The sequence below is a fragment of the Klenkia soli genome, assembly GCF_900103975.1.
Classification (GTDB): Bacteria; Actinomycetota; Actinomycetes; order Mycobacteriales; family Geodermatophilaceae; genus Klenkia; species Klenkia soli.
On sequence record NZ_FNIR01000008.1, the window covers coordinates 1 to 228360 of the forward strand.

Annotated in this window: 213 protein-coding genes, 6 tRNA genes, 1 other RNA gene, 3 pseudogenes and 2 riboswitches (1 of these 225 only partly in view); of the genes and pseudogenes, 128 read left to right on the forward strand and 95 right to left on the reverse strand. The window is 75.1% G+C overall.

What is annotated here, in order from left to right; translation table 11 throughout:
* A partial coding sequence (locus BLS67_RS13140) for a GDP-mannose 4,6-dehydratase (protein WP_131801732.1) occupies positions 1-568 on the reverse strand: 568 nt, incomplete at its 3' end.
* A 201-nt stretch (positions 569-769) separates the two neighbouring features.
* Here BLS67_RS13140 and BLS67_RS13145 point away from each other — a divergent pair.
* The 5 genes from BLS67_RS13145 to BLS67_RS13165 all read left to right on the forward strand — a co-directional run bounded on the left by BLS67_RS13145 (position 770) and on the right by BLS67_RS13165 (position 5306).
* The gene (locus BLS67_RS13145) at positions 770-1906 is read left to right on the forward strand and encodes a glycosyltransferase family 4 protein (RefSeq protein WP_091245860.1); all 1137 of its coding nucleotides are present in this window, start codon (positions 770-772) and stop codon (positions 1904-1906) included.
* Between the two features lies 1 nt (position 1907).
* Positions 1908-3122, forward strand: a complete 1215-nt coding sequence (locus BLS67_RS13150; RefSeq protein ID WP_091245863.1) for a glycosyltransferase — start codon at positions 1908-1910, stop codon at positions 3120-3122.
* Entirely contained in the window at positions 3119-4084 is a 966-nt protein-coding gene (locus tag BLS67_RS13155) for a GDP-L-fucose synthase family protein (protein WP_091245866.1), read from the forward strand. The genes BLS67_RS13150 and BLS67_RS13155 overlap by 4 nt, the downstream gene beginning before the upstream one ends.
* A complete protein-coding gene (locus tag BLS67_RS13160; protein ID WP_091245869.1) occupies positions 4084-4641 on the forward strand; it encodes an LbetaH domain-containing protein in 558 nt (185 codons plus the stop codon). Before BLS67_RS13155 ends, BLS67_RS13160 begins: the two co-directional genes overlap by 1 nt.
* Positions 4642-4718: 77 nt before the next feature.
* Entirely contained in the window at positions 4719-5306 is a 588-nt protein-coding gene (locus BLS67_RS13165; RefSeq protein WP_091246379.1) for an arsenate reductase/protein-tyrosine-phosphatase family protein, read from the forward strand.
* Positions 5307-5375: 69 nt separating this feature from the next.
* On the opposite strand, the gene BLS67_RS24745 is transcribed toward BLS67_RS13165, so the two are convergent.
* A complete protein-coding gene (locus BLS67_RS24745) occupies positions 5376-7277 on the reverse strand; it encodes a tyrosine-protein kinase domain-containing protein (RefSeq protein WP_091245872.1) in 1902 nt (633 codons plus the stop codon).
* 219 nt (positions 7278-7496) lie between these two features.
* Here BLS67_RS24745 and BLS67_RS23815 point away from each other — a divergent pair, with 219 nt between their 5' ends.
* Together BLS67_RS23815 and BLS67_RS13175 are read left to right on the forward strand one after the other, a co-directional pair.
* Positions 7497-8981: an oligosaccharide repeat unit polymerase gene (locus BLS67_RS23815; protein ID WP_165617580.1), complete on the forward strand. Its 1485-nt coding sequence runs from the start codon at positions 7497-7499 to the stop codon at positions 8979-8981.
* Positions 8978-10090, forward strand: coding sequence for a glycosyltransferase (locus BLS67_RS13175; RefSeq protein ID WP_165617581.1), 1113 nt, complete (start codon positions 8978-8980; stop codon positions 10088-10090). The genes BLS67_RS23815 and BLS67_RS13175 overlap by 4 nt, the downstream gene beginning before the upstream one ends.
* On the opposite strand, the gene BLS67_RS13180 is transcribed toward BLS67_RS13175, so the two are convergent.
* From BLS67_RS13180 to BLS67_RS24100, 3 genes are all read right to left on the reverse strand, one after another.
* Complete coding sequence (locus tag BLS67_RS13180) at positions 10068-11339, reverse strand: hypothetical protein (RefSeq protein WP_091245875.1); 1272 nt, start codon at positions 11337-11339, stop codon at positions 10068-10070. The two genes, BLS67_RS13175 and BLS67_RS13180, sit on opposite strands and share 23 nt — an antisense overlap.
* A 76-nt stretch (positions 11340-11415) precedes the next feature.
* A complete protein-coding gene (locus tag BLS67_RS24095) occupies positions 11416-12453 on the reverse strand; it encodes a PHP domain-containing protein (RefSeq protein ID WP_091245879.1) in 1038 nt (345 codons plus the stop codon).
* Positions 12450-13040, reverse strand: coding sequence for a DoxX family protein (locus BLS67_RS24100; protein WP_207500561.1), 591 nt, complete (start codon positions 13038-13040; stop codon positions 12450-12452). Before BLS67_RS24100 ends, BLS67_RS24095 begins: the two co-directional genes overlap by 4 nt.
* 144 nt (positions 13041-13184) lie before the next feature.
* Between BLS67_RS24100 and BLS67_RS13195 the strand changes: the two genes are divergently transcribed.
* The gene (locus BLS67_RS13195) at positions 13185-13907 is read left to right on the forward strand and encodes a hypothetical protein (RefSeq protein ID WP_091245885.1); all 723 of its coding nucleotides are present in this window, start codon (positions 13185-13187) and stop codon (positions 13905-13907) included.
* Here BLS67_RS13195 and BLS67_RS13200 read toward each other — a convergent pair.
* Positions 13892-15331, reverse strand: coding sequence for a bifunctional phosphatase PAP2/diacylglycerol kinase family protein (locus tag BLS67_RS13200; RefSeq protein WP_207500563.1), 1440 nt, complete (start codon positions 15329-15331; stop codon positions 13892-13894). The genes BLS67_RS13195 and BLS67_RS13200 overlap by 16 nt on opposite strands.
* Before the next feature lie 120 nt (positions 15332-15451).
* Here BLS67_RS13200 and BLS67_RS13205 point away from each other — a divergent pair, with 120 nt between their 5' ends.
* Complete coding sequence (locus BLS67_RS13205) at positions 15452-16462, forward strand: hypothetical protein (RefSeq protein ID WP_091245888.1); 1011 nt, start codon at positions 15452-15454, stop codon at positions 16460-16462.
* Here the strand turns inward: BLS67_RS13205 and BLS67_RS13210 are convergent.
* Positions 16459-16989, reverse strand: coding sequence for a CGNR zinc finger domain-containing protein (locus BLS67_RS13210; protein ID WP_091245891.1), 531 nt, complete (start codon positions 16987-16989; stop codon positions 16459-16461). The two genes, BLS67_RS13205 and BLS67_RS13210, sit on opposite strands and share 4 nt — an antisense overlap.
* A gap of 129 nt (positions 16990-17118) precedes the next feature.
* Here BLS67_RS13210 and BLS67_RS13215 point away from each other — a divergent pair, with 129 nt between their 5' ends.
* From BLS67_RS13215 to BLS67_RS13230, 4 genes are all read left to right on the forward strand, one after another.
* Positions 17119-18312: an MFS transporter gene (locus BLS67_RS13215; protein WP_242654060.1), complete on the forward strand. Its 1194-nt coding sequence runs from the start codon at positions 17119-17121 to the stop codon at positions 18310-18312.
* A gap of 75 nt (positions 18313-18387) precedes the next feature.
* Positions 18388-18476 (forward strand) — tRNA-Ser (locus BLS67_RS13220).
* A gap of 20 nt (positions 18477-18496) precedes the next feature.
* A tRNA-Arg gene (locus BLS67_RS13225) sits at positions 18497-18569 on the forward strand.
* Positions 18570-18753: 184 nt separating this feature from the next.
* Positions 18754-19980: a DUF4032 domain-containing protein gene (locus BLS67_RS13230; protein ID WP_091245893.1), complete on the forward strand. Its 1227-nt coding sequence runs from the start codon at positions 18754-18756 to the stop codon at positions 19978-19980.
* A 27-nt stretch (positions 19981-20007) separates the two neighbouring features.
* On the opposite strand, the gene BLS67_RS13235 is transcribed toward BLS67_RS13230, so the two are convergent.
* The gene (locus BLS67_RS13235) at positions 20008-21018 is read right to left on the reverse strand and encodes a LacI family DNA-binding transcriptional regulator (protein WP_207500564.1); all 1011 of its coding nucleotides are present in this window, start codon (positions 21016-21018) and stop codon (positions 20008-20010) included.
* A gap of 89 nt (positions 21019-21107) precedes the next feature.
* Between BLS67_RS13235 and BLS67_RS13240 the strand changes: the two genes are divergently transcribed.
* Both BLS67_RS13240 and BLS67_RS13245 read left to right on the forward strand, forming a co-directional pair.
* A complete protein-coding gene (locus tag BLS67_RS13240; RefSeq protein WP_207500565.1) occupies positions 21108-23261 on the forward strand; it encodes an alpha-galactosidase in 2154 nt (717 codons plus the stop codon).
* A 135-nt stretch (positions 23262-23396) separates the two neighbouring features.
* A complete protein-coding gene (locus BLS67_RS13245) occupies positions 23397-24500 on the forward strand; it encodes an ABC transporter ATP-binding protein (RefSeq protein WP_091245897.1) in 1104 nt (367 codons plus the stop codon).
* A gap of 22 nt (positions 24501-24522) precedes the next feature.
* On the opposite strand, the gene BLS67_RS13250 is transcribed toward BLS67_RS13245, so the two are convergent.
* Positions 24523-25689: an ROK family protein gene (locus BLS67_RS13250; protein WP_207500566.1), complete on the reverse strand. Its 1167-nt coding sequence runs from the start codon at positions 25687-25689 to the stop codon at positions 24523-24525.
* Between the two features lie 165 nt (positions 25690-25854).
* Here BLS67_RS13250 and BLS67_RS13255 point away from each other — a divergent pair, with 165 nt between their 5' ends.
* From BLS67_RS13255 to BLS67_RS13265, 3 genes are all read left to right on the forward strand, one after another.
* Positions 25855-27171 (forward strand): ABC transporter substrate-binding protein, encoded by a 1317-nt coding sequence (locus BLS67_RS13255; protein ID WP_091245901.1) that lies wholly within the window; start codon positions 25855-25857, stop codon positions 27169-27171.
* 74 nt (positions 27172-27245) lie between these two features.
* Entirely contained in the window at positions 27246-28229 is a 984-nt protein-coding gene (locus BLS67_RS13260) for a carbohydrate ABC transporter permease (protein ID WP_091245903.1), read from the forward strand.
* The gene (locus BLS67_RS13265) at positions 28226-29170 is read left to right on the forward strand and encodes a carbohydrate ABC transporter permease (protein WP_091245905.1); all 945 of its coding nucleotides are present in this window, start codon (positions 28226-28228) and stop codon (positions 29168-29170) included. Before BLS67_RS13260 ends, BLS67_RS13265 begins: the two co-directional genes overlap by 4 nt.
* Before the next feature lie 90 nt (positions 29171-29260).
* Here BLS67_RS13265 and BLS67_RS23820 read toward each other — a convergent pair whose 3' ends face one another.
* Positions 29261-30343 (reverse strand): hypothetical protein, encoded by a 1083-nt coding sequence (locus BLS67_RS23820; RefSeq protein WP_165617578.1) that lies wholly within the window; start codon positions 30341-30343, stop codon positions 29261-29263.
* A 29-nt stretch (positions 30344-30372) separates the two neighbouring features.
* Here BLS67_RS23820 and BLS67_RS13275 point away from each other — a divergent pair, with 29 nt between their 5' ends.
* Positions 30373-31563, forward strand: a complete 1191-nt coding sequence (locus BLS67_RS13275; protein ID WP_207500567.1) for a glycoside hydrolase family 32 protein — start codon at positions 30373-30375, stop codon at positions 31561-31563.
* Positions 31564-31587: 24 nt separating this feature from the next.
* Here BLS67_RS13275 and BLS67_RS13280 read toward each other — a convergent pair whose 3' ends face one another.
* Positions 31588-33054 (reverse strand): NAD-dependent succinate-semialdehyde dehydrogenase, encoded by a 1467-nt coding sequence (locus BLS67_RS13280; RefSeq protein ID WP_242654061.1) that lies wholly within the window; start codon positions 33052-33054, stop codon positions 31588-31590.
* Between the two features lie 153 nt (positions 33055-33207).
* Positions 33208-34488, reverse strand: a complete 1281-nt coding sequence (locus tag BLS67_RS13285; protein ID WP_091245910.1) for an alpha-hydroxy-acid oxidizing protein — start codon at positions 34486-34488, stop codon at positions 33208-33210.
* Between the two features lie 187 nt (positions 34489-34675).
* Between BLS67_RS13285 and BLS67_RS23825 the strand changes: the two genes are divergently transcribed.
* Together BLS67_RS23825 and BLS67_RS13295 are read left to right on the forward strand one after the other, a co-directional pair.
* A complete protein-coding gene (locus tag BLS67_RS23825; protein WP_091245912.1) occupies positions 34676-35788 on the forward strand; it encodes a hypothetical protein in 1113 nt (370 codons plus the stop codon).
* A complete protein-coding gene (locus BLS67_RS13295) occupies positions 35785-36327 on the forward strand; it encodes a MarR family winged helix-turn-helix transcriptional regulator (protein WP_091245914.1) in 543 nt (180 codons plus the stop codon). The genes BLS67_RS23825 and BLS67_RS13295 overlap by 4 nt, the downstream gene beginning before the upstream one ends.
* Before the next feature lies 1 nt (position 36328).
* Here BLS67_RS13295 and BLS67_RS13300 read toward each other — a convergent pair whose 3' ends face one another.
* The 3 genes from BLS67_RS13300 to BLS67_RS13310 are packed head-to-tail and all read right to left on the reverse strand — an operon-like array spanning position 36329 to position 38097.
* A complete protein-coding gene (locus BLS67_RS13300; protein WP_091245917.1) occupies positions 36329-36565 on the reverse strand; it encodes a DUF2630 family protein in 237 nt (78 codons plus the stop codon).
* A gap of 60 nt (positions 36566-36625) precedes the next feature.
* Entirely contained in the window at positions 36626-37534 is a 909-nt protein-coding gene (locus tag BLS67_RS13305) for a prephenate dehydrogenase/arogenate dehydrogenase family protein (RefSeq protein ID WP_242654062.1), read from the reverse strand.
* Positions 37531-38097 (reverse strand): PaaI family thioesterase, encoded by a 567-nt coding sequence (locus BLS67_RS13310; protein WP_091246393.1) that lies wholly within the window; start codon positions 38095-38097, stop codon positions 37531-37533. The genes BLS67_RS13305 and BLS67_RS13310 overlap by 4 nt, the downstream gene beginning before the upstream one ends.
* A gap of 10 nt (positions 38098-38107) precedes the next feature.
* On the opposite strand from BLS67_RS13310, the gene BLS67_RS13315 reads away from it, so the two are divergent.
* From BLS67_RS13315 to BLS67_RS13335, 5 genes are all read left to right on the forward strand, one after another.
* Positions 38108-38770, forward strand: a complete 663-nt coding sequence (locus BLS67_RS13315; protein ID WP_091245919.1) for an O-methyltransferase — start codon at positions 38108-38110, stop codon at positions 38768-38770.
* Positions 38767-39237: a tRNA adenosine deaminase-associated protein gene (locus BLS67_RS13320; RefSeq protein WP_091245921.1), complete on the forward strand. Its 471-nt coding sequence runs from the start codon at positions 38767-38769 to the stop codon at positions 39235-39237. The genes BLS67_RS13315 and BLS67_RS13320 overlap by 4 nt, the downstream gene beginning before the upstream one ends.
* A complete protein-coding gene (locus BLS67_RS13325; protein ID WP_091245923.1) occupies positions 39234-39866 on the forward strand; it encodes an HAD-IA family hydrolase in 633 nt (210 codons plus the stop codon). Before BLS67_RS13320 ends, BLS67_RS13325 begins: the two co-directional genes overlap by 4 nt.
* On the forward strand, positions 39863-40321 hold the full coding sequence (locus BLS67_RS13330) for a nucleoside deaminase (RefSeq protein WP_242654063.1): 459 nt from the start codon (positions 39863-39865) through the stop codon (positions 40319-40321). The genes BLS67_RS13325 and BLS67_RS13330 overlap by 4 nt, the downstream gene beginning before the upstream one ends.
* 10 nt (positions 40322-40331) lie before the next feature.
* Positions 40332-40419: transfer RNA gene (locus tag BLS67_RS13335), tRNA-Ser, on the forward strand.
* Between the two features lie 123 nt (positions 40420-40542).
* On the opposite strand, the gene BLS67_RS24105 is transcribed toward BLS67_RS13335, so the two are convergent.
* The gene (locus BLS67_RS24105; RefSeq protein ID WP_207500568.1) at positions 40543-42078 is read right to left on the reverse strand and encodes a serine/threonine-protein kinase; all 1536 of its coding nucleotides are present in this window, start codon (positions 42076-42078) and stop codon (positions 40543-40545) included.
* 19 nt (positions 42079-42097) lie between these two features.
* Complete coding sequence (locus BLS67_RS13345; RefSeq protein ID WP_091246397.1) at positions 42098-42442, reverse strand: hypothetical protein; 345 nt, start codon at positions 42440-42442, stop codon at positions 42098-42100.
* A 171-nt stretch (positions 42443-42613) separates the two neighbouring features.
* Here BLS67_RS13345 and BLS67_RS13350 point away from each other — a divergent pair, with 171 nt between their 5' ends.
* Complete coding sequence (locus BLS67_RS13350; RefSeq protein ID WP_091245925.1) at positions 42614-44599, forward strand: CASTOR/POLLUX-related putative ion channel; 1986 nt, start codon at positions 42614-42616, stop codon at positions 44597-44599.
* A gap of 39 nt (positions 44600-44638) precedes the next feature.
* Positions 44639-44723: transfer RNA gene (locus BLS67_RS13355), tRNA-Ser, on the forward strand.
* A gap of 63 nt (positions 44724-44786) precedes the next feature.
* On the opposite strand, the pseudogene BLS67_RS13360 reads toward BLS67_RS13355, so the two are convergent.
* Positions 44787-45569, reverse strand: a pseudogene (locus BLS67_RS13360) (DMT family transporter); the annotation flags it as partial.
* Positions 45570-45627: 58 nt separating this feature from the next.
* Between BLS67_RS13360 and ffs the strand changes: the two are divergent.
* The 3 genes from ffs to BLS67_RS13375 all read left to right on the forward strand — a co-directional run bounded on the left by ffs (position 45628) and on the right by BLS67_RS13375 (position 49052).
* An RNA gene (gene ffs, locus BLS67_RS13365) (signal recognition particle sRNA small type) lies at positions 45628-45723 on the forward strand.
* Between the two features lie 88 nt (positions 45724-45811).
* Positions 45812-46480: a YceI family protein gene (locus BLS67_RS13370; RefSeq protein ID WP_091245928.1), complete on the forward strand. Its 669-nt coding sequence runs from the start codon at positions 45812-45814 to the stop codon at positions 46478-46480.
* Between the two features lie 85 nt (positions 46481-46565).
* Complete coding sequence (locus BLS67_RS13375; protein ID WP_091245931.1) at positions 46566-49052, forward strand: DNA polymerase III subunit gamma and tau; 2487 nt, start codon at positions 46566-46568, stop codon at positions 49050-49052.
* A 136-nt stretch (positions 49053-49188) separates the two neighbouring features.
* Here the strand turns inward: BLS67_RS13375 and BLS67_RS13380 are convergent, their stop codons facing one another.
* Complete coding sequence (locus BLS67_RS13380; RefSeq protein WP_091245933.1) at positions 49189-50685, reverse strand: MFS transporter; 1497 nt, start codon at positions 50683-50685, stop codon at positions 49189-49191.
* 96 nt (positions 50686-50781) lie between these two features.
* On the opposite strand from BLS67_RS13380, the gene BLS67_RS13385 reads away from it, so the two are divergent.
* Entirely contained in the window at positions 50782-51447 is a 666-nt protein-coding gene (locus BLS67_RS13385; RefSeq protein ID WP_091246398.1) for a TetR/AcrR family transcriptional regulator, read from the forward strand.
* Positions 51448-51463: 16 nt separating this feature from the next.
* On the opposite strand, the gene BLS67_RS13390 is transcribed toward BLS67_RS13385, so the two are convergent.
* The gene (locus tag BLS67_RS13390) at positions 51464-52327 is read right to left on the reverse strand and encodes an N-acetylmuramoyl-L-alanine amidase (RefSeq protein WP_207500569.1); all 864 of its coding nucleotides are present in this window, start codon (positions 52325-52327) and stop codon (positions 51464-51466) included.
* Between the two features lie 49 nt (positions 52328-52376).
* On the opposite strand from BLS67_RS13390, the gene BLS67_RS13395 reads away from it, so the two are divergent.
* Positions 52377-52709 carry a YbaB/EbfC family nucleoid-associated protein gene (locus tag BLS67_RS13395; RefSeq protein ID WP_091245939.1) on the forward strand — a complete coding sequence of 111 codons (333 nt, stop codon included), beginning with the start codon at positions 52377-52379 and terminating at the stop codon, positions 52707-52709.
* Positions 52709-53302 carry a recombination mediator RecR gene (gene recR, locus BLS67_RS13400; protein ID WP_091245942.1) on the forward strand — a complete coding sequence of 198 codons (594 nt, stop codon included), beginning with the start codon at positions 52709-52711 and terminating at the stop codon, positions 53300-53302. Before BLS67_RS13395 ends, recR begins: the two co-directional genes overlap by 1 nt.
* A 4-nt stretch (positions 53303-53306) precedes the next feature.
* Here recR and BLS67_RS13405 read toward each other — a convergent pair whose 3' ends face one another.
* Positions 53307-54212, reverse strand: coding sequence for an aldo/keto reductase (locus BLS67_RS13405; protein WP_091245945.1), 906 nt, complete (start codon positions 54210-54212; stop codon positions 53307-53309).
* Between the two features lie 205 nt (positions 54213-54417).
* Between BLS67_RS13405 and BLS67_RS13410 the strand changes: the two genes are divergently transcribed.
* From BLS67_RS13410 to BLS67_RS13445, 8 genes are all read left to right on the forward strand, one after another.
* Complete coding sequence (locus BLS67_RS13410; RefSeq protein WP_091245947.1) at positions 54418-56115, forward strand: ABC transporter substrate-binding protein; 1698 nt, start codon at positions 54418-54420, stop codon at positions 56113-56115.
* Between the two features lie 75 nt (positions 56116-56190).
* Entirely contained in the window at positions 56191-57195 is a 1005-nt protein-coding gene (locus BLS67_RS13415) for an ABC transporter permease (protein WP_091245949.1), read from the forward strand.
* Positions 57192-58136: an ABC transporter permease gene (locus tag BLS67_RS13420; RefSeq protein ID WP_091245952.1), complete on the forward strand. Its 945-nt coding sequence runs from the start codon at positions 57192-57194 to the stop codon at positions 58134-58136. The genes BLS67_RS13415 and BLS67_RS13420 overlap by 4 nt, the downstream gene beginning before the upstream one ends.
* A complete protein-coding gene (locus tag BLS67_RS13425; RefSeq protein ID WP_242654064.1) occupies positions 58133-59167 on the forward strand; it encodes an ABC transporter ATP-binding protein in 1035 nt (344 codons plus the stop codon). The genes BLS67_RS13420 and BLS67_RS13425 overlap by 4 nt, the downstream gene beginning before the upstream one ends.
* A complete protein-coding gene (locus tag BLS67_RS13430; protein ID WP_091245955.1) occupies positions 59164-60285 on the forward strand; it encodes an ABC transporter ATP-binding protein in 1122 nt (373 codons plus the stop codon). Before BLS67_RS13425 ends, BLS67_RS13430 begins: the two co-directional genes overlap by 4 nt.
* A gap of 164 nt (positions 60286-60449) precedes the next feature.
* Entirely contained in the window at positions 60450-61214 is a 765-nt protein-coding gene (locus BLS67_RS13435; protein WP_091245958.1) for a VOC family protein, read from the forward strand.
* 47 nt (positions 61215-61261) lie between these two features.
* Positions 61262-63202, forward strand: a complete 1941-nt coding sequence (locus tag BLS67_RS13440) for a TPM domain-containing protein (protein ID WP_165617582.1) — start codon at positions 61262-61264, stop codon at positions 63200-63202.
* Positions 63203-63219: 17 nt separating this feature from the next.
* A complete protein-coding gene (locus tag BLS67_RS13445) occupies positions 63220-65232 on the forward strand; it encodes a TPM domain-containing protein (RefSeq protein ID WP_091245965.1) in 2013 nt (670 codons plus the stop codon).
* A gap of 49 nt (positions 65233-65281) precedes the next feature.
* Here BLS67_RS13445 and BLS67_RS13450 read toward each other — a convergent pair whose 3' ends face one another.
* From BLS67_RS13450 to BLS67_RS13480, 7 genes are all read right to left on the reverse strand, one after another.
* Positions 65282-66250 (reverse strand): pirin family protein, encoded by a 969-nt coding sequence (locus BLS67_RS13450; RefSeq protein WP_091245969.1) that lies wholly within the window; start codon positions 66248-66250, stop codon positions 65282-65284.
* A complete protein-coding gene (locus tag BLS67_RS13455) occupies positions 66247-67224 on the reverse strand; it encodes a pirin family protein (RefSeq protein WP_091245972.1) in 978 nt (325 codons plus the stop codon). The genes BLS67_RS13450 and BLS67_RS13455 overlap by 4 nt, the downstream gene beginning before the upstream one ends.
* Before the next feature lie 43 nt (positions 67225-67267).
* Positions 67268-67888, reverse strand: coding sequence for a TMEM175 family protein (locus BLS67_RS13460; RefSeq protein ID WP_091246402.1), 621 nt, complete (start codon positions 67886-67888; stop codon positions 67268-67270).
* Between the two features lie 31 nt (positions 67889-67919).
* Positions 67920-69308 (reverse strand): GH1 family beta-glucosidase, encoded by a 1389-nt coding sequence (locus BLS67_RS13465; RefSeq protein ID WP_091245975.1) that lies wholly within the window; start codon positions 69306-69308, stop codon positions 67920-67922.
* Positions 69309-69335: 27 nt separating this feature from the next.
* Entirely contained in the window at positions 69336-70202 is an 867-nt protein-coding gene (locus BLS67_RS13470; protein WP_091245978.1) for a carbohydrate ABC transporter permease, read from the reverse strand.
* A complete protein-coding gene (locus BLS67_RS13475) occupies positions 70199-71200 on the reverse strand; it encodes a carbohydrate ABC transporter permease (protein ID WP_242654065.1) in 1002 nt (333 codons plus the stop codon). The genes BLS67_RS13470 and BLS67_RS13475 overlap by 4 nt, the downstream gene beginning before the upstream one ends.
* Positions 71201-71274: 74 nt before the next feature.
* On the reverse strand, positions 71275-72582 hold the full coding sequence (locus BLS67_RS13480) for an ABC transporter substrate-binding protein (RefSeq protein WP_091245981.1): 1308 nt from the start codon (positions 72580-72582) through the stop codon (positions 71275-71277).
* Between the two features lie 188 nt (positions 72583-72770).
* Between BLS67_RS13480 and BLS67_RS13485 the strand changes: the two genes are divergently transcribed.
* The 7 genes from BLS67_RS13485 (at position 72771) to BLS67_RS13515 (ending at position 83064) form a co-directional block, all read left to right on the forward strand.
* Entirely contained in the window at positions 72771-73811 is a 1041-nt protein-coding gene (locus BLS67_RS13485) for a LacI family DNA-binding transcriptional regulator (RefSeq protein WP_242654066.1), read from the forward strand.
* Positions 73812-73961: 150 nt separating this feature from the next.
* A complete protein-coding gene (locus BLS67_RS13490; RefSeq protein ID WP_091245984.1) occupies positions 73962-75596 on the forward strand; it encodes a VWA domain-containing protein in 1635 nt (544 codons plus the stop codon).
* Between the two features lie 59 nt (positions 75597-75655).
* On the forward strand, positions 75656-77287 hold the full coding sequence (locus tag BLS67_RS13495; protein ID WP_091245986.1) for a circularly permuted type 2 ATP-grasp protein: 1632 nt from the start codon (positions 75656-75658) through the stop codon (positions 77285-77287).
* The gene (locus BLS67_RS13500) at positions 77281-78231 is read left to right on the forward strand and encodes an alpha-E domain-containing protein (protein ID WP_091245989.1); all 951 of its coding nucleotides are present in this window, start codon (positions 77281-77283) and stop codon (positions 78229-78231) included. The genes BLS67_RS13495 and BLS67_RS13500 overlap by 7 nt, the downstream gene beginning before the upstream one ends.
* A 5-nt stretch (positions 78232-78236) precedes the next feature.
* Positions 78237-79190, forward strand: a complete 954-nt coding sequence (locus BLS67_RS13505; protein ID WP_242654067.1) for a transglutaminase family protein — start codon at positions 78237-78239, stop codon at positions 79188-79190.
* Positions 79191-79325: 135 nt separating this feature from the next.
* Positions 79326-81233 carry a clostripain-related cysteine peptidase gene (locus tag BLS67_RS13510; RefSeq protein ID WP_091245992.1) on the forward strand — a complete coding sequence of 636 codons (1908 nt, stop codon included), beginning with the start codon at positions 79326-79328 and terminating at the stop codon, positions 81231-81233.
* Positions 81234-81258: 25 nt separating this feature from the next.
* Positions 81259-83064, forward strand: coding sequence for an ABC-F family ATP-binding cassette domain-containing protein (locus BLS67_RS13515; RefSeq protein ID WP_091245994.1), 1806 nt, complete (start codon positions 81259-81261; stop codon positions 83062-83064).
* 94 nt (positions 83065-83158) lie between these two features.
* Here the strand turns inward: BLS67_RS13515 and BLS67_RS24110 are convergent, their stop codons facing one another.
* Complete coding sequence (locus tag BLS67_RS24110; RefSeq protein ID WP_207500571.1) at positions 83159-83527, reverse strand: helix-turn-helix domain-containing protein; 369 nt, start codon at positions 83525-83527, stop codon at positions 83159-83161.
* 67 nt (positions 83528-83594) lie between these two features.
* Here BLS67_RS24110 and BLS67_RS13525 point away from each other — a divergent pair, with 67 nt between their 5' ends.
* The 6 genes from BLS67_RS13525 to mnhG are packed head-to-tail and all read left to right on the forward strand — an operon-like array spanning position 83595 to position 90039.
* Positions 83595-86522 (forward strand): Na+/H+ antiporter subunit A, encoded by a 2928-nt coding sequence (locus BLS67_RS13525; protein ID WP_091245997.1) that lies wholly within the window; start codon positions 83595-83597, stop codon positions 86520-86522.
* Positions 86519-87139: a Na(+)/H(+) antiporter subunit C gene (locus BLS67_RS13530; protein ID WP_091246001.1), complete on the forward strand. Its 621-nt coding sequence runs from the start codon at positions 86519-86521 to the stop codon at positions 87137-87139. Before BLS67_RS13525 ends, BLS67_RS13530 begins: the two co-directional genes overlap by 4 nt.
* Entirely contained in the window at positions 87139-88719 is a 1581-nt protein-coding gene (locus BLS67_RS13535; protein WP_165617584.1) for a Na+/H+ antiporter subunit D, read from the forward strand. The genes BLS67_RS13530 and BLS67_RS13535 overlap by 1 nt, the downstream gene beginning before the upstream one ends.
* Complete coding sequence (locus BLS67_RS13540) at positions 88719-89297, forward strand: Na+/H+ antiporter subunit E (RefSeq protein WP_091246005.1); 579 nt, start codon at positions 88719-88721, stop codon at positions 89295-89297. The genes BLS67_RS13535 and BLS67_RS13540 overlap by 1 nt, the downstream gene beginning before the upstream one ends.
* Positions 89294-89611, forward strand: a complete 318-nt coding sequence (locus BLS67_RS13545) for an MrpF/PhaF family protein (RefSeq protein WP_091246010.1) — start codon at positions 89294-89296, stop codon at positions 89609-89611. Before BLS67_RS13540 ends, BLS67_RS13545 begins: the two co-directional genes overlap by 4 nt.
* The gene (mnhG, locus tag BLS67_RS13550) at positions 89608-90039 is read left to right on the forward strand and encodes a monovalent cation/H(+) antiporter subunit G (RefSeq protein ID WP_091246013.1); all 432 of its coding nucleotides are present in this window, start codon (positions 89608-89610) and stop codon (positions 90037-90039) included. Before BLS67_RS13545 ends, mnhG begins: the two co-directional genes overlap by 4 nt.
* A gap of 16 nt (positions 90040-90055) precedes the next feature.
* On the opposite strand, the gene BLS67_RS13555 is transcribed toward mnhG, so the two are convergent.
* The 3 genes and pseudogenes from BLS67_RS13555 to leuA all read right to left on the reverse strand — a co-directional run bounded on the left by BLS67_RS13555 (position 90056) and on the right by leuA (position 92919).
* On the reverse strand, positions 90056-90688 hold the full coding sequence (locus BLS67_RS13555) for a hypothetical protein (protein WP_131801734.1): 633 nt from the start codon (positions 90686-90688) through the stop codon (positions 90056-90058).
* Between the two features lie 196 nt (positions 90689-90884).
* A pseudogene (locus tag BLS67_RS24970) lies at positions 90885-91028 on the reverse strand (type IV toxin-antitoxin system AbiEi family antitoxin domain-containing protein); the annotation flags it as partial.
* A gap of 160 nt (positions 91029-91188) precedes the next feature.
* A complete protein-coding gene (gene leuA / locus BLS67_RS13560; protein WP_091246019.1) occupies positions 91189-92919 on the reverse strand; it encodes a 2-isopropylmalate synthase in 1731 nt (576 codons plus the stop codon).
* A gap of 178 nt (positions 92920-93097) precedes the next feature.
* Between leuA and BLS67_RS13565 the strand changes: the two genes are divergently transcribed.
* Positions 93098-95848 carry a hypothetical protein gene (locus tag BLS67_RS13565; protein ID WP_091246022.1) on the forward strand — a complete coding sequence of 917 codons (2751 nt, stop codon included), beginning with the start codon at positions 93098-93100 and terminating at the stop codon, positions 95846-95848.
* Between the two features lies 1 nt (position 95849).
* Here the strand turns inward: BLS67_RS13565 and BLS67_RS13570 are convergent, their stop codons facing one another.
* Complete coding sequence (locus tag BLS67_RS13570; RefSeq protein WP_091246412.1) at positions 95850-97454, reverse strand: phospholipase D family protein; 1605 nt, start codon at positions 97452-97454, stop codon at positions 95850-95852.
* 59 nt (positions 97455-97513) lie between these two features.
* On the opposite strand from BLS67_RS13570, the gene BLS67_RS13575 reads away from it, so the two are divergent.
* The 3 genes from BLS67_RS13575 to BLS67_RS13585 are packed head-to-tail and all read left to right on the forward strand — an operon-like array spanning position 97514 to position 101012.
* Positions 97514-98779, forward strand: a complete 1266-nt coding sequence (locus tag BLS67_RS13575; RefSeq protein ID WP_091246024.1) for an aspartate kinase — start codon at positions 97514-97516, stop codon at positions 98777-98779.
* Positions 98776-99804, forward strand: a complete 1029-nt coding sequence (locus tag BLS67_RS13580) for an aspartate-semialdehyde dehydrogenase (RefSeq protein WP_091246027.1) — start codon at positions 98776-98778, stop codon at positions 99802-99804. The genes BLS67_RS13575 and BLS67_RS13580 overlap by 4 nt, the downstream gene beginning before the upstream one ends.
* On the forward strand, positions 99801-101012 hold the full coding sequence (locus BLS67_RS13585; RefSeq protein ID WP_091246029.1) for a glycosyltransferase 87 family protein: 1212 nt from the start codon (positions 99801-99803) through the stop codon (positions 101010-101012). The genes BLS67_RS13580 and BLS67_RS13585 overlap by 4 nt, the downstream gene beginning before the upstream one ends.
* On the opposite strand, the gene BLS67_RS13590 is transcribed toward BLS67_RS13585, so the two are convergent.
* The 6 genes from BLS67_RS13590 to BLS67_RS13615 form a co-directional block, all read right to left on the reverse strand.
* Positions 101002-102822 (reverse strand): S9 family peptidase, encoded by a 1821-nt coding sequence (locus BLS67_RS13590; RefSeq protein ID WP_091246032.1) that lies wholly within the window; start codon positions 102820-102822, stop codon positions 101002-101004. The two genes, BLS67_RS13585 and BLS67_RS13590, sit on opposite strands and share 11 nt — an antisense overlap.
* A 13-nt stretch (positions 102823-102835) precedes the next feature.
* Entirely contained in the window at positions 102836-103882 is a 1047-nt protein-coding gene (locus tag BLS67_RS13595; protein ID WP_091246035.1) for a hemolysin family protein, read from the reverse strand.
* Positions 103879-105213: a hemolysin family protein gene (locus tag BLS67_RS13600; RefSeq protein ID WP_091246038.1), complete on the reverse strand. Its 1335-nt coding sequence runs from the start codon at positions 105211-105213 to the stop codon at positions 103879-103881. Before BLS67_RS13600 ends, BLS67_RS13595 begins: the two co-directional genes overlap by 4 nt.
* A gap of 55 nt (positions 105214-105268) precedes the next feature.
* Positions 105269-106618, reverse strand: coding sequence for an amidase family protein (locus BLS67_RS13605; RefSeq protein ID WP_091246042.1), 1350 nt, complete (start codon positions 106616-106618; stop codon positions 105269-105271).
* 65 nt (positions 106619-106683) lie between these two features.
* A tRNA-Pro gene (locus tag BLS67_RS13610) sits at positions 106684-106760 on the reverse strand.
* Positions 106761-106776: 16 nt separating this feature from the next.
* Positions 106777-107694 carry a metallophosphoesterase gene (locus BLS67_RS13615; protein ID WP_091246045.1) on the reverse strand — a complete coding sequence of 306 codons (918 nt, stop codon included), beginning with the start codon at positions 107692-107694 and terminating at the stop codon, positions 106777-106779.
* A 52-nt stretch (positions 107695-107746) separates the two neighbouring features.
* Here BLS67_RS13615 and BLS67_RS13620 point away from each other — a divergent pair, with 52 nt between their 5' ends.
* The gene (locus BLS67_RS13620) at positions 107747-108199 is read left to right on the forward strand and encodes a GatB/YqeY domain-containing protein (RefSeq protein ID WP_091246048.1); all 453 of its coding nucleotides are present in this window, start codon (positions 107747-107749) and stop codon (positions 108197-108199) included.
* A gap of 91 nt (positions 108200-108290) precedes the next feature.
* Here the strand turns inward: BLS67_RS13620 and BLS67_RS13625 are convergent, their stop codons facing one another.
* On the reverse strand, positions 108291-110621 hold the full coding sequence (locus tag BLS67_RS13625) for a penicillin-binding protein (RefSeq protein ID WP_091246051.1): 2331 nt from the start codon (positions 110619-110621) through the stop codon (positions 108291-108293).
* A gap of 172 nt (positions 110622-110793) precedes the next feature.
* Between BLS67_RS13625 and BLS67_RS13630 the strand changes: the two genes are divergently transcribed.
* Positions 110794-111333, forward strand: a complete 540-nt coding sequence (locus BLS67_RS13630; RefSeq protein WP_091246052.1) for a hypothetical protein — start codon at positions 110794-110796, stop codon at positions 111331-111333.
* Entirely contained in the window at positions 111330-111539 is a 210-nt protein-coding gene (locus BLS67_RS13635) for a hypothetical protein (protein ID WP_091246054.1), read from the forward strand. Before BLS67_RS13630 ends, BLS67_RS13635 begins: the two co-directional genes overlap by 4 nt.
* 193 nt (positions 111540-111732) lie before the next feature.
* On the opposite strand, the gene bagB is transcribed toward BLS67_RS13635, so the two are convergent.
* Both bagB and bagA read right to left on the reverse strand, forming a co-directional pair.
* Positions 111733-112914, reverse strand: a complete 1182-nt coding sequence (bagB, locus tag BLS67_RS13640) for an ArsA family ATPase (protein ID WP_207500573.1) — start codon at positions 112912-112914, stop codon at positions 111733-111735.
* Positions 112911-113885, reverse strand: coding sequence for an ATPase BagA (bagA, locus tag BLS67_RS13645; RefSeq protein ID WP_207500575.1), 975 nt, complete (start codon positions 113883-113885; stop codon positions 112911-112913). Before bagA ends, bagB begins: the two co-directional genes overlap by 4 nt.
* 39 nt (positions 113886-113924) lie before the next feature.
* On the opposite strand from bagA, the gene sp36 reads away from it, so the two are divergent.
* From sp36 to BLS67_RS13660, 3 genes are read left to right on the forward strand one after another with little or no spacing between them, the layout of a single operon-like run.
* The gene (gene sp36, locus BLS67_RS23830; protein WP_091246060.1) at positions 113925-114092 is read left to right on the forward strand and encodes a Sp36 family protein; all 168 of its coding nucleotides are present in this window, start codon (positions 113925-113927) and stop codon (positions 114090-114092) included.
* Positions 114089-114562, forward strand: a complete 474-nt coding sequence (locus BLS67_RS13655; protein WP_091246063.1) for a RidA family protein — start codon at positions 114089-114091, stop codon at positions 114560-114562. Before sp36 ends, BLS67_RS13655 begins: the two co-directional genes overlap by 4 nt.
* Before the next feature lie 7 nt (positions 114563-114569).
* Positions 114570-115376 carry an NUDIX hydrolase gene (locus BLS67_RS13660; RefSeq protein ID WP_091246066.1) on the forward strand — a complete coding sequence of 269 codons (807 nt, stop codon included), beginning with the start codon at positions 114570-114572 and terminating at the stop codon, positions 115374-115376.
* A 124-nt stretch (positions 115377-115500) separates the two neighbouring features.
* Here the strand turns inward: BLS67_RS13660 and BLS67_RS13665 are convergent, their stop codons facing one another.
* Both BLS67_RS13665 and BLS67_RS13670 read right to left on the reverse strand, forming a co-directional pair.
* The gene (locus BLS67_RS13665; RefSeq protein WP_091246068.1) at positions 115501-116175 is read right to left on the reverse strand and encodes a Crp/Fnr family transcriptional regulator; all 675 of its coding nucleotides are present in this window, start codon (positions 116173-116175) and stop codon (positions 115501-115503) included.
* Positions 116176-116301: 126 nt separating this feature from the next.
* On the reverse strand, positions 116302-116559 hold the full coding sequence (locus BLS67_RS13670; RefSeq protein WP_091246070.1) for a hypothetical protein: 258 nt from the start codon (positions 116557-116559) through the stop codon (positions 116302-116304).
* 140 nt (positions 116560-116699) lie between these two features.
* Between BLS67_RS13670 and nth the strand changes: the two genes are divergently transcribed.
* The 5 genes from nth to BLS67_RS13695 are packed head-to-tail and all read left to right on the forward strand — an operon-like array spanning position 116700 to position 120450.
* The gene (gene nth / locus BLS67_RS13675; RefSeq protein WP_091246073.1) at positions 116700-117479 is read left to right on the forward strand and encodes an endonuclease III; all 780 of its coding nucleotides are present in this window, start codon (positions 116700-116702) and stop codon (positions 117477-117479) included.
* Positions 117476-118057 carry a TlpA family protein disulfide reductase gene (locus tag BLS67_RS13680; RefSeq protein WP_091246075.1) on the forward strand — a complete coding sequence of 194 codons (582 nt, stop codon included), beginning with the start codon at positions 117476-117478 and terminating at the stop codon, positions 118055-118057. Before nth ends, BLS67_RS13680 begins: the two co-directional genes overlap by 4 nt.
* A complete protein-coding gene (locus tag BLS67_RS13685) occupies positions 118054-118803 on the forward strand; it encodes an NUDIX hydrolase (protein ID WP_242654069.1) in 750 nt (249 codons plus the stop codon). Before BLS67_RS13680 ends, BLS67_RS13685 begins: the two co-directional genes overlap by 4 nt.
* Complete coding sequence (locus BLS67_RS13690) at positions 118800-119264, forward strand: plastocyanin/azurin family copper-binding protein (RefSeq protein WP_091246078.1); 465 nt, start codon at positions 118800-118802, stop codon at positions 119262-119264. Before BLS67_RS13685 ends, BLS67_RS13690 begins: the two co-directional genes overlap by 4 nt.
* 4 nt (positions 119265-119268) lie before the next feature.
* The gene (locus BLS67_RS13695; RefSeq protein WP_091246081.1) at positions 119269-120450 is read left to right on the forward strand and encodes a MarP family serine protease; all 1182 of its coding nucleotides are present in this window, start codon (positions 119269-119271) and stop codon (positions 120448-120450) included.
* A 104-nt stretch (positions 120451-120554) separates the two neighbouring features.
* Here the strand turns inward: BLS67_RS13695 and BLS67_RS13700 are convergent, their stop codons facing one another.
* The 4 genes from BLS67_RS13700 to acs form a co-directional block, all read right to left on the reverse strand.
* On the reverse strand, positions 120555-121604 hold the full coding sequence (locus tag BLS67_RS13700) for a hypothetical protein (RefSeq protein ID WP_091246083.1): 1050 nt from the start codon (positions 121602-121604) through the stop codon (positions 120555-120557).
* A 214-nt stretch (positions 121605-121818) separates the two neighbouring features.
* A complete protein-coding gene (locus BLS67_RS13705; protein ID WP_091246086.1) occupies positions 121819-122730 on the reverse strand; it encodes an alpha/beta fold hydrolase in 912 nt (303 codons plus the stop codon).
* Positions 122727-123230, reverse strand: a complete 504-nt coding sequence (locus tag BLS67_RS13710) for a phage holin family protein (RefSeq protein WP_242654070.1) — start codon at positions 123228-123230, stop codon at positions 122727-122729. Before BLS67_RS13710 ends, BLS67_RS13705 begins: the two co-directional genes overlap by 4 nt.
* Positions 123231-123341: 111 nt before the next feature.
* Positions 123342-125309 carry an acetate--CoA ligase gene (gene acs, locus BLS67_RS13715; protein WP_091246093.1) on the reverse strand — a complete coding sequence of 656 codons (1968 nt, stop codon included), beginning with the start codon at positions 125307-125309 and terminating at the stop codon, positions 123342-123344.
* A 133-nt stretch (positions 125310-125442) separates the two neighbouring features.
* Here acs and BLS67_RS24750 point away from each other — a divergent pair, with 133 nt between their 5' ends.
* Positions 125443-126147, forward strand: coding sequence for a (2Fe-2S)-binding protein (locus BLS67_RS24750; protein ID WP_278247134.1), 705 nt, complete (start codon positions 125443-125445; stop codon positions 126145-126147).
* 7 nt (positions 126148-126154) lie between these two features.
* Here the strand turns inward: BLS67_RS24750 and BLS67_RS13725 are convergent, their stop codons facing one another.
* Positions 126155-126721 carry a hypothetical protein gene (locus BLS67_RS13725; protein ID WP_091246096.1) on the reverse strand — a complete coding sequence of 189 codons (567 nt, stop codon included), beginning with the start codon at positions 126719-126721 and terminating at the stop codon, positions 126155-126157.
* 185 nt (positions 126722-126906) lie between these two features.
* On the opposite strand from BLS67_RS13725, the gene BLS67_RS23835 reads away from it, so the two are divergent.
* Positions 126907-127728: a hypothetical protein gene (locus tag BLS67_RS23835; RefSeq protein WP_165617585.1), complete on the forward strand. Its 822-nt coding sequence runs from the start codon at positions 126907-126909 to the stop codon at positions 127726-127728.
* Positions 127715-128335 (forward strand): class F sortase, encoded by a 621-nt coding sequence (locus tag BLS67_RS13730; protein ID WP_165617586.1) that lies wholly within the window; start codon positions 127715-127717, stop codon positions 128333-128335. The genes BLS67_RS23835 and BLS67_RS13730 overlap by 14 nt, the downstream gene beginning before the upstream one ends.
* Here BLS67_RS13730 and cobA read toward each other — a convergent pair.
* From cobA to BLS67_RS13750, 4 genes are read right to left on the reverse strand one after another with little or no spacing between them, the layout of a single operon-like run.
* On the reverse strand, positions 128332-129567 hold the full coding sequence (gene cobA / locus BLS67_RS13735; protein WP_091246103.1) for a uroporphyrinogen-III C-methyltransferase: 1236 nt from the start codon (positions 129565-129567) through the stop codon (positions 128332-128334). The two genes, BLS67_RS13730 and cobA, sit on opposite strands and share 4 nt — an antisense overlap.
* A complete protein-coding gene (cobT, locus tag BLS67_RS13740) occupies positions 129567-130616 on the reverse strand; it encodes a nicotinate-nucleotide--dimethylbenzimidazole phosphoribosyltransferase (RefSeq protein WP_091246106.1) in 1050 nt (349 codons plus the stop codon). Before cobT ends, cobA begins: the two co-directional genes overlap by 1 nt.
* A gap of 32 nt (positions 130617-130648) precedes the next feature.
* Complete coding sequence (locus BLS67_RS24115) at positions 130649-131737, reverse strand: sensor histidine kinase (RefSeq protein ID WP_207500577.1); 1089 nt, start codon at positions 131735-131737, stop codon at positions 130649-130651.
* Positions 131734-132396: a response regulator transcription factor gene (locus BLS67_RS13750; protein WP_091246108.1), complete on the reverse strand. Its 663-nt coding sequence runs from the start codon at positions 132394-132396 to the stop codon at positions 131734-131736. Before BLS67_RS13750 ends, BLS67_RS24115 begins: the two co-directional genes overlap by 4 nt.
* Before the next feature lie 214 nt (positions 132397-132610).
* Between BLS67_RS13750 and BLS67_RS13755 the strand changes: the two genes are divergently transcribed.
* A complete protein-coding gene (locus BLS67_RS13755) occupies positions 132611-133612 on the forward strand; it encodes a D-alanyl-D-alanine carboxypeptidase family protein (RefSeq protein ID WP_109504749.1) in 1002 nt (333 codons plus the stop codon).
* Positions 133613-133670: 58 nt separating this feature from the next.
* On the opposite strand, the gene cobC is transcribed toward BLS67_RS13755, so the two are convergent.
* The 5 genes from cobC to BLS67_RS13780 are packed head-to-tail and all read right to left on the reverse strand — an operon-like array spanning position 133671 to position 139153.
* The gene (cobC, locus tag BLS67_RS13760) at positions 133671-134678 is read right to left on the reverse strand and encodes an Rv2231c family histidinol phosphate aminotransferase CobC (RefSeq protein ID WP_091246112.1); all 1008 of its coding nucleotides are present in this window, start codon (positions 134676-134678) and stop codon (positions 133671-133673) included.
* Positions 134675-135124, reverse strand: a complete 450-nt coding sequence (locus BLS67_RS13765; protein ID WP_242654071.1) for a cobalamin biosynthesis protein — start codon at positions 135122-135124, stop codon at positions 134675-134677. The genes cobC and BLS67_RS13765 overlap by 4 nt, the downstream gene beginning before the upstream one ends.
* The gene (locus BLS67_RS13770; RefSeq protein WP_242654072.1) at positions 135121-136488 is read right to left on the reverse strand and encodes a cobyrinic acid a,c-diamide synthase CobB; all 1368 of its coding nucleotides are present in this window, start codon (positions 136486-136488) and stop codon (positions 135121-135123) included. Before BLS67_RS13770 ends, BLS67_RS13765 begins: the two co-directional genes overlap by 4 nt.
* A gap of 2 nt (positions 136489-136490) precedes the next feature.
* On the reverse strand, positions 136491-137105 hold the full coding sequence (gene cobO, locus BLS67_RS13775) for a cob(I)yrinic acid a,c-diamide adenosyltransferase (RefSeq protein WP_091246116.1): 615 nt from the start codon (positions 137103-137105) through the stop codon (positions 136491-136493).
* Entirely contained in the window at positions 137105-139153 is a 2049-nt protein-coding gene (locus tag BLS67_RS13780) for a putative cobaltochelatase (protein WP_091246119.1), read from the reverse strand. The genes cobO and BLS67_RS13780 overlap by 1 nt, the downstream gene beginning before the upstream one ends.
* Before the next feature lie 37 nt (positions 139154-139190).
* Positions 139191-139315: riboswitch (cobalamin riboswitch) on the reverse strand.
* Between the two features lie 43 nt (positions 139316-139358).
* Between BLS67_RS13780 and BLS67_RS23840 the strand changes: the two genes are divergently transcribed.
* From BLS67_RS23840 to BLS67_RS13800, 4 genes are all read left to right on the forward strand, one after another.
* Positions 139359-139823, forward strand: coding sequence for a hypothetical protein (locus tag BLS67_RS23840; RefSeq protein WP_165617587.1), 465 nt, complete (start codon positions 139359-139361; stop codon positions 139821-139823).
* On the forward strand, positions 139820-140251 hold the full coding sequence (locus tag BLS67_RS13790) for a DEAD/DEAH box helicase family protein (protein WP_091246125.1): 432 nt from the start codon (positions 139820-139822) through the stop codon (positions 140249-140251). Before BLS67_RS23840 ends, BLS67_RS13790 begins: the two co-directional genes overlap by 4 nt.
* The gene (locus BLS67_RS13795) at positions 140248-140541 is read left to right on the forward strand and encodes a transcriptional regulator (RefSeq protein ID WP_091246127.1); all 294 of its coding nucleotides are present in this window, start codon (positions 140248-140250) and stop codon (positions 140539-140541) included. Before BLS67_RS13790 ends, BLS67_RS13795 begins: the two co-directional genes overlap by 4 nt.
* A 139-nt stretch (positions 140542-140680) precedes the next feature.
* The gene (locus tag BLS67_RS13800; RefSeq protein ID WP_091246130.1) at positions 140681-141727 is read left to right on the forward strand and encodes an AbrB family transcriptional regulator; all 1047 of its coding nucleotides are present in this window, start codon (positions 140681-140683) and stop codon (positions 141725-141727) included.
* 1 nt (position 141728) lies between these two features.
* On the opposite strand, the gene BLS67_RS13805 is transcribed toward BLS67_RS13800, so the two are convergent.
* A complete protein-coding gene (locus tag BLS67_RS13805; RefSeq protein WP_091246133.1) occupies positions 141729-142292 on the reverse strand; it encodes a type II toxin-antitoxin system PemK/MazF family toxin in 564 nt (187 codons plus the stop codon).
* Positions 142293-142478: 186 nt separating this feature from the next.
* On the opposite strand from BLS67_RS13805, the gene BLS67_RS13810 reads away from it, so the two are divergent.
* Positions 142479-142688, forward strand: coding sequence for a hypothetical protein (locus tag BLS67_RS13810; protein WP_131801736.1), 210 nt, complete (start codon positions 142479-142481; stop codon positions 142686-142688).
* A gap of 7 nt (positions 142689-142695) precedes the next feature.
* On the opposite strand, the gene BLS67_RS13815 is transcribed toward BLS67_RS13810, so the two are convergent.
* Positions 142696-143130 (reverse strand): VOC family protein, encoded by a 435-nt coding sequence (locus tag BLS67_RS13815; protein ID WP_091246137.1) that lies wholly within the window; start codon positions 143128-143130, stop codon positions 142696-142698.
* Between the two features lie 66 nt (positions 143131-143196).
* On the opposite strand from BLS67_RS13815, the gene BLS67_RS13820 reads away from it, so the two are divergent.
* Positions 143197-143706, forward strand: a complete 510-nt coding sequence (locus BLS67_RS13820; RefSeq protein WP_091246139.1) for a class I SAM-dependent methyltransferase — start codon at positions 143197-143199, stop codon at positions 143704-143706.
* Here the strand turns inward: BLS67_RS13820 and BLS67_RS13825 are convergent.
* Complete coding sequence (locus tag BLS67_RS13825) at positions 143703-144293, reverse strand: MSMEG_1061 family FMN-dependent PPOX-type flavoprotein (RefSeq protein ID WP_091246140.1); 591 nt, start codon at positions 144291-144293, stop codon at positions 143703-143705. The genes BLS67_RS13820 and BLS67_RS13825 overlap by 4 nt on opposite strands.
* A 78-nt stretch (positions 144294-144371) precedes the next feature.
* Between BLS67_RS13825 and BLS67_RS13830 the strand changes: the two genes are divergently transcribed.
* The 3 genes from BLS67_RS13830 (at position 144372) to BLS67_RS13840 (ending at position 147830) form a co-directional block, all read left to right on the forward strand.
* Complete coding sequence (locus BLS67_RS13830) at positions 144372-144755, forward strand: acyl-CoA thioesterase (RefSeq protein WP_091246142.1); 384 nt, start codon at positions 144372-144374, stop codon at positions 144753-144755.
* A 150-nt stretch (positions 144756-144905) separates the two neighbouring features.
* On the forward strand, positions 144906-147374 hold the full coding sequence (locus BLS67_RS13835) for a lamin tail domain-containing protein (RefSeq protein ID WP_091246144.1): 2469 nt from the start codon (positions 144906-144908) through the stop codon (positions 147372-147374).
* A gap of 63 nt (positions 147375-147437) precedes the next feature.
* On the forward strand, positions 147438-147830 hold the full coding sequence (locus BLS67_RS13840) for a DUF1801 domain-containing protein (RefSeq protein WP_091246147.1): 393 nt from the start codon (positions 147438-147440) through the stop codon (positions 147828-147830).
* Here BLS67_RS13840 and BLS67_RS13845 read toward each other — a convergent pair.
* From BLS67_RS13845 to BLS67_RS13875, 7 genes are all read right to left on the reverse strand, one after another.
* A complete protein-coding gene (locus BLS67_RS13845; protein WP_091246149.1) occupies positions 147827-148237 on the reverse strand; it encodes a DUF1810 domain-containing protein in 411 nt (136 codons plus the stop codon). The two genes, BLS67_RS13840 and BLS67_RS13845, sit on opposite strands and share 4 nt — an antisense overlap.
* Positions 148230-148562, reverse strand: coding sequence for a hypothetical protein (locus BLS67_RS13850; RefSeq protein ID WP_091246152.1), 333 nt, complete (start codon positions 148560-148562; stop codon positions 148230-148232). The genes BLS67_RS13845 and BLS67_RS13850 overlap by 8 nt, the downstream gene beginning before the upstream one ends.
* Positions 148559-150058 (reverse strand): cobyric acid synthase, encoded by a 1500-nt coding sequence (locus tag BLS67_RS13855; RefSeq protein ID WP_091246155.1) that lies wholly within the window; start codon positions 150056-150058, stop codon positions 148559-148561. The genes BLS67_RS13850 and BLS67_RS13855 overlap by 4 nt, the downstream gene beginning before the upstream one ends.
* Positions 150055-150699, reverse strand: coding sequence for a lysophospholipid acyltransferase family protein (locus BLS67_RS13860; protein ID WP_091246158.1), 645 nt, complete (start codon positions 150697-150699; stop codon positions 150055-150057). Before BLS67_RS13860 ends, BLS67_RS13855 begins: the two co-directional genes overlap by 4 nt.
* 79 nt (positions 150700-150778) lie before the next feature.
* Positions 150779-152227 (reverse strand): aminotransferase-like domain-containing protein, encoded by a 1449-nt coding sequence (locus tag BLS67_RS13865; RefSeq protein WP_091246162.1) that lies wholly within the window; start codon positions 152225-152227, stop codon positions 150779-150781.
* Between the two features lie 50 nt (positions 152228-152277).
* Positions 152278-154977 (reverse strand): putative bifunctional diguanylate cyclase/phosphodiesterase, encoded by a 2700-nt coding sequence (locus tag BLS67_RS13870; RefSeq protein ID WP_207500579.1) that lies wholly within the window; start codon positions 154975-154977, stop codon positions 152278-152280.
* A gap of 66 nt (positions 154978-155043) precedes the next feature.
* A complete protein-coding gene (locus BLS67_RS13875) occupies positions 155044-155985 on the reverse strand; it encodes a cobalamin biosynthesis protein (RefSeq protein ID WP_242654073.1) in 942 nt (313 codons plus the stop codon).
* Between the two features lie 32 nt (positions 155986-156017).
* On the opposite strand from BLS67_RS13875, the gene def reads away from it, so the two are divergent.
* The 6 genes from def to BLS67_RS13905 all read left to right on the forward strand — a co-directional run bounded on the left by def (position 156018) and on the right by BLS67_RS13905 (position 160661).
* Positions 156018-156575: a peptide deformylase gene (gene def, locus BLS67_RS13880; RefSeq protein ID WP_091246171.1), complete on the forward strand. Its 558-nt coding sequence runs from the start codon at positions 156018-156020 to the stop codon at positions 156573-156575.
* Positions 156572-157774 (forward strand): precorrin-6y C5,15-methyltransferase (decarboxylating) subunit CbiE, encoded by a 1203-nt coding sequence (gene cbiE / locus BLS67_RS13885; RefSeq protein ID WP_091246175.1) that lies wholly within the window; start codon positions 156572-156574, stop codon positions 157772-157774. The genes def and cbiE overlap by 4 nt, the downstream gene beginning before the upstream one ends.
* On the forward strand, positions 157771-158511 hold the full coding sequence (gene cobM / locus BLS67_RS13890) for a precorrin-4 C(11)-methyltransferase (RefSeq protein ID WP_091246179.1): 741 nt from the start codon (positions 157771-157773) through the stop codon (positions 158509-158511). Before cbiE ends, cobM begins: the two co-directional genes overlap by 4 nt.
* Entirely contained in the window at positions 158511-159230 is a 720-nt protein-coding gene (locus BLS67_RS13895) for a cobalt-precorrin-6A reductase (protein ID WP_091246182.1), read from the forward strand. Before cobM ends, BLS67_RS13895 begins: the two co-directional genes overlap by 1 nt.
* A 73-nt stretch (positions 159231-159303) precedes the next feature.
* Entirely contained in the window at positions 159304-159954 is a 651-nt protein-coding gene (locus BLS67_RS13900; protein WP_091246185.1) for an HAD hydrolase-like protein, read from the forward strand.
* A gap of 98 nt (positions 159955-160052) precedes the next feature.
* Entirely contained in the window at positions 160053-160661 is a 609-nt protein-coding gene (locus tag BLS67_RS13905; protein WP_165617588.1) for a PilZ domain-containing protein, read from the forward strand.
* Here the strand turns inward: BLS67_RS13905 and BLS67_RS13910 are convergent.
* The 5 genes from BLS67_RS13910 to BLS67_RS13930 are packed head-to-tail and all read right to left on the reverse strand — an operon-like array spanning position 160648 to position 166578.
* Positions 160648-161841: an MFS transporter gene (locus BLS67_RS13910; protein ID WP_091246191.1), complete on the reverse strand. Its 1194-nt coding sequence runs from the start codon at positions 161839-161841 to the stop codon at positions 160648-160650. The two genes, BLS67_RS13905 and BLS67_RS13910, sit on opposite strands and share 14 nt — an antisense overlap.
* 46 nt (positions 161842-161887) lie before the next feature.
* The gene (locus tag BLS67_RS13915) at positions 161888-163456 is read right to left on the reverse strand and encodes a precorrin-2 C(20)-methyltransferase (RefSeq protein WP_091246193.1); all 1569 of its coding nucleotides are present in this window, start codon (positions 163454-163456) and stop codon (positions 161888-161890) included.
* Positions 163453-164088 carry a precorrin-8X methylmutase gene (locus BLS67_RS13920; protein ID WP_091246198.1) on the reverse strand — a complete coding sequence of 212 codons (636 nt, stop codon included), beginning with the start codon at positions 164086-164088 and terminating at the stop codon, positions 163453-163455. The genes BLS67_RS13915 and BLS67_RS13920 overlap by 4 nt, the downstream gene beginning before the upstream one ends.
* On the reverse strand, positions 164085-165326 hold the full coding sequence (cobG, locus tag BLS67_RS13925; protein ID WP_091246202.1) for a precorrin-3B synthase: 1242 nt from the start codon (positions 165324-165326) through the stop codon (positions 164085-164087). Before cobG ends, BLS67_RS13920 begins: the two co-directional genes overlap by 4 nt.
* A 13-nt stretch (positions 165327-165339) precedes the next feature.
* Positions 165340-166578: an MFS transporter gene (locus BLS67_RS13930; protein WP_091246205.1), complete on the reverse strand. Its 1239-nt coding sequence runs from the start codon at positions 166576-166578 to the stop codon at positions 165340-165342.
* Positions 166579-166658: 80 nt separating this feature from the next.
* On the opposite strand from BLS67_RS13930, the gene BLS67_RS13935 reads away from it, so the two are divergent.
* Positions 166659-166982 (forward strand): tetratricopeptide repeat protein, encoded by a 324-nt coding sequence (locus BLS67_RS13935; RefSeq protein ID WP_091246209.1) that lies wholly within the window; start codon positions 166659-166661, stop codon positions 166980-166982.
* Positions 166983-166985: 3 nt separating this feature from the next.
* On the opposite strand, the gene BLS67_RS13940 is transcribed toward BLS67_RS13935, so the two are convergent.
* Positions 166986-167525 (reverse strand): TIGR03086 family metal-binding protein, encoded by a 540-nt coding sequence (locus tag BLS67_RS13940; RefSeq protein WP_091246421.1) that lies wholly within the window; start codon positions 167523-167525, stop codon positions 166986-166988.
* Positions 167526-167562: 37 nt separating this feature from the next.
* On the opposite strand from BLS67_RS13940, the gene BLS67_RS13945 reads away from it, so the two are divergent.
* The gene (locus BLS67_RS13945; protein ID WP_091246212.1) at positions 167563-168390 is read left to right on the forward strand and encodes a helix-turn-helix domain-containing protein; all 828 of its coding nucleotides are present in this window, start codon (positions 167563-167565) and stop codon (positions 168388-168390) included.
* On the opposite strand, the gene BLS67_RS13950 is transcribed toward BLS67_RS13945, so the two are convergent.
* The 4 genes and pseudogenes from BLS67_RS13950 to BLS67_RS13965 form a co-directional block, all read right to left on the reverse strand.
* On the reverse strand, positions 168367-169557 hold the full coding sequence (locus tag BLS67_RS13950) for a cytochrome P450 (RefSeq protein ID WP_242654074.1): 1191 nt from the start codon (positions 169555-169557) through the stop codon (positions 168367-168369). The two genes, BLS67_RS13945 and BLS67_RS13950, sit on opposite strands and share 24 nt — an antisense overlap.
* Positions 169554-170462: pseudogene (locus tag BLS67_RS13955) on the reverse strand (PDR/VanB family oxidoreductase); the annotation flags it as partial. The pseudogene BLS67_RS13955 and the gene BLS67_RS13950, both read right to left, overlap by 4 nt.
* Positions 170463-170527: 65 nt before the next feature.
* On the reverse strand, positions 170528-171262 hold the full coding sequence (locus tag BLS67_RS13960) for an IclR family transcriptional regulator (RefSeq protein WP_242654076.1): 735 nt from the start codon (positions 171260-171262) through the stop codon (positions 170528-170530).
* Positions 171263-171265: 3 nt separating this feature from the next.
* Positions 171266-172918, reverse strand: a complete 1653-nt coding sequence (locus BLS67_RS13965; protein WP_131801737.1) for a hypothetical protein — start codon at positions 172916-172918, stop codon at positions 171266-171268.
* A 56-nt stretch (positions 172919-172974) separates the two neighbouring features.
* Here BLS67_RS13965 and BLS67_RS13970 point away from each other — a divergent pair, with 56 nt between their 5' ends.
* The gene (locus tag BLS67_RS13970) at positions 172975-174291 is read left to right on the forward strand and encodes a DUF2254 domain-containing protein (RefSeq protein ID WP_165617589.1); all 1317 of its coding nucleotides are present in this window, start codon (positions 172975-172977) and stop codon (positions 174289-174291) included.
* Complete coding sequence (locus BLS67_RS13975) at positions 174288-175052, forward strand: putative protein N(5)-glutamine methyltransferase (RefSeq protein ID WP_091246425.1); 765 nt, start codon at positions 174288-174290, stop codon at positions 175050-175052. Before BLS67_RS13970 ends, BLS67_RS13975 begins: the two co-directional genes overlap by 4 nt.
* Here BLS67_RS13975 and BLS67_RS13980 read toward each other — a convergent pair.
* A complete protein-coding gene (locus tag BLS67_RS13980) occupies positions 175036-175974 on the reverse strand; it encodes an NAD(P)/FAD-dependent oxidoreductase (RefSeq protein WP_091246225.1) in 939 nt (312 codons plus the stop codon). The genes BLS67_RS13975 and BLS67_RS13980 overlap by 17 nt on opposite strands.
* A gap of 74 nt (positions 175975-176048) precedes the next feature.
* Entirely contained in the window at positions 176049-177284 is a 1236-nt protein-coding gene (locus tag BLS67_RS13985; RefSeq protein WP_207500580.1) for an acyl-CoA dehydrogenase family protein, read from the reverse strand.
* An 86-nt stretch (positions 177285-177370) separates the two neighbouring features.
* Here BLS67_RS13985 and BLS67_RS13990 point away from each other — a divergent pair, with 86 nt between their 5' ends.
* From BLS67_RS13990 to BLS67_RS14015, 6 genes are all read left to right on the forward strand, one after another.
* Positions 177371-178240, forward strand: a complete 870-nt coding sequence (locus tag BLS67_RS13990; RefSeq protein WP_091246231.1) for a TetR-type transcription factor C-terminal domain-containing protein — start codon at positions 177371-177373, stop codon at positions 178238-178240.
* A gap of 85 nt (positions 178241-178325) precedes the next feature.
* On the forward strand, positions 178326-179294 hold the full coding sequence (locus tag BLS67_RS13995) for a cyclase family protein (protein WP_242654077.1): 969 nt from the start codon (positions 178326-178328) through the stop codon (positions 179292-179294).
* Positions 179291-180946 carry a class I adenylate-forming enzyme family protein gene (locus BLS67_RS14000; protein WP_091246234.1) on the forward strand — a complete coding sequence of 552 codons (1656 nt, stop codon included), beginning with the start codon at positions 179291-179293 and terminating at the stop codon, positions 180944-180946. The genes BLS67_RS13995 and BLS67_RS14000 overlap by 4 nt, the downstream gene beginning before the upstream one ends.
* Positions 180947-181033: 87 nt before the next feature.
* Positions 181034-182770 carry a SpoIIE family protein phosphatase gene (locus tag BLS67_RS14005; RefSeq protein WP_242654092.1) on the forward strand — a complete coding sequence of 579 codons (1737 nt, stop codon included), beginning with the start codon at positions 181034-181036 and terminating at the stop codon, positions 182768-182770.
* A gap of 26 nt (positions 182771-182796) precedes the next feature.
* A riboswitch (cobalamin riboswitch) is annotated at positions 182797-182858 on the forward strand.
* Between the two features lie 53 nt (positions 182859-182911).
* Positions 182912-186526: a cobaltochelatase subunit CobN gene (gene cobN, locus BLS67_RS14010; protein WP_091246240.1), complete on the forward strand. Its 3615-nt coding sequence runs from the start codon at positions 182912-182914 to the stop codon at positions 186524-186526.
* Positions 186523-187050, forward strand: a complete 528-nt coding sequence (locus BLS67_RS14015) for an FKBP-type peptidyl-prolyl cis-trans isomerase (protein WP_242654078.1) — start codon at positions 186523-186525, stop codon at positions 187048-187050. The genes cobN and BLS67_RS14015 overlap by 4 nt, the downstream gene beginning before the upstream one ends.
* Positions 187051-187137: 87 nt before the next feature.
* On the opposite strand, the gene BLS67_RS14020 is transcribed toward BLS67_RS14015, so the two are convergent.
* Complete coding sequence (locus tag BLS67_RS14020; protein WP_091246243.1) at positions 187138-187497, reverse strand: hypothetical protein; 360 nt, start codon at positions 187495-187497, stop codon at positions 187138-187140.
* Between the two features lie 666 nt (positions 187498-188163).
* Complete coding sequence (locus tag BLS67_RS14030) at positions 188164-188757, reverse strand: TetR/AcrR family transcriptional regulator (protein WP_207500581.1); 594 nt, start codon at positions 188755-188757, stop codon at positions 188164-188166.
* Between the two features lie 92 nt (positions 188758-188849).
* On the opposite strand from BLS67_RS14030, the gene BLS67_RS14035 reads away from it, so the two are divergent.
* Positions 188850-189890, forward strand: coding sequence for an NAD(P)-dependent alcohol dehydrogenase (locus BLS67_RS14035; protein WP_091246249.1), 1041 nt, complete (start codon positions 188850-188852; stop codon positions 189888-189890).
* 51 nt (positions 189891-189941) lie between these two features.
* On the opposite strand, the gene pabB is transcribed toward BLS67_RS14035, so the two are convergent.
* Genes pabB through BLS67_RS14055 form a run of 4 tightly spaced genes read right to left on the reverse strand, consistent with a single transcriptional unit; the run spans position 189942 to position 193469 of the window.
* Complete coding sequence (gene pabB / locus BLS67_RS14040; RefSeq protein WP_091246251.1) at positions 189942-191675, reverse strand: aminodeoxychorismate synthase component I; 1734 nt, start codon at positions 191673-191675, stop codon at positions 189942-189944.
* On the reverse strand, positions 191672-192418 hold the full coding sequence (locus tag BLS67_RS14045) for an adenosylcobinamide-GDP ribazoletransferase (protein ID WP_091246255.1): 747 nt from the start codon (positions 192416-192418) through the stop codon (positions 191672-191674). Before BLS67_RS14045 ends, pabB begins: the two co-directional genes overlap by 4 nt.
* Positions 192415-192936: a bifunctional adenosylcobinamide kinase/adenosylcobinamide-phosphate guanylyltransferase gene (cobU, locus tag BLS67_RS14050; protein WP_091246258.1), complete on the reverse strand. Its 522-nt coding sequence runs from the start codon at positions 192934-192936 to the stop codon at positions 192415-192417. Before cobU ends, BLS67_RS14045 begins: the two co-directional genes overlap by 4 nt.
* Entirely contained in the window at positions 192933-193469 is a 537-nt protein-coding gene (locus tag BLS67_RS14055) for a histidine phosphatase family protein (RefSeq protein WP_091246260.1), read from the reverse strand. The genes cobU and BLS67_RS14055 overlap by 4 nt, the downstream gene beginning before the upstream one ends.
* A 36-nt stretch (positions 193470-193505) precedes the next feature.
* Here BLS67_RS14055 and BLS67_RS14060 point away from each other — a divergent pair, with 36 nt between their 5' ends.
* On the forward strand, positions 193506-194333 hold the full coding sequence (locus BLS67_RS14060; RefSeq protein WP_242654079.1) for a Fic family protein: 828 nt from the start codon (positions 193506-193508) through the stop codon (positions 194331-194333).
* 29 nt (positions 194334-194362) lie between these two features.
* A complete protein-coding gene (locus BLS67_RS14065) occupies positions 194363-195385 on the forward strand; it encodes an aldo/keto reductase (protein WP_091246262.1) in 1023 nt (340 codons plus the stop codon).
* On the opposite strand, the gene BLS67_RS14070 is transcribed toward BLS67_RS14065, so the two are convergent.
* From BLS67_RS14070 to BLS67_RS14090, 5 genes are read right to left on the reverse strand one after another with little or no spacing between them, the layout of a single operon-like run.
* Complete coding sequence (locus BLS67_RS14070) at positions 195363-195788, reverse strand: YkvA family protein (protein WP_242654080.1); 426 nt, start codon at positions 195786-195788, stop codon at positions 195363-195365. The two genes, BLS67_RS14065 and BLS67_RS14070, sit on opposite strands and share 23 nt — an antisense overlap.
* A complete protein-coding gene (gene argG, locus BLS67_RS14075; protein WP_091246265.1) occupies positions 195788-197200 on the reverse strand; it encodes an argininosuccinate synthase in 1413 nt (470 codons plus the stop codon). The genes BLS67_RS14070 and argG overlap by 1 nt, the downstream gene beginning before the upstream one ends.
* A 29-nt stretch (positions 197201-197229) precedes the next feature.
* Positions 197230-197877, reverse strand: coding sequence for a response regulator (locus tag BLS67_RS14080; RefSeq protein ID WP_091246268.1), 648 nt, complete (start codon positions 197875-197877; stop codon positions 197230-197232).
* The gene (gene macS, locus BLS67_RS14085; RefSeq protein WP_091246272.1) at positions 197874-198986 is read right to left on the reverse strand and encodes a MacS family sensor histidine kinase; all 1113 of its coding nucleotides are present in this window, start codon (positions 198984-198986) and stop codon (positions 197874-197876) included. The genes BLS67_RS14080 and macS overlap by 4 nt, the downstream gene beginning before the upstream one ends.
* Positions 198986-199783, reverse strand: a complete 798-nt coding sequence (locus BLS67_RS14090) for an HAD family hydrolase (protein ID WP_091246274.1) — start codon at positions 199781-199783, stop codon at positions 198986-198988. Before BLS67_RS14090 ends, macS begins: the two co-directional genes overlap by 1 nt.
* 126 nt (positions 199784-199909) lie before the next feature.
* Between BLS67_RS14090 and ssd the strand changes: the two genes are divergently transcribed.
* From ssd to BLS67_RS14120, 7 genes are all read left to right on the forward strand, one after another.
* A complete protein-coding gene (ssd, locus tag BLS67_RS24120) occupies positions 199910-200980 on the forward strand; it encodes a septum site-determining protein Ssd (protein WP_207500582.1) in 1071 nt (356 codons plus the stop codon).
* Entirely contained in the window at positions 200973-202106 is a 1134-nt protein-coding gene (locus BLS67_RS24125; protein ID WP_207500583.1) for a TadA family conjugal transfer-associated ATPase, read from the forward strand. Before ssd ends, BLS67_RS24125 begins: the two co-directional genes overlap by 8 nt.
* Positions 202103-202867 (forward strand): type II secretion system F family protein, encoded by a 765-nt coding sequence (locus tag BLS67_RS14100; protein ID WP_091246277.1) that lies wholly within the window; start codon positions 202103-202105, stop codon positions 202865-202867. The genes BLS67_RS24125 and BLS67_RS14100 overlap by 4 nt, the downstream gene beginning before the upstream one ends.
* Positions 202864-203568, forward strand: coding sequence for a type II secretion system F family protein (locus BLS67_RS14105; protein WP_091246280.1), 705 nt, complete (start codon positions 202864-202866; stop codon positions 203566-203568). The genes BLS67_RS14100 and BLS67_RS14105 overlap by 4 nt, the downstream gene beginning before the upstream one ends.
* 141 nt (positions 203569-203709) lie before the next feature.
* Positions 203710-203892, forward strand: a complete 183-nt coding sequence (locus BLS67_RS14110; RefSeq protein WP_091246282.1) for a DUF4244 domain-containing protein — start codon at positions 203710-203712, stop codon at positions 203890-203892.
* Between the two features lie 2 nt (positions 203893-203894).
* Positions 203895-204254 (forward strand): TadE family type IV pilus minor pilin, encoded by a 360-nt coding sequence (locus BLS67_RS14115; RefSeq protein ID WP_242654081.1) that lies wholly within the window; start codon positions 203895-203897, stop codon positions 204252-204254.
* Positions 204251-204640 carry an Rv3654c family TadE-like protein gene (locus tag BLS67_RS14120; RefSeq protein WP_091246285.1) on the forward strand — a complete coding sequence of 130 codons (390 nt, stop codon included), beginning with the start codon at positions 204251-204253 and terminating at the stop codon, positions 204638-204640. Before BLS67_RS14115 ends, BLS67_RS14120 begins: the two co-directional genes overlap by 4 nt.
* Before the next feature lie 11 nt (positions 204641-204651).
* Here BLS67_RS14120 and BLS67_RS14125 read toward each other — a convergent pair whose 3' ends face one another.
* On the reverse strand, positions 204652-207225 hold the full coding sequence (locus tag BLS67_RS14125) for a DEAD/DEAH box helicase (RefSeq protein WP_242654082.1): 2574 nt from the start codon (positions 207223-207225) through the stop codon (positions 204652-204654).
* 156 nt (positions 207226-207381) lie between these two features.
* Here BLS67_RS14125 and BLS67_RS14130 point away from each other — a divergent pair, with 156 nt between their 5' ends.
* From BLS67_RS14130 to BLS67_RS14160, 7 genes are all read left to right on the forward strand, one after another.
* Positions 207382-207699, forward strand: a complete 318-nt coding sequence (locus BLS67_RS14130) for a hypothetical protein (RefSeq protein WP_091246287.1) — start codon at positions 207382-207384, stop codon at positions 207697-207699.
* Positions 207696-209216, forward strand: a complete 1521-nt coding sequence (locus BLS67_RS14135) for an alpha/beta hydrolase (protein ID WP_091246290.1) — start codon at positions 207696-207698, stop codon at positions 209214-209216. Before BLS67_RS14130 ends, BLS67_RS14135 begins: the two co-directional genes overlap by 4 nt.
* A gap of 133 nt (positions 209217-209349) precedes the next feature.
* A complete protein-coding gene (gene topA / locus BLS67_RS14140; RefSeq protein WP_091246293.1) occupies positions 209350-212265 on the forward strand; it encodes a type I DNA topoisomerase in 2916 nt (971 codons plus the stop codon).
* A gap of 16 nt (positions 212266-212281) precedes the next feature.
* On the forward strand, positions 212282-213043 hold the full coding sequence (locus BLS67_RS14145) for a class I SAM-dependent methyltransferase (RefSeq protein ID WP_242654083.1): 762 nt from the start codon (positions 212282-212284) through the stop codon (positions 213041-213043).
* 37 nt (positions 213044-213080) lie between these two features.
* Positions 213081-213716 carry a dTMP kinase gene (tmk, locus tag BLS67_RS14150; protein WP_091246298.1) on the forward strand — a complete coding sequence of 212 codons (636 nt, stop codon included), beginning with the start codon at positions 213081-213083 and terminating at the stop codon, positions 213714-213716.
* Positions 213713-214894 carry a DNA polymerase III subunit delta' gene (locus tag BLS67_RS14155; protein ID WP_207500585.1) on the forward strand — a complete coding sequence of 394 codons (1182 nt, stop codon included), beginning with the start codon at positions 213713-213715 and terminating at the stop codon, positions 214892-214894. Before tmk ends, BLS67_RS14155 begins: the two co-directional genes overlap by 4 nt.
* A gap of 60 nt (positions 214895-214954) precedes the next feature.
* A tRNA-Thr gene (locus BLS67_RS14160) sits at positions 214955-215027 on the forward strand.
* 41 nt (positions 215028-215068) lie between these two features.
* On the opposite strand, the gene BLS67_RS14165 is transcribed toward BLS67_RS14160, so the two are convergent.
* Positions 215069-215425, reverse strand: a complete 357-nt coding sequence (locus BLS67_RS14165; protein ID WP_091246301.1) for an ArsR/SmtB family transcription factor — start codon at positions 215423-215425, stop codon at positions 215069-215071.
* Positions 215426-215570: 145 nt separating this feature from the next.
* On the opposite strand from BLS67_RS14165, the gene arsB reads away from it, so the two are divergent.
* The 4 genes from arsB to BLS67_RS14185 are packed head-to-tail and all read left to right on the forward strand — an operon-like array spanning position 215571 to position 218755.
* Positions 215571-216692 carry an ACR3 family arsenite efflux transporter gene (arsB, locus tag BLS67_RS14170; RefSeq protein WP_278247136.1) on the forward strand — a complete coding sequence of 374 codons (1122 nt, stop codon included), beginning with the start codon at positions 215571-215573 and terminating at the stop codon, positions 216690-216692.
* Positions 216689-217114, forward strand: coding sequence for an arsenate reductase ArsC (locus tag BLS67_RS14175; protein WP_091246303.1), 426 nt, complete (start codon positions 216689-216691; stop codon positions 217112-217114). The genes arsB and BLS67_RS14175 overlap by 4 nt, the downstream gene beginning before the upstream one ends.
* Positions 217115-217130: 16 nt before the next feature.
* Complete coding sequence (locus tag BLS67_RS14180; protein ID WP_242654093.1) at positions 217131-217859, forward strand: dihydrofolate reductase family protein; 729 nt, start codon at positions 217131-217133, stop codon at positions 217857-217859.
* Positions 217856-218755 (forward strand): dihydropteroate synthase, encoded by a 900-nt coding sequence (locus tag BLS67_RS14185; RefSeq protein ID WP_091246307.1) that lies wholly within the window; start codon positions 217856-217858, stop codon positions 218753-218755. Before BLS67_RS14180 ends, BLS67_RS14185 begins: the two co-directional genes overlap by 4 nt.
* Positions 218756-218762: 7 nt before the next feature.
* On the opposite strand, the gene BLS67_RS14190 is transcribed toward BLS67_RS14185, so the two are convergent.
* The gene (locus BLS67_RS14190) at positions 218763-219401 is read right to left on the reverse strand and encodes a TetR family transcriptional regulator (RefSeq protein WP_165617591.1); all 639 of its coding nucleotides are present in this window, start codon (positions 219399-219401) and stop codon (positions 218763-218765) included.
* Positions 219402-219459: 58 nt separating this feature from the next.
* On the opposite strand from BLS67_RS14190, the gene BLS67_RS14195 reads away from it, so the two are divergent.
* On the forward strand, positions 219460-219933 hold the full coding sequence (locus tag BLS67_RS14195; RefSeq protein WP_091246312.1) for an anthrone oxygenase family protein: 474 nt from the start codon (positions 219460-219462) through the stop codon (positions 219931-219933).
* Positions 219934-219952: 19 nt separating this feature from the next.
* The gene (locus BLS67_RS14200) at positions 219953-220927 is read left to right on the forward strand and encodes an NAD(P)H-dependent flavin oxidoreductase (protein WP_091246314.1); all 975 of its coding nucleotides are present in this window, start codon (positions 219953-219955) and stop codon (positions 220925-220927) included.
* 77 nt (positions 220928-221004) lie between these two features.
* Here BLS67_RS14200 and BLS67_RS14205 read toward each other — a convergent pair whose 3' ends face one another.
* Complete coding sequence (locus BLS67_RS14205; protein ID WP_091246315.1) at positions 221005-221499, reverse strand: inorganic diphosphatase; 495 nt, start codon at positions 221497-221499, stop codon at positions 221005-221007.
* A 7-nt stretch (positions 221500-221506) separates the two neighbouring features.
* Here BLS67_RS14205 and dacB point away from each other — a divergent pair, with 7 nt between their 5' ends.
* The 6 genes from dacB to folE form a co-directional block, all read left to right on the forward strand.
* Positions 221507-223006 (forward strand): D-alanyl-D-alanine carboxypeptidase/D-alanyl-D-alanine endopeptidase, encoded by a 1500-nt coding sequence (dacB, locus tag BLS67_RS14210; RefSeq protein ID WP_242654084.1) that lies wholly within the window; start codon positions 221507-221509, stop codon positions 223004-223006.
* Positions 223007-223147: 141 nt separating this feature from the next.
* On the forward strand, positions 223148-224221 hold the full coding sequence (locus BLS67_RS14215; protein WP_165617592.1) for a zinc-dependent metalloprotease: 1074 nt from the start codon (positions 223148-223150) through the stop codon (positions 224219-224221).
* A 3-nt stretch (positions 224222-224224) separates the two neighbouring features.
* On the forward strand, positions 224225-225190 hold the full coding sequence (gene tilS, locus BLS67_RS14220) for a tRNA lysidine(34) synthetase TilS (RefSeq protein WP_091246321.1): 966 nt from the start codon (positions 224225-224227) through the stop codon (positions 225188-225190).
* The gene (gene hpt, locus BLS67_RS14225; protein ID WP_341350145.1) at positions 225187-225768 is read left to right on the forward strand and encodes a hypoxanthine phosphoribosyltransferase; all 582 of its coding nucleotides are present in this window, start codon (positions 225187-225189) and stop codon (positions 225766-225768) included. The genes tilS and hpt overlap by 4 nt, the downstream gene beginning before the upstream one ends.
* Before the next feature lie 172 nt (positions 225769-225940).
* Positions 225941-227953: an ATP-dependent zinc metalloprotease FtsH gene (ftsH, locus tag BLS67_RS14230; protein ID WP_091246322.1), complete on the forward strand. Its 2013-nt coding sequence runs from the start codon at positions 225941-225943 to the stop codon at positions 227951-227953.
* On the forward strand, positions 227950-228360 hold the 5' portion of the coding sequence (gene folE, locus BLS67_RS14235) for a GTP cyclohydrolase I FolE (protein ID WP_091246324.1). The gene runs 204 nt beyond the window's last position; the window shows 411 of its 615 coding nt (coding positions 1-411); the start codon lies at positions 227950-227952; the stop codon falls past the right edge of the window. The genes ftsH and folE overlap by 4 nt, the downstream gene beginning before the upstream one ends.

Here is a 228360-nt window from a genome sequence, read left to right on the forward strand (position 1 = left end):
CGCGGCGGGGGGATTCGTGGTTGAACAGGATGCCGTTGACGGCGTAGGTGTCGTAGGCCTCGCGGTAGTTGCGGGTGGCCCAGTAGGCGTAGAGCTTGGCCACGCCGTAGGGGGAGCGGGGCCAGAAGGGGGTGTTCTCGTCCTGCGGCGGCGGGGTCGCCCCGAACATCTCCGAGCTGCTGGCCTGGTAGATGCGGGTGCGGACCTTGGCTGCTCGCACTGCTTCGAGCAGGCGCATGGCGGCGATGCCGGTGACGTCGCCGGTGAACACGGGCTGGTCGAAGGAGACGCGGACGTGGGACTGGGCGCCCAGGTTGTAGACCTCGTCGGGGTTGACCTCGTGGAGCAGGTTGATGAGGGTGACGCCGTCGGTGAGGTCACCGTGGTGCAGGTACAGGTTGCGCCCTGAGGTGTGGGGGTCCTGGTAGATGCCGTCCAGGCGCTCGGTGTTGAAGGAGGAGGAGCGGCGGACGATGCCGTGGACCTCGTAGCCCTTGCCCAGCAGCAGCTCGGCCAGGTAGGAGCCGTCCTGCCCGGTGATACCGGTGATCAGCGCAGACTTCGCCACTGGCGCTCCCGAGGAGAGGGTCCCGGGATGGATCGGGACGTTCGCGGGCCAGCCTAGGCGGAGCCACCCCCTGCCCCGCCGCGACGCGTCGGGGACGCCACCCCACCGAGGGAGCTCCGGCCCGGCGACCCCCCGGAGCCCGCCGGGGTCGGGGAGACTCCACCGGTCGGCCGGGTCCTCCGGCCGGGGAGGAGAGCCATCGTGGACGACGTCCGACCCCGGGTCGTCTGGTTCTCCCGGACCTACGGCTACCGCGGCGACCTCATGTACTTCGGCCCCCTGCTGGCCGGTGTCGCGGCGCAGCTGCCGGGGACCGCGGTCCCGGTCGGCCACGACGAACCCGTCGAGCGGCACCCCGACGTCCCCCTCCGTCCGCTCCTGCGGTCCTGGTGGGTGCCCCTGCGCAGCCGCCGCGGCGAGGAGGCCCCGAGGTTCCCCGTCCCGCGACCGAGCACCGTCCTGCGGCTGTGGCGCACCCGGCCCGACGTCGCGGTGTGCCTGGAGTTCACCCCCGTCGCCCTGCTGGGCATGGTGATCGCCCGACTGCGCCGGGCCAGGGTGCTGCTGCTGGTCGAGAACGACCCACGCTTTCGCGGCGCCCCGCCGACCGGCCGCGCCGTCGAGGTCAAGCGCCGTGCCGCCCGCCTGGCGACCACCGTGCTGACCAGCAACGACGAGGGCGCCCGCTACGTCGTCGACGACCTCGGCGTCCCGGCCGGGCGCGTGCGGGTGGGCGCCTACCTCACCTCGGCCCCACCCGGTGGGCCCACTCCCGCGCCGCCGGTGGACGACGTCGTCCGGCTGCTCTTCCTGAACTCGGTCACCGAGCGGAAGGGGATCCTGCCCCTGGTGCGCTCCCTCGCCGCGCTGGGCCCCACCGCCCGGCCCTGGCGGCTGGACGTCGTCGGCGGCGGGCCGCTGGTCGCCGAGGTCGCCCGGACGGCCGCCGACCTCGGCGTGGACGACCGGGTGCGCCTGCACGGCCCGGTGGACTACGACGACATCTGGGCGCACTACGCGGACTGCCACGTCGTGGTCTGCCCGACCGACGGCGACTACCGGTCCCTGGCCGGCTTCGAGGCGGTCACCAGCGGGCGGCCGGCCCTGCTGTCGGTCCACGACGGCGCTGCCGCCGAGCTGGCCCGGAGCGGGGCGGCCGTCGTCCTCCTCGACCCCCGCACCGAGGACGGCGTGGCCACCGCCCTCGACGAGCTGCTCGGCACCCCCGGCCGGGTCGAGGAGCTCCTGGCCCGGGCGGCCACGCCCCCCGCCGGGTTCACCGCGGCGGACACCGTCGCCACCGTCGTCGCCGCCGTCCACGCCACGCAGGAGCACTGACATGACGACCTCCGCCGCCGGCCCGTCGACCCGCTACCGGGTGCGCCGGATCGTGCACGTGTACCTGCGGCCCGCCTCGTTCAGCACGGGTGGGGTGAACCGGGCCGCGCAGCAGTGGGCGGCCCGCATGGCCGACCACACCGGCCTGCCGACGGTCTACGTGCAGGCCGCCGGGGGGTTCGAGGGCCGGCTGGTCGAGGCCCCGGGGCTCGAGCACCGCACCCTGGCCACCCTGGGGGGCGGTCGGCAGACCATGCTCCCGCGCGGGCTCGGCCGGCTGCTGCAGGCCGGTGACCTGGTCTACCTGCACGAGGGCTGGACGCCGTCCAACCTGGTGATCGCGGCCTGGTGCCGCCGCCGGCGCATCCCCTACGTCGTCATGCCGCACGGGGTCTACGAGCGCAGCATCGTGCAGGCCTCCAGCCTGCTGCGACCCCGGACGTGGCTCGAGCGGCCAACCCTGGAGCGTGCCGCCGGCGTCCACCTCTACTTCGCCTCCGAGCGGGCGCACCTGGCCGACGTCGCCCCGCGCGCCCGGGCCTTCGCCGCCCCCACGGGCCGGGCGGTGCAGGACGGGCCCCTGGTGGCCGACCGGCACCCGTACGTGGCGTGGCTGGGCCGGTACGACATCCGGCACAAGGGCATCGACGTGCTGCTCGACGGCGTGGCCTCGCTCCCGGAGGAGCAGCGCCCGCAGCTGCGCATGGTGGGCCAGGACCACCTCGGCGACCGGGCGAGGGTGCGGGACCGGGTGGCGCAGCAGGGCCTGGCGCCCTGGGTGACCGTGGAGGACGAGCTGCCGCACGAGGAGGCCGGCCGCTTCCTCGGCGAGGCCCGGGCCTTCGTCCACACCCCGCGGTGGGAGTGCCTGCCCACCACGGTCCTCGAGGCGCTCGAGCGCGGGACGCCGACGCTGCTGACCGACACCGCGCACGTGGCCGGCCTGCTGGGGGACGCCGGGTTGGTCACCGTGGTCCCGCTGGAACCCGCCGCGATCGGCGAGGCGCTGCACGCCGCCGCCGCCGCGGCCGACGACCCGGCAGCGGCGCAGCGCCGTCGAGCCGGGCTCGCCGAGAGCCTGGCCTGGGAGCGCAGCCTCGGGGACTGGGCGGCGGCCCTGGCGGCTGCGGGCATCGACCTGCCCCGCCGCCTGGGAGACTCCGGTGCGGCCCCGCTCGTGGGGGACCGTCGCGGCACCGAGGAGGACGCAGGATGAGCATCGCACCGTTGGACCGGTCTGCCCGCACGTACGTGGCCGGGCACCGTGGGCTGGTGGGTGGTGCGGTGCTGGCCCACCTGCAGGCGGAGGGGTTCACCGACCTGGTGACGGCGACGTCGGCGGAGGTGGACCTGCGCGACCGGGGCGCGGTGGAGGCGTTCTTCGACCGGGAGCGGCCGGCCACGGTGGTGCTGGCCGCGGCGAAGGTCGGCGGGATCCTGGCCAATGCCACGTACCCGGCGGACTTCTTCTCCGACAACATTCGGATCCAGACCAACGTGCTGGACGCCGCGGCGGCCACCGGTACCGAGCGGTTGCTGTTCCTGGGCTCCTCGTGCATCTACCCGAAGTTCGCCGAGCAGCCGATCCGGGAGGACTCGTTGCTGACCGGGTTGCTGGAGCCGACCAACGACGCCTACGCGATCGCCAAGATCGCCGGGGTGCTGCAGGTGCAGGCGCTGCGCCGCCAGCACGGGGTGCACTACATCTCGGCGATGCCGACCAACCTGTACGGCCCGGGGGACAACTTCAACCCCGAGGGCTCCCACGTGCTGCCGGGGTTGATCCGCCGGTTCGAGGCCGCCCGCCTGGACGGGGACCCGACGGTGACGGTGTGGGGCACCGGCACGCCGCGGCGGGAGTTCCTGCACGTCAGTGATCTGGCGCGGGCGTGCGTGCACCTGCTGGAGAACTACGACGACGGCGCGCCGGTGAACATCGGGGTGGGGGAGGACCTGCCCATCGCCGAGCTGGCCCAGCTGGTGGCCGACACGGTGGGGTACACCGGTGAGCTGGTGTTCGACACCACCAAGCCCGACGGCACCCCCCGCAAGCTGCTGGACGTCTCGACCATCCACGGACTGGGCTGGCGGGCGGAGATCGGCCTGCGCGAGGGCCTGGCGGCCACGGTCGCCTGGTACCGCGAGCAGCTGGCCGCCGGCACCGTGCGGGCCTCCTGATGGCCGACCGCCCGCGGGTGATCGACCTGTCCGCTGCGCCGGGATCGGGGGAGTCCTGGGATGCCCCGGCCTGGAAGGTCTACCTCTGGGGCCTGGCCGAGGTGCTGCTGGTCAGCAACCCGCTGCAGATCTCGTCCCGGCTGCGCCGGGCCGTGCTGGTCGCCTTCGGCGCCCGGATCGGCGAGGGCGTGCTGCTGCGCCCCCGGCTGCGCGTGCGCTTCCCGTGGAAGCTGACCGTCGGTGACCGCTCCTGGATCGGCGAGGACGTCTGGCTGCACAACCAGGACCAGCTGACGATCGGTGCCGACGCCGTGGTCAGCCAGGGGAGTTTCATCACGACGGGTTCGCACGCCCACCGCACCGACATGGCGCTCATCACCCGACCGGTGGTCATCGAGGACGGCGCCTGGGTGACCGCCCGCTGCGTGGTCACCGGCGGCAGCCGGATCGGCGTCTCGGCCCTGGTCACCCCCGGCACGGTCGTCGCCGGCGAGGTGCCGGCCGGCATGGTCTTCGGCGGCTCGCCCGGCGAGGTGCGCGGCCCCCGGTTCCGGTGACCCGCACGGGCGTCCCGGCTCACCCGGTAGGGGTGCAGGGGGATCACGGAGTGCTCGAGCCGTGCCACGCTCCGTACATGCATGTGGCATTCGTGTGCACGGGCAACATCTGCCGCTCCGCCCTGGCCGAGCGGCTCACCACGGCGTTCGCCGAGGAGCTCGGTCGCTGCGACCTGACGGCCAGCAGCTCCGGCACCTCCGCCGTCGTCGGCTCGGGCATGGACCCGCACGCCGCCGAGGCCCTGCTGGAGCTGGGCGGTGCGCCCGGGGCCTTCCGGGCCCGGCAGTTCGTCCCGGCGCACGTCGAGCAGGCGGACCTGGTGCTGACCATGACCCGGGCCCACCGCCGCGACGTGCTGCAGCGGGCCCCCCGCGGCATGTCCCGCACCTTCACCCTGCTGGAGGCGGCCGACCTGCTGAGCCTGCTCCCCGTGGACCTCCCGCTGCCCCAGCCCGACGACCTCGGTGCCCGCGGTACCGCGCTGGTCGCGGCCCTGGCCCGCACCCGCGCAGCCCGCGGACTGGTGGCCCGGGAGGACGACGACGTGCTCGACCCGATCGGCCGCCCGGCCGACGTCCACCTGGCGGTGGCCGACCGCATCGCCGATGCCTTGTTCCCCCTCCTGCAGACGCTGACCGGGCTGCGGACCCCCGCGGCCGCCTGACCCCGGTACGCACGACGGCGCCCCACCTCCTCGCCGGAGGTGGGGCGCCGTCGTGCGTACCGGGATGGATCAGCGGCGGCTGCGACCCAGGAACGAGCGGGTCTCGCGAGGCTTGACGACCGCCACCCGCTGCTGCGGGTAGGTCGGCGCGTCGGGTCCGGCGATCGCCGGCCGCGGCGGCACCGGCGAGGGCGCGGGCGCCGGCTCCGGCTCGGGCTCGGGCTCGGCAGGGGTCTCCGCCGCCGTGGGGTGCTCGTCGTCCGCGGACCACTGCTCCGGCCAGCCGGCGCTGTCGTCCGGGGTGGCCGGGTCCAGCTCCTGCTCGACACGGGGCTCGACGTAGGGCTCGACGTGGGGCTCGACGGGGACCGGTGCCGCGGGTACGGCCACCGGCGCGACCGGGGCCGTGCCGCGGCCGGCTGCGGCCTGCACGCGCCCGGGGCGGGCGGGGCGGTCGGCGGGCACCGGGCCCGGCGAGGCCGGGGTCGGGCGGTCGGCGGCGGCCGTGGTGGTGGCCCCCGAGGTCGCCTTCCCGGCCTTGGCCGCGGCCTTCGCCGTGCGGGCCGTCGACCGCCGGTGGGCCAGCCGGGCGAAGGGGCCGGCGCCGGGCGCGGGGTCCTCGCCGTAGTGGTACGTGTAGCCCAGGCCCTCGTTGCCGGCCGCACGGCGCGGCACGAAGGTGAAGACCGTGCCCAGGGTGCGCGCACCCACCCGCTCGAGGGTGCGGGCTGCGGTGGTCAGCTCCTGGGTCGTGGTCTGGCCGTACCGGACGCAGAGCACGACCCCGTCGGTCGAGGGGGCCAGGCCACCGGCGTCGGAGACCGGCAGCAGCGGCGGGCCGTCCAGCAGGACGACGTCGGCCCGGTCGAGCAGGTCGGCCAGCACCCGCTGCATCTGCCCCGACGCCAGCAGTTCGCTGGGGTTGGGCGGCGTGGGGCCGGCGGCGAGCACCTGCAGGGACCCGTCGCCCACCGGCTGCAGGACGTCGTCCAGGCCGGCCGAGCCGTTGAGCACGCTGGTGAGGCCGGCGCCGCTGACCAGCCCGAGGTACCGGGTGACCCGGGGTCGGCGGAGGTCGGCCTCGACGAGCACCACCCGGCGACCGGCGGCGGTGAGCGCGATGGCCAGGTTGACCGCGACGGTGGTCTTGCCCTCGCCGGGCAGCGAGCTGCTGACCAGGACGGTGCGGGGCGGGGAGTCGACGTCGACGAAGTCCATGCTGGTGCGCAGCTGGCGGAAGGACTCGGCGCTGGGCGCCTCGCGGTCGTGCAGCACCGACTTGTCGGCCGACAGCTGGTCGTCCAGCGGGATGACGCCCAGCCCGGGCCCGCGGCCCAGCTCGGCGGCCTGGTCGCTGGTGCGGATCCGGGTGTCGGTGCGGTGCCGCAGCAGCACGAGGCCGCAGCCGAGCACGAATCCCAGCACCAGACCGATCACCAGGTCCTGCGCGGGCTTGGGGCTGCTGGGGGCCGCCGGCAGCTCCGGGGGGGCGATGACCGCCACCCGGATGGGCGACGTCGTCTGCCCCTCGGGCGTCTCGATCGCCCCGATGAGGCTGTTGAACTGCTGGCCGATCGACTCGGCGATCGCCTGCGCCCGGGCGGGCGACGGGTCGGTCACGGTGACGTCGAGGATGACGGTGTCCGGGACGACGGAGGCGCTGATCTCACCGGCCAGCTCGTCGGCGGTCATGTCCAGGTCGAGGTCGTCGACCACGGCCTGGGCCAGCTGCAGGTCGGTCAGGTAGGAGGCGTAGGAGGAGACGCGCGCCTGGGCCAGCTGGCTGCCCTGCACGGCGCCCGCGACGTCGTCCGTGGTGTTCGTCGTCGAGACGAACAACCGGGTGTCGGCGGTGTACATCGGCGTGCTGGCCAGCACGATCCCGGCGGCGACGGCGGCGCCGACGAGCGTGGACAGCACGACGACCCACCAGCCCGCGCGCAGCACGCGCCATGTCTGCTGCAGGTCCACGTGGGTCCTCTCCGCTGGTGACTGTCCACCCGGCGTACGTCACCCGGTGTGGCCGCTCGTCCTGCGGCGGCCTGTCGACGCTGTTCTCGGTCGATCGTGCCCGCAGGTACAAGATCCCACAGACGCCGTCACCCGTACGGGTGGCCTCGTCCGCCGTGGCTCACCGGCGCGGCCGCCCCGCCGTCCTAGGCTGCTGCCGACCCACGACAGGACAGGTGCATGGAGAGCGCACGAGGCACGACGGACGCGGAGCGGCCGGCCCCCGTCGTGGGGTCGTTCCCCCTCGGTGCGCTCAGCGCGCTGCTGTTCTGCTTCGCCGTGCCCGGCTACGTCGTCCTCGCCACCCCCGATCCGGTGAACCGGGCCTGGCCCGGGGCCCTGCTCGTCGCGGTCCTGGTCGGGCTGCGCTACGCCTGGATCGTCGGCCGGGGCGAGCAGCGGCTGATCGAGATGACCGTCTGGCTGTTCACCTACGTCTTCCTCGGCCTGGCCCCCCTGGTGCAGCTGCGCGAGGGGATCTCGCCGGGCACCACCCCGCGCACCTTCGCCACCCTCGTCCCCGAGTCCTTCCTGGTCGTCGGGCTGGGGTCGCTGGCCTTCCTGGTCGGCGGCCTGCTGCGCGCCGTGCGGCCGGGCGGCCCGTGGCGGCCACGGGTCCGCCGCCCGGTCGCCGTGGTCGAACCGCCGACGACCGGCATCCCGCGCCCGATCTGGCTGCTGGGGCTCGGGTCCCTGCTGCTCACCGCCTACTACCTGGTCAACGTCGCCCCGGCGTTGTTCACTGACGCCACCACGTTGAACCGGCAGTCGTTCACCGTGTGGCCCAACACGGCCACCCAGGGGATCGTCAACGCCCTGGCGATCATGCCGATCCTGGTGACGGTGGTGGCCCTGACGCTGCTCCGGCTCCGTCGGCCCCGGCCGGAGTGGACGCTGGCCGAGAAGGCCCTCCACCTGGCGACCGTGCTGGCCCTGGTGGCCACGGTCAACCCGCTCAACAGCGCGCGCTACGTCTTCGGCACGGTCGCCCTCGCCCTGGCCGGCGCGGTGGGCCTCTACGCCACCGCCCGCCGGTTCCGGCTGGTGGCGGTGGGTGCGATCGTGGGGCTGCTGGTGATCTTCCCCGTCGCGGACGCGTTCCGGACCGCGAACACCGGCGAGCAGGTCGTCTCCCCGGTCACCGCCCTGCAGAGCGGTGACTTCGACGCCTTCGCCCAGATCGACAACACGCTGCTCTACGTCCAGGAGTACGGCACCACCCAGGGCCGGCAGGCGCTCGGCGTGGTGCTGTTCTGGGTCCCGCGCGCCTACTGGCCCGACAAGCCCGACGACACCGGCGTCCTGCTGGCGACCTTCCGCGACTACGACTTCCAGAACCTGTCCGCACCCTTGTGGTCGGAGCTGTTCATCAACGGCGGGTGGCTGGCCGTCGGCCTGGGCGGCCTGGTGTTCGGCTGGTGGGCGCGCGGGCGGGACGACGGGATCGTCACGCGGCTGCGGCGCAGCCGGGCACCCGGGGTGCTGGGCTGCATCCTGCCGTTCTACTTCGTCTTCCTGCTGCGCGGCTCGCTGCTGCAGGCGATGGCCAACCTCGTGGTCATGCTGGCCTGCGCCTGGTTCGCCGACCGGGCCGTGCGCAGCCGGTTGGGCGCCGAACCCGACGACCTGCCCGCGGCCGAGCCGGTCGGCAGCCAGGCGTCGTGAGGATCCTGCACGTGGCCGCCCTGGTCAGCGCCGACGGCGCGTACGGCGGCCCGGTCTCGGTGGCCACCGACCAGGTCGCGGCGCTGCGCTCGGCCGGGCACGAGGTGACCCTGGTCGCCGGCCGGGACGCCGCATCCCGCCCCGACCACCCCGCCACGCGGCTGTTCCGCGCCCGCCGACCGCGGGCCGACGGCTTCGCCGGCATGGTGGCCCCGGGGGTGCCGGCCTGGGTGCTGCGGCACGCCCGCCGGTACGACGTCGTCCACGTCCACCTGACCCGCGACCTGGTCACGCTGCCGGCGGCCTGGCTGGCCGACCGGCTCGGCGTGCCCGTCGTCGTCCAGACCCACGGCCAGGTGCGGGCCGAGCACGGCCGGCTGCAGGGCGTGCTGGACGCGCTGTGGACCCGCCGGCTCATCGGACGCTCGCGGTTCCTGGCGCTGACCGGTCACGAGGCCGCCGACCTGCAGCGCCAGGGCGTCCCCGCCGACCGCGTCGACCGGGTCGTCAACGGCGTGCCCCTCGCCCGGGAGGTCGCCGCCGCGCCGGGCGCCGGTCCGCGGGTGCTGTTCGTGTCCCGGCTCGCCGACCGCAAGCGACCGGTCGCCTTCGTGCAGGCGGCCGCGCTGGTGCACGCCGTCCGCCCGGACGTCCGGTTCGAGCTCTGGGGGCCCGACGGCGGCGAGGCACCGGCGGTGGACGCCGCGATCGCGGCGTCCGGCATCGCCGCGGTCTGCGCCCGGCGCGGGCCGACCAGCCCGGCGGGCGCCCGCGAGCTGCTGGCCGGCGGTCAGCTCTTCGTGCTGCCCAGCGTGGCCGAACCGTTCCCCATGGCCGTGCTGGAGGCGCTCGGCGCCGGCCTGCCGGTGGTGCTGACCACCGAGACGGGCCTGAGCGCCGCGGTGGCCGAGGCCGGAGCCGGTGCCGTCACCGACGGGTCGCCGCAGGAGCTGGCCGACGCCGTCCTCCGGCTGCTGGGGCCGGCGGCCTGGCAGGAGGCCGCCACGGCCGCGCGCGAGCTGGCCCGGAGCCGCTACGCGATGGACGTCGTGGTGGCCACGCTGGAGGAGACCTACCGGCGGGCGGTCACGGAGCGCCGACCGGGCTGACCTCGCCGGCTGGTCCGGCGACGCCCTCCCGGTGCCGGGCTGCCCGGAACACGAACACCCATGCCACCGCCGACACCACCGCGCTGACCAGCAGCCCGGCGGGGACCGCGGCCACCCGCAGCTCGTCCGAGGCCGTCGAGGCCACCCACAGCAGGGCCACGGTGGCCAGCAGCCCGGCCGCGCGGGGGGCGATCACCGAGCGGGGCCGGTTCAGCGCCCGCACCCCGGCCCCCAGCGGCGCGGTGACCGCGTTGAGCAGGGTCACCGCCCCGAGGGTGCCGGCCAGCAGCAGGAAGGTGCCCCCGGGCAGCAGGTCCCGGCCCGAGACGAACCAGACGACCGGGAAGGCGATGCCGCACCAGGCCAGCGTGATCAGGCCGTAGACCAGGGAGGTGCGCAGCATCCGGCCGAAGAACGACCGCACGGCGTCCTGCTCGCCCAGCCGGTGGGCGTCGCCCAGGAAGCTCAGCGCGATCACGTTGTAGAGCGTGTTCACCGGCGAGAGGCTGCTCTGCATCAGCCGCAGCACGCCGACCACCGCTGTGGCGGTGTACAGCTGGCCGAACACCAGCGGCAGCAGCAGGCTGGCCTGGCCCAGACCGGCGTCCAGGGTGACCCAGCGCCCGGGGCGCCAGGCCTCCCGGAAGGTGACCTGCCGGTCCGGGCCGCCGGGGGCCGCCGTGGCGATCCAGGCGCAGCCCGCCGACACCAGCGCCGACGCGCCCCAGCCGAGCAGGAACAGCTCCGCCGACCCGGTGCCGACGGCCAGCAGGACGACGACGCCGAGCAGCCACACGCCGTCGGCGAGGTTGACCTCGCGCCACCGTTCCCGGCTGATCAGGTGGTAGCGCAACGCGTCCTGCGCGCAGACGGCGATGCCCACGGCGACCATCAGGGCCACCGTCGCGACGGCCGCCCGGGGGTCGTCGAGGAGGGTGACCCCCGCCGCGACCAGGGCGACCGCGGTGCCGAGCACGGGGGCGACGGTCAGGGCCCACGACCGGGGCAGGACGGCGCGACCGACCTCCCGCTGGACGGCGAGCCCGCCCTCGTAGACGCAGCGGCCCAGGGTCAGCGCGAGGAAGAAGAAGGTCTGCTGGAGCGCGAACCGGTCGAAGCCGGCCCCCGACAGGGTCAGGCTGGCCCCGCCCAGGGCGAGGATGTTGCTGCCGCCGGAGAGCACCTGGTTGATCGCCAGGTTGCCCCCGCGCCGCGGGATGCGGGCGAGCACTCCGCGCAGCCGCGCCACCTGTGCACCTCCGTCGCCGGTGGACACCCACCGGCGGGCCACGCTAGCGCCTGGACCGGGTGCGGCGGAGGAGGCGTCACCCCTCCGAGCGGGTCAGCAGGTCGTCGGCGGTGCGGGTGTTGATCACCCGGTCGGCGGTGATGCCGGCGACGGCGGCCTTCTCGCAGCCCGCGCCCTGCCAGTCCAGCTGACCCGGCGCGTGCGCGTCGGTGTCGATCGCGAACTCGCAGCCGAGGTCGGCGGCCAGCTGCAGCAGCCGGCTCGGCGGGTCCAGCCGCTCGGGGCGGGAGTTGATCTCGACGGCGGTGCCGTGCTCGACGCAGGCGCGGAACACCGCCTCGGCGTCGAACTCGCTCTCGGGGCGCGGCTTCTGCTGCTTGCCGCCGCGCTGGGTGCGCTCGACCAGCAGCCGCCCGGTGCAGTGCCCGAGGACGTCGGTGTGCGGGTTCTCGACGGCGGCCAGCATGCGCGGGGTCATCTGCGACGCCGGGGCGCGCAGCTCGGAGTGCACGCTGGCCACCACGACGTCGACCCGGGCCAGCAGCTCGTCGGTCTGGTCGAGGGTGCCGTCGGCGTTGATGTCGCACTCGATGCCGGTGAGGATGCGGAACGGGGCCAGCTCGGCGTTCAGCTCGGCCACGACGTCCAGCTGCCGGGCCAGCCGCTCGGCGCTCAACCCGTTGGCCACCGTCAGCCGGGGGGAGTGGTCGGTCAGCGCCAGGTACTCGTGGCCGATGCCGATCGCGGCCAGCGCCATCTCGCGGATGGGGCTGCCGCCGTCGGACCACTCGGAGTGCGTGTGCAGGTCGCCCCGCAGCGCGTTGCGCAGCTCGCCCGCGGCGCCCTCGAGCGCGGTGGGCGGGTGCTGGGCCTTGAGGTCGGCGAGGTAGTCGGGCTCGTCACCGGCGTGCGCCTGCAGCACGACGGTCGCCGTCTTCGCCCCGATGCCCTTGAGGTCGGTGAGGGTCCTCGTGCGGATCCGCCGCTCGAGCTCGGCGTCGGACAACCCCTCGACCACGTGCGCGGCCGTGCGGAAGGCCGACACCCGGTAGGTGGGTTCGCGGGCGCGCTCCAGGAGGAACGCGATCCTCCGGAGCGCGTCCGCGGGGGTCACGAGAGGCCGATCTCCTTGCCGACCTTCTTGGCCTGCTTCTTCAGCTTGCGCTGGGTGCGGCCGCGGCTGGCCTTCTTCTGCGCCTTCTCGGCCTTCTTGGCGGCCTTCTCGTAGCGCGCCTCGGCCTTCGCGATGGCCTTGTCGCCGGCCCGGCGCACCCGCCAGCCGGTCGAGGGCTTGCCCTCGGTGTCGACGGCGGCGAGCAGCAGCCCGCCCAGCAGCCCGGCGTTCTTCAGGAAGTGCGCCTGGTTGCTGAACTTCTTCTCGGGGTCGGAGTCCTCCCAGAAGCGGTGCCCGGCCAGGGTCGTGGGCACGACCGAGCCGGCCAGCGCGAGGGCCGAGAGGCGGGGGAAGCGGCCGAGGGCGAACAGCACCCCGGCGCCGACCTTGACCCCGGCGTCGATCTTCACCCACTGCTCGACGTCGCGGGACACCTCGACGGGCAGCTGCTCGTCGGCGACCTGGGCGATCTGGTCCACGACCTTCGTGGCCCCGGGCACCCGGCTCTGGGGGTCGCGCAGGGTGCTGATGCCGCCGTACACGAACGAGGCGGCGAGCAGGGGGCGGGCGATCCGGCGGACCAGCATGGGGGAGTACCTCTTCCATCGACGGCGTCGGCGGGTGCCGTGCCCGATCGGTCGCACGGCGAACCCTCACCGCGACCGTAGTGATGCCGGACTCCCCGCGCCTGCTGTCAGCCAGTTGTCACAGTTCTCCGGGACACTGGGTCGGTGCTCACCGCCCCGCCCACCCCCACCCGGGTGCGCGACGACACCTGGCTGTGGGCGCTGGCCGGGTTGGCGCTGGGCCTGTTCGGCCTGGGGTTCCTGGTCCGGTGGCGGTGCACGGTCGGCCCCTGCTCGCTGGGCGGCGCCGAGTGGATCTTCGACCTGGACGCCGTCGGTGGTCTGCCGCGGCTCTACACCACCTCGTTGTTCGTCGCCGCGACGGTCTGCGCGGTGCGGGCGGTCGCCCGCTCGCGCGGCCGGCACGCGCTGTGGTGGCTGGCGGTCGCGCTGATCGGGGTCGGGCTGGTGTTCGCGAAGCTGGTCAGCGCGCACTCGGTGCTCGAGGGGTGGGACGGCGCCGGGTACACCCTCGCCGTCGGCAGCCTGGCCAGCGCGGTGGGCCTGCCGGTGCTCGGGGTGCTCGGCCGGGTGTGGCGGGTGCCGGGCGCTCGGGCCGTCGTCCTCGCCCTGGCCGTGTACGCACTGGCGGCGCTGGGGCTCGACGTCCTCACCGGGTCCGTGGTGCTCGCCGACCCCCGCCCGCTCCCGGTGGCCGCGGCCACCTTCGTCGAGGAGCTGGGCGAGGCGCTGACCGCGCTCACGCTGCTCGCCGTCCTGGTCCGCCGGATACCTCCGCCCAGAAACCGCGGTCTCCGGGAAAGGGTCGCGCACGACACGTCTCCGAGAACCGCGGTTCCCGGGAGCGGGGTTCAGCGGGTGCAGTAGACGACCAGGCGCCGGCGCTTGGTGAACACGAACTCCGTCCGCGGGTCGCCGGTCTCGCCGTCGTAGGCCACCGGCTGCGGGCCCGAGCGCGAGACCACCCGCAGCTCCCGCACCTGGAACTGCCGGTACGAGCGGCTGTGCTCGCTGACCCCCAGCAGCGTCGCCAGCACCGCCCGGGTGCGACCGAACCGCAGGTCGGCCCGCAGGTACTGGACGTCGAGCAGGCCGTCCTCCAGGGAGGGCCGCCACGCGGGGGAGAGCCCGCGCGGGCTGTACACCCCGTTGCCGACGAACAGGATCCAGGCGCTGACCCGGCGGCCGTCGAGGTCGAGCTCGACCGGCGAGCCGTGCCGCAGCACCTGCCCGGCGGCCACCGTGAGCGCCAGCCACTTGCCGAGCTTCCCCGACATCGTGTCCCGCCGGCGGACCATCTCCGGGTAGCTGCCGATGCTCGCGGTGTTCAGGAACGGGGTGCCGTTGACCGCCGCGACGTCCACCAGCACGCCGTCGCCGGCCTCGACCGCCCGCGCCGCCTCGGCCGGCGTGGCCACCCCGACGTCCCGGGCGAAGTGGTTCAGCGTGCCCGCCGGCAGCACCGCCAGCGGCAACCCGTGCTCGAGCGCCACTGCGGCCGCCGCGGCCACCGAGCCGTCGCCGCCGGCCACCCCCAGGGCCCGCGCGCCGCCCCGCACGGCCTGCTCGAGCAGGTCGGTGACCGAGTGCTCGTCGTCGATGTCGGTGACCACGGCGCCCGGCAGCAGCGCGGCGATGTCCGCGGCGGGGTCGTAGTCCTGGTCGCCCGAGCGCGGGTTCACCGCCACGTGCAGGCCGGCACCCCCGGGCAGGGCAGGTGCGCGCTCCGTCGTCCGCACCTCCGCCGGGGTCGTCGGCCGGACCCGCCACCAGTGCTGCGTGGCCGCGGCGACCGCCGCGCCGACCGCCATCCCGGCGACGACGTCCCCGGGGTAGTGCACGCCGACGTGCACCCGCGAGTACCCGACACCCAGCGCGACCGGGGCCACCAGTGCACCGGCCAGCGGGCTCTCCAGCGCCACGCCGGTCGCGAACGCGGCCGCCGACGCCGAGTGCCCGCTCGGGAAGGACAGCGTGTGCAGCGACCGGTCCAGGGCGCGGCCCTGGGTGACCGCGGCCGCGTCGGGCCGCACCCGGCCGAACAACGGCTTGAGGACGACGTTCACCAGCGCGCTGGACACCAGCAACGAGCCCACCCCGCGGACGGCGGCCCGCCGCGGGGCGCCCTTCTTGGCGCCGAGCACGAGCCCGACCCCCAGCCAGAGCTTGCCGTGGTCGGCCGCCTCGGACAGCCGGCGGAGCGCGCCGTCCAGGGGCGTGGCCGGCAGCCGGCCGACCCGGGCCTGCAGGCGGGCGTCGAACCGGCGGGCGGCGGAGCGGGAGAGGGCCACGGGTGCGGACGCTAACCGGCCCCACCCGTCGGGGTGAGATCGCACCCGTGGGGGTGAGGGCGGGCGGGCCGCGGGTCGATGTGGCGGGAGTACCGAACGCCACCTGATCGAGGGATTCCCGTGCGCACCCGCCTCCGCCTGCTGCCCCTGCTCGCCGCCGCCCTGGTCGGCGCCGTCGCCGTCGCCGGCCCTGCCGCAGCGGACCCCGCGGCGTCGTCGACCAGCGCCGCACCGACCTCGGCCGCGCCCACCAGCAGCGCGCCGACGACGGACCCGGCCCCGCCGTCCACGGTCGCCCCGACGCCCACCCAGGCCCCGGTGCCCACGGTCGACCCGGCCCCGGTGCCTGCCCCCGAGCCGGTGGCCGTGCCGACCTCGGCCGCGCCGACCTCGGCCCCCGTCGCCGCGGCACCCTCGACCAGTTCCTCGCGGCCGAGGCCGCGGGTCACCACCACCGTCGACGCCGACCTCCCGGTGCAGCCCACCACGGGCGGCTCCGCCGAGGCGGCGACCGCCACCGCGCTGGCCGCCGGTGCCGCGTCGGCCGCCCGCGACGCCGCCGGGTCCGCCGCCGAGGCCGAGGCCGGGCAGCTGCTGGTCGGCGGCTACGTCACCCGGGCCAACCGGGCCGCCGTGGTCGACCTGTCCGCCCCCGTGGACACCGTCGCCGCCGCGCTCGCCGAGGCCCGCACCGTGCAGCAGCTGGTCGCGGACCAGGTGGCGGCCGTCACCGCCTCGCTGGCCGCCGCCCAGGACTCCCGGGACGCCGCTGCGACCGCCCGCGACCAGGTGCTCGCGCTGCCGCAGACCGCCGCGGGGGTCGCCGAGCAGACCGCCTACGCCCAGCAGGTGGTGGCCGCCGCCGGCGTCTCGGTCGACCGGGCCGCCGCCGCGCTGGCCGCCGTCGAGCAGGCCGCCGCCCCGGTGGAGGACGCCGTGGCCACCCTCTCGGTGCGGGCCGACCGGATCGACCCGGCCTCGGCGTCCACGCCGCTGCCCGACGCCGCGGCGGTCTACGCGCTGGGCGCCGTCGTCGTCCTCGGGTTCGGGGTGGCCGGCACCGCCGCGGTCAGCGCTCGCCGCACCACCGTCCGCCGCCGCGTCGCCGCCGTCCGCGCCGGCCTGGTCTAGCTCTTCTGGCGGGCGCGGTACGCCGCGACCGTCGAGCGGGACGAGCAGGTGTTCGAGCAGTAGCGCCGGCTGGCGTTGCGCGAGGTGTCCAGGTAGACGTTGCCGCAGCCCTCGGCCGCGCAGACGCCCACCCGCTGCCAGCCGTGCTGCACCACCACCTGCGACAACCCCATGGCCACCGTGGTGGTCAGCTGCTCGAGGGCCCCGGCCTCGGGGGCGGCGTAGTGCAGGTGCAGCTCGCCGTCGTGGTCGGTGGCGTACGGCCTCGGGGTGGCCAGGGCGAGCAGGGCGTTGAGCCGCTCCATCACCTGCGCCTGCGAGTCGGCCACGGCCACCGCGCGCACCAGGTCGGCCGTGGCACCGGCGGCCCTGGCCTGCTTGCCCGACAGCTCCAGGGCGGTGCCGTCGGTGAACCACTCGTGGTGCTCGGCGCAGAACGCCGACGCCCACCCCGGGTCGGCGCGGTCGGCGTTGGCGAGGTCGACCGCCAGCTCGACGGCGTTGGACCCGTAGTCGTCGTAGTCCATCTCACACCTCCGGCCGGGTGTAGGCGGTCATATGGCTTTGACTCCCTACGGGTGGTCTCGTACCGTCGGGAATGCGTAGGGACCTAACCGAGGTTGGCACCCTACGATTCCCCTCCCAGATCGTTCGAAGTGAGCTCCGTCATGCGTCAGTACCTCACCGTGTGGCGGCTTCCCTCCGCGCCGGTGCTGCTCGTCGCCGGTTTCGCCGGCCGGTTGCCGTCCGCCATGGTCCCCCTCGCCCTCCTGCTGCTGGTGCAGCAGCAGACCGGCTCCTACGCCGTCGCCGGCCTGGCCTCGGCCACCTACGGCATCGCGATGGCCGCGATGGCCCCGGTGCTGGGGCGACTGGCCGATCGTCGCGGACCCCGGCTGGTCCTGCTCGCCCAGTCGGTCACCTACCCGCTGCTGCTGGCCGTGCTGGCCGCCGCCGTGCTCACCTCGACGAACACCGCGGTGATCCTCGGCGCCTCGGCCGCGGCCGGTCTGAGCACCCCGCTGGTCAGCGGCACGGTGCGCGCCCTGTGGTCGCGGGTCGACCCCCGCGTGCGGCCCACCGCCTACGCCCTGGACGCCACCACCACCGAGCTGGTCTTCGTCGCCGGCCCCACCACGGTGGCCACGCTGACCCTGCTGGCCAGCCCGGTCGCCGCCATCGCCCTGGCCGGGGTGTGCACCGTCGTCGGCACGCTGGGCCTGGCGTTCTCCGGTGCCATGCGCGCCTGGCGGCCCGCGGTCGCCGTCCAGAAGAGCCTCCTCAGCACCGTCACCGTGCCCGGCATGCCGCGCGTGCTGGTCAGCGGCACCGCGCTGATGCTCGGCTTCGGCGCGATCGAGGTCGGCGTCCCGGCGTTCGCCGACGCGGCCGGGTCGCCCGGGCTGTCCGGCGTCCTGCTGGGCGTGTGGTCGCTCGGCTCGGTCGCCGGCGGGCTGTGGTTCGGCGCCCGGGTGCTGTCGACGTCCCTCCCGCGGCTCTACCGCTGGGGCCTGCTGGGGACGACGATCGGCATGCTCCCGCTGGCCGCCGTGTCCAGCCCGCTGCTGCTCGGGGCGCTGCTGTTCCTGGGCGGCACGGCGATCGCCCCCACGCTGACCGTGCAGAGCTCGCTGGTGGGCTCCATCGCACCGGCCGACGCCACCACCGAGGCCTTCACGTGGCTGTCGACGATCGCGTTCGGCGCGTCGGCGGTCGGGGCCGCGATCGGCGGGGCGCTCGTGGAGACCTCGTACGGGGTGGGCGGTGCGTTGGTGCTGGCCACGGCCGCGGCCGCGCTGGCCGTCGTGGTCACCCTGCTGCCCGGACGACGCGCCGTCGCGCTGGCCTGAGACCCCCTGGCCGCACCGGGGAGGAGGCGCTGGTAGTCTTCCTCCTCGGTGCTTCCGGGGGAACCTGGCGGCCCGGGAGGCTTCGCCTAGTCCGGTCTATGGCGCCGCACTGCTAATGCGGTTTGGGTTTTGGCCCATCCCGGGTTCAAATCCCGGAGCCTCCGCGCAACACAAATGAACACACGCACCCGTAGCTCAACGGATAGAGCATCTGACTACGGATCAGAAGGTTAGGGGTTCGAATCCCTTCGGGTGCACGTCTGGTTGAGACAGCCGCCGGCCCCCGCCGCTCCCCGTGAGCGCGGGGGCCGTCGTCTGTTCAAGGTCGGCACGTGACACACCGATCATCCGGGTGGGACGGCCCCGTCCTGCCGGAGCTGCGACCATGGATGCACCGTCGCCGGAGCCGGGACCACTTCTTCCCCGCCCGACGGAGAGACCATGCGGTTCCTGTTCCGCCCCCCGGCCACCGAGGGCGCCACGCTCCTCGCGCTGCCCTGGGAGCTCCCGCTCGCCGACTGGGACGACGAGTGGCTGCTCGACGTCCCCTCGCGCGGGCTCTCCCGGCACGTCGTCCGGTTCGTGGCGGCCGAGGGCCGGGTCTACGCGCTCAAGGAGATCGACGAGCGGCTGGCCCGCCACGAGTACGCCGTGCTCGGCGACCTCGAGGCCGAGGGCATGCCCACCGTGAGCGTGCTGGGCATCTGCGTCGACCGGCCGGGCGACCTGCCGGCCATCCTGGTCACCCGGTTCCTCGAGTACTCGCTGCCCTACCGGTTCCTGTTCTCCGGCCCACGCACCGACCACTCCGCCGAGCAGCTGGTCGACACCCTCGTCGTCCTGCTGGTGCGGCTGCACCTGGCCGGGGTCTTCTGGGGCGACTGCTCGCTGTCCAACACCCTCATCCGGCCCGACGCCGGCGCTCTGACCGCCCACCTGGTCGACGCCGAGACCGTCGAGCGGCACCCGCGGCTCACCGACGGCCAGCGCGGCTACGACGTCGACCTCGCCGTCGACCGCGTGGGCGCCGAGCTGATGGACCTCGAGTTCGGCGGCCTGCTGCCGCGCACCATCGACCCGGTGGAGCTGGCGGTGAGCGTGCGGCACCGCTACGAGGCCCTCTGGGGCGAGGTGACCGCGCACGAGACCGTGGGTCGGGGCGAGCAGCGCTGGCGCGTGGCCGCGCGCCTGCAGCGGCTGGGTGACCTCGGCTTCGACGCCGGCGAGGTCGAGCTGGTCGGCGGCGGCGACGGGTTCGACCTGCGCGTGCAGCCGCGGGTGGCCCTGCCCGGGGCGCACCGGCACGAGCTGTTCCGGCTCACCGGTCTCGAGGTCTCGGAGAACCAGGCGCGCCGGCTGCTGGGCGACCTGCGCAGCTACCGCGCCTACCTCGAGTCCGTCGAGGGCGGACCGGTGAGCGAGGCGATGGCCGGCCACCGCTGGGTCACCGAGAAGTACCTGCCCGTCGTGGACGCCGTCCCCGCCCACCTGCGGGGCCGGCTGGAGCCGGCCGAGGTCTTCCACCAGATCCTCGAGCACCGCTGGTTCCTCTCGGAGGCCGCCGGCGCCGACGTGGGGACGACGGTCGCGGCCGCGTCCTACCTGGACACCGTGCTGGCCGCCCGCCCCGTCGAGCTCACCACCCCGGGGGCCCTCCTCCCGCGCTGACGATGCCGGAAACCGCGGTTCCCGGGGTCAGGCGGGCGGGGCCACCGAGTCGCGCAGGCGCACGGGCATGGGGACGCGGTGCTCGGCGAACTCGGCGACCGGGTCGGCCAGCAGGAGGTCCACCGCCCGGGTGGCCAGCTCGTAGTGCGGGATGGCGATGCTGGTCAGCTGCGGCTGCAGCCACGAGGCCAGGTCGGAGTCGTCGAAGGAGACCACCGAGACGTCGTCCGGGATCCGCAGGCCGTGCCGGGCCAGCGCCTGGTAGGCGCCCATCGCCACCCGGTCGTTGAGGCAGACCAGCGCGCGCGGGCGGGTGCCCGCGGCCAGCCAGGCGTCGACCGCCTCGAAGGCGGACTCCGGCCACCAGTGGCACTCGACCCGCCCGGCCAGCTCGACCCCGGCCGCGGTGAGGGCCCGCCGCATTCCGGCCCGCCGCTCCCGCCCGGCCACCACGTGCTCGCCGGCCTCGCCCACCACCCAGATGCCGTCGCGGTGGCCGGCGTCCAGGAGCACCTGGACGGCGTCGTGCCCGGCCTGCACCTCGTCCGGGCGCACGCTGGGCACGCCGGTGTGCGGTGCCCGGCAGTTGAGCAGCACCAGCCGGCTCTTCTCCAGCGCCGGCGGGATCTCCACCTCGCGGGTCGACGACGTCGCCAGCAGGAAGGCGTCGACCCGGCGGTCCAGCAGCTCCTCGACCAGGCGCGTCTCGATCTCGGGGTCGTCGTCGGTCTCGCAGACGAACAGCAGGTGGCCGTGCCGGGCGGCCGCCTCGAGGCTGCCGTAGACGAGCTGCCCGGCGAACTGGCCGCTGGCCACCGTGTCGGTGATCAGCGCGATCGTTCGGGTGACGTCGGTGCGCAGCCCCCGGGCCATGAGGTTGGGCCGGTAGCCCAGCTCGCCGGCGGCGGCCAGCACCCGCTGCCGGGCGTCCTCGGAGATCCGCATTTCCTGGTCGCGGCCGTTCAGCACGTAGTGCGCCGTGGTCTTCGACGTGCCGGCGCGGGCCGCGACGTCGGCCAACGTCACCCGGCTCCGCACCGGCCGGATCCTGCCAGACCCGGGGACACCGCGGAATGGTCAGCAGGGTGCTTCCTGTGCGACGGGGGTTCTGCAGCAGAATGTCCAGCGTGACCCCCTCCACACACCGTGTGCACGTCGTCGGGCGCCCCGGCGGCACCGGCCTGGTCCTCCTGGAACGCGACGGGGAGCTGCCGGTCGTGGGCTGGTGGGGCGTGCTCACGCCGGCGCTGGCCACCGGGCTGGCCGGGGGCGACGTCGACCTGTTCACCGGCCCGCCCGCCTCCGACGGCGCCCGGCGTGGCCTGGTCGGTGTCCCGCTGCTGCCCGAGGGTGCGCGCGCCTGGCCCGGGCGACCCGGGTTGACCGGGCACCGGGCCGCGGGGGAGCCCGCGGCGTGGTCGCCGGCGTTCGTGCCCACCTCGGTCGAGGCCGGCCCCGACGGCGCGGTGGTGCAGGCGGTGGACGACGTCGCCGGGCTCGCCCTGCGCACCGAGGTCGAGGCCCTCGCCGGCGGGGGTCTGCGGGTCCGCCACCGGGTCACCAACACCGGGACGACGCCCTACCAGCTGCAGGCCCTCGAGGTCGTGCTGCCGCTGCCCGACCGGGCGACCGAGTCCTTCGACCTGACCGGCCGGTGGTGCCGCGAGCGGGTGCCCCAGCGGCGGCCGGTCGACGACGGCCTCTGGCTGCGCGAGAGCCGCACCGGCGTCAGCGGGCACGACTCCGCCACCGTGCTGGCCGCCGGCCCGGCCGGCTTCGGGTTCGCCGCCGGCGAGGTCTGGGGCGTGCACGTCGCGTGGAGCGGGGGCACCGTGCACCGCCTCGAGCGGACCCCGCCGCACGGGCTGTCGCCGAGCACGCTGACCGTCGGCGGCGGGGAGTTCCTGCTGCCCGGCGAGGTCGAGCTGGCCCCGGGGGAGTGCTACGACACCCCGTGGCTGCACGCCTGGGCCACCGCCGAGGGCCTGGACGGGCTGGCCGCCGCCGCGCACACCTGGCAGCGCTCGCTGCCCGCGCACCCCGACGCCCCGCGCCCGGTGACGCTGAACGTGTGGGAGGCGGTCTGGTTCGACCACGACCTCGACCGGCTCACCCGACTGGCCGACCTCGCCGCCGAGATCGGGGTCGAGCGGTTCGTGCTGGACGACGGCTGGTTCGGCGCCCGCCGCGACGACCACGCCGGCCTGGGCGACTGGGTGGTGGCGGCCGACGTCTGGCCGCACGGGCTGGCCCCGCTGGCCGACCACGTCCGTGCACGCGGCATGCAGTTCGGGCTGTGGTTCGAGCCCGAGATGGTCAACGCCGACTCCGACCTGTTCCGCGCCCACCCCGACTGGATCCTGGCCACCGGTGGGCGCACACCCCCCGAGCAGCGGTTCCAGCAGGTGCTCGACCTCGCCGTCCCCGGTGCCTTCGACCACGTCCTCGAGCAGATGACCCAGGTGCTCACCGACGTCCGCGTCGACTACGTGAAGTGGGACCACAACCGCGACCTGGTCGACGCCGGCAGCTCGGCGGTCGGCGGCCGACCCGGCGTCCGGGCCCGCACCACGGCCTTCTACCGGCTGCTCGACGCCCTGGCCGAGCGGTTCCCCGACGTCGAGTGGGAGAGCTGCGCCTCCGGCGGCGGGCGGATCGACCTCGGCGTGCTCGAGCGCACCCAACGGGTGTGGACCTCCGACCAGAACGACGCGCTGGCCCGGCAGTCCATCCAGCGCTGGACCGGCCAGCTCGTGGCCCCCGAGTACCTGGGCGCGCACGTCTCGGCGCCGGTCTCCGAGCAGACCCACCGCGGGCTGTCCCTGGACTTCCGCGCCGGCACGGCGTTCGCCGGCTCGTTCGGCATCGAGTGGGACCTCACCACCGCCGACGACGCCGATCGGGCCGTGCTCGCGGAGTGGATCGCCGCCTTCCGGCAGCACCGCGACCTGCTGCACTCGGGGCGGGTGTTCCGGGTGGACTCGCCGGAGCCCGCGGTCTGGGTGCACGGGGTGGTGGCCCCCGACGGCCGCTCGGCCCTGGTGGCCTGCGTGCAGCACGACGACGCCGTGCACGCCCCGCCGCGGGTGCGGGTGCCGGGGCTGGTGCCCGACGCGGAGTTCGCCGTCACCCGCATCCGGCCCGATGCCGCGCCGGCCGCCGTCGTCCCCGCCCGGGCCACCGGTGCGGTGCTCGCCGAGCTGGGGTTGCCCGGCCCGGACCGCCGGCCCGCGTCGGTCGTCTGGTGGCACCTGGACGCCGATCGGTCGCCCACTGCATAACGGATTCAGCGCTACGGGGCGTAGGGCTATGGTGCTCGCCGCGCAACCATGCGAGTGTCAGCAGTCACACCCCCCGGCCACGTGCGTGCTCGGGGTCCGGACCACCGTCAGCCCTGAGAGAGGACCGCCCGAGCGATGGCTGCCATCACCTACGACAAGGCCACCCTGCAGTACCCCGGTGCCGACAAGCCCTCGGTCAACGCGCTGGACCTCGACATCGCCGACGGCGAGTTCCTGGTGCTGGTCGGTCCGTCGGGCTGCGGCAAGTCGACGTCGCTGCGCATGCTGGCCGGCCTCGAGGACGTCACCGACGGCAGCATCCGGATCGGGGACAAGGACGTCACCCACGTGCCGCCGAAGAACCGGGACATCGCGATGGTGTTCCAGAACTACGCGCTGTACCCGCACATGTCCGTCGCGGACAACATGGGCTTCGCGCTGAAGATCTCCGGCATGGGCAAGGAGGAGATGCGCAAGCGCGTCGAGGACGCCGCCAAGGTGCTGGACCTGACCCAGTACCTGGACCGCAAGCCCAAGGCGCTCTCGGGTGGTCAGCGCCAGCGCGTGGCCATGGGCCGGGCGATCGTGCGCAACCCGCAGGCCTTCCTGATGGACGAGCCGCTGTCGAACCTGGACGCCAAGCTGCGCGTGCAGACCCGCACCGAGATCGCCGCGCTGCAGCGCCGGCTGGGCACCACCACCGTCTACGTCACCCACGACCAGGTCGAGGCCATGACCATGGGCGACCGGGTGTGCGTGCTCAAGGACGGCTTCCTGCAGCAGGTCGACACCCCCCGCAACCTCTACGACAAGCCCGACAACATCTTCGTCGCCGGCTTCATCGGCTCCCCGGCCATGAACCTGGTGGAGGTGCAGCTGACCGGCGAGGGCGCCACCGTCGGCGGCAAGCCCGTGCCGCTGCCCCGCTCGGCGGTCTCGGCGCTGTCGGCGCAGAACCAGACCACGGCCACGATCGGCTTCCGCCCCGAGGCCACCTCGCTGACCACCGCCGAGAACGGCATCCCGTTCGAGGTCACCGTGGTCGAGGAGCTGGGCAGCGACGCGTTCGCCTACGGCTCGTTCCCCGGCGCGCAGACCGAGGCCGGCCGCGAGCGGCTGATCACCGTGCGCATCCCCGGGCGCAACGTGCCCATGAAGGGCGAGACCGTGCACCTGCAGGTCGACCCCGAGTCGATCCACGTGTTCAACACCGAGACCGGCAAGCGCATCTCGGAATGACCGACGCCGGCTGACCGCCCCGTCAGGGGGCGGTCAACCAGCGGGGGCTGCTGGTGAAGTCGTGGACCGCGGCCCCGGCGGCGCCGCGGGCCCACACGTGGAAGTCATGGTCCCGCACGGTCAGCTCGACCTGCTGCGCCCGCGCATCGCGGTGCTCGTCGATCGCCGCGCGCAGGCTGTCGTGGCCGACCACCGCCAGGTCCACGCCCTCGCCGCCGAGCAGCACCTGGGTCACCCCGGTGGTGCCGGCGACCACGGCCACCAGCTGCCCCAGGTGGCCGGCTGCGTCGTCCAGCACCCGGCGGGCCCGCACGTCGCCGTCGACCGCGTCCGCGAGCAGCTGCGGCCAGGTGGTCGGCGTCCCGGTCGCCAGGTGGGCGGCCGTCAGCAGCGCCGTGGTGGTCAGCAGGGCGCTCGCGCACCCCCGGTGGCCCTCGGGGCACCGCGGGCCGCTGCGGTCCAGCGACAGGTGCCCGAGCAGCTGCAGGCTGGTGTCGGGGGTCTGCACCGCGCGGTCCCCCAGGACCAGGCCGTAGCCCACCCCGGCGCCCACGGTGAGCACGGCGAACGAGGGGTGCTCGCGGCCCAGGCCGAACCAGTGCTCGGCGCGGGTCAGGCAGGCCAGGTCGTTGCCGACCACGACCGGGGCCCCGGTGCGCTCGGCCACCAGGCCGCCCAGGTCGACCGGGGTGCGCCAGCCGAGGAAGTCGGCGTGCACCACGCGGCCGGCGGCGTCGACGTGCCCGCCCAGGGCCACCCCGATCCCGACCGGCGGACCGTCGGCGAGCTCGGCCACCAGCCAGGCCACGGCGTCCGCGATGTGCGCCGGGGTGGTGCCCTCGAGCGTCACCCGGGCGCTCGCGGACACGTTCACCCGCAGGTCGGTCAGCACGGCCCAGGCGTCGGTGCCGGTGACGTCGACGCCCACGAACCGGTGCGCGGCGACGGCGACGTCCAGCGGCCGGGTGGGTCGGCGGGTGGCCGGGTCGGTGACCGGCTCGGTCTCCACGAGCAGGCCGCCGTCGATCAGCGGCTTGCTCAACCGGGTCAGGCTGCCGGCGGACAGCCCCATGGCCCGGGCCACCGCCCCGCGCGGCAGCGGGCCGAACCGGAGCACGTGCAGGGCCACCTGGTGCGCGCTGTCGAGCGCGCCGAGGGCGACGTCCTCGACGTCCTCCGGTGCTGTCACGGCGCCCACCGTAGCGAGCCAGGTCACGGCTGCATATCGACGTGTCGACCGGCTCTTGACCTGCTGGGAGTTCCATGACAGAAATCCCACCGTGACACACGCCATACGGCGCTGTGCCCCACCGGGGACGTCCCAGTGCCCCGGTCGGCCTTCCTAGGAGCTCGCATGCGGATCAAGAACACGGTGGGGGCCACCCTCAGCCTCGGAGCGGTGGCGGTGCTGACCGCCGGCTGCCTGAGCCAGAGCGGTGGCAGCGGCGGGGGCAGCGGTGGCGACCAGGCCAGCGACGGCACCGTCGAGATCATGTACGGCTTCACCGACAGCTCGTCGGACCAGTTCCAGGCCGACATCCAGGCCTACGCGGACGCCAACGACATCGACGTGAAGTTCTTCCCGACCCCGGACTTCAACTCGCTGATCAACACCCGCGTGGCCGGCAACGACCTGCCCGACATCGCGATCTTCCCGCAGCCGGGGATCATGGCCTCCATCGCCCGGGACGGCCAGCTCACCGACCTCGGCGACGTCGTCGACTCGGCCGACCTCGACGCGATGGTCCCCGGGGCCGTCGACGCCGGCCAGGTCGACGGCACGCAGTACGCGTTCCCGATGTCGATCAACGTCAAGTCGATCGTCTTCTACCCGAAGCCGGCGTGGGACGCCGCGGGTTACCAGGCGCCGTCGACCCTCGACGACCTGCAGACGCTCACCGACACCATCAAGTCCAGCGGCACCACCCCGTGGTGCTTCGGCATCGAGTCGGCCGCGGCCACCGGCTGGGCGGCCACCGACTGGATCGAGAACCTGGTCCTCATCCAGCAGGGTGCCGACTACTACAACAAGTGGGTCCAGCACGAGGTGCCGTTCAACGACGCCGGTGTCGTCGAGGCCGCCGACACGATGTCGCAGCTGCTGCTGACCGACGGCAACGTCAACGGTGGGCGGGGCTCGATCGCGACCAGCAACTTCGCCACCGCGGCGAACCCGATGTTCGACACCCCGCCCGGTTGCTACATGTACCGGCAGGGCAACTTCGTCGCCCGCGACGGCGGCTTCCCGGACAGCGTGCTGGCCGACCTGGACAACCAGGTCGGGGTCTTCCCGATGCCGGGTGAGAGCGCTGACGACAAGCCGGTGCTCGGCGGTGGCGACCTCGCCGCGCTCTTCAGCGGCGAGGACGAGGACAGCCAGAAGATCATGCAGTACATGGCCTCGGCCGACTTCGGCCAGGACTGGGCGCAGGCCAACGGCTTCATCTCGCCCCGCACCGACTTCGACACCTCGAACTACCCGAACGCGCTGACCACCCAGATGGCCGAGATCGCCTACGACTCGACCTCCTTCGTGTTCGACGGTTCCGACCAGATGCCCGGCGAGGTCGGCTCGGGCTCCTTCTGGCGGGAGATGACCTCGTGGATCTCCGACCAGGAGGACGAGCAGACCGCGCTGGACAACATCGAGGCCAGCTGGCCCTCGAACTGATCTGAACCACGCCGGGGGCCGGGCGCGCTCGCGCCCGGCCCCCGCACCCACCTCACCCGGACAGAAGGCACGCCGTGGTCATCACGATCCTCAACGCCCTCATCGCGGTCGTCGCCGGTGTCGCCGGTGCGGTCGTCCTCTACTACCTGCTCAACAAGATCGCCGAGCTGCTGCCGGACCGGGCCGAGGAGAAGGTCAAGCCCTACTTCTTCCTGCTCCCGGCCCTGGCCGCGATCGCCCTCTACCTGATCTACCCGGCGATCCAGACCTTCGTGGCCAGCTTCGCCAACCGGAACACCACCGCGTTCGTCGGCTTCGACAACTACGCCGACCTGCTGACGTCGTCCTCGTTCCAGAACACGCTGATCAACACCCTGCTCTGGGTGCTCATCGTCCCGGCCGTGACCATCGTGCTGGGTCTGCTGATCGCCACGCTGGCCGACAAGATGAAGCCGCGCGGCGAGAAGGTCGCCAAGACGGTGATCTTCTTGCCCATGGCGATCAGCGCGGTCGGCGCGGGCACCATCTGGCGGTTCGTCTACACCGCCAACCCGCCGACCCAGGACCAGATCGGGCTGCTCAACGGCATCAAGACCGCCCTGGGTGGTGACCCCGTCGGCTGGCTCACCATCTCGTCGGGCCGGCTGAACTCGTTCCTGCTCATGGTGATCCTGCTGTGGGCGCAGGCCGGCTTCGCGATGGTGCTGCTCTCGGCGGCCATCAAGGGTGTGCCGACCGAGACCCTCGAGGCCGCGCGGCTGGACGGCGCGAGCGAGCTGGCGATCTTCTTCCGGATCACCGTCCCGCAGATCCGCTCCACGGTCATCACGGTGTTCATCACGGTGCTGATCGGGGTGCTCAAGACCTTCGACATCGTCTACGTGATGACCAACGGCAACTACAACACCAACATCATCGCGGTCGACTTCTTCAACCAGCTGTTCACCAACCGCAACGCCGGCTACGCCGCGGCGATCGTGGTCATGCTCGTCCTGGTCATCCTGCCCGTGATGATCTACCAGGTCCGTCAGTTCCGTCGTGAGGAGGCCGCGCGATGAGTGCCGGCACCGGTCTGATCACCCCCGTCGTCGTCGGGGACGAGGTCGTCTCCGAGAAGGGCACCTCCTGGATCTCCAGGAAGGGCCGCAAGCACGACGGCAGCCAGCCCACCTCGCTGTGGGTCAAGATCGTGCTCGCGGTGATCTGCCTGGGCTGGTTCATCCCGGTCCTCGGCCTGCTCATCACCTCGGTGCGGGCCCAGGACGACGCCACCAACAGCGGTTGGTGGACCGTGTTCACCAGCCCGTCGTCGCTGACCCGGCTCACGCTGGAGAACTTCGGCCAGGCCTTCACGCAGGCCGACCTCGGTGAGGCGTTCGCCAACAGCCTGGCGATCAGCATCCCGGCCACGATCATCCCGATCCTGGTCGCCGCGTTCGCCGCCTACGCGTTCAGCTTCATGCAGTTCTGGGGCCGCGACGTCCTGCTGGTGCTGATCGTGGCGCTGCTGGTCATCCCCAACCAGGTCGCGCTGGTGCCGCTGCTCAAGCTCTACGGCGACCTCGGCATCAACGGCACGTTCCTCGCGGTGTGGTTGGCGCACATCGGCTTCGGCATGCCGCTGGCGGTCTACCTGATCCGCAACTACATGTCGACGCTGCCCAAGGAGGTCATCGAGTCGGCCAAGATCGACGGCGCCAGCCACTTCCAGACCTTCTGGCGGCTGATCATCCCGATGTCCACCCCGGCGCTGGCCTCGTTCGCGATCTTCCAGTTCCTCTGGGTGTGGAACGACCTGCTCGTCGCCCTGGTCTTCATCGGCCCCGGCGCCAACCAGCCGTTGACCATCGCCCTCAACGGCCTGCTCGGCCAGCAGGGGCAGGGCTGGCAGCTGCTCACCGCCGGCGGCCTCATCACGATGCTGGTCCCGATCGCGGTGTTCCTCTCCCTCCAGCGCTACTTCGTGCGCGGCCTGACGGCGGGCTCCGTCAAGGGGTAGCCGGCACCGTTCCACCCGATGATCATGGGGTTGTTGCCCGCTCGACACGCGATCGCAGCGTGTCGAACGGGCACAACCCCATGATCACGTTCACGGGGAGGTGACGGGGACCACGGTGTCGTCGGCCAGCTGGACGGCGGAGGCCGCCGCGGCGTCGTCGCGTGCCGTGGTGGCGCCGGACGCGTCCGGGGTGAGGGTGGCCAGGGGGATGGCGTCCGCCGTCACCAGGGTGGCCGGGGCGGTCAGGCCGGTGACCAGCACCGTGGTGGTGGCGGTCCCCGTGCCCGGGTCGGCGGTGCTGCAGCGGGCCGCCGTCACCACCGTGCGGGGCTGGACCCCGCAGGGTGCGACCAGGAAGGTCTGGTTCTCCCGGCCCTGCGCGAAGGCGGTGCTGGCCACCTCGGTCCCGTCGGGCAGCACCACCGCGACGACGACGGCGTCCACCACGCCCGCCACCCCGGTGTCGAACCGACCGGACCACACGATGCTCCCGGTCAGCTCGCCGGCCGGCACGCCCGCGGACGCCGCCGCTGCGTCGACGGCCACCTCGGCCGCCAGCGTGACCGGGGTGTCCCCGGGGCCGACCGACGCCAACCGGGCCACCGCGGCCGTCGGCCCGACCGGGGTCGTGGTCGCCGGTGCGGCGTCCGGCGAGCTGGTCGACCGGGGCAGCAGCGCGGCGGTCGCGCCCAGTGCCACGACCGCGGTGGCGACGCCCGCCCCGCGCAGCCACCGGCGGCGGCCGGCCCGGGCGTCGGCGGCGGCCTCGTCGTCGTCCCGGGCGGGGGGACGACGGGCGGCCAGCCGGTCGGCCAGCGCACCGGCGGGGTCAGAGCCCAGGACCGCCGGGACGGCGGCGGGGAGCCCGAAGCGCGCCGGCAGCTCGTCGCGTTCCGCGAGCCCGAGCCCGGTCAGCACGACCGCGGCCCGCGGCGCCAGCGGGAGCCCGGCCAACGCCTCGGCGGTGCGCCGGCCCCGGGCGACGACCTCGGGGGACACCCACCACGGGTCCGCGCCGGCGGCGGCCACGATCGACGGCGTCCGCGTGGCCAGCAGCGCCCGCACGGCGGTGTCGGTGCCCCGGTGGCGCCGGACGGCGGCGACCCGGGCCTCGGCCTCGGTCTCGTCGCCCCACAGCAGGAACGCCAGCTCCAGCAGCTCGGTGCGCTCCACCGCTGCAGTGTGGCCGGGAGAATGCTCGCGTGCCCGACCGCAGCTTCCCCGTCGTCCACCCCCGCCCGGCCACCGGCTGGCTCAACGACCCCAACGGGTTGGCCTTCGCCGACGGCCGGTGGCACGTGTTCTTCCAGTTCCACCCGCACTCGGCCCGGCACGCCGCCATCCACTGGGGGCACGTCAGCTCGCCGGACCTGCTGACCTGGACCGAGGAGCCGGTGGCGCTGGCCCCCCGGCCGGGTGAGCTGGACGCCTTCGGCTGCTGGTCGGGCGTGGTCACCGACGACGGGGGCACGCCGACCGCCGTCTACTCCGCGGTGCTGGACCCCGACGGCCGCTCCTCGGTGCTGCTGGCCCGCGGCGACGCCCACCTGCGCGGGTGGACCCAGGGCACGACGGCGGTCGCCGGCATGCCTCCCGGGGTGGCGCACCTGCGCGACCCGTTCCTGCTGGAGGTCGACGGTCACCGGTGGGCCCTGCAGGGGGCCGGGCTCGAGGACGGGCGGGGCGCCGTCCTGGCGTGGTCGTGCGACGACCTCGAGGACTGGACGTACCGCGGCGTCGTCCTCGCGTCGTCGGACGAGCTGGTGCCGGCGGCGGTGTGGGAGTGCCCGCAGCTGGTCCGGCTGGGCGGCCGCTGGGTGCTCGTGCTGTCGCTGATCGAGGAGTTCGGCCGGCCCGACCCCGGTCCGGTGGTGGCGCTGCTGGGTGACCTGCAGGTGGGGGACGGGCTGACGTTCGTGCCGCAGACGGTGACGACGGTGGACACCGGCCCCGCGTTCTACGCCCCGCAGGTGCTCGTGCGCCCCGACCGCGTGCTGCTGTGGGGCTGGTCGTGGGAGCACGGCCGGACGGCGGCCGACTCCGATGCGGCCGGGTGGGCCGGCGTCCTCACCCTGCCCCGCGAGCTGACCCTGGACGGCGACGTGCTGGTCTCGACCCCCGCTCGCGAGCTGCTCGGCCTGCGCGGCGCGGAGGTGACCGGCGACCTGCCCGACGCCTTCGAGGTCGAGGGGCCGGGTCCGATCACGCTGGCCCTGGGCGGGCGGACCGTGGTCGAGTCGGCCGGCCCGGGGAGGGTGCTCGTCGACGGCAGCGTCGTCGAGGCCTACCGCCCGGGTGCGCCGGCGCACACCGTCCGCGCCTACCCGGCCGAGGGCGAGCGCTGGACCCTCACCGCCCCCGGCGCCACCACCTGGACCCTCGCCGTCCCCTGATCCCGGGAACCGCGGGTTCCGGGATCAGAGGGGGAAGCTGACGTACTTCGTCGTGAGGTACTCGCCGATGCCCTCGTGGCCGCCCTCGCGGCCCAGGCCGGACTGCTTGACCCCGCCGAACGGTGCCGCCGGGTCGGAGACGACGCCGCGGTTGATGCCGACCATGCCGGACTCCAGGGCCTCGGCCAGCCGCAGGCCGCGGGCCAGGTCACGGGTGTAGACGTAGGCGACCAGGCCGAAAGGGGTCGAGTTGGCCAGGGCGAGCATCTGCTCGTCGGTGTCGAACGTGGCGATCGGGGCGACCGGGCCGAAGGTCTCCTCGGTCATCGCCGCGGCGTCGGCGGGGACGTCGACCAGCACGGTGGGCGGGTAGAAGAAGCCCGCGCCCTCGGGGCGGGTGCCGCCGGTGACCGCGTGGGCGCCGGACTCGACGGTCGAGCGCACGATGCGGTCGACCTTGGCCACGGTCTCCTCGTTGACCAGCGGCCCGAGGGTGACGCCCTCGTCGGTGCCGCGCCCGACGGTCATCGCGCCCATGCGGGCGGCCAGCTTCTCGGCGAACTCGGCGGCGACGCCGGCCTGCACGTAGAACCGGTTGGCCGCGGTGCACGCCTCACCGCCGTTGCGCATCTTGGCCAGCATCGCGCCGTCGACGGCGGCGTCGAGGTCGGCGTCCTCGCACACGATGAACGGGGCGTTGCCGCCGAGCTCCATGGAGGAGACCAGCACCTGGTCGGCGGCCTGCTTGAGCAGGATCTTGCCGACCTCGGTGGAGCCGGTGAAGGAGACCTTGCGGGTGCGGGGGTCGGCCATCGCGGTGGCCACGACGTCCTCGGCGTTCATGGTGGGGACGACGTTGACCACGCCGTCGGGCACCCCGGCCTCGGCGAGGACCTGGGCCAGCAGCAGCGCGGTGAGCGGGGTGTCCTCGGCGGGCTTCACCACGCTGGTGCAGCCGGCGGCGATGGCGGGGCCGAGCTTGCGGGTGAGCATCGCGGCCGGGAAGTTCCACGGCGTCACGAGCAGGCAGACCCCGACGGGCTGGTGGGTCACCACGGTGCGGGTGCCACCGGCCGGGGCGACCCGGTAGTCCCCGTCGATGCGCACGGCCTCCTCGGCGAACCAGCGGAAGAACTCGGCGGCGTAGGTGAGCTCGGCGCGGGCGTCGGGCAGCGCCTTGCCGTTCTCGGCCGACATCAGCCGGGCGAACTCCTCGCCGCGCTCGACGAGGATCTCGAAGGCCTTCCGCAGCATCTCCGACCGCTTGCGCGGCGCGGTCGCGGCGAACCCGGGCAGCGCGGCCGCGGCGGCGTCGACCGCGGCGGTGACGTCGTCGGTCGTCCCGTCGGCGACCTGGGCGAGCACCGACCCGTCGGCCGGGTCCAGCACGTCGAACGTCCCGCCGGCCGACGCCGCGCGCCACTCACCACCGACGAGCAGGCCGGTGGGGACGGGGGACTCGACGCCGGGGACGGTCACGGTGGTGGTCACGGCGTCACCCTAGAACGGGCGGGGACTGTGGGGCGGGGCGCCGGTCCTGGCGGTCTGGCCGCGTTGGTCGGTCTCCGTCGGTGGTGCTGAGGAGCCATTCATCTCACCGGCTGCCCCGCCCACGACCACTGTGACCCAGGCCACTCTGCTGCGTCAACCCCTGCGCAGCGTGTCGGGCGAGAGCTGGTCCACCGCGGTGTGCCCGGTCAGCCCCAGCGTGAGGTCGAACTCGCCCACGACGTCCTCGACCACCTGCCGGACGCCGGCCTCCCCGGCCAGGCCCAACCCGTAGACGTAGGAGCGGCCCAGCAGGCAGGCCCGGGCGCCCAGCGCGGTCGCGACCAGCACGTCGGCGCCGCTGCGCACGCCGGAGTCCAGCAGCACCGGGACCCGGTCCTCGACCGCGGCCAGCACGTCGGGCAGGGCGTCGAGGGCGCCGATCGAGCGGTCCACCTGCCGGCCGCCGTGGGTGCTGACGACCAGGCCGTCGACACCGGCGTCCAGGGCCTGCCGGGCGTCGTCGGGGTGCAGCACGCCCTTGAGCAGCAGCGGCAGCGTCGTCTGCGCGCGCAGCCAGGCCAGGTCGGTCCAGGTGATCGAGGGCCGGGAGTAGATGGCCAGGAAGGTCTCGACCGCGGCCCGGGGGAGCGGCGAGCGCAGGTTCTCGGCCAGCGACCCCGGCCATGCCTTCGCCATGCCCACCAGCGCCCGGACGGCGGCCGGGGTCGGCCGGGGCTGCTTCCCCCGGGGCGGCGCCGCGGCCGCCCGCTCCTCGACCAGCCGGCGGAACACCGGGTCCGACGTGTACTGCGCGATGCCCTTGCCCAGGGCGAACGGCAGGTGGCCGAGGTCCAGGTCGCGCGGCCGCCAGCCGAGCATCGTGGTGTCCAGGGTGACCACGATGGCCTCGCACCCGCTGGCCTCGGCCCGGCGCAGCATGCTGGTGACCAGCTCGTCGGAGGTCGACCAGTACAGCTGCATCCACCGCGGGCTGTCGCCCATCGCCGCCGCGGTGGTCTCCATCGGCACCGAGGCCTGGTTGGAGAACACCATCGGGATGCCGGTCGCCGCCGCGGCGCGGGCGACGGCCAGGTCGGCCTCGCGGTGCACCAGCTCGAGCGCGCCGACCGGGCCCAGCAGCAGCGGCGCGGGCAGCCGTCGTCCGAGCAGCTCGACCGACGTGTCCCGGCTGCTGACGTCGCGGAGCACCCGCGGCACCACCTGCCAGCGGTCGAAGGCGGCCCGGTCGGCCCGCACGGTGGCCTCGCCGCCCGCCCCGCCGGCGACGTAGCCCAGCGCCCGGTCGGTCAGCGTGCGGCGGGCGGCCGCGGCCAGCGCGGTGTGCACGGTCGGCACGAGGGGACGGCGGCCGTACACCCCGGCCCGGTAGACCTCGTCCTGCCGCCGCCGTCCGGTCCCCGCCCCTGCATCCATCCCGCGACGCTAGCCCGGGGAGGTCGACCCGGGGCGTCGTCCCAGGGGTCCCAGCGGCCCCGGACACGCCGCCGACACGCCCGGGACCTGCGGATCGACTCGACAAGCGCCCCCGGTGGCCAGGGATGATGGGCCGGCCGGGGAGGCAGGGTCCTGACCTCGGCTCATCACTCGTGGGAGGTGCAGGGTGCTCGGCGCGACGACGGGAGCGGTCCCCGCACGCCGTCCTGCGCTGCTCGGCGGCGGGGCCGTCACCCTGGTGCTGCTCGTCGCCGGCGTCGTCCTCGCGGCCCCCGCGCTGGCCGCCCCGGCGACCGGTGAACCGACCGAGACCACCGGTACGACGTCCGCCGCCCTGGTCGACCCGGCCCGGCCCACCGCGCGGGTGGTGCACGGCCCCAACTGCACCGACGGCTTCGTCCGCGTGCAGGTCACCAACGGCGACGTCGACCACACGGTCGCGCTGCAGTACGACGGCGCCGACACCGGCTCCCCGGCCACGCTGGCCGCGGGCGAGCAGACGACGCTCGAGGGCGCCGAGGTCGACTGGGGCACCGTGGTGGACGTGACCGTCGCGGTCACCGGGGCCGGGGGTGCCGAGCCAGCCGTCGACCTGGGCACCTACCCGCGGCCCAGCCAGGCCGACTGCGACGCCGTCACGGCCCCCACCGGGACGACGTCGCCCACCGCGGTCCCGCCGTCGACCTCGGGGCCGACCAGCCAGCCGACCACCCCGCCCACGGCGCCGACCACCACGACCCCGCGGCCGACCACCTCGGCCCCCACGACCACCCCGGGCACCCGACCGAGCACGTCGCCGACCGGCGCTCCGACCGCCACCGCGCCCCCCGCCACCACCGGGACGACGACCCAGCCCCCGGTCGACGGGTCCACCTCGACCGGGCAGGTCTCACCGGGCAGCGTGCTGACCATCCGGGGCAGCGGCTTCGCCCCCGGCGAGCAGGTCACCGTCACCCTCGACGGCAGCGCCACCCCGCTGGCCACGGTCACGGCCGACGGCGAGGGCCGGGTCGAGGCGGTCGTGCAGATCCCGCAGGACGTCCTGCTGGGGCCGGCCGTCGTGCGGATGGTCGGCACCGACTCGGCCGCGGCCACCGAGGTCTCCCTCGACGTCGCCGCCCGCGCCGAGACCGACCCGGCCGGCCGCACGCCCTGGCCGCTGATGGCGGCGGGCCTGGGCCTGCTGGTCGTGGCCACCACCCTGGCCACCGCGGCCGCCCGCCGGCCGCGGGCCGACGACTGGGAGCCACCCACGGGCCAGGCAGGAGCGGCGGGGTGACCGAGCGGCACGGCCGGCACGGCAACCCGCGGCCGGCGCACGCCGGGCGACCGCCGGGTCCGGCCGCCGCACCTCCCCGGGACCTGCGCGGGCTGGCCGGTGCCGGCCCCGGGGCCGCCGAGACCTGGCTGCGGATCAGTCAGGTGCACGAGCGGGTGGGCCGGCGGCTGGACACCGCGCTCCGGGCCCAGCACGGGGTGTCGCTGGCCGACCTGCAGCTGCTGCGGCTGGTCGACGCGGTGCACGGCGAGCGGGCGTCGGTGGGCCGGCTGGCCGACGAGGTCGGGTCGTCGCCGGCGGGCGTGGGCCAGGCGCTCGCCCGGCTGGCCGAGGACGGCTGGGTCACCCGTGAGCGCAGCGCCACCGACCGGCGCACCACCTGCGCCCGGCTCACCGAGCGCGGTCGCGAGCGCCTGGTGCAGGCCGGCGGCACCCACGACCAGCTGCTGGCCCACCTGCTGGGGGCGTTGGGCGCGGCGGCCGGACCGGTCACCGACGCCCTGACCCGGGTCGCCGCGGCGGCCCGCCCGCCCCGCTGACCTACTGCAGGTAGCCCTCGACCTGCGACTCGGGCCGGTCGGCCGCCTCGTCGGGGTCCTCGCCGTACTGCTTCTTCGCCCGTCGCTGGCGGAGGAGGTCCCACGCCTGGTCCAGGTGCCGCTCGAGCTCGGCCATGCGGGTGCGCTCGTCGTCCCCGTGCTCGGCGGCGCTGTCGCGGAGCTTGTGCTCCTCCTCGACCAGCTCGTGGATGCGGCCCAGGATGTCCTGCTCGTTCACGGTGTGCTCCTCGTTCGTCGACGTCCCCCGACCCTGCCCGATCGGTGGCCGGGGCAACCGTCAGGCGGGGAGGGAGGCCTCGACGAAGGCGGCCAGCCGCCGGTCGACCGTGCCGCCGGCGCGGCCCAGCGCCAGCAGGGCTGCGCGGTCGAGCGGGACCCGCAGCGTGCGCCGCTCGACCGGCCGGGTGAGGACGGCGTGCCCGGCCTCGACCAGCGCGGGCCACGGGCGGTCCAGCTGCGCCCGGACGGCGGCCAGCGCGGCGGCGGTCGGGGCGGCGTTGCCCTCGACCATCGCGGTGACGAACGCGGGGTCGCTGCCGATCACCCGGGTGCCGCTGGCGAAGCTGCCGGCGGCCAGGCCCAGGGCGAGCGGCCCGGCATCCGCGGCCGCGGCGGCGAGGGCGGCGGCGAGCAGGTGCGGCACGTGGCTGATCGCGGCGACCGCGGCGTCGTGCTCGGCGGCGGTCACCGGGACGACGACGGCGCCGACGGCGAGGGCGACCTCGGCCACCCGCAGCCAGCGCGGCAGCTCCGTGCCCGGCTCCAGGCACACCGCCCACCGGGCGCCGCGGAACAGCTCGGGGTCGGTGGCGGCGTGCCCGCTGCGCTCGGTGCCGCACATCGGGTGCCCCCCGACGAACCGGCCGCCGAACCGCGCACCGAGCTCGGCCAGCACCGGGGCCTTGACCGAGCCCAGGTCGGTGATCGTGGCGTCGTCGGCGACGGCCAGGCCCTCCAGGGCGGAGGCCAGGGCCGGAATGGGGGTGGCCAGCACGACCACCCCGGACAGCTCGCGCCCGATCGACACCCCCCGGGCCGCGGCGGCGTCGCGGGCGGCGGGGTCGGTGTCCCAGCCGGTCACGGTCCGGCCGGCGGCCACGAGCGCGGCGGCCAACGACCCGCCCAGCTGGCCCAGCCCGACCACCGCGACCGGCGGCGCCTGCATCGTGGGGACCGGGAGGGTCACCGCAGCTCGTCCGGGGCGGGCGTGGGGCCGGCCGGGTTGGTGCCCTCGCCGGGGGAGGGCGGGGGCTGCTCGACCACCGAGAGCTGCATGGTGGGCGGCACCGGCGGCGGCGCGCCCATGGCGACGACGTCCTCCTCCAGCGCCCAGGGGGTGCCCAGCCGGAAGACCCGGGCCAGCGCGGTGGCCACCAGCCGGCCGTCGGCCGACGTCGCCTCGATCCGGTAGACCGCCGTGCGGGTGCTGCGGTGCACCTCGGTGCCCACGGCGGTGAGCACGTCGCCGGGGCGGCCGGGGGCCAGGAACTCGGTGTGCACGTCCTGCGCGACGGCCAGGGTGCCGTGGCTGTTGCTCACCGCGGCGTGCACGACGTCCAGCAGCGCCATGGTCGCGCCGCCGTGCGCGGTGCCGACCGCGTTGAGGTGCGCCGGGCCCACCGTCATCGTCGCCCGGGCGTACCCCGGCGCGACCTGCTCCAGGTGGATGCCCAGCTGGGCGGCCAGCGGGTCGGCGGCCAGGGCCGCGAACAGCTCCGGGGAGATGTCGGGCTCGGGCACGTCGGTCATGATCGCACCCATGACGCCCCAGTCGTTCCTCCTGAGCGCCGAGCTGGCGGACCACGTCCGCCGCTCGACCGACCCGCCGGACGACGTGGTCGCCGACCTGGTGGCCGAGACCGCCGCGATGACCGCCGCCGGCGACGGCCGCCCCACGTACCAGGTCGCCCCCGAGCAGGCCGCGTTCCTGACCCTGCTGACCCGGATCGCCGGCGCCCGCTGGGCGGTCGAGATCGGCACCTTCACCGGGCTGAGCGCGCTGGCCGTCGCCCGCGGCCTGCCCGAGGACGGCGGCCTGCTGTGCCTGGACCGCGACGCGCACTGGACCGACGTCGCCCGCCGGTACTGGGCCCGCGCCGGGGTCGCCGAGCGCATCGAGCTGCGTCTCGGCGAGGCCGCCGAGCTGCTGGCCGCGCTGCCGGTGCGCCCCACGTTCGACCTGGCCTTCGTCGACGCCGACAAGACCGGGTACGCCGGGTACGTCGACGCCCTGCACCCGCGCATGCACCCCGGAGGTCTGCTCGTGCTGGACAACACCCTGCGGGCCGGCCGGGTGCTCGACCCGCAGGACGACGACGACCGGGCGATCGCGGCGCTGAACGCCGCACTCGCCGCCGACGACCGCTTCGACACCGTGCTGCTGCCGCTGGCCAACGGCCTGACCCTGCTGCGCGTCCGATGACCGAGCAGCTGGCGTCCTGGGCCGTGCTCGTCGCGCGGGCCGGTGCTGGGTGGTCGGTGCGGCGGCTGGCCGACCACGCCGACACCGAGCTGCCGGTGCTGGAGAAGGCGCTGACCGGCGACTGGCCGGGGCCGTTCGTGTTCGTCGTCGACACCCGGTTGTACTTCGTGGTGCTGACCCACGGCCCGGGCGGGATGGTGCGGGCGATGATCAGCGACGGCGCGCTGCCGGAGTTCCTGCTGGCCGCCGAGGTGCACGAGCGCTACGGCATCGAGGGCGTCGAGGTGGACGCCGACGACGAGGAGGAGCACCCGGCCGGCGACCTCGCGCTCCTCGCCGACGCCGGGCTGCCCGAGGCCGAGCTGCTGGAGATCCTGACCGCCGACCTGTGGGCCGACGAGATGGTGGCCGCGATCGCCGAGCGCCTGGGCTTCGCCGCCGAGCTGGCCGCGGCGGTGCGCGCGTGACCGCCGTGGTGCTCGACCTGGGCGGGGTGATCAGCACCAGCCCGCTGGCCGCGTTCGGCGACTACGAGCGCTCGGCCGGGCTGCCGCTCGGCCTCGTGGCCCGGCTCAACACGACGAACCCGCACACCAACGCCTGGGCCCGGTTCGAGCGCAGTGAGCTGGACCGGGCCGGGTTCGTCGAGGTCTTCGAGGCCGAGGCGCGCGCGGCTGGGTACGACGTCGACGCCACCCGGGTGCTGGCCGCGCTGCACGGCGCGCTGCGGCCCGAGGTGGTGCACGCGATCCGGGCCCTGCGGACGGCGGGGGTGCCGCTCGCGCTGCTGACCAACAACGCCGCGCCGATGGACCCCGCGAGCGAGCACGGGTCGCTGGTGGAGCTGTTCGACGTCGTCGTCGAGAGCTCGGTCGAGGGCGTGCGCAAGCCCGAGCCGGCGATCTACCCGCTCACCCTGGAGCGGTTGTCGGCCGCGGTGGGGCGGACGATCGACCACGCCGAGGTGGTCTACCTGGACGACCTGGGCCCCAACCTGAAGCCCGCCCGCGAGCTGGGCTGGCACACGGTCAAGGTGGTCGACCCGGCCGACGCGCTGGCCGAGCTGGCCCGGGTCACGGGGGTCGACCTGTCGTGAGCCCCGAGCAGGCCATGGGGCGGGCGCTGGAGCTGGCCGCCGCCGCGGGGGAGTGGGGCGACACACCGATCGGCGCCGTCGTCCTCGGGCCCGACGGTGCCGTGCTGGCCGAGGCGGCCAACGAGCGGGAGAAGCACGGCGACCCGACCGCGCACGCCGAGGTGCTGGCCCTGCGCGCCGCCGCCCGGGTGCACGGCGACGGCTGGCGGCTGACCGGCGCGACGCTGGTGGTGACGCTGGAGCCCTGCACGATGTGCGCGGGGGCCGCCGTCCTGTCCCGGGTGGACCGGGTGGTCTACGGCGCGCACGACCCCAAGGCGGGTGCCGCCGGCTCGCTCTGGGACGTCGTCCGGGACCGGCGGCTCAACCACCGCCCGCAGGTGGTGGCCGGCGTCCGCGAGGCCGAGTGCGGCGCGCTGCTGAGGGAGTTCTTCGCCTCGAGGCGTGGCCTGTAGGCTGGTCGACGGTGGCGTGTCCGAGCGGCCGAAGGGTCCCGCCTCGAAAGCGGGTGAGGTGAAAGCCTCCGTGGGTTCAAATCCCACCGCCACCGCCAGCACGAGAGGGCGGCACCCCGGGTCGGGGTGCCGCCCTCTCGTCGTCCCGGCCGCGTGATCAGCCCGGGCCCAGCGCGGTCTCCGCGCGGTCGAGGCAGCAGCGGACCCGGGGTGATCACGCGTCAGACGGCGACGTCGCTGTCCATCAGCAGGGTGCCGTCGGCGCCCTCGACCAGGGTGAACTGGTGCTGCTCGACCTGCTGCTCGCCGTCCTCGACGAAGGTGACCTGGGCGGTGGCGACCAGGGAGCCGTCGGTGGCGGTCACCGGGCCGAGCACGACGTCGTCGAAGCGTTTCCAGAACGACTGGTAGCCCCCGCGGCTCTCGACCCCCTGCAGCGTGGGGCCGGTCAGGGCGTAGGCGTCCTTCGCGTCGCCGGGCAGCATCGCGTAGTAGTCGGTGACGAACTGCGACACCTCGGCCGCGGTGACCACGTCGGGCTCGGTGGTGGGCGCCTCGGTGGTGGTCGGGGGCGCCTCGGTCGTGGTCTGCGCGGTCGTGGTCCCCGTCGTGGTGGCCGGCGGGGTCTCGGTGGTGGCCCGCGTCGCCGTGGTGGTCGCGGGGGCGGCCGTCGTCCCGGCGTCCTGGTCGCGCACCCCCAGCCACACGCCCAGGCCCGCGAAGGCCAGCAGCAGCACGACGGCGGCCGCGACCAGCGGCGCCCGGGACCGCCGCCGGGCCGGCGCCGGGGCCACCGAGGTGCGGGGCGGGGGAGCGGCCGGCAGGTCGGTGCGGGTGGGGTGCGGGGGCGGCGGGGGCACGGTGCGCAGCGGGGTGCGGGCGGTGAGGACGGCGGTCACGTCGCCGTCGGTGCCCGCGGCGATCGAGGCCAGGGCGTCGCGCACCTCGACCATCGACGGCCGGCCCGCGGGGTCGGGGGTGAGCATGTCCTCGAGCACGGGGGTCAGCGCCCCGGAGCGGACCGGCCGGTCGGCCTGGCCGGCCGCCACCCGGTGCAGCAGCTCCAGGGAGTTGCGGCCGTTGCCGAAGGGCGGTTCGCCCTCCAGCGCCGTGAACAGCGTCGCGCCCAGCGACCACACGTCACCGGCCGCGCCGGGCTCCTCGCCGCGGGCCACCTCGGGGGAGAGGAAGGCCGGGGTGCCGGTGACCATGCCGGTCTGGGTGAGCCGGACGTCGCCGGTGGCGTGCGAGATGCCGAAGTCGGTGATCTTCACCAGGCCCTCGAGCCGGTCGCCGGACCCCACGAGCACGTTGCCGGGCTTCACGTCGCGGTGCACGATCCCGGCCGCGTGCGTGGCCACCAGCGCGTCGGCCAGCTGGGCGCCGATCTGCGCGACCTGCTGCACCGGCAGCACGCCGTCGTCGGAGAGCACCGCCGCCAGGCTCCGCGAGGGCAGGTACTCCATGACCAGCCACGGCGACCCGCCGTCGTCGACCACGTCGTAGACGCTGATCGCGTGCGGGTGGGCGACCCGCGCGGCGATCCGGCCCTCGCGCATCGTGCGGGCGCGCTGCTCGGCGGCGACCTCGGGGGACACGCCGACCGGCAGCACGACCTGCTTGACCGCGACCTGCCGCCCCAGCCGCTCGTCGGTGCCCAGCCAGACCGCGCCCATGCCACCGCCACCCAGGCGGGAGCCGAGGCGGTAGCGGCCGGCCACCCGGTACCCCGGCCCGACCTCGGCGGGGGTCGTCACCGGGGCGACGCTACCGGCGTCAGGAGGCCGGCGCCCCGTGGCGCCGGGCGTACTCGACCTGCGCGCCCTCGGGCAGGGCGTCGTACAGCTCGCCCAGCTCGGTCTCGGCGCCGACGGGGAGGTCGTCGAACAGCCGCGCCCAGGTCGGGGGCTCGTCGTAGTTGCGGGTGAGCAGCAGCTCCCAGGCGCGGGACTGCCGGTCGCGCAGCCCGCGCTCGGCCGCGGTGCGGGTGAAGAAGAGGTCCTGGGCGGCGTCCTTCTCCGCACGGGTGGCGTCGGCGGGCAGGCCGGCGGGGTCCGTGGTGGTCAGCGCGACCACGATGGCGTCGACCACCTCGGGGCGGATCCGGTCGGTCTCGGTCATCTCGGGCTCCACGGGTCCAGGGGTCGTCCCGGTGATCGTGCCCGGTCGCGGCCGGGCCCACCAGCAGGGACGACGAGCCGTCGCGGTACCGCAACGAAGCCTCCCCGAGGCCCTACGGTGTGCGCTGATCGCTGCCCGCCGGGCGGTCGGGGGCGCACGAGGAGCAGGACCATGGGCGAGATCAGGACCGCGGCGAACCGGCCGGCGCGGCCGGGCAAGGCGGTCAGCCGGCGCAGCCGCATGGCCCGCCCGGCCCCGGGGGCGCACGCCGTCCGCCGGCAGCGGCCGGAGCTGAACCCGACGTCCGGCCAGAAGCTGCGCTACCGGTTCGACAACGCGCTGGCCAAGGGCCCGACCGTGGTCATCGGCTGGCTGGCCGCCCTCACCTTCGCGATCTTCGTCGTCTTCGGGGTGATCTTCTGGGCGTTCCGGGTCGACGGCATCAACGGCGGCCCGCCGGTGCCCAACCCGGTCGAGGGCATCTGGCAGGCGATGCTGCGCGTGGTCGACGCCGGCACCTTCGCCGGCGACGCCGACTGGCCGGTCCGGCTGCTCTCCTTCGTGGTCACCCTCGCCGGCATCTTCATCGCCGGCAGCCTGATCGGCCTGATCGCCAACGGGGTCGACCAGCGCATCGAGGGTCTGCGCAAGGGCCGCTCCGACGTCCTCGAGACCGGGCACACCGTCGTCCTGGGGTGGTCGCCGCGGATCGCGGCCATCGTCTCGGAGCTGGTGATCGCCAACGAGAGCGAGAAGGACGCCGCCGTGGTCGTCCTCGGCGCCGAGGACAAGACGGTCATGGAGGACACCCTGTCCGCGGCCGTGCGCGACACCGGCAGCACCCGGGTGGTCTGCCGCTCCGGCTCCCCGGCCAAGGCCGACGACCTGCGCATGGTCAACCTGCTCGGCGCCCGCTCGGTGATCGTCATGGGCGCGGGCTCCGGCGACGCCGACGCGATCAAGGCCGTGCTGGCCATCAAGACGATCGACCCCGACTTCAGCGGCCCCCGCGTGGTCGCCGAGATCGCCGACCCGGTCTACGCCGCGAGCATCCAGACCCTGACCGACCAGAAGGTGGTGACGGTCAACTCCGACCACGTCATCGCCGAGATCACCGCGCAGTCCTGCCGGCAGTCCGGGTTGTCGCAGGTGCTGCGCGACCTGCTCGACTTCGACGGCGACGAGGTCTACTTCGCCGCGTTCCCCGAGCTGACCGGGCACACCTACGCCGACGCGCAGACCGCCTTCGAGTCCGCCGCCGTGCTCGGCCTGGCCCACGCCGACGGCACGGTCGAGGTCAACCCGCCCGCCGCGCGCGTCCTCGTCGAGGGCGACGAGGTCATCGCCGTCGCCGAGGACGACTCCACCTTCACCTGCACCGGCGTGCGGGCTGTCGAGCCGGCGCTGCCGCTGCTGGACACCGACGAGGTGCCGCAGACCACCCACCTGCTGGTGGTCGGCTGGTCGGTGCTGGGCCCCAAGGTCGTGCGCGAGATCGACCAGTTCGCCGTCGACGGCACGGTCGTGGACGTCGTCGTCGACCCCTCGCTCGTCGACCCCGCCGACGTCGTGGTCCCCGACCTGCAGCACAGCGAGCTGCGGGTGTTCGCGTCGACCGCCGGGCCCGAGGAGCTCGCGGCGCTGGTCGCCGACCAGACCTACGACCAGGGCATCGTGCTCAGCTACCGCGACGCGGTCGAGGCCGCCGACGGCGACGCCCGCACCCTGCTGACCCTGCTGGCGCTGCGCCGGGTGTGGCCGGCCGGCGGCGAGCGCGCCGTGCGGATCGTGGCCGAGGTGCTCGAGCGGGACGACGTCGAGCTGGCCCAGGCCGGCGGTGTCGACGACTGGATCGTCAGCGACGAGGTGACCAGCCTGATGCTCGCCCAGCTCTCCGAGCGGACCGAGCTGGCCCAGGTCTTCCTCGACCTGTTCTCGCCCGACGGGGCGCGGCTGAGCTTCCGGCCGGCCCACCGCTACGTGGGCACCGCGCCGGTGCCGTTCGCCTCGGTCGTCGCCGCCGGCGCGCTGCGGGACGAGTCGGTGCTGGGCTGGCGGGTGGCCGCGACCGGGTCCGTGCACCTCAACCCGCCCAAGTCGGCCACCGTCTCCCTCGTCGCCGAGGACCAGGTCCTGGTCGTGGAGAGCCGGGGCTGAACCGCGCTGCGCCGCCCGGTAGTCTGGCCGGCGCACGTTGGAGGATTCGCCTAGTGGCCTATGGCGCTCGCTTGGAAAGCGGGTTGGGTGCAAGCCCTCGGGAGTTCGAATCTCCCATCCTCCGCACATACAGCCCGGCCACCGCGCCGAGCATGAGCAGGCCCCCCACCAGCGCGGTGGGGGCCAGCCGCTCGCCGAGCAGCCCGGTGGCCAGCGCCGTCGCCCCGAGCGGCTCCAGCAGCGTCACGATCGACACCACCGCGGCCGGCACGGTGCGCACCCCGGTGAAGAACAGCCCGTAGGCCAGCGCCGTGGGCACCGCGCCCAGGTAGACCAGCAGGGCCAGCGCCACGGGGTCGGTGGTCAGGTCCAGCCCGGTCACCAGCACGACCGGGGTGAGGACGACGGCGCCGATCGCGAACCCGGCCGTCGTCGTCGGCACCCCGGCCGGCACCCGCGACGACGTGAGGACGACGGCCGCGTAGGCCACGGCGCAGCCGAACGCGACCACCGCGCCCAGCAGGACGGCGTCGCCGCCCGCGTCGGCCGAGACCCCGACCAGCAGCACCAACCCGACCAGGGCGACCACCAGGGCGACCGAGGTGGCGCGATCGGGCCGGCCGTGGCCCAGCAGCGTGCCGCCGACCGCGATCAGCAGCGGCGCCGCACCCAGGGCGACCAGGGTGGCGATCGACACCCCGGCGGCACCGACGGCGACGAAGTAGGCCGACTGGTAGACCGCCAGGCCCACCCCGACCAGCAGGAGCTTCCCGGGCGCCCCGCCGGTGGTCAGCGGTTGCCGGCGGAGCAGGTGCAGGACGACCAGGAGGACGGCGCCGATCGCCATGCGGTGCCAGGCGATGTCCAGGGGGTCCAGGTCGGTGCGGCGCAGCACGACGTCCCCGGCGACGCCCGAGGTGCCCCAGGTCAGCGCGGCGAGGACGACGAGGACGAAGCCGCGGCTGCTCACCGGCTGATCCTCGCCGACGGGTCCACGGGGTTGCCGGCGGCGTCATCTAGAGTGGTGAGCAGACCCCTCGTGCGGCGTCAACCTGTGAACCTCCCCAGGGCCGGAAGGCAGCAAGGATAAGCGGGCTCTGGCGGGTGTGCGGGGGGTCCCTTGCGTCTGCGGCACCTGCTGTTCACAGGTTCCACAGCTGCGGCACAGGTCGGCCTGCTTGGGTGTATGAACCTTCAAGCAGAGGAGTTCGCATGCTCAGTCGTCGTACGTGGATCATCGCCGGCACCGTCGTGGGGGTCGTCGCGGTCGGCGCCGTCGCCGGACCGCTCGTCTACGCCTCGCTGCAGGAGGACGCGGCCCCCGCCACCACCGTGCAGGCCCAGGACTCCGACGCGCCGCTCTCGCAGGCCACCGACGGCACCTGGACCATCGGGTCGGGGTCCTCGGCCGGCTACCGGGTCGACGAGGTGCTCAACGGCGCCGACGTGACGGTGGCGGGCACGACGCAGCAGGTCAGCGGGTCCCTCGTCGTCGCCGGGGGCGACCTGACCAGCGCCGACGTCACCGTCGACGTGGCCTCGATCGCCACCGACAGCGACCGGCGCGACGAGCAGTTCCGCGGCGACATCATGCAGACCGACCAGTTCCCCACGGCCACCTTCACCGTCGCCGACACCGTCGACCTGCCCGAGCTCACCGGCGCCCCGGTGACCGTCCCGGTGACCGGGGAGCTGACCCTGCACGGGGTGACCCAGCCGGTGACCGTCGACCTGTCCGTGGTCCGCACCGCCGACGGCGTCCAGGCGTCGGGCTCGATCCCGGTGACCTTCGCCGACTACGGCGTGCAGGCCCCGGACTTCGGGTTCGTGAAGGTGGAGCAGAGCGGCGCCGTGGAGTTCTTCCTCGACCTCGCCCAGTGACGAGCTGACCGCCGCGCCCCGTCGGCGCCCCACGGGCGTCGACGGGGCGGCCGGGGATGTCGGTGGCGGCCAGTAGCCTCGGGTCGTGGCTCTGGCGCTCTACCGCAAGTACCGTCCGGCGACCTTCGCCGAGGTGGTCGGGCAGGAGCACGTCACCACCCCGCTGGTGAACGCCGTCGACGGCGGGCGCATCAACCACGCCTACCTGTTCAGCGGCCCGCGCGGCTGCGGCAAGACGTCGTCGGCCCGCATCCTGGCCCGGTCGCTGAACTGCGAGCAGGGCCCGACGTCCACCCCGTGCGGGGTCTGCGTCTCCTGCGTCGCGCTGGCCCCCGACGGTCCGGGGTCGATCGACGTCATCGAGATCGACGCCGCCAGCCACGGTGGTGTCGACGACGCCCGCGACCTGCGTGAGCGGGCGTTCTTCGCCCCGGTGCACAGCCGCTACAAGGTCTACATCGTCGACGAGGCCCACATGGTCACGACGGCGGGCTTCAACGCGCTGCTCAAGGTGGTCGAGGAGCCCCCCGAGTTCCTGGTGTTCGTCTTCGCGACCACCGAGCCCGAGAAGGTGCTGCCGACCATCCGGTCGCGCACCCACCACTACCCGTTCCGGCTCGTGCCCCCGGGCACGCTGCGCCAGCTGCTGGAGTCCACCTGCCAGCGCGAGGGCGTCACCGTCGAGCAGACGGTGTTCCCGCTGGTGGTGCGGGCTGGCGGCGGCTCGGTGCGCGACTCGCTGTCCATCCTCGACCAGCTGCTGGCCGGGGCGGGGCCCGAGGGCGTCACCTACCGCACCGCGGTCGGGCTGCTCGGGGTCACCGACGACGCCCTGCTCGACGAGACCGTCGACGCCCTCGCCGCGCACGACGCCCCGGGGGTCTTCCAGGCCGTCGACCGCGTGGTCGAGGCCGGGCACGACCCCCGTCGCTTCGCCACCGACCTGCTCGACCGGCTGCGCGACCTGATCGTCCTGGAGGCCGTGCCCGAGGCCGGCGGCAACGGCCTGCTCGACTGCCCGCCTGACCGGCTCGACCTCATGAGCCGGCAGGCCACGGCCCTGGGTCAGGCCACGCTGTCCCGGCTGGCCGACATCGTCCACGAGGGCCTCACCGAGATGCGCGGCACCACGGCGCCGCGGCTGCTGCTCGAGCTGGTCTGCGCCCGCATGCTGCTGCCCGGCGTCGACGGCTCCGCCGCGGCCACCCTGCAGCGGCTCGAGCGCCTCGAGCGTCGGCTGTCCATCGCCGGCGAGCACGCCGGGCCGGTGGGCGACGCCGCACCCTCCGCGCCGCCGGCCACGACCCCGGCGGCACCTGCCGCTCCCGCGCCGAGCAGCTCCGAGCCCCGCCGGCCGGCGTACGTGCGGCCCTCGCAGGCCCGCGAGTCCACCCCGCAGCCGGCCGCCGAGCCTCCCCGCCCGGTGGCTGCTCCTCCGGCTCCCGCCGTCCCGTCCGGGGTGGACGAGGGGTCCGCTGCGCGATCCGCGCCCGCCGAGGTCCCGGCCACCGCGCCCGCGCAGGCCAACCCGCCCGCGCAGGCCACTGCGCCTGCAGAGGCCAGCGCTGCTGCAGAGGCCGGCGCACCTGCCGAGGCCACCGGGCCCGAGGTCCGGGAGCAGGAGCCGCCGGCGGAGGTCGACGGGTGGCCGGTCACGGCTGCCCCGGGCAACGCGGCGCCCCCGGCAGCGGCCACCCCGGTCCCCGCGAAGGCCGCCGAGCCGGCCCCTGCGGCCGAGGTGGACGGGTGGCCGGTCACCGCCGCGCCGGGCTCCGGGTCGGCGTCCTCGGGGTCGGCGGCCTCGGCGTCCCCGTCGGCGTCGCCGCCGGCGTCCCCGTCCCCGTCCCGTCGTCCGGCCGCGGTCACCGACGAGCCCGACATCCCGCTGCCGCCCGAGCCCACCGACGACGAGGACTGGCCGCAGCCCAGCCGCCCGGCCGCAGCCCGCCCCGCACCGACCCCGTCCCAGGCCCCGTCGCAGGCCCCGGCCCCGGCTCCGCAGACCCGGCCCGAGCCGCGGGCGGCCGCCGAGTCCTCGCCCACCCCGCGCGGGGGTGAGCCGATGCCGCTGGTCACCGCCAACCCGCCGGCCGACGAGCCCGGCGACGGCGAGCTGACCACCGCCGACGTCCGGCGGATCTGGCCCGAGCTGATGGGCGTGGTCAAGCGGCACAAGCGCACCACCGAGGCGCTGCTGAAGAACGCCCAGGTGCACGACCTCACGGCGGGCGTGCTGACGCTCTCGACCACCTCGCCCGCGCTGTCCCGCCGGCTGGGTGACGACCTGAACAAGGACGTCATCCGCGAGGCGCTCAACGAGCTGCTCGGCGTCCGCTGGCGGGTGGCGACCGTCGTCGACACCCCTGGTCAGACGCCGGCCGGCGCGCCCCCGGTCACCCCCGAGGTGGCCCGTGCGGCGGCCCGGGCCGCCGAGTCCGCCGAGGCCGACGAGCTCATGGCCGAGCGGGCCGCCGACACCGGCTCGGGGCAGGACGCCCCGCCCCCGGTCGACCCCGAGCAGGCCGCGCTGCAGCTGCTCCGCACCCAGCTCGGCGCCCACCCGATCACCTGAGCCGCCGAGTGGCGCCCGAGGGTTCGCGCGGAGGCACTTCCGAACCCTGAGACGCCACTCGACCCCGGGTAGGCCACGAGGGCGTCCACCCGCAGGTGGACGCCCTCGTGCTCGGCCCCCTGCGAGGGGGCCTTCCTCAGTGCGCCAGGACCGGGGCGGCGTCCGGGTCCCGCTCGAGCGCACCGTGCGGCAGGAGCAGTCCGCAGATGACCGCGCCGGCGGCGAAGATGCCCACCGACCAGGCGAACACGGTGGTGTAGCTGGACACCGAGGCCTGCAGGAGCGCCGCCGGGTCGCTCGGGTCGACGCCCACCAGGGCGTCGGTCGCGGCCGCCGCGGCCAGCGCCGACAGCACCGCCGTGGCGATCGAGCCGCCGATCTGCTGGAACGTGTTCACCGCGGCCGAGGCCACGCCGGCGTCGTCGGTGCGCACCCCCAGGGTCGAGGCGGCGAACGCCGGGGCGATCACCAGCCCGATGCCCAGGCCCACGACGACCAGGCCGGGGAAGACGCCGGTCCAGTAGCCGCTGTCAACGTCCAGCTGGGTCAGGATCAGCATGCCCAGGGCGCCGACGAGGAAGCCGGCGGTCACCGGCACCTTGACCCCGACCCGGTTCACCAGCGCCGGGGAGGTCTGCGCGGCGATCGTGAGGGCCACGATCATCGGCAGGAAGGCGACGCCCGTGGGCAGCGGCTCGTAGCCCAGCACCTGGGTGAGGAAGTAGGTCAGGAACAGGAAGACGCCGAACATGCCGGCGCCCACGAGCCCGACCGCGACGTAGGCACCGCCGCGCATCCGGTCGGTGAGCACCCGCATCGGCAGCAGCGGGTGCGCGACCCGCGTCTCGACGACGACGAACGCGACCAGCAGCACGAGGCCGGCGGCGATGAACCCCAGCGTCGACCCGGCGGTCCAACCGTCGGTCTCCGCGCTGGCCAGGCCGTAGACCAGGGAGACCAGGCCGGCGACGGACAGCAGTGCGCCCGGCACGTCCAGGCCCGGGGCGTCGGCGGCGCGGGTGCTGCGGCGGGGGAGGAAGGCCAGTGCGCCGACGACCGCGACGACGGCGATCGGGATGTTCACGTAGAGGCACCAGCGCCACGACAGGTACTCGGTGAGCGCGCCGCCCAGGATCAGGCCGATCGCGCCGCCGGCGCCGGAGATCGCGCCGAACACGGCGAAGGCCCGGCCGCGCTCCTTGCCCTCGGCGAAGGTGACGGTCAGCAGCGACAGCGCGGCGGGGGCCAGCAGGGCGCCGAAGACGCCCTGGGCGCCGCGGGCGGCGACCAGCACGCCGAACCCGTCGGCGGCACCGCCGACCGCCGAGGCGAGCGCGAAGCCGACCAGGCCGACGAGGAAGACGGGCTTGCGGCCGACCAGGTCGGCCAGCCGGCCGCCGACCAGCAGCAGCGAGCCGAACGCCAGCGCGTAGGCGGTCACGATCCACTGGCGGCTGTCGTTGCCGAAGCCGAGGTCGGCCTGCGCGGTGGGCAGCGCGATGTTCACGATCGTGGCGTCCAGCACCACCATGAGCTGGGCGAGGGCGACGACGCCCAGCACCAGCCAGCGACGCCGGTCGGCGGTCTCCGGTGCCGGACCCCCCTGGGTCGGGCTCTCGGTCGTGCTGGTCATGCGTCCTCCGAACGAAGTGGAACAGTCTTTCCGGTTCTGCCGAGGACGCTAGCAAGAAAAACGGAGAGCTTGTTCCGCTTCGGTTACGATGCGGTCATGTCCTCCGTCACGTCCGGCCCCGAGGCCGCCGCGCGACCGCTGCGGCGCGACGCCGAGCGCAACCGGGCGCTGATCCTGGACGCCGCCCGCGAGGTCTACGCCGCCCAGGGGCTGGACGCCGGGTTCGACGAGATCGCCCGGGCGGCCGGTGTCGGCGTGGGCACCGTGTACCGGCGATTCCCGGAGCGCGGTGACCTGGTGCAGGCCCTCTTCGAGCAGGAGATCGACGCCGTCGTCGCCCGGGTGCAGGAGGCCGCCGCCGACCCCGACCCGTGGCGCGGTCTGGGCGGCTTCCTGCGCTGGGGCGCCGAGGCGCAGGCCGCCGACCGCGGGTTGGCCCAGGTGCTGGCCGCAGCCGGCAAGGGCCACGAGCGCGTGGCGGCCGGGCGCGACCGGCTGCGCCCGGCGGTCGAGGCGCTGGTGCGCCACGCCCAGGCGGCCGGGGTGCTCCGCGACGACGTCACCGAGGTGGACATCGGCATCGCGCTGGCGATGATCAGCCAGGTCGGCGACGCCAGCCGCGGCGACCTGCGCGACCGGTACGTGACCCTGGTGCTCGACGGCCTGGCCGTGCGGCGCGAGGCCCCGACCCCGCTGCCGGCCGCCCCGGCCTCCGAGGACGACCTGGCCTGCGTCGTGGCCCCCGCCCGCCGGCACCGCTGAGGTCGGCCCCGGCGGCTCAGCGGCCGAGGAAGGCGAGCACGCCGGCGGCCAGCTGCTGCGCGAGCGCCTGCCGGCCCGCCTCCGAGCTCATCAGCGCGGCGTCGGCGGCGTTGCGCATGTTCCCGCACTCCACGTAGACCGCCGGCACCGTGTTCAGGTTCAGCCCGGCCAGGTCGCCGCGGCTGTCCAGCCCGTCGGTGCCCAGGTAGTCGCTGACCGGCTCGACCGCGGTGAGGGAGTCGCGCAGGTCGACCGCGAGGGCCTGGGTGGCGGCGGCCACCTCGGCCCCGCCGGGGTCCAGCGACGACGTGATGACGTGGAAGCCGCGCCCCCCGGGTGCCGCACCGTCGCCGTGGATGCCGACGAACGCCGCCGCGCCGACCCGGGCGCCCAGCTCCCCGCGGACGTCGACGCACGGGCCCACCCCGGTGTCGTCGGCGCGGGTGAAGACCACCTGGACGCCCTGGTCGTGCAGCAGGTCGGCGACCCGGTTGGCGACGTCCCAGGTGAAGGCGTGCTCCGGGTAACCGGCATCGGTGCTGGTCCCGGTGGTGTTGCAGGGCTTCGTCCCGCCCGCGCCGTCGGGCACCGGGGCGTTGATCGTGCCGGGGTCCGCCGCGTTGCCGCCGTTGTGCCCCGGGTCGAGCACCACGGTCGGGCCGGGGGTGGGCGACGTGGAGGTGGTCGTGGGGGGTGCCGCGGTCGTGGACGGCGCCGCGGTGGTGGTCGGGTCCGTCGTCGGGGTGGCGCTCGTGGTCCCGGCGCTGCTCCCGGCGGTGGTCGTGGTGCTGCCCGGGGCCGACGTCGCTGCCGGGTCGCCGGCGCCGCACCCGGCCAGGACCAGTACCGACGCCGCCAGGAGGACCGCCGCTCGTCGCACGCCCGCAGCGTGCCACGGGCTGTCGGACCCACCGCATACCCTCGACCGCATGCAACCCGGTGGAGCCCCCGACATGGCCTCGATCCTCAAGCAGGCGCAGCAGATGCAGCAGCACCTGGCCGCCGCGCAGGAGCAGCTGGCCCAGGCCGAGGTCACCGGCACGGCCGGCGGTGGCATGGTCACGGCCACGATGACCGGCAGCGGTGAGCTCACCGGTCTGGTGATCTCCCCCGAGGCCGTCGACCCCACCGACGTCGAGACGCTGCAGGACCTCGTGGTGGCCGCGGTCCGCGACGCCGGCCGGGCCGCCGGTGAGCTGACCCAGTCGACCATGGGCCCCCTGGCCGGTGGCATGGGCGGGATGGGTCTGCCGGGCTTCTGATGTACGAGGGCGCGGTCCAGGACCTCATCGACGAGCTCGGCCGGTTGCCCGGTGTCGGGCCCAAGAGCGCGCAGCGCATCGCGTTCCACCTGCTGGCCGCCGACGCCGGCGACGTCGGCCGGCTGGTGGCCTCTCTGCAGCGGGTGCAGGCCGAGGTGCGCTTCTGCGTGACCTGCTTCAACGTCGCCGAGGCCGAGCAGTGCCGCATCTGCCGCGACCCCCGGCGCACCCTCGACGTCATCTGCGTCGTCGAGGAGCCCAAGGACGTCGTGGCCATCGAGCGCACCCGCGAGTTCAAGGGCCGCTACCACGTGCTGGGCGGTGCGATCAGCCCGATCGAGGGCGTCGGCCCCGACGACCTCAAGGTCAAGGAGCTGATGACCCGGCTGCTCGACGGTTCGGTCACCGAGCTGATCATCGCCACCGACCCCAACCTCGAGGGCGAGGCGACCGCGGCCTACCTGGCCCGGTTGGTCGGCCCGATGGGGCTCGCGGTCTCGCGGCTGGCCAGCGGGCTGCCGGTGGGTGGCGACCTCGAGTACGCCGACGAGGTCACCCTGGGCCGCGCCTTCGAGGGCCGCCGCCGCATCTGAGGGGTCAGGCCCAGGGCAGCCCGCCGCGGGTGGCCCAGTAGGCCTCCGGCGTCTCGGCCAGGTCGGGCAGGTCGACGGACAGGCCCCGGGCCTGCGCGTTGGCCCGCAGCTGCTCCGGGGTCACCGCGCCGGACAGGACGACGGACGCCCACGGCTGGGTCAGCGCGGCAGCCAGCGCCACGGCGTCGGGGCCGACCCCGGCCGCCGCGGCCGCCGTCCGGACGGGGGAGTCCGCAGGCAGGCCGCGGGTGGTGAGCCGGCCGTTGGCCACGCCCTCCTTGACCAGCACGCGGAACCCGGCGTCCGCGGCCTCGGCCAGCGCCGGGCCGGCGGAGGTCTCCAGCAGGTTCCAGGTGCTCTGGACGGCGGAGAACAGCGGGGCGCCGGCCACCTGCAGGGCCACCCCGCGGCGCACCGCGTCGGCCTGCCGGGGGCCGGAGGTGGAGAAGCCCAGCGGGGTGCCGGCGTCGCGGACCTCGGCCAGCCGGTGCAGCAGGGCGTCGTCGTCCCACAGCGGGCTCTCGGGGGTGAGCGAGTGCACCTGGTAGAGCGCGATGCGGCCGCCCAGCAGCTCCCGCGACTGCGCCCACTGCCGGTCGAAGGTGGCCAGGTCGTGCGTCTTCACCTCGTCGGCGTCGACCGTGGGGTCCTCGGCGGTGTAGGTGTACCCCCACTTGCTGGACACCGTGACGTCCCCGGCCCAGCTCGCGAGGAACTCCTCGGCGCGGCCGTAGGAGCGGGCGGTGTCCACCCAGCCGATGCCGAGGTCGACCGCGGTGTCCAGCAGCTCGTGCGCACGGGCCCGCAGCACGGCCGGCGACCGGTCGGCCGGGAGGTCGTCGTCCCGGCCGAGGGTGATGTAGGCGGGGCGGCCGATCGCGGCCAGCCCGAGTCCCAGCTGAGCGTCCACGTCGGCCCATCCTGCCCCCCGCCCGACCCCGGTCGTGACCGGGGTCACCGGAGGTCTCGGTTCGGTGACGATCGCTGGGTCAGGTCACACGACCGTCACAGCCGGGGCCTAACGTGCCCTTCCAGCCCCGGACGTCCTCCCGCCCGGAACCAGTCACGCATCAGCTCATCCGGCCGCTGCAGGCCGAGAAGGCAGGTCTTCCACGATGCACCGTCGTCACACCCGAGCGCTGGCCCTGTCGGCCGCCGCCCTCACCACGCTGTCGATGGCGGCGTGCGCCTCCAGCGACCGGGACGACTCGTCCTCCGGGGACGCCGAGTCCGGCGGCACCTTCGTCTTCGGCACCGCCGGCGAGCCGACCGTGCTGGACCCGGCCTTCGCCCAGGACGGCGAGAGCTTCCGCGTCTCCCGGCAGATCTTCGACGGCCTGCTGACCACCGAGCCGGGCACCGCCGACCTGGCGCCGGCCCTGGCCGAGAGCTACGAGGCCTCCGACGACGGCCTGACCTACACCTTCGACCTGCGCGAGGGCGTGACCTTCAGCGACGGCACCGACTTCGACGCCGACGCCGTCTGCGCGAACTTCGACCGCTGGTTCAACTTCACCGGCCTGGCCGCCAGCCCGGCCGCCTCGGTCTACTGGCAGGACAACTTCGGCGGCTTCGCCGACACCCCGGACACCCCGAGCCTCTACTCCGGGTGCGAGGCCAGCGACGCCTCCACCGCGGTCATCACGCTGACCGCGGTGACCAGCAAGTTCCCCGCCGTCCTGTCGCTGCCGAGCTTCTCGATCCAGAGCCCCACGGCCCTCGAGCAGTACGACGCGGACGACCTGGGGGGCAACGGCGACGCGCTGAGCTACCCCTCCTACGGCCTCGAGCACCCGACCGGCACCGGCCCGTTCGTGCTGGAGAGCTGGGACCGCGGCAACGGCGTGGTCACCCTGACCCGCAACCCCGACTACTGGGGTGACCCGGCCGGGGTCGAGGAGATCGTGTTCCGCTCGATCCCCGACGGCAACACCCGTCGCCAGGAGCTGCAGGCCGGCTCGATCGACGGCTACGACCTGGTCGCCCCCGCGGACTACGACACCCTGACCGGCGACGGCTTCCAGGTGCTCCCGCGCGACCCGTTCAACATCCTCTACCTGGGCATCAACGCCGGGAACGTCGAGGGCACCAACGCCAACCCGGCTCTGCAGGACATCCGGGTGCGCCAGGCGCTGGCGTACGCCATCGACCGCGAGACCATCGTGAACTCCCTGCTCCCCGAGGGCGCCGAGGAGGCCATCGAGTTCGTGCCGCCGGCCGTCGACGGCTGGACCGACGACGTCACCACCTACGACTACGACCCGGACAAGGCCCGTGAGCTGCTGACCGAGGCCGGCGCCCTGGGCACGACGCTGCGGTTCTACTACCCGACCGACGTCAGCCGGCCCTACCTGCCGGACCCGGGCGCCATGTACGAGGTGATCAGCCAGAACCTCACCGACGCCGGGTTCACCATCGAGCCGACCGCGCTGACCTGGAGCCCGGACTACCTGAACGCCGTCCAGGCCGGCCAGGCCGACATCCACCTGCTCGGGTGGACCGGTGACTACAACGACGCCTACAACTTCATCGGCACGTTCTTCGCCGAGAAGGAGAACGGGCAGGCCAAGGCCGAGTTCGGCGCGTTCAGCTCGCCGGAGATCTTCTCCGCGCTGGCCACCGCCGACGGCGAGCCCGACCCCGACGCCCGCACGGCGGACTACCAGGAGGCCAACCGGGTGATCATGGACTACCTCCCGGCCATCCCGGTCTCCCACGCACCGAACGCGCTGGTCGTCGCCGAGGGCGTCGAGGGCCTCGTGCCCAGCCCGCTGTCGGCCGAGGACTTCTCCACGGTCACCGTCAGCAACTGACCCACCGTCGTCCGGCCCCTCCCACCGGGAGGGGCCGGACGCGCGTCACGACCCCCGAGAGGCTGACCCGAGCACGTGCTCCGTTTCATCGTCCGACGGCTGCTGCAGCTGGTCCCGATCCTGCTGGGCCTGTCGCTGCTGCTGTTCACCTGGCTGCGCCTGCTGCCCGGCGGGCCGGCCCAGGCCGCGCTCGGCGAGCGCGCCACCCCCGAGGACATCGAGCGGTACAACCAGGTGTTCGGGTTGGACCAGCCGATCTGGGTGCAGTACCTGAAGTTCCTGGGCCGGGCCGTCCAGCTGGACTTCGGCAACTCCTCCCGGACCGGCCGCCCGGTCACCACCGAGTTCCTCGAGCGGTTCCCGGGCACCATCGAGCTCACCGTCTTCGCGATGGTCTTCGCGATCGGGCTGGGCATCCCGCTGGGCTACCTGGCCGCCCGCAAGCACGGCAGCTGGATCGACTCGACGTCGGTCATCGGCTCCCTGCTCGGCGTGGCCATCCCGGTCTTCTTCCTGGCCTACCTGCTGCGCGTGGTGTTCGCCGTCGACCTGGGCTGGCTGCCCGGCTCGGGCCGCCAGTCGGTGCGCATCGACGCCACCCACGTCACCAACTTCTACGTCCTGGACGGGCTGCTCACCCGGGAGTGGGACGCCGCGCTCGACGCGCTCCTGCACCTGGTGCTGCCGGGCATCGCCCTGGGCACCATCCCGCTGGCCATCATCGTGCGGATCACCCGGGCCGCCGTCCTCGACGTCGTCAACGAGGACTACGTGCGCACGGCGAACGCGAAGGGCCTGGCCACCGCGACGGTCCGGCGCCGGCACATCATCCGCAACGCGCTGCTCCCGGTGTCCACCACGATCGGCCTGCAGACCGGGCTGCTGCTCTCGGGTGCGGTGCTGACCGAGACGGTGTTCGCCTTCGGCGGCGTCGGGTCGGCGCTCAAGGACGCGATCGACCTGCGCGACTACTCCATCCTGCAGGGCTTCATCCTCATCCTGGCGGTCGTCTACGTGCTGGTGAACCTCCTGGTCGACGTCTCGTACGGCCTGCTCGACCCCCGGGTGAGGGTCAAGTGAGCGCCGCGCTGGGGGACCGGCGGCGCGAGAAGATCGACGCGCTGGCCGCCCGCGCCGGCCAGGTGCCCGAGGGCGAGGGCGGGGTCTCGCTGACCCGCAGCGCGATCCGGCGGCTGCGCCGCGACCCGGTGGCCATCATCGGGGCGGTCATCGTCGTGGTCTTCGTCGTCGTCGCGGTGCTGGCCCCGCTGCTGGCCCCGCGCGACCCGCTGGCGCAGACCCTGCTGGGGCAGGTGCGGCAGGGCTTCATCCCGGGGGCGCAGGACGGCTTCCCGCTCGGGGTCGACCAGCTGGGCCGGGACACCCTGAGCCGGCTGATCTACGGCTCGCGGCAGTCGCTGCTCATCGGCGTCGTCTCGACGGTGCTCGGCCTGGTCGTCGGCATGGGGCTGGGGGTCCTGGCCGGCGCGTTCGGCGGCTGGGTGGACACCCTGGTCATGCGGTTCGTCGACATCCTGCTGTCGATCCCCGGCCTGCTCATGGCGATCAGCGTCTCGGTGCTCCTGGGCCGCAACCAGTACGCGCTGATGATCGCCATCGCGGTCACCCAGGTGCCGGTGTTCGCCCGCCTGCTGCGCGGCTCGATGCTGTCCCAGCGGGACAAGGACTACGCCGTCGCCGCCCGGGCCCTCGGGGTCAAGCGGTCGCGGATCGTGTTCGGGCACGTGCTGCCCAACTCGCTGTCACCGGTCATCGTGCAGGGCACGCTGTCCCTCGCCACGGCGATCATCGAGGCGGCGGCGCTGTCGTTCCTCGGCCTGGGCGACCCCGACATCAGCCGGCCCGAGTGGGGCGCGATGCTGGCCAACGCCCAGGAGGTGCTCTCCATCCGTCCCGAGCTCGCCGTCTACCCGGCGCTGTGCATCATCGTGGTCGCGCTGGGCTTCACCCTGCTCGGGGAGTCGCTGCGCGAGGCCCTCGACCCGAAGTTCCGGCGGTGAGCGCCGTGGGCGGGGCAGCCGGACCGGTGCTGCAGGTCGAGGACCTGCGGGTCCGGTTCCAGCGCCGCGGCGAGGTCGCGACCCACGCCGTCGACGGCGTCAGCTTCGCCGTCGCCCCGGGGGAGACCGTGGGCCTGGTCGGCGAGTCCGGCTGCGGCAAGTCGGTGACGTCGCTGGCGACCATGGGCCTGCTGCCCAAGCGGGGCGTGCACGTCTCGGGCTCGGTGAAGCTGGACGGCGAGGAGCTGCTGGGTGCCGGCGACCGCACGCTGCGCAAGCTCCGCGGCAAGGACATGGCGATGGTCTTCCAGGACCCGCTCTCCTCGCTCAACCCGACGGTCACCATCGGGACCCAGGTGGTCGAGGTGCTGGCCGAGCACCGCGGGATGAAGGGCGACGCCGCCCGCCGCGAGGCCGAGGACCTGCTGGACCGGGTGGGCATCCCCGACCCCCGGCGCCGGCTGGGGGAGTACCCGCACCAGCTGTCGGGCGGCATGCGCCAGCGGGCGCTGATCGCCATGTCGCTGGCCTGCTCGCCGCGGCTGCTCATCGCCGACGAGCCGACGACGGCGCTGGACGTCACCATCCAGGCGCAGATCCTCGAGCTGCTGCGCGACCTGGTGCAGGGCTCGGGCACCGCGCTGGTGATGATCACCCACGACCTCGGCGTCGTCGCCGGGCTGTGCGACCGGGTGCACGTGATGTACGCCGGCCGGATCATCGAGACGGCGGAGCGGCGCGACCTGTTCGCCCGCCCGCGGCACCCCTACACCGGCGGGCTGCTGGCCTCGGTGCCCCGGCTGGACGGCGGCCGCGGCGCACCGCTGACCCCCATCCGCGGGTCGGCCCGGGACACCATCCCGTGGACGCAGGGCTGCGCGTTCGCCCCGCGCTGCGACGTCGCACTCGACGACTGCCTGGTCGAGGTGTCCGGCTCGGAGGTGGAGCTGGCCGACGACGGAGCCGGCCGCCAGCTGCGCTGCCGCCACCCGCTCACCCCCGCCGTCCCGACCGCTGGAGCCCACCCGTGACCGAGCCCCTGCTGCGGGTCGAGGGCCTGCAGGTGCACTTCCCGATCAAGCGCGGGGTCTTCGTCGACCGCACGGTCGGGCACGTCAAGGCCGTGGACGGCGTCGACCTGACCATCGACCGCGGGACGACGTACGGACTGGTCGGCGAATCGGGCTGCGGCAAGTCCACCCTCGGCCGGGCGATCCTGCGGCTCGAGGAGCCCACCGCCGGCCAGGTCTGGTTCGACGGGGTGGACGTCGCCTCGCTGAGGCCCGAGCCGCTGCGGCACATGCGCCGGCGCATGCAGATGGTCTTCCAGGACCCCCTCGGCTCGCTGGACCCCCGGCAGGACGTCGAGTCGCTGCTCGCCGAGCCGCTCAAGGCGCACGGCCTGGGTGGGTCGGGTGCCGAGATCGCGAAGCGGCTGCGCGAGCTGCTGGACTCCGTCGGGCTGCCGGCGGCGGCGCTGCGGCGGTACCCGCACGAGTTCTCCGGGGGCCAGCGCCAGCGCATCGGCATCGCCCGGGCGATCACCGTCGAGCCCGACCTGCTCATCGCCGACGAGCCGGTGTCCGCCCTCGACGTCTCGGTGCAGGCCCAGGTGGTGAACCTGCTCGAGGAGCTGCAGGAGCGCCTCGGCCTCACCTACCTGGTCATCGCGCACGACCTGGCCGTCGTCCGGCACATCTCCGACGTCGTCGGGGTCATGTACCTGGGCTCCCTCGTCGAGCAGGCGCCGGCCGACGCGCTCTACGAGACCCCGCTGCACCCCTACACCCGCGCGCTGATGTCCGCGGTGCCGGTGCCCGACCCCGTGGTGGAGGACGCCCGCGAGCGAATCCTGCTGTCGGGCGACCTGCCCTCCCCGGCGAACCCGCCGTCGGGCTGCCGGTTCCACACCCGCTGCCCGTGGCGGCAGGAGACCCGTTGCGACGACGAGGTGCCGGTGCTGCGCGAGCTGGCCCCGGGACACCTGGTCTCCTGCCACTGGGCCGAGGACGTCCGGGACGGCGTGCTGCAGCCGAGGTCGGCCGAGCAGGTCGCGGCCACCCAGGGCGTCGCGGTGGCCGCGACCGGCACCGAGGCCGGCAGCGACGGGTTCGTCGGCGGTGTCGACGAGCCGATCAGCTACCACTGATCGGCGACGGACCCCACGGCTGGATGTGGCATCCAGCGGGGTCCCGGGCCGGGGACACCGCGACGAGTCACATCCAGCGGGGTCACGACGGTGCGTTCCGACACCTGGACCCTGTCGGACCCCGGTGGGAGGGTGCCTGCACCCACCCGACGAGGAGGACGACGATGCCCACCCGGAGCACCCCCTGGCCAGCCGGTACGCCCTGCTGGGTCGACCTGGCCACCACCGACCTGCCGGCCGCCCGCACCTTCTACGCCGAGGTGTTCGGCTGGACCGTCCCCGAGGGCCCGCCCGAGACGGGCGGGTACTCCAGCGCGACGCTCGACGGCCACCGGGTGGCCGGCCTGGGCCCGACCATGCAGGAGGGGCAGCCCACGGCGTGGCTGACCTACGTCGCCACCGACGACGTCGCCGCGTCGGTCGATGCGGTCCGGGCCGCCGGCGGCACCGTGCACATGGGTCCCGACCAGGTCGGCCCGCTCGGGTCGCTGGCGGTCGCCGCCGACCCCACCGGCGTGGTGTTCGGGCTCTGGCAGGCCGGCAGCCATCCCGGCGTCGAGCTGTTCAACGAGCACGGCGGGCTGGTCTGGAACGAGGCGGTGGTGGGCGACCCGGCGGCGGCCCGGAAGTTCTACACGGCCGTCTTCGGCTGGGCGTGGGACCCGGTCGAGGGCATGGAAACCTACCAGACCTTCCGGCTGGGCGACCGCTGGCTCGGCGGGCTGGGGGCCGGACCCGACTCCCCGGTCCAGGGGTGGGGGGTGTGCTTCGCCGTGCGCGACACCGACGCCACGGTGGCCGACGTGACCGCCCGGGGCGGCACCGTGCTGATCCCCGCGCAGGACTCCCCGTACGGCCGGTACGCGGTGGTGGCCGACCCGCAGGGTGCGGCGTTCTCGCTCATGCAGACGACGGGCGAGGCGGCCTGAGGGTCGGCCGGCACGAGCGGGGCCGGGGATGCAGCAGGATGACGCCCATGCCGCGACCCCGTGCCGTGCTGCCCCGTCTCCTCGCCGTCGCAGCGCTGGCGGTGGGGCCGCTGCTGCTGGCCGGCCCCGCGGCCGCGCAGGAACCGCTCCGGCTCGACGACCAGATCACCGACGACGCCGGGGTGCTGTCGGCCGACGACCGCGCCCGGGTGCAGACCGCGCTCGACCAGCTGCGCGCCGACGAGGGGCTGCAGCTGTTCGTCGTGTTCGAGGACACCTTCGACGGCACGTCCGGCCCGGACTGGGCGACCGAGACCGCACAGCTGTCCGGGTTCGGCGACGGCGACGTCCTGCTGGCCGTGGCGGTGGAGAGCCGCGACTACGGCACGTCGATCCCCGTCGCGGTCATCTCGTCGTCCGACGACCAGCTGTCGCTGGAGACCGACCAGGTCGAGCCGCACCTGGCCGACGAGGACTGGGCCGGCGCCGCGATCGCGATGGCCGACGGCCTGAGCCCCAGCAACACCGGCTGGTACGTGCTGGGCGGCGCGGTGGCCGTGGCGGCCCTGGGCGGTGGCGGCTACGCCGTGGTGCGCCGACGGCGACGGGCGGCCGAGGAGGCCGAGGCGATCCGCAAGGCCGGCCCCTACCCGGACCAGAGCACCGAGCAGCTGACCAACCGGGCCAGCGAGGGCCTGCTGGCCGTCGACGAGGCCGTGCGCACCTCGCAGCTGGACCTGGACTTCGCCCGCCTGCAGTACGGCGAGGCCGGGGTGGCCGGGTTCGCCGGCACGGTGGGCAACGCCCGCACCCAGCTCGCCGAGGCCTTCTCGATCCGCCAGCAGCTGGACGACGAGGTGCCCGAGGACGAGCCGACGCAGCGGCGCATGCTGGCCCGGGTGCTGGAGCTGCTGCAGGCCGCCGACGACCAGCTCGACGCCCAGGCCACCGAGTTCGCGGCGCTGCGCGACCTCGAGGCCAACGCGCCCCAGGTGCTGGCCGGGCTGGGGCCGCGGCTCACCGCGATGACCGGCCGGCTGCCCGCCGAGGAGGAGCGGCTGGCCCAGCTCGGCCGCCGGTGGGCCGCCTCGGCCCTGGCGCCGGTGGCCGACGTCCCCGCGCGGGTGCGCGAGCAGCTGGCCGCCGCCGAGCAGGCGACGACCGCCGCGCAGACCGAGCTGCAGGCCGGGCGCACCGGGCCAGCCGTGCCGTCGCTGCGCACCGCCGAGGACGCCGCCGCGGCGGCCCAGGCGAGCCTGGACTCCCTCGCCGCCCGGGCCCAGGAGCTGAACACCGCGGCCGCCGCCGTGCCGGCGGCCCGGGCCGAGGTGGAGGCCGGGCTTGTCGCCGCCGGCCGGGTCGACCCCACCGACGCCGCGGGCATGGCCGAGCCCGTGACCCAGGCGCGCGACTCCCTCGGGGTCGCCGACCAGCTGATGGCCGGCCCCACCCCGGACCCGATCGCCGCGCTGGCCCGGCTCGACGCGGCCGACGACGCGCTGGACGCCGCCCTCGCCACCGCGCAGACCGCCGCCGTCGAGCGCCGGGCCGCCGTCGCCCGGGCCGAGCGGGCGCTGGTCTCCGCGCGCAGCTCGGTCAGCTCGGCCGGCGCCGCGGTGGCCGGCGGGCGGGACTGGGCCGGCACCACGCCGCGCACCCGGCTCAGCGAGGCCGAGCGCCTGCTGGCCGCCGCCGAGGCCGCCTTCGCCACCGACCCGGCGGGGTCCTCGCAGTCCGCGGCCCGGGCGAGCTCGCTGGCCGAGGAGGCGGTGTCGCTGGTCGACCGGGCGCGCCGGGAGCGCGAGTCCCGCTCCTCCTACTCCGGGGGCGGCGGGTTCTTCGGCGGCTCGGGCGGGGGCTGGTCGGGTGGGTCCTCCTACCGGGGCTCCTCGGGGCGGTCCTCAGGTCGGTCGTCGTCCTCGTCGGGCCGGCGGTCGGGGGGCGGCCGGTCCAGCGGTGCCCGCCGCAGCGGCGGCGGCCGCTTCTGACCTGGGAGGCTGGGGGCATGCGTCTCGCGTCCCGACTGCTCGCCGGCTCCGCCCTCGGCCTCACCCTCGCGTTCACCGGGGCCGGGGTCGCCTCCGCCGAGGAGCCGTTCGCACCCACGGCCCAGGTGACCGACAACGCGGACGTGCTCTCGGGCAGCGAGGAGAGCACGGTCTCCGACGCACTCGACCAGCTGCAGGACGACGACGGCACGCAGCTGTACGTGGTCTTCGTCGACTCCTTCGACGGCGCGTCCGCCGATCAGTGGGCGCAGGACGCCTACCAGTTGCGGGGCATGGGTGGCAGCGACGTGCTGTTCGCCGTCGCGACCGAGGACCGGAACTACAGCCTGGCCGGCAACGACGGCAGCGGCCGGACCGAGAGCGATCTGCAGTCCATCGTCACCAGCGACGTCGAGCCGCTGCTGGCCGACCAGCAGTGGGCCACGGCCGCCACGACGTTCGCCCAGGAGCTGCAGCCCAGCGACACCGGCACCTACGCGCTGGGCGGTCTGCTCGGGGTCGCCGTCCTGGGCGCCGGCGGGTACGCCGTCGTCCGCAACCGGCGGAGGAAGAAGGCCGTCGAGGCCTCGCGCGCCCGCGCCGCCGAGATCGCCGCCGCCGAGGAGGCCGCGCGGGATCCGCACCACGGCACCTCGACCCAGGACCTGCACTACCGGGCCAGCGGCGAGCTGCTCGCCCTCGACGAGGCGGTCAAGACCAGCCAGCTGGACGTCGACTACGCCCGCGCCCAGTACGGCGAGTCCACGGTCACGGGTTCGGCCGCCGCGCTGCGGGAGTCCCGCGACGAGCTGGGCCGGGCCTTCCAGATCCGGCAGGAGCTCGACGACGAGATCCCCGAGGACGAGCCCACCCAGCGCCGCATGCTCACCGAGCTGCTCGCGCTCACCGGGTCGGCCCGCACCCGGCTGGACGAGCAGGCCGCGGCGCACCGCGCGCTGCGCCACCTCGAGGACGACGCCCCTGCGGAGCTGGCCCGGCTGGACGGCGAGGTCGAGCGCGTGGCCGCCCGGCTGGACCCGGCCGGCCAGGTCCTCGCCGACCTGGAGGGCCGTTACGCACGGTCGACCTGGGCCGCCGTGGCGGACAACGTGACCGAGGCGGGGGAGCGGGTCGAGCTGGCCCGCCGGGCGATCGCGCACGGGCACCAGGAGCTCGCCGGCCAGCGACCGGCGGGTGCGGTCCCGGCGGTGCGTGCAGCCGAGGACGCGCTCGCCCAGGCCGACCGGCTGCTGTCCGCCGTGGACAAGCTGCGCACCGACCTGCACGCGGCACCCGAGCAGTTCCGCGCCGTGCGGGACGAGACAGGGCGCGACATCGCCGAGGCGCGGGCCCTGCTCGAGCGGGGGGTGGACACCCCCGGGCTCCGCGAGAACCTGGCCCGCGCCGAGGCCGCGCTGGTCACCGCCGACCGCCCGCCGACCGACGGCGAGCTGCCCGATCCGCTCGCGGTGACCCGGGCCCTGGACGACGCCGACCAGGCGCTGGAGTCCGCTCTGGAGCCGGCCCGCGACGCCCGGCAGCAGCAGGAGCGCGCACTGGCCCACCTGGGGCAGGCGTTGGCCGCAGCCGCCTCGACCATCGACGCGACGAACGACTTCGTCGCCACCCGGCGCGGTGCGGTCGGGGCGCAGGCGCGCACCCGGCTCGCCGAGGCCGACCGGCACCTCGACGAGGCCAACCGGCTGGCCGCGGCGAAGGACCCGGTCTCGGCCCTCCGCGAGGCCCAGCGCGCGACGACCCTGGCGCAGGAGGCGATGACCACCGCGCAGCAGGACGTCCAGCGCTACCGCCAGGACGACGGCTGGGGCCAGGGCGGCTACGGCGGTGGCTACGGACGGCGCGGTGGCGGGATGGGTGACGCGGTGGTCGGCGGCATCGCCGGTGCTGCGCTGGGCAACATCCTCTTCGGCGGCCTGGGCGGCGGCTTCGGGGGTGGCTTCGGCGGCGGCGGCGGTGACTTCGGCGGCGACTTCGGTGGGGGCGACTTCGGCGGCGGCGGCAGCTTCTGACCCTCCGCGTCGGCGAGGGTCACACGACGCCGGCGGGGGGACGCTGCGGCTAGCGCTCCCGGCCGCGGGGCTTCAGCGGGACCGGGGGCATCGGCGGGGCGGGCGTGCGTTCGCCGTCCTCGAATCCCTCGACGTGGCCGAAGCGTTCACCGGCCTCCCACTGCTCGCGGAACCCGGCCACCTCGTCGCCGGCGCGGCCGACGAAGTTCCACCACATGACGATCTGCTCCTCGAACGGCTCCCCGCCCAGGAGCAGCAGCCGCGAGGGGGCCTGCGCCGACAGCCGAAGGGTCGACCGGCCGGTGCCCAGGTACAGCATCGAGCCGTGCTCGACGGGTGCGCCCTCGACCACGGACGAGCCGGACGACGCCAGCACCGCGTGCTCGAAGCCGGGCTCCAGCGGGATCTCGACGTCCGCGCCGGCTGCCAGCGCCAGGTCGACGCCGACCAGCGGGGAGTAGGCGGTGCCGGGCGAGGTGGCCCCGCCCAGCGAACCCATGAGCACCGTCGCGGTCACGCCGTCGACCTCGAACCCGGGCAGGGTCGCGTGGTGCTCGAAGGCCGGGGCGACGTCCCGCGAGCCGTCGGGCAGGGCGACCCAGAGCTGCGCGCCCTGCAGCAGCCGGGGGTGGTCGACCGGCGACTGCTCGGAGTGGCTGATCCCGTGCCCGGCGGTCATCAGCGCCAGCTCGCCGGGGGCGAAGGACACGTCGCTGCCCAGGGAGTCGCGGTGGTGCACCGAGCCCTCGAGCAGCCAGGACACCGTCTGCAGCCCGGTGTGCGGGTGCGGGATGACCTGCATGCCGTCGGTGCCCGCGATGTCGTCGGGGCCGTAGTGGTCGACGAACGCCCAGGCGCCGACCATGCGTCGTCCCAGGGTGGGCAGCAGGCGACGGACCTGCATCCGCTCGCCCAGGGTGACCGTCTTGCCCGGGAGGAGCTCCAGCGCCGGCCGGGGAGCCACGGCCCCCAGCCCGCCGAGCAGGTGCGGGGAGGGCCGTGGCTCCAGGTCGCTCATGCCGAGAAGCCTCGCACCTCGGCGTGCGCCGCGGGGATCGATCCGAGGCGCCCGGCCTGGTGGTCGGTGAAGGCGTCCATGACCTCCTGCCGGGTGTTCATCACGAACGGCCCGTACATCGCGATCGGCTCGCGGATCGGCCGGCCGCCGAGGATGACGACCTCCAGCGAGGGGGTGCGGCTGTCCTGGTGCTCGGCGCCCTTGACCGTGATGGTGTCGCCGGGCCCGAAGACCGCCAGCTGACCCCCGGTGACCAGGTGGTCGTCGATGCCGACGCGGCCGTTGCCGGACAGGACGTAGACCAGGGCGTTGAACGAGGGGTCCCAGGGCAGGTCCAGCGTCGCCCCGGGCGCGACGGTCGCGTGCACCATGGCCATCGGGGTGTACGTCGTCCCCGGTCCGGCGTGGCCGCCGACGTCGCCGGCGATCACCCGCAGGAACGCCCCGGCGTCGGGGCTGGCCAGCAGCACCGACTGGTCGGCGCGCAGGTCCTGGTAGCGCGGCTCGACCCACTTCTGCGCCTTGGGCAGGTTCACCCACAGCTGCAGGCCGTGGAACAACCCGCCGCTGACCACCAGCGACTCCGGCGGCCGCTCGATGTGCAGCACGCCGCCGCCGGCGGTCATCCACTGCGTGTCGCCGTTGGTGATCGACCCGCCGCCGCCGTGGCTGTCGGCGTGCTCGAAGGTGCCGTCGATGATGTAGGTGACGGTCTCGAAGCCGCGGTGCGGGTGCCACGAGGTGCCCTTGGGCTCACCCGGGGCGTACTCGACCTCGCCCATCTGGTCCATGTGGATGAACGGGTCCAGGTCGCGCAGGTCGACCCCGGCGAACGCCCGGCGGACGGGGAAGCCCTCGCCCTCGAAGCCGCGCGGTGCCGTGGTCACCGACCGCACCCGGCGCCGGACGGTCCGCGGCGCGGGCAGCGGGACCCGGGCCAGGGTGGTGGTGTCCTCGACGGTGATGGCGGGCATCGCGTCCTCCTTGAGTTGAGTGCTCAACTACCTGTCGCCCACCCTAAGCCATGCGGGGCCGCCGGTGTTCCCAGGCGCGGACGGCGGGACCGCTGGCGAACTGGAGCAGCAGACCCCAGAACCCGATCGCGGGCACCAGCAACCCCAGCACGAGCGCGACGGCGAACAGCGCGGTCGCGGCCACCGAGGGGGCGGCGCTCGGCCACGGCACGAGCCCGGCCCGCTGCACAGCCGGCGTCCGGGCGACGTGCAGCACCAGCACGGTCAGCGCGAGCGAGCTCAGGGTCAGGTCGCCGACGTAGAGGGCGAACACGGTCCGGCCGCCGTCGGCCAGCGGCAGCAGCTCGGTGGGGAACGGCAGCACCACGATGGTGAACACCCAGACCAGGCTGGTGCGCACGACCACCGGGTCGTAGGCGGCGACCCGCTCGAACACCGCGTGGTGCAGCAGCCACAGCCGGGCGATGACCACGAAGCTGAGCGCGAAGGCCCCGAACTGGCCCAGGTGGTCGCCGAGCAGCTCGCCGACGGACTGCCCGGGTTCCCGCTCGGTGGCGACGTCGACCAGCGGCAGCACGAGCAGGGTGATCGCGATGGCCACCACGGCGTCGACGAAGGTGGCGAAGCGGTCGAGGCCGCGCTCGGTGCGGTGGGGGGCGGTCACCGGCAGACCGTGACCCACCCCCGACCGCACGTCAACGATGGCGGCGCAGCACCTCGGCGTAGGCCAGCGCGCTGTCCTTCGGCGTCCGCACCTGGGTGTCGTGGTCGACGTGCACGATGCCGAAGCGCTGGTCGTAGCCGCGGGCCCACTCGTAGTTGTCCAGCAGCGACCAGGCGAAGTACCCCCGGACGTCGGCCCCGAGCGCGATCGCGTCGGTCACCGCGGCCAGGTGGTCGTGCAGGTAGGCCACCCGCTCCGGGTCGTGCACGGCACCGTCGGGGGAGACCTCGTCGGGCCAGGCCGAGCCGTTCTCCGTGACCACCAGCGGCAGCCCGGGCGCGACCGACCCGATCCAGGTCAGCAGCGAGGTGAACGCCGGCGCGTCGATGCCCCAGCCCATCGTCGTCGTCGGGCCCACCGGGTCGACGTCCTCGATGCAGCCGGCGCCGATGAAGGACGACGCCGTCCCGGTGGGTGCGCCGGTGTCGCGCACGACCGAGCTGAAGTAGTAGTTCACGCCCAGCCAGTCCAGCGGCGCGGCGATCACCTCGAGGTCGCCGTCCTCGACCGGGAGCGGGGCGCCGGCCGCCGCCAGGTCCGCGACGACGTCGGCCGGGTAGGCGCCGGTCACCGCCGGCAGCAGGAACATCCGGTTCTGCTGGCCGTCGCAGCGGCGGGCCGCGTCGACGTCGGCGGGGGAGTCGGTGGCCGGCGTCATCGGGGTGAAGTTCAGCGTCAGGCCCAGCGAGGTCGCACCGCGGTCGCGCAGCACCCGGGTGCCCAGGCCGTGCGCGAGCAGCAGGTGGTGGGTGGCCCGCGCGGCGGCGACCGGGTCCTGCAGGCCCGGGGCGTGCTGGCCGGACAGGTGGCCCAGCAGCGCGCTGCACATCGGCTCGTTCAGCGTGGACCAGTGCGTGACCCGGTCGCCCAGCGCGCCGTGCAGCACGTCGGCGTACTCGGCGAACCGGTGCGCGGTGTCCCGGTCGGCCCAGCCGCCGCGGTCCTGCAGGGCCTGCGGCAGGTCCCAGTGGTACATCGTCAGCCACGGGTCGACGCCTGCGCCGAGCAGCTCGTCGACCAGCCGGCGGTAGAAGTCCAGCCCGCGCTGCTCCACCCGCCCGGTGCCCTCGGGCAGCACCCGGGACCAGGAGACGGAGAACCGGTAGGCCGACAGGCCCAGCTCGCGCATCAGGGCGACGTCCTCGCGGTAGCGCGCGTGGTGCTCGACGGCGACGTCGCCGGTGTGCCCGAGGTGGGTGCGGCCGGGGGTGTGGCTGAAGATGTCCCAGATGGAGGGGCCGCGGCCGTCGACGTCGACGGCCCCCTCGATCTGGTAGGCGGCGGTGGCCGCGCCGAACACGAAACCGGGCGGGAACGCCAGGTCGGTGCCGGTCTGCGGGCGGGTGTCGGTGCTCGTCACGGGGAGGTGCCTTTCGGGTGGGAGGGGTCAGCCCTTGACGGCGCCGGACATGATGCCGCCGACGATCTGCTTGCCGAGGACGGCGAACACGGCCAGGACGGGCAGCGTGCCGAGCAGGGTGCCGGCCATGATCACCGCGCGCTGGGGCACGTAGCCCGAGCCCAGGTTGGCGATCGCGACCTGCACGGTGGGGTTGGCCGCGGTGAGCGCGATGATCGGCCAGAAGAACTCGTTCCAGGCGGTGAGGAACGTGAGCATGGCCAGCACCGCCATGGCCGGGCGGGCCACGGGCAGCACGATGGAGAAGAAGATGCGGTGCGTCGAGGCGCCGTCGACCCGGCCGGCCTCGAGCAGCTCGTCGGGCAGCGCGGTGATCAGGTACTGGCGCATGAAGAAGACGCCGAACGCGCTGACCAGCGTGGGCAGGATGACCGCCTGCAGCGTGTCGACCCACTGGAGCTGGGCGATCATCATGAACAGCGGGATCACCGCAAGCTGGGTGGGCACCATCATCGTGCCCACCACCAGCCCCAGCAGCGGGCCGCTGCCGCGGAAGCGCAGCTTGGCGAAGGCGAACCCGGCCAGCGTGCAGAACAGCACCGTGCCCACCGTGATGCTCCCGGCCACGACCACCGAGTTGAGGATCGCCAGCCCCAGGGGCGCCTGGTCCAGCGCCGCCGAGACGTTCTCGAAGAAGGTCGCGTTCGGCAGGAAGGGCGGCGGGGTGGCTGCGATGTCGGCGTTGGTGTGCGACCCGGCGACCAGCGTCCAGTACAGCGGGAACACCGACACCAGGGCCGACAGCACCACCAGCGTGTACGTGATCGGCCCGGCGCGCCCGGCACGGGCCCGACGCGGACGACGGAGGGTCGGGCGGGGCAGGACGGCGGTCATCGACGGGCCCCCTCGCGGCGGGTGCGGGAACGGCCGACCAGGAAGGCCGTCCCCACCACCAGCAGGATGATCAGGAACATGGCCCACGCCGTCGTGGCGGCCTGGCCGATGTTGAAGTTGGTCCAGCCCTGCTGGTACATCAGCAGCCCCAGGGTCTGGTACTGGTTGCGCCCGCCGCCGGTGGTCGACCCGTTGCCGCCGAACAGCAGCGGCTCGCCGAACAGCTGGACCGCCCCGATCGTCGAGACGACGACGGTGAACAGGATCGTGGGCCGCAGCGACGGGATCGTGATGTGGACGAACTGCCGCCAGCGGTTGGCGCCGTCCATCTCGGCGGCCTCGTACAGCTCGCCGGGGATGGACTGCATGGCGGCCAGGTAGATCAGCGCGTTGTAGCCCGTCCAGCGCCAGGTGACGATCACCGCGATGGCGACCTGGCTGGACAGGGTGCCCGACTCCCAGTCGACGCGGTCCAGGCCCACGGCCTCCAGGCCGGTGTTGATGATCCCGTAGTCGCGGCCGAAGAGGGTGGCGAAGACCAGCGTGGCCGCGGCGATGCTGGTGGCGTAGGGCATCAGCATCACCGTGCGGAAGAAGGTGCGGCCGCGCAGCTTGTAGTGCAGCAGGTGCGCCAGGCCCAGGGCCAGGCCCAGCTGGGGGACCGTCGCGAGCAGCCCGATGGTGATCGTGTTGCGCAGCGCGTTCCAGAAGAAGTCGTTGCCCAGCAGCGCGACGTAGTTGTCCAGCCCGACGAAGGTGCCCCCGCTGATGTCCGACAGTCGGGCGTCGTGCAGCGAGACCCACGCGGTGAACAGGAACGGGAAGAGGCTGAAGGCCCCGAAGACCAGGAAGAAGGGGGCGACGTAGGCGTACCCCCACCGGTTGCGCGACAGGGAGGGGCCGCGCCGGCGGGGCGGCCGGACGGCGGACGGCGGGTCGGTGACGGCGGGTGCGGTGCGCACGGGGAGGGTCCGGGGTAGGTTGTCGGCGATGGTCACGAGGGCTCCAGGCGGGGTCGGCGGGGACGGCGGCACGCGGCGCCCGGGGGAGTGGCCCCCGGGCGCCGCGGCGGTCAGCCGGTGACCTGCTCGATCGCCGCCAGGGCGTCGTCGTAGGCCTGGTCGGGGCTGCGGCTGCCGTCGGCCACCGTGGTCAGGGCCTGCGAGAAGGCGTCCTGGATCTGGGTGTCGTACGGGCTGATCGGCGTGCGCCGGACGGCGTCGGCCGCCGTCCCGAAGATCTCCCCGATCGGCGCGCCGCTGAAGTACTCGCTGGTCGCGCCGGTGACCTCGGGGCTCTCGGCGGCCACCGAGCTCGACGGGAAGAACCCGGACGCGACGAACATCTTCACCTGCTGCTCGGGGGCGGTCAGCCACTCGACGAGCTGCTTGGCCTCCTCGACGTGCTCGCCGCTGCTCGGCACGCCGAGCCAGGAGCCGCCCCAGGTGCTGCCGGCCTCCGACTGGCCCGGCAGGGTCGCGATGTTCCACAGCCCGGCGCCCTCGTCGCCCAGCTGGGAGGTGATGTAGTCGAGCATCCAGGAGGGGCAGGCGATGGTGGCGAACGCGCCGTTGGCGAACGCGGCGTTCCACTCGTCGCCGAACTGGGCGAGCTCGGCGGTCAACCCGTCGCCGGCGGCCTGGCTGGCCAGCCCCCACGCCGTCTGCACGCCGTCGCTGTCCTCGACCACGGGGTTGCCGTCCTCGTCGGCGTAGGTGACCTCGCCCTGCCGGACAGCGGGGGCGAAGACGCTGTTGGGGCTGTCGACGAAGGCGCTGCCGTCCTGCCGGGTGGGCGAGGCCAGGTACTGCTCACCGGTGGCCAGGTAGTCGTCCCACGTGGGCCACAGCGCGCTGACCGCGGCCGGGTCGGTGGGCAGCCCGGCCTCGGCGAAGAGGTCCTGGCGATAGCACATGGCCTGCGGGCCGGCGTCCGTGCCGAGGCCGATGGTCCGGCCGTCGGTGGTGCTCGCCTGGTCCCACTTCCAGTCGTAGAAGGTGCTCTCGAGGTCCGCGGCGTCGTCCTCGGCCGCGAAGTCGACGAAGGCGTCGGCGTGGTTCTCCACGACGTCGGACACGAAGCCGATCTCGAGGCCCTGGACGTCGGCCATGCCCGAGCCGGCGGCCAGCCGGGTCTGCAGCGCCTGGTAGTACGGCCCGGACTGCGCGACCACGGACTGCTCGATGGTGATCTCGGGGTGCAGGTCCATGTACTCCTCGTACAGGCCCGCCTCCTCGTAGCCGAAGGTGCCGTAGAGCCCCATGGTCAGGGTGATCTGGCCGTCGTCGTCGCCGCTGTCGCCGCCGCCGCAGGCAGAGGTGAGCAGGGCCAGGGACACGGCTGCGGCAGCAGCCGCCCGGGCCCGCCGGGATACCAACATGTGAACCTCCGAGATAGCCGCCGGGTCGGTGCGCCGATGCCCTCCGGCGGGGCTGTGAGAACGCTCTCACGGCCTGCGTGGAGGAGAGTGGCTGCCGTCACAGCAGGCTGTCAAGCACCTGGGAGGAATTCGTGGAAGCGCTCCCACGAACCCTTCCCAGACCGGCCCCGGTGCCGCACCATGGCCCCGTGACCACCGACCTGACGGCGCACCCCCCGGTGACGGGGCCGCCGACCCTCGACGAGGTGGCGGTGCTCGCCGGGGTGTCCCGGGCCACGGTGTCGCGGGTGGTCAACGAGTCCCCGAAGGTCAGCCCCGAGGCCCGCGAGGCGGTGCAGGCGGCCATCGCCCAGCTGCGCTACGTGCCCAACCGCATGGCCCGCAGCCTGGTCACCCGGCGCACCGACACCATCGCGCTCGTGCTGTCCGAGCCCAACAGCCAGGTCTTCTCCGACCCGTTCTTCGCCAGCATCGTGCACGGGGTGTCGGCGGCCCTCGCCGAGACCGACCTGACGCTGGTGCTGCTCACCGCGCGCGACGCCCGCGAGCAGCAGAAGATCGCCCGCTACGCGCGGCAGGGCCACGTCGACGGCGTCGTCCTCATGTCCCTGCACAGCGAGGACCTGCTGCCCGACATCCTGAGCGACGCCGGGGTCCCCCTGGTGCTGTGCGGTCGGCCCTACGACGGCCGGTCGGTGGCCTACGTCGACGCCGACAACCAGGGCGGTGCGCAGGTGGCCACCGAGCACCTGATCGGGCTGGGTCGTGCCCGGGTCGCCGTGCTGACCGGGCCGATGGACATGATCGCCGGGGTCGACCGGCACGCCGGCTGGCTGCGGGCCACCACCGACGCCGGCCGCCGTCCCGACCCGGCGCTGGTCGCGCACGGCGACTTCACCGAGGCCGGCGGCGAGGCCGCGATGGCCCGGCTGCTGGACCAGGCCCCCGACCTCGACGCCGTCTTCGTCGCCTCCGACCCGATGGCCGTCGGCGCGCTGCGGGCGCTGCGGGCAGCCGGCCGGCGGGTCCCCGAGGACGTCGCCGTCGTGGGCTTCGACGACGCCGACGTCGCGCGCGTGTGCGACCCGCCGCTGACCACGGTGGCCCAGCCGCTGGACGTCATGACCACCGAGCTGGTCGAGCTGCTCGGCCGCCAGATCGACGGCCGCGCCGCGCCGGCGGAGACCCGCACCTGCCCGACCCGGCTGGTCCGGCGCGCCTCGGCCTGACCCGCACGGTGCCCGCGGCGTGACGCGACGTCGCGACACCCGCCTGACCGGCACGTTCGCCCGTCCGGGCGGGTTCCGGCTCCTGGCGTTCCCGCTTACGGTGCCCGCACCCGGGTCGCCGCTGCGGCCTCGCACGCAGGAGAGGTCCCCATGGGCCGCCACACCCCCGCCCGCACCGCGCGACCGGCCACCGGCCGTCGTCGCGGGCCGGTGGTGGCCGTCGGGCTGGCCGCCCTCGTGGTCCTGGGTGCGGTGACCTGGGTGGTGACCCGGACGTCGGACGCCGCACCGGCGGGCGCCGCACCCGCGGGCGCCGTCAGCGCGGGGTGCCGGGTGGACGTCGCGGTGCGGGTGGCGGTGGACCCGGCGGTCGGGGGGCTGGTCCGCGAGGCGCTGAGCGGGCCGATCCCGCTGGACGACGACCGGTGCGCGGTGGCCGAGGTGCGCACCGAGCCGCCGCTGCAGACGCTGGGTGCCCTGATCGGCGGCGATCCGGTGGACCCGGTGCAGGTCTGGGTGCCCGACGACGTCTCCTGGGTCACCCGGGCGGGGACGACGGTCGACCCGGCCGCCCCCGAGCTCGCCCGCACCGCCCTCGTGCTGGCCACGAGCCGGGCGGTGGCCGACGGCCTCGGCTGGTCCACGACGCCCCCGACCTGGTCCGACGCGCTGCTGTCCGTGGGGGCCGTGCTCCCCGACCCGACGGCCACGGCCGCCGGTGTGCTCACCCTGGCCGCCCTGCAGACCAGCGCCGGCCCGGGGGAGCCGGGGGACGCCGCCGTCGCCCGGGCGGTGCTGGACGCCGGCCGCCCCGGTTCCAGCACCGACCAGGCGCTCGCCGCGGCCGTCGCCGGTGACCCGGGTGCGCCGGTCGTGGTGGCCACCGAGCAGCAGATCGCCGCGGCGTCGCCCGGCGGGGCGGGCCAGCTGGCCGTGGTCGTGCCCGTCGAGGGCACCCCCGTGCTGTCGGTCCCGGTCGTGCGCACGGCGGCCGGCCGCGACGACGTCGCCGTGGACGCGGTGGTCGACCTGCTGGCGGCCACCGCGTCCGACGGTGCCGCCGTGCGGGCGGCGGGCTGGCGGGACACCACCGGCCGGGCCGGGGACGGCGCCGCCGGGCCGCGGTCCTGGGAGCTGGACGCCGACCTCGTGGCCGCGGTGCCCGCCCGCGTCGCCGAGCTCGCGGCCCGGAGCCGGTGGCTCGCCGTGGTCGACACCAGCACCTCCATGGGTGCCCCGGTCGGCGACGGCACCCGCGCCACGCTGGCCCGCGACGCGCTGACCACGGTCCTGGCCGTGCTGCCCGACCGCGCGGCCGGGGGGTTGTGGGTCGTCGCCGCCGGGCCGGAGGACGACCGGGCCGGGCGCGAGCTCGTCCCGCTGCGGCCGTTGGGCACCCAGGTCGGCGGGCGCAGCCAGCGCGAGCTCCTGGCCGAGCGGTTCGCCGAGCTGCCCGACCTGCCCACCACCGGTGGCACCGGCCTGGACGACACCGTGCTGGCCGCCGTGCGCGCCGCCCGGGACGGGGCGGACCCGGCGGCGGTCACCACCGTCGTCCTCGTCACCGACGGCGCCTCCGGCACCGGCGAGCAGGAGCTGCTGGACACCCTCGCCGCCGAGGCGGACCCGGCCCGCCCGGTGCGGGTGGTGGCCGTCGGCATCGGGCCCGACGCCGACCAGGACGCGCTCGAGCGGATCGCGACGGCCACCGGCGGAGCGGCCTACGCAGCCGTGGACCGCGGGGACCTGCAGACCGTGCTGCTCGAGGCGCTCCGCGGCCGCTGACCGACGCCGTCGCCGCGCGCCGAAACGCGCCGTTCACCGGGCCGAACTAGGTTCTGCGCATGGCGGACCTCTTCGACGGCTACCCCCTCGGGGAGCAGTGGGACGAGATGTTCGGCGCGCCGGCCCAACCACGGCCGCCGTACGCCGGGCTCTTCGGCTCCCTGCAACCCATGTCGGGCGAGGAGCTGGCCGCCCGCGCCGACGTGCTGAGCCAGACCTACCGCGATGCCGGGGTGACCTTCGCGCACGCGGGTGAGGAGCAGCCCTTCCCGCTGGACATCGTCCCGCGGGTGATCGGCGCCGACGAGTGGGCGCACATCGAGCGCGGCGTCGCCCAGCGGGTGCACGCGCTCGAGGCCTTCCTGGCCGACGTCTACGGCGCCGGCCAGGTGTTCGCCGACCGCGTCGTGCCGCGCAGCGTGATCACCACCAGCGCGCACTTCCACCGGGCTGCCCACGGCCTGGTGCCGCCCAACGGCGTGCGGGTGCACGTCAGCGGCATCGACCTGGTGCGCGACGAGGCCGGCGACTTCCGGGTGCTCGAGGACAACCTGCGCAGCCCGTCCGGGGTCAGCTACGTGATCACCAACCGGGCGGCGATGAGCCAGGTGCTGCCCGAGCTGTTCGGCGACCACCGGATCCAGCCGGTCGCCGACTACCCGTCGAAGCTGCTCGCCGCGCTGAAGGCCTCCGCGCCGTCCGCGGTCGCCGACCCGACGGTCGTCGTCCTCACCCCGGGCGTCTACAACTCGGCCTACTTCGAGCACGCCCTGCTGGCCCGCCAGATGGGCGTCGAGCTGGTCGAGGGCCGCGACCTCGTGTGCTCGGGCGGCCAGGTGAGCATGCGGACGACGGACGGCCAGCAGCGGGTCGACGTGATCTACCGGCGCATCGACGACGAGTTCCTCGACCCGGTGCACTTCCGCTCCGACTCCGTGATCGGCTGCGCCGGCGTGCTCAACGCCGCCCGCGCCGGCCGGGTCACCATCGCCAACGCGGTGGGCAACGGCGTCGCCGACGACAAGCTCATCTACACGTGGGTGCCCGACCTCATCCGCTACTACCTGGACGAGGAGCCGGTGCTGGCCAACGCCGACACCTACCGCCTGGACGACGTCGACGCCACCGAGTGGGTGCTCGCCAACCTGGACTCCCTGGTGCTCAAGCCGGTCGACGGCTCGGGCGGCAAGGGCATCGTGATCGGTCCGCGGGCCGACGAGCGCACGCTCGACGAGCTCGCGGTCAAGGTGCGGCAGTCCCCGCGCGACTGGATCGCGCAGAAGCCGATCGGGCTCTCGACGTCCCCGACCCTGATCGACGGCCGGATCGCCCCGCGGCACGTCGACCTGCGGCCGTTCGCGGTCAACGACGGCACCGACGTGTGGGTGCTGCCCGGCGGCCTCACCCGGGTGGCGCTCCCCGAGGGCGAGCTGGTGGTCAACAGCAGCCAGGGCGGCGGGTCCAAGGACACCTGGGTGATCTCGGGTCCGCGGCCCGACAACGCCCCGGCGCCCGACCGCACGCAGATCGAGTTCACCACCGCCGACCTGCCCGCCGAGCCCCCCGCGCAGGACCCGGGCCCGGCCAACGACAACGCGGTCGCCCAGGGTCAGCAGCAGCAACAACAACAGGCCGAGATCCCGGGAACCGCGGTGTCCGGGATGCGGGACGGAGGGACGGCGCGGTGCTGAGCCGGATCGCGGAGTCGCTGTTCTGGATCGGGCGCTACGTCGAGCGGGCCGACGACACCGCCCGCATCCTCGACGTGCACACCCAGCGGTTGGTCGAGGACCCGTGGATCGACGAGCAGCGGGCCTGCCACAACCTGCTGGCGCTCATGGGTGTGCCGTGCGCGCTCGAGGAGGCCGACACCGAGCGGGTGCTCGCGACGCTGGCCTTCGACCGGGTCGCGCCCAGCTCGATCGTCGGGGCGCTGAGCGCGGCCCGCGAGAACGCCCGCGGCGCCCGCGAGGTCCTCTCGGCCGAGATCTGGGAGTCGCTCAACGTCACGCACAACGCCCTGCCCCAGCAGCGCACGATGGCCCGCCGGTACGGGCCGCACTCCCTCTACCGGTTCGTCCGCGAGCGCTCGGCGATGGTGTTCGGCCTGGCCGACGCCACCATGAGCCGCGACGAGAGCTGGCTGTTCCTGATCCTCGGCCGCTCACTCGAGCGCGTCGACATGACCAGCCGCATGCTCTCCACCCGGGTGCTGGCCGGTGACGCCGCACCGTCCTGGACCCTCGTGCTCCGCTCGACCGGCGCCTACGAGCCCTACCTGCGCACCTACCGCGGAGCGGTGAACTCCAGCCGGGCCGCGGAGTTCCTGCTGCTGGACCGGCTCTTCCCGCGGTCGGTGTTCGCCGCGCTCGAGCAGGCCGAGGGCTGCCTGGCCGAGCTCGAGCGCTCGAACGTGCGCGACGGCCACCGCATCGGCGTCTCGGGCGAGGCGCACCGGATCGTCGGCCGGGCCCGCACGATGCTCGAGTTCATGGGCACCGACGAGATCCTGGCCAAGCTGCCCACCCGGCTCGACGAGCTCCAGCGCACGTGCTCGGCGGCCAGCGAGGCCGTCACCAGCAGGTTCTTCACCGAGCAGGCACCCCAGGTGTGGGTCCCGGAAGGCGTGGGGTGACCCCGGTGTCCCAGTCGCAGTCGCAGCGGTTGCCCGAACCGGTCACCGGCCCGATGCCCCGGTCGGCGGTGCCGCAGACGGGCCAGTTCCAGGCCCAGCCGGCGACCCCGTCGGTCGAGCGCTGGCGGTTGCAGGTCGTGCACCGCACGAAGTTCTCCTACGCCGGCCCGGTGCGCAGCTCCTACAACGAGGCGCGCATGACGCCGGAGAACACCACCCGGCAGACCACCCTGCGCTCCCGGGTCGAGGTCGAGCCGGCCGCGACCATGCACGCCTACCGCGACTACTGGGGCTCCACGGTCACCGCGTTCGACCTGCACGGCCCGCACCGCGAGCTCGCCGTCGTCGCCACGTCGGTGGTCGAGGCCGGGCCCGAGCCCGAGCAGGCCGCGGTCGTGAGCTGGGAGGCACTCGGCGACGCCGACGTCGTCGACCGGTTCGGCGAGATGCTGCGCCCGACCCGGTTGACCGCCATGGACGCCCCCGTCGTCCGGGCCGCCCGTGACGTCGTCGGCGACGCCGACCCGCGCGAGGCCGGCCACCGCATCAGCCGCTTCGTGCACGACCACATGCAGTACCTGTCCGGCTCGACGAACGTGAAGACCAACGCCATGCAGGCCTGGACCTCGGGCAAGGGCGTCTGCCAGGACATGGCGCACGTGTCGGTGGGGCTGCTGCGCGCGCTGGGCATCCCGGCCCGCTACGTCTCGGGCTACCTGCACCCCAAGCCCGGCGCCCCGATCGGCGAGGCGGTGCGCGGCGAGAGCCACGCCTGGGTCGAGTGGTGGGACGGCTCCTGGACCGGCTACGACCCCACGAACGTCGTCGAGATCGGCACCCGGCACGTGACCCTGGGGCGCGGCCGCGACTACAAGGACGTCCCCCCGCTGAAGGGCATCTTCTCCGGCCCGCGCAGCGAGGGTCACTCCGTCGTCGTGGAGGTCACCCGCCTGGCCTGATGCAGTGACCAACCACAGGGAGTGCACAACCACGGCACGAACTCTTGGTGGTCGTCGTCCCCTCGGGCGGTCCTCCGGCGGGGGAGGCTGCTCCCGGTCCGGCGCCGAGCGGCGCCGCGGGACGGGGAGACGCACGTGCACAGCAGGTCGACGGTCCGGGCAGCTGCGGCTGCGCTCTCCCTGGGGCTGCTGGCCGCCGGCTGCTCCAGCGGTGACGTGGACGAGACGGCCACCGAGGAGGCCTCCGACGGCAGCTGGACCGTGCTCCTGTACTCGATGGCCGACACGAACCTCGAGGAGGCCATGCTCGGCGACGTCGCGGAGCTGGCCGGGGTGGGCTCGCGGGAGAACCTGCAGATCGAGGCGCTGGTCGACCGGGCCGCCGACGACCAGGACTCCGGCTACACCGGTGCCGACGTGCTGGACGCCGGCAGCTGGACCGGCGCGCGCACCTTCTCCGTGCAGCCCGACAGCCTGGGGCTGCGCGAGGACCTCGGGGACGTCGACACCGCCGACCCGCAGGTGCTGGCCGACTTCATCAGCAGCAGCGTGGCGGCCTCGCCGTCCGACCACTACGCGCTGATCATCTCCGACCACGGCGCCGGCTGGCCCGGCGTCGGCTCGGACGAGTCCGCCGGCCAGACCACGATGGACCTGGCCGGGCTGCAGGCCGGCATCGGCGACGGCCTGGCCGCCGCCGGGCTGGACGAGCTGGACCTGGTCGGCTTCGACGCCTGCCTGATGGCCACCTACGAGACCGCCGCGACGATGGCGCCGCTGGCCGACCGCATGGTCGCCAGCGAGGAGCTCGAGCCCGGGCACGGCTGGGACTACGGCTTGATCGGCGTGCTCACCGACCCGGCCACCGACGTCGACACCCTGGGCCGCTCGATCGTCGACGGGTTCCACGCCCAGGCCACCGAGCAGGACACCGTCGACCAGACCACGTTGGCGCTGCTGGACCTCACCCAGCTGCCGGCCCTCGACGAGGCGATGGGCTCGCTGGCCGGGGCGCTGGCCGACCGGGCCGGGGACCTGGCGCCGGCCGTGGGCCGGGCCCGGGCGACGACGCTGGCCTTCGGCACCGACCCCGACCCCGCCGACTCCACGGGCCAGGTCGACCTCGGCCAGCTGGCCGGCGAGATCAGCGTCTCGGCCCTCGACGTCGCCGACGAGGCCGACGCGGTCAGCCGCGCGCTGGGCGACGTCGTGACCTACCAGGTCGACGGCCAGGCCTACCTGGGGGCCACCGGGATGAGCGTCTACTTCCCGGAGGAGGCCGAGTACTACGACAGCGCGTACGCGCAGGTCGAGGCCGCGCAGTCGTGGTCGGCGTTCCTGGACGCCTACTACGGCGCCGGCCAGGACGTGCCCGCCGACGACCAGCCCGCCTTCGAGACCGGCGACGGTCTGTCGGTCGCCTTCGACGACGAGGGCCTCACGGTCTCCGCACCGCTGGCCGCCACCGGCGCCGACTCGGCGGCCGAGGCCCGCATCGTCTACGGCCAGCGGCAGGACGACGGGTCGCTGCTGCTGACCGGCGACGAGGAGGGCACCGTCGGCGACGACGGCACCGTCTCCGGGTTCTACGACCTGACCGGGTTCACCATCACCGACGGCCAGGACACGATGGCCGCCTACCTCTCCCTGGACAGCGACGAGGGTTCTCCGCTGTTCACCGTCACCGTGCCGCTGGACTACGTCGCCCCGGGCGCCGACCGCGGGTCCGCCGAGCGGATCAGGCTGCAGATCACCGTCGACCAGGACGCCGGCGAGGTCACCTCCGAGACCTACTACGCCGACGCCGGCCAGGGTCTGCTGGCCGAGTTCACGCCGGACCCCGAGGGCCTGGTCTTCACCCTGCTGCAGGCCGAGGACGGCTCCTGGGTCTCCCCGGAGGGCCCCGGCCTGTTCGCCGGGCTGGAGGACCTGCAGTACGGCTTCGACCGGCTGCCCTCGGGGACGGCGCTGTACGTCGCCCTCCTGGTGTCCGACTTCGCCGGCAACCAGACCGCGCTGGACGCCGAGGTCACGGTCCCCTGATCGGACCTGGGACACTGGGGTCCTCATGACGACTCCGCTCAACCTGGTCTCCCTCGAACGTGTCCACAAGGCGCACGGCACGACGGTCCTGCTCGACGACGTGTCCCTCGGGATCGCGGCCGGCGAGCGGATCGGCGTCGTCGGCCGCAACGGGGGCGGCAAGTCCACGCTGCTGTCGGTGCTCACCGGCCTCGAGCCCCCGGACTCCGGTCGGGTCACGATGCGCGGCGGCACGGCGATGGGCGTGCTCGACCAGAGCGGCACGCTGCCCGCGGGCACGACGGTGCACGACGTCGTCCTGGCCGGGTTCGGCGCCGAGCACGAGTGGGCCGCCGACGCCGCCGTCCGCTCGGTGCTCACCGGTCTGGAGCTGGACCGGCTCGGCCTCGACGCGCCCGTCGCCCCGATGTCCGGTGGCGAGCGCCGCCGGGTCGCGCTGGCCGCGCAGCTGGTCCGCCCGCTGGACCTGCTGGTCCTCGACGAGCCGACCAACCACCTGGACGTCGAGGGCGTCGCCTGGCTGGCCGAGTACGTCAAGGCGCGCACCGGCGGCATGGTGGTCGTCACCCACGACCGCTGGTTCCTCGACGAGGTCTGCACCACGACGTGGGAGGTCGCCGACGGGTCGGTCTACGCCTACGACGGCGGCTACTCCGCGTACACGCTGGCCCGGGCCGAGCGTGCCCGGATCTCCAGCGTCACCGAGGAGCGTCGGCTCAACCTGGTGCGCAAGGAGCTGGCCTGGCTGCGGCGTGGCCCGCCGGCCCGCACCAGCAAGCCCAAGTTCCGGATCGAGGCCGCCCAGGCGCTGATCGCCGACGAGCCGCCGGCCCGCGACTCCATGCAGCTGGCCAACTTCGCCGCGCGCCGGCTGGGCAAGACCGTCTACGAGCTCTCGGACGTGTCGTACGCCGTCCCGACCGACGACGGCCCCCGGTCGCTGTTCCGCGACCTGGACTGGAACGTCGGCCCGGGCGACCGGATCGGCATCGTCGGCGTCAACGGCGCGGGCAAGACGTCGCTGCTGAAGATGCTGGTCGGGGAGAACGAGCCCGACTCCGGCGTGGTCAAGGTCGGCCAGACCGTCTCGGTCGCCTACCTGTCCCAGCACGTCACCGAGCTGCCGCCCAAGGCGCGCGTGCTCGAGGCCGTGCAGGACGTCGCCCGGGTCGCCCGGCTGGGCAACCAGGAGATCTCGGCGTCCACCCTGGCCGAGCGCTTCGGGTTCGCCGCCAACCGGCAGTGGACGCCGGTCGGCGACCTCTCGGGCGGTGAGCGGCGCCGGCTGCAGCTGCTCCGCCTGCTCATGGCCGAGCCCAACGTGCTGGTGCTCGACGAGCCGACCAACGACCTGGACATCGACACGCTCACCGCCCTGGAGGACCTGCTCGACGGGTTCCCCGGCACGGTGCTGGTGGTCAGCCACGACCGGTACTTCGTCGACCGGGTCTGCGACACCGTCGTCGCGCTGCTCGGCGACGGCTCGCTGGCCCAGCTGCCCGGTGGCGTCGAGGAGTACCTGCGCCGCCGCGCCGCCGGCGGTGCGCCGCTCTCGACGGCGGCCGGTGCCTCCGGCGGCGACCTGGGGACGACGGCCCGACCGGCCGTGTCGGCGGCCGATGCCCGGGCCGCCCGCAAGGAGGTGCAGAAGCTCGAGCGCCGCATGCTCAAGCTCGACGCCGACGAGAAGAAGCTGCACGCGCAGCTCCTGGACGCCGCCACCGACCACGCGAAGGTCGCCGAGCTGAACGCGCAGCTGATCGCCGTGCAGACCGAGAAGGAGCAGACCGAGACCGCCTGGCTGGAGGCCGCCGAGCTCGCCGAGGCCTGAGGCCGCGCCCACCCCAGGCAAAGGAACCTCTGCACCCCCTTCTCGGCCCAGAAGGGGGTGCAGAGGTTCCTTTGCCCGGCCGGGGGTGCGTGGGTCAGGTCTGCGGGGGGTCCTCGTGGTGGCAGCGGCGCTGGTGCTCGAGGACGTCGGCCAGCCGTAGCCGGCGGTGGCTGCCGGGCTGGTCGTAGGGGATCAGCCCGTGGTCGAGCATGCGGACCAGCGTCGGCCGGCTGACCCCGAGCAGGTCGGCGGCCTCCTGCGTGGTCACCATGCGCTCGTGCCGGCTCAGGGTGACCGAGGCGCCGTCGACGAAGGCGTCGGCGACGAACTCCAACGCCTCGCCGAGCGGCGCCGGTAGCGTGATCTCCGTCCCGTCCGAGCCGCGCACCACCCACGGCCCCGCCGGCAGGGCGGGCGGCGTCGGCGGCGGGTGCACCGTCGACTCGCGCAGGTGGTGGTCCACGGGGCACACTGTAAATCGAACGAATCGAACGCGCGCGCCGATCGGCGTCCGGACCCCCTGGAGACTCGTGGGCCTGCTCCTCCTCGCACACCTGGCGGCCGCCTGCCTGGCGCCGCTGCTGGTGCGCTGGTGGGGTCGTTCGGCCTACTACGCGCTGGCGCTGGTGCCCGCGGCCGGGTTCGTGTGGCTGGGCACGCAGCTGTCCACCGTGCTGGCCGGCGGCACCGTCGACGAGCGCACCACGTGGATCCCGGCGCTGGACCTCGACGTCACGTTGCGGCTGGACTCCCTCGCGCTGGCGGTCGCCGCGCTGGTCACCGGCGTGGGCGCGCTGGTCTTCGTCTACTGCGCCCGCTACTTCGAGCCCGGCGACGAGGGCCTGGGCCGCTTCGCCGGCGTGCTCATGGCCTTCGCCGGCTCGATGCTCGGCCTCGTCGTCGCCGACGACATGCTCCTGCTCTACGTGTTCTGGGAGCTCACCACCGTCTTCTCCTTCCTGCTGATCGGCGGCAGCGGGGCCAAGGTCGCCGGCCGTCGCGCCGCCCAGCAGGCGCTGATCGTCACCACCGCGGGCGGGTTGGCGATGCTCGTCGGGCTGGTGATGATCGGCCAGGCCAGCGGCAGCTACCTGCTGTCCGAGGTCGTCGCGAACCCGGGCACCGGGCCCGCGGTGACCGTCGGCGTCCTGCTGGTGCTGGCCGGCGCGGTCACCAAGTCGGCGATGGTCCCGTTCCACTTCTGGCTGCCCGCGGCCATGGAGGCACCCACCCCGACCAGCGCGTACCTGCACGCCGCGGCCATGGTGAAGGCCGGCATCTACCTGGTCGCCCGGCTGGCCCCCGGCTTCGCCGACACCCCCGGCTGGAAGCCCGTCGTCATCGGCCTGGGGCTGGCCACCATGCTGCTGGGCGGCTACCGGGCGCTGCGGCAGTACGACCTCAAGCTGCTGCTGGCCTTCGGCACCGTCAGCCAGCTCGGCTTCCTCATGGTGCTGGTGGGCACCGGCAGCCGCGAGGCCGCCGCGGCCGGCATCGCGATGCTGCTGGCGCACGGCCTGTTCAAGTCCACCCTGTTCCTCACCGTCGGCGTCGTCGACCACACCTGCGGCACCCGCGACCTGCGCGAGATCAACGGCCTGGGCCGCCGCCTGCCGGTGCTCGCCGTCATCGCGGGGTTGGCCGGTGCCTCGATGGCCGGGCTGCCGCCGCTGCTGGGCTTCGTCGGCAAGGAGGCGGCGTTCACCGCGTTCCTGGACGGCGGGCTGGAGAGCCGGGTCTGGGCGCTGCTGACCCTCCTGGGGCTGCTGCTGGGATCGGTCCTCACCGTGGCGTACACCGCCCGCTTCCTCTGGGGCGCCTTCGGCACGGGCGGGTCGCTGCGGCACTGCGACGCCGACCGGCCCAGCCCTGAGCACCTGCACCGCCCCGGCCCGGCGTTCCTGGCCGCCCCGGCGGTGCTGGCCCTGCTCGGGCTGCTGGCCGGGCCGTTCTCCGGGCTGCTCGAGCCGCTGGTCGCGCCGTACGCCGACACGCTCCCGCTCGTCGCCGAGGAGGCGGAGAAGCTGGCGCTGTGGCACGGCTGGCAGCCGGCCCTGCTGCTGTCGCTGGTCACCCTCGGCGGCGGCCTCGCCCTGTTCGCCGCCCGCGACCCGGTCGCCCGGCTGCAGCGCCGGCTGGCCGTCGACCCCTCGGCCGACGAGGGCTACTGGCACACCATGCGCGGGCTGGACGTCGTCGCGCAGGTCGCCACCCGCACCACCCAGCGCGGTTCGCTGCCCACCTACCTCGGCGTCATCCTGGTCGTGCTCGTGGCGCTGCCCGGGTCGGTGCTGGTGTTCCGCGCCCCGTGGCCCGACGAGGTCCGGTTGTGGGACACCCCGGTGCAGGCGCTGATCGGCGTGGTCGTCCTCGGCGCGGCCGCGCTCGCCGTCCGCATCCGGCAGCGGTTGTCGGCGGTCCTCGTCGTCGGCGTCACCGGCTACGGCGTCGGCGTGCTGTTCGCGCTGCAGGGCGCTCCCGACCTCGCGCTCACCCAGTTCCTGGTCGAGACGCTCACCCTGGTCACCTTCGTGCTGGTGCTGCGCAAGCTGCCCAAGGACATCTCCGACCGGCACCAGGCCAAGGAGCGCACCGCGCGCGGGCTGATCGCCGTCGCCGTCGGCCTGCTGATGGGCGGGGTGGGCATCGTGGCCCTCGGCGCCCGCACGGCGACCCCCGTCTCGGTCGACTACCCGGAGCAGGCCTACGACTTCGGCGGCGGCGAGAACATCGTCAACGTGACCCTGGTCGACATCCGGGCCTGGGACACCATGCTCGAGGTCTCCCTGCTGGTCGTGGTCGCCACCGGCGTCGCCAGCCTGGTGTTCCTGCGCGAGCGCACCGGCTCGGTCGCCCGGGCCACCGGCGAGGCGGTCACGAGCGCGGCCGCCCGGCGGGCCCCCCGGGACCGGTGGCTGGCCGCCAGCGCCACGCTGGCCCCCCAGCGCCGGTCGGTCATCCTCGAGGTGATCACCCGGGTGCTGTTCCACACGATCGTGGTGCTGAGCGTCTACCTGCTCTTCAGCGGCCACAACGTGCCCGGCGGCGGGTTCGCCGGTGGCCTGGTCGCCGGGCTCGCGCTCGTGCTGCGCTACCTGGCCGGCGGGCGCTACGAGCTCGGCGAGGCCGCGCCGGTCGACCCGGGCAAGCTGCTGGGCGGTGGCCTCCTGCTGGCCGGTGCCACCGGCATCGCCGGCCTGGTGCTCGGCGCCGACGCGCTGCAGACCACGATCCTGCAGGCCACGGTCCCGGTGCTCGGCGACGTCAAGCTGGTCACCTCGCTGTTCTTCGACGTCGGGGTCTACCTGATCGTCATCGGCCTCGTCCTCGACGTGCTGCGCAGCCTCGGCGCGCAGATCGACGCCGACGACGAGGAGGACGAGGACGACCCGCTGTCCGAGGACGGCGACGGCGCGGGTTCCGGGGCCGTCGGCGCCGGGGTGGGGGGCACCCGATGACCCCCACCGTGGTGCTGCCGATCATCATCGCCGGGCTCTACGCCGCGGGCGTCTACCTGCTGCTGGACCGCAGCCTGACCCGCGTGCTGCTGGGGTTCCTGCTGCTGGGCAACGCGACCAACGTGCTGCTGCTGTCCGCCGGCGGCGTGGCGGGGCTCGCCCCGATCCTGCCGGTGGACGACGAGTCGGCGATCAACGACCCGCTCCCGCAGGCGCTGGTGCTCACCGCGATCGTCATCACCTTCGGCATCTCCGCGTTCGTCCTGGCGATGATCTACCGCTCGTGGCGGCTGGTCCGCGACGAGGTCGTGCAGGACGACGCCGAGGACCTCCGGGTCGCCACCCGCGAGGAGATCGACGCCGACGAGCGCGACCCCGAGGAGATGGACCCCGCCGACCGCGGCCCCGGTGACGGGTTCACCGTCGAGGCCGGCCCGCACCACCCCGACGGCCGCGACACCGACACACCCTCCGACGACGTGGGGCTGGGCCTGGCCGGTGCGGTCGAGGCCGAGAACGAGTCCGCCGAGGCCCGCGCGGTCGCCGACCCCGGCCAGCTGCGCGCCGGCAGCCAGCGCGACGAACCGGCCCACCACCGCAGGGAGGAGGAGCACTGATGGACGACCTGATCCGGGTGCTCACCCCGCTGCCGGTGCTGCTGCCGCTGCTGGGGGCCGCCGGCGCACTGCTGGTCGGACGCCACCCGCGGCTGCAGCGCACGCTGAGCATCGTCGTGCTCACCGGGGTGCTGGCGGTGTCGATCTCGCTGCTGGTGCTGGCCGACGACCAGGGCGCCACCTCGGTGTCGGTCGGCGGGTGGCCGGTGCCGCTGGGCATCGTGCTGGTGGTCGACCGGTTGAGCGCGCTGATGCTGGTCGTGGCCAACACCGTCACCCTCGGCGTGCTGGTGTTCGCCGTCGGGCAGGGTGTCGCCGACGGCGAGGAGACCGACACACCGCTGTCGATCTTCCACCCGACCTACCTGATCCTGGTCGCGGGCGTCAGCAACGCGTTCCTGGCCGGTGACCTGTTCAACCTCTACGTCGGCTTCGAGGTGCTGCTGGCGGCCAGCTACGTGCTGCTGACCCTGGGCGGTACGGCCGGCCGGATCCGGGCGGGCATCACCTACGTGGTGGTCAGCCTGATGAGCTCGCTGGTGTTCCTGGCCGCGATCGGCCTGGTGTACGCCGCGACCGGCACGGTGAACATGGCCCAGCTCGCCGTCCGGCTGGGGGAGCTGCCCGCCGGCACCCAGCTGCTGCTGCAGTCGATGCTGCTGGTCGCCTTCGGCATCAAGGCGGCGGTCTTCCCGCTGTCGGCCTGGTTGCCCGACAGCTACCCGACCGCGCCGGCCCCGGTCACCGCGGTGTTCGCCGGGCTGCTCACCAAGGTCGGCGTCTACGCGATCATCCGCACCAACACGTTGCTGTTCCCCTCGGGGGCGCTGGACGACGTCCTGCTCTGGGCCGCCCTGGCCACGATGGTCATCGGCATCCTCGGCGCGGTCGCCCAGACCGACGTCAAGCGCATGCTCTCGTTCACCCTGGTCAGCCACATCGGCTACATGGTGTTCGGCGTCGCCCTGGGGACGACGGCCGGCTTCGCCGGCGCGATCTTCTACGTGGTGCACCACATCGCCATCCAGACCACGTTGTTCCTGGCGACCGGCCTGGTCGAGCGCCGCGGGGGGACGACGAACACCGAGAAGCTGGGCGGGCTGGCCAAGGCATCGCCGCTGCTGGCCATCCTCTTCTTCGTCCCCGCGATGAACCTGGCCGGCATCCCGCCGCTGTCGGGCTTCATCGGCAAGCTCGGCCTGATCGAGGCCGGCGTCGCCATGGGGGGCGTCGGGCCGTACGTGCTGGTCGGCGGTGCCGTCGTCACCAGCCTGCTCACGCTGGTGGCCACCGCCCGGGTGTGGGGTCGCGCGTTCTGGCGGCCGCGCTCGGTGGACACCGCCGAGGAGGACGTCGCCGCCGTCCGGCCCGCCGCCGGCACCGCCACCACCACCGCGCAGCTCCAGGAGACCCGGCTGCCGCGCACGATGGTCGCCGCCACCGCCGGCTTCGTCGCCGTCACGCTGGCCATCACCGTGTTCGGCGGGGTGCTCTACGGCGTCGCCGACCGGGCCGCCGTCGACCTGCTGGACCGCACCCCCTACCTCGAGTCGGTCTTCGGCGACCAGGTGATCCGCTGATGGCCCGGGTCACCCGGCTGCGTCGCCAGCTGCCGCTGCTGGTGTGGCTGGTGCTGGTCTGGAACCTGCTCTGGGGCACGTTCTCCTGGGCCAACCTGATCAGCGGCACGCTCATCGCGCTGGTCGTCACCACGCTGCTCCCGCTGCCCACCGTGCAGACGACGGGTCGGTTCCGGCCGGTGGCCGCGCTCCGGTTCCTCGGCCGGTTCCTGGTGGACCTGCTGGTGTCCAGCGCCGAGGTGTCCTGGTTGGCGTTCCGGCCCGGCCGGCACCGCTCGGCGATCATCACCGTTCAGCTGCGCACCGACTCCGACCTGCTGCTGACCGTCATCGCCGAGGCGCTGTCCTTGGTGCCCGGCTCGCTGGTGCTCGACCTCGACCGCGAGCACCAGGTCCTCGCGCTGCACCTGGTGCAGGTGCGCGACCAGGCGCACGTGGAGCGGCAGCGGGCCAACGTGCTGGGCATGGAGGACCGGGTGGTGCGCGCCTTCGGCTCCGCCGCCGACATCGCCGCACTGGACACCCCGGGCGCGCGCACCCCGGAGACCGAGGGGACCGAGAGGATGAGCCAGCGATGAGCGTGGTCGTCGTCGTGTGCTTCGCGCTGCTGGGTGCCGGGGCCGTGCTGATCCTGGCCCGGCTGGCGCTGGGCCCCTCCCTGCTGGACCGGGTGGTGGCCACCGACGCCCTGCTGGTCACCATCGCCTGCGGCATCGCCGTCTACTGCGCCGTCTACCGGGACATCTCGCTGGAGCCGGTGCTCCTGGTGGTCGCGCTGCTGGCCTTCGTCGGCTCGGTGTCGGTGGCCCGGTACATCGGCGGCATGCTGGTCGCCGACCAGCCGACCGACGCCGATGCCGACCTCACCGGCCGGGCGGAGGAGGCACCGTGAGCATCGCCGACGTCGTCGCCTCGGTCTGCCTCGTGGCCGGCTGCTTCCTGTGCCTGACCGCCGGGCTGGGCCTGGTGCGCTTCCCCGACGTGCTCAACCGCATGCACGCGGCCACCAAGCCCCAGGTGCTGGGCGTGCTGCTGGTGATGACCGGTGCCGTGATCCGCCTGGTCGGCGAGCCGATCGTGTGGATGCTGGTGCTGGTGGCGGTGTTCCAGCTGCTCACCGCGCCGGTCAGCGCGCACATGGTCAGCCGGATCGCCTACCGCCGCCGGCACGTGCGCCGCGACCTGCTGCTGGTCGACGAGCTCGGCACCCCGGCCGGTGCACCGCTGCCGACCCGCCCGCACCCCGAGCACCCCGAGGGCGACCCCGACGCCGACGAACCCGCCGACGGCCCCGAGGCCACCCCCCGAACCATCTCGTAGCCCGAGCGCCTTCGGCTCACCCCCGCGACGTGGCGGGCCGCAGTCGTCCAGTGGCACGCGGCACCGCGGTGAAGGGCTGCAGTGCGGGCACCGGCGCGCCGATCTCACGCACCGTCCTGGCCCGGAACGCCTCCCACCCCGAGCCGACATCGACCATGGTCGGCCGCAGCACACGGATGCCCAAGGCGCGCAGCGCATCCTCGGCACGCTTCTCCGCCCACAGCACCTCGGCGGGGTCCTTCCCGCCGTACGGATCGGTGAACTTCACCTTCCCGTCGCCCTCGAACGCCATGGCCTGGGCGCCCAGCCAGCCGTCGACCACCTTGACGAGCTGTCCGCCGGCCCAGATCTCCACCTGCAGCTCGGGCTCCGGCAGACCCGCCGCGACGTGCCGGACCCGCCACGCGGTCTCGAGCCACGACTCGGACCGGCCGTCGGAGCGCTCGACGGCCCGTCCGGCCAGTGGGGTGCCCCGGACGAAGCGCGCCCGCTCGAGTGCGAGCTCCAGCTGTTCCCGGTCGACCTGCTGGCGGAGCAGCGCACGGTCCAGCGTGGCGACCGCGTCGAGCTCGGGCAGCTCGCGGCACAGGTCGACGAGGGTCCGGGCTGCGCTCGTCACCGGGAAGGGCCCGCGACGGGTGAGATCCACGGCGGGCAGGTCGGCCCGGGTCGACGAGCCGGTGCTCCCCGTCGTCGGTCCCGAAGGTGGTCGTCCCCGAGAGGCGGGCTGCCGTGCGGTGGCTGAACGCGGCCGTCGGCCGGTGCAGGTGGCGCAGGAGAGCGAGCAGCTCCAGGTGGTAGCGGCGCACGTCGGTGGCCCCGTCGAGGTCGGCGGTCACGCAGTAGAGCCCGCGGCGCAGCGTCGACCAGGCGCCCGAGGCCAGCCGGCTGCGCACCTCCGCGTCGGTCCAACCCGCGGCCCGCGCCTGCTCGCGGCTGAACACCTGGTCGGTCCAGGTGGCGGTGGGGCCGGGCTGCAGGGCGGTCATGCCGCGAGGCTGCCCGCCCCCGGGCCGTGCGTGTGCCCCGTCGCGAGATCAGTGGACGGCGTCGGTGACTGTGGACGGCGAGGGGGAGCCACGCCCAGGTGGGGTGAGCCGCCGTCGACAGCGCCTCACCCCACCGCAGCGTTGCTCATCCCCGGGCGGCTCAGCGCAGGGCGCGGTTGACCGCCGACACCACCGCGCGCAGCGAGGCGCTCACGATGTTGGGGTCGATGCCCACGCCCCACAGCACCCGCTCGCCGACGGCGCACTCCACGTACGCCGCCGCCCGGGCGTCGCCCCCGGAGGACAGCGCGTGCTCGGCGTAGTCCAGCACCCGGACGTCGACGTCCAACGCCTTCAGCGCGTCGACGAAGGCCGCGATGGGCCCGTTGCCGCGGCCGGTCACCGTCATCGGGACGCCGTCGTCGACCAGCTCGACGGTCATCTGGTCCGAGCCGGAGCCGTCGGCGGTGTGCTGGTGCCCGGTCAGCGACAGCCGCCCCCAGGGCGCGTGCGGGTCGGGCAGGTACTCCGACGAGAACGCCGACCACATCTGCTCGGCCGTGACCTCGCCGCCCTCGTCCTCGGTGTGCCGCTGGACGACGGCGGAGAACTCGATCTGCAGCCGGCGCGGCAGGTCCAGCTGGTTCTCGGTCTTCATGATGTAGGCGACGCCGCCCTTGCCGGACTGGCTGTTCACCCGGATCACGGCCTCGTAGCTGCGGCCGACGTCCTTGGGGTCGATCGGCAGGTACGGCACGGCCCACGGGATGTCGTCGACGCCGACCCCGGCGGCCGCGGCGTCGGCCTTCATCACCGCGAAGCCCTTGTTGATCGCGTCCTGGTGCGAGCCGGAGAACGCCGTGTAGACCAGGTCGCCGCCGTAGGGGTGCCGCTCGTGCACGCCGATCTGGTTGCAGTACTCGACCGTGCGCCGGATCTCGTCGATGTCGGAGAAGTCGATCTGCGGGTCGATGCCCTGGCTGAACAGGTTCAGGCCCAGGGTCACCAGGTCGACGTTGCCGGTGCGCTCGCCGTTGCCGAACAGGCAGCCCTCGATGCGGTCGGCGCCGGCCCGGTAGCCCAGTTCGGCGGCCGCCACCGCGGTGCCGCGGTCGTTGTGCGGGTGCAGGGACAGGACGACGGAGTCGCGGCGGCCCAGGGTGCGGTGCATCCACTCGATCTGGTCGGCGTAGACGGTCGGCTCGGCCATCTCCACGGTCGCCGGCAGGTTCAGGATGGTCGGGTTGTCGGGGGTGGGCTCCCAGACGTCGGTCACCGCGTTGCAGATCTCGACCGCGAACTCCAGCTCCGTGCCGGTGAAGGACTCGGGGGAGTACTCGTAGCGGATCTCGGTCTCCGGCATGCCCTCGGCCAGCTTGCGCACCAGCCGTGCCCCGTGGACGGCGATGTCGACGATGCCGGCCTTGTCCGAGTTGAACACGACCCGCCGCTGCAGCGTGGAGGTCGAGTTGTACAGGTGCACGATCGCCTGCTTCGCGCCGACCAGGGACTCGAAGGTGCGCTCGATCAGCTCGTCGCGGGCCTGGGTCAGCACCTGGATCGTGACGTCGTCGGGGATCAGGCCGTCCTCGATCAGCTGCCGGACGAAGTCGTAGTCGGTCTGGCTGGCCGCCGGGAAGCCGACCTCGATCTCCTTGTAGCCCATGCCGACCAGCAGTTCGAACATCCGCCGCTTGCGGTCGGGGGTCATCGGGTCGATCAGCGCCTGGTTGCCGTCGCGCAGGTCGACCGCGCACCAGCGCGGGGCGACGGTGGTGACGCGCTCGGGCCAGGTGCGGTCGGGCAGCGGGATCGCGGCGAACGGCGCGTACTTGCCGATCGGCATCGGCGAGGGCTGCTGGGTGTTGCGGGCGTGCGGGTGGGTGCTCATGGCGGTGGCTCTCCTGGTGTGCCGAGGTGTGCGGTCCGGCAGCGCGGGATGGACACGCGCGAACACCGCGGCGAGGGGGCCGACCTAGAAGAGGCCCTCGCCGCGGCACGTAAGGAGGAGGCTGCCGCGCACCCGGCCACCGTAGCAGCGCCCCGGGACCGCCGGGGATCTGCGGTCGGTGACCGTCGGGGTGTATCAGGGGGTCGGCGGCGGCCTCTCCACCTGCATGACCCTCGACGAGAACCTCCCCGTTGCCGCCGCCTCCGCCTCCGCGGTGCGCCTGGTCCCGCCCACCGACCCGCTGTACGTGTCGGGGTGGGGCCGGTTCGCCGTCCACCTCGACGACACCGTCGACCTCGACGACCTGGTGTTCGCCGTCGACCCGCCCGAGGGGGGCCTCGTGTCCCACTCCCGCGACGAGACCTTCGACGAGGACCACCCCGACGTGGTCGTGGCCGCCTGCGGCCTGCCCGGCACGTACGAGCTGCACGCCTACGACCGGTGGTCCCGCGACCTGCTGGCCACCACCACCTTCCGGGTGGACGACGCCTGGGCCGGGCCCGACGGTCCGCCGGTGGCCTACGTCGGCCGGGTCGGCGACCCCGCGGGCACCCCGGCCTGGGGCGGCGGCGACCCCTACCTGCCGCAGAACCTCGACGTGCACCCCACGGTGGGCCAGCGCCGGGTGGCGGTGGTCCTGGTGGAGACCACCGACCTCGACCCGCTCGCCGACGCCGACGCCGCGGTGCTGCGCGACACCTGGCGGGCGGAGGTCTTCGACGGGGTGCTGCACGGCGGGGTGACCGAGAGCGCGGCGATCTACTGGCACGAGGTCTCGGACCACCAGCTCACCCTGGTGGACGCCGGGGTGGTCGGGCCGCTGCGGCTGGGCAGCGCCTGGGACGCCATCACCACCGCGGACTCCACCGGCAAGAGCGAGGGGGTGTTCCCGTTCGCCCGCGCCGGGATCGCCGCGGTGCGCGCGGAGAACGCCGCCCGGGCCGCCGACGGGCTGCCACCCCTGGTCGACCTGACGACCGTGGACACCGTCGTCGTGGTGCCGCGCAGCATCCCGGCGGACCCCGTCACCGGGTTCCCCGGGCGCTTCCAGTGGCCCTACGCCACGGTGCGCGGCACCGACGACCAGGCCTTCGAGGTGGACCGGTTGGTCGTGGACGCCGGCTTCACCCAGATCTCCCTGCCGGTGATGCGCGTCATCCAGTGCAGCTCGATGCCGCACGACTGGGATGCCCGCGGCAGCCGCACCATCGCCGAGACCGCCTCGCACGAGCTGGGGCACACCTTCGGCCTGCCCGACGAGTACGCGATGGACGGCGACGCACCGACGTACCAGGCCCGCGACCTGGACGGGTGGACGCTGATGTCGAGCGAGCGGAACGCCCCGGAGCCCACGGTGCCGGAGAAGATGAGGCTCGGCTGGGTGCGCGCCGGGAAGGTGCGCACGCTGAGCGCGGCGGTCTCCGGTCCGGTGGACGAGGAGGTCGTGCTGCACAACGCCGAGCACGGCCCGGCGCCGGCCGGGCGGTACGCCGCCGTCGAGCTCCGCATCCGGGACGGCGAGAACTACTACTTCGAGTACCGCCGGGACCGCCCCACCGAGGTCAGCGACCAGAGCCTCCCGGCCGACCTGACGGTGCTGGGCACCCACGTGCTCTCCGGTGACGTCCCCTCGGAGGAGCGGCGGCCGATCCTGCGGATCCGGGACGACGGGGACGGCGACCGCGGCGAGTTCCAGCGCGGCGACGACTACCGCGAGACCGACACCACCGACCCGAGCTACCCGAACGACTTCGCGCTGCGGGTGCTGGAGACCAGGCCCGAGTACGCCCGGGTGAAGCTGACCTACGGGGACGCGAAGCCCGACCCGCAGATCCGGCCCTACGCGATGAGCACCCACTGGCAGAGCCCCGACGTCGAGGTGGCCAACGCCCGGTCGCAGACCCCGGGCCTGCGCAACGTGCCGTGGGCGGGCCACCCGAACACGGTGCTGGCCACGGTGCGCAACCCCGGCAAGGTCGACGCCCCGGGTGTGCGGGTGGAGTTCTCGTGGCTGGACATGACCGTGGCCGGCGGCCCCGAGATGCCCCTGGGCAGCCAGACCCTGGACGTCCCCACGGACGCCGAGGTGGTCTTCACCGCGCCGACGACCTGGGTGCCGCCGACCAGCAGCTCGCCGCACTTCTGCGTGGTCGCCCGGATCGCCGAGTACACCGTGGCGGGGGCCCGGGAGATCATCGTCGACAACAACGTGGGGCGGTCCAACTACAGCCGGGTGGTCTCGGCCTCGGCGTCGCCGTCCACCCGCACCGGGGGCGTGGTGAAGGTGACCAACCCCTACCCGGTCGCCGCCGACTGCGTCGTCTCCGTGCTGCAGACGTCGCCGATCCAGCGCACGTACCTGGAGCACTCGTGGGTGCGCCTGGAGCCGCACGGCGAGCGGGACGTCGCCTTCCGCACCGAGTCGATGATCGGTGACCCGAACCTGCCCGACGCCCTCCTCTCGCAGTTCGTCGGCAGCCTGTACGAGCCGCGCGACGAGCTGCGGCTGACCGGCATCGCCCGGCTGGGCACCGGCTGCCACGGGCACGTCACCGGCGGCGCCGGGGTGCTGGTCACCTCCGGTCGCGCCACCCGGTTCGTGCGCTTCGAGGTCGTCGACGGCGTCGCCACGGGGCAGGTCGAGGAGGTCGGTGGCGGCCACCCGGCGAGCGGGTCGGTCCTGGTCACGCTCCGGCGGGACCCCGACGGCCCGGCCCGTGAGGTGGCCGTCGAGCTCCCCGTCCGGAACGGGACGTTCCGGGGCCAGGTGACCGAGGAGATCCGCCCCCAGGACATCCGCTGGGCCCAGGCGCACTTCGTCGGCGGCAACGGTCAGGCGCCCTGCGACTCGGACGAGCTGCTCCCGTGACTCAGTAGTCCCGGCTCAGGCGGAGGCGGAGCGGCCGGCCGTCGGGGTCGTGGACGAGCCGGTACAACGGGGTCGCCCAGACCTGCTCGAGGCGGGTCAGCTCGGGCCGGCGGTGCGGGCGGATCCGGCCCGGGGGCCGTGGTCCGACCCGGCCGCCGGCGTGCCAGGCCTCCAGCGCGTCCGCGGTCGCCACGCAGGCGGCGACGAACTCGTCGGGGTCCAGGAGGCCGGCGTCGTCGTCCCGGTCCAGGTGCTCGCGGGCCAGCTCCAGCCGCAGGTCGCGGGCGAAGGTGCGGGCGCCGTCGCCCAGGCCGGCGGGGTCGCGCGGCTCGCGCTCGTCCAGGGAGGTGTCCAGGACGGCGTTGGACAGCTCGCTGTCGTGGGTCCAGGAGCGGCGGTTCATGTTGTCGCTGCCGACCTCGGCCCAGACGTCGTCCACGACGCAGACCTTGGCGTGGACGTAGACCGGGGTGCCCTCGTGGTTCTCCAGGTCGAACACGTGCACCCGGCCGGGCGCGGCCTCCTGCAGCAGCCGCATGGCCTGGGCCTGCCCGTGCTGCTGGGGGCGCTCGGAGAAGGCGCCCTGCTGGTCGGGCACCTTGGGGACGACGACGACCAGCTGCAGGCCCTCGTGCTCGCGCAGCGAGGAGGCCAGGTGGTCGGCGACGTCGGAGGACCACAGGTACTGGTCCTCGAGGTAGACCAACCGGCGGGCCCGGGTCAGGGCCTTGGTGTAGCCCCGGGCGATGGAGCGCTCGCCCTCCGGGGCGAACGGGAACGCCGGCCACACCTTCGGGTAGGTGCGCAGCGTCTGCACCGTGTGCGGCCCGCACTCCGGCGGCGCGGGCGGCTGCTCGGGCAGCGGGGTGGGGTCCATCTGGTTGCGGCCCAGCCACTGCAGGGTCTTGTCGTGCACCCAGGCGAACGGGCTCTCCGACGCGGGGCTGGTCGGGTCGTCCCAGCGCTCGCGGAAGCAGTCGTCGAGCACCCCGACCACCGGGCCGCGCAGCTGCAGCTGGACGTCGTGCCAGGGCGGGGTGTCGCCGTAGGCGTCGGACATGTCCTGCGGCTGCGGGTCGCCGCGGTGCTCGGCGTCGTCCCGGCGGGTGTGCCCGAGGTCGATGCCGCCGGCGAAGGCGACGTCGCGGGACGGGTCGGCGGGGTGCCGGCAGAGCACGAGCTTCTGGTGGTGGCTGCCCATCCGGCGCACCCGCTGGTCCCGGACGACGACCGCGCCGTCCTCCTCCAGCTCGCGGTCCAGCGACGCGTTCTGCTCCTTGGAGAAGCTGAGCCCGTCCCAGTGCGAGCGCCAGACCAGCCCGCGGACGCACACCCCGCGGCGGGCCGCCCGGGAGAACAGCTCGTCGACGGTCGGGCCGTCGGGCCGCAGCTTCTGCCCCGGGTCGCCGCGCCAGTCGGTGAAGAACAGGTGGTCGCCCTCGGCGAGGTCCTCGACGGCGTCGACCAGGCGGTCGAAGTAGGCGGCGCCGTGCACCAGCGGCTCGGCCAGGTTGCCGGTCGTCCAGGTGGGGATCGCGGTGGCCGGGTTGTCGCGCTCGGCGGTGGTCAGCAGCCAGGCGGTGACGTCGTCCTCGGTGTCGGGCACACCGGTGATCACACCACCGCGGCGGGATTCCGGCTGCTCGGGCGGTAGTCTCGGGCCCCGTGGCCCTGGTCGTGCAGAAGTACGGCGGTTCGTCCGTCGCCAACGCCGAGCGCGTGAAGCGCGTCGCCGAGCGGGTCGTGGCGGCGAAGAAGCAGGGCCACGACGTCGTCGTCGTCGTGTCCGCGATGGGCGACACGACCGACGACCTGCTGGACCAGGCCTCCCAGATCACGGCCGACCCGCCCGGTCGCGAGCTGGACATGCTGCTCACCGCCGGCGAGCGCATCTCCATGGCGCTGCTGGCCATCGCGATCTCGGTGCACGGCTACCAGGCGCGGTCCTTCACCGGCTCGCAGGCCGGGGTGATCACCACGTCCAGCCACGGCAAGGCGCGGATCATCGACGTCACACCGGGTCGGCTGCGCTCGGCGCTGGACGAGGGCTCGATCGTGATCGTCGCCGGGTTCCAGGGCGTCAGCCAGGACACCAAGGACATCACCACCCTGGGCCGCGGCGGTTCGGACACCACCGCGGTGGCCGTGGCCGCCGCGCTGCACGCCGACGTCTGCGAGATCTACACCGACGTGGACGGCGTCTTCACCGCCGACCCGCGGATCGTCCCCAACGCCCGACGGCTGGACACCGTCACCTACGAGGAGATGCTGGAGCTCGCCGCCTGCGGGGCGAAGGTCCTCATGCTGCGGTGCGTCGAGTACGCCCGTCGGTACAACATCCCGGTGCACGTCCGCAGCTCCTACTCCCAGCTCCCCGGCACCACGGTGTCCGGTTCGATGGAGGACCTCACGGTGGAACAGGCCATCATCTCCGGCGTCGCGCACGACCGGAGCGAAGGCAAGATCACGGTCTACGGCGTGCCGGACCGGCCCGGTGAGGCGGCGCAGCTGTTCCGCGTGCTCGCCGACGCCGAGATCAACATCGACATGATCGTGCAGAACGTGTCGACGGCGGCCACCAAGCTCGCCGACATCTCCTTCACCCTGCCCAAGAGCGACGGCCCGACCGCGTTGGCCGCGCTGGAGAAGGTGAAGCACACCGTCGGGTTCACCGAGGTCGAGTTCGACCAGCACATCGGCAAGGTCTCCCTGGTCGGCGCCGGCATGCGCTCGCACCCGGGCGTCTCGGCGACCTTCTTCGGCGCGCTGGCCGACGCGGGGGTCAACCTCGAGCTGATCAGCACCTCGGAGATCCGCATCTCGGTCGTCTGCCGCGACGCCGACGTCGACCTCGCCGTCCGGGCGGTGCACGACGCCTTCGAGCTCGGCGGCGACGTCGAGGCCGTCGTCTACGGGGGGACCGGGCGATGAGGCCGCTGCACATCGGCGTCGTCGGCGCGACCGGTCAGGTCGGCGTCGCGATGCGCCAGATCCTCGCCGAGCGCGGCTTCCCCGTGGCCAGCATCCGGTTCTTCGCCTCGGCGCGGTCGGCCGGCACCACCCTGCCCTGGGGCGACGGCGAGATCACCGTCGAGGACGCCTCGACCGCCGACCCGACCGGCCTGGACGTGGCGCTGTTCTCCGCCGGGGCGACCACCTCGCGGGCGCAGGCGCCCCGGTTCGCCGCGGCGGGGGTGACGGTGATCGACAACAGCTCGGCGTTCCGCAAGGACCCGTCGATCCCGCTGGTCTGCAGCGAGGTGAACCCCGAGGACATCGCCCTCGCCGGCGAGCAGCGGATCATCGCCAACCCGAACTGCACGACCATGGCCGCGATGCCGGTGCTCAAGCCGCTGCACGACGAGGCCGGGCTGGTCCGGATCATCGCCAGCACCTACCAGGCGGTCTCCGGGTCCGGGGTCGCCGGCGTCCGGGAGCTGCACGGGCAGGCCCTCGCGGTGGTGGAGAAGGCCGACCAGCTGGCCTACGACGGGTCGGCGCTGGCCTACCCCGACCCGGCCGTCTACGTCGCGCCGATCGCGTTCAACGTGCTGCCGATGGCCGGCTCCGTCGTCGACGACGGCTCGTTCGAGACCGACGAGGAGCAGAAGCTCCGCAACGAGTCGCGCAAGATCCTGCACATCCCCGACCTGCGGGTCTCGGGCACCTGCGTCCGCGTGCCGGTGTTCACCGGGCACTCGCTGTCGCTCAACGTGGAGTTCGGGCGTGAGCTCTCCGTGGAGCGGGCCCGCGAGCTGCTCGCCCCGGCGCCCGGGGTGTCGCTGGTCGACGTCCCGACGCCCCTGCAGGCCGCCGGGCAGGACCCCTCCTACGTCGGGCGGATCCGGCAGGACGGCCCGAACGGTCTGGCGTTGTTCGTCTCCAACGACAACCTCCGCAAGGGCGCAGCCCTGAACACGGTGCAGATCGCGGAGCTGATCGCCGCACGGTCGTGACCGACCAGCTCACCCCGGACGACGTCACCCGGCAGCGGCCGACCGACCGCCGGCTGGCCGCCCTCGTGGTGGCGTCGGCGGTGGGCTCGTGGCTGGTGTTCCGCTTCCTGGTGGTCAACGGGCAGCACGACTGGTTCGACCTGTCGGTCTACGACGGCGCGGTGAGCCACTGGGAGGCCCGGGGCATCACCGGCGACTCGCTCTACGACTACCTGAAGCCGGGCACGCCCTACGGCTTCACCTACCCGCCGTTCGCCGCCCTGCTCATGCTGCCGATGGTGTGGGTCGGCCTGCCGGCCGCGGTGGCGCTGAACCTCACGGTGTCGGCGGTGCTCGTGGCCGTCGGCACGGCCTGGTTCCTCCGCCCGCTGCTCCGGCGCACCAGCTGGCCGGTGTGGGCGGTGCTCGGCACGGCGGTGCCGCTGGTGCTGCTGAGCGAACCGGTGCGCCAGTCGATGGCGTTCGGGCAGGTCAACCTGTACCTGGCCGCGCTGGTGCTGGTCGACGTCGCTGCGCTGCGCCGCGGGGCCCGCTGGGCGGGCATCGGCATCGGCCTGGCGGTGGCGATCAAGCTGACCCCCGGCGTCCTGCTGCTGCACCTGCTGGTCACCCGCCGCTTCCGCGCGCTGGCCGTCGCGGTCGCCACCGCCCTGGGGGCCACCGCGCTGGCCGCCCTGGTCAGCCCGGCGTCGGCGGAGCGCTTCTGGACGCAGGCGCTGTGGGAGACCGACCGGGTCGGCAAGGTCGACATCACCGACAACCAGTCGCTGCTCGGGCTGCTGAGCCGGCTCGTGGGCGGGGCCGCCCACCCGCCGCACCTGCTGTGGGCCGTGCTGGCCGCCGCGGTGGTCGCCGTGGGCCTGGTGCGGGGGCTGCAGGCCCACCGCGCCGGGGACGACGTCACCGGGTTCGTGCTGGTCGGCATCGTCGGCGGCCTGGTCAGCCCGATCTCCTGGACCCACCACCTCTGGCCGTTGACCGCCGCCGCGCTCCTCCTGGTGGTCCGCGGCGGACGGTCGGCCACCCGCGGAGCCGTCGCGGTCGGGGCGGTGCTCGCCCTGGGCGTCAACTGGTGGGCCAACGGGCCCGACGCCGCGCTGCGCGGCCTCGGGCCGATCACCGTGCTGGTCGAGAACGCCTACGTGTGGCTGGCGCTGGTCCTGCTCGTCACGCTGCCCACCCGTCCCCGGGAGCCGATCACGGCGTGACGTGCCGCAGGGCGAAGTCCAGGGCCGTCTCGACCTGGCGGATGGTCTCCTCGATCACCAGCGACCCGTGGCCGGCGTCGAACCGGTACACCTCGTGGGCCTTGCCGTTGGCGTCCAGGGCCCCCAGGTAGTTGTCGATCTGCCGGATGGGGCAGCGCGGGTCGTTGGCGCCCGCGACCACCAGCACGGGCGCGACGACGTCGTCGACGTAGGTCAGCGGCGACGAACGCCGGTAGACCTCGGGGACGTCGTCCGGCGAGCCGCCGAACAGGGCCCGGTCGTAGGCCCGCAGGCCCTCCATCTCGTCCTCGTAGGCGGCGAGGTAGTCCGCCACCGGCACCTCGGCGATGCCGGCGGCCCAGCGCCCGGGCTGCGTGCCCAGGCCGAGCAGGGTCAGGAACCCGCCCCACGAGCCACCGGAGAGCAGGCAGCGGGCCGGGTCGACGACCCCCTCGGCGACCAGGGCGTCCTGCACCGCGGCGACGTCCTCGAGCTCGGTGAGCCCGGGCCGGCCGGTGAGGGCGTCGCGCCAGGCCGAGCCGTAGCCGGAGGACCCGCGGTAGTTCACGTGGACGACGGCGTACCCGGCGTCGACGTAGGCGGCCCGGCGGGCCCGGTAGCCGTCGTCGTCGGCCGCCTCCGGCCCGCCGTGCACCAGGAACGCCGTGGCGTACGGGGCCTCGCCGGCCGGGCGGACCACCAGCGCGTGGATGTCGCCGCCGGGGCCGGGCACCCACCGGTCCTCGACCGGGTAGCCGGCCGGGGGCTCGTCACCCGGGGCGGCCAGCACGACCGGCCCGTCGGCCCGGCGGATGACCGGCGGCCGCTCGGACGACGACCAGGCCAGCTCGACCGAGCCGTCGGGGCGCGCGGTGGCGCCGCGGACCACCCCGGGCGGGGTGTCCAGCCGGGTCAGCGCGCCGGTGGCCAGCTCGTAGCGGTACAGCTCGCTGCGGGCGGCGTGGTCGTGGCCCACCAGCAGCGCCGAGCCGTCGGGGTACCAGCCCGCCGTCACGTCGCCGGGCAGGTCGAGGACGAGCTCGGTCTCGGTGTCGGCGGCGACGTCCCAGACCAGCAGCTCCTCGCGGCCGCGGCGCTCGTGGCCGACCAGCAGCCGCAGGTCGCCGGGCACGGGGGAGAAGCCCAGCGCGTGCAGGCCGAGCTCCTCGCCGTCCCACTTCTCGGCCACGACCCACGGGCTGCCGGGCTCGGACTGCGCGTGCTCGGCCGGCAGGCCGGAGACGTCGAGCACCCGCAGCGCGGGGTAGCGGGGGTCGCCGTGCTCGGAGTGCGACATGACCAGCCGGTCCTCGTCGCGGGACAGCGCGTCGACCGAGGCGGTGTCGGGGGAGTGGTAGAAGACCCGGGGGGTGCCGTCGTGCGGGGCCAGCCACAGCTCGCTGCCGTCGTCGGTGGACCGGCCGATCGACACCAGGGTGCGGCCGATCTCCAGGCCGGCGGGGTAGGCGGGCTCGACCTCGGGCACCGCGACGACGTCCTCACCGCCGGCGAAGGGCTGCGTGCGCCAGACGCCGAACTCGTCGCCGTCGGTGTCGGCGAACCACCACACGGTCTCGCCGTCCGGGCTCAGCGTGGCCGCCAGCGTGCCGTTGGCCCGGTCGGTGACCTGGCGCTGCTCGCCGGTGTCGCGGTCCCAGGTGTACTGCTCGACCACGCCGGTGACGTCGGAGGCGAACAGGCAGCGCTGCGGGGCGTCCTCGGCCCAGTCGGGCAGCGAGACACGGGGTGCGCGGAAGCGGGCCTGCCAGCGTGCGGTCACGTCCTGCGGGAGGGGGTCCACGGCGCCCATCCTCCCGCAGGGCTCAGCGGCCGGCGCTCGCCGGTTCGACCGAGGCGTCCCGGACGTCGCCGATGAGCTGCTCGAGCACGTCCTCCAGCGCGACCACGCCGACGACGTCCTCGCCGTCCACGACCCGACCCAGGTGCACCCCGGCCTCGCGCATCGCGTGCAGCACCTCGGGCAGCGGTTCGTCGACGGCCACCTCGACGAAGTGCTCGACGGCGTCGGCGGGCAGCGGGCTGTCCCGGTCGGTGGCGCCCAGCACGTCCTTGACGTGCACGTACCCCTCCCACGTGCCGTCGGGGCCGGCGAGCGGGTAGCGGCTGAACCCGTGCTCGGCGACGACGGCCTCGAGCTCGCGCGGGGTGATCGAGCGGTCGACGGTGACCAGGTCGGCCGAGGGCAGCAGGACCGAGCGGGCGTCGTGGGTCTCGAAGCTCAGCGCCCCGGCCGCGAGCTCGCCGACCTCGTCGCCGAGCAGGCCCTGGCTGCGGGACTGGGTGATCATCGAGCGGATCTCGGAGCTGTCGAAGCTGGCCGAGACCTCGTCGGTGGGGGTGACGCCGAACAACCGGACGAAGCCGTTGGCCGTGGTGTTGAAGAACCAGATCAACGGCTTGAGCACCGTCACGACCTTCACCATGGGCGGGCCCAGGGCGATCGCGGCGCGGTCGGGGCCGGCGATGGTGATGTTCTTGGGCACCATCTCGCCGAGCACCATGTGCAGCACGGTGACCAGGGCCAGCGCCACGACCAGCGCGATCGGGTGCAGGAGGCCGGCCGGCACCCCGGCGGCCTCCAGCGGCACCTCGATCAGGTGCGCCACGGCGGGTTCGCCGACGGCACCGAGCCCCAGCGAGCACAGCGTGATGCCCAGCTGGGCGCCGGCCATCATCTGCGACACGTTCCGCATCGCGTCCAGGGTCTTCTGCGCCCGGGCCGAGCCGGCGGCGGCGCGCGGCTCGATCTGGTCCACCCGGGCCGAGACCAGCGCGAACTCGGCGGCGACGAAGAAGGCGTTGCCCAGCAGCAGCGCCACCAGGACCGCCAGGGAGAGGACGTCGCTCACGACTGCGCCACCTCGTGCCGGCGGGCCGCCGGCTCGTCGCCCCGGGGCACCGGGTCGGCGCGCAGCCCCGCCACCCGTCGTCCCTCGACGCGCACGACGGTGAGCCGGTGGCCCTCGACGTCGACGGTGTCGCCCTCGACGGGGAGTCGGGCCAGCTGCTGGGTGACGAAGCCGGCCACCGTCTCGTAGCGGCCCTCGGGGACGGCGATACCGGTGCGCTCGCGGACCTCGTCGGGGCGCAGCAGGCCGGAGACCAGCCAGCCGTCGCCGTCGCGCCGCAGCTGGCGCAGCGGCCGGTCGGTCTCGTCGGCGATCTCGCCCACCAGCTCCTCGACGATGTCCTCCAGGGTCACGATGCCGTGCGTGGCGCCCCACTCGTCGACCACGAGCGCCAGCTGCAGGCCCTCGTCGCGCAGCAGGTCCAGCAGGGGGTCCAGGTGCAGCGAGCTGGGGACGGCGAGCACCGGGCGGGCCAGCTCGCCGGCGGTGCGGGTGCCCCGCTCGTCCTCGGGCACGGCGACGGCCTGCTTGACGTGCACCAACCCGGTGACGTCGTCCAGGTCGTCGTGCCACACGGGGAACCGGCTGTTGCCCGACCGGATCGCCGTCTCGATGACGTCGGCCGCGGTGGCGGTGTGCGGCAGGGCCACCAGCCGGGTGCGCGGGGTCATCACGTCGGTGGCGAACTTGTCGCGCAGGCCCAGCGAGCGGTCCAGCAGCCGGGCGGCGGTGGGGGACAGGTCGCCCTCCTCGGCGCTGCGCCGGGCGACCGCGGCCAGCTCACCGGCGCCGCGGGCGTCGTCCAGCTCCTCGCGGGGCTCGAACCCGAGCTTGCGCACGATCGCGTTGGCCAACCGCTGCAGGGCCCGGACGACGAACCCGAACACGGTGGTGAACGCCCGCATCCCGGGGGCCACCGCCGCGGCGACCGCCAGCGGGCTGGCGATGGCCAGGTTCTTGGGCCCCAGCTCGCCCAGCAGCATCTGCAGCGTGGTCGCCAGCGCGATGCCGACGACCACGGCCACGGCGGTCGCGGTGCCGGCGTTGAGCCCAAGCGACTCCAGCGGACCGTCGAGCAGCCCGCCGATCGCCGGCTCGGCCAGGTAGCCCACCAGCAGCGTGGTGATCGTGATGCCCAGCTGGGCCGCCGAGAGCTGGGTGGACAGGCCCTGGAGCGCCTGCACCACGCCGCCGGCTCCCCGCCGTCCCTCCCGCTCGGCCTCCGCGGCCTGGCCGCGGTCGACCGTCGTGAACGAGAACTCTGCCGCCACGAAGAACCCGGTCAGCGCGGTGAGGACCACAGCGGCGAGCAGGAGGAGCCATTCGGTCATCAGCGGCCAGCGTGCGGGTTGCGCCGGGCAACCGCGCGCCGGGGCGGTGTGTCGTTCAGGACAGCAGCTGCTCCACCCGGCGGGCGACGGCCAGCAGCTGGGCGTCCTGGCCGGGCAGCGTCTCCAGCGACAGGCCGACCGGCAGGCCGCCCGGGGCGGTGCCGCACGGCAGCGACACCGCGGGCAGGCCGGCGGTCGACCCGGGGCCGGTGTTCTGGATCGAGGTGCCGAACACCGGCACCTGCTCGCCGTCGAGGTCGGTGGTGTCGTCGTCCCCCAGCGGCGGGGCCAGCAGCGGGACCGTCGGGTAGACCAGGGCGTCGAGCCGGCCGCCGCCCTCGAGCTCGTGCGCGGTGGCGTAGGCCGCCCGCAGCTGCTCGCGCACCTCCAGGCACTCGGCGTAGGCGGCCCCGGACACCGGCGCGCCGATCGCGTGCTCGAGGGCACCGCGGACGTCGGGGCTGGCCACCCCGGCCACCAGCTCCTCGAAGGTGGGGCCGTCGTCCAGGCTGCCGAGGTAGGCCGGCAGGGTGCGCAGCACCTCGTGGAACACGATCGGGAAACCGCAGCGGGCATCCAGCTCGTGGGCGGCCACGACGTCGACCTCGACCAGGTCGACCCCGGCCGCGGCCAGCGTGTCCAGCGCCCGACCGACCGCGTCGGCGACCTCCTTCGCCAGCCCGTCGAAGAAGCCGGGCAGCGGCACGCCGAGCCGCAGCATGCGGGCGTGCGGCACGGTCGCCGGGGCCGCCCCGGCGACCACCTGGTCGAGCAGGACGACGTCGGCGACGGTGCTGGCCAGCGCGCCCACGGTGTCCCGCGTGGTCGAGAGGCCGACCAGCGCGTCGGCGCCGCCCCACCGGCCGACGGTGGGGCGGTAGCCGACGATGCCGCAGTGCGCCGCCGGCACCCGCAGCGAACCGCCTGTGTCGGTGCCCAGCGCCACCGGCACGACCCCGGTGGCCACGGCGACCGCGGACCCGCCGGAGGAGCCACCGGCGGAGCGGGTCGGGTCGTGCGGGTTGCGGACCGGGCCGTAGGCGGCGTTGTTGCTGGTGATGCCGAAGGCGAGCTCGTGCAGGTTGGTCTTGCCGACCACGGTCGCCCCGGCCTGCCGCAGCCGGCCGACGGCGTGGTGGTCGCGGCCGGGGCGGGAGCCGTGCAGCGCGGGGGTGCCACCGCTGGTCGGGAGGTCGAGGGTGTCGACGTTGTCCTTCACCGCGATCGGCACACCGGCGAGGGCGCCCTCGGGGGCCAGGTCCGGGTCGATTCGCTCGGGGTCGACCACGGCCAGGAACGCGCCCAGGTGGTCGACGGCGTGCGCCCGGGCCGCGGCGTCGGTCAGCCGCTCGGCAGCGGTGCCGCCGCGGGCGCGGGAGAGGTCGAGACGATCCAGCCGAACCATGACCGGAACCCTAGGACCCGGGTACGCAGAAGGCCCGCTCAGGAGAGCGGGCCTTCTGACCGTGGTGGTCGGGGTGACAGGATTTGAACCTGCGGCCTCGTCGTCCCGAACGACGCGCGCTACCAAGCTGCGCCACACCCCGAGAGCCGTCGTGAAGCCTAACGCACGGCCTCGTCGGCGCCGACGGCGGTGTCCCGGGCGACCAGCGTCAGCAGCGTGGCCTCGGGCGGGCAGCAGAACCGGTAGGGCGCGTAGGGGCTGGTGCCCATGCCCGCGGACACGTGCAGCCAGGTGTCGTCGGTCCAGCGGTGCAGCCAGCGGGCCTTGTCGCGGCTGATGCCGCAGTTGGTCACCAGCGCGCCGTAGAACGGCACCCGCAGCTGCCCGCCGTGGGTGTGCCCGGACAGCAGCAGGTCGTGCCCGTCGGCGGAGAACCGGTCGAGCACCCGGGGCTCGGGGGAGTGCACCAGGCCCAGCCGCAGGTCGGCGCCGGCGTCGGTGGGCCCGGCCACGGAGTCGTAGTCGTCGCGCTGCAGGTGCGGGTCGTCGACCCCGCGGACGGCGATCGTGCGGCCGTCGACCTCCACCGTCGCCGTCCCGTTGGTCACGTCGGCCCACCCGCGGGCGAGCATGCCGTCGCGCAGGTCGCGCCAGGGCAGCTCGTCCCCGTGCACCCGCTTGTGGTTGGTCTTGAAGTACTTCAGCGGGTTCTTCGGGCGCGGGGCGTAGTAGTCGTTGCTGGCCAGGCAGAACAGGCCGGGCCGGTCCAGCAACGGCTCCTGGGCGGCCAGCACGATCGGCACGGTGTCGTGGCCGGCCAGGTTGTCACCGGTGTTCACGACCAGGTCGGGGTCCAGGGCGTCCAGCGCCGCCACCCAGTCGCGCTTGGAGGTCTGGGCCGCCGTCATGTGCAGGTCCGACAGGTGCAGCACGGTCAGCGGTCGCTGGCCCGCGGGCAGGACCGGCACGGTGAACCGGCGCAGCGTCCAGTGCACGCGCTCGACCAGGGTGGCGTAGCCGACGGTGGCGAGACCGGCACCGACGAGGGCGGTGGGGACGGCGAGAGCGGGACGCACCGGGGGAGCTTAGGACGGAACCCCCTTGGCCGGTCGTGACAGGCTTCGGTCCATGTCCGACCTCAAGCAGAAGCTCCGCGACGACCTCACCACGGCCATGAAGGCCCGCGACGAGCTGACCACCGCCACCCTGCGGATGGTGCTCGCCGCGGTCACCGCCGAGGAGGTGTCCGGCAAGGAGGCCCGCGAGCTCACCGACGACGAGGTGCAGGCCGTGCTCCGCCGCGAGGCGAAGAAGCGCCGCGAGGCGGCCGAGGCGTTCGGCGGCGCGGGCCGCACCGAGCAGGCCGAGCGCGAGCGGGCCGAGGGCGACGTCGTCGCCGGGTACCTGCCGCAGCAGCTCACCGACGCGGACCTCGTCGCGCTGGTCGCCGAGGTCGTGGCGGCCACCGGCGCCAGCGGCATGGGCGACATGGGCAAGGTCATGGGCCAGGCGAACGCGAAGGTGGCCGGCCGGGCCGAGGGCGGTCGGGTGGCCGCGGAGGTCCGCCGCCAGCTCGGCTGATCCCCCTGCGCACGACGAGGGCCGGTCGACCAGGTGGTCGACCGGCTCTCGCCGTCGTGGTGCGGGTGCCCCGGGTCGCGCCCGGGGCGGTTCAGCCGGGTTGGCCGTCGCCGTTGGTGTCGGGGGCGTTCGGATCGACCGCGGTGCCCGGGTCCGGTGCCGGTGCCGGTGCGACGTAGCCCGAACCGTTGCTGACCTGGACCGACACCGACCCGCCCTGCTGGACGCGGGAGCCCTGGGCCGGGTTGGTGCCCACCAGCGTGCCGGCCGGTTCGGCGGAGTCGACGTCGGTCTGACCGGCGTAGCGCAGGCCGGCCGCGGTGATGGCCGACTGGCAGTCGCTGGCCGACCCGCAGGCGGGCACCAGGGCGGTGTTGCCGTTGGCGACCGTCGCGTCGGCGGCCGGGAACTCCTCGGCGGGCTCGTTGGCCAGGATCGGCGCCATCGCGTCGTTGAAGATCTCCGCGGGCTTGTTGCCGCCGAAGCCGCCGACGCTCTCGTTGCCGTCGGAGTTCCAGACCATGACGCTGGCGGTGTAGCTCGGCGTCGACCCGATGAAGCTGACCGAGACGTTGCCCTGCGCCGTACCGGTCTTGCCGGCGATCTGGTGACCCGGGATGGCGGCCCGCCGGGCCGTGCCGTAGGAGGCGGTGGTGTCGCCGATCATGATCTGGTTCATGGTCGAGGCGACCCCGGCCGGCACCGCGCCGGGGTTGCAGGAGTCGGCGGTGTTGATCACCGTGCCGTCGGTCAGCGTGGCCGGCGAGCCGTCGCGGTTCGTGATCGCGATGACCGGGGTGGGGTCGCACTGCGTGCCGCCCGCGGCCAACGTGGAGTACGCCGAGGCCAGGTCCAGCGGGCTGGTGGCGTCGGGACCGAGGGTGAAGGACCCGCGGTTCTCGTCGATGATCGTGTCGGCCGGGGTCTGGTTGCTGCGGTCGAAGTGCATGCCCATGCGCTCGGCCATGCGCACCGGTGCCTCGACGGAGCCCAGGGCGTCCTCGAGGGCGAGGAAGTAGGTGTTGGACGAACGCACGAGGGCCTGCTCGAGGTCCAGGGTCGCCGGGTAGGTGCCGGCGTTGATCACGCAGTAGGGGGAGCTCGGGTTGCGGTTGCCCGTGGCGGTGCAGCCACCCTTGTAGACCCGGGAGACGTAGGGCACGGCGGTGGTGATCGTGTAGTACTGCGAGAAGCCCTGCTCCAGCGCGGCGGCGGCGGTGAACACCTTGTAGGTCGAGCCGGCACCGCGGCTGGCCACCTCGTTGTAGTTCACCGACTCGCACGCCGGGTTGTTCACGTCCGAGCAGAACTGGCGGTTGTTGCTCATCGCCAGCAGGTGACCGGTCCCCGGCTCCACCGCGGTGAAGGTGCCGACCAGGGGGTCGCCCATCGGCAGCGTGTTCAGCACGGCCTGGTCGCCCGAGGCCTGGATGTCGGGCCGCAGGGTCGTCTGGATCGTGTACCCGCCGTTGTCGAGCTGCTGCTGGGTCATGCCGAGCTTGCCGATGAGGTACCGCTGCAGGTAGTCGCAGAAGAACCCGCCGATGCTCGCCGCGACGCAGTTGCGGGCCGGGGGCTGGCCCTCGGCGGTGGCGATCGGCTGGGCGGTGGTGTCGGCCAGCTCCTGGTCGGTGATGTGGCCGAGCTGGTGCATGCGGTTGAGCACGACGTCACGGCGGGCCTGCGCTGCCTCGGGGTGGGCCAGCGGGTCGTCGTCGGTCGGGCTCTGCACCAGACCGGCCAGCACCGAGGCCTGCGGCAGGGTCAGGTCGATCGCGTTCATGGAGAAGTACCGCTGCGCGGCGGCCTGGATGCCGTAGGCACCGGCGCCGAAGTAGGCGATGTTCAGGTAGCGGGTGAGGATCTCGTCCTTGGAGTACGTCTCCTCCAGGGCGAGGGCCAGCCGGGCCTCGCGGAGCTTGCGGCCCACGGTCTGCTCGTCGGCGGCCTCCGCCTCCTCGGGGGTGTCCGCGGTCTGCAGCAGGGTCTGCTTCACCAGCTGCTGGGTCAGCGTCGAGCCGCCCTCGGCCACCCCACCGGCGGCGATGTTGGCCGCCAGCGCCCGCAGGGTGCCCTGCACGTCGAGACCGTTGTGCTCGTAGAAGCGGCTGTCCTCGATGTCGACGATCGCCTGCTTCATGACGTCGGAGATCTGGTCCGCGGTCACCGGCGTGCGGTTGTTCTCGTAGAAGTTCGTGATGGGGGAGCCGTCGGCGGCCAGCACGACCGTGTTGCCGTTGGGCGTCTGGTCGGTCAGCTCGACCGGGAGCGCGTCCAGCAGCGAGGCGGAGTTGCGGGCCACCAGCCCGCTGCCGCCCACGAACGGCAGCATCATCCCGGCCACCAGGGCTCCGGCCACGACGACCGTCGCCACGAGCTTGAACAACGTGCCGATCTTGGAAACAGCATGGGTCTCGGACATCGCAGGCCAAGGTACCTGCCGGATTCACCCGATCGGGCGTGTCGAGGGGAACTCGCGGGGGGCGTGGACCCGTGTCCCCCAGCTGTTCCACCGGTCACGTGCAGGCCCCGTCCAGGTGGTGCAGCCACCGTGCCGGCGGTCCGGACGACGGACCCGGGCGAGCGGGGGCAGCGTGGACCAGGTCGAGAGCGTGCCCGCGCGGGTGCGCCGGCAGCGTCGCGCGGTGCTGGCCACCGGCGCGCTCGCCGTCCTCGTCGTCGGCGCGGCCGGGGTGCTCGACCCCGACCCCACGACGGCCGTGGTGGTGGCGGGGCTGATGGTGGTGGCGCTCGGGTACCCCTGGGTGGTGTCGGAGCTGCCCTCCCGACCTCGACCCGTCGGCCGGCAGGGGTGGCGGGTGATCGTGACCATCGGCGACATGACCCGGTGCGCGGCCTGGACGCCGCCCCGGCGGGCGTCGACCGCCGCGCTGGGCCGGCTGTCGTGGGCCCCGGCAGGGTGGAGCTGGGAGCCCGGTCCGGCCGGGCGGCGCCTGGGCTTCGGCCCGGTCGTGCTGCCGGGCACCTGGGAGGTCGTCGACCGTGGCGTGGTCCGCTGGAGCGTGCTGAGCAGCCACGTCACGGTCAGCGGCCCCGGCGGCACGTGCCCGGTCACGTTCTGGGGCCGGGCCGGCACCGTCCGGGCGATCGAGGCCGCAGCGGGGCGTCCGTGACCGGCGAGCTGTTCTGGCGGTTGGCCCTGGTCGTCGTCCCGCTGGGCATGGCCACGTGGGGGTTCGGCGGGGGATGGGCCCGGAGGCCGTTCGGGAGCATCGCCGAGCAGCAGCGCCAGGAGCGGGGGCGCAGGCAGGGGCGCGTGCTGTGCGTCGGCCTCGCGCTGCTGGGCGCCGCGCACCTCGCCCTGTACCTGGCCAGGTGAGCCGGGCTCACCGGTCACGCCGCCCACCAACTGGTGAGGGTGGTGGCGAGGGAGTCGACGCTGCGGATCGGGCGGTCGAGGTCGGCGCCGAGGGTGGCCGGACATCCCCCACGGTGGCCGGGCATTGCCCGGTGCGTACACCGTGCAGGATGTCGGGCCACCCAGTGGGGGGTCTGCCCACCGGCCGGGGAGGTCAGCGGCGGGCGGGGAGGATGCGCGAGCGCGGGGTGCCCGTGCCGCTGTCGGCGTCGTCGGCGGTCAGGGCGGCAGCCATCACCTCGAGGTCGGCCAGGTCGTGCACGTCGCCGGCGGCGGCCGGGACCGTGCGGACGGCGACGTCGCCGTGCGCCTGGGCGAACCGGTCGGCCAGCCGCTGCTCCCGCGAGGCCTGGGCCATGCGCTCGGCGTGCACCCGCAGCGCGCCGGCCGCCAGCTTCGCGCCCTTGCCGCCGGCCTCGGCCACCGCCTCCGCGGCGGCCGCGGCCCGGGTGGCGCTCAGCGCGGTCGTCGCCGGGGGGTGCGTGCGGTTGAGCACGAGACCGGCCAGCGGCATGCCCTCAGCCGACAGCCGGTCGACGAAGTAGGAGGCCTCGCGCAGGGCGTCGGGCTCGGGGGTGGCGACCACCACGAACGCCGTCCCCGGTTGCTTGAGCAGTTCGTACGTCGCCGTCGCCCGCTCGCGGAAGCCGCCGAACATGGAGTCCAGCGCGGCGATGAAGGTGGCGATGTCACCGAGCAGCTGGCCGCCGAGGATCTTGGAGATGATCCGGCTGAACAGGCCGAACCCGGCGCTCACCATGCGCAGCCCCGCCCGCCCGCCGGCCCGCGCGGGCGCGGTGAGCAGCCGGATCATGGTGCCGTCGAGGAAGCGGGCCAGCCGGTCGGGGGCGTCGAGGAAGTCCAGCGCCGACCGGGACGGCGGGGTGTCCACGATGATCAGGTCCCAGGTCTCGCGGGCCCGCAGCTGGCCCAGCTTCTCCATGGCCATGTACTCCTGCGTGCCGCCGAAGGAGGACGACAGGGCCTGGTAGAACGGGTTGGCCAGCACCTGCTCGGCCCGCTCGGGGGTCGAGTGCGCCACGACGACGTCGTCGAACGTGCGCTTCATGTCCAGCATCATCGCGTGCAGCTCGCCCGGCCCACCGGTCTCGATGCGGCGCGGTTCGTTGTCCAGCTCCTCGAGGCCGAGGGACTGCGCCAGCCGCTTGGCCGGGTCGATCGTGAGCACCACGACCGAGCGGCCGGCCGCGGCCGCGGCCAGGCCCAGCGCGGCCGACGTCGTGGTCTTGCCGACCCCGCCCGCGCCGCAGCAGACCACGATCCGGGTGGCCGGGTCGCGGACGAGGGTGTCCAGGTCGAGAGCGGGGGAGCTCACCGGAGCACCTCCAGGCGGTCGGCCAGCTCGTGCAGGGCGCCCAGGTCGACCGGCCCGGTGAGCAGCGGCAGCTCGGTGGTGGGGCGGCCCAGCTCGGCGACCCGCCCGCGCAGCGCGTCCTGCGACTGCCAGCGGCGGGCGTGCTCGACGGCCTCCTCGGCCAGGCCCGCGGCGATCGCCGGGTCCGCGGGCAACCCGCCGGCGGCCAGCGCCGGGGCCAGCTCGGCCGCGGTCACCCGGCCCTGCGCCGCCCGGGCCAGGCTGGAGGCCGGCAGCAGCGGCTCGGTCGCCATGTTGACCAGCACCGATCCCACCGGCAGACCGGTCGCCTCCAGCTCGACGATCGCGTCGGCGGTCTCCTGCACGGGCATCTCCTCGAGCAGCGTGACCAGGTGCACCGCCGTCTGCGGTGAGCGGAGCACGGCCATCACGCCGTCGCTCTGGGTCTTGATGGGGCCCGACCGGGCGAGCCCGGCCACCTCGTCGGTGACGTTGAGGAACTTGGTGATCCGCCCGGTCGGGGGGGCGTCGACGACGACGGCGTCGTAGACGCGTCGGCCGTCGACGCGGCGGGTGACCGCCTCCTTGACCTTGCCGGTGAGCAGCACGTCGCGCAGACCCGGCGCGATGGTGGTGGCGAAGTCGATGGCCCCCATCTTGCGCAGCGCCCGGCCCGCCCGCTTCATCGAGTAGAACAGCTCGAGGTACTCCAGCAGGGCCTCGTCCAGGTCGATGGCCAGCGCCTTCACCTCGCCACCGCCGCGGGCGACGGCCACGCGGCGCTCCTCGTAGGGCAGCGGCGGGGTGTCGAACAGCTGCGCGATGCCCTGCCGGCCCTCGGTCTCGACCAGGAGCGTGGTGTGCCCGTCGGCGGCCAGGGCCAGGGCCAGGGCGGCGGCGACGGTGGTCTTCCCGGTGCCGCCCTTGCCCGTCACGATGTGGCAGCGCACGTGCGGGGCGGGGGAGGTCACGGTGTCGAGCGTAGGGCTGGGCGGCTACCGTCGCCGTCCATGAGCCAACGGACCACCTGGGAATACGCGACCATCCCGCTGCTGACCCACAACACCAAGGCCATCCTCGACTCCTGGGGGGTCGACGGCTGGGAGCTGGTCACCGTGCTGCCCGGCCCCGGCGGCGGCGACCAGCTGGTGGCCTACCTGAAGCGGCCCGCGGCGTGACCTCGACCGAGGCGACCAGCTGGCACGCCCGCTTGGCCGAGCTGGGGCTGCGGCTCCCGCCGGTCGCGGCCCCGGTCGCCTCCTACGTCCCCGCCGTCCGCACCGGCAACCTGGTGATGACCAGCGGGCAGCTGCCCTTCGTCGACGGCGGCCTGCGCCGCACCGGCAAGGTCGGCGGCTCGGTCGAGGCCGAGGACGCCGCCCACGACGCCAAGGTCTGCGCGCTGAACGCGCTCGCCGCGATCGACGACCTGGTCGGGCTGGACTCCGTGGCCCGGGTCGTCCGGGTCGTGGGCTACGTGGCGTCGGCCGAGGGCTTCACCGGTCAGCCGCGGGTGATCAACGGGGCCTCCGAGCTGATCGGCAAGGTGTTCGGCAAGGCCGGCGAGCACGCCCGCTCCGCCGTCGGGGTGGCCGAGCTGCCGCTGGGCGCGCCGGTCGAGGTCGAGCTCACCGTCGAGCTGCGCTGACGCCGCGGTGACCCCGGCTCCGGCGCAGCCCCGTCAGGCCGCCACCGTGCTGCTGCTGCGGGACGGGCCCGACGGTGTCGAGGTGCACCTGCAGCGCCGCACCCGCGGCATGCCGTTCGCCGGGGGCATGACCGCCTACATCGGTGGGGGCGTCGACCCGCGCGACGGCGGCGCCGACCTGGACTGGGTGGGCCCGGGGTCGACCGACTGGGCCGCCACGTGGGGCTGCGACGAGTCGACCGCCCGTCAGCTCGTGTGCGCCGCCGTCCGGGAGACCTTCGAGGAGGCCGGGGTGCTGCTGGCCGGGCCGGCGTCCGGCGGGGTGGTGCCCGACGTCTCCGGACCCGAGTGGGAGGCCCAGCGGCAGGCGCTGCTCACCCGTGAGCTGGCGCTGTCCGACCTGCTCGCCGCCCGGGGCCTGGCGCTCCGCTCGGACCTCCTGCGCCCCTTCGCGCACTGGATCACCCCGCCGGTCGAGCCGCGGCGCTACGACACCAAGTTCTTCGCCGCCGCCCTGCCGGTCGGCCAAGAGGCCCAGGACGTCTCGGGCGAGGCCGACGAGGCCGGCTGGTCCACCCCGGGGGCGGCGCTGGCCGAGCACGAGGCCGGCACCCGCCCGATGCTGCCGCCCACCATCCACACCCTGGGCCAGCTCGCGGCCTTCCCCGACGTGGCCGCGGTGCTCGCCGGCTGCCCGCCGGCACCGCTCGAGCCGATCAGCCCGACGTTCGCCGAGGACGCCGACGGCCAGAGGTGGGCGGTGCTCCCCGACGGCACGAGGATCCGCATCGTCGTCCCGCTGCCCGGGGTCTGAGAGCCGGCCACGCAGTGCCGGGCGCCCGTCGCGGGGGTCGAAGACCTCCCGACGGGCACCCGGGCAACGGCTCAGCGCAGCCGGGACGGCACCTGGCCGCGGTGCGATCCGGAGGATCGCGATGTCAGCGCGCTCGGCGGCGGAGGCGCTCCTCGTCGAGGACGACGACGGACTTGCCCTGCAGCTGGATCCAGCCGCGGTGCACGAAGTCGGCCAGGGCCTTGTTCACCGTCTCGCGGGAGGCGCCGACGAGCTGGGCGAGCTCCTCCTGGGTCAGGTCGTGCTTGACGCGCAGGCCGTCGCTCTCGCGGGAGCCGAACCGGTCGGCCATCTGCAGCAGCGCCTTGGCCACGCGGCCGGGGACGTCGGTGAAGATGAGGTCGGCGACCGAGTCGTTGGTCCGCCGCAGCCGACGGGCCAGCACCTGGAGCAGCCGCTCGCCCACCTCGGGGTGCGCCTCGATCCACGGGCGCAGCATCTGCTGGGGCATCTTGGCCAGGCGCACGTCGGTCACCGCGGTGGCGGTGGCGGTGCGGGGGCCCGGGTCGAACACCGACAGCTCGCCGAACTGGTCGGAGGGGCCCATGACGGCCAGCACGTTCTCGCGGCCGTCGGGGGAGCGCCGGGAGAGCTTGATCTTGCCGGACAGCACCACGTACAGGCTGTCACCGGGCTCGCCCTCGTTGAAGACCACCCGCCCGCGGGGCAGGTTGACCGTCTCCAGGCCGCTCGCCGTGGGCTCCGCCGCTTCCGGCGACAGCCCCTGGAACAGACCCGACTGGGCAAGGACCTCGTCCACCAGTGCACCTCTCGTACTTGCGTCATAGCGGGTGCGGTGAGCACCCACGTCCGGAGGCAGTCTAGGGCCTGTGGGTGTTCTCACCGTGCGGAGCGTCACCACGCTGCCCACGAAGGGTGGGACCGGTCAGTCCGAGGAGCGGTGCGCCGTCACGGCCTCGGTGCCCCGGGTGGTCCGTCCCGTGCGCCGACCGCGCCAGCGGTCCATGGCGCGGCGGATGCCCGAGGAGGCCAGGGCGTCGACGTCGGCCGGGGTGGCGGAGGCCAGGAACTCCTCGACCTGGCGCTGCGAGGTCGGCCGCCGCAACGGCTCCTCGACCCGCTCCATGATCAGCAGGAACGCGATCACGAGCGGGGGGAACAGGATGACGACGAGGGCGACCACCCAGCACCTCCTCGGATCGCGTGCGGTCGGGGCCGGTCGTGCCCCGCGGCGGCGGCCCCGACACGTGCTGTGACGAATGGGCCTGGTGGTACGAGCATGACAGGTCCGACCTGTCGGTGCCCCCGCCTACCCTCGACCGCGTGTCCGCACCTGCGTCGTCCACCCCCGTCCGCCCGGCCCGCGCGGTGCGGCTGGGGCTCTCGCCGTACGACACCGGCGAGACCCCGCTGGGGCGCACCCGGCGGGCCCGGCGCATGGCCCGCGAGCTCGCCCTGATCCACCCCGACGCGCACTGCGAGCTCGACTTCACCACCCCGCTCGAGCTGCTGGTGGCCACCGTCCTGTCGGCGCAGACCACCGACCGCACGGTCAACACCGTCACGCCCACGCTGTTCGCCCGGTACCCGACGGCGGCCGCCTACGCCGGGGCCGACCGCGACGAGCTCGAGACGATCCTCCGGCCCACCGGCTTCTTCCGGGCCAAGGCCACGTCGGTGCTGGGCCTGGGGCGGGCGCTCGTCGAGCAGTTCGACGGCGAGGTCCCCGGCCGGCTCGAGGAGCTGGTCACGCTGCCCGGGGTGGGGCGGAAGACGGCGAACGTCGTCCTGGGCAACGCGTTCGGGGTGCCGGGGCTGACCGTGGACACCCACTTCGGGCGGCTGGTCCGCCGCTTCGGGTGGACCGCCGAGGAGGACCCGGTCAAGGTCGAGGCCGTGGTGTCCGAGCTGATCCCGAAGAAGGAGTGGACCGAGTTCTCCCACCGGGTGATCTTCCACGGCCGTCGGGTCTGCCACGCCAAGAAGCCGGCGTGCGGGGCGTGCGGGCTGGCCCGTTCGTGCCCGTCGTTCGGCACCGGCCCGGTCGACCCGCTGCTGGCCGCGAAGCTCGTGAAGAGCCCGGCCGCCTCGGACACGCTGTGAGGCGGCTGCTGGTCGCCCTGGTCGCGGCGGCCGCGCTGCTGGCCGGCTGCACCGCCGACACCCCGGACGCCGCAACCCCCACCTCCGACCCGGCGGTGCAGGACGTCGACACCGCGCTCGCGTCCTGCCCCGAGCAGACCGGCGACACGATCGAGGCCGCCGACGCCCTCCCGCCGCTGACCTTCGACTGCATCGGCGGCGGCACCCTCGACCTCTCCCGCGCCCCGGGCGTGCCCACGGTGATCAACGTGTGGGGGTCCTGGTGCGGGCCGTGCCGCGCGGAGCTGCCGCTGGTGCAGGAGCTCGCCGAGGCCGCGGGGGAGAAGGTGCAGGTGCTCGGCGTGGTCACGACCGACACGCTCACCGCGGCCGACTCCTTCGCCGCCGATGCCGGGGTCACCTTCCCGAACGCGTTCGACCAGCAGGACGACCTGCTCGCCGAGCAGGGTCTGCGGGGTGCCCCGTACACCTTCTTCGTGACCGCCGACGGCACCGTGGCCCACACCGAGTCCGGCGCGGTGTCCTCCTACGACGAGCTCCGGCAGCTGGTGGCCGACCACCTCGGCGTCGACCTGTGACCGTCGACCTCGCCGGGGTGCCCGCGCACGTGCGGGCGTTGCTGGACTCCGCCGACGCCCTGCCGCTGCGGCACCGCATGGGCGACGCGACCGAGACGGCCCGGCGGTCGGCGGTGCTGGTGCTGTTCGGGGAGACCGAGCACGGTCACGACGTCCTGCTGATCGAGAAGTCGACCCGGCTGCGCACCCACGCCGGCCAACCCGCGTTCCCGGGCGGCGGTGCCGAGCCCGGCGAGGACTACCCGGTGGGGACGGCGCTGCGCGAGGCGTGGGAGGAGGCCGGTGTCGAGCCGTCCTCGGTCCGGGTGCTCGGCGAGCTGCCCGAGCTGTTCCTGGGGCCCAGCGACAACCTCGTCGTCCCGGTCGTGGGGTGGTGGGACGACCCGCGGCAGACCGTCACCGGCGACCCGTTCGAGGTGGCCCAGGTGGCGCGGGTGCCGCTCGCGCAGCTGGTCGACCCGCGACGCCGGTTCCGGGTGCGGCACCCCTCCGGGTACACGGGGCCGGCCTTCGAGGTGGCCGGCATGGTCGTGTGGGGCTTCACCGCGGGTGTGCTGGACGCCGTGCTCACCGCTGCCGGGCTGGCCCGGCCCTGGGACACCGACGACGTGCGCGACCTGGCCGGTGAGCAGGAGCGGGTCCGCGGCAGCGCCGCCGCGGACGAGGAACCGGCCGACCGCGCCGCGCCGACGGTCGCCGAGGCCCCGTCGTCCCCAGGTCCGCCGCGTACGGTCCCTGGGCGATGACGTCGAACCGAACGCGGGTCCTGCTGGCCGCGCTGCTGCTGGCGCTGGGCCTCGTCGGCTGCAGCAACCGCACCCCGGCCACCCCCGATGCGACCCGCACCCCCGACTCCGGGGTGGGCGAGGTGACCACCGACGCGGCCGGCGTGCAGGAGATCACGCTGGAGACCGGGGACGACTACGTCTTCACCCCGGACACGTTCACCGTGGCACCGGGCCAGGTCCGGCTGACCGTCACGAACACCGCGGCGCAGCTGACCCACAACTTCATGTTCACCACCGGCGCGGGCCCGGTGGACATCACCGAGCAGATCCCGCTGCTGGCCCCCGGTCAGAGCGAGACGATCGAGTTCACCGTGACCCAGCCGGGCGACTACCCCTTCGAGTGCACGTTCCACACCGCGCTTGGCCAGGTCGGCACGATGACCGTCACCGGCGCCACCGCGGCCACGACGAGCGGGTGACCCGGTGTCCCTCGTCGACCTGGTGCTCATCGCCCTGGCCCTGCTGTTCGCCCTCTCCGGCTTCCGGCAGGGCCTGATCGTCTCGGCCGCCTCGTTCATCGGCTTCTTCGGCGGTGCGGTGGCCGGCGCCCAGCTGTCCGGGCCGGTCGCCGACGAGCTGGGCGGTTCGACGCTGTCGCGGGTGTTCGTCGCCCTCGTGGTGGTGCTGGCCGGCGCCCTCCTGGGCCAGCTGGTGGCGGGCTACGTGGGGCGGGCCGTCCGGAAGAAGGTCACCTGGGAGCCGGCGAAGATCGTCGACGCCGTGGCCGGTGCGGTGATCTCCGCGGTCGCCGTCCTGCTGGTGGCCTGGATGGTGGCCACCCCGCTGGCGAACTCGGCGTTCCCGGCGGTGGCCAGCCAGGTCCGCCAGTCGACGCTGGTGCAGGCGGTCGACGAGGGGGTGCCCGACGGCGTCCGGTCGCTGTACGACTCCCTGCGCGAGGCGATCGACCGGCGGGGCCTGCCCGACGTCCTCGACCCGCTCACGCCCACCCAGGTGCGGGACGTCCCGGTACCCGACCAGGCGCTGGCGCAGAGCGCGGTGGTCGCCCAGGTGCAGGGGTCGGTGGTCAAGATCAGCGGCGTCGCGGCCTCGTGCTCCCGGCAGATCGACGGCTCGGGGTTCGTGTTCGCCGACGAGCGGGTGATGACCAACGCGCACGTGCTGGCCGGGGTCTCCGAGCCCACCGTGCTCGCCGAGGGCGAGACCTACGACGCGATCCCGGTGTACGTGGACGAGGAGACCGACGTCGCGGTGCTCTACGTGCCCGACCTCCCGCAGGTGCCGCTGCAGTTCAACCCGAACCCGGTCGACTCCGGCGCCGACGCGATCATCATGGGCTACCCCGGCGGCGGTGGGCTGTACGTCGGTGCGGCCCGGGTGCGGGACCGCGGGGCGATCAGCGGGCCGGACTTCCGCGCCGAGCAGACCGTCGTCCGCGACGTGTACGCGCTGTACGGGCAGGTGCGGGCGGGCAACTCCGGTGGGCCGCTGCTGGCCTCCGACGGCACGGTGCTGGGCGTCGTGTTCGCCTCCGCGGTCGACGACCCCGACACCGGCTACGCCCTCACCGACGCCGAGGTCGCCGACGCCGCCTCCCAGGGCGACACCGCCACCGCCCAGGTCGACACCGGCCCCTGCGAGTAGTCAGCGCGCCCCCTGGTTCCGCCGGCGTGGATCAGCTCCGACGACCGATGTGCATCCTCACCAGTGGACGTCGGGAGCGGAGGATGCACGCTGGCGGCGGAGGATCACACGACCCCGAGCGATCGCTCGAGGAACGGGGTGCTCCAGGGGCGTGACCGCGGTTCCCGGCGCAGTCCGGCGCGCCAGGGCACGATGCGGACACCGGCCGGCAGCTCCAGGGGTGCGGCCAGGAGCGACCGGATGCGCTCTGCCTTGGCGGTGAGTCCGGGGCCCAGGTCGGCCGCGGCGATGCGGGTTCCCACCAGGCCGAGGTCGACCAGTTCGTCGTGTCGGCGCTTCTCGTCCCACCCGACCTCGGACGGCGATCGGCCGCGCCAGGGATCGGTCCACTTCACCCGACCGTCCACCTCACCGAACGCAGGCGTGCCCGGGAACCACAGGTCCAGGACGGCGACGAGGCGTTCGTCGCGCAGGACGGCGGCCTGCAGGACCGGCTCGGGGAGTCCTCCGGCCAGTAGCCCCAGACGGGCCCGGGTCTCCAACGGGGAGTGCGCCCCGACGCGGGCCAACCGGACGGCGCCGGCGAGGGCACCCACGCCGACCCAGTGGGCCTGGGTCAGGACCCCGGCCGTCAGTTCCTCCACGGTGATGCGACCGTCGGCCAGGGCGTCGTCCAGCGCGATGACCGCGTCCGTGACGTCCCACTCCCGGCCGACGTCGAGCAGGGTGCGTCGCAGGGTCGTGACCGGCAGGGGCGGGAAGGTCTCGACGTCTCCCGAGGGCAGGCCGGCGGCGAGCACCCGGTAGTCGCGACCGGTGCGGAAGCGGCGGGGGTCGGTCGCTGTCACCTGGTGGCCCACGCCGCCGGGGAGGACGAGGTCGTGCAGGCGGGCCGCCGTGACGTGGCTGAGCACCGTGGTCGACCGGCCCAGGCGGGCCAGCACGGCTGCCGCCTCCAACCCGTGCCCCCGTCCGGCAGCAGCGTGCTGCCGCCAGAGCTCGTCGGTGGTGTGGACGCCGTACCGCACGGTCCGCCATCGACCTCCCCGGACGAGGGCCGCGATCCCGTGGCGGGTGTGGCCGACAGCCACGGCATCGGCGGTGGTGAAGACGCCGCCGCGGCGGGTCAGGGCAGTGAGCAGGAGCGGGTGCACGTCCGCAGGTTGCCGACGGCGGACACCGATGGAGCGGCGTCGGCGGATCTGTGGACGGGCACGCCAGATGTGGACGGGGACGCCCGCCGCACCAGGTCGTGCGCTATGAGCTCACCTCGTCGTCCAGCACCTGTGTGCATCCTGCGCACCCGACATCGGGGGCGGAGGATGCACAGTGCTCGTCGCACCTGATCCACGCCGGGGTGACGGCCGGTCAGCGCGCCCAGGTGGCGATGGCCTCGCTGACCAGGTCGGGGGTCTCCTCGTGCGGGAAGTGGCCGATGCCGGCCAGTTCACGCCACTCGTAGGCGCCGGCGACGTAGCGGCCCGAGCCCTCGGCGGTGCGCGGCAGCACGCAGGGGTCCAGCGCGCCGTGCAGCTGCAGGGTCGGCGCGGTCACCGGCGCGGCCATGCGGCGGGCGTAGCGCAGGCCGTCGGGGCGCAGCTGCGAGCGGAACGCCCACCGGTGGAACTCCATCGCCCCGTAGGCGGCCTGCGGGATGCGGGCGGCGTCGCGGTACCGGGCGACGGCGTCGGCGAAGTCGGCGGTGTGCACCCAGCCCGGCCCGGCCCAGCGGCGCAGCAGCTCGGCGACCGGGTCGTCGTCGGCGCGGGTCAGCCGGCGCTCGGGCAGCCGCGGCAGCTGGTAGCGCAGCGCGTAGCGGGAGGCACGGCGCTGGGCGGCGTCGGCCATGCCCGAGCGCAGCTCCCGGGGGTGGGCCGACGACAGGACGACGAGGCCGCGGACGGTGCGCGGGTGCAGCGCGGCCATCGTCCACCCGACGAGCCCGCCCCAGTCGTGCCCGACGACGACGGCGTCGGGCTCGCCCAGCGCCCGGACGACGGCGGCGACGTCGGCGGACAGCGTGGGCAGGTCGTAGCCGCGCGGGGGCTTGTCGCTGCCGCCGTAGCCGCGCAGGTCGACCGCGACCGCCCGGTAGCCGGCCTCGGCCAGCGCGACGAGCTGGTGCCGCCAGGCCCACCAGAACTGCGGGTAGCCGTGCACCAGCAGGACCAGCGGCCCCTCACCGGCCTCGGCGGCGTGCAGCCGGACCCCGTTGGCGGAGATGTCCCGGTGCTGCCAGGGGCCCGGGACCAGTGCGCTGGTGGCGTCGGGTGCGGTCACCCCAGCCGGGCGTGCGCGTCGGCCTTCACCACGTGCCCGTCGCGGACGACGGGCAGGTCGTGCTGGCGCTGGCCCGGGGCCTCGCGGCGCATGACGTCGGGCAGGTCCTTCAGCGTCTCGATGGTGCGCGCGGGCTTGCGGAACTTCTTCGTGAACTTGATGCCGACCAGGACCAGGAGCCCCGCCAGCAGCAGCAGGACGCCGAACACGACGAAGTAGCAGACGAAGCGCGGCAGGCCCAACCAGGTGAGCAGCTCGGCGATGCCGATGAACAGGAAGATCGAGCAGTACAGCGCCATGACGCCGCCGACGGCGATCAGGCCACCGCCGATGCCGACCTTCTTCACCGAGGCGCCGACCTCGGCCTTGGCCAGCTCGACCTCGCTGCGGATCAGGGTCGAGACGTCGGCCATGGCGCTCTGCACCAGCGAGCCGATCGAGGGCTCGACGGGACCGGCCGGTTCTCCGGACAGTCGGGTGCTGGGCGCGCTGTGGGCCACGGGTTCTCCTCGGTGGAACGGTGTGTCGAGAGTTGATCGTGCCTCATCCACCCCACCGCGGCCCGCCGTGGAGTCGCAGCGCATCGTTTTCCGAGCGCTGCGACTCCACCGTCAGTCCTCGGACGAGGCCGGCATCTTCTGGCCGATCAGGTCCATCACCGAGGAGTCGGTCAGCGTCGAGACGTCGCCCAGCTCGCGGTTCTCGGCCACGTCGCGCAGCAGGCGGCGCATGATCTTGCCCGAGCGGGTCTTGGGCAGCTCGGCGACGACCATGATCTGCCGCGGCGACGCGATGGGCCCGATCTCCTTGCGCACGTGCTGGCGGAGGGTCGTCACGAGGTCCTCGCCGGAGTCCTCGGCGCCGCCGCGCAGGATGACGAACGCGACGATGCCCTGCCCGGTCTGCGGGTCGGTCGCACCCACGACCGCGGCCTCGGCGACGGTCGGGTGGCTGACCAGCGCCGACTCGACCTCGGTGGTCGAGATGCGGTGGCCGGACACGTTCATCACGTCGTCCACCCGGCCCAGCAGCCAGATGTCGCCGTCCTCGTCGAGCTTGGCGCCGTCCCCGGCGAAGTAGACGTCCTTGCCGTAGCGCGACCAGTAGGTCTCGACGTACCGCTCGTCGGAGCCCCAGATGGTGCGCAGCATCGACGGCCACGGCTCGGTGAGCACCAGGTAGCCGGTGGCGCCGGGCTCGACCGGCTTGCCCTCCTCGTCCACGACCGCGGCGGAGATGCCGGGGATCGCGCGCTGCGCCGAGCCGGGCTTGGTGGCCACGACGCCGGGCATCGGGGCGATCATGTGCGCACCGGTCTCGGTCTGCCACCAGGTGTCGACGACGGTCGCCGTCCCGTTGCCGACGTTCTTGCGGTACCAGAGCCACGCCTCGGGGTTGATCGGCTCGCCGACCGAGCCCAGCACCCGCAGCGTGGAGGTGTCGAAGGGCTCGAGCTCCTGCGCGCCCCACTTCATGAACGTGCGGACGACGGTCGGCGCCGCGTAGAGGATCGACACCCCGTACTGCTGGACGATCTCCCACCACCGGCCGCGGTGCGGGGTCTCGGGGGTGCCCTCGTACATGACCGAGGTGGCGCCGTTGGAGAGCGGGCCGTAGACGATGTAGGAGTGCCCGGTCACCCAGGCCACGTCGGCGGCGCACCAGAAGACGTCGGTGTCGGCCTTGAGGTCGAAGGTGGCCCAGTGGGTCCACGAGACCTGGGTCAGGTAACCGCCGGAGGTGTGCAGGATGCCCTTGGGCTTCGCCGTCGTGCCCGAGGTGTACATGATGTAGAGCGGGTGCTCGGCGTCGAAGGCCTGCGCCTCGTGCTCGGTGGACTGGCCGTCGACGAGGTCGTGCCACCACTGGTCGCGGCCCTCGGTCCACTCGACGTCCTGCTCGGTGCGCTTGACCACCAGCACGTGGTCGACGCCGGTGACCTTGGTCAGCGCCTCGTCGACCGCGGGCTTGAGCGCGCTCGGCGCACCGCGGCGGTAGCCGCCGTCGGCGGTGATCACGACCTTGGCCCCGGCGTCCTCGACCCGGGAGGCCAGGGCGTCGGGGGAGAACCCGCCGAACACGACCATGTGGACGGCGCCGATGCGGGCGCAGGCCAGCATCGAGATGACCGCCTCGGGGATCATCGGCAGGTAGATCGCGACCCGGTCGCCGGCCTGCACGCCGAGCGACGTCAGCGCGTTCGCCGCCTTGGACACCTCGTCCTTGAGCTGGGCGTAGGTGATGTCGCGGGTGTCGCCGGGCTCGCCGACCCAGTGGTAGGCCACCTTCTCGCCGCGGCCGGCGGCCACGTGCCGGTCGACGCAGTTGACGGCCACGTTGAGCTCGCCGCCGGTGAACCACTTCGCGAAGGGCGGGTTGGTCCAGTCCAGGACCTCGTCCCAGGTTTTGGACCAGTCCAGCCGGCCAGCTGCTTGGGCCCAGAAGGCCAGCCGGTCCTCCTTGGCCAGCCTGTAGGTCTCGGCAGTGACGTTGGCGCTGCCCGCGAGCTCGGCCGGTGGCTCGAACACCCCGCCGGCCGGGATCTCGTCGGTCAGGCTCTGGGTGCCGGTCTCGCTCATGCCGCCTCCTGGTGCTGGGCGTCGCGCAGGGAGCCGGCGACGCTGCCTCGCCGTCGACCCTAGGGGAGGCCGCCCGCCCCGTCAGGTCGGCCGCAACGCCTCCGGCAACCACCGGCCCGGGGAGACTGGGGCCGTGACCCCGCCCGACGACGCCCAGGCCCGGGTGGCCGCCGTGCTGCCCGGTGCCGCGATGCTCGGGCTGCTGGTGCCGCCGGGTTCCCGGCCGGTGCCGGCGACCGCGTTGGCAGACGAGGCGTGGACCGCCGAGTTGCTGGAGCTGCGGGCGCTCACCGCCCGCACCGACGACCGCCGCGTGCTGGCCACGCTCTGGTGGTACTCGGCGTCGCTGGTGCTCGTCGGCCCGGCCCTGGCGGGGTTGGTGGCCGGGCGCCGGCTGTCGGCGCGGTTGGCCGACACCACGCTGCACCTGGTCGGTGACCTGCCCTACGCGGCCACGTCGCGCTCGGCCACGGGGGACGTCGCCGCCGACCTGGGGGAGTCCCTCGCCGCGGTCGTGGCGGTCGTGGCCCGGGCGGGCGGTGTGCGCGAGGCGCCGCTGCGGGCCATCGCCACCGATTCGTTGGCCAACAAGCTGCTCGCGCTGGGCCGGGCGCGGGGGGACGTCGCCGCGGTGACGTCGTTGGCGGCCCCGCTGGCCCGGGCGGCCGGGCTGCCGGCCCCGCGCTGGGTCGAGGCCGGGGGGCAGGTCTTCACCCGGCGTGCGTCGTGCTGCCTGGCCTGGCGGATGCCCCACGAGGTGGTGTGCACGTCGTGCCCGCGGCGGGACCCGGCGGAGCGGCAGGTCCTGCTCGAGGACACCGCCGCGCGGATGCCCTGACCGCTGCTCAGCGAGGGGCGTCGGGCCGGACCAGGTCGCGGTAGGCGGCGGCGTAGGCCTGCAGGTCGGCGGCGGCCCGGGCGGCCTCGGCGGCGACCGGGCCGTGCGCGGCGGGGAGGGCGGCGCTCGCGCGGACCGCGCCGGTCACCTCGGCGACGGCGGCCAGGTGGGCGCGCGCGGCGTCGTGCAGCTCGGCGGACCGGGTGGTCGGTGCGGTCGCGGCCAGGCGCAGGGCGCGGGACAGCGCGTGCGCCTCGTCGGCCAGCCCGGGGAGGACGTCGGGGACGTCGCCGAGGTGGGCGTCGACCCGGCGGGCCGCGGCCACCTCGCGCTGCAGGGACATCGATGCGGCGGTCACCCGGAGGGCGAGCCCCGCCGACGTCCGGTCCGTGCCCCGCGGGTCGCGGACGGCGCCGGCGGCCAGCGCGGCGTAGCCGCCCAGCTCGCGGCCGCGCCGGACGGCGCCGCTGCCGCGCACGGCGTGGACGGCCCGTCGGGTGCCGACCACGGCTGCCGTGGTGACCCCGCCGGCCACGACCAGCAGGAGGACGACGAGCACCAGCACGAACTCCACGGGACACCTCCGCTCGGTCACCCCGGGTGAGGGACGCGCGCCCGACGATAGTCGGGTCGGGCGACCGTCGGACCGGTCCGTCACGCCTACCCGTAACCTCCGGTCACGGGTGTCGTTGTCCGGTCACCCGCCCGGCTGCGATCCCGCCGGGAACCGCCCGTGAACGACCAACGGAGGTCGCCGCCGTGCCCCAGCTCCACCCCTCCCGCCGCACCGGCCGCCACCTCCTGGCCGGCGGCCTGCTGTCCGCCGTGGTCGTCCTCGGCACTCCCGCGGTGGCCTCCGCGGCCGACGACAGCACCTCTCCCCTCGGGAGCATCCCCGGCCTCGACCAGCTCCCCATCCCCCTGCCCGGAGCGGGCACGGGAGGGGACGACGGCGAAGGCGACACCGGCGGCGACACCAGCGGGGCACCCGCACTGCCGGGCCCCGACGACCTCGACGCCGGAGCTGCCTGCGTCGCCGGCCTGGTCGACGGCATCACCGTGCAGGTGGGGGAGATCGTCGGTGGCTTGACCGGCATCCTCGTCGGCCTCACCGGTGTCGGGTCCACCACCGTGGGCGCGGAGCAGACGGCCACCATCCCGATGACGCCCGAGGAGTTCCTGGCGCTGCTGTCACCCGCGCAGCTCCAGCAGCTCCTGGCTGGGGGGCAGGAGTCCCTCACCGTCGGCATCCCGCTGGTCGTCGAGGGTGTCGCCGGCATCGTGCCGGTCGTCTTCGACTTCGTGAGCTGCCTCGCCTCGCTCATCCCTGCCGCCACGCCGACCACCGTCTCGCCGGGTTACACGCCTCCGGCCGCCGCCGCGCCGACCACCACGGTCGCGCCGGCGATCACCACCAGCGCGGCGCCGACCCAGGCGGTGGCCTACCCGGGCTACGCCCCGACCGGCGGTGCCCCGAGCGACGACGACGGCTCCCCGGCCGCCCTGGTCGGGCTGGGTCTGCTCACCGCCGCGACCGGTGGTGGCGCGCTCTGGCTGCGGGCCCGCCGTGGCGTCGCCTGACCGGGAGGGCGGGGCCGGTTCCGGCCTGACCGTCCTGGTCACGCTGGCGGTGCTGCTCGGCGGGGGTCTCTGGTACGGCGTCGGCACGCACTCGGCCGACCCGGTCCCGGCGACGTCGACCGCCGAGACCCCCCTGGTCCCGGCCGCCCTCAGCGTGCCGGCGATCGGGGTCGAGGCACCGGTGGAGGCGCGGGGGACCGTGCAGACCACCAACGTGTTCACCGGCCAGCAGGTCGCCGGCTACGGGGTGCCCGAGGACATGGCGGCGACGTCCTGGTGGTCCGACGGCCCTGAACCGGGGTCGGGCCAGATGGCCGTCGTCCTGGGGCACGACGTCCCGGGTGACGCGCCCGGGGTGTTCGACCGGCTCGACGAGCTGCAGCCCGGCGACGCCGTCGTCCTCACCGACGCCGCGGGCACCGCGCTGCAGCTGCAGGTGATCGAGGCGCCGCTGACCGGTCTGGACAAGTCGACCTCGGCGCTGTCCGACGCGCTGAACGGCCACCCCGAGGGCGCCGACGTCGCGCTGGTCACCTGCGGCGGCGAGTTCGACGAGTCGGTCGGCGCCAGCGACCAGAACGTGGTGGTCTTCGCGTCGGTGGTCTAGGCGCCGAGGCCGACCACGTCGCCGACGACCCAGACCGCGGGCGGGCGGACGGCCTCGTCGGTGATCGTGCGGCCGAGGTCGGCCAGCGTCGTCCGGATGAGCCGCTGGGTGGGGCTGGCGCCGTCGACCACCACCGCCACCGGGGTGTCGGCGGCCCGGCCGTGCTCGACCAGGGCGGCCGCGATCGCCGGGGCGGTCTCGACGCCCATGAGCACCACGAGGGTGCCGCGCAGCCGGCCCAGCGACGGCCAGTCCACCAGCGAGGCCGGGTGGTCGGGCGGCACGTGCCCGGAGACGACGACGAACTCGTGGGTCATGCCGCGGTGGGTGACCGGCACGCCGACCAGCCCGGGGACGCCGATCGCGCTGGTCACCCCGGGCACCACCTCGACCGGCACCCCGGCGGCCGTGCACGCCTCGAGCTCCTCGAAGCCGCGGCCGAAGACGAACGGGTCGCCGCCCTTGAGCCGCACCACCCGCTTACCGGCCAGCGCGTGCTCGACCAGCAGCGCGTTGATCTGCTCCTGGGCCATCGACCGGCCGCGCGGCAGCTTCGAGGCGTCGACGACCTCGACGTGCGGGGGCAGCGAGGCCAGCAGCGACTGCGGGGCCAGGTGGTCGGCCAGGACGACGTCGGCGCCCGCGAGCGCCTGCCGACCGCGCACCGTCATCAGCCCGGGGTCGCCGGGGCCGCCGCCGACCAGCACCACGCTGCCGCGGGCATCCCGGGGGCGCGAGGCGGTGTCGGGGACCGTGCCGTCGGTCAGGCCGGCCAGGACGGCGTCCCGGATGCCGACGGCCCGCTGCGGGTCGCCGCCGCCGTGCACGCTGACCACGACGTCGCCCTGCCGGCCGACCGCCGGCGTCCACACGCTGGAGCGCGACCGGTCGTCGGCCCGCGCGCAGAAGATCCGCAGCGACTCGGCTTCGTCGGCGACGGCGGCGTTGACCTCGGGTGCGTCGGTGGCGGCCACGGCGTACCAGGCCTCGGCGAGGTCGCCGGCGGCGTAGGGGCGACGGAGCCAGGTCAGCGCACCCGGCTCCACCAGCGCCTCCAGGGCCGGGGTGACCTGGGGGCTGACCACCGTGACCACGGCGTGCGCGTCGAGCAGGCCGGCGACCCGGCGGTGGGCGACCGAGCCACCGCCGACGACCACGACGTGCTTGCCGGCCAGCCGCAGGCCGATCGGGTACACCGACCCGGAGGCCGGGTCGACCGGGGTGGCGGGCATCAGGCCTTCTCGGTGACGCCGGCCGAGTCGAACGTGGCGACGTCCTGGAGCGCCCGGGCCGCCGCGGCCACCAGCGGGGTGGCCAGCAGGGCGCCGGTGCCCTCGCCCAGGCGCAGGTCGAGGCCCAGCAGCGGGCGCAGGCCCAGGTGCCGCAGGGCCAGGGCGTGCCCGGGCTCGGCGGAGACGTGCCCGGCGAAGGCGTGCTCGAGCGCGGCCGGGCACAGCGCCGCGGCGACCAGGGCGGCCGAGCCGGCGATCACGCCGTCGAGCACCACGGGGACGCGGGCGGCGGCCGCGCCGAGCACGAAGCCGGCCAGCGCGGCGTGCTCGAGCCCGCCGACCTCGGCCAGCACGGTGAGCGGGTCCCGGTCGGCCAGGCGGGCCACGGCGCGCTCGACCACGGCCACCTTGCGGGCCAGCGTGGGGTCGTCGACCCCGGTGCCGCGGCCGGTGGCCGCGGCGGGGGAGGCGCCGGTGAACGCGCAGACCAGCGCGGCCGACGCGGTGGTGTTGGTGATGCCCATGTCGCCGGTGACCAGGCAGCCGTGGTCGGCAGCCAGCTCGGTGGCCACCGCGATGCCCACCTCGACGGCCCGCCGCGCCTCGTCGACGGTCATGGCCGGGCCCTCGGCCAGGTCGGCCGTGCCGCGCCGCACGTTGCGGTCCAGGAAGCCCGGGGCAGGGGCGGACGGCGTGGCGACCCCGACGTCGACCACGACGACGTCGGCGCCCAGCGATGCGGCGAAGGCGTTCACCACGGCGCCGCCCGCGGCGAAGTTGGCCACCATCTGGGCGGTGACCTCCTGCGGCCACGGGGTGACGCCCTGGCCGTGCACGCCGTGGTCGCCGGCGAACACGGCCACCGCGGTCGGGCCGGGCAGCGGCGCGGGGCAGACCCCGGCGGTGCCGGCCAGCTGGGCCGCGACGTCCTCGAGCACGCCGAGCGAGCCCGGCGGCTTGGTCATGCGGTCCAGGCGCTCGCGGGCGGCCCGCTCGGCGGCGGGGTCGCGGGGGCGGATCGCTGAGATGGTGTCGTCGAGCAGGCTCATGGTCGTCCCAGGATCGCAGCCGCGCCCCGGGGTCAGGTCGCGGGACCCCCGGTCGGCAGCTCGACCGCGACGTCCAGCCCGCCGCCGGGTCGGGCGGTCGCGGTGACGGAGCCGTCGTGCGCCTGCACGATCGACCGCGCGATGGTGAGGCCGAGCCCGGCGCCGCCGCTGTGGTCCAGCCGGTCCCCGCGGGCGCGCCGGAAGGCCTCGAACAGCCGGGGCACCGACTCCGGGGCCACCTCCGGACCGGTGTTGACCACCCGCAGCACCGGGTGCCCCGGGCCGACGGTGACCCAGAGGTCGCCGTCCCGGTCGTTGTACTTGATGCCGTTGTGCACCAGGTTGGCCACCAGCCGCTCCAGCAGCGCCGACTCGCCGGGGACCTCGACCGGGGCCACCTCGGCGTGCACGCGCACGCCGGCCGCGGTGGCCAGCGAGGCGTGGGTGGCCAGGGTGTCGGCGACGACGGCGTCCAGCCGCTGCGGGGTGCGCGAGCTCAGCCCGCGGTCGGTCTCGGCGAGCACCAGCAGGCCCTCGACCAGCGCCTCGTTGCGCTCGTTGGTGTCCAGCAGCTGCCGGGTCAGCAGCTCCAGCTGCTCGGGCGAGGGGGTGCCGACCATGCCCACCTCGATCAGCGTCCGCTGGATGGCCAGCGGTGTGCGCAGCTCGTGCGAGGCGTTGGCGGCGAACCGGCGCTGGCCCTCGTAGCCGGCCGACACCCGGTCGAGCATCTGGTCGACCTGCCCGGCCAGCCGCGTGTACTGGCTGCGCCGTCCGCGCACCTCGGTGCGCTCGGCCAGGTTCTGCGGCCCGAACCGGGTGACCGTCGTGGCCAGGCTGCGCAGCGGCCGCCCCGACCACAGCACCAGCAGCGCCACCGCGGCCAGCACGAGCAGGCCGACCACCACCAGGCGGGTGACGGTGCCGGCCACCGAGAACGTGTCCGGGTTGCAGTAGGTGTCGCCCCAGTCCCGCCAGTCGCCCGTGCAGACCAGGATGCGGGAGTCGTAGAGCACCACCCGCCACAGGTTGCGGGCCTGGACCACCGCCCAGGGCAGCACGAAGGCGCCCCCGACGAGGGCCACGACCAGGGCGGCGAAGACCCGGACGCGCAGGCTCACCCGAGACCCAACCGGTAGCCGACCCGCGGCACGGTCTGGATCACCGGCGGTTCACCGAGCTTGCGGCGCAGGGTCATCACGGCCACCCGCACGGCGTTGGTGAACGGGTCGGCGTGCTCGTCCCACGCCTTCTCCAGCAGCTCCTCCGCCGTCACCACCCGGCCCTCGGCGCGCATGAGCACGGCCAGGACGGCGAACTCCTTGGGCGACAGCGAGAGCACCGCGCCGTCGCGGGACACCGTGTGCCGGGGGACGTCGAGCACGATCCCGCACTGGTCGAGCACCGGCGGGGTGACGGCGCGGGACCGCCGGCCCAGCGCCTGCACCCGCGCGGCCAGCTCGGCGAAGGCGAAGGGCTTGGTCAGGTAGTCGTCGGCGCCCAGCGACAGGCCGTCCACCCGGTCCCGGATGCCGCCCGCGGCCGTCAGCATGAGCACCCGGGCGCCGTCCCGGGTCTGCGTCAGGTGCCGGCACACCTCGTCGCCGGTCCGGCCGGGCATGTCCCGGTCCAGGACGGCGACGTCGTAGCGGTTCACCGACACCAGCTCGAGGGCCGCCTCGCCGTCGTAGCAGACGTCGACGGCCAGGGAGAGCCTGCGCAGCCCCTCGGCCACGGTGTCGGCGAGCAGCCGCTCGTCGTCGGCCACCAGCACCCGCATGCCCGCTGCCCCCCGTCGCTCCGAACCCGGCATGCCACAGCATGCCGTGACCGGGCATAAGGATTCGGTAAGGACGAGCTGAACGCTGCCCGTATGCGCCGCTCGGGACGCTGCCGGCGTGCCTCGCCCGCTGCCTCCGGTCCCGCCGCCCGTGCGCCGTCCGGCCGCTCCTCGTCCCGCCCCGCGACCCCCCGCACGTCCCACCCCGCGTCCGGTGGTGTCGACCTACCGGCACGGGCAGAAGCTGTCCGGCCCGGGGCCGGTCCGACCGCCGTCCCCGCGCCCGGCGGCCCGCCGGGTGGTGCGCCGGCGGCGCTGGCCGCGGGCGGTCGGCGTCCTCGCGGTGCTGCTGGGCGGGGTCCTGCTCGTCGAGCACGTCGTCGCCCCGGCCGAGGCCGGTGCGCCGGCGGTCGTCGCCGGGCCCGACATCGCGTGGCCGGCGCAGGGCCAGGCGGCGTACACCACCTCGGCCATCACCGACCTGCGGGCCGGCGGGCCGCAGGAACCGGTGCCGATCGCCAGCCTCACCAAGGTGATGACCGCCTGGGTGGTCCTGCAGCAGCACCCGCTGGAGGTCGGCGAGGACGGTCCGACGATGCAGATCACGCAGGACGACGTCGCCGACACGCAGCGGCGGCGGGACGGCGGGGAGTCCGTGGTGGACGTCGAGGCCGGCGAGGAGCTGACCGAGCTGCAGGCGCTGGAGGCGCTGCTGCTGCCCTCGGCCAACAACGTGGCGGTGGTGCTGGCCCGGTTCACCGCCGGCTCGGAGGCCGACTTCGTGGACCTGATGAACGCCGCCGCCGACGACCTCGGGCTCGCCGGCACGCACTACGACGACGCCAGCGGCATGTCGGCGGCCAGCGTCTCGACGGCCGCCGACCAGGTGGTGCTCTACGACGTCGCGCTGCGCGACCCCGTGTTCGCCGCGATCAGCGGGGCCGCGACCGCGGAGATCCCCGTCGCCGGCACCGTCTCGACCACCAACGGCCTGCTCGGCACCGACGGGTTCGTGGCCGGCAAGACCGGCTCCCACGACGCGGCCGGTGGCTGCCTGGTGTTCCGGGTCGACGCGGTGGTCGACGGCCGACCGGTCACCGTCACCGGCGCGGTCCTGGGGCAGCGCGGGGGGCCGCAGGTGCAGGCCGGGCTGGACGCCGCCCAGGCCCTCGCCACGGCGGTGCGGGCCAGCAGCGACGTCCAGGGGGCGGCGTGAGCCCGGCGCGGCTGGCCCGGGAGCTGGAGGTCGCCGTGCGGCGGGCCGAGCGTCGGGGTCAGCCCAGCGCGGCGGCGAGGGCGGCGGCGAAGCCGGCCGAGGTGGCGGGGTCGCGGACGGCGACCCGCAGGTGGTCGGGCTCCAGCCCCGGGAACGTGTCACCCCGCCGGACGGCGTAGCCGGCCTCGCGCAGCCGCTGCCGCACGCGGTCGGCGTCGGGCACCTGCAGCAGCACGAACGACGACCGCGGCTGCCCGACGACGCGGACGCCGTCGGGCAGCAGGTCCAGCAGCGCCTGGCGGTGGGCGGCGAGCTCGTGCGCCCAGGGGGTGGTGGCAGCGCCCGCGCAGGCCTCCAGGGCGGCCAGGGCGGGCGTGGAGACCGGCCAGTGCGGCTGGACGGCGGCCAGTGCGGCGACCAGCTCGGGCGGGCCCAGGGCGTAGCCGACCCGCAGGCCGGCCAACCCCCACGTCTTGGTCAGGCTGCGCACCACGAGCAGCCCGGGGAGGTCCCGGCGCCCGGCCAGGGACTGCGGCTCACCCGGGTCGGTGTCGGCGAACGCCTCGTCGAGCACGACGGTGCGCCCCGGTCGGCAGAGGGCGGCGACGTCGTCGGCCGGGTGCAGCACCGAGGTGGGGTTGGTCGGGTTGCCCAGCACGACGAGGTCGGCGTCCGCGGGCGGTGGGGTGAGCAGGTAGGACGGCGGGGCGAGCAGGTGCCGCTCCACCGGGTGCCTGTGCGCGCGGAGGGCCGCCTCGGGTTCGGTGAACGACGGGTGCACCACGACCGCGCGGCGGGGCGCCAGCGCGCGGGCGACCAGGGTGAACGTCTCAGCGGCACCCGCGGTGAGCAGCACCTCGTCCTCGGGGCGGTCGTGCGCGGCGGCGACGGCGGCTCGGGCGCGCCGCGGGTCGGGGTAGGACGCGGACGCGTCGACCGCGGCGTGCAGGACCTCCCGCAGCCAGGCCGGGGGAGCACCGGCACGCACGTTGACGGCGAGGTCGACCAGCCCGGGCGTGGCCTCGACGTCCCCGTGGTGCCGGAGGTCGGGGCCCGGCGGGGTCATCGGGCGGCGACGGCCACGGTGACCCGGCCGTGCACCGTCTTGGGCACCAGCAGCTCCCCGCCCTCGGCCAGCGCCGCGGCCTCGGCCACCGACGGCGTGCCCAGCGCGGCGGCCACCCGGGCCGAGACCGTGGGCACTGCCACCTGCGCCAGCCGGTCGACGGTCAGCCCGACGAGGCGCCACCCGCGCGCGTCGGCCGCGGCCTGCACCCCGGGTTCGGCGGCGCGACGGTCGACGGTGGCCAGGGCCGTGACGCGGACGCCCGGTGGCAGCACGGCGTCGACGGCGGCCAGCACCTCGGCGGCGGTCACCCCGGGCCGCGCCCCCACCCCGACCACGGCGTGGATCAGCTGGGCTGATCCGACGCCGTCCTGGCTCACCGACGCCGGTGAGCCAGGACGGACGTCGGTCAACCCAGCTGATCCACGCCGGGCGGTGGCGGTCACGACGGGACGCCGGCGCGCACCCGGGCGGCCGCGGCGACGAAGCGGGACGCCATGCCCGGCGACCCCGCCCAGTTCAGGTGCAGGTAGGAGGCGTGCACGCCGCCCTGCACGAAGCCCTCGGGCCCCTCGGCGTTCCACTGCCACGCCGGGGTCGGGCCGGCGCCGGGGGTGGTGCGGGTGCGGTGGAACTCGTGCCCGCGCACCCGGGTGCCGGCCGGGGCCAGCACGCTGTCGGTGAGCGCCACCGCGGCCCGGTAGCCCAGGGCCAGCCGCGGGTGCATGGCCGCCTGCGCGTCCAGCACCCCGCACATGGGTTCGTCGTCCAGGGCGCTGGCGAGGTAGAGCAGACCGGCGCACTCGGCCGCGATCGGTGCCCCGGTGGCCGCCAGCTCGGCGATCGCTGTCCGCAGGCCGACGTTGGCGGCCAGGGCCGACGCGTGCACCTCGGGGAAGCCGCCGCCGACCACCAGGCCGGCGGTCCCCGGGGGGAGCGCCTGGTCGCGCAGCGGGTCGACGGTGACGACGTCTGCGCCCGCGGCGGCCAGCAGCTCGGCGGTCTCGGCGTAGCCGAAGGTGAACGCCGGCCCGCCGGCGACCGCCACGACCGGGCGGCCCTCGACGCGGGTCACCTCGGCGGCCGGCTCCCAGGGCGCGGCGTCCAGGTCGGGGGCGCTGCGGGCCAGCCGGAGGACGGCGTCCAGGTCGACCGACGACCCGACCACCGCACCCAGGGCCCGCACCGTGCGCACCGCCTCGGCCGACCGCTCGGCGGCGGGCACCAGCCCCAGGTGCCGGGACGGCGTCTCGAGGTCGGTGATCCGGCGGACGGCGCCCAGCACCGGAACCCCGGCCGACCCCAGCGCCTCGCGCAGGATCGCCTCGTGCCGGTCGGAGCCGACCCGGTTGAGGATCACCCCGCCCAGCCGCACGGTGGGTTCGAAGGTGGCGAACCCGTGGACGACGGCCGCGACGCTGCGGGCCTGCGCGCTGGCGTCGACCACCAGGACGACGGGGGCCCGCAGCTGCGTGGCCACGTGCGCGGTGGACCCGAAGCCGGGCTCGACCGACGGGTGGCTGGCGCCGTCGAACAGGCCCATGACGCCCTCGACCACGGCGACGTCGGCCCCGCGGGCGCCGTGCAGGAAGAGCGGGACGATCCGCTCCTCGCCGACCAGCCAGTTGTCCAGGTTGCGGCCCGGCCGGCCGGCGGCCAGCGAGTGGTAGCCGGGGTCGATGTAGTCCGGGCCCACCTTGTGCGGCGAGACGGCCAGGCCGCGGTCGGTCAGCGCGGCGATCAGCCCGGTGGCGATGGAGGTCTTGCCGGCGCCCGAGGACGGTGCGGCCAGCACGATGCGCGGGATCACGGTCACCACTCGATGCCCCGCTGACCCTTCTGGCCGGCGTCCATCGGGTGCTTGACCTTGGTCATCTCCACGACCAGGTCGGCGGCCTCGACCAACGCCGGGTGCGCCGTGCGCCCGGTGATCACGACGTGCTGGTTGCCGGGGCGGTTCCGCATGGTCTCGACGACGTCCTCGACGTCGACCCAGCCCCACTTCATGGGATAGGTGAACTCGTCGAGCACGTAGAACCGGTGCGCCTCCGCGGCCAGGTCGCGCTTGATCTGCGCCCAGCCCTCGGCGGCGTCGGCGGCGTGGTCGACCTCGTCGCCGTGCTTGCGCGACCACGACCAGCCCGAGCCCATCTTGTGCCAGACCACCGGCCCGCCCGTGCCGGTCTGCTCGTGCACCTGCCCGAGGGCGGTCAGCGCGTCCTCCTCGCCGACCCGCCACTTCGCGCTCTTCACGAACTGGTAGACCGCGATCGACCAGCCCTGGTTCCACGCCCGCAGCGCCATGCCGAAGGCGGCGGTCGACTTGCCCTTCATCTCGCCGGTGTGCACGGCGAGCAGCGGCCGGTTGCGGCGCTGCTTGGTGGTGAGCCCGTCGACGGGCACCGCGGCGACCTGTCCCTGAGGCATCAGGCGGCGTCCTTCATGTCCTGCACCAGCGCGCCCAGCTCCTCCATGCGGAGGACCTGCCCGCCCAGGTGGGCGCCCAGGACCTGCGCGAGCCCGAGCTGCACGAAGCCGGACTCGCAGTCCACGACCACCGACGCGGTGCCGGCCGCCTGCAGCAGCCCGGCGGCGCGGTGCGCCTGGGCCAGGTGGTCGGTGCCGCGCGCGCCGGTCGCCCGGCCGTCGGTCACCACCACCAGCAGCGGACGGCGGCGCGGGTCGCGCACCCGCTCGACGCGCAACGTCTCGTGCGCCCGCAGCAGCCCGGCCGCGATCGGCGAGCGGCCACCGGTGGGCAGGTCGGTCAGCCGCGCGGCAGCGGCCTCGACCGACCAGGTCGGCGGCAGCGCCAGCTCGGCGCCCTCGCCGCGGAAGGTCACCAGGCCGACCTTGTCCCGCCGCTGGTAGGCGTCGGTGAGCAGCGACAGGACGGCGCCCTTCACCGCGGCCACCCGCGTGCGCGAGCCCATCGACCCCGACGCGTCGAGCACGAACAGCACGAGGTTGCCCTCGCGGCCCTCCAGCTCGGCCTGCCGCAGGTCGCCGCGCTCCAGGCGCAGCCCGGGGCCGGTGCGGCCGCGCTCGCGCTGGTGCGGGGCGGCGGCGACCACCGTGTCGACCAGGTGCAAACGGGTCACGGCGCCGGCCGGCCGGGTGGAGCCGACGACGCGCCCGCGCTCGCTGCGCGCCTTGGACCGTCGCCCGGCCACGCCCGCGCCGGTGCCGGGCACCTCCAGCCGCCGGGCCCGGAACGCCTGGTCCGGTGCGACCGCCGGCTGCTCGGGAGCAGGGGCCGCCTCGGTGCGCGGGGCGTCGGGGTCGGCGGCGTCGCCGCGGGGTGCGGTCGTCGGCTCCCGGGTGTCGCCGGACGAGGCGTCGTCCTGCGGGCGGCCGCCGTCCTGGGGGCTCCCGTCCTGGTGGCTCCCGTCCTGGGGTCCGCCGTCCTCGGGGGAGCCGCCGCCCTCCGGGGGCGTGTCGTCGGGGTCCGGGTCGCCGTCGGGCTCGGGGCGGGCGTCGTCGAGGGCCTGCTCGAGGGTGTCCTCGTCCAGGCCGGGGGCGTCGAAGGGGTTGCGCCGGCGGCGGTGGGGGAGGGCGAGCCGGGCGGCCACCCGGACGTCGTCCTCGATGACCTGGTCGCGGCCGCACCAGGCGGCGTGCGCGATCGCGGCGCGGGCGGTGACGATGTCGGCGCGCAGCCCGTCGACGCCGAAGGCGGCGCAGACGGCGGTGACCTGGTCCAGCGCGGCGTCGCCGAGCTCGACGCGGGGGAGCAGCTCGCGGGCGGCGGCGATGCGGTCGGCCAGCTCGCGCTCCTCGTCGGCCCAGCGGGCCTCGAAGCCGGTCGGGTCGGCGTCGGCGGCGAACCGGCGGCGGACGACCTCGGCGCGCAGGCCCGGCTCGCGCGGCGCGGCGACCTCGACGGTGAGGCCGAAGCGGTCCAGCAGCTGGGGGCGGAGCTCCCCCTCCTCGGGGTTCATGGTGCCGACCAGCAGGAACCGGGCGGCGTGCTGCACCGAGACGCCCTCGCGCTCGACGTAGGCCCGGCCCAGTGCGGCGGCGTCGAGCAGCAGGTCGACCAGGTGGTCGTGCAGCAGGTTGACCTCGTCGACGTAGAGCACGCCGCGGTGCGCCCCCGCGAGCAGGCCGGGCTCGAAGCTCTTCACGCCCTCGGTCAGCGCCCGCTCGATGTCCAGCGAGCCGACCAGCCGGTCCTCGGAGGCGCCGACCGGGAGCTCGACCAGCCGGGCGGGGCGCTGCGCGCCGGGGCCGTCGGCGGGGTGCGGGCCGTCGGGGCAGGCGGGGTCCGGTGCGGCCGGGTCGCAGCCGAACCGGCACCCGGCGACGACGGCGACCGGGGGGAGGACGGCGGCCAGCGCGCGCACCGCGGTGGACTTCGCCGTCCCCTTCTCACCGCGCACCAGCACGCCGCCGACGGCGGGGGAGACGGCGTTGAGGAGCAGAGCCAGGCGCATGTCGTCCATGCCGACGACCGCGCTGAACGGGTAGACCACGGGTGCGTTCCTCTCCCCGGGTGTCCGCGCCCGGAGGTGGCAGGTGGCGACGGCGGCAGTTCCTGGCTCACCCCCGGAGGGGCTGACAGTGGCGGGACCGCGCCGGAGTTCCACCGGCTTCCTGCACTGCCGTCGCAGTTCGCCGCCAATGAGACCACGCCCGATGACTTGACGAAGTGGAAAGTCACGGTGCAGACTTTCCGGCATGGAAAGTGACGAGGTGCTGAGCGACCGTGCGGCGGCCGACCTGGCCGCCCTGCAGACCGACCGGACGGCGCTGGCCGACCGGCTCCGGCAGCCGGGCTGGTACGACCCGGCCCTGGGTGTGCTGGTCGCGGGCTTCTACTCCTCCTACTCCTTCGCCTACCCCTGGGTGACCCTCGGTGCGCTGCCGGTGTTCTTCGTCGGCATCGGCCTGCTGATCGCGGCCTACCGCCGGCGCACCGGCAGCTGGGTCAACGGGTTCCACGGCGGGCCCTCGACGAAGCCGCTGGTCCGGTGGTCGCTGGTGGTCGCCGGGGTGCTGCTGGTCGCCGGCCTGGTCGCCGAGTTCGGCTTCGGGGTCCGCTACGCGATGGTCGCGATCGGCGTCGTGCTCGGCGTGGGCGCGGCCGTGGCGAGCCGGCGCTGGACGACGCTGCACCAGCGCGACCTGCGCGGGCAGCTGTGACCCCCGACCGGGAACGGGCCGCGGCCGACCTCGCCGCCCTCGACGCCGACCGGGCCGCGCTGGCCGACCGGGTGGCGCCCGCGGCCTGGTTCGGCCCGGCCCTGGGGCTGCTGCTGTTCGTGTTCCTCTCCTCGAACGCGTTCGACTCCCCGTGGGTGACCGTCCCGGCGCTGCTCGGCTTCGGCATCGGGATCGGTCTGCTGGTCAACGCCTACCGCGTCCGCACGGGGGTGTGGGCCAGCACCCCGCCGAGGCAGCTGGCCGGCTGGGCGGTGTTCGTGGTCGCCGTCCTGACGCCCACCTACCTGCTCGCCGACGACCACCCGTGGGTGTTCGTGGTGGCCGGGGCGGTGCTGGGCACGGCGATCGCCGTCCTGTCGCACCGCTGGACCCGGGCCTGGCAGCGCGAGCTGCGGGAGGGGGTGTGACCGCCGTCGAACCCCGCTTCGACCAGGTGGTGCACGCCCCACCGCGGCTGCAGGTCTGCGGCCTGCTCGCCGCCGTGGACACGATGGAGTTCGCCGCCGTGCGCGACGCGGTGGGCGTCAGCGACTCGGTGCTGTCCAAGCACGTCAAGCAGCTCGAGGACGCCGGCTACGTCCGGGTCCGCAAGGCCACGGTCGCCTCCCGGCAGCGCACCTCGCTCTCGCTGAGCCCGGAGGGCCGCCGGGCGTTCACCGCCCACGTCGCCGAGCTCCGCCGCATCACCGGCGGCTGAGCGCACCGGCCGCAGGGGTCTTCGCGGATCCCTGCAGGTCGTCGCCCATCGCGATGGCTGCGCACCCGCAAGAATTCGCGGACACCCCGGGGGTGGCGACCCCGGCGTGACCTGGGTCCCGGGTGCAGAGTGGACGGCGATGAACCGGCGGCTGCTCCTCGACTGGCTGGCCGTGCTGCTGGTCGCCGCCGCCCTGTCGGGCCTGCTGACGCTGCTCGCGGTCCCCTCGGCCACCCTGTTCGCCGGGCTGGCCACCGGCCTGGGCCGGGCGCTGCTGGTGCCCCGTAAGCTGACCCTCCCCAAGCACGGCATGACCGGCGCGCAGGCCGTCGTCGGCGTCTCGATCGGGGCGCTGGTCTCGCTGTCCACGCTGCAGGCGATCGCGCGGGACTGGCTGCCGGTGGTCGGCGTGACGGTCGGGACCCTGCTGCTCAGCCTCGTGGCCGGCCGGCTGATGGCGCTGCGCCCCGGGGTCAGCCGGGTGACCGGGGCGTTCTCGATGATCGCCGGCGGAGCCTCGGGCATCACCGTGATGGCCCGCGAGCTCGGCGCCGACGCACGCATGGTCGCCGTCCTGCAGTACCTGCGCGTGCTGCTGATCGTGGTGACGATGCCGGTGGTCGCCGCCGTCGGCTACGGCGCCTCGGCCTCCGGCGGGGGGACGGCGGCCGACGCCGGACCCGGCCCGTGGGCCGGCCTGCTGTTCACCGCGGTGAGCATCGCCGTGGGCATCCCGCTGGGCCGGCTGACCCGGATCCCGGTGGCCGCCCTGCTGGGCCCGATGCTGGTCGCCGCGACGCTCGACCTCACCGGCCTGTCCCGGGACGCCGCCGTGCCGGCCCTGCTCGAGAGCGCGGCGTTCCTGGTCATCGGCCTCCAGGTGGGGCTCTCGTTCACCCGGGAGAGCCTGCGGGTGGTGGGGCGCGCGCTGCCGCTGGCGCTGGCGATCATCGTGGCGCTGGTGCTCGCCTGCGCCGGGCTGGGGGCGGTGCTGGCCGCGACCGCCGACGTCAGCCCGCTCACCGCCTACCTGGCCACCACCCCGGGCGGGCTCTACGCGGTGCTGGCCACCGCCACCGAGAGCGGCGCCGACGCGACCGTGGTGCTCGCCGTCCAGGTGCTGCGGCTGTTCGTCATGCTGCTCACCGCCCCGCTGGTCTCCCGCTGGCTCCGCCGCGGGGACTGACTCACCAGCCGAGCACGCGGCGGGCCTCGGCGGCGACCTGGTCGAACCGGCGGCGGTCCAGCACGGCGCCCTCGCGGCGGACATCGGCCGGGTCGACCCGCAGCACCCGGTCCACCCGCACCTCGCTGGGCCGGCCCTGCCGGTCCCACGCCCCGGTGCCGATGTCCACCCAGACCCGGCCGTGCCGGGCCTCGTCCGCGGCGTCGCGGTCGTGGTCCTTGCTGGTCAGCATGAAACCGACCAGGTCGGTGCCGTCGCGCCCGGCGACGAGGACCGGCCGGTCCTTGCCGCGGCCGTCGCCCTCCTCGAACGGCACCCATGCCCAGACGATCTCGCCGGGGTCGGGCCTGCCGTCGTCGCGGGGGGAGTAGGAGAGCTCGGCCCGACCGGTGAAGTCGCCGGCGCCGGGGTTCTGCCGCGGTGCACCGGCCGGCGGCAGCTGCGAGCGGTGCGCGGGAGGCGGGCCGGGGTCGGGGGCGCGGCGGGGCGTGGACGACGTGCGGGTGGCCTCCCGGACCACGGTCGACACGACCCGGGACAGAACCGACTTCCAACCGCTCGCCATGGGACGTGACCGTAGGGGGTGGTGCCCCGGCCCGGCGCGCCGCCCCGACACGCCGACGGGCCTGGGACCAGCGTGATCGGTGTCATCCGATGGGACGAACCCTCGACTTGCACGGTTGATATTCGGCCGGGAAGGTCATGGAATAGGGCGGCGGGCGCGTGCAGCGGCCGTACGGGGAGGTACCAGATGAGCAGCGCTGAGCCGGTGCGTCCGGCCACGTCCACCGGCCTGTTCGGCACCTCGCGGGTGCGGGCCAGCGCCCTTGCCTCGTACCAGCTGGTCGAGGACGCCCGCGACCGCGCTCCCGAGCACGTGCGCAAGCGGCAGCGCGACCGGGCCCGCAACGAGCAGGTCGTCGCCGCCCGCCTGCTGGCCCGGGAGTTCGACCGCGAGTGACCCCGGCTCAGGCCAGGCAGAACTCGTTGCCCTCGGGGTCGGTGAGCACCACCCACGCGTGAGGCCCCTGGCTGCCGCGGCCGGTCTCGGTCGCGCCGGCCGCCAGCAGCCGTTCGAGGTGGGCCGGCCGGTCTGCCTCGCCGGCCCGGAGGTCCAGGTGCAGCCTGTTCTTCGCGGTCTTGGGCTCGGGCACCCGCATGAACAGCACCCGGGGCATGCCCTCGGGGGGCACGAGCGCGGCGCCCTCGGCCCACACCAGCGTGCCGCGGTGCGTGGTCGTGTCGGACTCCTGGGCGTGGCCGGCGGCGACCATCGACCGGATGAACGCCTCGTCGCTGGGCTCGACCGCCCACCCCAGCGCCTCGGCCCACCAGTCGGCCAGCCCGTGCGGGTCGGCGCAGTCGATCGTCACCTGGAACGTCAGCGGGGATGTGGTCGGCATGCCAGCACGCTAGGTGCGGACACCGACAGTTCTGCGGGTGCGGGCGGACCGGGTTAGCGTCCGTCGGTGCCGATCAGCTCGCCCGAGGGCAAGGACTGGACCCGCAGCAAGATCACCGAGCTGGCGCCCGCGTCGGTGCTGGACGTCGGGGCGGGGGCCGGCACCTACGCCAAGCTGCTGGCCGACGACCGACCGGCGCGCATGGTCGCGCTCGAGGTCTTCGAGCCCTACGTCGAGAAGTACGGCCTGCGCGACCTCTACGACGAGGTGCTGCTGGGCGACGCCCGCACGACCGCCCTGCCGGCCGCCGACGTCGTCGTCCTCGGGGACGTCGCCGAGCACATGACGGTCGAGGAGGCGCAGGACCTGTGGCGCCGGGCCGGCGAGGCCGCCGGGCGGGCGGTCTACATGTCGATCCCGATCGTGCACTACCCGCAGGGCGAGCTGGAGCACAACCACCACGAGGTGCACGTGGTCGACGACTGGGACCACGACAAGGTGATGGCGGCCTTCCCGGGCATCACCGACTCGTTCCGCGGCGAGGTCGTCGGCGTCTACGAGCGCCGCACGGACTAGAGCTCGAGGGCCAGCTCGGCGCGCATCTCGCTGTCGGCCTGGTCGGGGGAGACCCCGGCGGTGTGCTCGCGCCAGACCTTGCCCATCGGCGGGAACACCGAGCGGTGCACCTGGGCCGCGGGGTCCCACAGCTTCGAGCGCATGACCGCCTTCGCGCAGTGGAAGTAGGCCCGCTCGACGTCCATCACCAGCACCGACAGCGGCTGCTTGCCGAACTCGGTCAGGTCGAGGGTGACCTCCTCGGGGGCCACCAGCCGGCAGCGGCCGTAGACCCGCAGCGTCTCCTCGATGCCGGGCACGAAGAACATGAGCGCGGCCCGCGGGTTGGCCTCGAGGTTGCGGAGGCTGTCCACCCGGTTGTTGCCCTGGCGGTCGGGCAGCGCGAGCGTGTGCGGGTCGACCACGCGCACGAAGCCGGGCCCGCCCCCGCGGGGCGAGACGTCGGGAAAGCCCTCGGCATCGGCCGTGGCCAGGGTGGCGAACGGCGACAGCTCGACGAACCGCGCGCAGTGGTGGTCGACGTGGTCGATCACCTTCGCCACGGCTCGCGGGGACGCGGTCGGGTAGCTGTTCACCACGGTGCTCACCTGCGCAGGAGAACACAGCGCAGGCCCTCCGGGCGAGCACCCCGGGTGTGGGTCGTCACACGCCTACCGTCTGCCCCCGTGGCAGTCACCTGGAGCGCGCCGGTCCGGTACAGCGAGTGCGACGACCAGCGGGTCGTGTTCAACGCCAACTACCTGGTCTGGGCCGACGAGGCGTCGAACGCGTGGTGGCCCTCGGTCGGGTTGACCTGGGACCCCGACGGCGTCGCCGGGGTGCAGCCGCTGGTGAAGGCCGCAGCGCTGGAGTGGTCGTCGTCCGCGGTCTGGGGCGACACCGTCGACGTCGTCTGCGACCTGGAGAAGCTGGGGCGGACCAGCCTGACGCTGCGGTTCGAGGTCCGGGTGGGCGACCGGCTGTGCTGCGTCGTCCGGTCCACCTACGTGGCGACGACCGACGGCGTCACCGTCCCCTGGCCGGACCGGGTGCGCGCCGCCGTCTCCTGACGCTCGGTCACCGGGCGATCGCACAGGACCGCCACAGGGTCGGCGTGTCGGGCCGACCGGGTCAGCCGTCGCCCGCCGTTCACCTGGTGGTCGTGCCGGCGCGGTTCGTTCCCCCGGTCCTGACCCCGGCGAACGGATACCCCGCTCCCCATGCGCTCGCTCCCCGCCCGTCTCGGCTCTCTCCTGGTCGCCGCGACGGCTGCCTGCTCCGGCGTGCTGCTGCTGGCCCCGCCGGCCTCCGCCGCCGACGCCGACCTGTCCGGCGTCGCGATCAACGAGGTGGAGTCCCAGGGCGGTGCCCCCGACGACTGGGTGGAGCTGAGCAACTCCGGCGCCGCGTTGGTCGACGTCGGCGGCCTCCTGCTCACCGACAGCGACCCGGCCGACGCCACGGCGCTGCCCGACGGCACGACCATCCCGGCCGGCGGCCACCTGGTGCTGGAGCGGGGTGTCGACTTCGCCTTCGGCCTCGGGGGCGCCGACGCCGTCCGGCTGCTGCGACCCGACGGCACCGTCGTCGACGAGCTCAGCTGGACCACCCACGCGACCACCACCTTCGGCCGCTGCCCGGACGCCACCGGCGAGGTGACCACCACCGCGGCGCCGACCAAGGGCGCGGTGAACGACTGCTCGACGCCCGAGCCGGAGCCGACCCCGCCGCCGGCCGCGGCGAGCACGCTGGTGGTCAACGAGGTCGAGTCCAACGGCGACGACACCGACTGGGTCGAGCTGGTCACCACCGGCAGCGCCGACGTCGACATCAGCGGCTACACCTTCCGCGACGACGACGACGCGCGGACGCCGTACACGCTGCCGGCCGGGTCCGTCGTCCCCGCCGGTGGGTTCTTCGTGGTCGACCAGGCGCAGGGCACCCGACCGGGTTTCGACTTCGGGCTGGGCGCCGCGGACTCCGCCCGCCTGCTCGACCCGACCGGCGCGTTGGTGGCCGGCTACTCCTGGACGACGCACGCACCCACCAGCTACGGCCGCTGCCCCGACGGAACGGGGGAGCTCACGACCACCACGGTCACCACGAAGGGGGCGGCGAACGACTGCTCGTCGCCGGTGCGGATCAACGAGGTCGAGTCCTCCGGCGGCACCCCGGGCGACTGGGTGGAGCTCACCTCGGTGGGCGTGACCGACGTCGACGCCTCGGGCTACGTGATGGTCGACGGCGAGGGCGGACGCACGACCGTGCCCGCCGGTACCACCGTCGCGCCCGGCGCCCACGTCGTGGTCGACGTCACCGGTCTCGGCGGGTCGGACTCCGTCGCGCTGCTGGACGGCGACACCGTCGTCGACGAGTTCGCCTGGTCGCAGCACGCGGCCACCACCTACGGCCGCTGCCCCGACGGCACCGGCGAGTTCGCGGTCACGAGCGCCCCGACCCGGGGGGCGGTGAACCAGTGCGCCGGGATCGTGAACCCGCAGCCGTGGCCGGGCGGCCCGGAGGAGACCCCGCTGGACGCCGAGGACACCTTCGGCGGTGACCTGTCGGGGCTGGACTGGGAGCCCTCGGGCACCGCGGCCCCGGGCACGCTGTGGGCGGTGCAGAACGGCGACGGGCTGCTCTACCGGATCACCTCCGACGGCGCCGGCGGCTGGGCCCCCGAGGCGGAGTGGACGCTGGGCTACCCCGGTGGCGAGACCGGGGTCGTGGACGCCGAGGGCGTGACCGTCGCCGGTGACGACTCCGCCGGCGGTGTCTACGTCTCCTCCGAGCGGAACAACGCGGCCAGCAGCGTCAGCCGACCTGCGGTGCTGCGGTACGCGCCGACCGGTACCGGGGGGAGGCTCACCGCGACGCAGGAGTGGAACCTGGCCGCGGACTTCCCGGGCCTGGGCTCGAACGCCGGGCTCGAGGGCATCACGTGGGTCCCCGACTCCTTCCTGACCGCCGGGGGGTTCACCGACCAGCGCACCGGGACCGCCTACGACCCGGCGCGCTACTCCGGGCACGGCGACGGGCTGTTCCTCGTCGGCGTCGAGGGCACGGCGAGCGTCTACGCCTACGCCCTGTCCATCGACGGCACCGCCACCCGGGTGGCGACCATCGGCACCCCGTTCGCGCTGGTCGCCGATGTCCAGTTCGACGCCGACCTGGGTGCGCTCTGGGTGGTCTGCGACGAGGCCTGCGACGGACGGACCGCGCTCTACGAGATCGGGGACGACGGCGCCTTCGCCCCCGCCGCGGTGTACGACCCGCCGGCCGACGCCGACCCGGGCCTGGCCAACGAGGGCTTCGCCATCGCCGACGCGGCCACCTGCGCCGACGGGTTCCGGGCGACCTTCTACGCCGACGACGCCGACACCGACGGCTTCTCGCTGCGCACCGGCACCTTCCCGTGCGCCCCGGACGCGGAGCAGCCGGGCCCCGGCACCCAGCCGGGCCCCGGCACCCAGCCCGGACCCGGCACCCAGCCCGGGACCGGCACCCAGCCCGGGACCCACCCGGGCTCGGGCGGGCAGCCGGTCACCGGCACCGGGACCACCGGGGGGCCGCGGCCGGCGGCCCTGGCGCAGACCGGTGCCGAGGTCGGCAGCTGGACGGCGCTGGCCGCGGGGCTGCTGGTCGCCGGCGGGGCCGCGCTGGTGGCGGGGCGACGCCGGCACGGCTGAGCCCCCCGCCCCGGCCCGGACGGCGGTTCCCGACCCGGGACGACGCGGCTATCGTCCCGGGCCGTGGAACCCGCAGCCGAGATCGACGCCCTCGTCGCGAAGCACCCCGACTGGCGGGGGCAGGCCCTCGCCGAGGCGCGCGAGGCGATCCGCGCGGTCGACCCGGCGATCGAGGAGACCTGGAAGTGGATGGGCTCCCCGGTGTGGGAGCTGGACGGCATCCTCGTGGTCGGGGACATCTTCAAGGCCAAGGTCAAGCTCGGGTTCTTGCACGGCGCCTCGCTGCCCGACCCGACGGGGCTGTTCAACGGTGAGCTGGGCGGCAACCAGCGCCGCTCCTACGAGCTGTTCGAGGGCGACGCCGTCGACGTCCCGGGTCTGCAGGGCCTGGTCCGCGCGGCGATCGAGCGCAACCGGGCAGCCCTGGCCGAGCGCGCAGCGAAGAAGAAGCGCTAGCCGAGGAGCTCGATGGTCCGCGGGTCCGGCCCGTCGTACCACTGCGCCAGGACGGCGGGGAACCGCGGATCATCCGGGTCGGCGGCGGCGAACAGGGTCATCGACGAGCGCAGCTTGAGGTCGTCGGGGTCGCCGAACACCGCGTGCGCCGTCGTCCCGGCCAGGCCGAGCAGGACGTCGCAGGCCCCGCGCAGCCGCGCACCGAGCACCGGGTGGGCGAGGTAGGCCCGGGCGTCGTCGAGGTCGGCGAGTGCGTAGTGCTGGGCGGTCGACGAGCGGCCCAGTCCGCGCAGCTGCGGGAAGACGAACCACATCCAGTGCGTGCGCTTGCGTCCGGCCCGCAGCTCGGCCAGGACGTCGTCCCACACCGGGTCCTGGGCGTCGACGAAGCGCTGCAGGTCAGGCACGGGGGCCCCGGACCAGGGCGGTGGCGTCGGCCAGGGTGAGGCGAGGATCGGCCTTGCGGACCGCCCGGATCCGCGGCACGTCGCCCTCGATCCGGCCCACCACGGAGCGCAGCCGCTCCGGGGGCCAGTCGGCCAGCGCCCGCTGCGAGATCTCCGCGGCGTCCCGGCGCCGGATCTCGAGCACCGCCGCGTAGGCCGCGGACAGGGCGGCCACGACGAGCAGCACCCCGGTCAGCGTCTGCCCGGCGGAGAAGGAGAACGCGGCGAGCGCGACCATGATCAGCGCGAGCACCAGCGCCACCGCGATGGGGAGCGACCGCTTCACGACGTCCACCCTGCACCCGGCGGCAGCATCGGCAACCCGGCCGGGGCGCCGTGCTCGACCAGCCGCCAGAGGGCGTCGGTGTCGGCGTGCTGCTCGACCAGGTCGCCGAGGGCGTCCAGCCGGGCCTCGCGCACCGCGGCGAAGTCGGTGTCGGGCGCGGCGGTGAACCGGCGTCCGGTGGTGGCGGCGACGTCGGCCAGGAAGGCGCGGCGGAAGCCGTCGTTCTCCAGCGCGCCGTGCCAGGTCGTGCCCGAGACCGCGCCGACCCGGACGCCGTCCAGGAACGGCTCGCCGCCGTCGGGGGTGACCACGCCGTGGTGGATCTCGTAGGCGCTCACCGGGTGCCCGCGCCAGGACCCGGTCGGCCGGGCGAGCGTCTTGTCGCGGGCGAACACCACGTCGGTGGGCAGCAGCCACAGGCCGGGGACCGTGCCCGACCGCGACTCGACGTCGTCGGTGATCGAGCGGGCCAGCATCTGGTGCCCGCCGCAGATGCCCAGCACCGGGCGCCCCTCCGCGGCCCGCCGGGCCAGCGCGAGGTCCAGGCCGCGCTCGCGCACCCAGGCCAGGTCCGAGACCGTCGAACGGGTGCCGGGCAGCACCACCAGGTCGGCGTCGGCCAGCTCGGCGGGGTTGGTCGCGTACCGCACCAGGACGCCGGGCTCCGCCGCCAGCGCGTCGAGGTCGGTGAAGTTCGACAGCCGGGGGAGCCGGACCACCGACACCCGCAGCACGTCCTCGCCGACCGGGGGCAGCGCCGGGCCGCGGTCGCCGTCCAGGTCCAGGGAGTCCTCGACGTCCAGCCACAGCCCGGGCACCCACGGGAGGACGCCGAGGGTGGGCCGGCCGGTGAGCTGCTGCAGCGTGTCGAGGCCGGGGGCCAGCAGCCGGGGGTCGCCGCGGAACTTGTTCACCAGGAACCCCGCCACCAGGGCCTGGTCGGCCGGCGGCATCAGCGCGACCGTGCCGTAGAGGGCGGGGAAGACCCCGCCGCGGTCGATGTCCCCGACGACCAGCACGGGCAGCCGGGCCGCCGTCGCCAGACCCATGTTGGCGATGTCGGTGTCGCGCAGGTTGATCTCGGTGGGGGAGCCCGCGCCCTCGCAGACCACGACGTCGAACCGCGAGCGCAGGTCGGCCAGGCTGCTGAGGACCTGCTCGAACAGCTGGGCCTTGAGGCCCCGGTAGCTCATCGCGGTGACGTCGGTGACGGCCTTGCCGAGGACGACGACCTGGCTGGAGTTCTCGCCCCCGGGCTTCAGCAGCACCGGGTTCATCGCGGCCTCGGGCTCGACCCGGGCGGCGGCGGCCTGGAACACCTGCGCCCGGCCGATCTCGGCGCCGTCGGCGGTGACCCCGGAGTTGTTGCTCATGTTCTGCGCCTTGAACGGCGCGACCGCGACCCCCTGCCGGACCAGCCAGCGGCAGATGCCCGCCGTCACCACGGACTTGCCGGCGTCCGAGGTCGTGCCGGCGACCAGCAGCGCGCCGCTCACCAGCCGGACTTCTCCTGGCCGCTCAGCGCCTGGATGGCGGTCATGATGCGGTCGGTGACCACCCGCCGGGCCGGGCCCTTGCCGGCCAGGCCACGCTGCTCGGGGAAGGTCAGCGGCTCGCCGAAGGTGATGGTCACCTTGTGCGGCCGGGGGTAGGGCGCGTCGACCGGCTGCACCCGGTCGGTGCCGTGCACGGCCACGGGGACGACGGGGCAGTCGGCGGTCAGCGCCAGCCAGGCCACCCCGGTCTTGCCGCGGGCCAGCCTGCCGTCGCGGGAGCGGGTGCCCTCGGGGTAGATGCCGAACGCCTCGCCGGCGTGCAGCGCGGCCAGCACGGTGTCCAGCCCCGCCTGCGCCGCGCGCTGGGACTGCCGCTCGACCGGCCGGGCGCCCAGCGCGGTGAACACCGTCCTCGTCAGCCAGCCCTTGACACCGGTGCCGGTGAAGTACTCCGCCTTGGCCAGGTAGCCGACCTTGCGCGGGGCCATCAGCGGGATGGCGATGGAGTCGATGAACGACAGGTGGTTGCTGGCCAGCAGCACGGGCCCGGTGCGCGGCACCCGGTCCTCGCCCACCACCGTGGGCCGGCAGGTCAGGATGAACAGGGGGCGCAGCACGAAGCGGGCGAGGAAGTAGAACACCCGGACAGATCCCTCCCTCGCAGCTCGACGACCCGGGCATCATCCCCCGACCCCGTCGGGGCGCAGCGGGCCCCCCGGCTCACACGGCGCGGACCGAGGGCGCCGGGCCCCGGCCGTGCACCGCGCGGGCGACCCGGGCCAGCACCGGGATCGCCTCCCGCAGTTCGGCACCCGGCCGGACCACCGGCAGCCGCAGGTGGTCGTCGAAGGCGGCACCGGTGCCGAACGCCCGCCCCTCGGCCAACCGGATGCCCTCGCCCAGCGCGGCCCGGGTGAGCGCGGCGGAGCTCAACCCCTCCGGCAGCCGGCACCACAGGGACAGCCCGCCGGCGGACGGGGCGACCGCCCACTCGGGGAGGTGCTCGGCCAGCAGCTCCCGGAGGGCGGTCCGGTTGCGGCGCAGCTCGGCGCGCCGGTCGGCCAGCACCTGGTCGAGGTCGGTCACCAGGAAGCTGGCGGTCAGCTGGTCCAGGGTGCCCACGGACGGCTGCCGCTGGACGTAGGCGTCGGCCAGCCGGGCGGTCAGCGCGGCGTCCGTGCGCAGCCAGCCGATCCGCAGCCCGCCCCACACCGCCTTGGACAGCCCGCCGAGGGTCACCGTCGCGGTGTCCGGGACCCCGGCGGCGTACGGGGGCGCCGGTGCGCGGTCGGGTTCGTCGAGGTCGAGGCCCGCGGTGACCTCGTCGACCACCGCGATCGTGCCCTGCTGCCAGAGGGTCGCGGCCAGCCGGCGGCGTCCGCCGGCCGAGAGGGACAGGCCGGTGGGGTTCGAGAGGTCGGGCATCAGGTAGGCCAGCCGGGGCGCGCTCTGCCGGGCCGCCGCGTGGGCGGCGGCGACCAGGGCGTCGGGCTGGTCGGCGTCGGTCGCGACCGGCACGGGCAGGCCGCCCCGGTCGGTGATCAGCCGGACCGCGCCGGGGTAGGTCGGGTGCTCGACCAGCACCCGGTCGCCGGGGTGCAGCAGGGTGCCCAGCACCAGCCCGAGGGCGTCCATGACCCCGGCGGTGATCAACACCTGGTCCGGGTCGGTGGGCAGCCCGCGGGCGCTGAACCGGTCGGCGACCGCCTGGCGCAGCGCGGGCAGGCCGTCGTGGTGGTAGCCGGAGGACTGCAGCACGCCGGGCAGCAGCTCCAGCGCCCGCGTGCAGGCCGGGAGCAGGTGCGGGGACGCCGGCGGGGCGGTGTGCGCCAGGTTCACGAACCCCTCGCCGTCTGCGGGGAGCGGCCACGCCGCGCCCGGGCTCCGGGGCAGCTCGGTCACCGTGCCCGACCCGTGCCGGGTCTGCGCGTAGCCCTCCTCGCGCAGCGTCCGGTAGGCGCTGGCGACGGTGACCCGGCTGACCCCGAGGGCCTCGGCCAGCTCGCGCTCGGCCGGCAGCCGGGTGCCGACCGGGAGGGCGCCGGTGCTCAGCAGCTCCTGCACGCGGGCGGCCATCGCGGCGTACCGCGGGCCACCGTGCCGGGAGGGTGCCCGCAGCAACCGCACGAGCTCGTGCACCCCGGTGGACTGGTCGACGGAGCCGGTCATGGATCCACTGTGCCCTGGTGGGCGGGCCACGACCAGTCCACCGGTCTCGTTCAGTTGACCTGCGGGTGCCCCCCGGCGGGCACGGCCTCCTGGGCCCGGACGCGGCGCACCCCGTCGCTGCCGGCTGCGCCGGCCTGCGCGGGAGGCACCGGGCGGGACATCAGGTAGCCCTGGACCTGGTCGCAGGACTCGGCCCGCAGCGCCTCGAGCTGGCAGGGCTCCTCGACGCCCTCGGCGACGACGGTGAGCCCGAAGGCGTGGGCCGCGTGGATCATCATCCCGACCAGGGTGCGGTGCGACGGCTCGTCGCTGGCGATGAAGCTGCGGTCGATCTTGAGCGTGTCCACGGGCATGCTGCGCAGCTGGCCGATCGAGGTGTACCCCGTGCCGAAGTCGTCGATGGCGATGCCCACGCCGGTCGCCCGCAGGGTGGCCAGGTGGTCGTAGGCGGTCGGGTCGTCGACCAGCACGGTCTCGGTGACCTCCAGGACCAGCAGCTCGGCGGGCAGCCCGGAGGCCTCGAGGGCCGCGGCGACGTCGGCGACGACCCGCGAGTCGACCAGGTGCCGGCCCGAGATGTTGACCGCGACCGTCGGCTCCCCGGGGCGCGCGGGGCCCGGTGCGCTCCGCCAGGCGGCCAGCTGGGCCGTGGCCTCGGCGAGCACCCACCGGTCCAGGTCGCAGATCAGCCGGGAGGCCTCGGCGGCGCCGATGAACAGGTCCGGCGGGACGGTGCCGTGCCCCGGACGGTCCCAGCGGATCAGCGCCTCGTAGCCGATGACGGCGCCGGACCCGACGTCGTGGACGGGCTGGTAGACCAACCGCATCTCCCCGCCGGCGAGACCCGCGGCGATGGCGGCCTGCAGCTCGCTGCGCTCGACCAGCTGGGCGCGCAGCGCCTCGTCGAACAGCTCGGCGCGCCCCCGCCCGGACGCCTTGGCTCGGTAGACCGCGGCGTCGGCCTGGGCCAGCAGGGCGTCGGCGTCGGTGCTGGCGTCCCGGCTGGTGGCGATGCCCACGCTGGCCCCGACGGCCACCGTGCTGGTGCCCACCGTGATCGGGGCGCTGACGGTCTCGACCAGCCGGGTGGCCAGCTCCATCAGGTCGTCCTCGGACTCCGCGGGCTCGACCAGGACGACGAACTCGTCCCCGCCGAGGCGGCAGACGACGTCGCCGGAGCGGACGGCGTCGTGCAGCCGGTGCGCGGTCTGCCGGAGCACCTCGTCGCCGGCGGCGTGCCCGAAGCCGTCGTTGACGGCCTTGAACCCGTCCAGGTCGACGAACAGCAGGCCGATCATCGCGCCCGACCGCTGCGCCCGGTGCAGGGCGGCCGCGGCGAGCCGGAGTGCCTGGGCGCGGTTGGGCAGCTCGGTCAGCGCGTCGTGCTGCGCCTGGTGGGTGAGGGCGGACTGGAGCTCCTGCCGCTGGCGGACGGCGGTGACGATCTGCTGCACGGAGGCGTGCACGACCTCGCCGAGCGGGCCGGGCAGCGGCTCGTCGAGCAGGGCGTGGTCCAGGTCGCCGCGGGCCACCGCGCCCGCCTGGTCCTGGATGCGGCGCAGGCTGGCGACCGCGGCGCGCAGCGCGCTGGAGACCGTGCGCACCTCCCGCGGTCCGCCCACCTCGACGTCGACCAGGGTGCCCTCGCTGACGTCCTGCGCCCGGCCGGCCAGCCGCCGCAGCGAGCGGGACAGCGAGCGCCACACCACGGCGACCACCAGGGCGGTGAGGAGCACGAGCGCGCCGCAGACGACGGCGGTGGTGGTCGTGGTGGAGCGCGCGGCGGCCTGGTCGGCGACGGCGGCGTCCTCGGCCCGCACGACGGCGGCGCCCAGGACGTCGGCGACCACGGTGCTGCGGGCGTTGCTCTGGGTCACCAGGTCCTGCAGCCCCAGGATGGTCAGCGGTGCAGCGCCGGGCACCGCCTGCGCGTCGAGCACGGCGTCGACGGTGGGCACGGGGCCCTCGGCCTCGGCGGCCGCCCAGGCCTCCTGCGCCTCGGGTGCGGTCAACCCGGCCAGGGCGGCCGCGGCGGCCCGGTACTCGGCCCGGGCGCTGAGCCACTGGTCGGCCGCGACGGCCACGTCGATCTCGGTCAGGGAGCTGAGGAACAGGGGCATCTCGCGCCCGGCGGCCTGCGCCGCCCGGGACAGCAGCGCCACGTCGGCCACCGCCGCTCGGGTGGTGGCCGAGACGTCCTCGTCGCGGGCGCCCTCGCCGGCCTGCCGCTGCGCCAGCGCGAGGTCGTCGGAGAGCTGGAGGTACCCCTCGTAGGTGGCCACCACGTCGTCCACGGTCCGCTGGTCGGAACCGCTCCCGCGGAGGCTGTCCAGGGCGGCGACGGCGGAGCTCGCGGCGGCGGCCGCCGAGGAGTCGGCCGGGACCTCGGCCAGGGCGGCGTCGGTGGCCGCGCGGGCGGTGTCCAGTCCCTGGGCGGCCTGGGTGCGGGCCGTCGCCACGAACATCGCCGGCAGGCCCAGCTGCTCGACGAGCTCGGGGCTGTCCAGGGCGGCGACGGTGAGGACCGGCACGACCTCCTGCTCGACGGCCGCGCGCACCCGCTCCAGCACGGCCACCGCCGCGACCGAGCGGGCCGCCTCGGCCGCGGAGTCCGAGCGCGCGACGGCCGACCGGACCAGGGCCCCGGTCAGGGCGAGGACCCCGAGCAGGGGCACCAGGACCAGCGCGGTCACGTAGACGGAGAGCGGGACACCCCGGCCGGTGGAGCCGGTGGACGAGCGGAGACGCATGGTGCCGGTATCGACCTCCCGTGCACCGGTGCGCAGGGGGTCGGTCACCCACGTCCCCCGTCGGGGTCAGGTGGCGGTGCTCCCGCGCCGGGCCAGGCGGGCGGCGACGGCCAGCGCGGCCGACGCTGTCCACACCGCACGGGACAGCGCGACCGCCCGGTCGACGTCGGCCCGCACGGGGCCCGCGCCGTCGCCCATGGTCGGGCGGTGCTCGACCCGGCTGCCGTAGACGTTGGTGCCGCCCAGCCGGATGCCGAGCGCGCCGGCGGCGGCCGCCTCGCACCGGCCGGAGTTGGGGCTCGGGTGGGCGCCGCCGTCCCGCCGCCAGACCGCCAGCGCCCCCGACGGGGAGCCGCCCACCAGCGGGGCGACGGCGACGGTGAGCGCCGCGGTCAACCGGGCCGGCAGCCAGTTGGCGACGTCGTCGGCCCGCGCCGACGCCCAGCCGAACCGGTCGTACCGCGCCGACCGGTACCCGACCATCGCGTCCAGGGTGTTGACCGCGCGGTAGGCCAGCAGGCCGGGCAGGCCGGCCACCGCCCCCCACACCAGCGGGGCGACCGCGGCGTCGGAGGTGTTCTCGGCCACCGACTCCACCGTGGCGCGGACCAGCTCGGGTTCCCCGAGGGACGACGGGTCCCGGCCGGCGAGGGTGGGCAGGTGCGCCCGGGCCGCCGGCAGGTCGTCGAGCAGCTCGGCCATCCGGCTGCCGGCGCGGCCCAGCGACGTGCCGCCCAGCACCGCCCACGTGCCGGCCGCGGTGACCAGGGCGCGGGCGACCGATCGGTCCCGGGTCACCCGGTCGGCGGCCAGGCCCAGCGCGGTCACCGGCAGCACGCAGGCCAGCCAGTGCGCGGTCCCGGCCGGCCGGGAGTCCCGCCAGGTGACCCGCTCCACGGCGGCCGCGGCCCGGCCGAACCCGGCTACGGGGTGCCCGCGACGGGGGTCGCCGAGGGCGAGGTCGGCGAGCGAGCCCAGGGCGAGGCCGGTCGCGGTCGGGAGGTCCACCGGGGAGATGGTGCCAACTACGATCGGCCCCCATGCGCTTGCCCGGCCGTTACGACGGCGTCGCCCGGCCGATCGTCACCTACGGCAGCAACCCGGTGCTGCACCGGCGCTGCGCCGACGTGACCACCTTCGACCGCGAGCTGCGGCACCTGGTGCTGGACATGTTCGCCTCGATGCAGGCCGCCGACGGCGTGGGCCTGGCGGCCAACCAGATCGGGGTCGACGCCCGGGTGTTCGTCATCGACTGCCCGGACGCCCGCGGCGAGGACGTCGTCGGCTACGTGGTGAACCCGGTGCTCACCGTCCTCGAGCCGGTCGACGGCGAACCCGAGGTCGAGCGCACCGAGGAGGGCTGCCTGTCGGTGCCGGGGCCCTACGCCGAGCTCGACCGGGCCTTCCGTGCGCGGGTCGACGGCGTGGACGCGCACGGCGACCCCACCTCGATCGAGGCCACCGGCATGGCCGCCCGCTGCCTGCAGCACGAGGTCGACCACCTCGACGGCACCGTCTACGTCGACCGCCTGGACGCCGAGCTGCGCGAGCAGCTGCTGGCCGAGGCCGCCGGTCCGCAGGGGGACCTCCCCGCGTGACGGGCCATCCCGTGGTCGTCGTGGGCATCGGCGCCGACGGCTGGGACGGGCTCTCCCCGCTGTCCCGCGCCGCGGTCGAGGCCGCCGACGTGCTCGTGGGCAGCCCCCGCCAGCTCGACCTCGTGCCCGGGTCCGCCGAGCGCCGCGCGTGGCCGTCCCCGATGCTGCCGGCGATCCCCGGCCTGTTCGCGTCGCTGGAGGGCCGGGCCGTCGTCGTCCTCGCCTCGGGCGACCCCATGCTCTCCGGCGTCGGGACGACGTTGGTGCGCGAGCTGGGCGCCGCCGCGGTGCGGGTGCTGCCCGCGCCCTCGTCGGTGTCGCTGGCCTGCGCCCGGCTGGGCTGGGCGGTCGAGGACACCCAGGTGGTCTCGCTGGTCGGCCGGCCGCTCGAGCTGCTGCACCCGCACGTCCAGCCCGGCCGCCGGCTGCTCGTGCTCGGTTCGGACGGCGGCACCCCGGCCGCCGTCGCGGCGCTGCTGACCGAGCGGGGCTACGGCGACTCGCAGGTCACCGTCCTCGCCGCGCTGGGCGGGCCCGACGAGTCGGTGACCACCGGCACGGCAGCTGCCTGGACCGCGCGCGCCGAACCCCTCGTGGTGACCGCCGTGGAGTGCCGGGCGCTGTCGGGCACCGCCCCCCTGCCGACCACCCCGGGGCTGCCCGACGACGCCTACGAGCACGACGGCCAGCTGACCAAGAACGAGGTCCGCGCGGTGACGCTGTCCCGGCTGGCCGCCGTGCCCGGGCAGCTGCTGTGGGACATCGGCGCCGGCTCGGGCTCGATCGGCATCGAGTGGATGCGGGCGCACCCCACCTGCCGCGCGGTCGCCGTCGAGTCCGTCGCCGAGCGGGCCGAGCGGATCCCGCGCAACGCCTCCCGGCTGGGCGTCCCCTACCTGCGGGTGGTGCACGGCCGGGCGCCCGACGTGTTCGGCCGGCTCCCCGAGCCCGACGCCGTGTTCGTCGGGGGCGGGGCGACCACCCCGCTGCTGCTGGACGCCTGCTGGGACGCCCTGCGCCCGGGCGGGCGGCTGGTGGTGAACGCGGTGACCGTGCAGAGCGAGGCCGTGCTCGCCGACTGGCAGTCCCGCTACGGCGGATCGATGGTGCGGCTGGCCGTGCAGCGCGCCGAACCCGTCGGCGGCTACCTCGGCTGGAAGCCCGCCATGCCCGTGACCATCTGGAGCGGGACGAGGTGACGATCCACTTCATCGGGGCCGGGCCGGGGGCCGCCGACCTGGTCACGCTGCGGGCGGCCCGGCTGATCGCGTCGTGCCCGGTGGTGCTGTACGCCGGGGCGCTGGTGCCGGTCGAGCTGCTCGCGACCACGCAGCCCGGCGCCCGGCTGGTGGACACCGCGAACCTCGACCTGGACGCGATCACCGGCGAGCTGGTGGCCGCGCACGGGGCGGGGCTGGACGTCGCCCGGCTGCACTCCGGCGACCCGTCGGTCTACAGCGCGATGGCCGAGCAGATGCGCCGGCTGGACGCCGCCGGGGTGCCCTACGACGTCGTCCCCGGGGTTCCCGCGTTCGCCGCCGCCGCGGCCACCCTCAAGCGTGAGCTGACCGTGCCGGGGGTGGGGCAGACCGTCGTGCTGACCCGGACCTCGGCCCGCTCCACCGCCATGCCGCCGGGGGAGGAGCTGGCCGCCTACGCGGCCACCGGCGCGACCCTGGTGCTGCACCTGGCCGTGCAGCGGATCGCCGAGCTGGCCCCGCAGCTGGCCGAGCACTACGGCGCCGACGGCCCGGTCGCGGTCGTCGCCCGCGCCTCCCGCGACGACGAGCTGGTGCTGCGCGGCACGCTGGGCGACATCGCCGAGCAGGTGGCCGCGGCGGGCGTCGTCCGCACGGCGGTCGTGGTGGTCGGCCCGGTGCTGACCGCCGGGGAGTTCCCCGACAGCCACCTGTACTCCACCACCCGGGCCCGCTGATGCGGGGCCCCGTGCTGCTGCTGGGCGGGACGGGGGAGGCGCGCGAGCTGGCGGGCCGGTTGTCGGAGGCGGGCGTCGAGGTCGTGTCGTCGTTGGCCGGTCGGCTGGCCGACCCCCTGCTGCCGGCAGGGGAGGTGCGGGTCGGCGGGTTCGGCGGGGTGCCCGGGCTGACCGCCTGGCTGCAGGAGCACCGGCCGGCCGCCGTCGTCGACGCCACCCACCCCTTCGCGGCCGGGATGACGACGAACGCGGCGGCCGCGTGCACGGGGGCGGGCACCCCGCTGCTGCGGCTGCAGCGACCCGGCTGGACGGCGGAGCCCGGGGACGACTGGGCCTTCGTCGACGACCTCGCGCAGGCGGCTGCGCTGGTGCGGGGGACCGCGTTCCTCACCACCGGCCGGCAGGGGGTGGGCGCGTTCGCGGGGTTGCCCGGGCGGGTCCTGGTGCGCTGCGTCGACCCGCCGACCGAACCGCTCCCGGCCGGGGCCACGCTGGTGCTGGCCCGGGGTCCGTTCACCGTGGCCGAGGAGCTCGCGCTGATGCGCGAGCACGCCGTCGACGTCGTCGTCACCAAGGACTCGGGAGGACCGATGACCGCGGCCAAGCTGGTCGCCGCGCGCGAGCTGGGCATCCCGGTGGTGCTGGTCCGCCGGCCACCGCTGCCGGCCGGGGTGGCCGTCGTCCCCACCGTCGAGGAGGCGCTCTCGTGGTTGCGCTGAGGAAGCACCCGGGCCTCCCCACGACTCGCAGGCTCGCCGCGGGCCCCCGGCCCGGGCCGAGGAGCACGTCGGGGTGACCACGCTGACCCTGTTCGACCTGGACGGGACGCTGGTGGACTCCGCGCCGGGGATCCACGCGAGCATCCGGGTGGCCGCCGCCGAGCTGGGCCTGCCCGAGCCCACGGCCGACCAGCTCGCCGCCATGGTCGGCCCGCCGCTCCAGGACGGCTTCGCCGCCGCGCTGGGCGTGCCCGAGGCCGACGTCGACCGGGCGGTGGCCGCCTACCGCGCGCACTACACGGCCGGCGCCATGCTCGACGCGCCCGTGTACGCCGGCGTCCCCGACCTGCTGGTCGAGCTGCGCGCCCGCGGCGAGCGGCTCGCCGTCGCCACCTCCAAGCCGGCGGAGTTCGCCCGGCGGATCCTCGACCACGTCGGGCTGCTGGACGCCTTCGACAGCGTGCACGGGGCGACCCTGGACGGCCGGGTCCGGCACAAGCACCAGGTGGTCGGACTCGCCCTGGCCCAGCACGCCGACGGCACCGGGCCGGTGCTGGTCGGCGACCGCGCGCAGGACGTCGTCGGCGCCCGGGCGCACGGGCTGCCCTGCGTCGGCGCGGGGTGGGGGCCGGCACGGCCCGGGGAGCTGGCGCAGGCCGGTGCGGCGGTCGTGGTCGACGAGCCGGGGCAGGTCCCGGCCGCCCTCGACCACCTGCGGCCCTGACCCGGGCGGGTGATCACCCGCCCGGGGACTGCGCGCGGGGCACGTCGCGGCCGATCACCTCTCCGACAGGACACATGGTCCTCACAGGGAGGTGGAGCGTGGCGGTCGAGTTGCCGGTGCCCGGCGCGCTCGTGGACGTCGTCGCCGGCGCCGAGGTCGTGACCGGACGGGTCGACCAGCGCCGCCACGGCGGGTTCGTGGTCGAGCTGCCGGTCGAGCCGGCGGTCACCGAGCCGCTGCGCCTCTACTGGAACAGCCCCGGCGGCGTGCACACGGTGCTGGCCCGGGTCGCCCTGCGCTGGCCGGTGCGGGGCGGGGTGCGCTGGCACGTGCTCCCCGTCGGCGTGACCGAGCGGGGCAACCGGCGGGACGCCGTCCGGGCGCCGCTGCGCTTGAAGCTGCAGGTGGTGGAGCAGGCGTCGGGCGCGGTGTTCCGCGGCCGCACCACCGACGTCAGCGAGACCGGCCTGCGCGGCCGGCTCGAGCTCACCGGCGGCGCACCGGCCGAGGGTGCCGCGGTCGAGGTCGGGCTGCTGCTGCGCGGCGCCGTCTTCCCGCTCCCGGGCCGCTGGCAGACCGTGATCGGCGACGAGACCGGCTGGGACGTCGCCGTCGCCTTCACCGACCTGGCCGACAGCCTGGCCGACCTGCTGCGCGCCCACGTGTTCGCCGCCCTCCGCGAGCAGCGCCGGCTCAGCCTGCTGTGACCGGCGCGGCCTTCTGCACCAGGAGGCCGCCGACGGCGCTCAGCGCCAGGACGACGACCACCGCGCCGTAGACCTCGGCCGTGGTGGTCAGCCCGACGTGGGCGGCCGCGATGCCCGCACCGATGGCGGGCAGGCTGAACGCCAGGTAGCTGGCGGTGAAGACCGCCGAGAGCAGCCCCGCGCGCTGGGCGGGGTCGACGCCGCGGGTGACCGTGGCCATCGCGCCCAGGAACGCCGAGCCGAAGCCGAACCCGGACACCACGGCGGCGACGAAGAACGCGGCCAGCGACCCGGCGGCCAGCGCCACGACGGTGCCCACGACGCCGACGGCGAAGACCAGCGCCCCGGCGACCATGCCGCGGGTGGGGGCCAGCCGCTGGGTGAGCAGCGAGCCGACCAGGCCGGTGCCGTTGAGGGCCAGCACGACCAGGCTGCCGACCGCGTGGTCCGCGACCCCGTAGACGTCGGCCACCAACGAGGGGCCCAGCGAGGCGTAGAGCCCGCCGAGCGCCCAGGTGGCGAACAGGCAGGGCAGCGCCGCGGCGAACGCCCGCCGGTTGGCCCGGGGCACGTGCACGCTGGGGCGCAGCGAGGCCCGGGCGCCGGGGACGCGGGGCGAGGTCTCGGGCAGGAGGGCCCACACCGCACCCGCGGCCAGCACGAACAGCACCGAGAGGACGCCGAACACCCAGTCGGTGGGCGAGGGCAGCTGCTGCACCGCGACCCCGGCGCCGACCGCGCCCAGGGAGAGCCCCAGCCCGGGAGAGGCCGAGTTCACCAGCGGGCCCAGCGGCTTCTCACGGCGCTGCAGGTCCAGCAGGGCCGCGCCGAACGCCCCGGTCATGGCGCCGGTGGCCAGCCCCTGGACGACGCGGGCGGCCAGCAGCCACACCACGCCGTCGGCGAGCAGGAACAAGCCCATCGCCACGGCCTCGACCAGCAGCGCGACGGCCAGCACGGGCCGGCGACCCACGTGGTCGCTGAGCGCCCCGACGGTGAGCAGCGCGACCAGCAGCGCGAGCGCGTAGACGGCGAAGACGACGGTGAGCACGCCGGAGCCGAACCCGAACTCCTCGGCGTAGACGCGGTAGAGCGGGGACGGGACACCGGAGGCCGCGAGCACCAGGACCAGCAGCACCGCCACCGACCAGAACGCCGCGGGCCGGGAGAGTGTGCGCACGGGAGAGCCAGCGCCGAACCGGGCGCAGGTGTTCCCGCTCGGCGGATCAGCCGGGGTAGGTGCGGCTGGTGTAGACCTGGCCGCTCCCCGTCACCCTCGTCTGGGTGCTGCCGATCATGACCAGGCAGCGCATGTCCACGGTGCCGGGGTCGAACTCGCCCAGGGTGGTCACGCGCAGCTCCTCCTCGGGGCCGCCGACGTCGCGGCCGACCACCACCACGGTGTCGGCCGACCGCACCTCCAGCAGCGCCTCGCGGGCGTCGAACAGCTGCTGCGGGCGCGCCTTGGAGCGCGGGTTGTAGAGCGCGATGACCAGGTCGGCGGCGGCCGCGTGGCGCAGGCGGTCCAGGACGACGTCCCACGGCTTGAGCACGTCCGACAGCGACAGGATGCAGAAGTCGTGGCCCAGCGGCGCACCCACCCGCGACGCCACCGCCTGGGCGGCGGTGATGCCGGGCAGCACCCGCACCGGGACGTCGGGGAAGTCCACCGCGGCCACCTCGAGCACCGCTGCGGCCATCGCGAACACCCCCGGGTCGCCGCTGGAGACCACCGCGACCCGGCGCCCCGCGCGGGCCATCGCCAGGGCGGCCGCGGCGCGCTCGGCCTCGACCCGGTTGTCGCTGGGGTGCTTGACCTGCCGCGGGTTGGCCGCGACCCGGTCCAGGTAGGGGCCGTAGCCGACCAGGTCGTCGGCCTCGGCGAGGGCGGCCGCGGCCTCCGGCGTCGTCCAGTACCGCGCCCCGGGCCCGAGCCCGACGACGGTCAGCGACCCTGCGCCCGCGACCGCCCCGACCGGCAAAGGATCCGTTGCACCCCCTGCCGGGCCCAGGACGGGGTGCAACGGATCCTTCGCCGGCTCATCGGTGCGCGCGGGGACGGCGGCGTTGCCCGGGCCGGTCAGCTCCGACGGCAGCAGCGCCAGCGAGAAGTAGGGCACCGTCTCGGGGTCGACGTCGGCCAGCGGCAGCACCCGCTGTCGGTCGGTGGTCGCCCGCTCGACGTACCAGGCGCGGTCCAGCACCCCGGCCACGGCGAAGGCGTCGCGGACGGCGGGGAAGGTGCGGCCCAGCTTCATCACCGCGGCGGAGTCGGCGGTCTCGAGCCAGGCGGCGAGCTCCTCGGTGGGCAGCGTGCCGGGCAGCACGGTGAGCACCTCGTCCCGCTCGACCAGCGGCCGGCCCAGCACCGCCGACGCGCCGGACACGCTGGTCACCCCGGGCACCACCTCGGTCGGGTACCGGTGCGCCAGCCGCTTGTGCATGTGCATGTACGAGCCGTAGAAGAACGGGTCGCCCTCGGCCAGGACGACGACGTCACGGCCGGCGTCGAGGTGGGCGGCCAGCCGGGCGGCGGCGGTCTCGTAGAACTCGTCGATGGCGCCCTGGTAGCCGCCGGGGTGGTCGGTGGTCTCGGTGGTGACCGGGTAGACCAGCAGCTCCTCGACCTGGCCGGCGCGCAGGTAGGGCTCGGCCAGCCCGCGGGCCACGGACCGACCGTGCCGCGCCGAGTGGAAGGCGACGACGTCGGCCGCGCCGATCAGCCGGGCGGCCTTGACCGTGACCAGCTCGGGGTCGCCCGGGCCCAGGCCGACCCCGTAGAGACGGCCGGTCATTCGGCGGTGCTCGCCAGCGCGTTGACCGCGGCGGCGGTGATCGCCGACCCACCGCGCCGACCGCGGACGACCAGGAAGTCCAGGTCGGAGGCGGCCAGGGCCTCCTTGCTCTCGACCGCGCCGATGAACCCGACGGGGATGCCGACGACGGCGGCCGGGCGCGGGCCACCGGCGGCGGCCATCTCGAGCAGGTGGAACAGCGCGGTCGGGGCGTTGCCGATCGCGACCACGGCGCCCTCGAGCTTCTCGCCCCAGAGGTGCATCGCCGCCGCCGTGCGGGTGGTGCCCATCTCCCGGGCGAGGTCCGGCGTCCGCGGGTCGTTCAGCGTGCAGACCACGTCGTTGAACGCCGGCAGCCGCTTGCGGGTCACCCCGGCGGCCACCATCTGCGCGTCGCAGAGCACGGGTGCGCCGAGCTCCAGCGCGGCGCGGGCCTTGCCCACGACACCGTCGGACCAGGCGACGTCGCGGACCAGGTCGACCTGCCCGCAGGCGTGGATCATCCGCACCGCCACCTGCGCGACGTCGGCCGGCAGCCGGTCCAGCTCGGCCTCGCGGCGGATGGTCGCGAAGGACTGCCGGTAGATCTCGGCGCCGTCGTGCTCGTACTCGTACTCGACCCTGCTGCTCACCCTGCTCCGATCTCGTAGCCCCGGCCGGTGGCCAGGACATCGGTCGATCCTGCCGGGCGCCCGCACCGGCGCTCGCACCCGGCCCAGTGCTGGGGCCCGACGACCGGCAGCGTCCCGGTCGCCACGGCCCGCGCGGCGTCGGCGCGGACGTCGGCCCGCGACTTCGCGCAGCCCGGCAGCCCGGCGCACGCGGTGACCTGCGCCCACGGGCTCGCGGCGTCGAACACCAGCCCGCCGTGGTGCAGGGCGGTGGCGACGTCGTCGACGAACTCGTCGGGCAGGTCGGGGACGACGACGCTGCGCCACGGCGTCACCTGGACCTCGCTGCCCAACGCCGCCGTGACCTGCACCAGCACCTCCAGCACAGGCCCGGTCAACCGCCCCAACGGCACCAACCCGACCAGCGCAACCAGACCATCGGTCTGCGGGACGGCACCCGCCGGGGCCACGACGAGCGGGGGCTGTGCACCTGGTCGTCCTCCGGACGACACCGCGGCCAACGGCCGTCCCCCTGGGGCGGCGAGCGCGTCCGTCCGCTCCTCGGGGGACCCTGCGGGCCCCCGCTCGTCGCGGACCAGGCGGTCGGTCAGCGTGCGAGGACCGTCGTCGAGCTCGGACACCCGCCACGCCTGGCTCTGCTGGGCCTCGCGTTCGGCGAGGAAGGCGTGGGCGGCGGCCAGGGCCAGGGAGTGGGCGTGCTCGACCGGCGCGGTCAGGTCGGTGGCGACGCCGGCCAGGGTCAGCTCGACCGCGGTCGTCGACACCGCGCGCAGCGCCACGTCGGCGCCCAGGCCGTGGACGTCGCCGCGGCCGTCGTCCACGGTGACCAGGAAGCGGCCGGGCAGCGCGGCCAGCACCGGGTCGGCGACCAGGCCGGCGTCGAAGGCCCGCACCACCGGCCGGACGTCGAGCAGCCCGTCGTCCGTCCGACCCGAGAGCACGCTGGCCACCACGTTGCGTGCGGTCTCGTGCGCCTCCGAGGGCAGCAGCCCGGCCGCGGACAGCCGGCGGGCCAGCTCGGGCGGGGCGTGGTCGGCCAGGCCGCGCAGCTGCAGGTTGCCGCGGCTGGTCAGCTCCAGCGCACCGTCGGCCAGCTCCGCGGCGCAGGCGGCGAGCACCCGCACCTGGTCGGCCGACAACAACCCCCCGGGCACCCGCACCCGGGCCAGCTGCCCGTCGGCGGCCCGGTGGGTCTGCACCGCACCCGGGCAGGCGTCGGAGCGGTCGCGGGTCGTCATGGCCCGCCCGAGGTTACGTGCGCGCCATCGGCGTGCTCGGGGCCCGGACCAGCAGCACGACCACCGGCACCAGCAGCACGGCGGCCGCCACCGCCACGGACGGGTAGCCCCCGGCGGCGAGCACCGGGCCGGCCAGCGCGCCCGCCGAGGCCCCGGCCAGCCCCATCACCAGGTCCGAGGTGCCCTGCACCGACGTGCGGACGTCGGCCGGCACCGACTCCGACAGCAGCGTCGACCCGGCCACCAGCGCCGCCGACCAGCCCAGGCCGAGCAGCAGCATCGACACCGTCACCCAGCCGCGCGCCTGCGCCGGAGCCAGCGCCCCCACCACCAGGGCACCCGCGAGCAGGACGACGCCCAGCCCGATCGTGCGCACCCGCCCGGCCCGGTCGGCCAGCCAGCCCATCACCGGGGAGGCGGCGTACATGCCGGCGATGTGCACGCTGATCACGATCCCGACCACCTGCAGCGAGGCACCGCCGTGGCCCAGGTGCACCGGCGTCATCACCATCACCCCGACCATGACGGCGTGGGCGGTGGCGACCGCGACCAGCCCCAACCGCGCAGCGGGGACGCCGAGGACCACCCGCAGCGTCTGCCGCACCGAGGACCGGGCCGGCGCGGTCGTGGCCCCGGCGACGACCAGCGGGTCGGGGCGCAGCAGCAGCCACACCACCACCGCCCCGGCCGTGAAGGAGACGGCGGAGAACACGTAGGGGCCGGCCAGCGGGGGCAGCCCCAGCGAGCTCCCGACCCGGCCGCCCAGGCCCGAGAGGTTGGGGCCGAGCACGGCGCCGGCGGTCGTCGCCCAGACCACCACCGACAACGCCCGGCCACGGGTCTGCGGGGTCGCCGCGTCGGTGGCGGCGTAGCGGGCCTGCAGCCCCGAGGTGGTGGCCCCGCCGAACAGCAGCAACCCGGCCACCAGCAGCAGGAACGACCCCAGGACGGCGGCCAGCACCACCAGCCCCGTGCCGAGCAGCCCCAGGAGGTAGCCGGTGGCCAGCGCCGGACGTCGTCCCCGCGCCGCGGCCAGCCGGGCCAGCGGGACGGCGAGCGCGGCCGACCCGAGCACCGTGGCGGTCTGGGCGAGCCCGGACAGCGCGGTGGAGCCGGAGACCTGCTCGGCCAGCAGCCCGCCGACCGCGATGCCGCTGGCCACCCCGACCCCGCCGAGCACCTGGCTGCCCACCAGCACGGGCACCGCCCGGCGGCGGGCCTGCTCGCGGACGGTCTCGACGGTGGCGGTCACGAGGGGGATCCTGCTCCCCGGGGGCCGGGAATGCGGCGGAGGTCGCCGTGTTGGACCGACCGCCTGAGAGGAGGCCACCGATGACCACCATCGACCTGCACTCCGAGTTCCTCCGCGCCGAGCTGTTCCTGACCAGCGGCCAGCCCACCGAGGCGGTGGCCATCCTGGCCCCGGTCGTGGCCGACTACCCGCACGACGTCGCCGTGCTGGAGCTGCTGGGCCGGGCCTGCTTCGAGTCCGCCCAGCTGGCCAAGGCCGAGCAGGCGTTCGGCGAGCTGGTGCAGCTGGCGCCGGCCGACGGCTGGGCGCGCCGCGCCCTGGCCCGCACGCTGGAGCGCCAGCACCGGGCCGCCGAGGCCGCCACCCACCACCGCATGGCCGACGCGCTGGGCGCCCCCAGCTGACGGTCAGGCCCGGCGGCCCAGCTCGGCCAGCAGCGCGGTCTGCCGGTCGGCGCCGGCGGGCACGGGCACGGCGGGGGCGCAGATGCCGTCCATGTGCAGCGCCTCGCCGAAGGAGGCGGCACCGGCCGCCACCCGGTCGAGCTCGTCGCCGGTGAGCGCCTCGTCCCCGCCGGTGGCGCGGGCGACGTCCCAGCGGTGCACGACCATGTCCCACACGTAGAACTGCTCGAGGGTCGCGCCGACGGTGGTCGGCCCGAAGAAGCCGTCGTAGGCCCGGGTGACCAGCTCGTCGCTGAGCGCGGCCCGCACCGCGTCGGCGTGGGCGCGGAAGACGGTGGCCGGGTCGCCGGTGGGCGCCGTCCCGAGGTCGGCGCCGTGGGTGGCCAGCAGCTCGCGCTGGGTGTCCACGACGTGGGTGACCACGTCGGCCGCCGTCCAGCCGTCGCACGGCGACGGGGCGGTCCAGCGGTCGGCCGGGACGGCGTCGAGGACGGCGGACAGGGCGGCGGCGGTGGCCCGGTAGGTGGCCGCGGTGTCGGTCATGCCCCCACCCTGGCGACGGTGCGGCAGGCTGGTCTTGATGGAACCCGACAGCACCGACGCGGTCGAGCGGGCGCACCTGCGGGCGCCCGGCGACCGCTCGCACACGATGTACCGCTACGCCCCCGACGCGGACCTCGCGCCGTTGGTGCAGCGGTTCTGGATCCCGGTCTGGTCGGTGCCGCCGGGGCAGGAGTCCGCCCAGCACGTGCTGCAGTACCCGGTCGCGCTGCTGGTCGTGGCGCACGACTACGCCCGGTTCTACGGCGTGGTCACCGGCCTGTCGACCACCACGCTCGTCGGCGACGGCTGGGCGGTCGGGGTGATGCTGACCCCGGCGGCCGGTGCGCTGGTGGCCGGTGTCGACATGTCGACCTCCACCGATCGACATGTCGACATCGCCGAGGTGCTCGGGCCCGCCGACCCGACCGACCGCGTGCGCGCCGCGATGGCCGCCGACCCGCACGACCCCGCGGCGCACCGGGCGGCGATGGCCGCGTACGGCGACGCGCTGCGCCCGCTGCTGCCCGTGGACGCCGAGGGCGAGCTGGTGGACCGCGTGGTCGCGCTGGTCGAGAGCCGGCCCGACCTGCTCCGGGTGGCCCAGCTGTGCGAGGCGACCGGGCTGGGCGAGCGGGCCCTGCAGCGGTTGGTGCAGCGCCGCCTCGGGCTGACCCCGAAGTGGCTCATCCAGCGACGTCGGCTGCACGAGGCCGCCGAGCGGCTCCGGCACGGCGAGGGCTCGATGGCCGAGACGGCCGCGGTGCTCGGCTACGCCGACCAGGCCCACTTCACCCGCGACTGGACGGCGGTCACCGGCACCCCGCCGGCCCGCTTCGCCGCCTCACACCGTCAGGCGCAGGGGTAGCGACTCCCACGAGCGCAGCGTGTTGTTCAGGTGCCGCACCGGCGCACCGGTGAGCTCCAGCCGCGACACCCGGGCCAGCAGCGCGGTGAGCAGCGACTCGGCCTCCAACCGGGCCACGTGCTGGCCGACGCACTGGTGGATGCCCATGCCGAACCCGACGTGGCCCGAGGGGTCGCGCGCCAGGTCGAAGGTGTCGGGGTCGGCCCACCGCCGCGGGTCGCGGTTGGCGGCGGCGAAGAACACCAGCACCTTCTCCCCGGCCGGCAGCACCGCGTCGCCGACGACGACGTCGCGCACCGTCGTCCGGAAGAAGGCCTGCACCGGCGACTCCCAGCGCACGGCCTCGTCGAAGGCGACCCGCACCAGCGAGGGGTCCGCGCGCAGCGCGGCCCAGGCGCCGGGGGTGACGGCGAGGGCGTGCAGCAGCGCGCCGATGCCGTGCACGGTGGTGTCCACCCCGGCGGTGAGCAGCGAGCGCACCACCAGGGGCGCCTGCTCGGGGGTGAGGTCGCCGCGGTCGGCGGCGGCCCAGATGTCGGCGCCGAAGCCGACGGGGGCCAGGTTCTCCCGCCGGCACTGCTCGCCGACCCACCCGGCGTGCTCGGGCATCGTGGCGTTGCCGGCCAGCACCAGCGCGTTGTCCACCGGACCGAAGGCGTTGAACGCGTGGTCGCCGTAGGGCAGCAGGTGCTCGCGGCCGTCGGGGCGCAGACCCACGGCGTCGGGGAACACCCGCAGCGGGAAGGCCGCGGCCAGGGCCGGGACGGCGTCGACCTCCACCTCGGCGCGGGCGCCGAGCAGGTCGTCGACCAGGGCATCGGCATCGGCGACCCAGTCCGCGCGCAGCGTCCGCAGCGCCCGGGGGCCCAGGATCTTCGCCAGCACGGTGCGCGGGGCGTCGTGCCCGGGTGGGTCGGCCTCCAGCAGCAGCGACGGCGGCCGCCAGGGCGTCTCGGTGCGGAAGTTGGTCAGCCCCACGCCGGCGGAGGACTCGAAGTCCTGCCAGTTCGACAGGGTCGCCCGCACCTCGGCGTAGCGGGCCACGGCCCAGGTGTCGTACCGGGGCAGCCGCACCAGCGGGCCGGCGTCCCGGAGGGCGGCCTGCGCCGGGAGCGGGTCGCGCAGCACGTCCGGCGCGAACGGGTCGAGGTCGAGGACGGCGGTCACAGGTCCAGCACCAGCCGGTCGCCGCGCGAGCGCGAGACGCAGACGAACATGCAGTCCCCGGCGGCCCGCTCGGCCTCGTCGAGCACCGAGTCGCGGTGGTCGGGGTCGCCGGCCAGCACCGTGGTCTCGCAGGTGCCGCAGGTGCCCTCGCGGCAGGAGGACAGCACCTCGACCCCGGCCGCGCGCACCGCCTCCAGCACGCTGACCTGCGGGGTCACCACGACCTCGGCGCCGGTGCGGTCCAGCACGACGGTGAACGGGAGGTCCCGCACCGGGGCGCCCTGGGCCTTGGCCGCGAACCGCTCGGTGCGCAGCAGACCCGGTGGGCAGGTCGCCTCGACCGCGTCGAGCAGGGCGGCCGGGCCGCACGCGTACACCCGCGCGTCGGTGCCGGTGAGCAGGTCGCCCAGCGGCAGCAGGCCGCGCTCGTCCTGCGGCCAGACCGTCACCCGGTCGCCGTACCGGGCCAGCTCGTCGAGGAAGGCCATCGATGAACGGGCACGTCCGCCGTAGACCAAGCGCCAGTCCGCGCCGAGCCGGTGCGCGGCCTCGACCATCGGCAGCAGCGGGGTGATCCCGATGCCGCCGGCCAGGAACAGGTAGCGGGGTGCGGGGACCAGCCGGAACTGGTTCCGCGGCCCGCCGACGCCCACCAGGTCACCGACCGCCAGCTCGTCGTGCACCCACGCCGACCCGCCCCGACCCGCCGGCTCGCGCAGCACGCCCACCCGGTAGGCGTGGGCGTCCCAGCGGTCGCCGCACAGCGAGTACTGCCGGGTCGAGCCGTCGGGCAGCACGAGGTCCACGTGCGAGCCGGGGGTCCAGTCGGGCAGCCGCCCGCCGTCCGGGTCGACGAGCACGAGGACGACGACGCCGTCGGCGCCCCGTTCCTTCGCCGCCACCCGCAGTGCATCCGCCATGGCCGCAGAGCATGGTCGGGAGCACGTGACGGCCGACATGCTCTTCTCGCTCAGTGAGAGACGAGCCTGCGGCCGATGCCGCGCGCCGCCGTCCGCAGGGCCGGGATCTGCGCCCGGGCCTCGGCGTCGTTGGGCACGATGACCGCCAGCGCGGCCACCACCGCGCCCGACCGGCCGCGCACCGGCACCGCGATGCCGCAGGCGTCGGGGTGGATGAAGCCGGGGCAGAAGGCCACGCCCTCGCGCCGCACGTGGTCGAGCGCGGTGCGCAGCGCGGCGGGTGTGCCGATGGTCTGCGGGGTGAACGTGCGCAGCGGCCCGTCGATGGTGCGCTCCTGCAGGTCGGCGCCGGCGTGCGCGAGCAGCACCAGACCCGAGGACGACGCGTGCAGCGGCAGCCGGCCGGCGATCCGGGTGTAGTTCACCACCGCGCCCGGGGCCGAGAGCCGTTCGAGGAACAGCACCTCGGCGCCGTCGAGCACGCCGAGCTGGGTGTGCTGCCCGACGACGGCGTGCAGGTCCTCCATCAGCGGCATCGCGGCCTCGCGCAACGACAGCGCGGGGGAGGCGCGCGACCCGAGCTCCCACAGCCGCAGGCCCAGGCCGACCCTGCGGTCGGTGTCCCGGCGCAGCAGGCCCAGCTCCACCAGCTCGGCGACCAGCCGCGACGCCGTCGCCACGTGCAGCCCGGCCCGCCGGGCGATCTCCGAGACCCCGAGCGTCGTCTCGCCGGGCCGGAACGCGTCGACCACCCGCACCGCGCGGCCCACCACCGACTCGCCCACGGCTCAGTCGAAGGGGCCGGTGCCGGCGCGGCTGACCTCGCCGGGCACGCCGTCGGCGGCGTACTGGGTCAGGCCGTCGCCCAGCACGTAGCCCCAGCCGTCGACCAGGTCGGGCACCACCGGGTCGCCGCCCGCCGCGCTGTTCAGCGTCACCGCGACCCCGAGCGGTGCGGCCACCACCACGGTGGCGCCGAACGTGGAGGAGTCACCGGCGTAGGAGGCGCACCGGGTGACCACCGTGGCCGTCGCCGGGTCGGTGCCCGCGGGCAGGGTCTGCGTCCCGCACGGCGCGCCCGAGCCGTCGTCGTAGGAGGTCGCGGTCGAGGTGGCCACCGCTCCACCGGGCAGGACGGCGGCGACCGTCACGGCGTGGGCGGTGGTGCCCCCGGGGGCGGGGAAGGTGCCAGACCCGAGCACCGTGACGTCCAGGTCGGCGAGGTCGACGCCGGTGGGGCGGGTGATCTCGGCCAGCGCGAACTCGAACGCGGTGGCGTCGACCGGTGCGCTGCCCGACCGGGCCGGCGGCGGGTCGACGACGGTCAGGTCGCTGTTGCTGATCGAGGACGGTGACCCGGTGCCGGCCGGTCCGCCGTCGCGGGACAGCCGGAACACGACGGCCGACCCGGTCCGGGCCCCGGCCAACGGCAGCGCGGCGACGCCGTCGTCGAGGTCGAGGGGGGCGAAGTCGCGGCCCGCCGTCCCGTCCGCGGCCACCACGAAGCCGTCGGAGAGCTCGACCTGGTCGCCGGGCTCGGCGACCAGGAGCACCGCCGTCCGTCCGTCGATCGTCGCCAGCAAGGACCAGGCGGCGGGCGGGTCGGCGGCGAACGCGTCGCCGGTCCGGAGCAGGTCGGCGGGGTCGGCCCCCTCGGGGCCGACGAACCACGAGGTGGTCACGCCGTCGCCGTCGGGCAGCACCAGCAGGGCCCAGCGCAGCCCGGCGGCGTCCCCCGCGTAGAGCAGCCGGGCGTCGTCCAGGCCGGGGTCGAGGGCGTCGCGCAGCCCGGCGACGAACTCCGGGTCGTCGGCCAGCGACCCGCGGGCCGGACCCGACACCGGCGCGTCGGGGGCGACCGACCTGTTGTCGGCCGCGGCCGGTGCCGGGGCCGGCAGGGCGTCGGGCAGCCAGACCGCCCCCGCCCCGAGGACGGCGACCGCGCCCACCGCCAGCAGCACCCGTGATCGGCGGCGGGTGCGCACCGCGCGGACGCCCGCGGCGACGTCGTCGTCGGTGAGGTCGCGCAGGTCGGCCAGCGCCGCGAGGCCCTCCAGCCGGCGGGGCAGCTCGGCCGCGGGGATGCCGAGCCGGTCGGGCAGGGCGGCCAGGTCGACCCCGGGCACCAGGGCGGCCACCCGGTCGGCGTGCAGCCCCTCGTGCCAGCGCAGGACGGCGGCCGTGCGGTCGGCGCGGGGGAGCCCGTCCAGCGCCGCGGCGGTGCGGCCGGCGGTGGCGACGTCGTCGGTCGAGAGCCACCACGGGTCGCCCGACGTCCCGGCGATCGAGGTGTCCCGGGCCAGCCGTCGGCGGAGGTGGGCCCGGACCAGCCCCTCGAGGCCGCCGCCGCGGGCGAGGCCGCGGGCCAGCAGGTCGCGGGCACCGGTGTCGCTGCCGGCGAGCAGGTAGGCCGTGGGCAGCAGCTCCCGCCAGTCGTCCACGCGCACAGTGAACCCCGACCGGGCGGGCCGCGCGCCCCTGGTCGACCATTCGCGACGTGAGCAGCAGACGCGGACCCTGGCCGCACCGACTCGGACGCCGGCTCCGCGGGTCGCTGTGGCCCATCCCGGTGCTCGGCGTCGCGCTGGCCATCGGGCTGGGCATCGCCGTCCCCGCGCTGGACGAGGCGCTGGGCGGGGACACCCCGTTCACCTTCGCCTTCGGCGGCGGGCCCTCGGCCGCCCGCGACGTGCTGGCCGCCATCGCGGGGTCGCTGGTGTCGGTGACCGGCCTGACGTTCTCCCTCACCGTCGTCGCGCTGCAGCTGGGCAGCAGCCAGTACTCGCCGCGGCTGCTGCAGACCTTCACCCGCGACCGGGTGGTGCAGCTGACGCTGGCCCAGCTGGTGCTCACCTTCGTCTACGCGCTGACCGTGCTGCGCACCGTCCGCACCCAGGACGACGCCGCCGGCACCACGGCGTTCGTGCCCCGGCTGTCGATCACGCTGGCCTACCTGCTCACCCTGGGCGCCGTCGTCGGGTTGCTGCTGTTCCTGGGCCACCTGGCCCGGTCGCTGCGCGTGGAGACGATGCTGCGCGACGTCCACGACGAGGCGATGCTGACCTACGACGAGGAGCTGGGCGCCGGGGCGACGCAGCCCGCGCCGACCCTGCCCGACGGCCCGGCCACCCCGCTGCCGGCCCGGTCCAGCGGGTTCCTGGTGCACGTCGACGAGGGCCGGATCGCCGCCGCCGCGGCCCGGTGCGACGCCGTCGTCCTGCTGCACGCCCGGATCGGGGACGCCGTCGTGGCCGGCGCCCCGGTCGCGCACGCCTGGCTGACCGGCGACCCCGGCCCGCTGCGGGAGGCGCTGGACGCCGGGGTGGAGCTGGACTTCGAGCGGCACGCCGACCGGGACGTCGGCCAGGGCCTGCGCACCGTGGTCGACGTCGTCTCGCGGGCGTTGAGCACCGGGGTCAACGACCCGACGACGGCGGTGCACGGGCTGGGCCACGTGTCGGCGCTGCTCGGCGACCTGGCCCACCGCCCGCTGGGCCCGGGCGTGCACACCGGACCCGGCGGCGAGGTGCGGCTGGTCGTCCCGCAGTGGAGCTTCGCCGACCTGCTGCACCTGGCCCTCGAGGAGCCGGTGCAGTACTCCGAGGGTTCTCCCGCGGTGCTGCGCCGGCTGGCCGCCCTGCTGCGCGAGGTGGCCTGGCGCGCTCCGCACGGGCTGGCCGACGACGACCTGCGGCACTGGTCGGACCGGTTGGCCGTCGTCGCCGGACGCACCGCCGACCTGCCGCCGGGCCAGGTCGAGGTGTGGCGGGGTGAGCTGGAGGACGCGCTCGCCGGGCGGTGGGCCCCGCGGTGACGGCCGAGGTGGTCGCCCGGCTGCGGGCGGCGGGGTGCGTGTTCGCCGAGGACGAGGCCGCGCTGCTGGTGGCCGACGGCCGCGACCTCGGTGCCCTGGTTGACCGCCGGGTGGCCGGCGAACCGCTCGAGCAGGTGCTGGGCTGGGTGGGGTTCTGCGGGTTGCGGGTGCTGCTGGACCCCGGCGTCTTCGTGCCCCGCCAGCGCACGGCGCTGCTGGTCGAGGAGGCCGTGCGGCTGGGCGGCCGGGTCGTCGTGGACCTGTGCTGCGGCTCGGGCGCCGTCGGCCTGGCGGTGGCCGCCGGGCTGGGGGACGTCGAGCTGGGGGACGTCGAGCTGGTGGCCGCGGACGTCGACCCCGCCGCGGTGGCCTGCGCCCGCCGCAACGGGGTCGCCGCGACGGCCGGGGACCTCTTCGACGCCCTGCCCGGGCAGCTCCGCGGCCGGGTCGACCTGCTCTGCGTCAACGCCCCCTACGTGCCCACCGACGCGATCGCCGACATGCCGCCCGAGGCCCGGGACCACGAGCCGGCGACCGCGCTCGACGGCGGTGCCGACGGCCTGGACCTGCACCGCCGGGTCGCCGCCGGCGCCCGGGACTGGCTGGCCCCCGGTGGATCGCTGCTGCTGGAGACGAGCCGCCGCCAGACCCCGGGCACCCTGGCCGCGGTCGTCGCCGGGGGCCTGACCGGCCGGGTGGTCACCGACGACGACCGCGGCGCCGCGGTCGTGGTCGGCACCCGGGTCACGCCCGGGCGCTGACCAGGCGGGCGGTGTCCTCGGTGATCAGGTCCATGTTCAGCTGGGCGCCGGCCATCAGCCCGGCGCCCATCGACGCGACCACCTGGGCCATCGGCTCCGTCGAGTTGCCCGCCACCCAGACACCGGGCACCGGGGTGCGGCCGGTCGGCTCCGCGGTGATCTTCGTGGCGAGGACCAGGTCACCCATCCGCAGCTCCTCCACCGGCAACCCGAGGCCGGTGAGGTGCTCGGTGCGGGCCCGGGCGAAGGAGGTGACGACCAGCGCCACCCGGGGCACCACCTCGCCCGAGACCAGCCGGACGCCGGTCAGCCGGTCGTCGGTCACCTCGACACCGCCGACCCGACCCTCGACCACTCGCACACCGCGCGCCGTCAGCGACGCGGTCTCCTCCGCGCTCGGTGCGTAGGTGTGCGCGAACAGCACGACGTCCGGGCTGAGCTGGGAGAACATCATCGCCGAGTGCACCGACATCGGGCTGGTCGCCAGCACGCCGACGGCCTGGCCGCGCACCTCGTAGCCGTGGCAGTACGGGCAGTGCAGCACGTCCCGGCCCCACCGCTCGGCCAGGCCGGGGACGTCGGGCAGCTCGTCGACGGCGCCGGAGGCGATCAGCAGCCGCCGCGCGGTGAGGGTGCCGCCGTCGGCCAGCGACACCTCGAACCCGCCGTCCACCGCCCGGGCGTCGGTCACCCGGCCGGGCAGGACCCGCCCGCCGTAGGACTCCAGCTCCCGCCGCCCGGTGGCCAGCAGCTCCCGCGGCGGGATCCCCTCGTTGCCCAGCACGTTGTGCGCACCGTCCGCCGCGGCGTTGCGCGGCTGGTCGTCGTCCACCACCACGACCGAGCGCAACGACCGCGCCAGGGCCTTGGCCCCGCTGAGCCCGGCCGGACCACCACCGATGACCACCACGTCTGCATCCATGCCACGACGATGCGGCCGTCCTGGCCGGCGAGGCAACGAACCATGCCGTTCCGGCAAACCGTGGCGTGGGCGCCTCAGACGGTGACCCGCCCGACCGGGACGACCGGGGTGCGGCCGAGCTCGGACTTCGCCAGCGAGCGCAGGTGCACCTCGTCGGGGCCGTCGAACAGCCGCATCGCCCGGTGCCAGCCGGCCATCGCGGCCAGCGGGGTGACGTCGGTGACCCCGGCGCCGCCGTGCACCTGGATGGCCCGGTCGATGACCCGCCCGGCGGCCCGGGGGACGGTGACCTTGGCGATCGCGATGAGGTCCTTGGCGGCCTTGTTGCCCTGGGTGTCGATGACCTGGCAGGCCTGGTGGCAGACCAGCCGCGCCTGGTCGATGTCGATGCGGGACTCCGCGATCTGCTGCTGCACGACGCCCTGCTCGGCCAGCGGCCGGCCGAACGCCACCCGCTCCTGCACCCGGGCGACCATCATCGCCAGCGCGCGCTCGGCCGCGCCCAGGGCGCGCATGCAGTGGTGGATGCGGCCGGGCCCCAGTCGGGCCTGCGCGGCGGCGAACCCGCCGCCCTCCTCGCCGACCACGTTCGACACCGGCACCCGCACGCCGTCGAAGCGGACGACGCCGTGCCCGTGCTGGTCGTGCTGGCCGAAGACCGGCAGGTCGCGCTCGACCACCACGCCCGGGGTGTCGCGGGGGACCAGGACCATCGACTGCTGGCGGTGCTTCTGCGCCGCCGGGTCGGTCTTGCCCATCACGACCAGCAGCGCGCAGCGGGGGTCGAGCACGCCCGAGGTCCACCACTTGCGGCCGGTGATCACGTACTCGTCGCCGTCGCGCTCGATGCGGGTCTCGATGTTGGTGGCGTCGCTGCTGGCCACCGCGGGCTCGGTCATCGCGAACGCCGACCGGATCTCGCCGGCCAGCAGCGGCTCCAGCCACCGCTGCTGCTGCTCGGGGCTGCCCAGCAGGTGCAGCAGCTCCATGTTGCCGGTGTCGGGGGCGGCGCAGTTGATGGCCTCGGGCGCCAGCTCCAGGCTCCAGCCCGAGAGCTCCGCGATCGGGGCGTACTCCAGCTGGGTCAGCCCCGATTCGCTGGGCAGGAACAGGTTCCACAGCCCCTGGGCCTGCGCGGCCTTCTTCAGCCGCTCCACCACCGGGGGCGCGTCGTGCCCGTCGGGGCCGGCCGCGCGGCGGTGCGCCTCGTACTCGGCCTCGGCCGGCAGGACCTCGTCTCGGAGGAAGTCGACCATCCGGGCGTGCAGGTCGAGCGCGGTGCTGGACGGGGTGGCGAGCGGGTGCGTCATCATTCAGCCTTCCTGAACACGTGCTCCGGTGCACGGTCGCGGCACGCTAGCAGCGGGGTCCGACGGTCCCGGGGGAGGAGGCGGCGGTGGAACCCGGCATCGGTGCGTCGATCCGGCGGCTGCGCACGGCGCGCGGGGTGAGCCTGCGCGCCCTCGCGGCCGGGCTCGGGGTGAGCCCGGCGACGCTCAGCGCAGTGGAGAACGGCCACACCGGGGTGAGCGCGGTCCGGGTGGCGGCGATCGCCGACCTGCTCGGCGTCCCGGTGGGGCGGGTGTTCGACCCGGACGGCCGGTCGGGCCCCGGACCCGGCGTCCTCGTCGGTCCACCGGTCGTCCCGCCGGGGGAGGAGGACGGCGACTGGCGGCACTACGGCCCGCTGCGGCTGGACCCTGCGCTGACCGCCGCGCTGGCCACCTTCGTCGAGGTCGGCTACCACGGCTCGACCATCCGGACCATCGCCGCGCACGCCGGCCTCTCGGTCTCGGGGCTCTACCACTACTACGAGAGCAAGTACGACATGCTGGTCGCGCTGCTGGACCGCACGATGGTCGACCTCGACGCGCGCATGCGGGCCGCCCGGGCGGAGGGCGACGGCCCGCTGGGCCGGGTCGCGGTGCTGGTCGAGTGCCTCGCGCTGTTCCACGGCCACCGCCGGGGGCCGGCGTTCCTCGGGGCCAGCGAGATGCGCAGCCTGCGTCCGGAGGACTACCTGCGGGTCGCCGCCGTCCGGCGGGCCCAGCAGCGGGCCGTGGACGAGGAGGTCGCCGCCGCGGTCACGGCGGGAGAGCTCCGGGCGGCCGACCCGGGGACGGCGGCCCGCGCCGTCGTGACGCTCTGCACGGCCATCCCGCAGTGGTACCGGCCCGGCGGCCCCCTGCTGCCCGAGGAGCTGGCCGGGCAGTACGTCGGGTTCGCCCTCGCGCTGCTCGGTGCAGCACCGTTGCAGCGGCCTTGACCCCTCTCGCATGTGACCTGCATCATCGCGCACACCAGCCGCGACCGGACAACCGTTCGGTCCGCCGTCTCGACGAGGAGACCCCGTGACCAGCACCGAGAAGCCCCCCGTGCCCGAGATGACCGACCTGCTCGCCGACGCCCCCACCAACTGGGGCAAGTGGGGCCCGGACGACGAGGTCGGCGCGCTGAACTACCTCACCGCGGACGAGGTGCTGCGCGGCATCCAGCACGTCAAGAAGGGCGAGGTGCACACCCTGCAGCGGCTGATCGGCGACCCGAAGGGCGACCCGGTGTGGCCCGGTCGCACCCCGGCCGAGCGCACCCAGATCCTCGACGAGTCCAGCTGGGACGGCGCCGACGGCCCGGCCTTCCCCGGTGGCCTGCACTACGCCGACGACAAGATCAACGCCTTCCTGCAGGGCTCGACGCAGTACGACGCGCTGGGCCACGTCTGGTACGGCGGGCAGATCTGGAACGGCTACGACGCCCGCACCTCGGTCGGCGGCCTGCACAAGGCCAGCGTCGAGCCGATCGCGCAGAAGGGCGTCGTCGGCCGCGGCATCCTGCTGGACATGGCCCGCTTCCGCGGCAAGGCCACCCTGGACAAGGCCGAGACCTTCACCCACGAGGACCTCCAGGCGTGCGCGAAGGCCCAGGGCGTGACCATCGAGAAGCGCGACGTGCTGGTCATCCGCACGAACTTCCTGCAGCTGTTCCACGAGCAGGGGGACGCGTTCTACGAGGGCTTCTGCGAGCCGGGCCTGGTCTACAGCGACGGCCTGGTGCGCTGGTTCCAGGACATGGAGATCCCCAACCTGGTCACCGACACCATCGCCAACGAGGTCACGTTCGACCCCAACAACGGAACCGCGCTGCCGCTGCACTGCGCCCTCATGCGCAACCTCGGGGTCACCCTGACCGAGATCGCCGACCTGGAGTCCTTGGCGGCGAGCTCGGCCGAGGACGGCCAGTACACGTTCCTGTACGCCGCGGCCCCGCTCAAGGTGCACCTGGGCTCGGGGTCGCCGGTGAACCCGCTGGCCATCAAGTGAGCGGCTACGCCGAGAAGCCCTGGCTGGCCCTCTACGGCGAGGACCAGCCGGCCTCGATCACCCCCGAGCACGACACGCTGCTGGCGGTGTTCGAGGCCACCCTGGCCGCCACGCCCGACGCCGTCGCCATCCGGTACTTCGACGGCACGCTCAGCTACGCCGACCTCGACGCCGCCTCCGACGCGCTGGCCCTGGGTCTGCTCGAGGGCGGGTTCGCCCACGGCGACCGCATGGGTCTGTACGTGCAGAACGACCCGGCGTTCGTGATCGGGCTGCTCGGCGCGTGGAAGGCCGGCGGGTCGGCGGTGGCGATCAACCCGATGAACAAGGCCGCCGAGCTCACCTACCTGCTCACCGACTCCGGGGCCACCGCCCTGCTGTGCCTGGACGAGCTGTACTCGTCGGTGGCCGCCGGTGTGCTGCCCGAGACCTCGGTGACCACGGTGGTGACCTGCTCCGGGCTGGACCGCCAGACCCGGGGCGACGCCCGGCTGTTCGAGGGGACGACGAAGACCACCCCCGAGGGCACGCAGGACCTCGACGGGCTGGTCGAGCGGTTCGCCGGTCAGCAGCCACCGCCGGTGCAGCTGTCCGGCGACGACATCGGCGTCCTGACCTACACGTCGGGGACGACGGGGCGGCCCAAGGGCGCGATGAACACCCACTCGACGATGGTGTTCAACGCGTGCACCTACCGGGAGTGGATGTCGCTGGGCCCGGACGACGTCGTCCTCGGGGTGGCCCCGCTGTTCCACATCACCGGGCTGATCGGGCACGTGGCGATCGCGATGCTGGTGGGCTGCCCGCTGGTCGTCGCGCACCGGTTCCACCCCGACGTCGTCCTCGAGGCGATCCGGGAGCACCGGCCGACGTTCACGGTGGGCGCGATCGCGGTGTTCATCGCGCTGGGCAACGCCGAGGGGGCCACCCGCGACGACTTCACCTCGCTGCGGGCGGTGTACTCCGGCGGGGCGCCGATCGCGCCGGCGGTGACCGACCAGCTGGAGGAGAAGCTCGGCGTGTACGTGCACAACATCTACGGGCTCACCGAGACCAACAGCCCCTCGCACGGGGTCCCGTTCGGGGTCAAGGCGCCGGTGGACGAGAACTCGGGTGCGCTGAGCGTCGGGGTGCCGGTCTACGACACCGTCGTCCGGGTGCTCGGCGAGGACGGCGAGGAGGTCCCGGTCGGCGAGGTGGGCGAGTTCGCCACCTCCGGGCCGCAGGTGGTGCCCGGCTACTGGGAGCGGCCCGAGGCCACCGCGGAGTCCATCCCCGGCGGCGAGCTGCGCACCGGCGACGTCGGGTTCATGGACGCCCAGGGCTGGTTCTTCCTGGTCGACCGCAAGAAGGACATGATCAACGCGGCCGGCTACAAGGTCTGGCCGCGCGAGGTCGAGGACGTCCTCTACGGCCACCCGGCGGTCCGCGAGGCCGCGGTCGTGGGCATCCCCGACGAGGTGCGCGGCGAGACGGTCAAGGCCTACGTCTCGCCGAGGCCAGGCGCCACCATCGACCCCGACGAGGTCATCGCCTGGGCGAAGGAACGCATGGCCGCCTACAAGTACCCGCGCTTCGTGGAGGTGGTCGACGAGCTGCCCAAGACCACCACCGGCAAGATCCTCCGGCGCGAGCTGCGCGCCCGGAACTGACCGGTCGGCGCGGTGGCCCAGGGGCAGTGGGCCACCGCGCGGACGACGGGTGGTGGGCCATGCATGCGGCATGATCTCGGCGTGGTCATGACCCCGGGTGAGCGCGAGGTCGCCTCGGCGCGGCTGGCCGTGGCCACCGAGGCAGCCGGACTGGGCCTGTGGGACTGGGACCTGGTGACCGACGCGCTGGTCTGGGACGACCGCAGCATCGCGATCTTCGGGTTGACCGACCAGACCCTGACCGGCCGCATCGACGACATCGACCGCGGCATCCACCCCGACGACCGGCCGGTGGTCCAGGAGGCCCTCCAGACCGTCATCGCCGAGGCCGGCCGGCTCGACGTCGAGTTCCGGGTGCGCTGGGCCGACGGCACGGTGCGGTGGGTGTCGGCCCTGGGCCGGGTCCTGCGGGACGGCGCCGGGCGACCCGTGCGCATGATCGGCACGAACGCCGACGTCACCGACGCCCGCGAGGCGGCCCACCAGCAGTTCGCCGACGCCCAGCGCATGGGCGGGCTCATCGCGGTGGCCGGGGCGCTGGGCCGCGTGCAGAGCATCGAGGGTGCGTTGGCCGTCGTCAGCCGGCACGCCGCGGACACCCTGGGCACCAGCGGGGTCATCCTCTGCCTGGTCGACGACGACCGCTCACCGGTGACCACCTACGCCGACGCGCCGCTGGACGACGCGACGCTCGACCGGGTCCGGCGGCTGCCGCGGGACTTCCCTCTGCCGATGGTGGACTCCGCGGTCCGCGGCCGGTCGCACTTCGTGCCGGACCTGGAGACGGCGGCCCGCGAGTTCCCGGGCGGGGCCGAGGTGTGGCGCCGGTCGGGGGTGCGGTCGGGCTGCTCGGTGCCGCTGCGCTCGTCCACCCGGCTGATCGGCTCGCTGGCCCTGGGTCACCGGGTCGACCGGCACTGGCGGCCGGCCGACCGGGAGTTCGTCGGTGCGCTGGCCTCGCTCACCGCCCAGACGCTGGACCGGATCGCCTCCACCGAGGCCGCCGGCGAGGCGCTGCGGGCGGTGGCCCGGATGTCCGAGACCCTGCAGCGCTCGCTGCTGACCGCGCCGCCCGAGCCCGACCACCTGCACGTGGTCACCCGGTACCTCCCGGCCGCGGCCGACGCGCAGATCGGCGGCGACTGGTACGACGCGTTCCTCGGCCCTGACGGCGCCATCCACCTGGTCATCGGCGACGTCACGGGGCACGACCGCGAGGCCGCGGCCACCATGGGTGCGCTGCGCAACCTGCTGCGCGGCATCACCTGGGCCACCGGCGGCACACCCGCGGAGGTGCTCACGACGCTGGACCGGGCGATCGCCGGCCTGGACGTCGGCACCCTGGCCACGGTGCTCGTCGCCCGGGTCGAGCAGGGCGAGGGCGACCGCACGGTCGGCCGGCGCACGTTGCGGTGGTCCAACGCCGGTCACCCGCCCCCGCTGCTGGCCGACGACCAGGGCCGGGTGCAGCTGATCGAGGGCCACGACCTGCTGCTGGGCGTCGACCCCACCGTGCACCGGCACGACCGCACCGTGGTCATGGAGCCCGGCAGCACCCTGCTGCTGCACACCGACGGCCTCGTCGAGCGCCGCGGCGAGGACCTCGACACCGGCACCGCCCGCCTGGTGGCCACCGTGCGGCGGCTCGTGCAGGCCGGCACGCCGCTGGAGGACCTCTGCGACCGGGTGCTGGCCGACCTCCCCGCCCGCCCCGAGGACGACGTCGCGCTCATCGCCCTCCGCGCCCACCCCGAGGACCGCCCCCGCCCCGCCGAGGCCGGTCCGGCCGTCGTCCCCGACGGGATCGTCACCTCCGCCGGGTAGCGTCGCGTCCACCACGGCAGTGCGCAGGAAACCGGTGCGATCCCGGTGCGGTCCCGCCACTGTGAGCCCCTCGGGGTGAGCCAGACACTCCGGCTGCCGTGTCCGACGAACTCCGGGCGCGGACCCGGGGGAAGGCATGGAATGCGCACCTTCACGCTGCTGTCCACCTCCGACACCGACCTCCTGGCGGCGCGCTCCAGCGACTCCGACTGGCGGCTGGGCAACCCCTACCGGGTCGGCGACCTGGTCGAGTTCGCGCGGGGCACCGACCTCGTGGTCGTCCGGATCCTGGGGTCCCGCCGCAAGTACGAGGACATGGTGGCGCCGCTGCTGGGCCTCGGCGTCCCGGTCGTCGTGCTGGGCGGTGAGCAGCTGCCCGACGCCGAGCTCATGGAGCTCTCGACGGTGCCGATGGGCGTGGCCACCGAGTCGCACGCCTACCTGGCGCAGGGCGGGCCGGACAACATCGTCCAGCTGCACCGCTTCCTGGCCGACACCGTGCTGCTGGACGGCGAGGGCTTCGACCGCCCCGCCGTCGCCCCCGACTGGGGTCTCCTGGAACGACCCACGCAGGCCACCGGGCCGCGGGTCGCCGTCCTGTACTACCGGGCGCACCACCTGGCCGGCAACACCGCGTTCGTGCACGCGCTGAGCGAGGCGATCGAGGCCGCCGGCGGCGTGCCCGTGCCGGTCTACTGCGCGTCGCTGCGGTCGGTGGCCCCGGAGATGATCGACGTGCTGCGCACCGTCGACGCGATGGTCGTGACGGTGCTGGCGGCCGGCGGTTCCCGCCCGGCCACCGCGCAGGCCGGTGGGGACGACGGCGCCTGGGACGTCGGGGAGCTGGCGGAGCTGGACATCCCCGTCCTGCAGGGCCTGGTGCTCGGCACCCCGCGGGAGACCTGGGCGGCCAACGACGACGGGCTCTCCCCGCTGGACGTCGGCAACCAGGTCGCCATCCCCGAGTTCGACGGTCGGATCATCACCGTGCCGTTCTCGTTCAAGGAGGTCGACGACGAGGGCCTGACCTCCTACGTCGCCGACCTCGAGCGCTGTGCCCGGGTCGCCGGCATCGCCGTGGCGCACGCCCGGCTGCGGCACACCGCCCCCGCCGACCGCAAGATCGTGGTCATGCTGTCGGCCTACCCGACCAAGCACTCCCGCATCGGCAACGCGGTCGGCCTGGACACCCCGGCGTCGGTCGTCCGGCTGCTGGCCGCGATGGCCGGGCAGGGCTACGACATCGGCGCCTTCGACGGGCCCGGTTCGCTGCCCGGCGTGGCCGACCTGGACGGCGACGCCCTGGTGCACGCCCTGATCGAGGCCGGCGGCCAGGACCCCGACTGGCTCACCCAGGAGCAGCTGAGCGGCAACCCGGTGCGCATCCCGGCCGCCGACTACCGCGCGTTCTTCGACACCCTGCCGGCCGAGCTGACCGACCGGATGGTCGAGCACTGGGGCCCGCCGCCCGGCGAGCTGTTCGTCGACCCGACCGACGACTGCATCGTGTTCGCGGCACTGCGGGCCGGCAACACCGTGGTGATGGTGCAGCCCCCGCGCGGGTTCGGCGAGAACCCGATCGCGATCTACCACGACCCCGACCTGCCGCCCTCGCACCACTACCTGGCCGCCTACCACTGGCTGCGCTCGGAGTTCGGCGCGCACGCGGTGGTGCACGTGGGCAAGCACGGCAACCTGGAGTGGATGCCCGGCAAGACCGTCGGTCTGTCGGCGTCCTGCGCGCCCGACGCCGCGCTGGGCGACCTGCCGATGGTCTACCCGTTCCTGGTCAACGACCCCGGCGAGGGCTCGCAGGCCAAGCGCCGCGCGCACGCCGTCCTGGTCGACCACATGGTGCCGCCGATGGCCCGCGCCGACACCTACGGCGACATCGCGCGACTGGAGCAGCTGCTCGACGAGCACGCCAACATCGCCGCGATGGACCCGCCGAAGCTGCCCGCCGTCCGGCAGCAGATCTGGACGCTGATCCAGGCCGCCAAGCTCGACCACGACCTCGGCCTGGACGACCGCCCGCACGACGCCGAGTTCGACGAGATGATCCTCAACGTCGACGGCTGGCTCTGCGCGATCAAGGACAGCCAGATCCGCGACGGCCTGCACGTGTTCGGCTCCCCGCCCGAGGGGGACGCCCGGGTCGGCCTGGTGCTGGCGATCCTGCGCGCCCGGCAGATCTGGGGCGGCTCGGTCGCCATGCCCGGTCTGCGCGAGGCGCTGGGCCTGGTCGAGGACGGCTCCGCCGGCCTGCACGAGACCGACGACGTCGAGGCCCGTGCGCTGGCCCTGGTCACCGGCATGGAGGAGGCCGGCTGGGTGTCCTCCGCCGTCGCCCCACTGGTCCTGGACGTGCTCGGCGAGCCGCACCCCGACGTCGAGCGGGTGCTGCACTTCGCCGTCGACGAGGTGGTGCCGCGGCTGGCCCGGACCACCGACGAGATCGACATGGCGCTGCACGCCCTCGACGGCGGCTACGTGCCGGCCGGGCCGTCGGGCTCGCCGCTGCGCGGGCTGGTCAACGTGCTGCCGACCGGGCGCAACTTCTACTCCGTCGACCCCCGCGCGGTGCCCTCGCGGCTGGCCTGGGAGACCGGGCAGGGCCTGGCCGAGTCCCTCCTGGAGCGGTACCGGACGGAGACGGGGGAGTACCCGCCGTCCGTCGGGCTGTCGGTCTGGGGCACGTCGGCCATGCGCACCAGCGGGGACGACGTCGCCCAGGTGCTCGCCCTGCTCGGCGTCCGGCCGGTCTGGGACGAGGCCTCCCGCCGGGTGACGAAGCTCGAGCCCGTCCCGCTGGCCGAGCTGGAGCGCCCGCGGATCGACGTCGTCGTGCGCATCTCCGGGTTCTTCCGGGACGCGTTCCCGCACGTCGTGACCATGCTGGACGACGCGGTGACCCTGGCCGCGGGCCTGGACGAGGACCCGTCGGACAACTACGTGCGGGCCCACGTCGAGGCCGACGTCGCCGAGCACGGGGACCGCCGCCGGGCCACCACCCGGGTGTTCGGCTCGAAGCCCGGCGCCTACGGGGCCGGGCTGCTGTCGCTGATCGACAGCCGCGACTGGCGCACCGACGCCGACCTGGCCGAGGTCTACGCGGTGTGGGGCGGCTACGCCTACGGCCGGGACCTGGACGGCGTCGCGGCCCGCCCGGACATGGAGTCCTCCTACCGGCGGATCGCGGTCGCGGCCAAGAACATCGACACCCGCGAGCACGACATCGCCGACTCCGACGACTACTTCCAGTACCACGGCGGCATGGTCGCCACGGTCCGCACGCTGACGGGTTCGTCGCCGAAGGCCTACATCGGCGACTCCACCCGGCCCGAGCACGTGCGCACCCGCTCGCTGGTCGAGGAGACCTCCCGGGTGTTCCGCGCCCGGGTGGTCAACCCGAAGTGGATCGCCGCGATGCGCAGGCACGGCTACAAGGGCGCCTTCGAGATGGCCGCGACCGTCGACTACCTGTTCGGCTACGACGCCACCACCGGCGTGGTCGCCGACTGGATGTACGAGAAGCTGACCCAGAGCTACGTGCTGGACCCCGAGAACCGCGCGTTCCTGGAGGAGTCCAACCCGTGGGCGCTGCACGGCATCGCCGAGCGGCTGCTCGAGGCCGCCGACCGCAAGCTGTGGGCCGAGCCAGACCCCCAGCTGCTCGCCGAGCTGAAGCAGGCCTACCTGGAGACCGAGGGCGACCTCGAGGCCGGCCCCCGCACCCCCGCCGAGAGGACCCCGTGATCCGCCGCTCCACCCTGCTCGTCCTGCCCGTCGCGCTGCTGCTGAGCGCCTGCGGTTCCGGTGAGGGCGGGGACGCCGCGGCGCAGCCGACCGCGACCTGCCAGAGCGCCGACCCCACCGCGCAGCCGCCGTCCTCGGTGTCCACCGACCTCGCCACCGAGCCCGAGGTGCCGGCCACCGACGCGTTGCCGCCGTGCGGGCTGGTGGTGGCCGACGTGGTCGTCGGCGACGGCGCCGTCGCGGAGGCGGGCTCGGCGGTCGAGGTCAAGTACGTGGGCGCGTTCTACGAGAGCGGCGAGGTGTTCGACGCGTCGTGGAACCGGGGCGCTGACGAGACCCTGCCTTTCACCGCCGGTGCCGGCCAGGTGATCGAGGGCTTCGACCAGGGTGTGCAGGGGATGGCCGTCGGCGGACGCCGGTACATCACCATCCCCAGCGACCTCGGCTACGGCGCGAACGGCCAGGGCCCCATCCCGGGCGGCGCCACCCTGGTCTTCGTCGTGGACCTGGTCTCCGTCAGCTGAGGCCGGCGGGGTGTCCGCGGATCCCTGCGGGTGTCCGGCCATCACGATGACCGGACACCCGCAGGAATTCGCTGACACCCGGCTCGCTCAGGCCAGTTCGACCGCTACCCGGCCGTGTCCACGGCCCTCGCGTCGGTCGCGCCACCCCGCCAGGACCGCCTCGACGGCTTCGGCGTGCCCGGAGATGCCCAGCGTCCGGTCCCCGCCGTCAGAGCTGCCGAACGGGTGGTCGTGCGCACCTGGGCTCCCCGACGAGCACGCTGCGCACAGCATGCGCACGCTGGTGGTCCAGTTCTCGCCGGTCAGTCCGGCTCGGTCGAGATCCGACAGCAGCTCGTCCAGGTCGTCGTCGTGCGAGACGGTGAGGACCACGCTGCAGGTGGGCACCGAGGACCTCTCCCACAACTGGATCTCGTCGAAGACCGGCACATCGTGGCCGTCGAGCACCCGTGTGCCGTGGGGATCGCCGTCGTGGAGGACGACGTCGCCGAACCGGTGTCCGGATGTCGGCAGGGGGACGTTGCGGATCTGGATGCGCGCCGGATCGACCCGGATGCCCCAGACGACCTCCGTCCCACACCTGCCCGTCGAGGGTCAGCTCCGGCTCACCGATGAACCGTGGCTCCGGGTTGAGCCGCACCGGGCAGGGACCGAGGTCGGCATCGACCGGGTCGTCGTCGGAGCCGTCGAGCTCGATGCCGAAGGCCCGCCAGGCCTTGCGGGCCGTCGGCCAGTCGCGCAACGCCGTCGCGGCGATGCCGAGGTTCCACGCCATCGGCTCGCCTTCGTGCTGGTCGGCGGGGATCCGCTCGAGACCGCGCACGCCGAGCTCGCGGGACGCCGTCCAGTCACGGCGCCACTTCGCGTACATGGCCCGGTCGAACCAGAAGGCCGCGTCACCGGGCGTCCGGCGCAGCACCTCCACCGCCATCGCGTCCAGCCGGTCGGCGCGCCCGGGCGCGCTCTCGGGTCCGCGGTCGATCCGGCGGTAGGCGCGGACGAGATCGGCCATCGACATGTCGCCGAGGGGTTGTTCGGCTCGCCTCCTCCAGATCATGGCGTCATCGTGCCGGTCGGGGTGGGCGGACACAGTTCACGCCCCGGCGGCTCCGGTCAATCGCCCGGCGTGACCGCGGCGGTGACGGTGCGGCGCAGCAGGTCCCGGCGCCGGTCGTGCACCGACTCGTCCTCGTCGGCGGTCGCGGCGTACACGTTGCTGACCGGTGACCAGGCCATCGACATCGCGATGACCAGGGCCATGACGTCGTGCGGGTCGCCGGCGACCACCCGGCCGGCCGCCTGGGCCGCGGCCACGGCGTCGAGCTTGACGGGCTCGAGCTGCTCGGTGTGCTCGGTCAGGTGGCCGGCGGGGCGCCGTTCGAGCCGGTACCAGGTGGCCAGCCGGATGAGGTCGGGGCGGACCAGGTACTCGTCGTAGAGCCGCACGGCCCAGTCGGCCAGGTCGTCGCCGTCGATGGGGACGACGTCGGTGATCCGGTGCAGCGACGCGGCGAAGATGGCGTCGAAGAGCTGGTCCTTGCCGCCGAAGTAGCCGTAGAGCTGGGCCTTGTTGGTGCGGGCCTCGGCGACGATCCGCTCGACCCGGGCGCCGGCGATGCCGTGCGCGGCGAACTCGGCGGTCGCCGCGGCCACGATGCGCTGCCGGGTGGCCTCGCCGCGGGCGGTCAGCTCCAGGTCTCCGGTCACCGTCCCAGGATAGACAGACCGGTTGGTCTGTTCTCGTGTACGGTCGGATCCGGGGCAGACCGAACGGTCTGTCTGTCGACGAGGAGGAACCGATGCGCACCACCACCGCCCTCGCCCTGGACGGCGACGCCACCACCGTCGCGCCCCGGTCGATCACCCGCCGCGAGCTCCGCCCGGACGACGTCGCCGTGCGGGTCGACTGGTGCGGCGTCTGCCACACCGACCTGCACGCCCTCCGCGCCCGGCAGGTCGGTGACCCGCTGCTGGTGCCCGGGCACGAGGCCACCGGCACCGTCCTCGCGGTCGGCGCGGAGGTCGCGGAGTTCGCCGTCGGGGACGTCGTCGCCGTGGGCAACATCGTGGACTCGTGCGGTGAGTGCGCGATGTGCCGGGCCGGGCAGCAGAACTGGTGTGCGCAGTTCCCGACGCTCACCTACGGCGGCACCGACCGGGTGGACGGCACCCCGACGCTGGGGATGTGGGCCGGCGAGGTCGTCGTCCGCGCGTCGTTCGTGCACCCGCTGCCGGCCGGGCTGGACCCGGCGGCGGCCGCACCGCTGCTGTGCGCCGGTGCCACGGTGTGGGAGCCGCTGCGTGCGGCCGGGGTGGGTCCGGGCAGCCGTGTCGCGGTCGTCGGGCTGGGCGGGCTCGGGCACCTGGCGGTCAAGCTCGCGGTCGCCCTGGGTGCCGAGGTCACGGTGCTCAGCCGGACGGCGGGCAAGGCCGACGACGCCCGCGCGCTGGGGGCGACCGCGCTGGTGACGAGCACCGACGAGCGGGCGATGGCCGCGGTGGCCGACACCTTCGACCTGGTCGTGGACACCGTCGCGGTCCCGCACGACCTGGGCCCGCTGCTGCGCACGGTGGCCGTCGACGGGGCGCTGTGCTCGCTGGGCGACCTGGGTCCGGTGACCGTGCAGATCATGGACCTGCTGGTCGGGCGCAAGAAGCTGACCTCCTCGGGCAGCGCCGGGCTGCCGGCCACCCGGGAGATGCTGCAGTTCTGCGCGGACCACGGCGTGGTCGCCGACGTGGAGGTCCTGCCCGCCGCCCGCGTGCAGCAGGCCCTGGACCGGCTGGCCGACGGCGACGTCCGCTACCGCTTCGTGCTCGACACCTCCGCGCTGGCCTGACCCGTCCGCGGGTGGGCGACGTCCTGCGCAGCAGCCGTGCGTCCCATCGGCTCAGCCGGACCCCGACGGTGCGAGCAGGACGGCGGGGCGGTGGCCGCGCAGGGAGCTGGCCACCGCCAGCTCCTGCGCGGCGTGCAGGTCGGCCACGGTCAGCACCCGCTCCTGCAGCGCCCCCTCGGCGAGCAGCCGCGCGCGGGCGGTGCCCGGTAGGCAGCCCGAGGTCGTCGGCGGGGTCCACCACCGGCCCCCGAGCTGTACGCAGAGGGTGGCGATCGTGGTCTCGGTGACCTCGCCGCGCTCGTTCACCAGCACCACGTCGTCGGCCCCGGGGTGCCGGGCCGCGGCTGCGGTGTAGACGTCGCGGCGGGTGGTCTTGTGCTGCAGCCACGGGTCGGCCGAGTCCACCGGCACGGTGTCCACCGCCAACCGCACCGGGCCGGTGGGGGCCGGCGGGTCGGTCACCACCACCTGCACGCGGCCCGCGCGGTCGAGGGTCACCCGCACCCGGCTCGCCGTCCGGCCGGCGACGGCCTCCTCCAGCGCGACGACCACCTCGACGTGGTCGCAGGCGAAGCCGCAGTACGCCGCCGAGTCGGTCAGCCGGGCGAGGTGCTCGGGCAGGTGGGTGAAACCGCCGGCGGCGGTGTGCCCCAGGGTCTCCAGCAGCTCGAACTCCGCGGTCGGGGCGGTGAGCACCGCCGCCTTGGCGCGCAGCTCGCGGCGCTCGGCGGCGGCGTCCGAGCTCCAGGTGATGCCCCCGCCGGCGCCGTAGACGGCCTCGCCGTGCGCGACGACCGCCGTCCGGATGGCGACGGAGAACCGGCCCTCGACCGGCGCACCGGGTGGGGCCAACCAGCCCACGGCCCCGCAGTAGACCCCGCGCGGCGACTCCTCGAGTGCGGCGATCGCCTGCATGGCCGCGGCCTTGGGGGCGCCGGTCACCGACCCGCAGGGGAAGGTGGCCGCCAGCAGCTCGACCAGCCCGACGTCGGGGCGCAGCGTGGCCCGCACCTCGCTGACCAGCTGCCACACGGTCGGGTACCGCTCGAGGGCGAACAGCTCGGCCACCTCGACGCTGCCGGTCTCCGCCACCCGGCCCAGGTCGTTGCGCAGCAGGTCCACGATCATCACGTTCTCGGCCCGCTCCTTCGGGCTGGCCAGCAGGGCCGCGGTGGCGGCGCGGTCCTCGGCCGTCGTCCGGCCGCGGGGCGCCGTGCCCTTCATCGGCCGCGTGCGCACCCGGCGGCCGGCCCACTCGAGGAACAGCTCCGGGCTGGCCGAGGCGATCGTGTGCGTGCCGGTGTCCAGCAGGGCGCCGTACGCGCACCGCTGGGCGCGCACGAGGGCGGCGTGCAGCGCGGCCGGGTCGGGGCAGGGCGCGCGCAGCCGGTCGGTCAGGTTCACCTGGTAGGTCTCCCCGGCGGCGACCAGCTCGCGCACCTGCTCGACCGCACGGGCGTGCTCGTCGTCGGTGCGGTCCAGCCGCCAGGCCAACGGGGAACCGCCGGGCGCGAGGGCGGGCGTCGGCGTCGGCGCGGTGGTGAGCCCGAACCAGACCAGCGGCGGGTCGTCGCGCCCGGGCGGCCGGACGGCGAGCGAGGGGTCCAGCCCGGGCGCCGCCTCGTAGGAGAGGAACCCGTACGCCCACGCCCCCGCGGCGACCGCCTGCTGGACCTCGCGCAGCACCGGGACGATGTCGGCCACCGCCGTGGCGACGACGGTGCGGGTGGGGGCGCCGAACGCCAGCGCGGTGCCGGCCACCAGGTCGTCGAAGCGGGCGGTCACCGGGTCAGGAGCACCGCAGCGGCCAGCAGGGTGGCGGTGGTGGTGACCTCGCCGGCGGCGCCCATCACGTCGCCGTTCACCCCGCCCAGCCGGGCACGCGCCCGGCGGTGCAGCAGCTCGCCGGCGGCCAGGCCGAGGACGGCGGCCCCCACCAGCCGCAGCCCGGCAGCGGCGTCGCCCAGCCACACCGCGGTCCCCAGCACGCACAGGACGGCGACCGCCGCGCACCCGGCCAGCCACACCCGCGAGACCGTGCCGGCCACCGCGGCGCCCAGGGACGAACCGGCGGCCACCGGCACCCCGGGCAGGCCGCAGCGCGACATCGCGAGCCGGGCGGCCACGACCGCCGTCCACAGCGCGAGCCAGCCGCCGTCCAGGGTGAGCAGCTGGGCCAGGCAGGCCACCTGCAGCAGCAGCGTCAGCACCAACGTGGCGACGCCGAAGGGCCCGACGTCCCCGGCCCGCATGACCTCCAGCGCCCGCTCCCGGCCACGCAGCGGACCCAGGCCGTCGGCGGTGTCGGCCAGGCCGTCCAGGTGCAGACCCCGGGTCGACCAGGCCAGCAGCGCCACGGCCAGCACGGCCCCGACCAGCGGCGAGGCGTACCGGGCGCCCAGCCAGCCGGTCAGCGACGCCAGGTCGCCCAGCACCAGGCCGACCAGCGGCGCCCACGGCAGCACGCCCCGCGGCGACGGGTTGCCCGGCACCCGCGCGACGGTCAACCAGGCGAAGGCGGCCCTCACCGCAGGCGCTGGGGCAGCCCGGCGACGACGAACCACACCTCGTCGGCGGTGGCGGCCAACCGCTGGTTCACCGACCCCAGGGTGTCCCGGAACAACCGGCCCGACGCCGTCTCCGGCACGACGCCCAGGCCCACCTCGTCGCTGACCGCCACCACGTGCGCCGGGGTCATCACCCACGCCTCGAGCAGCTCGTCGACCCGCCGCGAGAGCCGGTCGGCGGCCCGCTGCCCGCCGTCCCAGACCCCGCTGGCGTCCATCATCGCGGTCACCCAGGTGGTCACCGAGTCGACCAGGTAGGTGCCGGGCAGCACGAGCTCGCCGGGGTTGGTGGTCTCCTTCGTCGTCCAGCTCGCCGGCCGGCGGGCGCGGTGCGCGGTGATCCGCTCCTGCCACTCGGCGTCGTCCGGGCGCGGGTCGGACGTGGCCAGGTAGGTGACGTCGTCCCGGCCCTCGAGCAGGGACTCGGCGTGCGCGGACTTGCCCGACCGCGAGCCGCCGAGCACCAGGGTGCGGCTCACAGCTCGAGCCGGGTGATCGAGCCGTTGTGCGGGGTCACGTGCGGCATGGCCTCGGGGCCGTCGCCGGCCACCACCGCCTGGGCGGCCCGGATGGTGTCGCCGTGGGTGACGAGGGCGACGACGTCGGCGGGCGGCCGCGCCTGCAGGTCTGCGAGGTAGTCGGCGACCCGGGCGTGCAGCTGGGCCAGCGACTCGCCGCCGTCGGCCGACCAGTGCACGTCGGTCCAGTCGACGAGGTCCCACAGCTCGCGGGAGGGCCGGCCCTCCAGCACGCCGTAGCCCTGCTCGCGCAGCGCGGGTGTGGTGGTGAACCGGCGGCCGGTGGCCGCCATGCAGTGCTCGGCGGTCTGGACGGCGCGGTGCAGATCGCTGGCCACCATGGCGCCGGGCCCGGCGGCCTTCAGCTGGGCGGCCGCCCCGCGGGCCTGCTCGTGGCCCAGCTCGGTCAACGGCACGTGCGCCGTCTGCCCCTGCATGAGGCCGGCGGCGTTCCAGGTGCTCTGTCCGTGCCGGACGAGCAGGAGCGTGGTCATCGAGGGGGAGCCTAGGGGCGCCGCTACCGTCGCAGCGTGACGATCCCCATGCGGCCCCCCACGGACGGCCCCGGTGCCGCGGGCCTCGGCACCCGTCGGGCGGCCCCGCGTCCCACCCGGCCGACCGGACCGGACCCGCTGGCGCCGCTGCTGGACCTCCCGGGCGTGCGCGACGCCGCCGACGCCGCCCGCACCGCCGTCGACCGGTTGCTCGGGCACAAGGTGCTGCGCCGGGAGTCCGCGGGCGTCAGCTCCGAGTCGGCGCTGCGCGGGGCCCGCGCCTCGGCGTCGCTCGAGGGCGTCGACGTCCCGCTGGCGCAGGTGCGCACCGGCGACGTCAGCGAGCCGACCCTGCAGGGCGCGCTCCGGGTGTCGGTCGCGCTGGGTTCGATGGTCGACACCTGGGACCGCGCGCCGGGCCAGGTGCTGGCCCGCATGCACGTGCTGGCCGCCGCCGACCTGGTGCCCACCGCCGACCTGGGCCGGCCGTCGGTGCAGGCCAGCGGCCGCCTGGGCGGGGTGTTCGGCCTGATCACCGGCGCGACGACGGCGCCCGCGGTGCTGATCGCCGCGGTGGTGCACGGCGAGCTGGCCGCGGTCGAGCCCTTCGCCGTCGGCAGCGGTGTGGTGGCCCGGGCCGCCGGCCGGCTGACCGGCATCGCCCGCGGCCTGGACCCGAAGGCCGTGTCGGTCCCGGAGGTGGGCTTCGCCGAGCTGGGCGCCCCCGCGTACGCCGAGGCGCTGGCCGGTTACCGCAGCGGCACGGCCGACGGCGTCGCCGGCTGGCTGGCCCACTGCTGCCGCGCCACCGAGCTCGGCGCCGTCGAGGGCCTGGCCATCTGCGAGTCCCTCCTCCGCGGGTAGTCCCCCTCCGGAACGGGCAGGGTGGGGGCATGCGTTCACTCACCGTCGACGGACTCGGCCCTGTCTCCCGGATCGGGTTGGGCACCTGGCAGTTCGGGTCCCGGGAGTGGGGCTACGGCGACGACTACGCCGACGCCGGGGCCACCGCGATCGTCCGGCGGGCCCTGGAGCTGGGCATCACCCTGTTCGACACCGCCGAGGTGCACGGGCCGGGCAAGAGCGAGCGGATCCTGGGCGCGGCGCTGGGGGAGCAGCGCGACGACGTCGTCCTGGCCTCGAAGGTGCTGCCGATCGCCCCGTTCCCCAAGCTGGTGCGCAAGGCGTGGCAGGGCAGCGCGCAGCGGCTCGGGGTGCGCCGCATCCCGCTGTACCAGGTGCACCAGCCCAACCCCGTCGTCCCGGACACCGTGACGATGAAGGGCATGGGCGCGTTGCTCGACGAGGGCCGCATCGGCGCCGTCGGCGTCTCGAACTACACCCTCGACCGGTGGCGGCTGGCCGACGAGGCCCTGGGCCGGCCGGTCATCAGCAACCAGGTCGAGTTCTCCCTCGCCGCCGCCGGTCCGCTCGACGACCTGGTGCCCTTCGCGGAGGCCGAGGACCGCCTGGTCATCGCCTACAGCCCGCTCGCCCAGGGGCTGCTCGGCGGGAAGTACGGCGTGGACAACCGCCCCGGCGGCGTGCGGGCGATGAACAAGCTGTTCGGCACCGAGAACCTGCGCCGGGTCGAGCCGCTGCTGGCTGTGCTGCGCGAGGTCGCCGACGCGCACCACGTGGCCCCGGCGCAGGCGGCGCTGGCCTGGCTCCTGGCCCAGCCCCGCACCGTGGCCATCCCCGGGGCCTCGAGCGTGGAGCAGCTGGAGTTCAACGCCGCTGCCGCCGACCTCGACCTCGCCGCCGACGAGGTGGCGGCGCTGACCGCCGCGGCCCGCGCCTTCGACCCGCAGTCGACCGTCAGCACCCTGGCCGAGCGGGCCAAGGAGGAGGCCGGGCCGCTGCTGGAGCGGGCGACCCCCGTGCTCGACCGGGTCAGGCAGGCCCTGAAGCGCTGATCCCGGCCAGCCGGCGCACCAGCTGCAGGCCGGTCGTGCTGCCCGGCCAGTGCCGGTCCAGCGCCTCCGGGCCGGCGGCGCGCACGACCGAGCGCAGCACGAGCGCGACCACCACGGCGTCGTCGGCGTACCCGATCACCGGGACCACGTCGGGCACCAGGTCCACCGGCGAGGCCAGGTAGACCAGCAGCAGCCCCAGCCGCACGCGGACGCCGCGGGGCAGCGACCCGTCGCCGGCCAACCGCTTGATGAACCGGACGACGTCGGGCAGCAGCCGCAGCGCCTCGCGGGCGGAGACGGTGTCGGGGTGCAGCCGGGCGTACCCCCACAGCAGCGCGAGCAGGACGACGTAGAGCAGCACCGACCCGGCCAGCACGCCGAGCAGCAGCTGCCACCACGCCACTAGTCGTTCCCGACCTCCATGGCGGCGCGGTCGAGCATCTGGTCCTCCTCGGAGGCCTCGCCGCGGGAGGCGATGGCGTCCGCGCCGCCGGCCTCGAGGTCGCCCACCAGGTCGGCGTGCGAGCCCAGCATGCCGATCGCGGCGTACTGCTCGAGCTTCGACCGGGAGTCGGCGATGTCCAGGTTCCGCATGGTCAGCTGGCCGATCCGGTCGACCGGCCCGAAGGCGGAGTCGGTCGTGCGCTCCATCGAGAGCTTGTCCGGGTGGTAGCTGAACGAGGGACCGTCGGTCGTGAGGATCGTCCAGTCCTCACCGCGCCGCAGCCGCAGCGTGACCGACCCGGTGATCGCCGCACCCACCCAGCGCTGCAGGGACTCCCGCAGCATCAGCCCCTGCGGGTCCAGCCAGCGCCCCTCGTACATGAGCCGGCCGAGCCGACGGCCCTCGCGGTGGTAGGTCTCGAGGGTGTCCTCGTTGTGGATGGCGTTGACCAGCCGCTCGTAGGCGATGTGCAGCAGCGCCATGCCCGGCGCCTCGTAGACCCCGCGGCTCTTGGCCTCGATGATCCGGTTCTCGATCTGGTCGCTCATGCCCAGGCCGTGCCGGCCGCCGATCGCGTTCGCCGCCAGCACCAGGTCGACGTCGGAGTCGAAGCGCGCGCCGTCGATGCTCACCGGGCGGCCCTGCTCGAAGCCGATCGTGACGTCCTCGGGCTCGATCTCGACCGACGGGTCCCAGAACCGCACGCCCATGATCGGCTGCACGGCCTCCAGCGGGACGTCCAGGTGCTCGAGGGACTTCGCCTCGTGGGTGGCACCCCAGATGTTGGCGTCGGTGGAGTAGGCCTTCTCGGTGGAGTCGCGGTAGGGCAGGTCGTGGGCGACCAGCCACTCGCTCATCTCCTTGCGGCCGCCGAGCTCGGTGACGAAGTCGGCGTCCAGCCACGGCTTGTAGATCCGCAGGCTCGGGTTGGCCAGCAGCCCGTAGCGGTAGAACCGCTCGATGTCGTTGCCCTTGAAGGTCGAGCCGTCGCCCCAGATCTGCACGCCGTCCTCGAGCATCGCGCGCACCAGCAGCGTGCCGGTGACCGCGCGGCCCAGCGGGGTGGTGTTGAAGTAGGCGCGCCCACCCGAGCGGATGTGGAAGGCGCCGCAGGTCAGCGCGGCCAGGCCCTCCTCGACCAGCGCGGCGCGGCAGTCGACCAGCCGCGAGAGCTCGGCGCCGTACTGGGCCGCACGACCGGGGATCGACCCGATGTCGGTCTCGTCGTACTGGCCGATGTCGGCGGTGTACGTGCAGGGCACCGCGCCCTTGTCGCGCATCCAGGCGACCGCCACGGAGGTGTCGAGACCCCCGGAGAAGGCGATGCCGACACGCTCGCCGACGGGCAGGGACGTCAGGACCTTGGACACGGTTGGAGATTATGCACCCTGCCGCATGGTCATGCAGTGTCGGGGTCGGCCAGCCCGTGCTCGATGGCGTAGCGGGTCAGCTCGACCCGGTTGTGCAGCTGCAGCTTGCGCAGGGTGTTCTGCACGTGGTTCTCGACCGTGCGGTGGCTCAGCACCAGCCGCTCGGCGATGGCCTTGGCCGACAGCCCGCGGCTGACCAGCTTGAGCACCTCGGTCTCGCGGTCGGTCAGCCGGGGGGCGCCGTCGTCCGGGCCGGCCTGCAGCCGCCGGTACTCACCCAGCAGCAGCCCGGCCAGGCCGGCGGAGAAGACCGCGTCGCCGGCCGCCGTGCGGGTCACCGCGTCGGCCAGCTCGTCGGCGGACGAGGACTTCACGAGGTAGCCCGACGCCCCGGCCTTGACCGCCTCCAGGACGTCGACCTGCTCGGCGCTGGCCGAGAGCACGAGCACCCGGGTGGTCGGCAGGGCGGCCACGACGTCGCGCGTGGCGTCGACACCCGACCCGGTGCCCAGCTGCAGGTCCATGACCACGACGTCGGGGCGCACGGCCAGCGCCCGGCGCACCGCGGCGCCGGCGTCGCCGGCCGTGGCCACCACCTCGAACCCGCGGGCGACCAGGTCGCGCTCGACGGCCTCGCGCCACATCGGGTGGTCGTCGACCACCATCACCGTCGTCATCGGTCGGTCCCCCTCGGGATCGTGAGCTCCCATTCGGTGCCCTGGCCCGGGCCGGTGTGCAGGACGGCGGACCCGCCCAGGTCGGCCAGCCTGCCGCAGATCGACGAGCGCACGCCGTGGTGGCCCTCGCGCTCGGCGACCGGCAGCCGGCCCTCGGCGATGCCGGGGCCGTCGTCGCGGACCACCACGACCACCTCGTCGTCGGCCGGCTCCAGCGACACCCAGGCGTGCGCCCCGGGGGCGTGCTCGACGGTGTTGGCCAGCGCCTCGCGGACCGCGGCGGTGACCTCGGCCGTGGTGTGCGCGGCCAGCTCGACCGGTTCGGCCGGGCCGGCCACCTCGACGTCGGGGGTCGCCAGCAGGCGCAGCGCCGTGCCCAGGTCGGCCGTGCCCACGGCCACCTCGGGGCCGGTGGTGAGCAGGCCGCGGAGGGCGACCTCCTGCACGGCGGCCAGCCGGGTCAGCTCGGGGTCGCCCCCGCGGCGCCGCACGGCGGCCAGCACCTGCAGCACGCCGTCGTGCACCGCCCGACCCAGCCGCTCGCGCTCCGCCGCCGCCGCCTGGGCGGCCGCCGCCTCGCGCAGGGCCAGCTCGGCCCGCCGGGTGATGGTGGCGGCGTACCCCAGCAGGACGGCGGTGAGGACCAGCAGCGTCAGGTTGAACACCTCGCGGTCGCCGACGTAGCCGCGCAGCGCGGTCACCGCCGCCCAGACCACCAGCGCACCGACCAGGCCGCCGTCCCGACCGCGGACCAGGCCCATGGCCAGGGCCGGGCCGGCCACCCAGATCGAGGTGACGATCGGGGCGCCCTCGCCGAACGCGCCGGCCGGCTGGGTGGCCAGCGTGGCGGCCAGCAGCAGCACGGTCACCCCGAGGTCGAGCAGGGTCATCCGGGTGCGACGACCCGCGGCGCGGCTGTAGGCGGCGGTGACCACCACCGTCCAGACCGCCATCGCGGCCAGCACCGCCAGCGGCGCGACCATCCCCGGGTAGTCCGTCCGCTCCCGGAACCACCCCAGGACGGCGAGCACCCAGGCCACCAGCCGGAAGGCCACCACCACGCGCCACAGCGGCGCGAGCAGGTCGCGGTGCCGGAGCTCGGCGACCATCAGGCGCGCAGGGCCCGCCGGCGCACGAACCAGGCCAGCCCGACGACGGCGGCGCCCACGCCGACCGCCGCACCGGTGACCACCTGGGTGCGCTGGGTCGTGCGGGAGCTCAACGCCACCGGTCGGCGGAACTCCAGCACCGGCCACCCCCGCTCGGCCGCGGCCCGGCGCAGGCCCCGGTCGGGGTTCACCGCCGTGGGGTGGCCGACCGCCTCGAGCATGGGCAGGTCGGTGATCGAGTCGGAGTAGGCGTGGCAGTCGGCCAGGTCGTACCCGCGCTCGGCGGCCACCTCGCGCATGGCCTGCGCCTTGCCCTCGCCGTAGGCGTAGAACTCGATCTCGCCGGTGTAGCGCCCGTCGACCACCACCATGCGGGTGGCCACCACCCGGTCCACCCCGAGCATCTCGCCGATCGGCTCGACCATCTCGGCGCCGCTGCTGGAGACGATCACCACCTCGCGACCGGCCGCCCGGTGCGCCTCGACGAGGTCGACGGCCTCGGCGTAGACCAGCGGGTCGACGATCGAGTGCAGGGTCTCCCGGACGATGTCGTGCACCACGTCCACCTGCCACCCGGTGCACATCGCGGTGATCTGCGCCCGCATGCGCTCCATCTGCACCGCGTCCGCCCCGGCCAGGGAGAACACGAACTGCGCGTAGGCGCCCTTGAGCACCGCGCGCCGGTTGATCAGCCCGCCCTGGAAGAACGGCCGGCCGAAGGCCAGCGTGCTGGACTTGGCGATCACGGTCTTGTCCAGGTCGAAGAACACCGCGCTGCGGGGTCCGTCGGGTCTCATGGGGCACGAGGCTAGGGCTAGCAGACCCCGCCGACCTCCGGCACGCCGTCGTCCACACCCGGAGGGGTTGTCCACAGATCCTCGCCGGACCCGCCACGGACCACCGCGGTGGCGCTCACTGCCCGGGTGGACGAACGCACCGGACCCCATCCCCTCGTCATCAGCTCCGACGACGGCCTGGTCGACGAGCTGCTGCACCTGCTCGCGGCGGCCGGCACCATCCCGGAGCTGACCCACGGCGGCGCCGCGCTGCGCCGGGCCCACCGGGCGGCGCCGCTGGTGGTGCTCGGCGCCGATGCGCTGGGCGCGGCCGCCGTCCGGGCCCTGCCGCGGCGGCCCGGCGTCGTGGTGGCCAGCCGGGCGGAGCTCGACGGCGAGGGCTTCGAGGCGGCGCTGGCGGTCGGCGCCGAGCGGGTCGTGGTGCTGCCCCGCGACGAGGGCTGGTTGGTCGAGCGGGCGGCCCGGGCGGTCCGCGACCCGGTCGAGCCGGGGGCCCTGCTGGTCGTCTCCGGGGCGTGCGGCGGTGCGGGGGCCAGCACGTTGGCGACAGCGCTCGCGCTGTCCGTGCCGGGGGAACGGGGTGCCGTCCTGGTCGACACCGACCCGGGCGGCGGCGGGCTGGACCTGCTGCTGGGGGCCGAGTGGGCCGACGGTCTGCGCTGGCCCGACCTCGCCGGGCTCCGCGGTCGGGTCGACGGCGCCGCGGTCGTCGCCTCCCTGCCGCACGCCCACGGGGTGCACGTCCTGGCACCGTCGCGGGAGGTGCCGTCCGCGGTGCCGCCCGGTGCGCTCGCCGCGGTGGTCGCGGCGGCGCGGGCCGACGGGCACCCGGTGGTCGTCGACCTCCCGCACCGGGCCGACCCCGGGGTCGCCGAGCAGGTGCTCGCCGACGCCGACCTCGCCGTGCTCGTGGTGCCCGGCCGGGTGCGGGCGCTGGCCGCCGCCGGGGCGCTGCTGGCCGACCCCGCCTGGGGGCGGGCCGCGCTGGTCGCCCGCACCTCGCCCGGTGGGCTGGGTCCGGCCGAGATCACGACCGCCCTGGGGCGCCAGGTGGTCGCCGAGCTGGTGCACGACCGCTCCGCACCGGCCCGCGGTGAGCGGGGCGAGCCACCCCAGGTGGGGGCGCGCACCCCGCTGGGCCAGGTGGTCCGCCGGCTGCTCACGGCCGGTGCCGCCGGTGCGGTGGTCCGTGCCTGAGCCGCTGGTCGACCGGGTGCGGGCCCGGTTGGCCACCGGCGCCACCCGGCCCGACCAGGCCACGGTCGCCGCGCTGGTCCGGCAGGAGAGCGCCGGGCTGCTCGGGGACGGCGACGTGCTCACCGCCGTCCGCGCCGCGGTCGACGAGTTCGCCGGTGCCGGGGTCCTCGAACCGCTGCTGCGCACCCCGGGCACCACCGACGTGCTCGTGGTCGGGCCCGACCACGTCTGGGTCGACCGCGGGGCCGGTCTCGAGCGCGCGGCGGTCCGGTTCGTCGACGACGACGCGGTCCGTCGGCTCGCGGTGCGGTTGGCCGGGTCCGCCGGACGCCGGCTCGACGACGCCGCGCCGTGGGTCGACGTCGGCCTGCCCGACGGCACCCGGCTGCACGCGGTGCTGCCCCCGGTCTCCGGCAGCGGCACCTGCCTGTCCCTCCGGGTGCTGCGGCGGGCCCGGCTGGCGCTCCCGGACCTCGTCGCCGCGGGCTCGCTGCCCGGCCGGTCGGCGGAGCTGCTCACCGCCGTGGTGCGGCAGCGGGTCGCGTTCCTGGTCACCGGTGGCACCGGCACGGGCAAGACGACGCTGCTCTCGGCGCTGCTGGGGCTGGCCGACCCGACCGAGCGGCTGCTGCTCTGCGAGGACGCCGCCGAGCTCGACCCGGCCCACCCGCACGTCGTCCGGCTGCTGACCCGCCCGGCCAACGTGGAGGGCGTGGGGGCGGTCGGCCTGCGCGACCTGGTGCGGCAGGCCCTGCGGATGCGTCCCGACCGGCTGGTCGTGGGGGAGGTCAGGGGAGGCGAGGTCGTCGACCTGCTGGCCGCGCTCAACACCGGGCACGACGGCGGGTGCGGCACCCTGCACGTCAACCGGGCCGGCGACGTCCCCGCCCGGCTCGAGGCCCTGGGCACCGCCGCCGGGCTGGACCGGGCCGCGGTGCACAGCCAGGCCGCCGCCGCGCTGTCGGTCGTGGTCCACCTGCGCCGCGCACCGACGGGGCGTCGGGTCGACGAGATCGGCCTGGTCCACCGGGACGGCGAGCTCGTGCGGGTGGTCCCGGGGTGGCGGGCCGACGGCGGCAGCGCGCCGGCCGCCGGCGGGCTGGCCGACCTGCTCGGGCTGCCGTGACCGGCGCCCTGCTGTGCCTGGCGGCGGCCGCGCTCTGCTGGCCCCGGGTGGTGGTCCTCGCCCGGCTGCGGCCCGGACGACGGCCGGCCCGGCCGGAGGTGCCGCTGACCTGGGCGGCCGTCGCCGGCGCGGGGGCGCTCGGTGCGGTGCTGAGCACGCCGGTGGTGGCCGGGGTGGCCGCCGCCGGGGCGTGGGGAGCCGCCCGGGCGTGGCGGTCGGGGGCGCGGTCCCGGGACGCGCTGGACCAGGTGCGGGCGCTGGCCGAGGCACTGGGTGTGCTGGCCGCCGAGCTCCGGGCCGGCCGCTCGCTGGCCGACGCCACGGGTACGGCGGTGGGGAGCTGCCCGCACCCGGTGGCCGCGGCGGCGCTGGCCCCCGCCCTGGGCGCGGCGACGGTGGTCGCCGACCTGCCGGACGAGGCCCGGGCAGCGCTGGCCCGGGTGGTCACCGCAGCCCGGGTCAGCGCCCGCACCGGGTGCTCGTTGGCCGCCGTGGTCACCGCTGCCGAGGACGACCTGCGCGCCGGGTTGCGCACCCGGGCCGAGCTGGGCGCCGCCCTGTCCGGTCCGCGCGCCTCCGCCGTCGTGCTGGCCGGCCTGCCCGTGCTCGGGCTGCTCATGGGCGCCGGCATCGGCGCCGACCCGTGGCGGGTGCTGACCACGACCCCGGTCGGCACCGTCCTGCTCCTGGTCGGGGTGGGGCTGGAGGCGGCCGGCATCACCTGGTCGGGCCGGTTGGCCGACCGGGCGGCGCGGGCATGACCGTCCTCCTCCTGCTCGCGTCGGCGCTCGTGGTGTGGCCACGGGCACCGGGGCCGGCAGCGCGGCTGACCCGGCCCGGGCCCGTCGTGGCGGTCGTCGGCGAGCCGGCCGGCCCCCTCCGGCGCTGGGGTCTCGGTGCCCTGGCCGGGGGCGTCGTCCTGGTCGTGGGCGGTGTCGGGCCGGGGTCGGTGCTGCTGGCCGCGGGGGTGGCCGTCGGTGTCGAGCGGTGGGCCCGTCGGGACGCGGCCGCCGGGCCGGACGACGGCGTCCGGGTCCGCGACGACCTGCCGCTGGTGTGCGACCTGCTGGCGGTGTGCCTGGCCGCCGGCACCCCGGTGCCGGGTGCCGTCGGCGCGGTGGCGACGGCGACCGGGGGACCGCTGGGCCGGGCCCTGGACGTCGTGGCCGGGCGGTTGCAGCTGGGCGCACCGGCCCGCACCGCCTGGCACGACGTGCCCGCCGACGCCGCGGCGCTGGCCCGGGTGGTCGTGCGGGCGGGGGAGTCCGGGTCCTCGGTGGTCCCGGCGCTGCAGGCGCTGGCCGCCGACCTGCGGGTGGCCCGGCGGTCGGCCACGGCCGCCGCGGTGCAGCAGGCCGGGGTGTGGGTGCTGGCGCCGCTGGGGCTGTGCTTCCTGCCGGCCTTCCTGTGCCTGGGCGTCGTCCCGCTGGTGCTGGGCATCGCCGAGGACGTCCTGGGATGAGCACACCGACGCCGGTCGTGCTCGCCGTCGTCCACATCCGGGGGCGCCGTCCACAGATGTGCGCGACCCGGCCCGGGGACCCCTGGCGGGCCCGAGGGTCGGGGAGTGGCCCGACGAGCGGGCCGGTCGAGGAGGCAGGACATGGCGCGGTGGTGGCGGCGACTGGTCGCGGACCCGGAGGACGGGATGAGCACGGCGGAGTACGCCGTCGGGACGGTGGCGGCGTGCGCGTTCGCCGCGGTGCTCTACCAGGTGGTCACCGGCGACTCGGTGGTCGCCGGGCTGGGCGCTCTGGTGTCCCGGGCGCTCGCGACGCTGGCCTGAGCGTGGCCGCCGCCCGGTCCCGCGAGCAGGGGATGGTCACCGCGGAGACGGCGGTGGTGCTGCCGGTCCTGCTGCTCGTGCTGGCCGCGGCCGTCGCCGCGGTCGTGCTGGTGGGCGCCCAGCTGCGGTGCGTCGACGCGGCACGGGAGGGGGCCCGGGCGGCGGCCCGCGGGGAGAGCGCGACGACGGTCGTGGAGCTGGTCGACCGGGCCGGGCCGCACGGCGCCACCGTGCGCACCGGCACGGCCGGGGACCGGGTCACGGTGACCGTCTCGGCCCGGGTCCGCCCCCTGGGCCCGGTGCCGCTGGCCCTCACGGTGTCCGCGGCTGCGACGGCGCTCGTGGAACCGGGTGCCGGGTGAGCGGCGACCGGGTGCGGGGGGCGGACCGGGGGGAGCGGGGGTCGGCGACGGTGTGGACCGTGGCCCTGGCCGCGGTGCTCGCGCTGGTCGGTGCCGCGACGGTGCTGGTCGGTGCCGCCGTGGTGGCCCGGCACCGGGCCGGGGCGGCGGCCGACCTCGCCGCCCTCGCGGTCGCCGGGCGGGCCGTGCTGGGCGACCCGGCCGCGTGCGACACCGGTCGCGCCGTCGCGCAGGCCAACGGCGCCGACCTGACCAGCTGCACGGTCGGGCCCGACGCCGTGGTCGCGGTCGAGGTGGCCGTCCCGGTCCAGCTGGGCCCGGTCGGGGTCACCCAGGCCGCGGGTCGCGCCCGGGCCGGGCCGGTGCCGCGGGGCGCCGACCCCTGAGGTGGCACGGCTCAGAAGACCAGGTCGTCCTCGGGCGGCTCGGCGAACGGGTCGTCCTCGGCCGCCGGCGGGTCGGCGGCGTCGGGCTGCGGGCGGCGGCGCACCGCCCGGACCGCGGGGGCGGCCCCCAGCTGGGCGCGGCGGCGCAGAGCCCGCGAGTGCGCCGCCGACGTCCCGGCGCGTGCCTGCGCGAACGCGCCGCCGAGCCCCCGGGGGTCGTCGTCCTCGGGGGTGTCCGCCGGCCCGTCGACGTCCCCGGCCGCGGCCAGCTCGTCGAGGACGACGTCGAGCACCCGCACTGCGCCGGCCTTGTCCAGCGGGTCGTTGCCGTTGCCGCACTTGGGCGACTGCACGCACGAGGGGCAGCCGGACTCGCACTCGCAGGTGGCCACCGTCGCCCGGGTGGCCGTCAGCCACCGGCGAAGCACCGCGTGCCCGCGCTCGGCGAACCCCGCGCCGCCGGGGTGGCCGTCGTAGACCACGATCGTCGCCGCGCCGGTGTCCGGGTGCAGCGCGGTCGACACCCCACCGAGGTCCCAGCGGTCGCAGGTGGCCAGCAGCGGCAGGATGCCGATCGCGGCGTGCTCGGCGGCGTGCAGGGCGCCGGGCAGCTCGCGGTCGTCCACCTCGGCGCGCTGGATCGCGCGCTCGTCCAGCGTCAGCCACACCGCGCGGGTGCGCAGCTGACGGGCCGGCAGGTCCAGCGGGAACTCCGCGAGCACCTCGCCGGTGCCCAGCCGGCGGCGCTGGTAGGCCACCACCTGGTTGGTCACGTCGACGGTGCCGGTGTGCGCGGTGACCGTGCCCAGCCGCCGGGTGGTGGCGACGTCCACGATCGACAGGTCGGTGACGTCGCGGGCGACCGTCGTCCACTCGGGGCTCTCGGGGTGCACGGCGGCGCAGGCGTCCTCGACGTCGAGCTCGTCGACCACGTAGGTCTCGCCGCGGTGCACGTAGAGCGCGCCGGTGTGCACCGCCGAGTGGGCCGCGTCGCCGTCCACGGTGCCCAGCAGCCGGCCGGTCGAGCCCTCGACGATCGACACCGGCTCGGCACCGGAGCCGCGGATGTCGACGTCGGGCCGGCCGCGACCGGCCCAGTACCACCCGGTCGGGCGCCGGCGCAGCTGACCGGCCGCCACCAGCTCGTCCAGCGCGGCCCGGGCGACCGGGCCGCCGAACAGCTCCAGCTCGTCGTCGGTGAGCGGCAGCTCGGCCGCCGCGCAGCACAGCTGCGGCCCGAGCACGTAGGGGTTGCCGGGGTCGGTGACGGTCGCCTCGACCGCCCGGCCGAAGACCGCCTGGGGGTGGTGGGCCAGGTAGTGGTCCAGCGGGTCGTCGCGGGCGACGAAGACCACCAGCGACTCCCGCTGCGCGCGCCCGGCCCGGCCGGCCTGCTGCCACAGCGAGGCCAGGGTGCCCGGGTAGCCGGCGAGCAGCACGGCGTCGAGCCCGGCGATGTCGATGCCCAGCTCGAGGGCGTTGGTCGTCGCCACCCCCAGCAGCTCCCCGGCCGACAGCGACCGCTCGAGCTCGCGGCGCTCCTCGGGCAGGTAGCCGCCCCGGTAGGAGTCGACCCGGCGGGCCAGGTCGCCGCGGCCGCGGTCGACGAGGATCCGCCGCGCCTGGTCGGCGACGGACTCCGCCGACCGGCGGGACCGGACGAAGGCCAGCGTGCGGGCGCCCTGCTGCACCAGGTCGGCGAGCAGCCCGGCCGCGTCGGCGGCGGCCGACCGGCGGAGGGGGGCGCCGTGCTCACCGGTGCGCTCGGTCAGCGGCGGCTCCCACAGCGCGAAGGTGGCACCGGGCCGCGGCGAGCCGTCCTCGGTCACGGCCGTGACGGGTGCCCCGACCAGCCGGGAGGCGGCCAGCGCCGGGTCGGCCACGGTGGCCGAGGCCAGCACGAACACCGGGTCGGCGCCGTAGCGCCGGCAGATCCGCTGCAGCCGGCGCAGCACGTGGCCCACGTGCGAGCCGAACACCCCGCGGTAGGCGTGGCACTCGTCGACCACCACGTAGGCCACCCGGCGCAGGGTCGAGGACCAGCGCTGGTGGGCCGGCAGGATGCCGCGGTGCACCATGTCCGGGTTGGTCACGATCCACCGCGCGTGCCGGCGCACCCAGTCGCGCTCCTCCTGCGGGGTGTCGCCGTCGTAGGCCGCGGGCCGGACGCCGGGGGGCGCCAACCCGGCCACCGCGGCGAGCTGGTCGCGGGCCAGCGCCTTCGTGGGGGCCAGGTAGAGCACGCAGGCCCGCGGGTCGGCGGCGAGCGCGGCGAGGGCGGGCAGCTGGTAGGCCAGCGACTTGCCCGACGCCGTCCCCGTGGCGACCACGACGTGCTGCCCGGCGTGCGCGAGCTCGGCGGCCGCGACCTGGTGCGCCCAGGGTTCCCGGACCCCGCGGGCGGTCAGCCGGGCGCGGAGGTCCGGCGGGGTCCAGGTCGGCCAGCCGTCGTGGGCGGCGGCGCGCACCGGCAGCCGGTGGACGTGGGTGACCGGTGAGTCGTCGTCGGTGGTGCCGGCCAGCAGCGCGGCGAGCAGCTCGTCGCCCGGGAGGTCCCGGGGGAGCGGCGCGGCGGCGGACGTCACCCCTCCACTGTCACACCCGGTGGCAACCCACCAGGCCGGGGCGGCATCTGTGGACGGCGGCCCGCGGTGTGGACGACGGCCCCCTCGTGGTCGTCCCGTCCGGCGACCCTGCCGGCACCGGGCCCACCACGGGCCCACGGAGGCAGGAGGGGCACCGTGCCCGACACCGTGACCATGCAGCTGGACGCCGTCGAGGCCCTGGCGGCCCGGCTCACCGACCTCGGCGCCCAGCTGGCCGCCGACGGCGGGAGCACCCGGGCCGAGGGCGCGCGCCTGGGCCAGGCCCTGACGGGTCCGGCCGCCGAGGAGCTGACGACGACCGGCCTGGGGTGGGCCGACCTGGTCGAGGCGCTCGCCACCCGCGCGCAGTCCGTGGCCACGACGCTGACCGGGGCGGTGGCGTCCTACCGCTCCCTGGACGGGCTGCTCACCGAGCGGATGGGTGCCGGACCGCACGCCGCGGTCGCCCGATGAGCACCGGGTTGTCCGCCGTCGAGTCCTGGGACCTGGCGGCGCTGCGGGGGGCGGTCGGGTCGTTGACCGACGTGCCGGATCGGCTGACCGGGTGGCGGGACCAGGTGGACGGGCTGCGCGACCAGCTGCGGCACGCCGACCTGTGGTCCGGGCCGGCCGCCGACGTGGCCGCCACGGCCCTGGTCGAGCTCTCGTCGGTGGCCGCGGAGGTGCGGGCGGCCCTGGCCGTCAGCGCCGAGGCCCTGGGGTCGGTGGTCGGGCAGGCCGGGACGGCGCAGGAGGAGGCCGCCGCGGCGCGGTCCAGCGCGGCCAGCGGCCCGGTCGAGCTCTCCGACGCCGGGGTCGTGGCGCCGGTCTCGTCGCCGGTGATGGCCGAGGAGCAGCTGCTGGCCGTGGCCGACCGCGAGCGGGCGGCCGCGTGGGCCGAGTCGCACGCCCGCCAGGCGCTGGCCGCGGCCGACGGGGTCCTGGCGGCCGCCCGGGCGTCGGGTGACCCGCTGGCGCCGCTGACCGCCGACGTCGTCGTCCCCGGGTTCGACGGCGTCGCGCTGGCCGCCGCGGTGGTCGGCCCGCCGCTGCCGGTGCCCGCCGTCGACCCGGTCGCCGCGGCGGCCTGGTGGGACGGGCTGACCCCGCTGGAGCGGCGGGCGGTGATCCAGGCCGACCCGGCCGCCGTCGGTGCGCTGGACGGGCTGCCCGCCGCCGCCCGGGACCAGGCCAACCGGCTGCTGCTGGCCGGCGCCCTGGCCGACGTCTCCGCACCGGGCCACGCCGTGGCGGTCACCACCGCCGACGCCCTGGCCGGGTTGGCCGCGGACGGGCGGTCGGCGCAGCTGGTGACGTTCGACGCCGGGGCGGGGCTGGTCGCGCTGTCCACCGGCGACCTGGACACGGCCGAGTCCGTGGCGGTGCTCGTGCCGGGCATCAACACCACGGTCACCGACGACCTGCCCGACGTGGTCGCCGACGCCTCCCGGGTCACCGCCCTGGCCGAGGCGGCTGCACCCGGGCTGGCCGCGGCCGCCGTCGTGTGGCTGGGGTACCGGACACCGACCACCTGGACGGCGCTGTCCGACGGTGCCGCCCGTACCGGAGGGCCGCAGCTGGACCGGACCCTCGACGGCCTGGCCGCGGCCCGCGCCCAGGCGGTCGAGCTGGGTGGTCCCCGGCCACCGCGCACCACGGTCGTCGCCCACAGCTACGGGACGGTGGTCACCGCCCACGCGGCGGACGCCGCGGGTGACCTGGCGGCCGACGCGGTGGTGCTGATGGGCAGCCCCGGGGTGCCGGTGTGGTCGGCCGACGGGTTGGAGGCGCCCGAGGTCTACGGTGCCACGGCCCGGGACGACCTCGTCCCCGAGACGCACGTCTACGGTCGGGTCCCGGGTGACCTGGGGTTCGGCGACACCCAGCTGCCCACCGTCGCCGGGCAGGGGCACAGCGACTACTACGACCCGGCCTACCCGACGCTGCAGGCCGTCGCCGAGGTCGTCGCCGGTACCCGGGAGCACGGCTGAGGGGCCGTCCCGCCGCGCCCGCACGGCCTGCTCGGCGCGGTGGGTCACCCGGCGGTGGCCTACCGTGGCGTCCGCCGAGGGGCGCGCGTCGTCGTCCCGGCACGTGCAGTCAGCACCACCGACAGGAGTCCCCTTGCCCACCAAGACCGCGAAGCCCGCCGCGCAGGCCGACGCCGGCGCTCCCTCGACCCCGCCCCGCAAGCGGGCGGCCGGGGCTCGCGGGGGCAAGCCGCTGGTCATCGTGGAGTCGCCGTCGAAGGCGAAGACCATCGCCGGCTACCTGGGCGACGACTACGTGGTCGAGGCCAGCGTCGGCCACATCCGCGACCTCCCGCGCAACGCCGCCGACGTGCCCGCCGCGCACAAGGGCGAGTCCTGGGCCCGGCTGGGTGTCGACGTCGACAACGGCTTCGTGCCGCTCTACGTGATCAGCCCCGACCGCAAGCAGCAGGTCAGCCGGCTCAAGGCCCTGGTCAAGGACGCCTCCGAGGTCTACCTCGCCACCGACGAGGACCGCGAGGGCGAGGCCATCGCCTGGCACCTGGTCGACACCCTCAAGCCCACCGTCCCGGTGCGGCGCATGGTGTTCCACGAGATCACCCGCGAGGCCATCGCCCGGGCGGTGGCCAGCCCGCGCGAGCTCGACACCGCGCTGGTCGACGCCCAGGAGACCCGCCGCATCCTCGACCGGCTCTACGGCTACGAGGTCTCCCCGGTGCTGTGGAAGAAGGTGCTGCCCAAGCTGTCGGCCGGCCGCGTGCAGTCGGTGGCCACCCGCATCGTCGTGGAGCGCGAGCGGGCCCGCATGCGGTTCACCGCCGCCGACTACTGGAGCCTGACCGGCACCTTCGACGTCGCCGCCGCCGACACCGCGGACGACGGCGAGCCCCGCCACCTGACCGCGAACCTGGTCGCCCTGGACGACAGCCGCATCGCCACCGGCCGCGACTTCGACGCCGACACCGGCGCGGTGGCCAGCAACGTGGTGCACCTGGACGAGGCCGGCGCCCGGGGTCTGGCCGCTCGGCTGGAGAACACCCAGGTCTCGGTCACCCGGGTCGACGAGAAGCGGTACACCCGCCGTCCCTACGCCCCCTTCACCACCTCGACGCTGCAGCAGGAGGCCGGCCGCAAGTTCGGCTGGTCCTCCCAGCAGGTGATGCGCACGGCCCAGCGGCTGTACGAGAACGGGCACATCACCTACATGCGCACCGACTCGACGAACCTGTCCGAGACGGCGCTGCGCGCGGCCCGCACCCAGGCCCGCGAGCTCTACGGCGACGCCTTCGTCCCGGCCGAGGCGCGGCACTACTCGAAGAAGGCCAAGGGCGCCCAGGAGGCGCACGAGGCGATCCGCCCCGCCGGCGACTCCTTCCGCACGCCCGGCCAGCTCGCCGGGCAGCTGGCCCGCGAGGAGTTCCGGCTCTACGAGCTGATCTGGCAGCGCACGGTGGCCTCGCAGATGGCCGACGCGGTCGGGCAGACGGTCACCATCCGGCTGGCCGGGCGCTCCTCGACCGACGAGGTGGCCGAGTTCTCGGCCAGCGGTCGCACCATCACCTTCCCCGGCTTCCTGCGCGCCTACGTCGAGGGCAAGGACGAGGGCGCCGCGGGCGACGACGCCGAGGCCGACGACTCCGAGCGCCGGCTGCCCCGCGTCGAGCGCGGGCAGGTGCTCGACACGTCGAAGCTCGACGCCAAGGGCCACACCACCTCGCCCCCGGCCCGCTACACCGAGCCCAGCCTGACGAAGGCGCTCGAGGAGCTGGGCATCGGCCGGCCCTCCACCTACGCCTCGATCATGCAGACCATCCAGGACCGCGGGTACGTGTGGAAGAAGGGGTCCGCGCTGATCCCGACCTTCATCGCCTTCGCGGTGGTCAACCTGCTCGAGCAGCACTTCGCGGCCCTGGTCGACTACGACTTCACCGCCTCGCTCGAGGGCGAGCTCGACGAGATCGCCGGCGGCACGCTGCGCCGGGTCGACTGGTTGACCGAGTTCTACTTCGGCGGCGAGGGCGGGCACGCCGGCGGCATCGCGGCCTCCGGCGGGCTGAAGTCCGTCGTCGGCCAGCGGCTGGAGGAGATCGACGCCCGCGGGGTCAACTCCATCCCGCTCAAGGCCACCGGCCCCGCCGGCGAGCCGGTCGTGGTCCGGGTCGGCCGGTACGGCCCCTACCTGCAGGCCGGTGGGGACGACGGCGCCCGGGTCTCGATCGCCGACGACATCGCCCCGGACGAGCTGACCGGCGAGAGGGTCCGCGAGCTGCTGGAGGCGCCCTCGGGCGACCGCGAGCTGGGCACCGACCCCGAGAGCGGCCACACCGTGGTGGTCAAGGCCGGCCGCTACGGCCCCTACGTCACCACCGTGGTGCCCGAGGACAGCAAGGAGTCCCCGCGCACCGGCAGCCTGTTCAAGACGATGCAGCCCGAGACGGTCACCCTCGAGGACGCCCTGAAGCTGCTCAGCCTGCCGCGCACGGTCGGCAAGGCCGAGGACGGCGAGGAGATCCAGGCGCTGAACGGACGCTACGGCCCGTACCTGAAGAAGGGCACCGACTCCCGCTCGATCGAGAGCGAGGAGAAGCTGTTCACCACCACGCTGGACGAGGCGCTGGCGATCTTCGCCCAGCCCAAGCAGCGTGGTCGGGCCGCGGCGAAGCCCCCGCTGGCCGAGCTGGGCCCCGACCCGGTCACCAACGGCATGGTCACCGTGCGCGAGGGCCGGTTCGGGCCCTACGTCACCGACGGCGAGTCCAACGCCAGCCTGCGCAAGGGCGACGACCCGCTGACCATCACCCTCGAGCGCGCGGCCGAGCTGCTGGTCGACCGCCGCGAGCGGGCACCGGTGAAGAAGAAGGCGACCAAGAAGGCCGCGGCCAAGAAGGCGCCGGCCAAGAAGGCGACCGCAGCGAAGAAGGCCACCACCGCCAAGGCCACCACCGGCAAGGCGACCGCGGCGAAGAAGACGACCACCCGGAAGACCGCCACGACGGCGGCCGCCCGGACGACGACCAGCGGCGAGGGCGTCGTCCCGGCCGGGAGCTGACCACGGGGGAGATGTCGTGACCGGGAACCTGGAGCCGGTGGCGTGGGACGCCCGGCGGACCTCCTTCGGGTCCGTCGCGGCGGAGTACGCCGCACTGCGCCCGGGCTACCCGGCCGACGCGGTGGCCTTCCTGCTCGGGGCGGCGCCGCGGCGGGTGCTCGACCTGGGCGCGGGCACCGGCCTGCTCACCGACCAGCTGCTGGCCGCCGGGCACGAGGTGGTCGCGGTCGACCCGTCGGCGGACATGCTGGCCCAGCTCTCGGCCCGGCTGCCGCAGGTGCCCACGGCCGTGGGCGGCGCCGAGCAGGTCCCCCTGCCGGACGCGAGCGTGGACGCCGTCGTGGCCGGCCAGGCCGCGCACTGGTTCGACCCGCCGCGGGCCGCACCGGAGCTGCGCCGCGTGCTGCGCCGGGGCGGGGTCGTGGGGTTCGTCTGGAACGTGCGCGACGAGTCGGTGCCGTGGGTGGGGGCGCTCGGTGCCGCGCTGACGGCGGAGACCCGCGACCACGCCGCGGACGAGGGCGTGGTGGCCCGGTTCGCCGCCGAGCTGCCGGCCGACGTGGCCGAGCACGAGTCCCGGGTCGTCCAGCGGTTGACGCCCGAGCAGGTGGTCGCCGGGGTGGCCACCCGCAGCTACGTGGCGGTGATGGCACCGGGGGAGCGCACGGCGTTCCTCGACGGCCTGCGCGACCTGCTGGCCCGCCACCCCGACACCGCCGGCGAGGCGGAGCTCGAGCTGCCCTACGCCACCCACTCCGTCCGGTTGACCCCGCGCTGAGCCAGGTCGTGTCGGACCCCGCCGGTACCGTGGCCGCGTGGCCGGCCCGGGGGTGTTCATCGCGTTCGAGGGCGGCGAGGGCGCGGGCAAGTCCACCCAGGTGGGCCGGCTGGAGGCCTGGCTGACCGGCCGCGGCGTGCCGGTGCGCACCACCCGCGAACCCGGCGCCACCGACCTCGGCGGCACGGTGCGCTCGATCGTGCTCGACCCGGCGAACACGGGGCTCTCGGCCCGGGCCGAGGCGCTGCTCTACGCCGCCGACCGCGCCCAGCACGTCCACGAGGTCGTCGCCCCCGCGCTGGCCGCGGGCCAGGTGGTGGTCACCGACCGGTACGTCGACAGCTCGCTGGCCTACCAGGGCGCCGGCCGCTCGTTCGACCTGGCCGAGATCGCGTCGATCTCCCGCTGGGCCACCGAGGGGCTGGTGCCCGACCTCACCGTCCTGCTCGACCTGCCGCCCGAGACCGGGTTGGCCCGCGCCCGAGGCCGAGCCGCGGCCGACCGGCTCGAGGGCGAGTCCGTGCAGTTCCACCAGCGGGTCCGCGACACCTTCCGCGCCCTCGCCGCGGCCGAGCCCGACCGCTACCTGGTCCTCGACGCGACCGCCGACCCCGACGCCCTGGCCGGTGCCGTCGCGGCCGGGGTGGGCGCGCTGCTGGGGGAGCGGCGGTGAGCGCGCTGCCCGAGGGCGTGTGGCGCGACGTCGTCGGCCAGCCCGCCGCGGTGGCCGAGCTGCAGCAGGCGGTCGCGCACCCGGCGTCCATGACCCACGCCTGGCTGTTCACCGGCCCGCCCGGCTCGGGCCGGTCGGTGGCCGCCCGCGCGTTCGCGGCCGCCCTGCAGTGCCCCGACGGCGGCGACGGCACCTGCCACGCCTGCACGACCGCGCTGCGCGGTACGCACGCCGACGTCCGGGTGGTCGCCCCCGAGGGGTTGTCGATCGGGGTCGCCGAGGTGCGCGAGATCGTCCGGATGGCCGGCCGGGCACCGTCCCAGGGCCGGTTCCAGGTGGTCATCGTCGAGGACGCCGACCGCATGACCGAGCCGGCCGCCAACACCGTCCTGAAGATGCTCGAGGAACCCCCGCCGCGCACGGTCTTCCTGCTCTGCGCCCCCTCCCTGCACCCCGACGACGTCCCGGTCACCATCCGCTCGCGCTGCCGGGTGGTGTCGCTGCGCACCCCGCCGGCCGAGGCCGTCGCCGAGGTGCTCACCCGGCGCGACGGCGTCGAGCCGAGCCTGGCCGCGTGGTCGGCCGCGGCAGCGGGTGGGCACGTCGGCCGCGCCCGGCGGTTGGCCCGCGACGAGGACGCCCGGGCGGCCCGCGCAGCTGTGCTCGACGTCCCCCGGTCGCTGACCAGCCTGGCCGCGTGCCTGCAGGCCGCCGACGGTCTGGTCGCCACCGCGGCGGCCGAGTCCCTGGCGGCGTCGACGGCCATCGACGGCGCTGAGACCGAGGCCGTCAAGGCCTCCCTCGGCGTGGGCGCGCGCGGCCCGGGGGTGGCTGCGGCCTCCCGCGGCGCGGGCCAGCTCAAGGAGCTGGAGAAGAAGCAGAAGTCGCGGGCCACCCGCATCGGCCGCGACTCCCTGGACCGCGCGCTCGTCGACCTCGCCGCGTTCTACCGGGACGCGCTGCTGATCGCCACGGTGCGCGGCGCCGTGGACCGCGTGCCGCACCTCAACCACCCCGACCGCGCGGCCGATGCCCTCGAGCTGGCCCGGGCGATCGGCGCCGAGGGGGCGCTGCGCCGCATCGACGTCGTGCTCGCCGCCCGCACGGCGCTCGAGCAGGCGGTGAAGCCGCAGATCGCCATCGAGGCGATGTGCGTGGCCCTCCGGCTGCCGGCGTGACACCCCGACACCGGTGCACCGGCGGCGACCGGGGCTCCCGTAAGCTCCCCGGAGCACCACGCCGCCTTAGCTCAGTCGGTAGAGCATCTCACTCGTAATGAGAAGGTCGTCGGTTCGATTCCGACAGGCGGCTCGCATCTGGCCAGCGTGTTCGGTCAGCACCCCAGCCCGGCGTCAGCTCCGGAGCTGGGTGCCCAGCGCCGCCGCGACGGAGTCCAGGGTGTCGGGGACGAGGGCGTAGTAGGCCCACACGCCGCGCTTGTCGCGGGTGAGCAGGCCGGCGTCGACGAGCACCTTGAGGTGGTGGGACACCGTCGGCTGGGAGAGCCCGACGGGGTCGGTGAGGTCGCAGACGCACGCCTCCCCGCCGTCGTGGGCGGCGACGAGGGACAGCAGCCGCAGCCGGGCGGGATCGGCGAGGGCCTTGAGGGTGCGGGCCAGGGCGTCGGCGTCCGCGGGGCTGATGGGCGCGGCGACCAGCGGAGCGCAGCAGGCCTGCGCCTCGGCCGTCTCGTGCAGTGCCGTCGTCATGGACCGAGTGTGCCGTGGACATCGACACCTGTCGATATTGACGCTCGTCGATGTCTGGGGCAGGCTGCGTCGACATGCAGCGATGGACGGGAGCGACCATGACCGGCGCGGTCGGCGCTGCCCCGAGGCCCGTGGGAACCACGTCGTGAGCGACCCGGTCCGCGAGGCCCGCCGTCAGGGCGCCGGTACCCCGGTGATGGCGCAGCTGTCCACCCTCGACCGGTTCCTGACGGTCTGGATCGTCGCGGCCATGGCGCTCGGGCTGGCGCTGGGCCGCCTGGTCCCGGGCCTGGACACCGCGCTGCAGGCGGTCGAGGTCGGCGGCGTCAGCCTGCCGATCGCGGTCGGGTTGCTGCTGATGATGTACCCGGTGCTGGCGAAGGTCCGCTACTCCGAGCTGGACCGGGTCACCGGCGACCGCACGCTCCTGCTGGCCTCCCTGGGCCTGAACTGGGTGGTCGGCCCGGCGGTCATGTTCGCCCTGGCCTGGCTGCTGCTGCCCGACCTGCCCGAGTACCGCACCGGGCTGGTCGTCGTGGGTCTGGCCCGCTGCATCGCGATGGTGCTGATCTGGAACGACCTGTCCTGCGGCGACCGCGAGGCCGCCGCCGTCCTGGTCGCGATCAACTCGGTCTTCCAGATCCTGGCCTTCGCCGCGCTGGGCTGGTTCTACCTGCAGGTCCTGCCCGGCTGGCTGGGTCTCCCGACCACGTCGGCGGAGTTCAGCGTCTGGGCCGTCGTGGTCTCGGTCCTGGTGTTCCTCGGCATCCCGCTGCTCGCCGGGTTCCTGACCCGCACGGTGGGCGAGAGCCGGAAGGGCCGCGACTGGTACGAGTCCCGCTTCCTGCCCCGGATCGGTCCGGTCGCCCTCCACGGCCTGCTGTTCACGATCGTGGTGCTGTTCGCGCTGCAGGGTGACGCGATCACCTCGAAGCCCTGGGACGTCGCCCGGATCGCGCTGCCGCTGCTGGCCTACTTCGGGTTGATGTTCGGCGGGTCGTTCCTGCTCGGCATGCGGCTGCGGCTGGGATACGCGAAGACCGCGACGCTGGCCTTCACCGCCGCCGGCAACAACTTCGAGCTCGCCATCGCCGTGGCCATCGGCACCTTCGGCGTCACCTCCGGACAGGCGCTGGCCGGGGTCGTCGGCCCGCTCGTCGAGGTCCCGGTCCTCGTCGCGCTGGTCCACGTCTGCCTGTGGGCCGGCCGGCGCTGGTTCCCCGGCGACCCCACCGTCCCGACCAGCCCGAGGAGCGCGATCCGATGAGCACCCCCAGCGTCCTGTTCGTGTGCGTGCACAACGCCGGTCGTTCCCAGATGGCCGCCGGCTGGCTCACCCACCTGGCGGGGGACGCCGTCGAGGTCCGGTCGGCCGGTTCCCTGCCCGCCGACCAGGTCAACCCCGCCGCCGTCGCCGCCATGGCCGAGGTCGGCATCGACATCTCCGCCGCCGCTCCGCGCGTGCTCACCGCGGAGGCCGTGCAGGCCTCCGACGTCGTGATCACGATGGGCTGCGGTGACGCCTGCCCGGTCTTCCCCGGCAAGCGCTACCTCGACTGGGACCTCGCCGACCCCGCCGGGAAGGGGGTGGCGGCCATCCGCCCGATCCGCGACGAGATCGAGAGCCGCATCCGAGGCCTGCTCGCCGAGCTGCGCGGCCCCCGGGGACCGGTCGTGACCGCCGGTTAGGTTCACCGGCGTGGACATGGTCTTCCCCGCCCCTGCCCGGTCCGTCGCCGGCGACGACCTGCTCGACGCCTACCCGTGGCCGGAGGAGGCGCGCTGGGTGCGGGCGATGATGGTGACCACCCTCGACGGCGCCGCCGCCGGGCGCGACGGGCTCAGCGGCTCGATCTCCTCGGCCGTCGACGGCGAGGTGTTCGACGCCGTCCGCCGGCTGGCCGACGCCGTGCTGGTCGGGGCCGGCACGCTGCGGGCCGAGGAGTACGGCCCGATGCGGGCCAGCGCTGCCGACGCCGAGCGCCGGGCCGCCGCCGGGCAGGCGCCCGCTCCCCGCCTGGCCGTCGTCTCGGGCTCGCTGGACCTGCCGTGGGCGCTGCCCGTGTGGGCCGACTCGACCCTGACCCCGCTGGTGCTCACCGGGCCGTCGCCGGACCCGGCCGCGCTGACCACCGCCCGGGAGCACGCCGAGGTCGTCTTCCTCGCCGACCTCGAGCCCGCGTCGTTGCTGGCCGCGCTCACCGACCGGGGTCTGCGCCGCGTCGTCTGCGAGGGCGGGCCGAGCCTGCTCGAGGCCGTGGTGGCCGCCGACCTGCTCGACGAGGCCGACATCACGCTCTCGCCGGTGTTCGCCGGCACGTCGACCACCCCCCGCACCGGGGGGCCCGACGAGGTCGCCCGGCTGGACCTGGTGCACCTGATCACCGCCGAGGGGTACGTCATGGCCCGCTACGTCCGGCCCGGCCACCGGTGATCGGCCTGCGCGAGCTGGTCCGGCTGGCCGCCGAGCACCCCGAGGACCTCGACCACCCGGTCGCCCCCTTCCGCGTCGGCGACCGGGTGCTCGACACCGACGCCCGCCCCGCGATCATGGGCGTGGTCAACCTGTCCCAGGACTCCTGGTACCGCGAGAGCATCGCGCCCTCGGCGGAGGCGGCCGTCCGGCGCGGGATCGTGCTGGCCGCCCAGGGTGCCGACGTCGTGGACGTCGGGGCCGAGTCGGTCGTCGCCGGCAGCGCCCGGGTGGGCCCGCAGGACCAGATCCGGGCCCTGGTGCCCGTGGTCGAGGAGCTGGCCGCGGCGGGCGTGGCCGTGTCGGTCGAGAGCTACCACCCCGACGTCGTCCGGGCGACGCTGGCCGCCGGGGCGAAGGTCCTCAACCTGACCGGCTCGGCCGACGACGACGCGATGTTCGAGCTCGCGGCGGAGTTCGACGCCGCCCTGGTGATCTGCCACGTGCTCGGCACCAACCCCCGGGAGCTCGCCGACACCGAGGTCGAGCGCGACCCCTACCCCGCGATGGTCGAGGCGCTCGGCGCCCGGGCCGAGGCCGCCCGCGCGCACGGCGTCCGCGCCGGCATCTGCGTCGACCCGGGCGCCGGTTTCGGCATGGCCCGGCTCACCGATCCGCTCGACCGCGTGCGGCACCAGTCGGTGCTGCTGCTCCACAGCTTCCGGCTGCGCAGCCTGGGCCTGCCGGTCTGCCACGCGCTGCCCAGCGGGTTCACCTACTTCGAGGACGAGGTGCGCACCGCCGAGGGCTTCTTCGCCGTGCTCGCCGGCCTCGGCGGGACCGGGGTGCACCGCACCCACGAGGTGCCCCGGGTCCGCGCGGTGCTGCGCGCCATGGCCGACCTGCCGGTGGGGTAGCGCGCCGTCAGCCGCGGTCCAGCAGCGCGGCCCGCAGGGTGCCGAGCACGAACTCGCCGTAGGCCGCCGGTGTCCAGCCGCGGCGGGTGACGAGCAGGTCGTGCAGCTCGGCCGAGGTGCAGGTCCACAGCACGTCGCGCACCCGGTCGAGCTCGCCGGGCACCCCCAGGGACAGCAGGTGCCGGGCCAGCCCGGTCATCCCGGCCAGCCGCTCCCGGTCGGCCTTGGCCAGCACCTCGGCCGCCCCGACGTCGGCGGCCGCCGCGGCCCGGGCCGCGACCAGCAGGGGAGCGACCCGCTGCTGCACCTCCACGGCCACGGCCACGTACCCGCTCAGCAGCACCCGCGGATCGGTCTCGGCGCGCAGGGCCACCATCCGCTCCCGGTCGGCCACGGCGACCGGTGCGTCGTCCCCGGCCAGCGCCACGTCCAGGACGGCGGCCAGCAGTGCGGCCCGGCCGCCCACGTTCTTGTAGACGAACTCGGCCGACACCCCGGCCGCGGCGGCGACCGCCGGCACCGAGGTGGCCGGGTAGCCCTCCGACAGCAGCAGCTCCCGCGCGGCGGCGAGCACCTCGCGCCGGGTCCGGGCCGCACGCTCGCGCCGCGCCGTCGCGTCGTACCGCCGCTTGACCGGGTCGGGCATCGGGGACAGACTCCTATATCGGATACGGGATTCCGTACACAACCTACCGGGAGTGCTCGTGCTGGTCGTCCTGGCCGTCGTCGCGGCTGCGTTGCAGACCATGTCCGCCGGCATCCACGTCCTCGGGGTGGCGGCGCTGAACCCCGCCTGGCGCGAGCTGGACGGACCCACCTACCTGGCGGTCAAGCAGGCCGCCGACCGCCGGTTCCCGGCCCTGATGCGGCCGTTCACCCTGCTGGGGCTGGCCGCGGTCGTCGCGCTGACCGTCGCCTGCGCGGTCACGGGGAGCCAGCCGTCCGGAGCCCTGGCGGCGGCCGGCGCGGTGGCTGCCGTGGTGGGTCTGCTCGCCGTCGTCCGGGGCGATCTGCCGATCAACCAGCGCATGGCGAACTGGTCGGCCGACGCCCTGCCCGTCGACTGGCAGGAGGAGCGGCGCCGGTGGGAGCGGTGGTTCGCCCTGCGCACGGGGGCGGCGCTGGTGGCCGCGGGCGCCTGCCTGGCCGCCCTGGTCGCCGTCGGCGGTCAGGGCTGACTGTTGTAACGTCCGGCGCATGACGCTCCCCGACGTGCTGCGCGGCCGGCTGACGCTGCCGGCCATCGCCTCGCCGATGTTCATCGTGTCCGGCCCCGACCTCGTCGTCGCCCAGTGCGCCGCCGGCGTCGTCGGCTCGTTCCCCGCGCTCAACGCCCGCCCGGCCGCCCAGCTGGGCGACTGGCTGACCGAGATCGACGAGCGGCTGGCCGCGGCCGCCGCCACGGGGGCCACCGTCGCCCCGTACGCGGTGAACCAGATCGTGCACCGCTCCAACGACCGGCTCGAGGCCGACGTCGCGATGTGCGTCGAGCACGAGGTGCCGATCGTGATCACCTCGCTGGGGGCCCGCGCCGACGTCTACGACGCGGTGCACTCCTACGGCGGCATCGTGCTGCACGACGTCATCGACGACCGGTTCGCCCGCAAGGCGATCGAGAAGGGCGCCGACGGGCTCATCGCCGTGGCCGCCGGGGCCGGCGGGCACGCCGGGACGACGTCGCCGTTCGCGCTGGTGCGGGAGATCCGCCGCTGGTTCGACGGGCCGCTCGCGCTGTCCGGGGCGATCGCGCACGGCAGCTCGGTGCTGGCCGCGCAGGCCGCCGGCGCGGACCTGGCCTACATCGGCTCCGCGTTCCTGGCGACCACCGAGGCCCGGGCCGCCGAGGGCTACAAGCAGATGGTGGTCGACAGCTCGGCCTCCGACATCGTCTACAGCAACCTGTTCACCGGGGTGCACGGCAACTACCTGTCCGGCTCGATCGTGGCCGCCGGCCTGGACCCGGCGGACCTGCCGACGTCGGACCCCTCGGCGATGAGCTTCGGCTCCGACGGCGGGGCGAAGGCATGGCGCGACGTGTGGGGCTCCGGTCAGGGCATCGGCGTGGTCGACGCCGTCGTCCCCGCCGCCGAGCTGGTCGCCCGGCTCTCCCGCGAGTACGCCGAGGCCAAGGCGGCCCTGGACGCCGCGGTCATCACCCCCGCGACGGTCTGAACGACCCCACCCACGACGAGGGGCGCCGCACCTGATCGGTGCGGCGCCCCTCGGTCGTCCGGGTGCGGTAGGTGCGGTCAGTGGTGGTTCGAGGCCTGCCGAGCGCGCTCGAAGGAGGCGTTGATCTCCGCCTCGGCCTCGGCGAGACCCACCCAGTTGGCGCCCTCGACGCTCTTGCCGGGCTCGAGGTCCTTGTAGGTCTCGAAGAAGTGCTGGATCTCCAGGCGGTCGAACTCCGACACGTCCGTGATGTCCTTGAGGTGGGCCATCCGCGGGTCGGTGGCCGGCACGGTGAGGACCTTGTCGTCACCACCGGCCTCGTCGGTCATCCGGAACATGCCGATCGCCCGGCAGGTGATGAGGCACCCGGGGAAGGTCGGCTCCTCCAGGAGCACCAGGGCGTCGAGGGGGTCACCGTCCTGACCCAGGGTCTCCTCGATGTACCCGTAGTCCGCCGGGTACCGCGTCGAGGTGAACAACATCCGGTCCAGCCGGATGCGTCCAGTGGCGTGGTCCAGCTCGTACTTGTTCCGCTGGCCCTTGGGGATCTCTACCGTCACGTCGAACTGCACCGCCGTAGTGTGGCCCACGCCCGGCGGTCGTGGGACGTCGAGGGTCCGCAACTACGGGGGAGGGGCCATCGCGAGCGCCCCGGGCAGCACCGTCACCGTCACCGCGCGGCCCCGCCCGCGGTGGCGCAAGCGGCTCTGGCAGGTGCTCGTCGCGCTCTGCGTCGTGGCCGCGCTGGGGGCCGGTGCGTTCCTGCTCGCCACCCACGAGGACGCCGACCCCGACTCGGTGGCCGCCGTCCCGTCCGACGCCGTCGCGGTCCCGGACGCCGTCCTGCCCGAGCTGTCCGACCCCGCCCCGGTGCTCGCCGCGCTGTCCACCGACGCCCCGGCACCGACCGCCGCCGGCCTGCAGGCGGTGCTGGCCCCGCTCCTGGCCGCCCCGGCGCTGGGCAGCGGTGCGTCCGCCGAGGTGGTCGACGTCGCGACCGGCGCCACCCTGCTGGACACCGACGCCGACGACCCGGGCACCCCGGCCTCGACCGCGAAGCTGCTCACCGGGCTGGCCGCGCTCACCACGCTCGGCCCCGGCGCCACCATCCCCACCAGCGTGGTGGCCGGTGCCGTCCCCGGCGAGGTGGTGCTGGTCGGCGGCGGCGACCCCACGCTGTCCACGACCTCGCCCTCGTCGAGCTACCCGGGGGCGGCCACGGTCGCCGACCTCGCCGCCCAGGTCCAGGCCGCGCTGGGCGGCACCGCCGTGACCTCCGTCGTGGTCGACAACTCGTTGTTCACCGGTCCGCTCACCGCCCCCGGCTGGGGCTCCGAGGACGCCCCCTCCACCTACGCCGCCCCGGTGACCGCCACCGCCGTCGACGGCGCCCGGGTGGACCCGGGGCAGAGCCAGCGCAGCGGGCAGCCCGGCACCGACGCCGGCACCGCCCTCGCCGCGGCCCTCGGTGCGCCCGGCGCGGCGGTCACGCTGGGCACGGCGCCGGCCGGCGCCGCCGTGCTGGGCACCGTCCGGTCCGCCCCGGTCGAGCGCCTGGTCGAGCAGGCCCTCACCGCCTCGGACAACCTGCTCGCCGAGACCCTCGCCCGGCAGGTCGCCCTCGCCACCGGCGGCGAGGCCAGCTTCACCGGTGCGGCGGCCGCGGTCACCGCCGCGGTGGGCGCGGCCGGGTTCGACACCTCCGGCCTGACGCTGACCGACGGCAGCGGGCTGTCGGGCACCGACCGGGTGCCCGCGCGGCTGCTGGTCGACGTCCTCGAGGCGGCGGCCGACGGCACGCTGCCGGTGGCCGGCGCCCTGCTCTCGGGGCTGCCGATCGCCGGGTACACCGGCACCCTGGCCGACCGCGGCGACGCCGACCCCGCCACCGCGCCGGGCACAGTGCGGGCCAAGACCGGCACCCTGGCGACCACGAGCGCGCTGGCCGGCCTGGTGGTCACCGAGGACGGCCGGCTGCTGGCCTTCGCCCTCCTCGCCGACGGCACCCCGGGCAACGTGGTCGCCGCCGAGGCAGCACTCGACGCGGTCGCCGCCGCGATGGCCAGCTGCGGCTGCTGAGCACATCGCGATCCTCCGGATCGCACCGCGGCCACGAGCCGTCCCCGGTGTGCGGCGAGCGCGTCCGTCGATCGGTCGCGGGACCCTCCGGGCCCCACTCCTCACGACCCTGCACCGCCGGGCGCGTCTACCGTCATCCGCATGGCTAGCTCGCTGGTGGACTGGGACCTCGCCGGACGCACGGCCCGCCGGCTGAGCGGCTCCGGTCCCGAGACCACGCGCGAGGAGGCCGCCGCCGTGGTCCGCGAGCTGCAGGAGTGCGCGGCCACCGCCGTCGCGCACGTCGAGCAGCTCACCGGTCTCACCCCGGCCGCGGGGGCGCCCTCGCCGGTCACCGCCGTCGTCGACCGGCCCGGCTGGGTCGACGCCAACGCCGCAGGCATGGCCGCACTGCTCGACCCGCTCACCGACGCCCTCGAGGAGCGGACCGGCAAGTCCCCCGGCGCCCTGGCCCGCGCGATCGGCGGTAGGGCCACCGGCATCCAGGCCGGGGCCGTGCTCTCGTTCGTCTCCTCGAAGGTGCTCGGCCAGTACGAGGTGTTCGGCACCGGCGGCCGGCTGCTGCTGGTCGCCCCGAACATCGTCGACGCCGAGCGCCGGCTGGGCGTCGACCCGCACGACTTCCGGCTGTGGGTGTGCCTGCACGAGGTCACCCACCAGCTGCAGTTCACCGCCTTCCCCTGGCTGCGCACCTACCTCGAGGCGCAGGTCCAGGAGTTCGTGCAGGCCAGCGACCTGGACCCCGCCGTGCTGCGCGAGCGGCTGCGGGAGGTCGTGGCAAGCCTGTCCGACGCGGTGCGGGGGAAGCCGGTGGACGGCGACGCCCCCGGCGGGCTGATGGCGCTGGTCGCCGACCCCGCCCAGCAGGCCGTGCTGGACCGCGTGACGGCGGTGATGAGCCTGGTCGAGGGGCACGCCGAGTTCGTCATGGACGGCGTCGGCCCCGACGTGGTGCCCAGCGTCCGCATCCTGCGCAAGCGGTTCGGCCAGCGGCGCAAGGGCGTCGGCCCGCTCGACCGCGTGCTGCGCCGGCTGCTGGGCCTGGAGCAGAAGATGCAGCAGTACGCCGACGGCCGGCACTTCGTGGCCGGCGTCGTCGGGCTGGTCGGCATGGAGGCGTTCAACACCGTGTGGACGTCGCCGGGCACCCTGCCGCGCAAGGAGGAGCTCACCGACCCGCAGCGCTGGGTCGACCGCGTCCTCACCCCCTACTGAGCCGTGGGCCCGCACCCCGCGGTCGCCGCGGTGCGCGCCGCCGTCCGCCCGGGGCTCACCGGGCCGGTGCTGGTGGCCTGCAGCGGGGGAGCCGACTCCCTCGCGCTGGCCGCCGCGATCGCCTTCGAGGCGCCCCGGGCCGGGGTGCCCGCGGGCGCGGTCACGGTGGACCACGGCCTGCAGGCCGGCTCGGCCGACCGGGCCGCCGCGACGGCGGACCTGCTGCGCGGCCTCGGGCTCGCCCCGGTCGTGGTCGCGACGGTCCGGGTGGGGACGGCGGGCGGACCGGAGGCGGCTGCCCGGGACGCCCGGTACGCCGCGCTGACCGCCGCCGCGCAGGAGCACGGGGCCCGGGTCGCGCTGGGCCACACCCGCGACGACCAGGCCGAGACCGTGCTGCTGGGCCTGGGCCGGGGGAGCGGCCCCCGGTCGCTGGCCGGCATGCCCGCCCGGCGCGGGCCGCTGTGGCGCCCGCTGCTGGGTCTCGACCGGGCCACCACCCGCGCGGCCTGCACCGCGCAGGGGCTGCCGGTCTGGGACGACCCGCACAACACCGACCCGGCCTTCACCCGGGTCCGGCTGCGCACCGAGGTGCTCCCGCTGCTCGAGGAGGTGCTCGGCGGAGGGGTGGCGGCAGCCCTGGCCCGCACAGCCGCCATGGCCCGCGAGGACGCCGACGCCCTCGACGCCCTGGCCCGGGTGCCGGACCCGACCGACTGCTCGGCGCTGGCCGCGCTGCCTGCGGCGATCCGGCGCCGGGCGGTCCGGAACTGGCTGCTCGGGAGCGGGGTGCGCGATCTGGCGGCCGTCCACCTGCAGGCCGTCGACGCGCTGGTGGTCGCCTGGCGCGGGCAGGGTCGGGTCGACCTCCCCGGCGGTGCGGGCGTCGTCCGGGCGTCTGGCAGGCTTGCGCTGCAAGGCCCCCCTCCACCCCTCAGCACTCCCCGCAGCGAGGAGCCCCACCCGTGAGCGACACACCCAGCGGCCCCCTGGGTCCCGACCACGGCTACGGCCCGGACATCGACCACGTGCTGCTGTCCGAGGCCCAGATCGCCGAGAAGATCCGCGAGCTGGCCGACCGCATCGCCGTCGACTACGCCGGCCGCGAGGTGCTGCTGGTCGGCGTCCTCAAGGGCGCCGTGCTGTTCATGAGCGACTTCGCCCGGGCGCTGCAGCTGCCCACCCAGATGGAGTTCATGGCCGTCTCCTCCTACGGGTCGGCCACCAGCTCCTCGGGCATCGTCCGCATCCTCAAGGACCTCGACCGCGACATCACCGACAAGCACGTGCTGGTGCTCGAGGACATCATCGACTCCGGGCTGACGCTGTCCTGGCTGCTGAAGAACCTGGGCTCGCGCGGCCCGGCCTCCCTCGAGGTGTGCGCGCTGCTGCGCAAGCCCGACGCGGTGAAGGTCGACGTCCCGGTGCAGTACGTCGGTTTCGAGATCCCCAACGAGTTCGTCGTCGGCTACGGCCTGGACTACGCCGAGCGCTACCGCGACCTGCCCTACATCGCCACGCTCAAGCCCGAGGTGTACTCCTCCTGAGGAGTTGATCCACAGCGTCTGAGCAGCCGGCGCACAGCGTCTCCGGTGTACCGTCGGCCGGACGACGTCGCCCCTCGCGACGCAGGAGACCTCGGGTCGCGCGGCGTCCCCCGGACGAGCAGGAGGGTCGACGGGCATCCCGGGGTTCCCCCCGGCCGCCCGGCATCGGTGTATGGAACGTAAGAAGATCTTCCGGTCGGTCTGGTTCTGGGTCGCGCTCGTGGTGCTGGTGGTCGCGATCGGCGTCCAGTCCTTCACCGGTGGCAGCGACTACAAGGAGGTCTCGACCTCCACGGCGCTCGCCCAGTTCAGCAGCGACAACGTCGACAGCGTCACGATCAACGACCGCGAGCAGACCCTCGACATCGACCTGAAGTCGGCCGTCGACGGCTCGTCCAAGATCACCGCCTACTACCCGGCGGGTGCGGACTCCCAGATCTACGACCTGGTCAGCGGCGCCGACGCGAACTCCTCCGGCAGCTCCGACAGCGGGGTCGACTTCGACACCAACGTCACGCAGGACAACGTGCTGACGTCGATCCTGATCAGCTTCCTGCCCTTCCTCATCATCCTGGGCCTGCTGTTCTGGCTGTTCAGCTCGATGCAGGGCGGCGGCCGCGGCGTGATGGCCTTCGGCAAGAGCAAGGCCAAGGCGGTCAGCAAGGACAGCCCGAAGACCACGTTCGCCGACGTCGCCGGCGCGGACGAGGCCATCGAGGAGCTCCACGAGATCAAGGACTTCCTGCAGAACCCGGTCAAGTACCAGGCCATCGGCGCGAAGATCCCCAAGGGCGTGCTGCTGTTCGGCCCGCCCGGCACCGGCAAGACCCTGCTGGCCCGCGCCGTCGCCGGCGAGGCCGGGGTGCCGTTCTACTCGATCTCCGGCTCGGACTTCGTCGAGATGTTCGTCGGCGTCGGCGCCAGCCGGGTGCGCGACCTGTTCGAGCAGGCCAAGACCAACGCCCCGGCGATCATCTTCATCGACGAGATCGACGCCGTCGGCCGGCACCGCGGGGCCGGCATGGGCGGCGGGCACGACGAGCGCGAGCAGACCCTCAACCAGATGCTGGTCGAGATGGACGGCTTCGACGTCAAGGGCGGCGTGATCATGATCGCCGCCACGAACCGGCCCGACATCCTCGACCCCGCGCTGCTGCGTCCGGGCCGCTTCGACCGGCAGATCGCCGTCGACCGCCCCGACCTGCTCGGCCGCGTCGCCGTCCTCAAGGTGCACGCCACCGGCAAGCCGCTGGCCGCCGACGTCGACCTGCAGACCCTGGCCCGCCGCACGCCGGGCTTCACCGGCGCCGACCTGGCCAACGTGCTCAACGAGGCCGCGCTGCTCACCGCGCGGCACGGCGGCACCGAGATCACCGATGCCGCCCTCGAGGAGGCCATCGACCGCGTGCTCGCCGGTCCCGAGCGCAAGACCCGGGCGATGAGCGAGAAGGAGAAGAAGGTCACCGCCTACCACGAGGGCGGGCACGCCCTGGTGGCGCACGCACTGCCCAACCTGGACCCGGTGCACAAGGTGACGATCCTGCCGCGCGGGCGGTCGCTGGGGCACACCCTGGTGCTGCCGACGGAGGACAAGTACACCCAGACCCGCTCGGAGATGATCGACACCCTGGCCTACGCCCTGGGTGGTCGCGCCGCCGAGGAGCTGGTCTTCCACGAGCCCACCACCGGCGCCGGCAACGACATCGAGAAGGCCACCTCCATGGCCAAGTCGATGGTCACCGAGTACGGCATGAGCGCCAAGCTCGGCGCGGTCAAGTACGGCAGCTCCGACGCCGAGCCGTTCATGGGCCGCGACATGGGCTCGCGGCCGGGGTACTCCGAGGCCGTCGCCGCCGACATCGACTCCGAGGTGCGGGCCCTCATCGAGGCCGCGCACGACGAGGCGTGGGAGATCCTGGTCGAGCACCGCGACGTGCTGGACCGCCTGGTGCTCGAGCTGATCGAGAAGGAGACCCTGTCCAAGGAGGACATGGCCCGCATCTGCGCCGGTGTGGTCAAGCGGCCCTCGCTCGCCCCGTACAACGGCTTCGGCAAGCGCACCCCCAGCGACCAGCCGCCGGTGCTCACGCCGGCCGAGCAGGCCCGCGGCGGTGCGCTGCCGGCCGGGGTCGACCTGGAGAAGCCGCTCCCCGTGGGGGACGCAGGCGCCCCGCAGTCCCGGTGATCGACCACTCCGTCGACCCGCGGCCGGTGCCGCACGCCGAGGACGGCGTCGACCACGCCCGGGCCGAGGCAGCGGTGCGCGAACTGCTCATCGCGGTGGGAGAGGACCCCGACCGACCCGGGCTGCGGGAGACCCCGGCCCGGGTCGCCCGGGCCTACGCCGAGACCTTCGCCGGGCTCCGCCAGGACCCGGTGCAGGTCCTGTCCACGGTGTTCGACGAGGACCACGACGAGCTGGTGCTGGTCCGCGACATCGCGCTGTACTCGACCTGCGAGCACCACCTGGTGCCCTTCCACGGGGTCGCGCACATCGGCTACATCCCCGGCGCCGACGGCCGGGTGACCGGGCTGTCGAAGCTGGCCCGGCTGGTCGAGGTCTTCGCCCGCCGCCCGCAGGTGCAGGAGCGC

Excerpts from the sequence above, each read along its gene's own strand:
- ftsH (WP_091246322.1), top strand. The coding sequence starts at position 225,941 with ATGGAACGTAAGAAGATCTTCCGGTCGGTCTGGTTCTGGGTCGCGCTC.
- BLS67_RS13255 (WP_091245901.1), top strand. The coding sequence starts at position 25,855 with ATGCGGATCAAGAACACGGTGGGGGCCACCCTCAGCCTCGGAGCGGTG.
- BLS67_RS13530 (WP_091246001.1), top strand. The coding sequence starts at position 86,519 with ATGACCCCCACCGTGGTGCTGCCGATCATCATCGCCGGGCTCTACGCC.
- BLS67_RS13895 (WP_091246182.1), top strand. The coding sequence starts at position 158,511 with ATGCGGGGCCCCGTGCTGCTGCTGGGCGGGACGGGGGAGGCGCGCGAG.
- BLS67_RS13385 (WP_091246398.1), top strand. The coding sequence starts at position 50,782 with ATGTCCTCCGTCACGTCCGGCCCCGAGGCCGCCGCGCGACCGCTGCGG.
- BLS67_RS13750 (WP_091246108.1), bottom strand. The coding sequence starts at position 132,396 with ATGCGGGTGCTGGTGGCCGACGACGAGCGGCTGCTCGCCGACACCGTG.
- BLS67_RS13265 (WP_091245905.1), top strand. The coding sequence starts at position 28,226 with ATGAGTGCCGGCACCGGTCTGATCACCCCCGTCGTCGTCGGGGACGAG.
- BLS67_RS13540 (WP_091246005.1), top strand. The coding sequence starts at position 88,719 with ATGGCCCGGGTCACCCGGCTGCGTCGCCAGCTGCCGCTGCTGGTGTGG.
- BLS67_RS14190 (WP_165617591.1), bottom strand. The coding sequence starts at position 219,401 with ATGCCCGACCCGGTCAAGCGGCGGTACGACGCGACGGCGCGGCGCGAG.
- BLS67_RS13870 (WP_207500579.1), bottom strand. The coding sequence starts at position 154,977 with ATGCGTCTCCGCTCGTCCACCGGCTCCACCGGCCGGGGTGTCCCGCTC.
- BLS67_RS13515 (WP_091245994.1), top strand. The coding sequence starts at position 81,259 with ATGACGACTCCGCTCAACCTGGTCTCCCTCGAACGTGTCCACAAGGCG.
- BLS67_RS13980 (WP_091246225.1), bottom strand. The coding sequence starts at position 175,974 with ATGGATGCAGACGTGGTGGTCATCGGTGGTGGTCCGGCCGGGCTCAGC.
- BLS67_RS13835 (WP_091246144.1), top strand. The coding sequence starts at position 144,906 with ATGCGCTCGCTCCCCGCCCGTCTCGGCTCTCTCCTGGTCGCCGCGACG.
- BLS67_RS13165 (WP_091246379.1), top strand. The coding sequence starts at position 4,719 with ATGCATGTGGCATTCGTGTGCACGGGCAACATCTGCCGCTCCGCCCTG.
- BLS67_RS13985 (WP_207500580.1), bottom strand. The coding sequence starts at position 177,284 with ATGACGCACCCGCTCGCCACCCCGTCCAGCACCGCGCTCGACCTGCAC.
- BLS67_RS13380 (WP_091245933.1), bottom strand. The coding sequence starts at position 50,685 with ATGACCAGCACGACCGAGAGCCCGACCCAGGGGGGTCCGGCACCGGAG.
- BLS67_RS13495 (WP_091245986.1), top strand. The coding sequence starts at position 75,656 with ATGGCGGACCTCTTCGACGGCTACCCCCTCGGGGAGCAGTGGGACGAG.
- BLS67_RS13620 (WP_091246048.1), top strand. The coding sequence starts at position 107,747 with ATGTCCGACCTCAAGCAGAAGCTCCGCGACGACCTCACCACGGCCATG.
- BLS67_RS14005 (WP_242654092.1), top strand. The coding sequence starts at position 181,034 with ATGACCCCGGGTGAGCGCGAGGTCGCCTCGGCGCGGCTGGCCGTGGCC.
- BLS67_RS14200 (WP_091246314.1), top strand. The coding sequence starts at position 219,953 with ATGACGCTCCCCGACGTGCTGCGCGGCCGGCTGACGCTGCCGGCCATC.
- BLS67_RS13435 (WP_091245958.1), top strand. The coding sequence starts at position 60,450 with ATGCCCACCCGGAGCACCCCCTGGCCAGCCGGTACGCCCTGCTGGGTC.
- BLS67_RS14105 (WP_091246280.1), top strand. The coding sequence starts at position 202,864 with ATGACCGTCCTCCTCCTGCTCGCGTCGGCGCTCGTGGTGTGGCCACGG.
- cobN (WP_091246240.1), top strand. The coding sequence starts at position 182,912 with ATGCGCACCTTCACGCTGCTGTCCACCTCCGACACCGACCTCCTGGCG.
- cobT (WP_091246106.1), bottom strand. The coding sequence starts at position 130,616 with ATGAGCCTGCTCGACGACACCATCTCAGCGATCCGCCCCCGCGACCCC.
- BLS67_RS13690 (WP_091246078.1), top strand. The coding sequence starts at position 118,800 with ATGACGTCGAACCGAACGCGGGTCCTGCTGGCCGCGCTGCTGCTGGCG.
- BLS67_RS13245 (WP_091245897.1), top strand. The coding sequence starts at position 23,397 with ATGGCTGCCATCACCTACGACAAGGCCACCCTGCAGTACCCCGGTGCC.
- BLS67_RS14090 (WP_091246274.1), bottom strand. The coding sequence starts at position 199,783 with ATGAGACCCGACGGACCCCGCAGCGCGGTGTTCTTCGACCTGGACAAG.
- BLS67_RS23840 (WP_165617587.1), top strand. The coding sequence starts at position 139,359 with ATGGAAAGTGACGAGGTGCTGAGCGACCGTGCGGCGGCCGACCTGGCC.
- BLS67_RS13455 (WP_091245972.1), bottom strand. The coding sequence starts at position 67,224 with ATGCCCGCCATCACCGTCGAGGACACCACCACCCTGGCCCGGGTCCCG.
- BLS67_RS24100 (WP_207500561.1), bottom strand. The coding sequence starts at position 13,040 with ATGCTGGTCCGCCGGATCGCCCGCCCCCTGCTCGCCGCCTCGTTCGTG.
- BLS67_RS13915 (WP_091246193.1), bottom strand. The coding sequence starts at position 163,456 with ATGACCGGCCGTCTCTACGGGGTCGGCCTGGGCCCGGGCGACCCCGAG.
- macS (WP_091246272.1), bottom strand. The coding sequence starts at position 198,986 with ATGGTCGCCGAGCTCCGGCACCGCGACCTGCTCGCGCCGCTGTGGCGC.
- sp36 (WP_091246060.1), top strand. The coding sequence starts at position 113,925 with ATGAGCCAACGGACCACCTGGGAATACGCGACCATCCCGCTGCTGACC.
- BLS67_RS23815 (WP_165617580.1), top strand. The coding sequence starts at position 7,497 with ATGGAGAGCGCACGAGGCACGACGGACGCGGAGCGGCCGGCCCCCGTC.
- BLS67_RS13865 (WP_091246162.1), bottom strand. The coding sequence starts at position 152,227 with ATGACCGGCTCCGTCGACCAGTCCACCGGGGTGCACGAGCTCGTGCGG.
- BLS67_RS13160 (WP_091245869.1), top strand. The coding sequence starts at position 4,084 with ATGGCCGACCGCCCGCGGGTGATCGACCTGTCCGCTGCGCCGGGATCG.
- BLS67_RS13440 (WP_165617582.1), top strand. The coding sequence starts at position 61,262 with ATGCCGCGACCCCGTGCCGTGCTGCCCCGTCTCCTCGCCGTCGCAGCG.
- BLS67_RS13230 (WP_091245893.1), top strand. The coding sequence starts at position 18,754 with ATGCGGTTCCTGTTCCGCCCCCCGGCCACCGAGGGCGCCACGCTCCTC.
- BLS67_RS14180 (WP_242654093.1), top strand. The coding sequence starts at position 217,131 with ATGGTCTTCCCCGCCCCTGCCCGGTCCGTCGCCGGCGACGACCTGCTC.
- BLS67_RS13285 (WP_091245910.1), bottom strand. The coding sequence starts at position 34,488 with ATGGATGCAGGGGCGGGGACCGGACGGCGGCGGCAGGACGAGGTCTAC.
- BLS67_RS13320 (WP_091245921.1), top strand. The coding sequence starts at position 38,767 with ATGACCGAGCAGCTGGCGTCCTGGGCCGTGCTCGTCGCGCGGGCCGGT.
- cobC (WP_091246112.1), bottom strand. The coding sequence starts at position 134,678 with ATGACCCCGCCGGGCCCCGACCTCCGGCACCACGGGGACGTCGAGGCC.
- BLS67_RS14110 (WP_091246282.1), top strand. The coding sequence starts at position 203,710 with ATGGCGCGGTGGTGGCGGCGACTGGTCGCGGACCCGGAGGACGGGATG.
- BLS67_RS13410 (WP_091245947.1), top strand. The coding sequence starts at position 54,418 with ATGCACCGTCGTCACACCCGAGCGCTGGCCCTGTCGGCCGCCGCCCTC.
- BLS67_RS14165 (WP_091246301.1), bottom strand. The coding sequence starts at position 215,425 with ATGACGACGGCACTGCACGAGACGGCCGAGGCGCAGGCCTGCTGCGCT.
- BLS67_RS13600 (WP_091246038.1), bottom strand. The coding sequence starts at position 105,213 with ATGACCGAATGGCTCCTCCTGCTCGCCGCTGTGGTCCTCACCGCGCTG.
- BLS67_RS14135 (WP_091246290.1), top strand. The coding sequence starts at position 207,696 with ATGAGCACCGGGTTGTCCGCCGTCGAGTCCTGGGACCTGGCGGCGCTG.
- BLS67_RS13535 (WP_165617584.1), top strand. The coding sequence starts at position 87,139 with ATGGACGACCTGATCCGGGTGCTCACCCCGCTGCCGGTGCTGCTGCCG.
- BLS67_RS14215 (WP_165617592.1), top strand. The coding sequence starts at position 223,148 with ATGGCTAGCTCGCTGGTGGACTGGGACCTCGCCGGACGCACGGCCCGC.
- BLS67_RS14035 (WP_091246249.1), top strand. The coding sequence starts at position 188,850 with ATGCGCACCACCACCGCCCTCGCCCTGGACGGCGACGCCACCACCGTC.
- recR (WP_091245942.1), top strand. The coding sequence starts at position 52,709 with ATGTACGAGGGCGCGGTCCAGGACCTCATCGACGAGCTCGGCCGGTTG.
- BLS67_RS13625 (WP_091246051.1), bottom strand. The coding sequence starts at position 110,621 with ATGTCCGAGACCCATGCTGTTTCCAAGATCGGCACGTTGTTCAAGCTC.
- BLS67_RS13800 (WP_091246130.1), top strand. The coding sequence starts at position 140,681 with ATGAACCGGCGGCTGCTCCTCGACTGGCTGGCCGTGCTGCTGGTCGCC.
- BLS67_RS13545 (WP_091246010.1), top strand. The coding sequence starts at position 89,294 with ATGAGCGTGGTCGTCGTCGTGTGCTTCGCGCTGCTGGGTGCCGGGGCC.
- BLS67_RS13470 (WP_091245978.1), bottom strand. The coding sequence starts at position 70,202 with ATGACCGCCGTCCTGCCCCGCCCGACCCTCCGTCGTCCGCGTCGGGCC.
- BLS67_RS13580 (WP_091246027.1), top strand. The coding sequence starts at position 98,776 with ATGAGGCCGCTGCACATCGGCGTCGTCGGCGCGACCGGTCAGGTCGGC.
- BLS67_RS14055 (WP_091246260.1), bottom strand. The coding sequence starts at position 193,469 with ATGACCACGCTCCTGCTCGTCCGGCACGGACAGAGCACCTGGAACGCC.
- BLS67_RS14065 (WP_091246262.1), top strand. The coding sequence starts at position 194,363 with ATGCGTTCACTCACCGTCGACGGACTCGGCCCTGTCTCCCGGATCGGG.
- BLS67_RS13940 (WP_091246421.1), bottom strand. The coding sequence starts at position 167,525 with ATGACCGACACCGCGGCCACCTACCGGGCCACCGCCGCCGCCCTGTCC.
- BLS67_RS13935 (WP_091246209.1), top strand. The coding sequence starts at position 166,659 with ATGACCACCATCGACCTGCACTCCGAGTTCCTCCGCGCCGAGCTGTTC.
- cobA (WP_091246103.1), bottom strand. The coding sequence starts at position 129,567 with ATGCCCGCCACCCCGGTCGACCCGGCCTCCGGGTCGGTGTACCCGATC.
- BLS67_RS14080 (WP_091246268.1), bottom strand. The coding sequence starts at position 197,877 with ATGACGACGGTGATGGTGGTCGACGACCACCCGATGTGGCGCGAGGCC.
- BLS67_RS13315 (WP_091245919.1), top strand. The coding sequence starts at position 38,108 with ATGACGCCCCAGTCGTTCCTCCTGAGCGCCGAGCTGGCGGACCACGTC.
- BLS67_RS13210 (WP_091245891.1), bottom strand. The coding sequence starts at position 16,989 with ATGGACTACGACGACTACGGGTCCAACGCCGTCGAGCTGGCGGTCGAC.
- BLS67_RS13590 (WP_091246032.1), bottom strand. The coding sequence starts at position 102,822 with ATGGGCGCCGTGGACCCCCTCCCGCAGGACGTGACCGCACGCTGGCAG.
- BLS67_RS13490 (WP_091245984.1), top strand. The coding sequence starts at position 73,962 with ATGGGCCGCCACACCCCCGCCCGCACCGCGCGACCGGCCACCGGCCGT.
- BLS67_RS13370 (WP_091245928.1), top strand. The coding sequence starts at position 45,812 with ATGCTCAGTCGTCGTACGTGGATCATCGCCGGCACCGTCGTGGGGGTC.
- BLS67_RS13810 (WP_131801736.1), top strand. The coding sequence starts at position 142,479 with ATGAGCAGCGCTGAGCCGGTGCGTCCGGCCACGTCCACCGGCCTGTTC.
- BLS67_RS13395 (WP_091245939.1), top strand. The coding sequence starts at position 52,377 with ATGCAACCCGGTGGAGCCCCCGACATGGCCTCGATCCTCAAGCAGGCG.
- BLS67_RS13450 (WP_091245969.1), bottom strand. The coding sequence starts at position 66,250 with ATGAGCGACCTGGAGCCACGGCCCTCCCCGCACCTGCTCGGCGGGCTG.
- BLS67_RS13155 (WP_091245866.1), top strand. The coding sequence starts at position 3,119 with ATGAGCATCGCACCGTTGGACCGGTCTGCCCGCACGTACGTGGCCGGG.
- BLS67_RS13345 (WP_091246397.1), bottom strand. The coding sequence starts at position 42,442 with ATGACCGAGACCGACCGGATCCGCCCCGAGGTGGTCGACGCCATCGTG.
- def (WP_091246171.1), top strand. The coding sequence starts at position 156,018 with ATGCGCTTGCCCGGCCGTTACGACGGCGTCGCCCGGCCGATCGTCACC.
- acs (WP_091246093.1), bottom strand. The coding sequence starts at position 125,309 with ATGAGCGAGACCGGCACCCAGAGCCTGACCGACGAGATCCCGGCCGGC.
- BLS67_RS13310 (WP_091246393.1), bottom strand. The coding sequence starts at position 38,097 with ATGACCGACGTGCCCGAGCCCGACATCTCCCCGGAGCTGTTCGCGGCC.
- BLS67_RS13945 (WP_091246212.1), top strand. The coding sequence starts at position 167,563 with ATGGAACCCGACAGCACCGACGCGGTCGAGCGGGCGCACCTGCGGGCG.
- BLS67_RS13815 (WP_091246137.1), bottom strand. The coding sequence starts at position 143,130 with ATGCCGACCACATCCCCGCTGACGTTCCAGGTGACGATCGACTGCGCC.
- BLS67_RS13805 (WP_091246133.1), bottom strand. The coding sequence starts at position 142,292 with ATGGCGAGCGGTTGGAAGTCGGTTCTGTCCCGGGTCGTGTCGACCGTG.
- cobO (WP_091246116.1), bottom strand. The coding sequence starts at position 137,105 with ATGCCTCAGGGACAGGTCGCCGCGGTGCCCGTCGACGGGCTCACCACC.
- BLS67_RS13150 (WP_091245863.1), top strand. The coding sequence starts at position 1,908 with ATGACGACCTCCGCCGCCGGCCCGTCGACCCGCTACCGGGTGCGCCGG.
- cobG (WP_091246202.1), bottom strand. The coding sequence starts at position 165,326 with ATGACGACCCGCGACCGCTCCGACGCCTGCCCGGGTGCGGTGCAGACC.
- BLS67_RS13480 (WP_091245981.1), bottom strand. The coding sequence starts at position 72,582 with ATGTTGGTATCCCGGCGGGCCCGGGCGGCTGCTGCCGCAGCCGTGTCC.
- BLS67_RS13350 (WP_091245925.1), top strand. The coding sequence starts at position 42,614 with ATGGGCGAGATCAGGACCGCGGCGAACCGGCCGGCGCGGCCGGGCAAG.
- leuA (WP_091246019.1), bottom strand. The coding sequence starts at position 92,919 with ATGAGCACCCACCCGCACGCCCGCAACACCCAGCAGCCCTCGCCGATG.
- BLS67_RS14175 (WP_091246303.1), top strand. The coding sequence starts at position 216,689 with ATGAGCACCCCCAGCGTCCTGTTCGTGTGCGTGCACAACGCCGGTCGT.
- BLS67_RS13445 (WP_091245965.1), top strand. The coding sequence starts at position 63,220 with ATGCGTCTCGCGTCCCGACTGCTCGCCGGCTCCGCCCTCGGCCTCACC.
- BLS67_RS13605 (WP_091246042.1), bottom strand. The coding sequence starts at position 106,618 with ATGGTTCGGCTGGATCGTCTCGACCTCTCCCGCGCCCGCGGCGGCACC.